This is a genomic window from Kitasatospora sp. NPDC101235, from assembly GCF_044767505.1.
Classification (GTDB): Bacteria; Actinomycetota; Actinomycetes; order Streptomycetales; family Streptomycetaceae; genus Kitasatospora.
The window spans coordinates 1-224,677 of the sequence record NZ_JBIWNZ010000001.1; the positions used below are offsets into that span (position 1 = coordinate 1).

The 224,677-nt window shown below is 72.7% G+C and carries 202 protein-coding genes, 8 tRNA genes, 2 rRNA genes and 2 pseudogenes (1 of these 214 cut by a window edge); 133 read left to right on the plus strand and 81 right to left on the minus strand.

The genetic code is table 11. The features are described from left to right. From ACIRRH_RS00005 to ACIRRH_RS00030, 6 genes are all read left to right on the plus strand, one after another. Nucleotides 1-93 (plus strand): 23S ribosomal RNA (locus ACIRRH_RS00005); the annotation flags it as partial. Nucleotides 94-169: 76 nt separating this feature from the next. Next, a 5S ribosomal RNA gene (gene rrf, locus ACIRRH_RS00010) occupies nucleotides 170-286 on the plus strand. A gap of 254 nt (nucleotides 287-540) precedes the next feature. Then, nucleotides 541-3,132: an ATP-binding protein gene (locus ACIRRH_RS00015; protein WP_403059375.1), complete on the plus strand. Its 2,592-nt coding sequence runs from the start codon at nucleotides 541-543 to the stop codon at nucleotides 3,130-3,132. Between the two features lie 119 nt (nucleotides 3,133-3,251). Beyond that, nucleotides 3,252-3,932, plus strand: coding sequence for a response regulator (locus ACIRRH_RS00020; RefSeq protein WP_049657530.1), 681 nt, complete (start codon nucleotides 3,252-3,254; stop codon nucleotides 3,930-3,932). A 65-nt stretch (nucleotides 3,933-3,997) separates the two neighbouring features. Continuing rightward, on the plus strand, nucleotides 3,998-4,405 hold the full coding sequence (locus ACIRRH_RS00025) for an OB-fold nucleic acid binding domain-containing protein (RefSeq protein ID WP_403059378.1): 408 nt from the start codon (nucleotides 3,998-4,000) through the stop codon (nucleotides 4,403-4,405). A gap of 2 nt (nucleotides 4,406-4,407) precedes the next feature. After that, nucleotides 4,408-5,130, plus strand: coding sequence for a DUF3159 domain-containing protein (locus tag ACIRRH_RS00030; RefSeq protein WP_403059380.1), 723 nt, complete (start codon nucleotides 4,408-4,410; stop codon nucleotides 5,128-5,130). 78 nt (nucleotides 5,131-5,208) lie between these two features. Here the strand turns inward: ACIRRH_RS00030 and ACIRRH_RS00035 are convergent, their stop codons facing one another. Together ACIRRH_RS00035 and ACIRRH_RS00040 are read right to left on the minus strand one after the other, a co-directional pair. Continuing rightward, nucleotides 5,209-5,880: a TrkA family potassium uptake protein gene (locus ACIRRH_RS00035; protein ID WP_359829049.1), complete on the minus strand. Its 672-nt coding sequence runs from the start codon at nucleotides 5,878-5,880 to the stop codon at nucleotides 5,209-5,211. After that, a complete protein-coding gene (locus tag ACIRRH_RS00040) occupies nucleotides 5,880-6,548 on the minus strand; it encodes a potassium channel family protein (RefSeq protein WP_403059383.1) in 669 nt (222 codons plus the stop codon). The genes ACIRRH_RS00035 and ACIRRH_RS00040 overlap by 1 nt, the downstream gene beginning before the upstream one ends. Nucleotides 6,549-6,796: 248 nt before the next feature. Here ACIRRH_RS00040 and ACIRRH_RS00045 point away from each other — a divergent pair, with 248 nt between their 5' ends. Together ACIRRH_RS00045 and ACIRRH_RS00050 are read left to right on the plus strand one after the other, a co-directional pair. After that, complete coding sequence (locus ACIRRH_RS00045) at nucleotides 6,797-8,872, plus strand: APC family permease (RefSeq protein WP_403061049.1); 2,076 nt, start codon at nucleotides 6,797-6,799, stop codon at nucleotides 8,870-8,872. A gap of 398 nt (nucleotides 8,873-9,270) precedes the next feature. Beyond that, nucleotides 9,271-10,620 (plus strand): class I SAM-dependent RNA methyltransferase, encoded by a 1,350-nt coding sequence (locus ACIRRH_RS00050; RefSeq protein ID WP_403061052.1) that lies wholly within the window; start codon nucleotides 9,271-9,273, stop codon nucleotides 10,618-10,620. Nucleotides 10,621-10,695: 75 nt separating this feature from the next. On the opposite strand, the gene ACIRRH_RS00055 is transcribed toward ACIRRH_RS00050, so the two are convergent. Then, complete coding sequence (locus ACIRRH_RS00055; RefSeq protein ID WP_224284950.1) at nucleotides 10,696-10,890, minus strand: hypothetical protein; 195 nt, start codon at nucleotides 10,888-10,890, stop codon at nucleotides 10,696-10,698. A 334-nt stretch (nucleotides 10,891-11,224) separates the two neighbouring features. On the opposite strand from ACIRRH_RS00055, the gene ACIRRH_RS00060 reads away from it, so the two are divergent. From ACIRRH_RS00060 to ACIRRH_RS00075, 4 genes are all read left to right on the plus strand, one after another. After that, nucleotides 11,225-12,184 (plus strand): LysR family transcriptional regulator, encoded by a 960-nt coding sequence (locus ACIRRH_RS00060; protein WP_403059386.1) that lies wholly within the window; start codon nucleotides 11,225-11,227, stop codon nucleotides 12,182-12,184. Between the two features lie 176 nt (nucleotides 12,185-12,360). Further along, nucleotides 12,361-14,997, plus strand: a complete 2,637-nt coding sequence (locus ACIRRH_RS00065) for a collagenase (RefSeq protein ID WP_403059389.1) — start codon at nucleotides 12,361-12,363, stop codon at nucleotides 14,995-14,997. A 179-nt stretch (nucleotides 14,998-15,176) separates the two neighbouring features. Next, nucleotides 15,177-15,413, plus strand: coding sequence for a toxin-antitoxin system HicB family antitoxin (locus ACIRRH_RS00070; RefSeq protein ID WP_045703875.1), 237 nt, complete (start codon nucleotides 15,177-15,179; stop codon nucleotides 15,411-15,413). Continuing rightward, on the plus strand, nucleotides 15,410-15,838 hold the full coding sequence (locus ACIRRH_RS00075) for a fic family toxin-antitoxin system, toxin component (RefSeq protein ID WP_403059392.1): 429 nt from the start codon (nucleotides 15,410-15,412) through the stop codon (nucleotides 15,836-15,838). Before ACIRRH_RS00070 ends, ACIRRH_RS00075 begins: the two co-directional genes overlap by 4 nt. Before the next feature lie 63 nt (nucleotides 15,839-15,901). On the opposite strand, the gene ACIRRH_RS00080 is transcribed toward ACIRRH_RS00075, so the two are convergent. Then, nucleotides 15,902-16,795, minus strand: coding sequence for a GNAT family N-acetyltransferase (locus tag ACIRRH_RS00080; RefSeq protein WP_403059395.1), 894 nt, complete (start codon nucleotides 16,793-16,795; stop codon nucleotides 15,902-15,904). 205 nt (nucleotides 16,796-17,000) lie between these two features. On the opposite strand from ACIRRH_RS00080, the gene ACIRRH_RS00085 reads away from it, so the two are divergent. From ACIRRH_RS00085 to ACIRRH_RS00110, 6 genes and pseudogenes are all read left to right on the plus strand, one after another. Then, nucleotides 17,001-17,906 (plus strand): RimK family alpha-L-glutamate ligase, encoded by a 906-nt coding sequence (locus ACIRRH_RS00085; protein WP_403059398.1) that lies wholly within the window; start codon nucleotides 17,001-17,003, stop codon nucleotides 17,904-17,906. Further along, the gene (locus tag ACIRRH_RS00090; RefSeq protein ID WP_403059401.1) at nucleotides 17,903-18,760 is read left to right on the plus strand and encodes a RimK family alpha-L-glutamate ligase; all 858 of its coding nucleotides are present in this window, start codon (nucleotides 17,903-17,905) and stop codon (nucleotides 18,758-18,760) included. The genes ACIRRH_RS00085 and ACIRRH_RS00090 overlap by 4 nt, the downstream gene beginning before the upstream one ends. Before the next feature lie 110 nt (nucleotides 18,761-18,870). Continuing rightward, the gene (locus tag ACIRRH_RS00095; protein WP_403059404.1) at nucleotides 18,871-19,707 is read left to right on the plus strand and encodes a putative RNA methyltransferase; all 837 of its coding nucleotides are present in this window, start codon (nucleotides 18,871-18,873) and stop codon (nucleotides 19,705-19,707) included. 70 nt (nucleotides 19,708-19,777) lie between these two features. Beyond that, a complete protein-coding gene (locus ACIRRH_RS00100) occupies nucleotides 19,778-21,247 on the plus strand; it encodes an AAA family ATPase (RefSeq protein ID WP_403059407.1) in 1,470 nt (489 codons plus the stop codon). 32 nt (nucleotides 21,248-21,279) lie between these two features. Continuing rightward, nucleotides 21,280-21,585, plus strand: a pseudogene (locus ACIRRH_RS00105) (nucleotide pyrophosphohydrolase); the annotation flags it as partial. A 308-nt stretch (nucleotides 21,586-21,893) separates the two neighbouring features. Beyond that, on the plus strand, nucleotides 21,894-22,619 hold the full coding sequence (locus ACIRRH_RS00110) for a DUF6099 family protein (protein WP_403059410.1): 726 nt from the start codon (nucleotides 21,894-21,896) through the stop codon (nucleotides 22,617-22,619). Here ACIRRH_RS00110 and ACIRRH_RS00115 read toward each other — a convergent pair. Continuing rightward, entirely contained in the window at nucleotides 22,565-22,801 is a 237-nt protein-coding gene (locus tag ACIRRH_RS00115; RefSeq protein WP_403059413.1) for a hypothetical protein, read from the minus strand. The genes ACIRRH_RS00110 and ACIRRH_RS00115 overlap by 55 nt on opposite strands. A gap of 434 nt (nucleotides 22,802-23,235) precedes the next feature. Here ACIRRH_RS00115 and helR point away from each other — a divergent pair, with 434 nt between their 5' ends. Further along, entirely contained in the window at nucleotides 23,236-25,392 is a 2,157-nt protein-coding gene (gene helR, locus ACIRRH_RS00120; RefSeq protein ID WP_403059416.1) for an RNA polymerase recycling motor ATPase HelR, read from the plus strand. 302 nt (nucleotides 25,393-25,694) lie between these two features. Here the strand turns inward: helR and dapD are convergent, their stop codons facing one another. Beyond that, nucleotides 25,695-26,699, minus strand: coding sequence for a 2,3,4,5-tetrahydropyridine-2,6-dicarboxylate N-succinyltransferase (gene dapD, locus ACIRRH_RS00125; protein ID WP_403059419.1), 1,005 nt, complete (start codon nucleotides 26,697-26,699; stop codon nucleotides 25,695-25,697). A gap of 141 nt (nucleotides 26,700-26,840) precedes the next feature. Here dapD and ACIRRH_RS00130 point away from each other — a divergent pair, with 141 nt between their 5' ends. From ACIRRH_RS00130 to argF, 3 genes are all read left to right on the plus strand, one after another. Continuing rightward, a complete protein-coding gene (locus ACIRRH_RS00130) occupies nucleotides 26,841-28,529 on the plus strand; it encodes a 3' terminal RNA ribose 2'-O-methyltransferase Hen1 (protein ID WP_403059422.1) in 1,689 nt (562 codons plus the stop codon). Next, a complete protein-coding gene (locus ACIRRH_RS00135; protein ID WP_403059425.1) occupies nucleotides 28,526-31,234 on the plus strand; it encodes a polynucleotide kinase-phosphatase in 2,709 nt (902 codons plus the stop codon). The genes ACIRRH_RS00130 and ACIRRH_RS00135 overlap by 4 nt, the downstream gene beginning before the upstream one ends. 124 nt (nucleotides 31,235-31,358) lie before the next feature. After that, entirely contained in the window at nucleotides 31,359-32,360 is a 1,002-nt protein-coding gene (argF, locus tag ACIRRH_RS00140; RefSeq protein ID WP_403059428.1) for an ornithine carbamoyltransferase, read from the plus strand. 78 nt (nucleotides 32,361-32,438) lie between these two features. On the opposite strand, the gene ACIRRH_RS00145 is transcribed toward argF, so the two are convergent. The 3 genes from ACIRRH_RS00145 to ACIRRH_RS00155 form a co-directional block, all read right to left on the minus strand. After that, a complete protein-coding gene (locus ACIRRH_RS00145; RefSeq protein WP_403059431.1) occupies nucleotides 32,439-32,972 on the minus strand; it encodes a superoxide dismutase family protein in 534 nt (177 codons plus the stop codon). Between the two features lie 156 nt (nucleotides 32,973-33,128). Beyond that, the gene (locus tag ACIRRH_RS00150; RefSeq protein WP_224285453.1) at nucleotides 33,129-33,548 is read right to left on the minus strand and encodes a type II toxin-antitoxin system VapC family toxin; all 420 of its coding nucleotides are present in this window, start codon (nucleotides 33,546-33,548) and stop codon (nucleotides 33,129-33,131) included. A 216-nt stretch (nucleotides 33,549-33,764) separates the two neighbouring features. Beyond that, nucleotides 33,765-34,112, minus strand: coding sequence for a hypothetical protein (locus ACIRRH_RS00155; protein ID WP_403059434.1), 348 nt, complete (start codon nucleotides 34,110-34,112; stop codon nucleotides 33,765-33,767). A 30-nt stretch (nucleotides 34,113-34,142) separates the two neighbouring features. On the opposite strand from ACIRRH_RS00155, the gene ACIRRH_RS00160 reads away from it, so the two are divergent. The 4 genes from ACIRRH_RS00160 (at nucleotide 34,143) to ACIRRH_RS00175 (ending at nucleotide 39,651) form a co-directional block, all read left to right on the plus strand. Continuing rightward, nucleotides 34,143-35,165 carry a hypothetical protein gene (locus tag ACIRRH_RS00160; protein ID WP_403059437.1) on the plus strand — a complete coding sequence of 341 codons (1,023 nt, stop codon included), beginning with the start codon at nucleotides 34,143-34,145 and terminating at the stop codon, nucleotides 35,163-35,165. A 9-nt stretch (nucleotides 35,166-35,174) separates the two neighbouring features. Next, entirely contained in the window at nucleotides 35,175-35,330 is a 156-nt protein-coding gene (locus ACIRRH_RS00165) for a hypothetical protein (protein WP_224284168.1), read from the plus strand. 182 nt (nucleotides 35,331-35,512) lie between these two features. Next, entirely contained in the window at nucleotides 35,513-38,173 is a 2,661-nt protein-coding gene (gene acnA, locus ACIRRH_RS00170; protein ID WP_403059440.1) for an aconitate hydratase AcnA, read from the plus strand. Between the two features lie 170 nt (nucleotides 38,174-38,343). Beyond that, complete coding sequence (locus tag ACIRRH_RS00175; RefSeq protein WP_403059443.1) at nucleotides 38,344-39,651, plus strand: glycoside hydrolase family 18 protein; 1,308 nt, start codon at nucleotides 38,344-38,346, stop codon at nucleotides 39,649-39,651. 267 nt (nucleotides 39,652-39,918) lie between these two features. On the opposite strand, the gene pepN is transcribed toward ACIRRH_RS00175, so the two are convergent. Next, on the minus strand, nucleotides 39,919-42,510 hold the full coding sequence (pepN, locus tag ACIRRH_RS00180; RefSeq protein ID WP_403059446.1) for an aminopeptidase N: 2,592 nt from the start codon (nucleotides 42,508-42,510) through the stop codon (nucleotides 39,919-39,921). Nucleotides 42,511-42,736: 226 nt separating this feature from the next. On the opposite strand from pepN, the gene ACIRRH_RS00185 reads away from it, so the two are divergent. Next, nucleotides 42,737-43,369: a DsbA family protein gene (locus tag ACIRRH_RS00185; protein WP_403059449.1), complete on the plus strand. Its 633-nt coding sequence runs from the start codon at nucleotides 42,737-42,739 to the stop codon at nucleotides 43,367-43,369. A gap of 81 nt (nucleotides 43,370-43,450) precedes the next feature. Here the strand turns inward: ACIRRH_RS00185 and ACIRRH_RS00190 are convergent, their stop codons facing one another. Next, a complete protein-coding gene (locus ACIRRH_RS00190) occupies nucleotides 43,451-44,875 on the minus strand; it encodes an amino acid permease (RefSeq protein ID WP_403059452.1) in 1,425 nt (474 codons plus the stop codon). Between the two features lie 266 nt (nucleotides 44,876-45,141). Here ACIRRH_RS00190 and ACIRRH_RS00195 point away from each other — a divergent pair, with 266 nt between their 5' ends. The 4 genes from ACIRRH_RS00195 (at nucleotide 45,142) to ACIRRH_RS00210 (ending at nucleotide 48,693) form a co-directional block, all read left to right on the plus strand. Further along, entirely contained in the window at nucleotides 45,142-45,741 is a 600-nt protein-coding gene (locus tag ACIRRH_RS00195; protein WP_403059455.1) for a biotin transporter BioY, read from the plus strand. 88 nt (nucleotides 45,742-45,829) lie between these two features. Then, nucleotides 45,830-46,315: a ribose-5-phosphate isomerase gene (locus tag ACIRRH_RS00200; protein WP_363393271.1), complete on the plus strand. Its 486-nt coding sequence runs from the start codon at nucleotides 45,830-45,832 to the stop codon at nucleotides 46,313-46,315. Between the two features lie 476 nt (nucleotides 46,316-46,791). Then, the gene (locus ACIRRH_RS00205) at nucleotides 46,792-48,018 is read left to right on the plus strand and encodes a PP2C family protein-serine/threonine phosphatase (protein ID WP_403059458.1); all 1,227 of its coding nucleotides are present in this window, start codon (nucleotides 46,792-46,794) and stop codon (nucleotides 48,016-48,018) included. A 477-nt stretch (nucleotides 48,019-48,495) separates the two neighbouring features. Next, the gene (locus ACIRRH_RS00210) at nucleotides 48,496-48,693 is read left to right on the plus strand and encodes a hypothetical protein (protein ID WP_049648957.1); all 198 of its coding nucleotides are present in this window, start codon (nucleotides 48,496-48,498) and stop codon (nucleotides 48,691-48,693) included. 33 nt (nucleotides 48,694-48,726) lie between these two features. On the opposite strand, the gene ACIRRH_RS00215 is transcribed toward ACIRRH_RS00210, so the two are convergent. Next, nucleotides 48,727-49,518, minus strand: coding sequence for a DUF6348 family protein (locus ACIRRH_RS00215; protein WP_403059460.1), 792 nt, complete (start codon nucleotides 49,516-49,518; stop codon nucleotides 48,727-48,729). 179 nt (nucleotides 49,519-49,697) lie between these two features. Between ACIRRH_RS00215 and ACIRRH_RS00220 the strand changes: the two genes are divergently transcribed. Continuing rightward, nucleotides 49,698-50,255 (plus strand): hypothetical protein, encoded by a 558-nt coding sequence (locus ACIRRH_RS00220; RefSeq protein ID WP_403059462.1) that lies wholly within the window; start codon nucleotides 49,698-49,700, stop codon nucleotides 50,253-50,255. 87 nt (nucleotides 50,256-50,342) lie between these two features. On the opposite strand, the gene ACIRRH_RS00225 is transcribed toward ACIRRH_RS00220, so the two are convergent. Then, nucleotides 50,343-50,413: transfer RNA gene (locus ACIRRH_RS00225), tRNA-Gly, on the minus strand. A 182-nt stretch (nucleotides 50,414-50,595) separates the two neighbouring features. On the opposite strand from ACIRRH_RS00225, the gene ACIRRH_RS00230 reads away from it, so the two are divergent. The 5 genes from ACIRRH_RS00230 to clpX all read left to right on the plus strand — a co-directional run bounded on the left by ACIRRH_RS00230 (nucleotide 50,596) and on the right by clpX (nucleotide 55,547). Continuing rightward, nucleotides 50,596-50,669 (plus strand) — tRNA-Pro (locus tag ACIRRH_RS00230). A 305-nt stretch (nucleotides 50,670-50,974) separates the two neighbouring features. Further along, nucleotides 50,975-52,369, plus strand: coding sequence for a trigger factor (tig, locus tag ACIRRH_RS00235; protein WP_403059464.1), 1,395 nt, complete (start codon nucleotides 50,975-50,977; stop codon nucleotides 52,367-52,369). Nucleotides 52,370-52,638: 269 nt separating this feature from the next. After that, on the plus strand, nucleotides 52,639-53,259 hold the full coding sequence (locus ACIRRH_RS00240) for an ATP-dependent Clp protease proteolytic subunit (RefSeq protein ID WP_392884367.1): 621 nt from the start codon (nucleotides 52,639-52,641) through the stop codon (nucleotides 53,257-53,259). Between the two features lie 56 nt (nucleotides 53,260-53,315). Continuing rightward, nucleotides 53,316-53,978: an ATP-dependent Clp protease proteolytic subunit gene (locus ACIRRH_RS00245; protein ID WP_224277476.1), complete on the plus strand. Its 663-nt coding sequence runs from the start codon at nucleotides 53,316-53,318 to the stop codon at nucleotides 53,976-53,978. Between the two features lie 279 nt (nucleotides 53,979-54,257). Beyond that, the gene (gene clpX, locus ACIRRH_RS00250; RefSeq protein WP_045696864.1) at nucleotides 54,258-55,547 is read left to right on the plus strand and encodes an ATP-dependent Clp protease ATP-binding subunit ClpX; all 1,290 of its coding nucleotides are present in this window, start codon (nucleotides 54,258-54,260) and stop codon (nucleotides 55,545-55,547) included. A gap of 68 nt (nucleotides 55,548-55,615) precedes the next feature. Here clpX and ACIRRH_RS00255 read toward each other — a convergent pair whose 3' ends face one another. Then, a complete protein-coding gene (locus tag ACIRRH_RS00255) occupies nucleotides 55,616-56,473 on the minus strand; it encodes a hypothetical protein (RefSeq protein ID WP_403059466.1) in 858 nt (285 codons plus the stop codon). Nucleotides 56,474-56,664: 191 nt separating this feature from the next. On the opposite strand from ACIRRH_RS00255, the gene ACIRRH_RS00260 reads away from it, so the two are divergent. Together ACIRRH_RS00260 and ACIRRH_RS00265 are read left to right on the plus strand one after the other, a co-directional pair. Further along, nucleotides 56,665-59,304: a valine--tRNA ligase gene (locus ACIRRH_RS00260; protein WP_403059469.1), complete on the plus strand. Its 2,640-nt coding sequence runs from the start codon at nucleotides 56,665-56,667 to the stop codon at nucleotides 59,302-59,304. Between the two features lie 302 nt (nucleotides 59,305-59,606). Next, complete coding sequence (locus tag ACIRRH_RS00265) at nucleotides 59,607-60,131, plus strand: hypothetical protein (protein ID WP_224277480.1); 525 nt, start codon at nucleotides 59,607-59,609, stop codon at nucleotides 60,129-60,131. A 28-nt stretch (nucleotides 60,132-60,159) separates the two neighbouring features. Here the strand turns inward: ACIRRH_RS00265 and ACIRRH_RS00270 are convergent, their stop codons facing one another. Next, the gene (locus ACIRRH_RS00270; protein ID WP_403059472.1) at nucleotides 60,160-61,695 is read right to left on the minus strand and encodes a chitinase; all 1,536 of its coding nucleotides are present in this window, start codon (nucleotides 61,693-61,695) and stop codon (nucleotides 60,160-60,162) included. Nucleotides 61,696-61,779: 84 nt separating this feature from the next. Continuing rightward, complete coding sequence (locus ACIRRH_RS00275; protein WP_403059475.1) at nucleotides 61,780-63,411, minus strand: glycosyltransferase family 2 protein; 1,632 nt, start codon at nucleotides 63,409-63,411, stop codon at nucleotides 61,780-61,782. A 184-nt stretch (nucleotides 63,412-63,595) separates the two neighbouring features. Between ACIRRH_RS00275 and ACIRRH_RS00280 the strand changes: the two genes are divergently transcribed. The 8 genes from ACIRRH_RS00280 to rodA all read left to right on the plus strand — a co-directional run bounded on the left by ACIRRH_RS00280 (nucleotide 63,596) and on the right by rodA (nucleotide 72,502). Continuing rightward, the gene (locus ACIRRH_RS00280; RefSeq protein WP_403059478.1) at nucleotides 63,596-64,987 is read left to right on the plus strand and encodes a bifunctional folylpolyglutamate synthase/dihydrofolate synthase; all 1,392 of its coding nucleotides are present in this window, start codon (nucleotides 63,596-63,598) and stop codon (nucleotides 64,985-64,987) included. A 1-nt stretch (nucleotide 64,988) separates the two neighbouring features. Further along, the gene (locus tag ACIRRH_RS00285) at nucleotides 64,989-65,339 is read left to right on the plus strand and encodes a DUF4233 domain-containing protein (RefSeq protein WP_403059481.1); all 351 of its coding nucleotides are present in this window, start codon (nucleotides 64,989-64,991) and stop codon (nucleotides 65,337-65,339) included. 105 nt (nucleotides 65,340-65,444) lie between these two features. Beyond that, the gene (gene ndk / locus ACIRRH_RS00290) at nucleotides 65,445-65,858 is read left to right on the plus strand and encodes a nucleoside-diphosphate kinase (protein WP_224277488.1); all 414 of its coding nucleotides are present in this window, start codon (nucleotides 65,445-65,447) and stop codon (nucleotides 65,856-65,858) included. 368 nt (nucleotides 65,859-66,226) lie between these two features. After that, nucleotides 66,227-67,252: a rod shape-determining protein gene (locus ACIRRH_RS00295; protein WP_049648984.1), complete on the plus strand. Its 1,026-nt coding sequence runs from the start codon at nucleotides 66,227-66,229 to the stop codon at nucleotides 67,250-67,252. 115 nt (nucleotides 67,253-67,367) lie between these two features. After that, nucleotides 67,368-68,312, plus strand: a complete 945-nt coding sequence (gene mreC, locus ACIRRH_RS00300) for a rod shape-determining protein MreC (protein WP_403059484.1) — start codon at nucleotides 67,368-67,370, stop codon at nucleotides 68,310-68,312. A gap of 3 nt (nucleotides 68,313-68,315) precedes the next feature. Then, nucleotides 68,316-68,954 carry a rod shape-determining protein MreD gene (mreD, locus tag ACIRRH_RS00305; RefSeq protein WP_403059487.1) on the plus strand — a complete coding sequence of 213 codons (639 nt, stop codon included), beginning with the start codon at nucleotides 68,316-68,318 and terminating at the stop codon, nucleotides 68,952-68,954. 51 nt (nucleotides 68,955-69,005) lie between these two features. Next, a complete protein-coding gene (mrdA, locus tag ACIRRH_RS00310) occupies nucleotides 69,006-71,306 on the plus strand; it encodes a penicillin-binding protein 2 (RefSeq protein WP_403059490.1) in 2,301 nt (766 codons plus the stop codon). Further along, entirely contained in the window at nucleotides 71,303-72,502 is a 1,200-nt protein-coding gene (gene rodA / locus ACIRRH_RS00315; RefSeq protein WP_403059493.1) for a rod shape-determining protein RodA, read from the plus strand. Before mrdA ends, rodA begins: the two co-directional genes overlap by 4 nt. Nucleotides 72,503-72,587: 85 nt before the next feature. Here the strand turns inward: rodA and ACIRRH_RS00320 are convergent, their stop codons facing one another. Then, nucleotides 72,588-72,722: a hypothetical protein gene (locus ACIRRH_RS00320; protein ID WP_403059496.1), complete on the minus strand. Its 135-nt coding sequence runs from the start codon at nucleotides 72,720-72,722 to the stop codon at nucleotides 72,588-72,590. A gap of 206 nt (nucleotides 72,723-72,928) precedes the next feature. Continuing rightward, nucleotides 72,929-74,218 (minus strand): M14 family zinc carboxypeptidase, encoded by a 1,290-nt coding sequence (locus tag ACIRRH_RS00325; RefSeq protein ID WP_403059498.1) that lies wholly within the window; start codon nucleotides 74,216-74,218, stop codon nucleotides 72,929-72,931. A 562-nt stretch (nucleotides 74,219-74,780) separates the two neighbouring features. On the opposite strand from ACIRRH_RS00325, the gene ACIRRH_RS00330 reads away from it, so the two are divergent. The 6 genes from ACIRRH_RS00330 (at nucleotide 74,781) to obgE (ending at nucleotide 84,212) form a co-directional block, all read left to right on the plus strand. After that, entirely contained in the window at nucleotides 74,781-76,709 is a 1,929-nt protein-coding gene (locus ACIRRH_RS00330; protein WP_403059501.1) for a TIGR03960 family B12-binding radical SAM protein, read from the plus strand. Nucleotides 76,710-76,997: 288 nt separating this feature from the next. Then, nucleotides 76,998-77,798, plus strand: coding sequence for a TIGR03936 family radical SAM-associated protein (locus tag ACIRRH_RS00335; RefSeq protein WP_403059504.1), 801 nt, complete (start codon nucleotides 76,998-77,000; stop codon nucleotides 77,796-77,798). 396 nt (nucleotides 77,799-78,194) lie between these two features. Beyond that, nucleotides 78,195-81,794, plus strand: coding sequence for a ribonuclease E/G (locus ACIRRH_RS00340; RefSeq protein ID WP_403059507.1), 3,600 nt, complete (start codon nucleotides 78,195-78,197; stop codon nucleotides 81,792-81,794). Nucleotides 81,795-82,023: 229 nt separating this feature from the next. Continuing rightward, complete coding sequence (rplU, locus tag ACIRRH_RS00345) at nucleotides 82,024-82,341, plus strand: 50S ribosomal protein L21 (RefSeq protein WP_045696828.1); 318 nt, start codon at nucleotides 82,024-82,026, stop codon at nucleotides 82,339-82,341. A gap of 14 nt (nucleotides 82,342-82,355) precedes the next feature. After that, complete coding sequence (gene rpmA / locus ACIRRH_RS00350; RefSeq protein WP_030058248.1) at nucleotides 82,356-82,613, plus strand: 50S ribosomal protein L27; 258 nt, start codon at nucleotides 82,356-82,358, stop codon at nucleotides 82,611-82,613. A 120-nt stretch (nucleotides 82,614-82,733) separates the two neighbouring features. Continuing rightward, nucleotides 82,734-84,212, plus strand: coding sequence for a GTPase ObgE (gene obgE, locus ACIRRH_RS00355; protein WP_403059510.1), 1,479 nt, complete (start codon nucleotides 82,734-82,736; stop codon nucleotides 84,210-84,212). 84 nt (nucleotides 84,213-84,296) lie between these two features. Here obgE and ACIRRH_RS00360 read toward each other — a convergent pair whose 3' ends face one another. Further along, nucleotides 84,297-85,064, minus strand: a complete 768-nt coding sequence (locus ACIRRH_RS00360) for a hypothetical protein (protein WP_403059513.1) — start codon at nucleotides 85,062-85,064, stop codon at nucleotides 84,297-84,299. Between the two features lie 315 nt (nucleotides 85,065-85,379). On the opposite strand from ACIRRH_RS00360, the gene proB reads away from it, so the two are divergent. The 5 genes from proB to ACIRRH_RS00385 all read left to right on the plus strand — a co-directional run bounded on the left by proB (nucleotide 85,380) and on the right by ACIRRH_RS00385 (nucleotide 90,517). Next, nucleotides 85,380-86,516, plus strand: a complete 1,137-nt coding sequence (gene proB, locus ACIRRH_RS00365; protein WP_403059516.1) for a glutamate 5-kinase — start codon at nucleotides 85,380-85,382, stop codon at nucleotides 86,514-86,516. Nucleotides 86,517-86,745: 229 nt separating this feature from the next. Next, complete coding sequence (locus tag ACIRRH_RS00370) at nucleotides 86,746-87,270, plus strand: hypothetical protein (RefSeq protein ID WP_403059519.1); 525 nt, start codon at nucleotides 86,746-86,748, stop codon at nucleotides 87,268-87,270. A 92-nt stretch (nucleotides 87,271-87,362) separates the two neighbouring features. Next, entirely contained in the window at nucleotides 87,363-88,685 is a 1,323-nt protein-coding gene (locus tag ACIRRH_RS00375) for a glutamate-5-semialdehyde dehydrogenase (protein ID WP_403059522.1), read from the plus strand. Between the two features lie 89 nt (nucleotides 88,686-88,774). Further along, a complete protein-coding gene (locus ACIRRH_RS00380; RefSeq protein ID WP_403059525.1) occupies nucleotides 88,775-89,359 on the plus strand; it encodes a hypothetical protein in 585 nt (194 codons plus the stop codon). 96 nt (nucleotides 89,360-89,455) lie between these two features. Beyond that, on the plus strand, nucleotides 89,456-90,517 hold the full coding sequence (locus ACIRRH_RS00385; protein ID WP_403059528.1) for a hypothetical protein: 1,062 nt from the start codon (nucleotides 89,456-89,458) through the stop codon (nucleotides 90,515-90,517). 75 nt (nucleotides 90,518-90,592) lie between these two features. Here ACIRRH_RS00385 and ACIRRH_RS00390 read toward each other — a convergent pair whose 3' ends face one another. After that, nucleotides 90,593-91,708 carry a M48 family metallopeptidase gene (locus ACIRRH_RS00390; protein WP_403059531.1) on the minus strand — a complete coding sequence of 372 codons (1,116 nt, stop codon included), beginning with the start codon at nucleotides 91,706-91,708 and terminating at the stop codon, nucleotides 90,593-90,595. A 262-nt stretch (nucleotides 91,709-91,970) separates the two neighbouring features. Between ACIRRH_RS00390 and ACIRRH_RS00395 the strand changes: the two genes are divergently transcribed. The 8 genes from ACIRRH_RS00395 to ACIRRH_RS00430 all read left to right on the plus strand — a co-directional run bounded on the left by ACIRRH_RS00395 (nucleotide 91,971) and on the right by ACIRRH_RS00430 (nucleotide 96,753). Then, nucleotides 91,971-92,117, plus strand: a complete 147-nt coding sequence (locus tag ACIRRH_RS00395) for a hypothetical protein (protein WP_188295498.1) — start codon at nucleotides 91,971-91,973, stop codon at nucleotides 92,115-92,117. Between the two features lie 188 nt (nucleotides 92,118-92,305). After that, nucleotides 92,306-92,461, plus strand: coding sequence for a hypothetical protein (locus ACIRRH_RS00400; RefSeq protein WP_224284513.1), 156 nt, complete (start codon nucleotides 92,306-92,308; stop codon nucleotides 92,459-92,461). 145 nt (nucleotides 92,462-92,606) lie between these two features. Continuing rightward, the gene (nadD, locus tag ACIRRH_RS00405) at nucleotides 92,607-93,239 is read left to right on the plus strand and encodes a nicotinate-nucleotide adenylyltransferase (RefSeq protein WP_403059535.1); all 633 of its coding nucleotides are present in this window, start codon (nucleotides 92,607-92,609) and stop codon (nucleotides 93,237-93,239) included. 14 nt (nucleotides 93,240-93,253) lie between these two features. Further along, on the plus strand, nucleotides 93,254-95,083 hold the full coding sequence (locus tag ACIRRH_RS00410) for a LytR C-terminal domain-containing protein (protein ID WP_403059538.1): 1,830 nt from the start codon (nucleotides 93,254-93,256) through the stop codon (nucleotides 95,081-95,083). A gap of 212 nt (nucleotides 95,084-95,295) precedes the next feature. Further along, the gene (gene rsfS / locus ACIRRH_RS00415; protein WP_403059541.1) at nucleotides 95,296-95,754 is read left to right on the plus strand and encodes a ribosome silencing factor; all 459 of its coding nucleotides are present in this window, start codon (nucleotides 95,296-95,298) and stop codon (nucleotides 95,752-95,754) included. Then, nucleotides 95,751-96,401 (plus strand): histidine phosphatase family protein, encoded by a 651-nt coding sequence (locus ACIRRH_RS00420; protein WP_403061055.1) that lies wholly within the window; start codon nucleotides 95,751-95,753, stop codon nucleotides 96,399-96,401. The genes rsfS and ACIRRH_RS00420 overlap by 4 nt, the downstream gene beginning before the upstream one ends. A 163-nt stretch (nucleotides 96,402-96,564) precedes the next feature. Next, nucleotides 96,565-96,637, plus strand: a tRNA-Ala gene (locus ACIRRH_RS00425). Between the two features lie 43 nt (nucleotides 96,638-96,680). Next, nucleotides 96,681-96,753, plus strand: a tRNA-Ala gene (locus ACIRRH_RS00430). Nucleotides 96,754-96,853: 100 nt separating this feature from the next. On the opposite strand, the gene ACIRRH_RS00435 is transcribed toward ACIRRH_RS00430, so the two are convergent. After that, a complete protein-coding gene (locus ACIRRH_RS00435; protein ID WP_403059544.1) occupies nucleotides 96,854-97,441 on the minus strand; it encodes a hypothetical protein in 588 nt (195 codons plus the stop codon). Here ACIRRH_RS00435 and ACIRRH_RS00440 point away from each other — a divergent pair. From ACIRRH_RS00440 to ACIRRH_RS00475, 8 genes are all read left to right on the plus strand, one after another. After that, the gene (locus ACIRRH_RS00440; protein ID WP_403061058.1) at nucleotides 97,440-98,687 is read left to right on the plus strand and encodes an MFS transporter; all 1,248 of its coding nucleotides are present in this window, start codon (nucleotides 97,440-97,442) and stop codon (nucleotides 98,685-98,687) included. The two genes, ACIRRH_RS00435 and ACIRRH_RS00440, sit on opposite strands and share 2 nt — an antisense overlap. Before the next feature lie 266 nt (nucleotides 98,688-98,953). Continuing rightward, nucleotides 98,954-99,026: transfer RNA gene (locus ACIRRH_RS00445), tRNA-Ala, on the plus strand. 98 nt (nucleotides 99,027-99,124) lie between these two features. Continuing rightward, nucleotides 99,125-100,420, plus strand: a complete 1,296-nt coding sequence (locus tag ACIRRH_RS00450) for a hypothetical protein (RefSeq protein ID WP_380770340.1) — start codon at nucleotides 99,125-99,127, stop codon at nucleotides 100,418-100,420. 312 nt (nucleotides 100,421-100,732) lie between these two features. Beyond that, nucleotides 100,733-103,621, plus strand: coding sequence for a leucine--tRNA ligase (gene leuS / locus ACIRRH_RS00455; RefSeq protein WP_403059547.1), 2,889 nt, complete (start codon nucleotides 100,733-100,735; stop codon nucleotides 103,619-103,621). A gap of 291 nt (nucleotides 103,622-103,912) precedes the next feature. Next, nucleotides 103,913-104,758 carry a hypothetical protein gene (locus ACIRRH_RS00460; RefSeq protein WP_403059550.1) on the plus strand — a complete coding sequence of 282 codons (846 nt, stop codon included), beginning with the start codon at nucleotides 103,913-103,915 and terminating at the stop codon, nucleotides 104,756-104,758. An 84-nt stretch (nucleotides 104,759-104,842) separates the two neighbouring features. Then, on the plus strand, nucleotides 104,843-105,688 hold the full coding sequence (locus ACIRRH_RS00465) for a DegV family protein (protein ID WP_403059553.1): 846 nt from the start codon (nucleotides 104,843-104,845) through the stop codon (nucleotides 105,686-105,688). Between the two features lie 174 nt (nucleotides 105,689-105,862). Next, nucleotides 105,863-106,843, plus strand: coding sequence for a helix-hairpin-helix domain-containing protein (locus ACIRRH_RS00470; protein WP_403059556.1), 981 nt, complete (start codon nucleotides 105,863-105,865; stop codon nucleotides 106,841-106,843). A gap of 72 nt (nucleotides 106,844-106,915) precedes the next feature. Then, complete coding sequence (locus ACIRRH_RS00475; protein WP_403059559.1) at nucleotides 106,916-109,594, plus strand: ComEC/Rec2 family competence protein; 2,679 nt, start codon at nucleotides 106,916-106,918, stop codon at nucleotides 109,592-109,594. Nucleotides 109,595-109,837: 243 nt separating this feature from the next. On the opposite strand, the gene ACIRRH_RS00480 is transcribed toward ACIRRH_RS00475, so the two are convergent. Next, nucleotides 109,838-110,131 carry a hypothetical protein gene (locus ACIRRH_RS00480; protein ID WP_403059562.1) on the minus strand — a complete coding sequence of 98 codons (294 nt, stop codon included), beginning with the start codon at nucleotides 110,129-110,131 and terminating at the stop codon, nucleotides 109,838-109,840. A gap of 74 nt (nucleotides 110,132-110,205) precedes the next feature. Here ACIRRH_RS00480 and holA point away from each other — a divergent pair, with 74 nt between their 5' ends. Continuing rightward, entirely contained in the window at nucleotides 110,206-111,204 is a 999-nt protein-coding gene (gene holA / locus ACIRRH_RS00485; RefSeq protein WP_380771890.1) for a DNA polymerase III subunit delta, read from the plus strand. Nucleotides 111,205-111,284: 80 nt separating this feature from the next. Here the strand turns inward: holA and ACIRRH_RS00490 are convergent, their stop codons facing one another. Further along, complete coding sequence (locus tag ACIRRH_RS00490) at nucleotides 111,285-112,136, minus strand: hypothetical protein (protein WP_403059565.1); 852 nt, start codon at nucleotides 112,134-112,136, stop codon at nucleotides 111,285-111,287. 386 nt (nucleotides 112,137-112,522) lie between these two features. Here ACIRRH_RS00490 and ACIRRH_RS00495 point away from each other — a divergent pair, with 386 nt between their 5' ends. After that, entirely contained in the window at nucleotides 112,523-112,903 is a 381-nt protein-coding gene (locus ACIRRH_RS00495) for a DUF6907 domain-containing protein (protein WP_403059568.1), read from the plus strand. Nucleotides 112,904-112,989: 86 nt separating this feature from the next. Further along, complete coding sequence (locus ACIRRH_RS00500; RefSeq protein ID WP_403061061.1) at nucleotides 112,990-113,208, plus strand: helix-turn-helix domain-containing protein; 219 nt, start codon at nucleotides 112,990-112,992, stop codon at nucleotides 113,206-113,208. Nucleotides 113,209-113,848: 640 nt separating this feature from the next. Here the strand turns inward: ACIRRH_RS00500 and ACIRRH_RS00505 are convergent. The 16 genes from ACIRRH_RS00505 to ACIRRH_RS00580 all read right to left on the minus strand — a co-directional run bounded on the left by ACIRRH_RS00505 (nucleotide 113,849) and on the right by ACIRRH_RS00580 (nucleotide 123,228). Next, nucleotides 113,849-114,022, minus strand: coding sequence for a hypothetical protein (locus tag ACIRRH_RS00505; RefSeq protein WP_403059571.1), 174 nt, complete (start codon nucleotides 114,020-114,022; stop codon nucleotides 113,849-113,851). A 188-nt stretch (nucleotides 114,023-114,210) separates the two neighbouring features. Then, nucleotides 114,211-114,447, minus strand: coding sequence for a hypothetical protein (locus tag ACIRRH_RS00510; RefSeq protein WP_403059574.1), 237 nt, complete (start codon nucleotides 114,445-114,447; stop codon nucleotides 114,211-114,213). Then, nucleotides 114,444-114,674 carry a hypothetical protein gene (locus ACIRRH_RS00515; protein WP_403059577.1) on the minus strand — a complete coding sequence of 77 codons (231 nt, stop codon included), beginning with the start codon at nucleotides 114,672-114,674 and terminating at the stop codon, nucleotides 114,444-114,446. The genes ACIRRH_RS00510 and ACIRRH_RS00515 overlap by 4 nt, the downstream gene beginning before the upstream one ends. 87 nt (nucleotides 114,675-114,761) lie before the next feature. Further along, entirely contained in the window at nucleotides 114,762-115,604 is an 843-nt protein-coding gene (locus ACIRRH_RS00520) for a helix-turn-helix domain-containing protein (RefSeq protein WP_403059580.1), read from the minus strand. Then, entirely contained in the window at nucleotides 115,601-116,137 is a 537-nt protein-coding gene (locus ACIRRH_RS00525; protein ID WP_403059583.1) for a DUF6879 family protein, read from the minus strand. The genes ACIRRH_RS00520 and ACIRRH_RS00525 overlap by 4 nt, the downstream gene beginning before the upstream one ends. Before the next feature lie 3 nt (nucleotides 116,138-116,140). Continuing rightward, nucleotides 116,141-116,341, minus strand: a complete 201-nt coding sequence (locus tag ACIRRH_RS00530) for a hypothetical protein (RefSeq protein WP_403059586.1) — start codon at nucleotides 116,339-116,341, stop codon at nucleotides 116,141-116,143. Between the two features lie 211 nt (nucleotides 116,342-116,552). Beyond that, nucleotides 116,553-118,430 carry an HK97 family phage prohead protease gene (locus tag ACIRRH_RS00535; protein ID WP_403059589.1) on the minus strand — a complete coding sequence of 626 codons (1,878 nt, stop codon included), beginning with the start codon at nucleotides 118,428-118,430 and terminating at the stop codon, nucleotides 116,553-116,555. Nucleotides 118,431-118,636: 206 nt separating this feature from the next. Beyond that, a complete protein-coding gene (locus tag ACIRRH_RS00540; protein ID WP_403059592.1) occupies nucleotides 118,637-118,930 on the minus strand; it encodes a hypothetical protein in 294 nt (97 codons plus the stop codon). Between the two features lie 177 nt (nucleotides 118,931-119,107). Continuing rightward, nucleotides 119,108-119,527, minus strand: a complete 420-nt coding sequence (locus ACIRRH_RS00545; protein WP_403059595.1) for a phage terminase small subunit P27 family — start codon at nucleotides 119,525-119,527, stop codon at nucleotides 119,108-119,110. Nucleotides 119,528-119,724: 197 nt separating this feature from the next. Beyond that, complete coding sequence (locus ACIRRH_RS00550; RefSeq protein ID WP_403059598.1) at nucleotides 119,725-120,123, minus strand: HNH endonuclease; 399 nt, start codon at nucleotides 120,121-120,123, stop codon at nucleotides 119,725-119,727. Between the two features lie 19 nt (nucleotides 120,124-120,142). Then, complete coding sequence (locus ACIRRH_RS00555; RefSeq protein WP_403059601.1) at nucleotides 120,143-120,346, minus strand: hypothetical protein; 204 nt, start codon at nucleotides 120,344-120,346, stop codon at nucleotides 120,143-120,145. Then, nucleotides 120,343-121,680 carry an AAA family ATPase gene (locus tag ACIRRH_RS00560; protein ID WP_403059604.1) on the minus strand — a complete coding sequence of 446 codons (1,338 nt, stop codon included), beginning with the start codon at nucleotides 121,678-121,680 and terminating at the stop codon, nucleotides 120,343-120,345. The genes ACIRRH_RS00555 and ACIRRH_RS00560 overlap by 4 nt, the downstream gene beginning before the upstream one ends. An 80-nt stretch (nucleotides 121,681-121,760) precedes the next feature. Then, nucleotides 121,761-121,955, minus strand: a complete 195-nt coding sequence (locus ACIRRH_RS00565) for a hypothetical protein (RefSeq protein ID WP_403059607.1) — start codon at nucleotides 121,953-121,955, stop codon at nucleotides 121,761-121,763. Next, nucleotides 121,946-122,134 (minus strand): hypothetical protein, encoded by a 189-nt coding sequence (locus ACIRRH_RS00570; protein ID WP_403059610.1) that lies wholly within the window; start codon nucleotides 122,132-122,134, stop codon nucleotides 121,946-121,948. The genes ACIRRH_RS00565 and ACIRRH_RS00570 overlap by 10 nt, the downstream gene beginning before the upstream one ends. Continuing rightward, entirely contained in the window at nucleotides 122,131-122,898 is a 768-nt protein-coding gene (locus tag ACIRRH_RS00575; protein ID WP_403059613.1) for a hypothetical protein, read from the minus strand. Before ACIRRH_RS00575 ends, ACIRRH_RS00570 begins: the two co-directional genes overlap by 4 nt. A gap of 129 nt (nucleotides 122,899-123,027) precedes the next feature. After that, nucleotides 123,028-123,228: a helix-turn-helix transcriptional regulator gene (locus ACIRRH_RS00580; protein ID WP_403059616.1), complete on the minus strand. Its 201-nt coding sequence runs from the start codon at nucleotides 123,226-123,228 to the stop codon at nucleotides 123,028-123,030. A gap of 134 nt (nucleotides 123,229-123,362) precedes the next feature. On the opposite strand from ACIRRH_RS00580, the gene ACIRRH_RS00585 reads away from it, so the two are divergent. Together ACIRRH_RS00585 and ACIRRH_RS00590 are read left to right on the plus strand one after the other, a co-directional pair. Beyond that, nucleotides 123,363-123,857 (plus strand): helix-turn-helix domain-containing protein, encoded by a 495-nt coding sequence (locus ACIRRH_RS00585; protein WP_403059619.1) that lies wholly within the window; start codon nucleotides 123,363-123,365, stop codon nucleotides 123,855-123,857. Next, nucleotides 123,850-125,046 (plus strand): tyrosine-type recombinase/integrase, encoded by a 1,197-nt coding sequence (locus tag ACIRRH_RS00590; RefSeq protein ID WP_403059622.1) that lies wholly within the window; start codon nucleotides 123,850-123,852, stop codon nucleotides 125,044-125,046. The genes ACIRRH_RS00585 and ACIRRH_RS00590 overlap by 8 nt, the downstream gene beginning before the upstream one ends. 224 nt (nucleotides 125,047-125,270) lie before the next feature. On the opposite strand, the gene rpsT is transcribed toward ACIRRH_RS00590, so the two are convergent. Continuing rightward, the gene (gene rpsT, locus ACIRRH_RS00595) at nucleotides 125,271-125,540 is read right to left on the minus strand and encodes a 30S ribosomal protein S20 (protein ID WP_224284197.1); all 270 of its coding nucleotides are present in this window, start codon (nucleotides 125,538-125,540) and stop codon (nucleotides 125,271-125,273) included. Nucleotides 125,541-125,871: 331 nt separating this feature from the next. Between rpsT and lepA the strand changes: the two genes are divergently transcribed. Continuing rightward, nucleotides 125,872-127,740 (plus strand): translation elongation factor 4, encoded by a 1,869-nt coding sequence (gene lepA, locus ACIRRH_RS00600; RefSeq protein WP_403059625.1) that lies wholly within the window; start codon nucleotides 125,872-125,874, stop codon nucleotides 127,738-127,740. 87 nt (nucleotides 127,741-127,827) lie between these two features. Here lepA and ACIRRH_RS00605 read toward each other — a convergent pair whose 3' ends face one another. The 4 genes from ACIRRH_RS00605 to ACIRRH_RS00620 all read right to left on the minus strand — a co-directional run bounded on the left by ACIRRH_RS00605 (nucleotide 127,828) and on the right by ACIRRH_RS00620 (nucleotide 133,837). After that, nucleotides 127,828-128,907: an NAD(P)/FAD-dependent oxidoreductase gene (locus ACIRRH_RS00605; protein WP_403059628.1), complete on the minus strand. Its 1,080-nt coding sequence runs from the start codon at nucleotides 128,905-128,907 to the stop codon at nucleotides 127,828-127,830. Between the two features lie 88 nt (nucleotides 128,908-128,995). Continuing rightward, nucleotides 128,996-129,931: an RNA polymerase sigma factor SigJ gene (gene sigJ, locus ACIRRH_RS00610; RefSeq protein WP_403059631.1), complete on the minus strand. Its 936-nt coding sequence runs from the start codon at nucleotides 129,929-129,931 to the stop codon at nucleotides 128,996-128,998. Between the two features lie 112 nt (nucleotides 129,932-130,043). After that, nucleotides 130,044-131,942 carry an ABC transporter ATP-binding protein gene (locus tag ACIRRH_RS00615; RefSeq protein ID WP_403061063.1) on the minus strand — a complete coding sequence of 633 codons (1,899 nt, stop codon included), beginning with the start codon at nucleotides 131,940-131,942 and terminating at the stop codon, nucleotides 130,044-130,046. Between the two features lie 161 nt (nucleotides 131,943-132,103). Next, nucleotides 132,104-133,837 carry an ABC transporter ATP-binding protein gene (locus tag ACIRRH_RS00620; protein WP_403059634.1) on the minus strand — a complete coding sequence of 578 codons (1,734 nt, stop codon included), beginning with the start codon at nucleotides 133,835-133,837 and terminating at the stop codon, nucleotides 132,104-132,106. 311 nt (nucleotides 133,838-134,148) lie between these two features. On the opposite strand from ACIRRH_RS00620, the gene ACIRRH_RS00625 reads away from it, so the two are divergent. The 3 genes from ACIRRH_RS00625 to ACIRRH_RS00635 are packed head-to-tail and all read left to right on the plus strand — an operon-like array spanning nucleotide 134,149 to nucleotide 137,957. Continuing rightward, on the plus strand, nucleotides 134,149-136,071 hold the full coding sequence (locus ACIRRH_RS00625; protein WP_403059637.1) for an AMP-dependent synthetase/ligase: 1,923 nt from the start codon (nucleotides 134,149-134,151) through the stop codon (nucleotides 136,069-136,071). A 58-nt stretch (nucleotides 136,072-136,129) separates the two neighbouring features. Next, a complete protein-coding gene (gene hemW, locus ACIRRH_RS00630; RefSeq protein WP_403059640.1) occupies nucleotides 136,130-137,359 on the plus strand; it encodes a radical SAM family heme chaperone HemW in 1,230 nt (409 codons plus the stop codon). Nucleotides 137,360-137,399: 40 nt separating this feature from the next. Further along, complete coding sequence (locus ACIRRH_RS00635) at nucleotides 137,400-137,957, plus strand: Uma2 family endonuclease (RefSeq protein ID WP_403059643.1); 558 nt, start codon at nucleotides 137,400-137,402, stop codon at nucleotides 137,955-137,957. Here ACIRRH_RS00635 and ACIRRH_RS00640 read toward each other — a convergent pair. Continuing rightward, nucleotides 137,948-138,781 carry a DUF3097 domain-containing protein gene (locus tag ACIRRH_RS00640; RefSeq protein ID WP_403059646.1) on the minus strand — a complete coding sequence of 278 codons (834 nt, stop codon included), beginning with the start codon at nucleotides 138,779-138,781 and terminating at the stop codon, nucleotides 137,948-137,950. The two genes, ACIRRH_RS00635 and ACIRRH_RS00640, sit on opposite strands and share 10 nt — an antisense overlap. A gap of 40 nt (nucleotides 138,782-138,821) precedes the next feature. On the opposite strand from ACIRRH_RS00640, the gene ACIRRH_RS00645 reads away from it, so the two are divergent. After that, nucleotides 138,822-139,433 (plus strand): hypothetical protein, encoded by a 612-nt coding sequence (locus ACIRRH_RS00645; protein ID WP_403059649.1) that lies wholly within the window; start codon nucleotides 138,822-138,824, stop codon nucleotides 139,431-139,433. 132 nt (nucleotides 139,434-139,565) lie between these two features. Further along, a complete protein-coding gene (locus tag ACIRRH_RS00650) occupies nucleotides 139,566-140,228 on the plus strand; it encodes a hypothetical protein (protein ID WP_403059652.1) in 663 nt (220 codons plus the stop codon). A 13-nt stretch (nucleotides 140,229-140,241) separates the two neighbouring features. Here the strand turns inward: ACIRRH_RS00650 and ACIRRH_RS00655 are convergent, their stop codons facing one another. Both ACIRRH_RS00655 and htpX read right to left on the minus strand, forming a co-directional pair. Next, nucleotides 140,242-140,826, minus strand: coding sequence for a hypothetical protein (locus ACIRRH_RS00655; RefSeq protein ID WP_403059655.1), 585 nt, complete (start codon nucleotides 140,824-140,826; stop codon nucleotides 140,242-140,244). 22 nt (nucleotides 140,827-140,848) lie between these two features. Beyond that, a complete protein-coding gene (gene htpX / locus ACIRRH_RS00660; RefSeq protein WP_403059658.1) occupies nucleotides 140,849-141,769 on the minus strand; it encodes a zinc metalloprotease HtpX in 921 nt (306 codons plus the stop codon). Between the two features lie 288 nt (nucleotides 141,770-142,057). Between htpX and hrcA the strand changes: the two genes are divergently transcribed. The 15 genes from hrcA to era all read left to right on the plus strand — a co-directional run bounded on the left by hrcA (nucleotide 142,058) and on the right by era (nucleotide 156,509). Next, nucleotides 142,058-143,092, plus strand: coding sequence for a heat-inducible transcriptional repressor HrcA (gene hrcA, locus ACIRRH_RS00665; protein WP_403059661.1), 1,035 nt, complete (start codon nucleotides 142,058-142,060; stop codon nucleotides 143,090-143,092). Between the two features lie 75 nt (nucleotides 143,093-143,167). Then, nucleotides 143,168-144,310: a molecular chaperone DnaJ gene (gene dnaJ / locus ACIRRH_RS00670; RefSeq protein WP_403059664.1), complete on the plus strand. Its 1,143-nt coding sequence runs from the start codon at nucleotides 143,168-143,170 to the stop codon at nucleotides 144,308-144,310. Nucleotides 144,311-144,388: 78 nt separating this feature from the next. Beyond that, nucleotides 144,389-145,138, plus strand: a complete 750-nt coding sequence (locus ACIRRH_RS00675; RefSeq protein ID WP_403059667.1) for a 16S rRNA (uracil(1498)-N(3))-methyltransferase — start codon at nucleotides 144,389-144,391, stop codon at nucleotides 145,136-145,138. 96 nt (nucleotides 145,139-145,234) lie between these two features. Beyond that, nucleotides 145,235-148,498: a PDZ domain-containing protein gene (locus tag ACIRRH_RS00680; RefSeq protein WP_403059670.1), complete on the plus strand. Its 3,264-nt coding sequence runs from the start codon at nucleotides 145,235-145,237 to the stop codon at nucleotides 148,496-148,498. Nucleotides 148,499-148,643: 145 nt separating this feature from the next. After that, a complete protein-coding gene (locus ACIRRH_RS00685; RefSeq protein WP_403059673.1) occupies nucleotides 148,644-149,345 on the plus strand; it encodes an RDD family protein in 702 nt (233 codons plus the stop codon). 51 nt (nucleotides 149,346-149,396) lie between these two features. Beyond that, nucleotides 149,397-149,750, plus strand: coding sequence for a histidine triad nucleotide-binding protein (locus ACIRRH_RS00690; RefSeq protein WP_403059676.1), 354 nt, complete (start codon nucleotides 149,397-149,399; stop codon nucleotides 149,748-149,750). Between the two features lie 6 nt (nucleotides 149,751-149,756). Then, entirely contained in the window at nucleotides 149,757-150,680 is a 924-nt protein-coding gene (locus ACIRRH_RS00695; protein WP_224279446.1) for a ribonuclease Z, read from the plus strand. A 386-nt stretch (nucleotides 150,681-151,066) separates the two neighbouring features. Further along, the gene (locus tag ACIRRH_RS00700) at nucleotides 151,067-152,098 is read left to right on the plus strand and encodes a PhoH family protein (RefSeq protein ID WP_403061066.1); all 1,032 of its coding nucleotides are present in this window, start codon (nucleotides 151,067-151,069) and stop codon (nucleotides 152,096-152,098) included. A gap of 14 nt (nucleotides 152,099-152,112) precedes the next feature. Continuing rightward, on the plus strand, nucleotides 152,113-152,607 hold the full coding sequence (gene ybeY / locus ACIRRH_RS00705; protein WP_030061268.1) for an rRNA maturation RNase YbeY: 495 nt from the start codon (nucleotides 152,113-152,115) through the stop codon (nucleotides 152,605-152,607). Nucleotides 152,608-152,626: 19 nt separating this feature from the next. Further along, nucleotides 152,627-153,952, plus strand: a complete 1,326-nt coding sequence (locus ACIRRH_RS00710; RefSeq protein WP_403059680.1) for a hemolysin family protein — start codon at nucleotides 152,627-152,629, stop codon at nucleotides 153,950-153,952. Nucleotides 153,953-153,985: 33 nt separating this feature from the next. Then, nucleotides 153,986-154,222 (plus strand): hypothetical protein, encoded by a 237-nt coding sequence (locus tag ACIRRH_RS00715; protein WP_403059683.1) that lies wholly within the window; start codon nucleotides 153,986-153,988, stop codon nucleotides 154,220-154,222. A gap of 47 nt (nucleotides 154,223-154,269) precedes the next feature. Then, the gene (locus ACIRRH_RS00720; protein ID WP_403059686.1) at nucleotides 154,270-154,824 is read left to right on the plus strand and encodes a DUF4383 domain-containing protein; all 555 of its coding nucleotides are present in this window, start codon (nucleotides 154,270-154,272) and stop codon (nucleotides 154,822-154,824) included. A 28-nt stretch (nucleotides 154,825-154,852) separates the two neighbouring features. Further along, on the plus strand, nucleotides 154,853-155,206 hold the full coding sequence (locus ACIRRH_RS00725; protein ID WP_189917993.1) for a cytidine deaminase: 354 nt from the start codon (nucleotides 154,853-154,855) through the stop codon (nucleotides 155,204-155,206). A 136-nt stretch (nucleotides 155,207-155,342) separates the two neighbouring features. After that, nucleotides 155,343-155,510: a hypothetical protein gene (locus ACIRRH_RS00730; protein ID WP_224279455.1), complete on the plus strand. Its 168-nt coding sequence runs from the start codon at nucleotides 155,343-155,345 to the stop codon at nucleotides 155,508-155,510. A gap of 69 nt (nucleotides 155,511-155,579) precedes the next feature. Beyond that, nucleotides 155,580-156,509 carry a GTPase Era gene (gene era, locus ACIRRH_RS00735; RefSeq protein ID WP_363392172.1) on the plus strand — a complete coding sequence of 310 codons (930 nt, stop codon included), beginning with the start codon at nucleotides 155,580-155,582 and terminating at the stop codon, nucleotides 156,507-156,509. A 63-nt stretch (nucleotides 156,510-156,572) separates the two neighbouring features. On the opposite strand, the gene ACIRRH_RS00740 is transcribed toward era, so the two are convergent. Together ACIRRH_RS00740 and ACIRRH_RS00745 are read right to left on the minus strand one after the other, a co-directional pair. Further along, nucleotides 156,573-156,839: a protealysin inhibitor emfourin gene (locus tag ACIRRH_RS00740; protein ID WP_049651101.1), complete on the minus strand. Its 267-nt coding sequence runs from the start codon at nucleotides 156,837-156,839 to the stop codon at nucleotides 156,573-156,575. A 104-nt stretch (nucleotides 156,840-156,943) separates the two neighbouring features. After that, entirely contained in the window at nucleotides 156,944-157,966 is a 1,023-nt protein-coding gene (locus ACIRRH_RS00745; protein ID WP_403059692.1) for a M4 family metallopeptidase, read from the minus strand. Between the two features lie 340 nt (nucleotides 157,967-158,306). Here ACIRRH_RS00745 and leuA point away from each other — a divergent pair, with 340 nt between their 5' ends. The 4 genes from leuA to ACIRRH_RS00765 all read left to right on the plus strand — a co-directional run bounded on the left by leuA (nucleotide 158,307) and on the right by ACIRRH_RS00765 (nucleotide 162,847). Then, nucleotides 158,307-160,103, plus strand: a complete 1,797-nt coding sequence (leuA, locus tag ACIRRH_RS00750; protein ID WP_403059695.1) for a 2-isopropylmalate synthase — start codon at nucleotides 158,307-158,309, stop codon at nucleotides 160,101-160,103. A gap of 239 nt (nucleotides 160,104-160,342) precedes the next feature. Further along, nucleotides 160,343-161,038, plus strand: a complete 696-nt coding sequence (locus ACIRRH_RS00755; protein WP_403059698.1) for a TerB family tellurite resistance protein — start codon at nucleotides 160,343-160,345, stop codon at nucleotides 161,036-161,038. A 224-nt stretch (nucleotides 161,039-161,262) separates the two neighbouring features. Continuing rightward, nucleotides 161,263-162,009, plus strand: coding sequence for a DNA repair protein RecO (gene recO, locus ACIRRH_RS00760; protein WP_224279474.1), 747 nt, complete (start codon nucleotides 161,263-161,265; stop codon nucleotides 162,007-162,009). Nucleotides 162,010-162,013: 4 nt separating this feature from the next. Beyond that, on the plus strand, nucleotides 162,014-162,847 hold the full coding sequence (locus ACIRRH_RS00765; RefSeq protein ID WP_403059701.1) for an isoprenyl transferase: 834 nt from the start codon (nucleotides 162,014-162,016) through the stop codon (nucleotides 162,845-162,847). 74 nt (nucleotides 162,848-162,921) lie between these two features. On the opposite strand, the gene ACIRRH_RS00770 is transcribed toward ACIRRH_RS00765, so the two are convergent. Genes ACIRRH_RS00770 through ACIRRH_RS00785 form a run of 4 tightly spaced genes read right to left on the minus strand, consistent with a single transcriptional unit; the run spans nucleotide 162,922 to nucleotide 166,113 of the window. After that, entirely contained in the window at nucleotides 162,922-163,332 is a 411-nt protein-coding gene (locus tag ACIRRH_RS00770) for a Fur family transcriptional regulator (RefSeq protein ID WP_189918013.1), read from the minus strand. 35 nt (nucleotides 163,333-163,367) lie between these two features. Then, a complete protein-coding gene (locus tag ACIRRH_RS00775) occupies nucleotides 163,368-164,297 on the minus strand; it encodes a metal ABC transporter permease (RefSeq protein ID WP_403059704.1) in 930 nt (309 codons plus the stop codon). Further along, the gene (locus tag ACIRRH_RS00780; RefSeq protein WP_403059707.1) at nucleotides 164,294-165,058 is read right to left on the minus strand and encodes a metal ABC transporter ATP-binding protein; all 765 of its coding nucleotides are present in this window, start codon (nucleotides 165,056-165,058) and stop codon (nucleotides 164,294-164,296) included. The genes ACIRRH_RS00775 and ACIRRH_RS00780 overlap by 4 nt, the downstream gene beginning before the upstream one ends. Before the next feature lie 14 nt (nucleotides 165,059-165,072). Beyond that, entirely contained in the window at nucleotides 165,073-166,113 is a 1,041-nt protein-coding gene (locus tag ACIRRH_RS00785) for a metal ABC transporter substrate-binding protein (RefSeq protein ID WP_403059710.1), read from the minus strand. Nucleotides 166,114-166,303: 190 nt separating this feature from the next. On the opposite strand from ACIRRH_RS00785, the gene ACIRRH_RS00790 reads away from it, so the two are divergent. Next, the gene (locus tag ACIRRH_RS00790; protein WP_403059713.1) at nucleotides 166,304-167,686 is read left to right on the plus strand and encodes a glycine--tRNA ligase; all 1,383 of its coding nucleotides are present in this window, start codon (nucleotides 166,304-166,306) and stop codon (nucleotides 167,684-167,686) included. Between the two features lie 104 nt (nucleotides 167,687-167,790). On the opposite strand, the gene ACIRRH_RS00795 is transcribed toward ACIRRH_RS00790, so the two are convergent. From ACIRRH_RS00795 to ACIRRH_RS00810, 4 genes are all read right to left on the minus strand, one after another. Continuing rightward, nucleotides 167,791-168,951 (minus strand): hypothetical protein, encoded by a 1,161-nt coding sequence (locus ACIRRH_RS00795; protein WP_403059716.1) that lies wholly within the window; start codon nucleotides 168,949-168,951, stop codon nucleotides 167,791-167,793. Between the two features lie 68 nt (nucleotides 168,952-169,019). Next, entirely contained in the window at nucleotides 169,020-170,135 is a 1,116-nt protein-coding gene (locus tag ACIRRH_RS00800) for a hypothetical protein (protein WP_403059719.1), read from the minus strand. Next, nucleotides 170,132-170,710 (minus strand): NADAR family protein, encoded by a 579-nt coding sequence (locus ACIRRH_RS00805; protein WP_403059722.1) that lies wholly within the window; start codon nucleotides 170,708-170,710, stop codon nucleotides 170,132-170,134. The genes ACIRRH_RS00800 and ACIRRH_RS00805 overlap by 4 nt, the downstream gene beginning before the upstream one ends. 199 nt (nucleotides 170,711-170,909) lie before the next feature. Next, on the minus strand, nucleotides 170,910-172,016 hold the full coding sequence (locus ACIRRH_RS00810; RefSeq protein WP_403059725.1) for a threonine aldolase family protein: 1,107 nt from the start codon (nucleotides 172,014-172,016) through the stop codon (nucleotides 170,910-170,912). Between the two features lie 18 nt (nucleotides 172,017-172,034). Between ACIRRH_RS00810 and ACIRRH_RS00815 the strand changes: the two genes are divergently transcribed. Beyond that, nucleotides 172,035-172,457, plus strand: coding sequence for a winged helix-turn-helix transcriptional regulator (locus tag ACIRRH_RS00815; RefSeq protein WP_403059728.1), 423 nt, complete (start codon nucleotides 172,035-172,037; stop codon nucleotides 172,455-172,457). Between the two features lie 98 nt (nucleotides 172,458-172,555). On the opposite strand, the gene ACIRRH_RS00820 is transcribed toward ACIRRH_RS00815, so the two are convergent. Then, on the minus strand, nucleotides 172,556-172,993 hold the full coding sequence (locus tag ACIRRH_RS00820; protein ID WP_403059731.1) for a nucleoside deaminase: 438 nt from the start codon (nucleotides 172,991-172,993) through the stop codon (nucleotides 172,556-172,558). Next, nucleotides 172,990-173,808 (minus strand): LLM class flavin-dependent oxidoreductase, encoded by an 819-nt coding sequence (locus tag ACIRRH_RS00825; protein WP_403059734.1) that lies wholly within the window; start codon nucleotides 173,806-173,808, stop codon nucleotides 172,990-172,992. The genes ACIRRH_RS00820 and ACIRRH_RS00825 overlap by 4 nt, the downstream gene beginning before the upstream one ends. 93 nt (nucleotides 173,809-173,901) lie before the next feature. Here ACIRRH_RS00825 and ACIRRH_RS00830 point away from each other — a divergent pair, with 93 nt between their 5' ends. Then, a complete protein-coding gene (locus tag ACIRRH_RS00830) occupies nucleotides 173,902-174,348 on the plus strand; it encodes an Lrp/AsnC family transcriptional regulator (RefSeq protein ID WP_224282832.1) in 447 nt (148 codons plus the stop codon). Nucleotides 174,349-174,488: 140 nt separating this feature from the next. Continuing rightward, nucleotides 174,489-175,592, plus strand: a complete 1,104-nt coding sequence (locus ACIRRH_RS00835; protein ID WP_403059737.1) for a serine hydrolase domain-containing protein — start codon at nucleotides 174,489-174,491, stop codon at nucleotides 175,590-175,592. Nucleotides 175,593-175,700: 108 nt separating this feature from the next. On the opposite strand, the gene ACIRRH_RS00840 is transcribed toward ACIRRH_RS00835, so the two are convergent. Next, the gene (locus ACIRRH_RS00840; RefSeq protein ID WP_403059740.1) at nucleotides 175,701-175,832 is read right to left on the minus strand and encodes a hypothetical protein; all 132 of its coding nucleotides are present in this window, start codon (nucleotides 175,830-175,832) and stop codon (nucleotides 175,701-175,703) included. Nucleotides 175,833-175,880: 48 nt separating this feature from the next. On the opposite strand from ACIRRH_RS00840, the gene ACIRRH_RS00845 reads away from it, so the two are divergent. Beyond that, nucleotides 175,881-177,392, plus strand: a complete 1,512-nt coding sequence (locus ACIRRH_RS00845; RefSeq protein ID WP_403059743.1) for a sensor histidine kinase — start codon at nucleotides 175,881-175,883, stop codon at nucleotides 177,390-177,392. 61 nt (nucleotides 177,393-177,453) lie between these two features. After that, a complete protein-coding gene (locus ACIRRH_RS00850; RefSeq protein WP_403059746.1) occupies nucleotides 177,454-178,158 on the plus strand; it encodes a response regulator in 705 nt (234 codons plus the stop codon). Nucleotides 178,159-178,308: 150 nt separating this feature from the next. On the opposite strand, the pseudogene ACIRRH_RS00855 reads toward ACIRRH_RS00850, so the two are convergent. Together ACIRRH_RS00855 and ACIRRH_RS00860 are read right to left on the minus strand one after the other, a co-directional pair. After that, nucleotides 178,309-178,956 (minus strand): annotated as a pseudogene (locus ACIRRH_RS00855) (phosphatase PAP2 family protein); the annotation flags it as partial. A 279-nt stretch (nucleotides 178,957-179,235) separates the two neighbouring features. Beyond that, entirely contained in the window at nucleotides 179,236-180,474 is a 1,239-nt protein-coding gene (locus ACIRRH_RS00860; protein ID WP_403059749.1) for an MFS transporter, read from the minus strand. 78 nt (nucleotides 180,475-180,552) lie between these two features. Between ACIRRH_RS00860 and ACIRRH_RS00865 the strand changes: the two genes are divergently transcribed. Both ACIRRH_RS00865 and ACIRRH_RS00870 read left to right on the plus strand, forming a co-directional pair. After that, nucleotides 180,553-180,915: a MerR family transcriptional regulator gene (locus tag ACIRRH_RS00865; protein WP_403059752.1), complete on the plus strand. Its 363-nt coding sequence runs from the start codon at nucleotides 180,553-180,555 to the stop codon at nucleotides 180,913-180,915. Nucleotides 180,916-181,128: 213 nt separating this feature from the next. Beyond that, the gene (locus tag ACIRRH_RS00870; RefSeq protein WP_403059755.1) at nucleotides 181,129-181,923 is read left to right on the plus strand and encodes an alpha/beta fold hydrolase; all 795 of its coding nucleotides are present in this window, start codon (nucleotides 181,129-181,131) and stop codon (nucleotides 181,921-181,923) included. 107 nt (nucleotides 181,924-182,030) lie between these two features. On the opposite strand, the gene ACIRRH_RS00875 is transcribed toward ACIRRH_RS00870, so the two are convergent. Then, nucleotides 182,031-183,512 carry an MFS transporter gene (locus ACIRRH_RS00875; RefSeq protein ID WP_403059758.1) on the minus strand — a complete coding sequence of 494 codons (1,482 nt, stop codon included), beginning with the start codon at nucleotides 183,510-183,512 and terminating at the stop codon, nucleotides 182,031-182,033. A gap of 102 nt (nucleotides 183,513-183,614) precedes the next feature. Between ACIRRH_RS00875 and ACIRRH_RS00880 the strand changes: the two genes are divergently transcribed. Beyond that, a complete protein-coding gene (locus ACIRRH_RS00880; protein ID WP_403059761.1) occupies nucleotides 183,615-184,502 on the plus strand; it encodes a helix-turn-helix transcriptional regulator in 888 nt (295 codons plus the stop codon). Nucleotide 184,503: 1 nt separating this feature from the next. On the opposite strand, the gene ACIRRH_RS00885 is transcribed toward ACIRRH_RS00880, so the two are convergent. Together ACIRRH_RS00885 and ACIRRH_RS00890 are read right to left on the minus strand one after the other, a co-directional pair. Continuing rightward, nucleotides 184,504-184,890: a hypothetical protein gene (locus tag ACIRRH_RS00885; RefSeq protein WP_403059764.1), complete on the minus strand. Its 387-nt coding sequence runs from the start codon at nucleotides 184,888-184,890 to the stop codon at nucleotides 184,504-184,506. Next, nucleotides 184,887-185,381: a hypothetical protein gene (locus tag ACIRRH_RS00890; RefSeq protein WP_403059766.1), complete on the minus strand. Its 495-nt coding sequence runs from the start codon at nucleotides 185,379-185,381 to the stop codon at nucleotides 184,887-184,889. The genes ACIRRH_RS00885 and ACIRRH_RS00890 overlap by 4 nt, the downstream gene beginning before the upstream one ends. 135 nt (nucleotides 185,382-185,516) lie before the next feature. On the opposite strand from ACIRRH_RS00890, the gene ACIRRH_RS00895 reads away from it, so the two are divergent. The 6 genes from ACIRRH_RS00895 (at nucleotide 185,517) to ACIRRH_RS00920 (ending at nucleotide 193,551) form a co-directional block, all read left to right on the plus strand. Beyond that, complete coding sequence (locus ACIRRH_RS00895) at nucleotides 185,517-186,731, plus strand: histidine kinase (RefSeq protein WP_403059769.1); 1,215 nt, start codon at nucleotides 185,517-185,519, stop codon at nucleotides 186,729-186,731. Then, entirely contained in the window at nucleotides 186,719-187,363 is a 645-nt protein-coding gene (locus ACIRRH_RS00900) for a response regulator transcription factor (protein WP_224282917.1), read from the plus strand. Before ACIRRH_RS00895 ends, ACIRRH_RS00900 begins: the two co-directional genes overlap by 13 nt. A 2-nt stretch (nucleotides 187,364-187,365) precedes the next feature. Continuing rightward, a complete protein-coding gene (locus tag ACIRRH_RS00905; RefSeq protein WP_403059772.1) occupies nucleotides 187,366-188,196 on the plus strand; it encodes a DUF4097 family beta strand repeat-containing protein in 831 nt (276 codons plus the stop codon). An 87-nt stretch (nucleotides 188,197-188,283) separates the two neighbouring features. Continuing rightward, nucleotides 188,284-189,453, plus strand: a complete 1,170-nt coding sequence (gene dusB, locus ACIRRH_RS00910) for a tRNA dihydrouridine synthase DusB (protein ID WP_403059775.1) — start codon at nucleotides 188,284-188,286, stop codon at nucleotides 189,451-189,453. Nucleotides 189,454-190,017: 564 nt separating this feature from the next. Continuing rightward, entirely contained in the window at nucleotides 190,018-192,726 is a 2,709-nt protein-coding gene (gene ppdK / locus ACIRRH_RS00915; protein ID WP_403059778.1) for a pyruvate, phosphate dikinase, read from the plus strand. Nucleotides 192,727-193,011: 285 nt separating this feature from the next. After that, nucleotides 193,012-193,551 (plus strand): ribonuclease, encoded by a 540-nt coding sequence (locus ACIRRH_RS00920; protein WP_403059781.1) that lies wholly within the window; start codon nucleotides 193,012-193,014, stop codon nucleotides 193,549-193,551. Between the two features lie 46 nt (nucleotides 193,552-193,597). On the opposite strand, the gene ACIRRH_RS00925 is transcribed toward ACIRRH_RS00920, so the two are convergent. Continuing rightward, the gene (locus tag ACIRRH_RS00925; protein ID WP_403059784.1) at nucleotides 193,598-194,593 is read right to left on the minus strand and encodes a hypothetical protein; all 996 of its coding nucleotides are present in this window, start codon (nucleotides 194,591-194,593) and stop codon (nucleotides 193,598-193,600) included. 122 nt (nucleotides 194,594-194,715) lie between these two features. After that, nucleotides 194,716-195,450, minus strand: coding sequence for a GNAT family N-acetyltransferase (locus tag ACIRRH_RS00930; protein WP_224282135.1), 735 nt, complete (start codon nucleotides 195,448-195,450; stop codon nucleotides 194,716-194,718). A 709-nt stretch (nucleotides 195,451-196,159) separates the two neighbouring features. Here ACIRRH_RS00930 and ACIRRH_RS00935 point away from each other — a divergent pair. From ACIRRH_RS00935 to ACIRRH_RS00955, 5 genes are all read left to right on the plus strand, one after another. Beyond that, the gene (locus tag ACIRRH_RS00935) at nucleotides 196,160-197,104 is read left to right on the plus strand and encodes a PAC2 family protein (protein ID WP_403059788.1); all 945 of its coding nucleotides are present in this window, start codon (nucleotides 196,160-196,162) and stop codon (nucleotides 197,102-197,104) included. Nucleotides 197,105-197,293: 189 nt separating this feature from the next. Continuing rightward, entirely contained in the window at nucleotides 197,294-198,301 is a 1,008-nt protein-coding gene (locus ACIRRH_RS00940; protein ID WP_403059791.1) for an SGNH/GDSL hydrolase family protein, read from the plus strand. A 210-nt stretch (nucleotides 198,302-198,511) separates the two neighbouring features. Next, nucleotides 198,512-199,822 (plus strand): deoxyguanosinetriphosphate triphosphohydrolase, encoded by a 1,311-nt coding sequence (locus tag ACIRRH_RS00945; RefSeq protein ID WP_403059795.1) that lies wholly within the window; start codon nucleotides 198,512-198,514, stop codon nucleotides 199,820-199,822. 101 nt (nucleotides 199,823-199,923) lie between these two features. Further along, nucleotides 199,924-201,831 carry a DNA primase gene (gene dnaG / locus ACIRRH_RS00950; protein WP_403059798.1) on the plus strand — a complete coding sequence of 636 codons (1,908 nt, stop codon included), beginning with the start codon at nucleotides 199,924-199,926 and terminating at the stop codon, nucleotides 201,829-201,831. A 145-nt stretch (nucleotides 201,832-201,976) separates the two neighbouring features. After that, nucleotides 201,977-203,158, plus strand: a complete 1,182-nt coding sequence (locus tag ACIRRH_RS00955; RefSeq protein ID WP_403059801.1) for a sigma-70 family RNA polymerase sigma factor — start codon at nucleotides 201,977-201,979, stop codon at nucleotides 203,156-203,158. A gap of 10 nt (nucleotides 203,159-203,168) precedes the next feature. On the opposite strand, the gene ACIRRH_RS00960 is transcribed toward ACIRRH_RS00955, so the two are convergent. The 4 genes from ACIRRH_RS00960 to ACIRRH_RS00975 form a co-directional block, all read right to left on the minus strand. After that, entirely contained in the window at nucleotides 203,169-204,299 is a 1,131-nt protein-coding gene (locus ACIRRH_RS00960) for a DUF2690 domain-containing protein (RefSeq protein WP_403059804.1), read from the minus strand. A gap of 400 nt (nucleotides 204,300-204,699) precedes the next feature. Next, entirely contained in the window at nucleotides 204,700-206,103 is a 1,404-nt protein-coding gene (locus tag ACIRRH_RS00965; RefSeq protein ID WP_403059807.1) for a glutamate decarboxylase, read from the minus strand. Nucleotides 206,104-206,188: 85 nt separating this feature from the next. After that, a complete protein-coding gene (locus tag ACIRRH_RS00970) occupies nucleotides 206,189-207,634 on the minus strand; it encodes an FGGY family carbohydrate kinase (RefSeq protein ID WP_403059810.1) in 1,446 nt (481 codons plus the stop codon). A 167-nt stretch (nucleotides 207,635-207,801) separates the two neighbouring features. Continuing rightward, on the minus strand, nucleotides 207,802-208,095 hold the full coding sequence (locus ACIRRH_RS00975; RefSeq protein WP_403059813.1) for a hypothetical protein: 294 nt from the start codon (nucleotides 208,093-208,095) through the stop codon (nucleotides 207,802-207,804). A gap of 251 nt (nucleotides 208,096-208,346) precedes the next feature. Between ACIRRH_RS00975 and ACIRRH_RS00980 the strand changes: the two genes are divergently transcribed. Further along, nucleotides 208,347-208,419, plus strand: a tRNA-Asn gene (locus tag ACIRRH_RS00980). Nucleotides 208,420-208,480: 61 nt separating this feature from the next. Continuing rightward, nucleotides 208,481-208,553: transfer RNA gene (locus tag ACIRRH_RS00985), tRNA-Asn, on the plus strand. Nucleotides 208,554-208,696: 143 nt separating this feature from the next. Here ACIRRH_RS00985 and ACIRRH_RS00990 read toward each other — a convergent pair. Next, nucleotides 208,697-209,443 (minus strand): trypsin-like serine peptidase, encoded by a 747-nt coding sequence (locus ACIRRH_RS00990; RefSeq protein WP_403059816.1) that lies wholly within the window; start codon nucleotides 209,441-209,443, stop codon nucleotides 208,697-208,699. A gap of 118 nt (nucleotides 209,444-209,561) precedes the next feature. Beyond that, nucleotides 209,562-210,413, minus strand: coding sequence for a trypsin-like serine peptidase (locus ACIRRH_RS00995; protein WP_403059819.1), 852 nt, complete (start codon nucleotides 210,411-210,413; stop codon nucleotides 209,562-209,564). A gap of 189 nt (nucleotides 210,414-210,602) precedes the next feature. Between ACIRRH_RS00995 and ACIRRH_RS01000 the strand changes: the two genes are divergently transcribed. Next, nucleotides 210,603-210,676, plus strand: a tRNA-Ile gene (locus ACIRRH_RS01000). A gap of 178 nt (nucleotides 210,677-210,854) precedes the next feature. Here ACIRRH_RS01000 and ACIRRH_RS01005 read toward each other — a convergent pair. After that, nucleotides 210,855-212,945, minus strand: a complete 2,091-nt coding sequence (locus ACIRRH_RS01005; protein ID WP_403059822.1) for a hypothetical protein — start codon at nucleotides 212,943-212,945, stop codon at nucleotides 210,855-210,857. Nucleotides 212,946-213,137: 192 nt separating this feature from the next. Between ACIRRH_RS01005 and ACIRRH_RS01010 the strand changes: the two genes are divergently transcribed. The 4 genes from ACIRRH_RS01010 to ACIRRH_RS01025 all read left to right on the plus strand — a co-directional run bounded on the left by ACIRRH_RS01010 (nucleotide 213,138) and on the right by ACIRRH_RS01025 (nucleotide 216,067). Next, entirely contained in the window at nucleotides 213,138-214,085 is a 948-nt protein-coding gene (locus ACIRRH_RS01010; protein ID WP_403059825.1) for an SPFH domain-containing protein, read from the plus strand. Nucleotides 214,086-214,094: 9 nt separating this feature from the next. Beyond that, complete coding sequence (locus ACIRRH_RS01015) at nucleotides 214,095-214,352, plus strand: hypothetical protein (RefSeq protein WP_403059828.1); 258 nt, start codon at nucleotides 214,095-214,097, stop codon at nucleotides 214,350-214,352. A 39-nt stretch (nucleotides 214,353-214,391) separates the two neighbouring features. Next, on the plus strand, nucleotides 214,392-215,060 hold the full coding sequence (locus tag ACIRRH_RS01020; protein WP_403059831.1) for a GPP34 family phosphoprotein: 669 nt from the start codon (nucleotides 214,392-214,394) through the stop codon (nucleotides 215,058-215,060). A 95-nt stretch (nucleotides 215,061-215,155) separates the two neighbouring features. Beyond that, a complete protein-coding gene (locus ACIRRH_RS01025) occupies nucleotides 215,156-216,067 on the plus strand; it encodes a 1-aminocyclopropane-1-carboxylate deaminase/D-cysteine desulfhydrase (RefSeq protein ID WP_403059834.1) in 912 nt (303 codons plus the stop codon). A gap of 44 nt (nucleotides 216,068-216,111) precedes the next feature. On the opposite strand, the gene ACIRRH_RS01030 is transcribed toward ACIRRH_RS01025, so the two are convergent. Together ACIRRH_RS01030 and ACIRRH_RS01035 are read right to left on the minus strand one after the other, a co-directional pair. Beyond that, entirely contained in the window at nucleotides 216,112-217,632 is a 1,521-nt protein-coding gene (locus ACIRRH_RS01030) for an LCP family protein (protein ID WP_403059837.1), read from the minus strand. Nucleotides 217,633-217,751: 119 nt separating this feature from the next. Beyond that, the gene (locus ACIRRH_RS01035; RefSeq protein WP_224283102.1) at nucleotides 217,752-218,216 is read right to left on the minus strand and encodes a MarR family winged helix-turn-helix transcriptional regulator; all 465 of its coding nucleotides are present in this window, start codon (nucleotides 218,214-218,216) and stop codon (nucleotides 217,752-217,754) included. A 113-nt stretch (nucleotides 218,217-218,329) separates the two neighbouring features. Here ACIRRH_RS01035 and ACIRRH_RS01040 point away from each other — a divergent pair, with 113 nt between their 5' ends. Then, a complete protein-coding gene (locus ACIRRH_RS01040; RefSeq protein WP_403059840.1) occupies nucleotides 218,330-219,358 on the plus strand; it encodes an NADP-dependent oxidoreductase in 1,029 nt (342 codons plus the stop codon). Between the two features lie 363 nt (nucleotides 219,359-219,721). Beyond that, on the plus strand, nucleotides 219,722-220,216 hold the full coding sequence (locus tag ACIRRH_RS01045; RefSeq protein ID WP_403059843.1) for a DUF3145 domain-containing protein: 495 nt from the start codon (nucleotides 219,722-219,724) through the stop codon (nucleotides 220,214-220,216). 80 nt (nucleotides 220,217-220,296) lie between these two features. Here the strand turns inward: ACIRRH_RS01045 and fabF are convergent, their stop codons facing one another. From fabF to ACIRRH_RS01070, 5 genes are all read right to left on the minus strand, one after another. Further along, nucleotides 220,297-221,562 (minus strand): beta-ketoacyl-ACP synthase II, encoded by a 1,266-nt coding sequence (gene fabF / locus ACIRRH_RS01050; RefSeq protein ID WP_403059846.1) that lies wholly within the window; start codon nucleotides 221,560-221,562, stop codon nucleotides 220,297-220,299. A gap of 184 nt (nucleotides 221,563-221,746) precedes the next feature. Next, nucleotides 221,747-221,986 carry an acyl carrier protein gene (locus ACIRRH_RS01055; protein ID WP_403059849.1) on the minus strand — a complete coding sequence of 80 codons (240 nt, stop codon included), beginning with the start codon at nucleotides 221,984-221,986 and terminating at the stop codon, nucleotides 221,747-221,749. Between the two features lie 74 nt (nucleotides 221,987-222,060). After that, a complete protein-coding gene (locus tag ACIRRH_RS01060) occupies nucleotides 222,061-223,092 on the minus strand; it encodes a beta-ketoacyl-ACP synthase III (RefSeq protein WP_403059852.1) in 1,032 nt (343 codons plus the stop codon). Then, nucleotides 223,089-224,039 carry an ACP S-malonyltransferase gene (locus ACIRRH_RS01065; RefSeq protein ID WP_380770320.1) on the minus strand — a complete coding sequence of 317 codons (951 nt, stop codon included), beginning with the start codon at nucleotides 224,037-224,039 and terminating at the stop codon, nucleotides 223,089-223,091. Before ACIRRH_RS01065 ends, ACIRRH_RS01060 begins: the two co-directional genes overlap by 4 nt. Nucleotides 224,040-224,130: 91 nt before the next feature. Further along, nucleotides 224,131-224,677, minus strand: partial view of a helix-turn-helix domain-containing protein gene (locus ACIRRH_RS01070; RefSeq protein ID WP_360340793.1) — the 3' portion only. Its footprint extends 650 nt past the window's final position; 547 of the gene's 1,197 nt are visible here — the last part of the coding sequence; its start codon lies off the right edge, out of view — the gene reads right to left on this strand; it ends in the stop codon at nucleotides 224,131-224,133.

Below are 224,677 nucleotides of genomic sequence, written 5' to 3' on the forward strand. Positions count from 1 at the left end.
GGCTCCCAGTAGACGACTGGGTTGATAGGCCGGATATGGAAGCCCTGTGAGGGGTGGAGTTGACCGGTACTAATAGGCCGAGGGCTTGTCCTCAGTTGCTCGCGTCCACTGTGTTGTTCTGAAACAACGACCCGCCCGTAGGGGTGTCCGGTTGACAGTTTCATAGTGTTTCGGTGGTCATAGCGTGAGGGAAACGCCCGGTTACATTCCGAACCCGGAAGCTAAGCCTTACAGCGCCGATGGTACTGCAGGGGGGACCCTGTGGGAGAGTAGGACGCCGCCGAACAATTCTTCAGAAGAACCCCCATCCGGGACCCGGATGGGGGTTCTTCGCATTTCCGGGCCGTCGGATGTCCCAGGCCCCCTCCCGGACGACCGACGACCCCCGCCGAGTGGCTGGGCCACCGTCAATATGCCGCTAAAACCGCCTGATCAGCGCACTGATCAGCGGAAAATCTCCTCGCACGCCGTAGTCTCGAAGGCAAGGGGAACAGGTGTCCGGGGTGTCTCCCGGGCAGGGCCGGATCAAGAATGGTGCTCATGGGACGAGGCAGGCTGCGCATCTACCTCGGGGCGGCCCCCGGGGTCGGCAAGACGTACGCCATGCTCGCGGAGGCGCACCGGCGGCAGGAACGTGGCACGGACATCGTGGTCGCGTTCGTGGAGGACCACGGTCGCCGGCGGACTTCGGACATGGTCGCCGGGCTGGAGGTCGTGCTGCGGCAGCAGGTGGTGCACCGGGGCGCCCGGTTCTCCGAGATGGACCTGGACGCCGTCCTGGCCCGCCGCCCGCAGGTGGCCCTGGTGGACGAGCTGGCCCACACCAACGTCCCCGGCTGCCGCAACGACAAGCGCTGGCAGGACGTCGAGGAGCTGCTGGCGGCCGGGATCGACGTGATCTCCTCCGTCAACGTGCAGCACCTGGAGTCGCTCGGCGACGCCGTCGAGGGCATCACCGGGGTGCGCCAGCGCGAGACCGTCCCGGACGAGGTGGTTCGCCGGGCGGACCAGATCGAGCTGGTGGACATGTCCCCGCAGGCACTGCGGCGACGGCTGGCGCACGGCAACGTGTACGCGCCGGAGAAGATCGACGCCGCCCTCGCCAACTACTTCCGCCCGGGCAACCTGACCGCACTGCGCGAGCTGGCGCTGTTGTGGACCGCGGACCGGGTGGACGAGTACCTCCAGAAGTACCGGGCCGAGCAAGGCATCGAGGGCACCTGGCAGGCCCGGGAGCGGATCGTGGTGGGCCTGACCGGCGGGCCCGAGGGGGCGACGCTGATCCGCCGGGCGGCCCGGATCGCGGCCCGGGTCTCCGGCGGCGAACTGCTCGCCGTGCACATCTCCCGCTCGGACGGGCTGGTGGGCTCCGGCTCGCCGCAGACACTGATCGAGCAGCGCGCGCTGGTGGAGAGCCTCGGCGGCTCCTTCCACGCCGTGCTGGGCGACGACCCGGCCGCCGGGCTGCTGGACTTCGCCCGGGGCGTGAACGCCACCCAGATCGTGCTGGGCACCAGTCGGCGGCCCGCATGGCAGTACCTGTACGGGCCGGGCGTCGGCACCACGGTGACCCGGGAGGCCGGGGACATCGACGTCCACATGGTCACCCACGAGCACGCCGGGTACGGGCGGCGCGGCAAGATCCCGGTCCGCCGGATCACCGACCTGGGCCGTACCCGGACGGTCACCGGCTGGCTGATCGGGCTGGTCGGCCCGCCGCTGATGGCGATCGTGCTGACCGCGATCGGCGGCCTGGGGCTCTCCACCGACATGCTGCTGTTCCTGTCGCTGACGGTGTGCGCGGCGCTGGTCGGCGGGCTGCTGCCGGCGATCGGCTCGGCGCTGGTCGGCTCCTCGGTGCTGAACTACTACTTCACCCCGCCGCTGCACACGTTCACCATCAACGAGCCGCAGAACATCATGGCGGTGGCGATCTTCACCATCGTCGGCATATCGGTGGCGTCGGTGGTGGACCTCGCGGCCCGGCGCACCCAGCAGGCGGCCCGCAGCCAGACCGAGGCGCAGACGCTCAGCGCGCTGGCCGGCACGGTGCTGCGCGGCGCGCCCAACGGGGACGGTGTGCTGACCGCGCTGATGGAGCAGGTCCGGGAGACCTTCGGACAGGAGAGTGCCGCACTGCTGGAGCGGCCCGATCCGCTCGCCGCCTGGGTGCCGGTGGCCGCCGCCGGCCCGCGCCCGCCGGTGCGGCCGGAGGAGGCCGACGTGGACGTCCCGGTCGGTGACAGCCTGGCGCTGGTGCTGCGCGGCCGGGTGCTGCCCGGGGCGGACCGGCGCCTGCTCGGGGCGTTCGCCGCGCAGGCCGCCGTGGTGCTGGAGCGCCGCCGACTGTCCCGGGAGGCCGCCGAGGCCCGCCGGGAGGCGGAGGGCAACCGGATCCGGACGGCTCTGCTGGCCGCCGTCTCGCACGACCTGCGCACCCCGTTGGCGGGCATCAAGGCCTCGGTGAGTTCGCTGCGTTCGGCCGACGTCGACTGGGACCCGGAGGACGAGGCCGAGCTGCTGGCCGGCATCGAGGCCGGGGCCGACCGGCTGGACCACCTGATCAACAACCTGCTCGACATGAGCCGGCTCCAGACCGGGACCGTCACCCCGCTGATCCAGGAGACCGACCTGGACGAGGTGGTGCCGTACGCGCTCGGCGGGGTGCCGCCGGAGTCCGTCCGGCTGGAGGTGCCGGAGACGCTGCCGATGGTCCGGGCCGACGGCGGGCTGCTGGAGCGCTCGCTCGCCAACCTGGTGGAGAACGCCGTCAAGTACAGCCCGGACGGCGTCAAGGTGCTGGTCAAGGCCGACGAGCTGCGGCAGCCGGGGGTTCCGGCCCGGGTCGAGCTGCGGATCGTGGACCGCGGTCCGGGCGTGCCCGAGGAGGCCAAGGAGAAGATCTTCGCGCCGTTCCAGCGCTACGGGGACGCGCCGCGCGGCGCCGGGGTGGGCCTCGGGCTCGCGGTGGCGCGCGGGTTCGTCGAGGCGATGGACGGTACCGTCACCGCCGAGGACACCCCGGGCGGGGGCCTGACCATGGTCGTCAGCCTGCCCGTGGTCGAACGGCCGCCCGATTCGGGGGAGCCGGGCGGCGGCGGCGGTGATCCGTTCGCGGAGCTGATCACCTGAGAACCGGCGGCGCACCGGCCGGGCCCGTCGCCCGCTCCCGGCGCCGCGCGCCGCAACGAAAGCCATCGAGTCATCCCACAGTCCGTAAGTCAGACAGCCCTGAAAGGCGGAGCCCGCAAATGACCCGGGTCCTCGTCGTGGACGACGAACCGCAGATCGTCCGCGCGCTGGTGATCAACCTCAAGGCCCGTAAGTACGAGGTGGACGCGGCCCATGACGGCGCGAGCGCCCTGGAGCTGGCCGCGGCCCGCCATCCGGACGTGGTCGTCCTCGACCTGGGCCTGCCCGACATGGACGGGGTCGAGGTGATCCGCGGCCTGCGCGGCTGGACCCGGGTGCCGATCATCGTGCTGTCGGCCCGGCACGCCTCGGACGAGAAGGTCGAGGCGCTGGACGCCGGCGCCGACGACTACGTCACCAAGCCGTTCGGCATGGACGAGCTGCTCGCCCGGATGCGGGCCGCCGTGCGGCGGGCCGAGCCGGTGGCCGGGGAGGCCGACTCGCTGGTCGTCACCGAGTCCTTCACCGTCGACCTCGCGGCCAAGAAGGTCAACCGGGACGGCGCCGACGTACGCCTCACCCCGACCGAGTGGCACCTGCTGGAGGTGCTGGTCCGCAACGCCGGGCGGCTGGTCAGCCAGACCCAGCTGCTCCAGGAGGTGTGGGGCCCGGCCTACCGCACCGAGACCAACTACCTGCGGGTCTACCTCGCCCAGCTGCGCCGCAAGCTGGAGCGCGACCCCTCGCACCCGCGCCACTTCATCACCGAACCGGGCATGGGGTACCGGTTCGAGAGCTGACCGCGGGTTCCCCTGGCGGCTGAACGACCTGCCGCCAGGGGGTCGGAACCCGGTACCCTTCCGACATGAGTGGTGACAACAGCAGCGGCCAGCCGCAGGGGCGGTTCCGCCGCATGCTCAGCCGGCTGACCTCCTCGGCCGAGGAGCTGGCCGCCGAGGAGCTGCGTCAGGAGAGCGCCGCGGAGTCCGGGTGCACACCGATCGCCGGCTGCGGGGACCGCGAGCTGGTCACCGTCGCGGGCACGCTGCGCACGGTGACGCTGCGCCCCCGGGCGGGGGTGCCCGCCCTGGAGGCCGAACTCTTCGACGGCACCGAGGCGCTGGACGTGGTCTGGCTCGGCCGCCGCTCGATCGCCGGGATAGAGCCCGGCCGTCGGCTGGTCGCCAGCGGCCGGATCGGCCACGCACGCGGGCGCCGCGTGCTGTTCAACCCCCGCTATGAGCTGCGTCCGGTCGGACACGGGAGCGAATGAGCGTGAGCAACCAGCCCGGCGGCGAGGCCGCCGCCCAGCTCGACCTGCCCGTCGACCCGGCGGACGCGGAGGCCGCCCGCAAGGCCGCCTCCAAGGAGGCCGCCGAGACGGTGCTCCAGGCCTTCGGCGGCGTGCGCGGCATGATCGACATGACGCTGCCCGGCCTGGTCTTCATCGTCACCTACAACCTGACCCACCAGGTCAGCACCTCGGCCTGGGCCGCACTGGGCCTGAGCGCCCTGTTCGTCGTGGCCCGGCTGGCGAAGCGGGAGACCATCCAGCACGCCTTCAGCGGGGTGTTCGGCGTCGCCCTAGGCGCCTGGATCTCGATGAAGAGCGGCAAGGCCGAGGACTTCTACCTGCCCGGCCTGCTCTGGAACGTCGGCTACTGCATCGCCCTGGCGGTCTCCGCCCTGGTGCGCTGGCCGATGATCGGGGTGATGCTCGGCCCGATCACCGGCGAGATGTTCACCTGGCGCAAGGAGAACCCGGGCCGCCTGGCCGCCTACACCAGGGCGACCTGGGCCTGGGTGGTGATCATGGGCGCCAAGCCGGTGATCCTCTTCCCGCTGTACTTCACCCACAACGTCAACCTGCTGGGCTGGCTGAAGGTCGCCCTCGGCATCCCGCCGATGCTGCTGGCGATGTACGTGACCTGGCAGATCCTCTTGAAGGCGCCGCCGCCGATCAAGGCGCAGCTGGACGAGGAGGAGCCGGCGAAGTAGCCGGCTCCCACGGCGGACCACGCGGAAGGGCCCGCACCCCGGCGAGGGGTGCGGGCCCTTCCGCTGTGCAGTCCGTGGTTACTGCGCGCCCGAGGTGGCCGAGAGCAGCTGCTCCAGCTCTTCCTCGCGCTCCTGCGCGGCGACGAAGAGCAGTTCGTCGCCGCCCTCCAGGGTGTCGTCCTTGCCCGGCACCAGCACCCGGCCCTCGCGGATGATGGTCACCAGCGCGGTGTCCTGCGGCCAGGCGACGTCGCCGACCCGGGTGCCGACCAGCTCGGTGTCGGAGGCCAGGGTCAGCTCGACCAGGTTGGCGTTGCCCTGGCTGAAGCGCATCAGGCGGACCAGGTCGCCGACGCTGACCGCCTCCTCGACCAGCGCGGACATCAGACGGGGAGTGGAGACGGCCACATCCACGCCCCAGGACTCGTTGAAGAGCCACTCGTTCTTGGGGTTGTTCACCCGGGCGACCACCCGCGGCACCGCGTACTCGGTCTTGGCGAGCAGCGAGACGACCAGGTTGACCTTGTCGTCGCCGGTCGCGGCGATCACCACGTGGCAGCGCTGGAGCGCGGCCTCGTCCAGCGAGGTGATCTCACAGGCGTCGGCCAGCAGCCACTCCGCCATCGGGACCCGCTCCACCGAGATGGAGTTGGGGTTCTTGTCTATCAGCAGGACCTCGTGGCCGTTCTCCAGCAGCTCGCCCGCGATCGAGCGGCCCACGGCACCGGCCCCGGCAATGGCGACGCGCATCAGTGACCCTCCTCCTTCGGTCCCTGCGCGAACGCGGCCTCGACGGCCGTCAGGTCGGTCCGGCGCAGCATCACGTGCACCAGGTCGCCCTCCTGCACCACCATCTGCGGCGAGGGGAGCATGCCCTCGCCGAGCCGGGTGACGAACGCCACCCGGGCACCGGAGGCCTCCTCCAGCTTGCTGATCCGGTGACCGATCCAGCGCGGGTCGTACGCGACCTCGGCGAGCTGCACGCCACCGCTCGGGTCCTGCCACAGCGGCTCGGCGCCGCTCGGCAGCAGCCGGCGCAGCATCTGGTCGGCGGTCCAGCGGACCGTCGCCACGGTGGGGATGCCCAGGCGCTGGTACACCTCGGCGCGGCGGGGGTCGTAGATCCGGGCGGCGACGTTCTCGACGCCGAAGTTCTCCCGGGCCACCCGTGCGGCGATGATGTTGGAGTTGTCACCGCTGGAGACCGCGGCGAAGGCGCCGGCCTCCTCGATGCCCGCCTCGCGCAGGGTGTCCTGGTCGAAGCCGACGCCGGTCACCCGGCGCCCGTTGAACCCGGCGCCCAGCCGGCGGAACGCGGACGGGTCCTGGTCCACCACGGCCACCGAGTGGCCCTGTTTCTCGAGTGCTCTGGCGAGGGCGGAGCCCACGCGGCCGCAGCCCATGATGACGATGTGCACCGGCGCTTACCTCACCCGTCCCGAAGGGGTCTTGACCTGCGCAAACACCGTTCATCTCCGTTTCCCGCCCGGTCGTCCGGGACGAGGTTCATCGTGGGGGCGCCGACCCGGCAACGCTCGACAACCAGAGTGTTGCCCGCCGACTCGTATCCGACACGCTAACTGGTCCACCGAACGCAGTCGCGACGAAGGGGGGGACAAACGGCGGAGCCACGACCGGGAAGCCCCTACGATTCCTTAACGTGCCTATGCCGACTGACCTTCCGAAACGCATCCTGATCGGGCGCGCCCTACGCAGCGACAAGCTGGGCGAGACGCTTCTCCCCAAGCGGATCGCGCTGCCCGTGTTCGCCTCGGACGCGCTCTCCTCGGTCGCGTACGCCCCCGAGGAAATCCTGCTCACGCTCTCCGTCGCGGGCGCCTCGGCGATCCACTTCTCCTGGCAGATCGGCGTCGTCGTGGCGATCGTGATGCTCGCGGTGGTCGCCTCGTACCGCCAGAACGTGCACGCCTACCCCAGCGGTGGCGGTGACTACGAGGTCGCGACCGTCAACCACGGGCCGGCCGCCGGTCTGGTGGTCGCCAGCGCGCTGATGGTCGACTACGTGCTCACCGTGGCCGTGTCGACCACCTCGGGCGTCGCCAACGTCGTCTCCGCGGTGCCCGCGCTGCGCGGCCACGAACCGATCCTGTCGGTGGTCGTGGTCGTGCTGCTGATGGGCATGAACCTGCGCGGTGTGCGCGAATCCGGAAGCGCCTTCGCCGTCCCCACCTACGCCTTCATGGTCGGCGTGATCGGGATGGTCGGCTACGGGGTCTTCCGGCACTTCGCGCTCGGCCAGGACATGCCCGCCGAGAGCTCCGCGTTCCACCTCGCCGCCACCCCGGGCAACGACTCGCTGGCCGGCTTCGCGATGGTGTTCCTGCTGCTGAAGTCCTTCTCCTCCGGCTGTGCCGCGCTCACCGGTGTGGAGGCGATCTCCAACGGCGTGCCGGCCTTCCGCAAGCCGAAGAGCAAGAATGCCGCCACCACGCTGCTGATGATGGCGAGCATCGCCGTCGTGATGTTCATGGGCATCATCTGGCTGGCCCGGCTGACCGGTGTCCAGATGGCCGAGAACCCGACCGAGCAGCTCGTCGGCGCCTCGCCGGACTACCACCAGAAGACCGCGCTGGCGCAGATCAGCGAGGCCGTGTTCAACAACTTCACGCCCGGCTTCTACTTCGTCGCGGCCGTCACCGGTCTGATCCTGGTGCTCGCCGCCAACACCGCCTTCAACGGCTTCCCGGTACTCGGCTCGATCCTCGCCCAGGACCGCTACCTGCCGCGCCAGCTGCACACCCGTGGCGACCGGCTGGCCTTCTCCAACGGCATCATCCTGCTGGCGATCGCCGCGATCCTGCTGATCCTCGCCTTCGACGCCGACCCGAACCGGCTGATCCAGCTCTACATCGTCGGCGTCTTCGTCGCCTTCAACATGAGCCAGTCCGGCATGATCCGGCACTGGACCCGGCTGCTGCGCACCGAGACCGACCCGGCCAAGCGCCGCCACATGCAGCGCAGCCGGGCGATCAACGCCTTCGGCCTGGTGATGACCATGGCCGTGCTGATCGTCGTCCTGGTCACCAAGATCGGCCACGCCTGGATCGCGATCGCCGCGATGGCCGTGCTGTTCGTGATGATGAAGGGCATCCGGCGCCACTACGACCGGGTCTCCGACGAGCTCACCGCCGCCGAGGAGCCGGACGACGTGGTGCTGCCCACCCGGGTGCACGCCATCGTGCTGGTCTCCAAGCTGCACAAGCCGGCGCTGCGCGCCCTGGCGTACGCGAGGCTGGCCCGGGCCCACACGCTGGAGGCCGTCACGGTCAACGTCGACCCGGCCGACACGGTGGCGCTGCGGCGGGAGTGGGACGAGCGCGGCATCGAGGTGCCGCTCAAGGTGCTGGACTCGCCGTACCGCGAGATCACCGGGCCGGTCCTGGACTACGTGAAGAACCTGCGGCGCAGCAGCCCGCGGGACGTGGTCTCGGTCTACATCCCGGAGTACGTGGTCGGCCACTGGTACGAGCACCTGCTGCACAACCAGAGCGCGCTGCGGCTCAAGGGGCGGCTGCTGTTCAAGCCCGGGGTGATGGTCACCTCGGTGCCGTGGCAGCTGGAGTCCTCGGAGCGGCGCAAGCCGCAGAAGGCCTGGTCGGCGCCGGGTGCCGTCCGGCGTGGCGAGCCGCGGGCGCCGAAGGCCGTAGAGTCGAAGGATTCCGCCTCCACCGGTACGAACGCCGGTGACACTTCCGACCGCAGCAAGGACTCCTCCCAGTGACCCGCAACACTCCGCCCCGCTCCTCGGGCTCCTCCGGCAAGGGCGCCCGCCGGGGCGGCTCCCAGCCCGGGCAGGTCTCCCGGCCGCGCTGGGGCCGGCCGGCCCGTCCGGAGGCCACCGACCGCGACGGCCTCACCGCACGCACCGCGCCGATCGTCCCGGGCGAGCGGGGGGACCGGGAGCCCACCGGGCCGGACGCCGGCAAGGGCTCCGGCAAGGCCTCCGGCAAGGGCGCGCCGAAGGGCGCGGGCAAGGCCTCCGGCAAGGGCGCGGGCAAGGCCTCCGGCAAGGGTGCGGCGAAGGGCGCGGGCAAGGGCGCCGGTCAGGACGCGCCGAAGGGCGTCGTCGGCGCCGGCCGGAAGGCGCCGCGCAAGCAGGCGGTGCGGCCGCCCAAGGCGCTGCGCACCGCCGCCGCGCGGCCGTCGCGGCCCGAGGCGCCCTCCGGGGAGCCGCTGGCCGGGCAGCGCTACGAGGTCGAGATCGGCCCGGTCGCGCACGGCGGCGGGCACTGCGTGGCCCGGCACGAGGGGCGGGTGCTGTTCGTGCGGCACGCGCTGCCCGGTGAGAGGGTCGTCGCGCTGGTGACCGACGGGACCACCACCTCGCGGTTCCTGCGGGCCGACGCGGTGGAGGTGCTGGAGCCGGCCAAGGACCGGATCGAGGCGCCCTGCCCGTTCGCCGGTCCGGGCAAGTGCGGCGGCTGCGACTGGCAGCACGTCACCCCGGGCGGGCAGCGCAAGCTCAAGGCGGCGGTGCTGACCGAGCAGCTGGCCAAGCTGGCCGGGCTCACCCCGGCGGAGGCGGGCTGGGACGGCAGCGTCGAGCCGGTCGGCGGCAAGCTGCCGGCCGGGCAGGTGCCGGCCTGGCGCACCCGGGTGCAGTACGCGGTGGATGCCGAGACCGGGAAGGTGGGCCTGCGCAAGCACCGCTCGCACGAGGTGCAGCCGGTGGACCGCTGCCTGATCGCCGCCGAGGGCGTCACCGAGCTGGGCATCGAGGCCCGCGACTGGCCGGGTGTGGCGAGCGTCGAGGCGATCGCCGCGACCGGCTCCTCGGACCGCCAGGTGGTGCTCACCCCGCGGCCGGGCGCCCAGCTGCCGCTGGTCGAGCTGGACAAGCCGGTGTCGATCGCCCGGGTGGACGAGCAGGGCGACGTGCACCGGGTGCACGGGCGCACCTTCGTGCGCGAGCGGGCCGCCGGGCGGACCTGGCGGATCAGCAACGGCGGCTTCTGGCAGATCCACCCCGAGGCGCCGGACACCCTGGTCGACGCCGTGCTGGACGGCCTGGACCCGCAGTGGGGCGAGAACGCGCTCGACCTGTACTGCGGCGTCGGCCTGTTCGCGGGCGCGCTGGCCGACCGGGTCGGCGAGGACGGCGCGGTGCTCGGCATCGAGTCCGCCAAGCAGGCCGTGGTCGACGCCCGGCACAACCTGGCCGCGCTGGACAACGTGCGGATCGAGTGCGACCGGGTCGAGACGCTGCTGCCGCGCACCGGCATCACCGCCACCGACCTGATCGTGCTGGACCCGCCGCGCTCGGGCGCCGGCCGCGAGACCGTCGCCCACCTGGTCGGCCTGGAGGCGCGCCGGATCGCGTACGTGGCCTGCGACCCGGCGGCGCTCGCCCGGGACCTGAAGTTCTTCGCCGAGGGCGGCTACCGGCCGGTCTCGCTGCGGGCCTTCGACCTGTTCCCGATGACGCACCACTTCGAGTGCGTGGCGATCCTGGAGCCGGCCGGGGAGTGATCCCGGGCACCGGGGAGTCATGGAAGGAGGCGGTCACCCGTTCCGGGTGGCCGCCTCCGCCGCGTCCGGGACCTGCTACTCGTTGTGCTCCTCCTCGTCGACGCTGTGCGGGAGGTCGATTCCGTGCTGGGCGGCGAGCCGCAGGAGCGAGGCGACCCGGCCCTCGTACGCCTGGACGCCGTCGGCGTCCCCTTCGGCCCGGGCCGTCGCGAGGTCCCGGCGGGCCTTTGCGAGCTGCTCGCGCAGCTCCTGATCGAACATGGCTGTCATCGGTCGGCCTCCGCACCGGTAGGCGCCCGCTCGGGGGGAACGCGGGGGAATTTCAGCGTCCCGGACGGCGGGGCACTCTTCAAGTCCCCTTCTCCTGGTGCGGCGCGGCGGCCGGGGACGGGGCCCGGATCCGGGCGGAAGGTCAGGGGGTGGCAATGCGCTGGTAAAAGGTGGTGCGAGGAGTGCCCCCGGGCCCGGGGAGGGGGCTTGACGAGGCAATTCACGGGGGCGAAGGTGAGCCGCTGACATGTCATGTGTGCTGTTGCACCGCCCCCTGGCGACAGCCACCCCCGCGCCGTCGACCGGGGCCGGCCGGTGCGTGAGGGGGAGCGTCATGGAGCTGGAGCTGCGGCACCTGCGCGTGCTGTGCGCCATCGCCGACACCGGGAGCGTCGGCCGGGCCGCCGTCCTGCTCGGTGCCTCGCAGCCGGCGACCAGCACCCAGCTGCGCCGGATCGAGCGCCATCTGGGCGCCCCGCTGTTCGAGCGCACCGCCGTCGGTGTCGCGCCGACCGGCTTCGGGGTGGAGGTGGTGGCCGCCGCCCGGGAGCTGCTCATCCGCGCCGACTGCCTGGGGCGCCGCCCGGAGGCGCCCGCCGGGGCCGCGCCGCTCGAGCTGCGGCTGGCGGCGACCAACTCGCCGATCCTGCCCGGGCTGGTCACCAGGGCGCGGCACCAGCGGCCCGAGCAGCGCTTCACCGTGACGTCGGTCTACCGCTCCTCGGACATCGTCGAGCTGCTGGAGCAGGGCGAGGCGGACGCCGCGGTGGCCGTGGACTACCCGGGCCGGGAGCTGCGCCACGCGCCGTCCGTCGCGCACCGCGGCATCGTCACCGAGCCCGTCTTCGTCGCGCTGCCGGCCGGCCACCGGCTGCGGCACCGCACCGAGGTGGCCCTGGCGGACCTCGCGGAGGAGGAGTGGCTGCTGACCCCCGATGACGGGGCCGGCTGGCACGGCGTGTTCCACGGGGCCTGCGCCGCGGCGGGGTTCACCCCGGTGACCGTCCACGAGTTCCTCGGCGGCCGGCTGGAGCTCCAGGAGATGATCGCCGCCGGGCTCGGCATCTCCGTCGTCCAGGCCACCACCCGGCCGCTCGCCGAGGTGGTGGTCAAGCCGCTCGCGGGAACCCCGATCTGGGTGCGGCAACTGCTGGTCTGGCGGTCGGCCGGGGTGGGCGCGGAAGTGGTGGAAACGCTGTTCGGGGCCGCGGCCGCGGCGTACCGGGACCTGATCGCGGCCGCGCCGAGCTTCCAGGCGTGGGCCGCGCGGACGTACCGGCCGGCCCGGCCGTAAGCCGGGTGCGATGCGCCCCGGAGGGGTGCCCGCCCGTCCGTGTTATGGCCGGACAGGGCAATGTCATATGACCTGTGACATTGTTCTGGCCTTCCGCCGCTGGCAGGATCATGACGCGTTCCCCCAACGTCTCGGCAGTCCTCCCAGCCTCCCCCCACAGGAGAAGGACCCCACCAGTGCGCCCACGGATAGCACTCCCCACCCTGCTGGCCGGCCTCGTCGCCGGCTGTTGCGCCGCCGCCACGCTGCTGCCCGCCACGGCGTCCGCCGCCCCGGCGGTCTCCGGTGCGGCCGCCCGGCCCGCGGCCGGTGCCCCGACGGCCGACCCGGGCTCCGCCCTGCCGAAGCCGCTCGGCGCCTTCCTCACCGTCGACCCGGCCGCCCAGGCCCGCGCGACCGAGGACCTCGCCCCCGTCGCCGAGCCGCTGCCCCCGGCGCTCCTCGGCCAGGTCGTGATGGGCCAGCCGGCCGGCACCGCCGTGCAGACCGCGCCGCGCCCGGCCGCGCCGAAGACGACCGCGGCCAAGCCGGCCCTCGCCGCCCGTGGTGCCGCCGGTGCGGCCGCCACCGCCGCCGCGCAGAGCTGCACCCCGGCCGACTTCGGCAGCCGCAGCGGGGCCGACCTGGTCTCCTTCATCGAGAGCTCGACCACGGACTGCGTCAACACGCTGTTCAACGTCACCGGCACCGACGCGGGCAACATCTTCAAGGAATCGAAGATGCTGACCGTCGCCAACGCCTTCCAGACCATGGCGGGCAGCTACACCGGCGACAACTCGACCGCCATCCTGCAGCTCGTGCTCTTCCAGCGGGCCGGCTGGTACGTGCAGTCGTACAACTCGGGCGCGGTCGGCCCGTACGACGCGGCCCTGAGCAGCGCCTCCAAGGCCGCCCTCGACGCGTTCTTCGCGAGCCCGCACCGCACCGACGTCAACGACAACAACGGCGTCGTGCTCAACGAGGTGCTGGTGCTCACCGACAGCGCCAACCTCCAGGGCAGCTACCTGGGCGTCTACAAGCAGGTGCTGAACGGCTACAACAGCTCGTACAACGCCTACCCGAAGATGCTCAAGGCGGTCAACGCGGTGCTGTCCGCGCCGCTGTGGCGGGGCAACTGGAACCCCGACTTCGTCAACGCGGTCGCCGCCGACCCGAGCATCGGAGCCGCCCTGGGCGACTTCGCGCTGAACCACAAGGACCTGCTCGGTACGCCCAACGCCTACCTGGACGTCAACGCGGGCAACGACCTCGGCCGGATGGCCGGCGACAGCCCGGCGGTCGAGGCGGCGCTCAAGGACAAGGTCAAGGCCGTCCTCGACGGCGTGCAGATCACCGGTGCCACCGGCCCGCTGTACGTCCACACCGCGTTCCAGGCCAACAGCTTCGACCCCGGCCAGTGCTCGTACTACGGCATCTGCGACCTGCCGGCGAAGCTGACCGCCGCGGTGCTGCCGAACCAGTTGGTCTGCGACAACCGCACCATCCAGACCGAGGCCCTGTCGCCCGCCGACCTGGCCGCCGTCTGCGCCAGCCTGCGCGGCGAGGACACCTTCTTCCACAAGCTGGTGAAGGACAACGGCCCGATCCCCGGCCAGTACGACAAGGAGCTGACCCTCGCGGTCTTCGCCAACCAGGCGGACTACCTGACGTACTCCTGGGCGATCTTCAACAACTCCACCGACAACGGTGGACAGACCGTCATGGACCCGACCGACCCGAACAACCGGGCCGTGTGCGTGATGTACCAGAAGTCCTGGAACGACGGCTTCACCGGCAACGTGTGGAACCTCAACCACGAGTACACGCACTACCTGGACAACATCTACGACCTCAAGGGCAACTTCTCCACCGAGATCTCCGTCCCGGACATCTGGTGGATCGAGGGCGTCGCCGAGTACGAGTCCTACGCCTACCGCGGCACCACCGACACCCAGGCGATGGCCGAGGCCGCCAAGCACACGTACAAGCTGAGCACCGTCTTCCAGAACACGTACGGCAACTCGGACACGGTGCGCACCTACCCGTGGGGCTACCTGGCCGTCCGGTACATGTTCGAGAAGCACCCGGCCGACATCGACGCCATGCTCGCGCACTTCCGCACCGGTGACTACCAGGGCGGCTACGCGGTCTACAACGGCATCGGCACCGGCTACGACGCCGACTTCGACGCCTGGCTCGACGCCTGCGCCGGCGGCGCCTGCTACGCGGCCGGCCCGACCGCGCTGTTCGGCCAGACCGTGAACGGCCCGACCGTCACCCTGACCGACAAGTCCGTGCAGACCGGCCCCGGCCAGATCACCGCCTGGCACTGGACCTTCGGCGACGGCAGCTCGTCCGACCAGCAGAACCCGACCCACACCTACGCGGCCGCGGGCACCTACACCGTCGCGCTGACCGTCACCGACAACACCGGAAAGACCGCCAGCACCCCGGCCTCGGCCACCGTCACCTCGGGCAGCGGCAGCGGTGGCGGCACCACCCCGCCGGCCTGCACCGACCCGCGTACCGACGCCCTCGGCCAGAACTGCTCGCGGGCCAACCTGTCGGCCACCGCCGGGAACCTGGACTACCTGTACGTCTACCTCCCGGCCGGCACCAGCACCCTGAAGATCACCACCACCGGGGGCACCGGCACCGCCTACCTGTACTACAACGACAGCACCTGGGCCTCGCCGAGCGCCTACACCGCCTCGTCCACCAACGCGGGCACCACCCAGAGCATCACCGTCACCAACCCGACGGCCGGTTACCGCTACGTGAGCCTCTACGCGAAGACCGACTTCAGCGGGGTCACCGTCAGCACCCAGTTCTGATCCGTCCGACCCGTTTGATCCGACCCCTTCCGGGGTGGGCCGGGCCTGTGGCAGCAGCCACGGGCCCGGCCCGTTCGGCGTCCTGGTGACGGCAAGGTTGCGCGGCGGCGTGCGGCAGGTGTGCGGGCGGTGTGCGCACGCCCTTGTTGTGCTAGCACTTGAGCGCTAGCTTGAACGGCATGGGTAAGAAGCAGCTGAACGTGCGGGTCGACGCCACGACCGCCGAGATGGCCCGGGAACGGGCGGAGCAGCAGGGGATCAGCATGAACCAGTACATCGAGCGCCTGGTCCAACAGGACATGGGCGAGTCCGGACGGGCCTTCGTGGACGCGGCCGCGCAGTTCATGAAGGAGTACGAGACGGCCTTCCTCGCCGAGTTCGGGGAGCCGGGCGACCTCCAGGACGTGCGCCGTTGAAGCTGGAGGTCGACCTCTCGTGGCTGCTCATGACCGCCGAGCAGTACACGCCCGGTGACCCGCAGGTCACCGACTACGGCTCGCTGCTCGCGGCGGTCACCCGCCACCAGGCCGAGATATTCGACATCGCGGTCTACCCCGAACCGCAGGACCGCGCCGCCGCGCTGATGCAGCAGCTGATCCGGGTGCCCGCGCTGGAGAAGACCAACGAACTCTTCGCGACCGCCGCCGCCTACGCCTACCTCGTCGCCAGCGGCTGCACCGTCGCCACCACCGCCCGCGAGGTGCGCAGCCTCTCCCGGGCCATCCGCGAGGGGCGGCTCGGGGTGTCGGGCGTCGCCGAGCGGCTGGCGGCCTGGGTGGTGGACGAGGCGGAGGGGGAGGGCGTCACCGGGGCGGACGAGGAGGACGAGGACGACGACTGACCGCCGCCCCGTCGGGGCTCCCCGGGCCGTTGCGTGCCGGGCTCCTGCCGGGCGGAGGGGGTTCTACCGGGCGGTGGCCTCCTGCCCGTCGCCGGCCTCCTGCAGGGCGGGCGGCTCCGCGATCAGGGCCGTCGCGAAGGTGCGGAAGCCGGCCCGGCGGTAGATCCGGGCGACGTCCTCGTCGGCGGCGGACAGGAACACCGTCCGCACCCCGTTCGCCCGGGCGTGCGCGACCAGGGCCGCGGTGACCGCCAGGCCCAGCCCGCGACGGCGCGCGGACGGGAGCGTGCCCACCCCGGCCACCTCGGTGACCGGGCCCACCGGGTTGTGCTGGCCCGCGCACAGCGCCGTGCCGTCCTCAAGGGCCGCGGCGAGCACGGTGGCGCCGGCGGTGATCCGGCGGGCGATCCGCTCCACCGTGCCGTCTGCCGTCAGCGTCGCGGCGCTCTCGGCGAGTTCGGCCGTGCCGACCGGGCCGACGGCGGTGCCCGGCTCGGCGAAGGCCAGGTGCGGGACGGCGATGGCGGCCGCCAGTTCCGGCGCGTCCGGCGCCAGCACCCGGACCTCCACCTGCTCCGGCAGCTCGGGTGCCGGGGCCGCTTCGTCCTGCAGGCCCAGCACCAGCAGCGGGTGCTCGTGCACCGTCAGGCCCGCCGCCTCGACCGCCGCGCGCAGCTCCGGGTTCTGCTCGGCCACCCACTCGAAGGCCTCCGGCACACCCAGCTCCCGCTGCCGATCCAGCACCCGGCGGACGTCCCCGGCGGTGGCGGCCGGACCGCTGTGGCCGAGGGCCGGGCGGGCGTAGTACGGCCAGCCGGCCCCGTCGCGGACGAACAGGGTCAGCGGCCCGAAGTCCTCGGTGCGGGCGGCGCTGCGCGGCACGGCGTCGTAGTAGGTCTCGATCTCGTCGAGCAGGAGGCGGTCGGGAGCATGATCAGCAGGAGTCACGGCCCGCATCCAAGCAGGGGCGGGGGTGCGATGCCACCCGTTTTTCGCGTGCGGTCCGGTCCTCCGGTCACGCCTCGGGGGCCGATTGTTGCCGAACGCTTACCCGCTCGCAGCGATCTTGTGCGGACACGGCGTGCATGCTGAAGCCTTTACAGCTCTGCCGAGGGGGACGGCGGACGTCTGCACGAGGCGAGGCAAGGGGGAAGACAGGCCCATGAGGCTCTGCTTTCTGGTGGAGGAACACTACCGGCGCGACGGCATGCCACTCGACGTGGCGCGCCAACTCACCGCGTGGGGGCACCGGGTGGACGTGCTGCGCCCCGGGGACTCGCTGCTGGCGATCTCCGAGGAGGTCCGGGCCGGCAGCCACGACGCCTGGGTGCTCAAGACCGTGTTTGGCGGGCCGGGGCTGACCCTGCTGGAGTCGGCCGCCGCCGTCGGCCTCACCACGGTGAACGACGTGCGCTCGATCCGGGGGGTCCGGGACAAGGCGCTCGCCGCGGTGATCGGCCGCACCCGCGGCCTGCCCGTCCCGGTGACGTACGCGGCCGCGCGCTGGGAGCGGCTGGCGGAGATCCCTGCCGCCGAGTACCCGCTGGTGGTCAAGCCCGCCGACGGCAGCTCCGGGCGCGCCGTGCGGCTGGTGCGCGACCCCGGCCAACTGCTGGAGGTCGGGCCGGAGCTGGCGGGGGAGGGGCTGCTGATCGCGCAGCCGTACGTGCCCAACTCCGGGACCGACCTCAAGGTGTACTGCGTCGACGGCGAGCTGTTCGCGACGGAACGTTCCTCCCCGCTGCACCCCGGGCAGGGTGTGCGCGAGCGGCAGGTACCGCTGCCGGGGAGCGTCGCGCGGATCGTCGCGCAGGTCGGCGAGGTGTTCGGGCTGGACCTGTACGGGGTCGACGTGCTGCTGGGGCCGGACGGGCCGGTCGTGGTGGACGTCAACGACTTCCCGAGCTTCCGGCAGGTGCCGGACGCGGTGGCCCGGGTCGCCCGGGCGGTGCTGCGGCTGGCACGCAGCGGGACGGCCGTGTCGGTGCCCGGCGGGCCCGCCGAACTCGTGCCCGCGGGCGGCGATCCGTACGGGCACCTGGGCTTCGGCGAAGGGGAGTTGCTGTGAAGGTCGGGCTGATCACCGGCGACCCGGGGCATCCGGTGCTGGCGGCGGCCGCCGAACTGCTGGTGAGACAGGGGCACGAGGTGGCGGCCGTCCCGCCCGCGGGGCCCGTGGGCGGGCTCGCGGACGTCTACCTGCTCAAGGCGCGTACGCCGCAGGCGCTGGCGCTGGCGGGGGAGCTGGAGCGGCGGGGCGCGCCGGTGGTCAACTCGGCGGCGGCCACCGAGCTGTGCCAGGACCGGGTGCGGATGGCCGACCTCGCCCGCGCCGCCGGGCTGCCCTTCGCGCCCACGGACGCGGTCGGACGGCTGGGCGAACTCGTCGACCCGGTCTATCCGTTCGTGGTCAAGAGCCGGCACAGCAGGCGGCACGACCTGGTCGCCCGGGTGGACGGCCCGGCCCGGCTGCGCGAACTCGCCGAGCGCTGGCCCGAGGAGCCGGTCGTCACGCAGCCGTTCGTCCCGGGGAGCGGCTGGGACCAGAAGCTGTGGGTGGTCGACGGGCAGGTGTTCGCGGCCCGGCGGCAGTCCGAACTCGCCACCGGCACGGGGAAGTCGGGGCGGGCGGAGGACTGGGAGCCGTCCGCCGGGCGGGCCGCGCTCGCGCTGCGCGTCGGCGAGGTGTTCGGGCTGGACGTGTACGGGGTCGACCTGCTCGACGGGCCCGCCGAGCCGGTCATCGTGGACGTCAACGCCTTTCCCGGGGTCCGCGGGCGGCCCGGCGCGCCGGAGGCGCTCGTGGCGCTGGCGCTGCGCGTCGGGGCGGAGCGGGGCCGGGCGCTCGCGGGGCAGGGCCGGGCGCTCGCGGGGCAGGGCCGGGCGCTCGCGGGGCTCGGGCCCGGGAGGGGTGCACGGTAGGTCCTGCCGGGTGCTGCCGGGGCGGTGGCCCGGGGCGCCGGGTCCGTCGAGGTCGTTAGGCTGGCTGGCGCCCCGACCGGCCGGGGCGTACGGCGAGAGAAGACGGAACCTTGCTCCAGGACATCGAGCGCTACCTGGCCTGCCCGCACTGCGCGCAGGCCCTCACCCGGCACGACCGCAGCCTGCGCTGCCCGGCCGGGCACAGCTTCGACCTCGCCAAGCAGGGCTACGTCAGCCTCCTCGCCGGCGACGCCCACACCGGCACCGGGGACACCGCCGAGATGGTCGCGGCCCGCGCGGACTTCCTGGCCGCCGGGCACTACCGGCCGATCGCCGAGGCGCTGGCGCAGGCCGCCTCCGCCGTCGCCGGCGGGTCCGGCGGCCTGGTCGCCGACCTCGGCGCCGGCACCGGCCACTACCTGAAGCACGTCCTGGACGCCCTGCCCGGCACGGTCGGCGCCGCCCTCGACATCTCCAAGTTCGCGCTGCGCCGTGCCGCCAAGGCGCACCCCCGGATCGGCGCCGTGGTGTGCGACGCCTGGCGCCCGCTGCCGCTGCGGGACGCCTCGGCGGAGCTGATGCTCAACGTCTTCGCCCCGCGCAACGGGCCCGAGATCCGCCGGGTGCTGCGCCCCGGCGGCACCCTGCTGCTGGTCTCGCCGACCGCCCGCCACCTGCGCGAACTCGTCGATGCGCTGGGGCTGTTGTCGGTGGACGAGGAGAAGCAGCGGCGGATCGACGAGAAGCTCGGGCCGTACCTGGAGCCCGCCGGGCGGCGGGAGGTCGAGTTCACCCTGCGGCTCGGCCCGCAGGACGTGCGCACCGTCGTCGGCATGGGGCCGAGCGCCTGGCACACCGACCCGGAGCGGCTCGGCGCCGCGCTCGCGGAGCTGCCGGAGCCGGTCGAGGTGACGGCCTCGGTGACGGTGGCCGCGTACCTGCGCTGAGCGCCACGTTGGGATGAATCTGCGCTGAAGGCACGTTTCTGCCGGTCGGCCTGCGGCTAACGTCCCACGGGTGAACCGCGACGCCACCAGGCCCGCAGGGCCGGCCCACCTCCGACCGGCCGCCCCGGGGCCCGACCGGCCGCCCGTGCCGCGCCCCACCGTCGAGGAGCTCCGGCTCACCTCGTTCAAGTCCTACCGGCGTGCGGTGCTGCCGCTCGCGCCCCTCACCGTGCTGCACGGGCCCGCCGGGGTCGGCAAGTCCAACGCCCTCGACGCGCTGGCCGTGCTGTCCCGGCTCGCCCTCGGCGAGGAGATCGCCGACTCGCTGGACGGGCTGCCCGAGCGCACCGGCCCGCTCGCCGGGCCCGTCCGCGGCGGCCTGGACGGGTGCGTCCCGCACGGGCGGGACGCGATCATCCTCGGCTGCACCGTCCGCTCGCCGCACGGCCTGATCCGGCTCGACGTGGTGATCCGCACCGACGGGCCGGTCCGGATCGCCCGGGAGTCGCTCACCCTCGACGGCCGGACCCTGATGGACACCGGCGAGCAGGACGTCCGCAACCGGCGGGTCAACGTCTGCTGGCACAACGACACCCGCCAGGGCGACATCCGGGCACCGTTCCCCAGCGGCACGATGATCACCGCACAGCTGCCGCTGCGGGTCGCGGGCTCGTCGGCCGGGGAGTGCCTCGTCCTCGCCGCCACCGAGGACCTGCTCACCGCGCTGCGCGAGGTCTTCCCGCTGCACCCCGTCCCCGCGCTGATGCGCGGCTGGGCCCGGGCCGACCAGCAGGCCCGGCTGCGCAGCAACGCCGCCAACATCTCCGCCGTCGTCGCCCGGCTGAGCAACGAGTGCCCGCGCCGGTACGGGCAGCTGCTGCGTGCCGTGCAGGCCGCCGCACCGCACCCGCTGCTCGGGCTCACCCTGGCCGAGCGCGAGAGCGCGGGCGTGCGGCGGGTCCTCGCCGTCTTCGACGAGGGCGTCCTCGGGCGCACCGGGGCCGACCAGGCCTCCGACGGGATGCTGCGCCACCTCGCCTTCGCCGCGGTGCTGCTGACCGGGGCCGGGGTGCTCGACCTCGACGTGGCCGCCGAGGTGCCCTGGGCGCACCGGCAGCTCACGGTGCTGGCCGAGGACCTGGGTGCGGGGCTCTCCGCCGAGCAGACCGCCGGGCTGCTTCGGCTGGCGCGGGACATGGCGGAGCGCAGCCAGCTGCGGGTGGTCGCGGCCCTGCAGGAGCCGGCGGCGGCACGGGAGGCGCTGGGCGGCGCGCCCGGGGGCGGGGTGGTGCTGGTCGAGTGCCGGCGGGATCCGGACTCCGGGTTCACGGTGCTGCGGCCGGAGGCGGCGCGGGTGCCGGCCCAGGGCGGGCGCGGGGAAGCGGCCGGTGGGGTGGACGGGCGTGCGCACGGGCGTGCGGCGGCGGGCGACGGCCCGTCGGCGGAGCAGGAGGGGCCGGCCGAATCCCCGGAGGGTGGTGGGGCGTCCCCGGCCGGCGGTGGGGCGGCGGGCCGCGATGCGGTAGACCTGGAGGGGTGAGCGAACGAGTGACGGGGCCGGCGGAGCCCACCGTGGAGGCCCTGCGGCAGCGGCTGGTGGACTTCGCGGCGGCCCGGCGGTGGGAACCCTTCCACACCCCGAAGAACCTGGCGGCGGCGCTGAGCGTGGAGGCGGGGGAGCTGCTGGAGATCTTCCAGTGGCTGACGCCCGAGCAGGCGGCCGCGGTGATGTCCGATCCGGAACGCGCGCACCGGGTGCGCGACGAGGTCGCCGACGTGCTGGCGTACCTGCTGCAGTTCTGCACGGCGGTCGGGGTGGATCCGTTGGAGGCACTGGCGGCCAAGATCGAGCGGAACGAGCTCCGCTTCCCGGTGCCGGTGGACACGGCCGGTGCCGACCGGGAGGCGGTCGAGGCCGAGGGGGCGGTCGAGGTCGAGGGGGCGGTCGAGGCCGAGGGGGACCCGGCCGCTGAAAATGCGGCTTTCGTCAACTTGGACGTGGGCGACCAACCCTTGTGAGGGACGGAAGTTATCCACAACCCCGGACTTGTCCACAGCTTCTGACAACGTGGATGCGCACCCGGGCCATTCCTCGCACGCTTTCGCCGTGACCAGCCGTCAGTGCTCGGACCGCCCCTTCCGGCGGCCAGGGCCGACGGCGACAGCGAGCGGGAGGAGCGGTGGCCATGGAGGCGCTGCGACTGATCAAGACGGCCCGGCACGCCCTGGCCGAGGCCAGGCACGTACCGGACGTGCTAGCCGAGGCGCGGCAGGCCGCGCTGCTCACCGAGGCGGTGGGCGCCAGGCTGGCGGAGTCGGAGGACGAGGAGCTCACCGGGCTGGGGCAGCAGCTGTCCGAGGCCGGGGCCCATGCGGCGGTCTGCCTGGACCGCTCCGTCCTCCGGGCGGCCCTGGTGAGCGGCGGCCGGGCCGCGCGGCTCACCGACCTCGGGGACTTGGCGCCGGCCCTGGGGGCGCTGGACGGGTTGCTCCAGGAGGTCGGCGAGACGCTGGTGGTGCTGGCCTGCGGAGCGGACACCGAGAGCCTCTACTGGACCTGCATCGACGGTGTGGACGCGGTGTCGGAGTGCAAGGACCTGACCGGGCGGCTGCGTGAGGCGGCGGTCCGGGCCGGGGAGGCGCAGCCCGCGGTGCTCGGCGGGGCGGAGCGTGAGCGAGAGCCGGTGGGTGGCGGGGCGCCGTTACTGGTGGTCCGGCTCGGCCCGCCGGGCGAAGCCGGCCCGCCGGGTGGGGGCGGTGCGGCGCGCAGCAGCGGCTCGCCCTCCGGCAGTGGTCCCCCGGAGGGCAGCGGCCCGCCCGGTGGGGGCGGGCCGGCCGGGGAGGAGCAGGCGGCGGGCTACCGCGTGCCCGGCGCGTCCGAGGTCTCGGAGGTGTCCGTGCCGGTCGGATAGGTGGTGGAGTCTGCGCTTCCGGGGCCGGAGCCCTGGAGTTCGGCGAGGTCGGCGGTGACGGAGGCGAGCAGTTCCTGCATCTGCTCCAGCAGGCTCTTGGGAGTGGCGGGTCCGGCCGAGGTGCCGTCGGCCGAGCCCGTCGGGCTGCTCGGGAACTGCGGCGTGGCAGATGGTTCGGACATGACGGGACCTCTTCGGATCGGTGGTGCGGTGTGGAGCGGCCGACGGTGGCTCGGACCGCACGGCGGGAGGTGGCAGTTGCCCGCCACCGGGGTACCCACCCCCGCCGTAGCACCCAACGAACCGCTCCGGATGCCGTCACCCGGACACCACCCGATGCGGTCCAACTCTGCTGCGCGGTAAGCCTCCCGGGTGAGCAGGGGTTGCCGTCACGGCGCGGCCTCGGCTAGGCGCGGAGCGACCCCGGGCGACGTGGAGCGGGGCGTGACCGGCGACGCGGAACAGGGCGTGGTCGAGCACGCCCTGGGAGGAGAAGGAGGAAGAAGAAGGGGGAGAACCCACCCCTTGCCACTCTCAACGTATAGCGCATGGGGGGTCTTGCGGCAAGGCCCCCGCGGTGGCGCACAATCGCAGGCCTCAGATCGGAGCTGATGCCATGAACCGCCAGACCACCAGTGCGTTCGACCTTCCCGCCCGTCTCGCCGCCAAGGCCGATCCGGCGCTGATCGGCGAGGACGAACAGCACTTTGCGGCCGTTGCGGAGAGCCTGTCGCAGTCGATCGCCGAGCTGTCCGACCACCTCGACGCGCTGCGCCGCGCGCCGGGCGGTCTCGGCCGGGAGGCGATGGACCGGGACATCGAGGTGCACAGGCTGACCGGTCGGCTGCGTGCCCTGCGCCGCTTCGGTCTGGACCTGTGCCTCGGGCGGGTCGTCCTCGCGGACGACCCGGAGCCGGTGTACATCGGGCGGCTCGGTCTCACCGACAGCGAGGGGCGCCGGCTGCTGGTCGACTGGCGCTCGCCCGCGGCCGAGCCGTTCTTCGCGGCCACCCACGCCGACCCGATGGGCCTGGTGAGCCGGCGCCGGTACCGCTGGACCGGTGGCCGGATCGGCGACTACTGGGACGAGGTGTTCACCGCCGAGGCCCTGGAGGGGCACGCCGCGCTGGACGACCAGTCCGCGTTCATCGCCAGTCTGGGCAGCAACCGGTCGGCCCGAATGAGGGATGTGCTGGCCACCGTCCAGGCCGACCAGAACGCCATCATCCGGGCGGGGTCCCGGGGCGCCCTGGTGGTCGACGGCGGCCCCGGCACCGGCAAGACGGTCGTCGCGTTGCACCGCTCCGCGTACCTGCTCCACTCCGACCCCCGGCTCGGCCACCGGCGCGGCGGCGTGCTGTTCGTCGGCCCGCACCAGCCCTACCTGGCCTACGTCGCCGACGTCCTGCCCAGCCTGGGCGAGGAGGGGGTGCGCACCTGCACCGTGCGGGACCTCGTCGTGGAGGGGGCGAAGGCCGGGGCCGAGACCGACCCGGAGGCGGCCCGGCTGAAGTCCTCGGTCGACATGGTGAAGGCGATCGAGAAGGCCGTCCGGTTCTACGAGGAGCCGCCCACCGAGGGCATGGAGGTGACCACCCACTGGGCCGACCTCTGGCTGAGCGCCGAGGACTGGTCCGACGCGTTCGACGCGCCGGACCCGGGCACCCCGCACAACGAGGCCCGCGAGCAGATCTGGGAGGAACTGGCCACGATCCTGATGGACAAGCTGGACGAGGACGAGGGGGTCTCGCCCGAGCTGTTCCGCAGGTCGCTGCGACAGGACCGGGAGCTGACCGAGACGCTCAACCGGGCCTGGCCGCTGCTCGACGCGGCCGACCTGGTCGGCGACCTCTGGTCGGTGCCCGCCTACCTGCGGATGTGCGCGCCCTGGCTCGCACCCGAGGAGGTCCGCAGGCTCCGGCGCAAGGACGCGCCCCAGGCCTGGACGGTGTCCGACCTGCCGCTCCTGGACGCGGCCCGGCAGCGGCTCGGCGATCCGGAGGCGGAGGGGCGCCGGCGCCGGCGGGAGGCCGCGGCCTCCGCCGAACGCGCACGGATGGCCGACGTCATCGGCGACCTGCTGCAGGCCGACGACGACGGCGAGGGCGCGGTGACGATGCTGCGCGGGCGCGACCTCCAGGACACCCTGGTCGACGAGACTGCCCTGCCCGTCGCCGACCCGGAGCCGCTCGCCGGGCCGTTCGCGCACATCGTGGTGGACGAGGCCCAGGAGCTGACCGACGCGGAGTGGCAGATGCTGCTGCTGCGCTGCCCGTCCCGGAGCTTCACCATCGTCGGGGACCGCGCGCAGGCCAGGCACGGTTTCACGGAATCCTGGCAGGAGCGGCTGGAGCGGATCGGGCTCGACCGGAACACGGTGGCCTCGCTGAGCATCAACTACCGGACGCCGGAGGAGGTCATGGCCGAGGCCGAACCCGCGATCCGGGCCGCACTGCCGGACGCCAACGTGCCGACCTCCGTCCGCAGCAGCGGCATCCCCGTCGAGCACCGGTCGGTGGCGGAGCTGGACGCCGTCCTGGACGGCTGGCTCGCCGAGCACGGCGAGGGGGTCGCCTGTGTGATCGGTGCCCGCGGTTTCGAGGCGCGGCCGCGGGTCCGGTCGTTGACTCCGGAGCTGGCCAAGGGCCTCGAGTTCGACCTGGTCGTCCTGGCCGATCCGGAGTCGTTCGGCGGGGGTGTGGAGGGAGCGGTCGACCGCTACGTCGCGATGACCAGGGCGACCCAGCGGCTGGTGGTCCTCAGGAACTCGTGAGGAGGCGACGGCGAAGGGAACAAGCGCGGAAGGAGGGAGCGTAGGGGCTGGAACGCGCGTCTGGAACGCGCGTCGCCCGGTCGAGTGACGCGGGTGCCGGGCGGTGGCGTCGGGAGGTCGGACCGGGGTGATGGACGAGCAGGAACCGCCGGCGCCATGGGCGGCCGGGGAAGGCGCCGGGGCGCCACCGCAAGCCCTGAGGCCCGCGCGGATGGGGCCCAGCCCACCAGCGAGCGGACCCCGAGATGCGAGCGGGGCCCGGCGCCACCCGGCACCGGACCCCAACGGCCGCTGCCCGCAGGTCAGTTGTGGGCGTGCAGGTCGGCGTTCAGGCCGCCCCAGGAGCCGGAGCGGGCGATGACCTCGACCGCGCCGCTCTGCGAGTTGCGGCGGAACAGCAGGTTGTCCTGGCCGGACAGCTCGACAGCCTTGGCCACCGTGCCGTCCGGGGTGGTGACCCGGGTGCCGGCGGTCACGTACAGGCCGGCCTCGACCACGCAGTCGCTGCCGAGCGAGATGCCGATGCCCGCGTTGGCGCCGAGCAGGCAGCGCTCGCCGACCGAGACGACCTGCTTACCGCCGCCGGACAGGGTGCCCATGATCGAGGCGCCGCCGCCGATGTCGCTGTGGTCGCCGACGACGACGCCCGCGCTGATCCGGCCCTCGACCATGGAGGTGCCCAGGGTGCCGGCGTTGAAGTTGACGAAGCCCTCGTGCATCACGGTGGTGCCCGTGGCCAGGTGCGCGCCGAGCCGGACGCGGTCGGCGTGGGCGATGCGCACACCGGTCGGGGCGACGTAGTCGGTCATCCGCGGGAACTTGTCGATCCCGTACACGGCCAGCTGGCCGCCCTGGGCGCGCACGGCGAGGCGGGCCTGCTCGACCTTGTCCACCGGGACGGGGCCGATGCTGGTCCACGCGACATTGGCCAGCAGGCCGAAGACGCCGTCCAGGTTCTGGCCGTGCGGCTTGACCAGACGGTGGCTGAGCAGGTGCAGGCGCAGGTACACGTCGTGCGTGTCGAGCGGCTTCTCGTCCAGCGAGGCGATGGTGGTGCGCACGGCGACCACCTCGACGCCGCGGCGCGCGTCGGCGCGCAGCGCCTCGGCCGCGCCGGCGCCGAGCTCGGCCTCGGCCTGCTCGGCGGTCAGGCGGACGGTGCCGGCCGGGCCGGGCTCGGCGGCCAGCGCGGGGGCGGGGAACCAGGTGTCGAGGACGGTGCCGTCGGCGGCGATGGTGGCCAGACCGGTGGCCACGGCGCCGTTCGCCGAGGAGGTGGATTCGAGCGAGGTGGATTCAGCAGTCACACCGTGCACGTTAACCAATGCGGGGCCCCGGTGCCGAACACGCCCATCGGGCGGACGCACCCGCCGGACGTGCTGGTCGGCGGCCCGCGGGGCGGGAAAACCCGGTGCCCGGCGCCCCGGCACTGGGCGATACTTCGGCGGGTGTTCATGTCGATCTCCACCACCGGCAGCGCCGAGGACCCGGCCACGGACCTCGGGTTCCTGCTGCACAAGCACCCCGGCAAGGTCCAGCGGTTCACCACGTCGCACGGCGAGGCCCACGTCTTCTACCCCGAGGCGGAGGACGAGCTCTGCACGGCGGCGCTGCTGCTGGACATCGACCCGATCGCACTGGTCCGCAAGGGTCGGGGCGACGGCAGGGGGCGCGGCGGCTCGCCCGACTTCGCGCTCGCCCAGTACGTCAACGACCGTCCGTACGCCGCGTCCTCGCTGCTCGCGGTGGCGCTGCGCACGGTGTTCCGGTCCGCGATGAAGGGCGCCTGCCCGGCCCGCCCCGAACTGCCCGGGCGGGCCCGCCCGCTGCGGATCGAGCTGCCCGCCGTGCCCGCGAACGGCGCGGGCGAGAGCGGTGGCCCGGCCCTGGTCATCCGGCTGTTCGAGCCGCTGGGCTGGCAGGTCGAGGCGACGGCGATCCCGTTGGACGAGTCGTTCCCCGAGTGGGGCGAGTCCCGCTACGTACGGATCGCGCTCTCCTCCGGGACGGTACGGCTCGCCGACGCGCTCCAGCACCTGTACGTGCTGCTGCCGGTGCTGGACGGCGCCAAGCACTACTGGGTCGCCCCGGACGAGGTGGACAAGCTGCTCGCCGCCGGTCAGGGCTGGCTGGCGGCCCACCCGGAGCGCGCCCTGATCACCCGCCGCTACCTGTCCCGGCGCTGGTCGCTGACCCGGGCCGCGATGGAGCGCCTGGAGCTGGCCCGGCTGGCGGAGGCCGACGACCGCGAGGTCGAGGAGATCGACAACGCGGTCGACGACCGGCCCGAGGAGGAGCCCGGCGACGCGGACCCCGACGCGAACCCCAGCGCGAGCCCCGACACGAACGGCCGGGAGCGTCCCGAGGACGGCAGCGCGGCCGGCCCGGTGCCGGAGCAGCCCCGCGGGCCCTCCCTCGCCGAGCAGCGCCGCACCGCGATCCTCGATGCGCTGCGCGAGACCGGCGCCGCCCGCGTCGCCGATCTCGGCTGCGGTCAGGGCGAGTTGATCGCCGAGCTGCTCAAGGACGCCCGGTTCACCGGAATCCTCGGCGTGGACGTCTCCGCCCGGGCGCTGCGGGCGGCGAGCCGTAAGCTGCGTCTGGAGCGCTTGCCGGAGCGTCAGGCCGCCCGGGTGACGCTGACACAGGGAGCGCTCACCTACACCGATGCCCGGCTCAAGGGCTTCGACGCGGCGGTGCTGTGCGAGGTGATCGAGCACCTGGACCTGCCTCGGCTGCCCGCGCTGGAGTACGCGGTGTTCGGTGCCGCCCGGCCGAGGACGGTCGTGGTCACCACGCCGAACGCCGAGTACAACGTCCGCTGGGAGAGCCTGCCTGCGGGCGCCGTCCGGCACGCCGACCACCGCTTCGAGTGGTCCCGGGCGGAGTTCCGCGCCTGGGCCGGGAAGATCGCCGCCGCGTACGGCTACACCGTGGAGCTGCGCCCGGTCGGCCCGGAGGACGAGGAGGTCGGCGCCCCGACCCAGCTGGCCCTGTTCACCGCGGCCACCGCACCCACCACGACGGCGACGCCCACCACGCCCGCCGAGACCACCGCGCCCGCCGAGACCACCACGCCCACCACACTCACCGAGACCATCACGACCACGACGCCCGAAGGAGGCGAACCCCGATGACCGACGACGCGACCGAGAGCGCCGCACCCGACGAGAGCCAGGACCAGGCGCAGGCCGAGCGCGGCACCACCCCCCGCCGCCTCCCCGTCACCGACGTCTCCCTCGTCGTCCTGATCGGCACCAGCGGCGCGGGCAAGTCCACCTTCGCCCGCCGCCACTTCCTGCCCACCCAGGTGGTCTCCTCCGACTTCTGCCGAGGACTGGTCGCCGACGACGAGAACGACCAGTCCGCCTCCGCCGAGGCCTTCGACGTCCTGCACTACATCGTCGGCAAGCGCCTGGCGGCCGGCCGGCTGACCGTCGTGGACGCCACCAACGTCCAGCCCGAGGCCCGCCGTCAGCTGGTCGCGATCGCCCGCGAGCACGATGTGCTGCCGATCGCGATCGTCCTGGACGTTCCGCCGGGGGTGTGCGCCGAGCGCAACCGTTCCCGCCCGGACCGTCAGCTGCCGGCCCACGTCGTCCCCCGCCAGCACCGGGAGCTGCGCCGTTCCCTCCGGGGCCTGGAGCGCGAGGGCTTCCGCAAGGTGCACGTCCTGCGCGGCGAGGCCGAGGTGGCGGCGGCCGGGATCGAGCTGGAGAAGCGCTACAACGACCTGCGCCACCTCACCGGCCCGTTCGACATCGTCGGCGACGTCCACGGCTGCCGCTCCGAGCTGGAGACCCTGCTGACCCGCCTCGGCTACACCCTGACCCGGGACGCCGAGGGCCGCCCGGTGGACGCCGCGCACCCCGCGGGCCGCACCGCCGTCTTCGTCGGTGACCTGGTCGACCGCGGCCCCGACACCCCGGGCGTGCTGCGCCTGGTGATGGGCATGGTGGCGGCCGGCCACGCGCTCTGCGTGCCGGGCAACCACGAGAACAAGCTCGGCCGGGCGATGGACGGCAAGAAGGTCAACATCGCCTACGGCCTGCAGGAGTCGCTGGACCAGCTGGCGGGGGAGAGCGAGGAGTTCCGGGCCGAGGCCCGCGCGTTCATGCGCGGCCTGGTCAGCCACTACCTGCTGGACGGCGGCGCCCTGGTGGTCTGCCACGCCGGCCTGCCGGAGAAGTACCACGGCCGCAACTCCGGCCGGGTCCGCTCGCACGCGCTGTACGGGGAGACCACCGGCGAGACCGACGAGTACGGTCTGCCGGTGCGCTACCCGTGGGCGGAGGAGTACCGGGGCCGGGCGCTGGTGGTCTACGGCCACACCCCGGTGCCGACCGCGAGCTTCGTCAACAACACCGTCTGCCTGGACACCGGCTGCGTCTTCGGTGGCAGCCTGACCGCGCTGCGCTACCCGGAGCGCGAGCTGGTGAGCGTCGGGGCCGAGCGCGAGTGGTACGCCCCTGTGCGTCCGCTGATCACCGATGCGCCGGGTGCCCGCGAGGGCCGTCCGCTGGACCTCGCCGGCGTGGCCGGGCGCCGGATCGTCGAGACCGGGCTGCACGGGCGGGTGGCCGTCCGGGAGGAGAACGCGGCCGCCGCGCTGGAGGTGATGAGCCGCTTCGCGCTGGACCCGAGGCTGCTCGCCTACCTGCCGCCGACCATGGCGCCGAGCGCCACCTCGCGCCGGGACGGCTACCTGGAGCACCCGGAGGAGGCCTTCCTCGGCTACCGGGCGGACGGTGTGCGGCACCTGGTCTGCGAGGAGAAGCACATGGGCTCGCGCGCGGTGCTGCTGGTCGCCAGGGACGAGTCCGCGCTGGAGCGCCGCTTCGGCGTGGCCGGCCCCGGCGCGATCTGGACCCGGACCGGCCGCGCCTTCCTCGCCGACGGGGAGCTGGCCGGTGCCGTGCTCGACCGGGTCCGGGCGGCGGCCGAGCGCACCGGGCTGTTCGAGGAGCTGGCCACCGACTGGCTGCTGCTGGACGCCGAGCTGATGCCCTGGTCGCTGAAGGCGGTGGAGCTGCTGCGCCGTCAGTACGCGGCGGTCGGCGCGGCGGCGGGCGCCGCGCTGCCGGAGGTGCTGTCCGCGCTGGAGCGGGCGGCCGGGCGCGGTCTGGACCTCGCCCACCTGACCGCCCGCCAGCGCCGGCGCGCGGCCGACGCGCAGGCGTTCACCGAGGCGTACCGGCGCTACTGCTGGCCGACCGAGGGCCTGTCGGGCATCCGGCTCGCGCCGTTCCAGCTGCTCGCGGCCGAGGGAGTGAACCTCGCGGTGCGCCCGCACGACGAGCACCTGGAGCTGATCGACCGTCTGGTGGCCGCCGACACCGCTGCCGCGACCGCCGACGCGACTGCCGACGCCACCGCCCACGCGACCGGCGGCCCGGGAGGCCCGGAGCACCGGAAAGAGCCGGTGCTGCACCGCACCCGGCGGATCCTGGTGGACACCGAGGACGAGGCCTCGATGGCCGCCGCCACCGCCTGGTGGGAGGAGCTGACCGCGGCGGGCGGCGAGGGAATGGTGGTCAAGCCGCTGGTTTCGCCGGCGCGCACGGTGCGCGGCGAGGGCCGGCCGGGCGGTCTGGTGCAGCCCGGGGTGAAGGTGCGCGGCCGGGAGTACCTGCGGATCATCTACGGCCCGGACTACACCGAGCACCTCGACCGGCTGCGGCTGCGCGCGCTGGGCCACAAGCGCTCGCTGGCGCTGCGTGAGTACGCGCTGGGCCTGGAGGCGCTGGACCGGCTGGCGGCGGGGGAGCCGCTGTGGCGGGTGCACGAGCCGGTCTTCGCGGTGCTCGCGCTGGAGTCGGAGCCGGTCGATCCTCGGCTGTGACGGTGGCGCCGGAGGAGGGGAGTTGCCCCGTGGCTCCCTTCCTCCGCCCTGCCTCTGTATAGAAATTCCGAGTATCGTATAGACTTGCCGCTTTCCCGCAGTCCCGTCACCCCAGGAGCCCGGCATGGCCTTCAACCTCCGGAACAGGCACTTCCTCAAGGAGCTCGACTTCACGCCCCAGGAGTTCCGCTTCCTGGTGGACCTCGCCGCCGGTCTCAAGGCGGCGAAGTACGCGGGCACCGAGCAGCCCCGGCTGCGCGGCAGGAACATCGCGCTGATCTTCGAGAAGACCTCCACCCGCACCCGCTGCGCCTTCGAGGTCGCCGCCCACGACCAGGGCGCCACCACCACCTACCTGGACCCCGCGGGCTCGCAGATCGGCCACAAGGAGTCGATCAGGGACACCGCCCGGGTGCTCGGCCGGATGTTCGACGGTATCGAGTACCGCGGCCACGGCCAGGAGGTCGTCGAGGAGCTCGCCGAGTACTCCGGCGTCCCGGTCTGGAACGGCCTGACCGACGAGTGGCACCCCACCCAGATGCTGGCCGACGTGCTCACCATCACCGAGCACACCGTCAAGCCGCTCCCCGACGTCGCCCTCGCCTACCTCGGCGACGCCCGCTCCAACATGGGCAACTCGCTGCTGGTCACCGGCGCCCTGCTCGGCATGGACATCCGGATCGTCGCCCCGCGCGCGCTCTGGCCGACCGAGGAGGTGCAGAAGTCGGCGCAGGCCCTGGCCGAGACGACCGGCGCCCGGATCACCCTGACCGAGGACGTGGCCGAGGGCGTGGCCGGCGTCGACTTCCTCTACACCGACGTCTGGGTCTCGATGGGCGAGCCCAAGGAGGTCTGGGCCGAGCGGATCGAGCTGCTCGCGCCGTACCAGGTCTCCATGGACACCGTCCGGGCCACCGGCAACCCGGACGTGAAGTTCCTGCACTGCCTGCCCGCCTTCCACGACCTCGGCACGGTGGTCGGGCGGCAGATGTACGAGGAGACCGGCATGACCGAGCTGGAGTGCACCGACGAGCTGTTCGAGTCGGCGCACTCCATCGTGTTCGACCAGGCCGAGAACCGGCTGCACACCATCAAGGCGGTGCTGGTCGCCACCCTCGGCTCCTGACCGGCCCGAGGACTCCGGACGGCCCCGGGAGCGGACGACCCCCCGGGGCTGCGGACGGCCTTCCGGGTGGCTCCGGCCTCAGTCGTCCAGCTTGACGCAGGCCACCCGGTCGCCCGCCGCGTGCGGGCCGGCCGGGGTGCCCGCGTGCAGCACCAGCGAGCGGGCCTCGCCCGGCCGCGGCTGCCAGGCCACCGCGGTGGTGGCGCTGCCCCCGCCCCGCCCGTCGGTGCGCAGCACCAGCCGCAGCTCGTTGTGCCCGTTGGCGTACGCCGGGTCGGTGGACGGCTGCACCGGGTCGACCGCGTCCTGGTAGTGGGGCCCGGAGGAGGCCGGGTCGGCCCCGCAGCCGCCGGTGTGCAGGTGCACCGGGAACTCGTGACCGGGGGCGAGCCCGGAGGCCGTCAGGGTGAGCACCGTCCGCCCGGGCACCGAGTGGTCGGTGACGATCCGGGCGTGCGAGCCGTACGGCACCAGGTCGCTCGCGTAGCTGATCGCGGCCGGCGGGACGAAGGCGGTGGCCGGGTCGAAGTCGGCCTCGACGACGGTGACCGGTGAGGCGGCCGGGGCGAGCAGGGCCAGTGGCAGCAGGGCGGCGGCGAGCGGAGCGGTCATCGGTCGGGCCTTTCGGGGGCGGGGCGACGGGGCCCCCTGCTCAACGGCGCCGCCCCGGGAAGGACACCGCCCCGGGAAGGACACTGCCCCGGGAAGGACGCCGCCACCGAGGGCGCCCCCGCCCGGGAGCGCCCCCGCCCGTGCGGGCCGCGAGCCTCAGGCGGGCGGCTCGCGCCGGATCCCCCGGATCTCGCAGCGCGGCCCGCTGGCCCGCATCAGCCGCAGGTCGGCGGTGACCAGCGGCACCCCGTACCGCTCGGCGACCGCGACGTACGCGGCGTCGTCCGGGGTCAGGTTGTCCTTGAGCTCCCAGATCCGCCCGAGCAGCGGCGCCACCTCGACCTTGCGGACCTTGTGGGCCGCCACCTCGGCGAGTTCGCCGGTGACTTCGGCGACCCGCTCGGCGGTCAGTTCCTTGGCCAGGTAGAGGCCGCGCAGCGACTGCATCACCTCGATCACGATGTGCTCGGGCGCCAGCCACTCGCCGTCGGCGGCGAGTTCGGCCCGGGCGGCGGCCCCGCGCGGGCCCTCGTCGGCGAGCGCCAGCACCAGCGCGGACGCGTCCACCACGATCACCGGCCGACCCCCTTCGCCATGCGCCTCACCCGGCCAACCGTACCGGGAAGGCTCTCGGCCCTTCGGGCCGGATGCGGCGGTGGCGCCGTCGGCGGGCATGGTGCGCTCCGGCCGTCGTCGTGGAACGGCCGGACCGTCCCCTTCCGTGGCGACGTGGGGGGCTGCGCCGCTGTGCCTGATCGGACGCCTGAGTTCGGAAACCGCGTGACGACCCGGTCAGCTCCCGGCCAGCAGTCCGGCCAGCAGGGAGGCGGCGTTGGCGGTGCCGGAGGCGATCCAGGGCAGCGGGTCGCGCGGGCGCAGACCGGCGAGTGGGCACAGCAGCAGCGCCTCGACGGCGCAGACCGCGGCCTCGCTGAGTGCGAAGGTCGTCCAGTACGCTGCCGCCGGTCCGTCGGTCCAGTGCCGGAGGGTCCACCAGAGCAGCGGGTGCGTCACCAGGTTGACCAGGACGGCGGCCGCGGCCGCCCGTCCGGGGCGGACCCGTCCGACGCGGACGAGGGCGGCGGTGTAGACGGGGGTCTCGGTCAGCAGGGTGAGGGCGAGGGCCACCGGGTAGCGCACGGCGGGGATCGTGCCATGAAGAGGGGGAACGTGGCGACCACGAGCGCAGGCGCGGCCACGAACGTCGGTGCACCCGCGGCCGGGGGCGCCGTCTGGCCCGCGCCCGGTCCGGCCGCCCGGCTGGGTGCCGCGCCGTTCGCGGGCTTCGTCCTGTCGGCCGTCCTCGCCCTGGCGCTGGCCCTGCGGGCGCCGACCGGCCTGGCGGTGCTGGGCCTGGCCGCGTTCGGCCTGCTGCACAACGTGCTGGAGCTGCGCTACGTGGCCGGCCGCTTCGCCACCGTCCTGACCGGCCCGCTGCTGCGGCTGCTGCTGGCACTGGTGACCGGCATCGTGCTGTGCCGCCTGCTGCCGCCCTCCCGGGCGTCCCAGGCGGCGGAGATCCTGCTCGCGTACGGCCTGCTGGCGGCCGCCTGCCGGTACGGGCTGCGCGGCCGCCCCCGGCTCCTGGCGGCGGGCGCGGTGCTGCTGGTGGCGGCCGGGGCGGCCTCGCTGGCCTTCCCGGCGTACCACTTCGTGGTGCTGGCCCATCTGCACAACGTGGTGCCGCTGCTGTTCCTGGCCGAGTGGTCGCGCCGGCTGCGGCGGGGGCGGGCCGGGTTCCTGGCGCTCCAGGCCGGCTGGGTGCTGGTGGTGCCGGCGCTGCTGCTGAGCGGTCTGCTGGACGGTGTGCTGTCCCAGCGCCCCGGCGGCTGGACGGACCGGCTGGCAGCCGCCTACACCCCGCCCGCCTGGCTGACGCCGGAGGCGGGCCTGCGCTTCCTGGCGGTGTTCGCCTTCCTCCAGACGATGCACTACGTGGTCTGGGTCTGGTTCCTGCCCCGGTACGCGCCGGAGGCCGCGGAGCGCTTCGACGCCCGGGTGCCGGCGCTGCGCGGGGTCCGGGCCTGGGTGCTGGGCGCGGGCGCCGGCGTGCTGCTGGCGCTGCTGTTCGCGGTGGACTACGCCCAGGGCCGGTCGCTGTACGCGGCGTTGGCGAGCTACCACGCGTATCTGGAGTTCCCGGTGCTGTTGATGCTGGTTCTGGGCCTGGGCGCGAACCGGGCACGAACATAAGGAGAAAGAGTGACGACGATCCTGCTGGCCGACATCGCCCCCTCGCCGACCGGCGGTTCCGGTGGTGAGCTTGTGGTGGTGCTGCTGATGGCGGCCGCGGTCGTGGCGGGTGCGGTCTGGCTGATCAGGCTGGAGCGCAAGCGGCGCGGCCCGGACGACCAGTGAGCCACGGCATGCACTATGGTTTATCTCGACATCGAGATAACTGCCCCTTACGATATATCTCGACATCAAGATACTTGCCGAGAGGCGCTCGCCGGCGATGCGGCAAGGCCTGCCTAAGTAAGGCTGACCTTACCACCGCGTGACGGCCGGATATCGCACGAAGCACCCAGAAGGAGTCAGTCGTGTCCGCGAACAGCTTCGACGCCCGCAGCTCGCTGCAGGTGGGCGACGAGTCGTACGAGATCTTCAAGCTCTCCGCCGTCGAGGGTTCCGAGCGGCTGCCGTACAGCCTCAAGGTGCTGCTGGAGAACCTGCTCCGCACGGAGGACGGCGCGAACATCACCGCCGACCACATCCGCGCCCTCGGCAGCTGGGACGAGAACGCCCAGCCGAGCCAGGAGATCCAGTTCACCCCGGCCCGCGTGATCATGCAGGACTTCACCGGTGTGCCGTGCGTGGTCGACCTCGCCACCATGCGTGAGGCCGTCAAGGAGCTGGGCGGCGACCCGGCCAAGATCAACCCGCTGGCCCCGGCCGAGCTGGTCATCGACCACTCGGTCATCGCCGACAAGTTCGGCACCAAGGACGCGTTCACCCAGAACGTCGAGATCGAGTACGGCCGCAACAAGGAGCGCTACCAGTTCCTGCGCTGGGGCCAGACCGCCTTCGACGAGTTCAAGGTCGTCCCGCCGGGCACCGGCATCGTCCACCAGGTGAACATCGAGCACCTGGCCCGCACCGTCATGGTCCGCGGCGGCCAGGCCTACCCGGACACCTGCGTCGGCACCGACTCGCACACCACCATGGTCAACGGCCTGGGCGTGCTGGGCTGGGGCGTCGGCGGCATCGAGGCCGAGGCCGCCATGCTCGGCCAGCCGGTCTCCATGCTGATCCCGCGCGTCGTCGGCTTCAAGCTGACCGGCGAGCTGCCGGCCGGCACCACCGCCACCGACCTGGTGCTCACCATCACCGAGATGCTGCGCAAGCACGGTGTGGTCGGCAAGTTCGTCGAGTTCTACGGCGACGGCATCGGCTCCATCCCGCTGGCCAACCGCGCCACCATCGGCAACATGTCGCCGGAGTTCGGCTCGACCTGTGCGATCTTCCCGATCGACGCCGAGACCATCAACTACCTGAAGCTCACCGGCCGCGACGAGCAGCAGCTCGCCCTGGTCGAGGCGTACGCCAAGGAGCAGGGTCTCTGGCACGACCCGTCGCACGAGCCGGTCTACTCCGAGTACCTGGAGCTGGACGTCTCCACCGTCGTCCCGTCGATCTCCGGCCCGAAGCGCCCGCAGGACCGCGTCGTGCTGGCCGAGGCCGCCCAGAAGTTCGCCGAGGCGCTGCCGACCTACTCCGCCGAGGCCTCGAAGTCGACCGCCGTCACCGCCCCCGACGGTTCGACCTACGAGATCGACAACGGCGCGGTCGTGATCGCCTCGATCACCTCCTGCACCAACACCTCCAACCCCTCCGTCATGCTGGGCGCCGCCCTGCTGGCGAAGAAGGCCGTGGAGAAGGGCCTGCACGTCAAGCCCTGGGTCAAGACCACCCTGGCGCCCGGCTCCAAGGTCGTCATGGACTACTACGAGAAGGCCGGCCTGCTCCCGTACATGGAGAAGCTGGGCTTCAACCTGGTCGGCTACGGCTGTGTCACCTGCATCGGCAACTCGGGCCCGCTGCCCGAGGAGGTCTCGGCCGCCGTCAACGAGTCCGACCTCGCGGTCGTCTCGGTGCTCTCCGGCAACCGCAACTTCGAGGGCCGGATCAACCCCGACGTCAAGATGAACTACCTGGCCTCCCCGCCGCTGGTGGTCGCCTACGCCCTCGCCGGCAACATGAACGTCGACATCACCAAGGACGCCCTGGGCCAGGACGCCGACGGCAACGACGTCTTCCTCGCCGACATCTGGCCGTCGGAGCAGGAGGTCGCCGACACCGTCGCCGGCTCCATCGACGAGGCCATGTTCGACAAGGGCTACCAGGACGTCTTCGCCGGTGACCACCGCTGGCAGTCGCTCCCGGTCCCGACCGGCAACACCTTCGAGTGGGACGCCGAGTCCACCTACGTCCGCAAGCCCCCGTACTTCGAGGGCATGGCCAAGACCCCGAGCCCGGTGACCGACATCGCCGGCGCCCGCGTCCTGGCCAAGCTGGGCGACTCGGTCACCACCGACCACATCTCCCCGGCCGGCAACATCAAGCCGGGCACCCCGGCGGCGCAGTACCTGACCGCCAACGGTGTCGAGAAGCGCGACTTCAACTCCTACGGTTCCCGTCGAGGCAACCACGAGGTGATGATCCGCGGCACCTTCGCCAACATCCGCCTGCGCAACCAGATCGCGCCGGGCACCGAGGGCGGCTACACCCGCGACTTCACCCAGGCCGACGCGCCGGTGTCGTTCATCTACGACGCCTCGCAGAACTACCAGGCCGCCGGTACCCCGCTGGTCGTCCTGGCCGGCAAGGAGTACGGCTCCGGCTCGTCCCGCGACTGGGCCGCCAAGGGCACCGCGCTGCTGGGCGTCAAGGCCGTCATCGCCGAGTCGTACGAGCGCATCCACCGCTCGAACCTGATCGGCATGGGCGTCCTGCCGCTGCAGTTCCCGGAGGGCGAGAACGCCGACTCCCTCGGCCTGACCGGCGAGGAGACCTTCTCCATCACCGGCGTGACCGAGCTCAACGAGGGCCGCACCCCGAAGACCGTCAAGGTCAAGGCGGTCGGCGCGGACGGGACCAGCAACGAGTTCGACGCGGTCGTCCGCATCGACACCCCCGGTGAGGCGGACTACTACCGCAACGGCGGCATCCTGCAGTACGTGCTGCGCTCGCTGATCGGCTGAGTCCCGGCACAGGCCTGAGAGGGGGGCCGGACCGCACTTCGCGGTCCGGCCCCCTTTTTGCATGCTGCACCGACCGGGCCCGTCCCCTTGTGCGGTGAACGGCAGATGGACTAAACCTCTCTCTCATCTGGTCCAGACCATTTGACGTCGCTTCAGAGAACAGGTCCGGTATGCCCACTCGCGCCTCAGCCCTGCTCGCCGCCGCCACCGTCGCCGCGCTGCTCGCCGCCCCCGCCACCGCCAACGCCGCCGACGGACGGCACGGCCCGAAGCTGAAGGGCCAGCGGGTCGGCTACTTCACCCAGTGGGGCGCCGACAGCTCCGCCAAGCGGGTCCAGGAGTCCGGCCAGGCGGCCAAGCTCACCGTCATCAACTACGCGTTCGGCAACGTCTCCGCCGACGGCACCTGCTTCGAGAGCAACGAGCCCGGCCAGGGCGACGCACGCAACGACTACCAGCGCCCCTTCTCCGCGGCCGAGTCGGTGGACGGCGTGGCCGACGCGCCGGGCCAGAAGCTGAAGGGCCACTTCAACCAGCTGCGCAAGCTCAAGGCGAAGAACCCCCAGCTGCGCACGGTCATCTCGCTGGGCGGCTGGACCTGGTCCAAGTACTTCTCCGACGCGGCCGCCACCGACCAGGCCCGCAAGAAGTTCGTCTCCTCCTGCATCGACCTCTACCTCAAGGGCGACCTGCCGGTCCTGGCCGACTCCCCGGAGGGCGGCAAGGGCACGGCCGCCGGCGTCTTCGACGGCATCGACATCGACTGGGAGTACCCGGGCGGCGGCGGGGACGCGGGCAACGTGGTCCGCCCCGAGGACGGGCGCAACTTCACCCTGCTGATGCGGGAGTTCCGCGACCAGCTGGACGCGCTGAGCGGCAAGAAGGGCAAGCACTACCTGCTGACCGCCGCCGTGGCCGCCAACGAGACCGTCGCCGACCGGCTCGAACTGCCCGAGCTGAGCGAGTCGGTGGACTGGCTGAACGTGATGACCTACGACCTGCACGGCCCGTGGGAGGGCAAGGGCCCGGCCAACCACCAGGCCAACCTGTACTCCGACCCGGCCGACCCGGACCCGCGCCGGCGCAGCGCCGACACGGCCGTCACCCACTACCAGGAGCGCGGCCTGCCCTCCGAGCAGCTCGTCCTCGGGGCCCCGCTGTACGGCCACGGCTGGACCGGCGTCGCCCCCGGCAAGCGCGGCGGCCTCTTCCAGAGCGCCACCGCGGCCGCGCCCGACCACTCCTACCAGGAGATCAACGCGCTGCCGGGCAAGGTCTACGTGGACCGCGACCACGGCGCGTCCTGGAAGTACGACGGCACCACCTTCTACAGCTACGACACCGCCGAGGTGCTCACCCAGAAGGCGCGGTACACGCGCTGGAACGACCTGGCCGGCGTGATGGTCTGGTCGCTGGACGGCGACGACGCCCAGGGCAGCGCGATCGCCGCGCTGGACCGCGGCCTGCGCCGCGACTGACCGTTCCCCGCCCCGCACCCAGGGCCCGCCGCGGACGCACCCGCGGCGGGCCCTGCTGCACCGTCGGCTGCGCCGGCGCTCGCCCGGGCGGCCGTGCACGAGGTGACCGGTGCGTTCGCCGCGGCCTCCCCGGACACCGCCGACGTCTACGGTGTCGGTGCGAGCGCCGTCTGAGCGCACTCCCCGCGCCTCGAACGGCCGTGGGCCCCGGCCGATCCCTGGGTTCCAGGATCGGCCGGGGCCCACGGCGTCAGGCCGTACGGCCCGTCAGGCCCGGTCGCAGGCCTGAGCCCGCAGCGCGCGGGCCAGGTCGTCCCGGCGCTCCAGCACCAGGCGGCGCAGCGCCGGCGCGGCCTGCGGGTGTCCTTCGAGCCAGGCGTCGGCCTCGGCCAGGGTCTGCTCGTCGGTCTGGGCGGTCGGGAAGAAGCCGCCGACGATCCGCATCGCGATCTCGATGGTCCGCTCGGCCCAGATCCGCTCCAGCAGCTTGAAGTACGGCGCCGCGTAGAGGGCGCTCAGGTCGCGCTGGGAGGGGATCGAGAAGCCCGCGGTGTTGGCCTCGACCAGGGCGCTCGGCAGCTCGTCCGAGTCGATCACGGCCGACCAGGCGGCGGCCTTGGCCTCCGCCGTGGGCCGGGCGGCCAGGCACTGGGTGTAGTGGCGCTTGCCGCTCGCGGTGTTGTCGGCGGCCAGTTCGGCGGCCAGCTCCTCGTCGGTGGCCTGGCCGGCCGCGGCCAGCGCCAGCCACAGCGACCAGCGCAGCTCCTGGTCGACCTCCAGGCCGTCGACCCGGGCGCTGCCGGACAGCAGGCCGCGGACCAGACCGAGGTGCTCGGCGCCGCCCGCGGTCTGGGCGAGGAAGCGGGCCCAGGCCAGCTGGTGGTCGCTGGCGGGGACGGCCTCGCGCAGCTCGCGCAGGGCGCCGTCGGCGAGCAGCCGGCCGCCCTCGCCGCGCCAGGCCGGGTCGGCGTACAGGTCGACGGCGGTCTTGGCCTGGGTGTGCAGCGACTGGAGCACGCCGATGTTGCCCTCCTGGCCGGCGAAGCGCAGCACCAGGGCGACGTAGTCGCGGGCCGGCATCAGGCCGTCCCGGGTGAGGTTCCAGACCGCGGACCAGGCGAGTGCGCGGGCCAGCTCGTCGCGGATGTCGCCGAGGCCGCTGCGCAGGTTCGCCAGCGAGTCCTCGTCGAAGCGGATCTTGCAGTAGGTCAGGTCGTCGTCGTTGAGCAGCACCAGCGCCGGGCGGGGCAGGCCGGCGGCCTCGGTGACGACGGTCCGGGCGCCGGTGACGTCCAGTTCGATCCGCCCGGTGCGCACCAGGGCGCCGTCGGCGTCCCGGTCGTACAGGCCGACCGCGATCCGGTGCGGGCGCAGGACGCCACGCGACGCAGTCGCAGGATCGTCCGCAGTGTCCTGGAGCACGGCCAGCTCGGTGATCCGGCCCTCGGCGTCGGCCGTGACCTGCGGGGTGAGCGCGTTGACCCCGGAGGTCTGGAGCCAGGCGGCGGCCCAGGCCTTGAGGTCCCGGCCGCTGGTCTCCTCCAGCACCTCCAGCAGGTCGCCCAGCTCGGTGTTGCCGAAGGCGTGGCGCTTGAAGTAGCGGCGGGCGCCCTCGAAGAAGGCCTCCGAACCGACGTACGCCACCAGCTGCTTGAGGACGGAGGCGCCCTTGGCGTAGGTGATGCCGTCGAAGTTGAGCTTGGCGTCCTCGAGGTCCCGGATGTCCGCGGTGATCGGGTGGGTGGTGGGGAACTGGTCCTGCCGGTAGGCCCAGGCCTTGCGCTGGTTGGCGAAGGTGACCCAGGCCGAGGAGTAGCGGGTGCGGGCGCCGATCAGGCCGTAGGAGCCCATGAAGTCGGCGAAGGACTCCTTCAGCCACAGGTCGTCCCACCAGCGCATGGTGACCAGGTCGCCGAACCACATGTGCGCCATCTCGTGCAGGATGACGTTGGCCCGGCCCTCGTACGCGGCGTCGGTGACCTTCGAGCGGAAGACGAACTCCTCGCGGAAGGTGACGCAGCCGGGGTTCTCCATCGCGCCGATGTTGTACTCGGGAACGAAGGCCTGGTCGTACTTGCCGAAGGGGTACGGGTAGTCGAACTCCTCGTGGAAGAAGTCGAGTCCGAGCTTGGTGACGCCGAGGATCTCGTCCGCGTCGAAGTACGGGGCCAGCGACTGGCGGCACATCGCGGAGAGCGGGATCTCCAGCGCGGTGCCGTCGGCCAGCTCGCGGCGGTAGTGGTCGCGGGCGACGTGGTACGGGCCGGCGACGACGGCGGTGAGGTAGGTGGAGATCGGCTTGGTCGGCGCGAACTCCCAGGTGCGGTCGGCGTCCTGCTCGGTGATGTTCTCGTGCGGGGCGTTGGACCACACGTCCCAGGCGGCCGGGGCGGTCACGGTGAAGGTGAACGGGGCCTTCAGGTCGGGCTGCTCGAAGTTCGCGAACACCCGGCGGGCGTCGGCCGGCTCGTAGTGGGTGTAGAGGTAGGTCTCGCCGTCCACCGGGTCGACGAAGCGGTGCAGGCCCTCGCCGGTGCGGCTGTAGGCGCAGTCCGCCTCGACGGTCAGCACGTTCTCGGCGGCCAGGCCGTCGACGTGCACCCGGGCGCCGTCGTAGGCGGTGGCCGGGTCGAGGGCGCGGCCGTTGAGGGTGACCGAGCGGACGGCGGGGGCGAGCAGGTCGAGGAAGGTGTCCGCACCGGGCTGGGAGCAGCGGAAGGTGACGGTGGTGGTGGAGCGGAAGGTGCCGGCCTCCCGGTCAGGGGCCGAGGTCACGTCCAGCCGGACCTGGTAGCCGTCCACGGCCAGGATGCTGGCCCGCTGCTGCGCCTCGTCGCGGCTGAGGTTCTTGCCCGGCACGGCGGTACTCCTTTGTCCGGCTCGCACGGTGGTGCGCCTGTGGGTGGTGCGGTCTCGGCGCGGGGTGTGCTCCGCGCACGCGGGGCCATCCTTTCACGCCCCGTGTCGTCAGTACCATTGCACAGTCCGTCGCGCCAGGGCCGGAATCAGCGGTGTCGGGCGGGTGTTGGCGTTGCCGGGGTGGAATTCCTCCCTGCCCCGGACCACTCACGAAGGACGACACGCAGTGACGACTGCCGCTGAGCGCAAGACCGCCGACTTCTGGTTCGACCCGGCCTGCCCGTGGGCGTGGATGACCTCCCGCTGGCTGATCGAGGTCCAGCAGCTGCGTCCGGTCGACGTGCACTGGCACGTGATGAGCCTGTCGGTGCTCAACGAGCACCGGGACCTCCCGGAGAACTACCGGGAGATGCTGGACAACGCCTGGGGCGCGGTGCGGGTCTGCATCGCCGCCGCCGAGCAGCACGGCCCGGAGGTGCTCGGCCGGCTCTACACCGAGCTGGGCGTGCGCTTCCACAACCAGGGCCTGCCGCAGAACCGGGAGACCGTGGCGGCGGCCCTGGTGGCGGCGGGCCTGCCCGCCGAGCTGGCCGACGCGGCCGGCACGGACGCGTACGACGAGGCCCTGCGCGCCTCGCACAAGGAGGGCATCACCCTGGTCGGCGAGGACGTCGGCACCCCGGTGATCGCGGTCGAGGGCGTGGACGGCGAGCGGGTGGCCTTCTTCGGCCCGGTGGTGACCCCGGCCCCGAAGGGCGAGGCCGCGGCCCGGCTGTGGGACGGCACCCTGCTGGTGGCCTCCACCCCGGGCTTCTACGAGATCAAGCGCACCCGCACGGACGGCCCGTCCTTCGAGTAAGTCCCGGGGAACGGCTCCGGAAGCGCGGCAGGGCCCGGTACCGCTCGGTACCGGGCCCTCGCCGTGCGTGGAACGGGAAGGTCAGCGCAGGGCGGCGTCCCGGCGCTGCTTGAGCAGCCCGGCGACGACGAGCGCCGTGACCAGCACACCGGCCGCGTACAGCTGTTCGCGGTTGCCCTCGGTGGTGGTCATCAGGGCGAGGATGCCGGCCACCGCGGCCATTGCGATCCAGGTGAGGTACGGGAAGCCCCACATCTTCACGGTGAGCAGCTCGGGGGCCTCGCGCTCCAGCCGGCGGCGCATCCGCAGCTGGACCGCGCAGATGAACAGCCAGACCACCAGGATCGCCACGCCGGTGGTGTTCATCAGCCAGGTGAACACCGTGGCCGGCCAGAACTTGGCGGCCAGCACGGCGCCGAAGCCGAACAGGCAGGAGGCCAGCACGGCCATGCGCGGCACCCCGCCGCTGACCTTGGCCAGCACCTTGGGGCCCTGGCCGCGGCCGACCAGCGAGTACGCCATCCGGGAGGCGCCGTAGATGTTGGCGTTCATCGCGGACAGCAGCGCGATCAGCACCACCACCTGCATGATCGTTCCGGCCGCGGGCACCCCGAGGTGGCGCAGCACGGTGACGTACGGGCCGTCGGCGACGACCGCCGGGTCCTTCCAGGAGACCAGGGTGACCACCAGGGCCATCGAGCCGATGTAGAAGATCGCGATCCGCCACACCGCGGTGCGCACGGCGTTGGCGACGTTCTTCTTGGGGTCCTCGGACTCGGCGGCGGCGATGGTCACGGTCTCCAGACCGCCGTACGCGAAGACCGAGGCGAGCAGGCCGACGATCAGCCCGTCGACGCCGTTGGGCAGGAAGCCGCCCTGGCCGGTGAGGTTCGTCGTGCCGGGGGCGCCGGGGCCGAGCACGCCGGCGATGCCGAGCCCGCCGAGAACCAGGAAGGTGACGATCGCGGCGACCTTGATCGCGGCGAACCAGAACTCGAACTCGCCGAAGTTCTTCACCGCGGTGAGGTTGCTGGCGCAGAAGAAGACCATGAACAGGCCGACCCAGACCCAGGCGGAGACGCCGGGTATCCAGCCGTTGACGATCTTCCCGGCGGCGGTGGCCTCGGCGGCGACGCCGCAGCACAGCATCACCCAGTACATCCAGCCGGCCGTGATCCCGGCCCACGGGCCGATCTCCTTCTCGGCGTGCACCGAGAACGATCCGGAGGCGGGGCGGGCGGCGGACATCTCACCGAGCATCCGCATGATCAGCATGACCAGGAGGCCGGAGAGCGCGAACGCCAGGATGATCGCCGGTCCGGCGGCCGCGATGCCGGCGCCGGAGCCGACGAAGAGGCCCGCGCCGATCACGCCGCCGAGGGCGATCATGGACAGGTGGCGCTGCTTCAGCCCGTGGGAGAGCTGCTGGCCACCCGATGCCGGCGCTGCGGCCGGCTGGGTGCCGTCAGGGGTCCCGGTCGCCAAAGGCGTGGAAGTGGGGGCCATAGGGGTGGTTCCAGACTGTGCGGTATGCGGCATGAGCTGTCCAATATCCGGCGACACCCCTGTCCATGCCAAGAATGTTCGATCGGGGCCCACCATGCGGACCGTGCCGAAACCTACCGTGATCATGTTGTGACCTGGAGTTGCTCCGGGCCGGTTCCGACAACGCCCGAGGGTGGGGGTTTGTCCGAAACCGTGCCGTTCGCCCAGTGGATCACCGCGTAGGTTCACAGGTGTTCACTCACCTGGACTCTCACGGAGGAGCCCCGATGGCCACTGCCACCACCCCGATACCGCGCCGCGCCGTCCTCGCCGACCTGCTGCCCGCCGCCTCCACCCGCCTCGGCGCCCAGGCCCGCGACCTGGCCCTGGTGGCCGGCGGCGCCGCGCTGACCGGCCTGGCCGCCCAGCTGTCGGTGAACGTGCCCGGCTCGCCGGTGCCGGTCACCGGCCAGACCTTCGCCGCCCTGCTGGTCGGCACCGCGCTCGGCGCCCGCCGCGGCGTCGCCTCGCTCGTGCTGTACATGCTGGTCGGCATGGCGGGCCTGCCCTGGTTCGCCGAGGGCACCTCGGGCTGGGCGATGGCCTCCTTCGGCTACGTGCTCGGCTTCGTCCTCGCCGCCGCCCTGACCGGCGCGCTGGCCCGCCGCGGCGCCGACCGCACCCCGGTCAACACCGTCGTCACCATGGTCCTCGGCAGCCTCGCCATCTACGCGGTCGGCGTCCCGTACCTGGCCCTGTCGCTGCACGTGTCGCTCGCCCGCGCCGCGGAGCTCGGCCTCTACCCGTACCTGGTCGGCGACGCCCTCAAGGCCGCCTTCGCCGCCGGCGCCCTGCCGCTGGCCTGGAAGCTGCTCGGCCGGCGCTGACCCACCCGGCGGCCGACCCGCCCGGCCGACCCACCCTGCCGCGCCCCCGTTGTCGGGCCCGGGCGCACGCGCATGCCACACTCATGGCATGCGCGTGTACCTGGGCTCCGACCATGCCGGATACGAACTGAAGAACCACCTCGTGGAGTGGCTCAAGGGGGCCGGCCACGAGCCGGTCGACTGCGGGCCGCACATCTACGACGCCGAGGACGACTACCCGCCGTTCTGCCTGCGCGCCGCCGAGCGCACCGCCGCCGACGAGGATGCCCTGGGCATCGTGATCGGCGGCTCGGGCAACGGAGAGGCGATCGCCGCCAACAAGGTCAAGGGCGTCCGGGCCGCGCTGGCCTGGAGCGTGCAGACCGCCGAGCTCGGCCGTCAGCACAACAACGCCAACGTGATCTCCATCGGCGGCCGCATGCACACGCTGGAGGAGGCCACCAAGTTCGTCGAGGTCTTCCTCGACACCCCGTACAGCGGCGAGCCCCGGCACACCCGCCGGATCGAGATGCTGAGCGAGTACGAGACCACCGGCGAGCTCCCGCCGATCCCGGCCCACCACCCGCAGGGCTGATCCGCCACCCACCCTTCCCGGGGGGGGGGGGGCCCCCCCCCCCGCCCCCCCCCCCCCCCCGGCGGGGGGGGGGGGCGGGGCCCCCCCCCCGCCCGCCGCCCCCCCCGCCCCGGCCCCCCCCCCCGGGGGCCCCCCCCCCCCCCCCCCCGCCCCGGCCCCCCCCCCCCCCCCCGGCCCCCCCCCCCCCCCGCCGTCTCCGGGAAGGTCCGGGAAGCCCCCGGGAGCCACGCGACGGGCCCGGAGCGGCCCCGCACCGCCTGTGGGATCGGCCACAGGGCACGGCGCGCGGACACCCCCGCGCGCGGGGCGCACGCGCCGCCCGCGCGGTCCGTAGGCCCAACCCGCGTACGACTCCTGACGGCACGCCCGCAACCGTCCCGATCGGCCGAAACCCACTGCCCGCCCCGCGCTCCGGCGCCCGTGCCCGCCCCCGGCCCGTCGACGCCGGGCGGTGCCCGTGGATAGGGTCGGACCCCATGGCTGGCAGAGCGCCGGGCACACCGCCCCAGACGACTGCGACGAGGCCCGGCGCCACCCCGGCGTCCGAGTCCGTGACGGCCCGGTTGCGCAAGAGGGTCCGCCGGGTCCGCCGAAGGCTGCGCACGGCCGGTGTGGACTACTTCCGCGGCGGCGCCGCCGACTGGCCCGTGCTCTGCGCGCTCGCCCTGCTCGTCCCGCTGCTGATCCTGCTCAACATCTGGTTCCCCGACTGGGCCCCGCCCACCTCCCTGGTCCTGCCGATCCTGGCCGGCGCCCTGCTGCTGCGCCCCGGCAGCCTGGTGGTGCTCTACGCGCTGGCCGCGCTCGGCCTCTCCTCCGAGTCCGTGATCCACACTGGCCAGCGGGTCGCCAGCGACAACCCCGAGGCCTACCTCTACGGCGTGACCCCGGGCGCGGCCCTGGTGGTCGGCGCCGCCGGGGTGGGCGGCCTGCTGCTCGCCCAGTTCCGGGCCCGGGTGGGAGTGCCCTGGTGGGGCGGATCCACCATGCTGTTCGACCTGCGCGAGCGGCTGCGGGTGCAGAGCCGGGTGCCCGAGCTGCCGGACGGCTGGCACGCGGACATGGCGCTGCGCCCGGCCGGCGGCCAGTCCTTCTCCGGGGACTTCGTGGTCGCCGCCCGCACCGGCCCCGGCCAGCGGCTGCTGGAGGTGGTCCTCGCGGACGTCTCCGGCAAGGGCATGGACGCCGGCTCCCGCGCACTGCTGCTCTCCGGTGCCTTCGGCGGACTGGTCGGCTCGCTGCCCGCGCACGACTTCCTGCCCGCCGCCAACGGCTACCTGCTGCGCCAGTCCTGGGAGGAGGGCTTCGCCACCGCCGTCCACCTGGTGCTGGACCTGGACACCGGAGAGTACGAGCTGCTCTCCGCCGGGCACCTGCCGGGCATGCAGCGGCTCGCCGGGGAGGGGCGCTGGGAGGTCAAGCAGGCCGACGGCCCGCTGCTTGGGATCTACGACGGTGCCAAGTTCGAGGGCGTGCGCGGCCGGCTGAACCGGGGCGACGTGCTGATGCTGTGCACCGACGGCATGGTCGAGGCGCCGGGCCGGGACCTCGCGGAGGGCATGGACCGGCTGATGGGGGAGGCGGACCGGCTGGTGCCCGGCGGCGGACCCGGCACGGGCACGGGCGCCGCGGCCGCGCTGATCGAGACGGTCGCCCGGGACATCAACGACGACCGTGCGGTGCTGCTGATCTGGCGCGACTGACGCCTTCCGCCCGGCACATGCCGCGGGCAGCCGCCGCTGTCAAGCCTGGTAGCTGATCTTCAGCCAAATCGGACGCCCCGTCGACTGACCGGACCAGCGGCTTCCGCTACCCGCCCATGGCCGTTTTCCGGCCGCTCAGCACGGCCCCGCCGACGATTCGTCATGACGGCTCCGCTATCGTCCCGGTCGGCGGAAACTCGTCTCGCATCGCAGGATATCGGCGTTGGGCTGACTGTCAGACCTTTACGCAATCGGCACGGTCGACCACACTGAGTCCGGGCGGGACTGTTCAGGATTCGGGGGATGGGGGCGTCAGGTGCGACACGACAGACAGCGGTCGACCGTGGGCTCCCTCACCGGCGGTGTGCCGGACGGTCCGCGATTCCGCCTCGGGACCGTCGGACAGACCGGGGTCCGGCTTTCGCAGGTGCCGCCGGGCGGTGGCACCCCGCTATGAAAACGAGGAAGTGAGTCCGGGTGGCACTCTCCGTCTCCGCACTGGTCCTGTTCGCGATCCTGTGCATCATCTTCATCCGCAACAAGCAGATGAAGATCCCGCACGCGATCGTCGCCGCCCTGTTCGGCTTCATGCTCCACGAGACCACGGTCGCGACCTCGATCAACTCGCTGCTGGCCAACCTCGCGCACAGCATCTCCGGCATCACCGGCGGCTGATCCGGCCGGGCCGTCCGCACCCCTGCCGAGGGGTCATCGGCCGGCCCGTCTGGCCTCCCGCCAGCGAGCGAACAGTCCCCGGGGGCGTGCCGCCGCCGGGGCCGGGACACGCATCGGTGCGGGTGCCCCGGCACCCGCCTGCGCGGTCCACCCCGGCATGGTCGGTTCGGCCGTCAACAGGACGAACAGCCTTGCCCAGCACAGCCGTTCCCCCCGTGGCCAGTCCAGGGCGCGCAGCGCCGCCGACGCCGCCTCCGACACCTCGCCGCCCACCCGGACCTCGGCGACGTCGTCCCCCGCCTTCCCGCCCAGGAAGAGCTTGACGCCCACCGGCCCGGGCCCGGTCAACTCCCCGCGCAGCGCGGGCGCCAGCGCCGGCAGCACCCGGTGCTCGGCCAGCCAGCCCGCCAGCCGCTCGTTGCCGAAGCCGAACACCGCGGCCGGCCCCTGCACCGCGTGCCAGCCCGGGAGTTCGGGCAGGTCCGGGCGGTCGGCGTGCACCCCGCGGCCGTCCGCCAGCTCGACCAGCACCGAGGCGGTGGTGGTCGCCCACATCTTCACCGCGTTGGCGAGCTTCTCCTCCTCGGTCTTGCCGAGGCCGGCCGCGCAGTCCCACACCACCGGGGCGTCCGCCCGGCCCAGGTGCAGCACGAAGCCGAGGTCCACGTGCCCGGCGCCGTCGTCCCCGGGGTGCTCGCGGACCGCCACCGCCGTGGTGCCGGGGCCGCGGACCACCTCGCCCTCCGGGTGGAACACCTGGCCCAGTCGCGCCATCTCCCGCACCACACAGCGCTGTATGACGGCCAGTCGCTCCTGCGGATGCACCGGGACTCCTCCACCTCGGGAGCGCGGCAGCTGAGGTCGCGCTCGAACGCCGCCGAGGCTATCGGCCCGACAGCCCACCGGGAAACCGTTCGGACCCCGCGACCCTCCGGTCGCGAAAAAGTCCCGAATGCCCCACTTTGGGCAGCGGAACCTGAAGGCCGTCCGCCCGGAGGACCCGCATGCCCCGCACCACCGCCCCGCCCCCGCCCGTCCTCCTCGCCCCCGGGCCGCCCCCGTTCGGCCCCGCCGCCTCCGGGCTGGTCGCCGAGATCGAGGCCTACCTCGCCTCGCTGCCCGCCCCCGCGCGCACCCCGCTGCCGTACGCCTGCCCCTACGGCAGCACCCTGAGGCCCTGGCAGGCCGGCCACCCCGAGCCCCGGGCCACCCTGCTCGACCGGGCGCTGGGCCGGCCCGCCCGCCCCGTCCCGGTCAGCACGGCCGACCACCTCCGGCTCGCCTCCCGCTACATCGGGGCGCACGGCTGGCTCCAGGGTGCGATGTGGGACGCGGCCGGCCGGGTCTGCCTGCTCGGCGCGCAGGCCGCCGTCCTGGCGCACGGCTACGGCACCCCGGCCACCGTGCGCACCGCCCGGGTCCAGGTGATGGAGGTGCTGCACGCCACCGGCCGCCCGGCGCGCTCCCCGGACGAGTACAACGACCGCCCGACCACCCGGGAGAGTGACGTCCACCGGCTGCTGGACCGGGCCGCCGTCCGGGCCGCCCGGCTCGGGCTCTGAGACCCGGGCTCCGGGGTCCGGGTGCTGCGGGGACCCCGGAAACGCCGACGGCCCCGGTGTGCTGGGCACACCGGGGCCGGACCGGAGAGCGGGCGACGAGAATCGAACTCGCGTGACTAGTTTGGAAGACTAGGGCTCTACCATTGAGCTACGCCCGCACGACCCCCCAGCCGTGACCGGCCGGAAGTTCGGGGAACAGCGTACCTGGTCCGGCCGCCCGAGTGCACACCGCATTGCGCACACCCCCCGCGCGCCCGCGCGGTATGTGTCGTTGTCGCGCCCGCGCGGATCAAGTCGGCGAGCCGTGCAGGCCCGGCGTGTACGCTTCCTCTCGGCACCACGGGGTGTGGCGCAGTTTGGTAGCGCGTCCGCTTTGGGAGCGGAAGGCCGTCGGTTCGAATCCGGTCACCCCGACAGTGCGGCAGGGTCTCGCCCACCGGGGCGGGGCCCTGTTCTGTGTCGAAGCTTCGTGACGGCGATACGGTGGCGTCTGGCGTCCGCCTTTCGTGGTACCGGTAGGATGGGGCGCTGGCGGTAGTCCCTGTGGCGTCCACCCAGGTCAACCGCACGAGGGCGAGGAGTCAAGCTCACCGTCCACCCCACGGGAGATGCAGCTCCAACCGCCCATCGCCCGTCTCGTCCGACCCCCGTTCCGGCTCCGGCCGGGTGACGGGGACGGGCGGAGACAACCTGACCGCAAGCCCATAGGAGACCTAACCGTGAAGAGCGCCGTCGAGACTCTGAACCCGACCCGGGTTCGACTCACCGTCGAGGTGCCCTTCGAGGAGCTCAAGCCCAGCCTCGACGCGGCGTACAAGAAGATCAACCAGCAGGTCTCGGTCCCGGGCTTCCGCAAGGGCAAGATCCCGAACCGGGTCATCGACCAGCGCTTCGGCCGTGGTGCCGTGCTGGAGGAGGCCGTCAACGACGCCCTGCCGCGCTTCTACACGCAGGCCGTCGACGAGGGCAAGATCGAGGTCCTCGGCCAGCCCGACATCACCAACATCGAGGGTGTCGAGACGATCGCCGACGGCGGCGACCTGAAGTTCACCGCCGAGGTGGACGTCCGTCCCGAGATCACCCTGCCGGAGTTCTCCTCCATCGAGGTGACCGTCGACCCGATCGCCGTCTCCGACGAGGACGTCGAGAAGTCGCTGGAGCAGCTGCGCGAGCGCTTCTCCTCGGTCAAGGACGTCGAGCGCGCCGCCGCTGCCGGCGACATCGTGGTCGTGGACCTGGTCGCCAAGGTCGACGGCGAGGTGCCGGAGGACGGCACCGCCAGCGGCGTCAGCTACGAGATCGGCTCGGGCCGCCTGATCGACGGCATCGACGAGGCCGTCGTCGGCCTGTCCGCCGGCGAGGAGAAGACCTTCGAGACCGAGCTCAAGGGTGGCACCCAGGCGGGCAAGACCTCCGAGGTCACCGTCACCGTCACCGCCGTCCAGGAGAAGGAGCTGCCCGAGCTGGACGACGAGTTCGCCCAGCTGGCCAGCGAGTTCGACACCCTGGAGGACCTGCGCGCCGACTCCCGCAAGCGCCTGGAGCGCATGAAGGAGTACGACCAGGCCACCCAGGCCCAGGAGAAGGTCCTGGACGCGCTGCTCGCCCTGGTTGAGATCGAGTACCCCGAGAAGCTCCTCAAGGACGAGGTCGAGACCCGCAAGCACAACGTGGAGCACCACCAGCTCCAGCCGATGGGCCTCACCATCGACGCGTACCTGGAGACCCAGGGCAAGACCCGCGAGGAGTGGGACGCGGAGATCGAGGAGCAGGCGAAGAAGGGCATCAAGACCCAGTTCGTCCTGGACCAGATCGTCGCCAACGAGGAGCTGGGTGTTAACCAGGAGGAGCTGACCGAGCACCTCATCCGCCGCGCCGCCGGCTCCGGCCTCACCCCGGACCAGTTCGCGCAGCAGGTCGTCCAGGGCGGTCAGGTTCCGCTGCTGGTCGGCGAGGTCGCCCGCGGCAAGGCGCTGGCCACCGTGGTCGAGGCCGCCAAGGTCGCCGACACCGAGGGCAACGAGATCAACTTCGACGACGAGGACGAGACGGCCGAGACCGTCGAGGCCGCCGCCGCCGAGGAGACCGCCGCCGAGGAGAAGACCGAGGCCTGAGTGCCCCGGTAGCCCCCTTTCAGGCTGCATCGGGCCCGGACGCCGTACGGTGTCCGGGCCCGTTGTCGTCCCGTCGGCGGCCGCCGCGACCCTGCGCTCACAGCGAACAGTTCTGCGTGAGGGATTCTGCGGCCCGGCCTGCACGTTAGGGTCCTTGGACAGCAACAATCACGACGTGATACCCGGACGCTGTGCGACACCGCGACGGCCGTGGAGCGACCGTCCAAATCGACTGAGCAGGTGGCTAAGTGACGTTCCCGCAGATGCAGATGCCTGGCCCGATGGCGCCGCACGCCGCCGCTGGTGACGTGCTCGGCGGCCTTGGCGACCAGGTCTACAACCGGCTGCTCAACGAGCGGATCATCTTCCTCGGCCAGGCGGTCGACGACGACATCGCCAACAAGATCACCGCGCAGCTGCTGCTGCTGGCCGCGGACCCGGACAAGGACATCTTCCTCTACATCAACTCCCCGGGCGGCTCGATCTCGGCCGGCATGGCGATCTACGACACCATGCAGTACATCAAGAACGACGTCGTCACCATCGCGATGGGCATGGCGGCCTCGATGGGCCAGTTCCTGCTCACCGCGGGCGCCCCGGGCAAGCGCTTCTCGCTGCCGAACTCGACCATCCTGATGCACCAGCCCTCCGCGGGCCTCGGCGGTTCCGCCACCGACATCCGGATCCAGGCCGAGCAGCTGCTCCGCACCAAGAAGCGGATGTCCGAGCTGATCGCCCACCACAGCGGCCAGTCCTTCGACCAGATCACCGCCGACTCCGACCGCGACCGCTGGTTCACCCCGGAGGAGGCCCTGGAGTACGGCCTCATCGACGCGATCATGCACAGCGCCGCGGACGTCCCCGGCGGCGGCGGCACGGGCGCTGCCTGAGCCTCGGCCCGGCCCGCGAGACCACAGCCCCAACGCCCCGGAGGACAAGGACCCCCATGAACATCCCCAGCCTGTCGGCCGCCAAGGCCCGCGTCGAGGACATGCGCGCCGAGGGCCGCTACATCGTCCCGCGCTTCGTCGAGCGCACCACGCAGGGCATCCGTGAGTACGACCCGTACGCCAAGCTGTTCGAGGAGCGCATCATCTTCCTCGGCTCGCAGGTCGACGACGTCTCGGCGAACGACATCATGGCGCAGCTGCTGTGCCTGGAGTCGATGGACCCGGACCGCGAGATCCAGATGTACATCAACTCGCCCGGCGGCTCGTTCACGGCCCTGACGGCCATCTACGACACGATGCAGTACGTGAAGCCGGACATCACCACGGTCTGCATGGGCCAGGCGGCCTCCGCCGCGGCCGTGCTGCTCGCCGCCGGCACCCCCGGCAAGCGGATGGCGCTGCCGAACGCCCGCATCCTGATCCACCAGCCGTACACCGAGACCGGCCGCGGCCAGGTGTCCGACCTGGAGATCCAGGCCAAGGAGATCTTCCGGATGCGCGAGCAGCTGGAGGAGATGCTCTCCAAGCACTCCAACAAGACGGCGGAGCAGGTGCGCGACGACATCGAGCGCGACAAGATCCTCACCGCCGAGGAGGCCGTCGAGTACGGCCTGGTCGACCAGATCATCACCACCCGCAAGACCTCGCTGACCTCCTGAGGTCGGCTCCCTCCCGGCCCGCGACGGGCTGGAGGGGCCCATCGGGGCGGGGTGCGCACGCGGGTGGCGCACCCCGCCCCGGCCCATCGGCGGGCCCGTGCGACGGCATCTGTTCGGTATCAATTCGCCCAGGGCGTAGGGCAGACCTGGCGAAGAGGCCGGAATCACGGGCCCGGCAGAGTACCGTCGGATAGCGAGACCGAGCGCCGTCGGCGTTGACGGTCCACAGCACCAGGCCCCGGAACCCCTGCGGGGCCCCTGGCGAAGGGGAAGCACCTCGTGGCACGCATCGGAGACGGTGGCGACCTGCTCAAGTGCTCGTTCTGCGGCAAGTCGCAGAAGCAGGTGAAGAAGCTGATCGCCGGCCCAGGCGTGTACATCTGCGACGAGTGCATCGACCTGTGCAACGAGATCATCGAGGAGGAACTCGCCGAGACCTCCGAGGTGCGCTTCGAGGAACTCCCGAAGCCGCGCGAGATCTACGAGTTCCTGGACCAGTACGTGGTCGGTCAGGACCTCGCCAAGAAGGCGCTGTCGGTGGCCGTCTACAACCACTACAAGCGTGTCCAGGCCGGCGAGGCGGGCCGCAGCGGCGGCAACGGCCGTGAGGACGCCATCGAGCTGGCCAAGTCCAACATCCTGCTGCTGGGCCCCACCGGCTCCGGCAAGACGCTGCTGGCGCAGACCCTGGCCCGGATGCTCAACGTGCCGTTCGCGATCGCGGACGCCACCGCGCTGACCGAGGCCGGCTACGTCGGCGAGGACGTCGAGAACATCCTGCTCAAGCTGATCCAGGCGGCCGACTACGACGTCAAGAAGGCCGAGACCGGGATCATCTACATCGACGAGATCGACAAGGTCGCGCGCAAGAGCGAGAACCCGTCGATCACCCGGGACGTCTCCGGCGAGGGCGTGCAGCAGGCCCTGCTGAAGATCCTGGAGGGCACCACCGCCTCGGTGCCGCCGCAGGGCGGGCGCAAGCACCCGCACCAGGAGTTCATCCAGATCGACACCACCAACGTGCTGTTCATCGTCGGCGGTGCGTTCGCCGGTCTGGAGCGGATCATCGAGGGCCGCGCGGGTGCCAAGGGCATCGGCTTCGGTGCCAACATCCGCTCCAAGCGGGAGTCGGACGCCAGTGACCACTTCCGCCAGGTGATGCCCGAGGACCTGGTGAAGTTCGGCATGATCCCCGAGTTCATCGGCCGTCTGCCGGTGATCACCAGCGTGCACAACCTGGACCGTGAGGCGCTGCTCCAGATCCTCACCGAGCCGCGCAACGCGCTGGTCAAGCAGTACCGCAAGCTGTTCGAACTGGACGGCGTGGAGCTGGAGTTCTCCCGGGACGCGCTGGAGGCGATCGCCGACCAGGCGATCCTGCGCGGCACCGGCGCGCGCGGGCTGCGGGCCATCATGGAGGAGGTGCTGATGTCCGTGATGTACGAGGTCCCCTCGCGCCAGGACGTCGCCCGCGTGGTGGTCACCGGCGACGTGGTCTCCAAGCACGCCATCCCCACCCTGGTGCCGCGCGACATGATCAAGCGCGAGCGCCGGGAGAAGAGCGCCTGACCCGAGGCCTTCGCACGAGGAGGGGCCCCGCACCGGATCCGGTGCGGGGCCCCTCCTCGTGCACCGTGTCACCTGGCGACGACCATGGCATCGCGGAGCGCCCTGGTCTTGTCGGCGGCCTGGGACAGGGTGGTGTCCTGGCCGGTGATGTTCCCGCTGCCGTTCAGGTTCACCTTGCTGAAGGTGACCCGGCCGGTGGTGGACCTGTCCGCCCACACGCAGACCGTCGGGCCGGGCTTGCCCAGGAGGCTGATCACGCCGCAGGAGAGCTTCGCCGAGGAGTTCCTGCTGTCGCGGGCCGGGAAGGCGGTCAGCGGGGTGGTCCAGGTGGTATCGCCGGTGGTCTTCTTGGCGTCCTCGATGATCTGTCCGGGGTCGTTGAGATCCCCGTAGACGCCGAGCACCGTGAAGGTGTCGAGGTCGGTGCCCCGGCTGTAGCTGGCCGCGATCACGTGGAGGTCCTTGCCGAACTTCGCCGCCTCCGGGTTGTTCGGTTCGACGGTCTTCTCCTCGGCCGACTTCTGGGAGTAGCCGTCCGCGACGCTCTCCGGGGCGGTCATCTTGTACCGGCCGCCCTGGTCGCCGCCGCCGCCGAGGAACTTCCAGGCGGCGAAGCCGCCGCCGGCCAGCACCAGCGCGCCGATCACCAGCCCGATCACCAGGCCGCCCCTGCCCTTCGACTGCGGCGGCGGGTAGCCCGGCTGTCCGTACGGCGCCTGCGGCGGAACGTCGTACGGCTGCGGGGGTGCGCCGTAGGGCTGCGGCTGGCCGTACTGCGGTTGGCCGTACGGGGGCTGACCGTACTGGGGCTGGCCGTACGGGGGCGGGGGTGCGCCGTAGGGCTGCTGCGGCGGCTGGCCGTACGGGGGCCGGCCCCCGTAGGGCTGCGGCTGTCCCTGCGGGTACTGCTGTCCCTGGCCGTACATCTGCGTCCGTGCTCCCCCGCCGCACCCGCGGCCTGTCGTGATGCCGAGTCGTTCCGTGCACGTCCGGTCCACCGGACGAGTGCCCGGGCACGCTACCGCACGGCGCCCGGTCGGGGTCCGCCGGAGCGTGCCGGGCCCGCGCACCGAAAGGGGTTCGTGACCCACGCCCCCGGTTACGTAAACTGTGCGTCGTGACCGACACGACGAACCAGCGCCCCGTGAGCACCTTTGCCGGGGACGAAGCAGCAACCCTCCCGACGACCTACACCCCCGCGGACGTAGAGGGCGAGCTGTACGAGCGCTGGGTGGACCGTGGCTACTTCACCGCGGACGCGAAGAGCGACAAGCCCGCGTACACCATCGTCATCCCCCCGCCGAACGTCACCGGCGTCCTGCACCTGGGCCACGCCTTCCAGCACACGCTGATGGACGCGCTGACCCGCCGCAAGCGCATGCAGGGCTTCGAGACGCTCTGGCTGCCCGGCATGGACCACGCCGGCATCGCCACCCAGAACAAGGTCGAGCAGCAGCTCGCCGAGGCCGGCCTGTCCCGGCACGACCTGGGCCGGGAGGCCTTCGTCGAGAAGGTCTGGGAGTGGAAGAAGAGCTACGGCGGCCGCATCCTCGGCCAGATGCGCCGCCTCGGCGACGGCGTGGACTGGTCGCGTGAGCGCTTCACCATGGACGAGGGCCTGTCCCAGGCCGTCCAGACCATCTTCAAGCGGCTCTTCGACGACGGCCTGATCTACCGCGCCGAGCGCATCATCAACTGGTGCCCGCGCTGCCTCACCGCGCTGTCCGACATCGAGGTGGAGCACGAGGAGGTGCCGGGCGAGCTGGTCTCGATCCGCTACGGCGAGGGCGACGACTCGATCATCGTCGCCACCACCCGGGCCGAGACGATGCTGGGCGACACCGCGGTGGCCGTCCACCCCGAGGACGAGCGCTACAAGCACCTGATCGGCCGGACCATCAAGCTGCCGCTGACCGACCGCGAGATCCCGGTCGTCGCGGACGAGCACGTCGACCCGGAGTTCGGCACCGGCGCCGTCAAGGTGACGCCCGCGCACGACCCGAACGACTTCGCCATCGGCCAGCGCCACGACCTGCCCAACCTGACCGTCATGGACGAGCGCGGTGCGATCACCGTGCACGGCCCCTTCCTCGGCATGGACCGGCTGGAGGCCCGCTCGGCCGTCGTCGGCGCGCTGCGCGAGCAGGGCCGGATCGTCTCCGAGAAGCGCCCGTACATGCACGCGGTCGGCCACTGCTCGCGCTGCCACACGGTGGTCGAGCCGCGGCTGTCGCTGCAGTGGTGGGTCAAGGTCGAGCCGCTGGCCAAGGCCGCCGGCGACGCCGTCCGCGACGGCAAGGTGGAGATCCACCCGAAGGAGCTGGAGCGCCGCTACTTCGACTGGGTCGACAACATGTACGACTGGTGCATCTCGCGCCAGCTCTGGTGGGGCCACCGGATCCCGGTCTGGTACGGCCCCGAGGGCGAGGTCGTCTGCGTCGGTCCGGACGAGCAGCCGCCGACCGGCGAGGGCTGGGTCCAGGACCCGGACGTCCTGGACACCTGGTTCTCCTCCGGCCTGTGGCCGTTCTCCACGCTCGGCTGGCCGGAGCGGACGCCGGACCTGGAGAAGTTCTATCCGACCGACGTCCTGCTGACCGGCCACGACATCATCTTCTTCTGGGTCGCCCGGATGATGATGTTCGGCCTGTACGCGATGGACGGCGAGGCGCCGTTCAAGACCGTCGCCCTGACCGGTCTGGTGCGCGACGAGTTCGGCAAGAAGATGTCGAAGTCCTCCGGCACCGCCGTGGACCCGCTGGACTGGATGGACGCCTACGGCGCCGACGCCGTCCGCTTCACCCTGGCCCGTGGCGCCAACCCGGGCGCCGACGTGCCGATCGGCGAGGACTGGGTCAAGGGCTCGCGCAACTTCTGCAACAAGATCTGGAACGCGACCCGCTTCGCGCTGATGAACGGCGCCACCGTCGAGGGCCCGCTGCCCGCGCCGGAGGAGCTGACCGCGGTCGACCGCTGGATCCTGTCGCGGCTGAACGCCACCGTCGCCGAGGTGGACGCGCTGTACGACGACTACCAGTTCGCCAAGGCCACGGACGCGCTGTACCACTTCGCCTGGGACGAGGTCTTCGACTGGTACGTCGAGCTCTCCAAGACCACCCTGGCCAAGGGCGGCCCGCAGGCGGACGCCTCGCGCCGGGTGCTCGGCGAGGTCCTGGACGTCACCATGCGGCTGCTGCACCCGGTCGTCCCGTTCGTCACCGAGGCGCTGTGGACGGCGCTCACCGGCGCCGAGTCGCTGGTCGTCACCGAGTGGCCGAAGGACGGTGGCTACCGCGACGCCGACGCCGAGGCCGAGATCGCCACGCTGCAGCAGGTGGTCACCGAGGTCCGCCGGTTCCGTTCGGACCAGGGCCTCCAGCCCGCGCAGCGCGTTCCGGCCCGGCTGGAGCTGGACGGCACCGTGCTGGCCGTCCACGAGGACGCGATCCGCTCGCTGCTGCGGCTGACCGCCCCCGAGGAGGGCTTCGCGGCCACCGCCTCGCTGCCGGTCGCCGGCGCGACCGTCTCGCTGGACCTCTCCGGCACCATCGACGTCGCGGCGGAGCGCAAGCGCCTCGCCAAGGACCTCGCGGCCGCCGAGAAGGAGAAGGTCCAGACCACCGCCAAGCTCGGCAACGAGGCGTTCCTCGCCAAGGCGCCGGACGAGGTGGTCGCCAAGATCCGGGGCCGCCAGGAGGCCGCCGAGGCCGACATCGCCCGGATCACCGCCCAGCTCGCGGCACTGCCGCAGGGCTGAGCCGCCGGACCCGCCTGCAGGGGCCGTACTCCGCGACGCGCGGGGTGCGGCCCCTCGGCGTTTTTCCGGGGCGCCGCTTCCGGGCTCGCTTTCGCTACGCCTAATAGCCCAGCCGCATTGCTCCCTTCCGGCGAATTATCATCCCGCGACCGGGTGGGGTCCTATTCCGAGCGAATTGATTCCGGTCTTGCCCGCGCGCGTTCGCGGAAGTTTGCAGGTCCGCTGTGTACGGTGTGCACGGAGTTTCCGAATGGGCGTTTTTGTCGAGCGTTCCTGCTGAACGACGGACCGGAGGGCATGGCGTGGTGGTGACCGAGGAGTTGGCCGACGAACTGCCTGCCGAGGCGGTCGAGGAGGCCAAGGCCAGGGCGGCGACCCTGCTGCTCGCGTTCCGGCACGGCAACCAGATCGCGTTCGACCACGAGCTGGACCTGCTGTTCGCCGAGCACGCCGAGCGCGAGGTGGCCACCCTGCTCACCTGGATCGCCGCCGAGGCCGTCCGCAAGGCGTACGCCCCCGAGGTCGGTGACAAGGTGCTGCGGGCGATGGCCCGGCGAGCCCCGGCGGACACCGGTGGGGTCGAGGTGGACGAGGAGACCGCGAACGCCGCCCAGCTGATCGAGGCGGTGGCGGCCGGTGAGGTGGCCGAGGTCCGCGGCCTGGTGGCGGCGACCCCGGACACCACCTTCCTGCTCGGCGGTCTGCTGCAGGGCGTCGCGATGATGCTGCCGCTGCTGCCGGAGGGCGAACTGGCCGAGATCACCGCCGAGTTGCGCCGTCGGCGCGGCGGCGCCGCGCACGTGCCGGAGGCCCGGGCCGGGGTCTGAACCCGGCCCGGGCGGTGAAGGGGCACAGCTACGGCATGGCGTGCAGGTGCGAGCCGACAATGCTCGCGACCGGGTTGCCCGCCTTGGCGTCCCAGTTGGTCGACCAGGTCATCGCGCCGCCGATGCCCGGCCACGTGGTGTCCGGCTTGTAACTGCCGCAGTTGGTGCCGGAGGCCAGGCAGTCCAGCGCGTTGCCGACCGTGCCGGCGGCGACGTACCCGCCGCCCGCGGCGCTGGTGGAGGCCGGCACCCCGAGGCCCACCTGGTCGGGCCGCAGCCCGCCCTTGAGCTGGATGCAGGCCAGCGCGGTGAGGAAGTTCTCGGTGCCCTGCGAGTAGACGTTCCCGTCGCAGCCGTTCATCGCGCCGGAGTTGTAGTACTGCATGTTGACGATGGTGAGGATGTCCTTCACGTTCAGCGCCAGCTTGAAGTACTCCATGCCGGTCGACTGCATGTCGATCGTCTGCGGCGCCATGGTGAGGACGAATCCGCTCCCCGCCTTTGCCGCCAGGGCGTGCAGCGCCTGGCCCATGTAGGTGGAGCTGATGCCGTTCTCCAGGTCGATGTCGATCCCGTCGAAGCCGTAACTCTGCATCAGCGCCCAGGCGGTGCCGGTGAAGTTCGCGGCGGAGGCGGAATCGCCCACCCAGACCGTGCCGTTCTGCCCGCCGACGGAGAGCACCACCCGTTTCCCGGCCGCCCGCTTGGCCGCGATGTCTGCCTTGAACTGGGCGTCGGTGTAGCCGCCGAGGCGGGAGGAGAGGGTCGGGTCGAGGGTGAAGCTCAGGCCGCCGCGGGTGGCGGTGGCGTCCGCGAAGGAGACCGCGATGATGTCGTAGGCGGCCGGGACGTCGCTGATCCGCTGGAGGGTGGCGCCGTTGTCGAAGTTCTGCCAGTAGCCGGTGAGGATGTGCTTGGGCAGGCCCGGGGGCCTGGTCGGGGTCGACGTCGCGGTGGCGGTGGGGCTGCCGGTGTCCGTGGCGGTGGCCGTCGGGCTCGGCGAGGCGGTGGCGGTGGTGGTCGGGCTCGGGGACGGCTGCGGTCCGCCGGGTCCGAGCAGCGAGACGTCGTCGGCGGCGAAGGCCGGCTGCCCGTACCAGCCGTGCAGGTAGACGGTGACGCTGGTGGTGTTCGGGCCGGTGGTGAAGCTCGTGCTGAGCTGGGTCCAGCCGGTGCCGGGGGTCCAGGTGCTCGGATCGGTGCCGCCGGTGCCGCGGGCGCCCAGGTAGACGTACGAGCCGTGGACCCAGGAGCTCAGGGTGTACGAGGAGGAGGGCTTCACCGGGACGGCCTGGGTGCACTCGCCGGTGTCGCCCGCGCCCGGGGTGGACTGCAGGGCGTACGTGCCGGAGTGGGTGGTGGTGCTCTGGACCGTGCCGCTCGAACAGGTCCAGCCGGACAGGTTCCCGGTCTCGAAGCCGCCGTTGGTGATCAGGTCGGTGTCGGCGGCGTGGGCGCCGGTCCCGCCCGCCAGGACGAGTCCGCCCAGGCCGATGACCAGGGCGCTCGCTCCGGCGAGCAGGGAGTGGACGGCGCGCGGGCGCCGGTGTCGGGCAGGTGGCATGACTCCGTCTCCAGTGGGGGAGGCCCGGCGGTGCCTCGTGGGGGAGGAACGCCGTCCGGGGTGTCGATGGTGCGCGTGCGGGAGCTACCGACAACTCAAGTCCCGGTCGGGAACGGAGACTTGCCTCACAAGGTGGAGTAGACCAATTAGGCTGTCAAGAGGACCTGGGCGGCCCGCGGCACGGTCGGGTCCGCGTCGGCCCCTTCCGGCTCGGCGATCGCCGCGGTCAGCGCGGCGATCCGGGCCGAGGCCAGGCCGTCGCCGTACGGGCTCGGGGTGGCTGCCAGTCGGGCGAGCCGCTCGGGGGTGTCGGAGAGCCAGGCGCGCGTTGCGGCGGGTCTTGGCCCAGCCGTTGCGGCCGAGCAGCATCCGGGCGGTGGCCCGGGCGGCGACCACGAACAGGTGGTAGGCGTAGAGCCAGACCAGGACGCCCCAGAGCAGGCCGGTGAGCCGGCTGCGGTCGGCGTGGACGAGCCGGCGGTAGGCGAAGCCCCAGAGGACCATCGGGAGCGCGGCGAGCACGAAGGCGAGCAGCATCAACGGGCCGAACCTGAGCTGGAACTCGGCGGTCTCCGCCGGGAAGAGCACCAGACCCGCGCCGGTGATCCCGAGCGAGAGCGGGAGGAGCAGCACCAGCAGCACGCAGACCACCGGCTGGAGGAAGGTGTACAGCACCTCGGCCTTGCCGGACACCGTGTAGTGCGGCGAGCGCAGCACCCGGCCGGTGTAGCGCAGGCACTGCATGTTGCCCTGGGCCCAGCGGGTGCGCTGGGTGAGGAAGCGGCGCAGCGAGATCAGGCCCTCCTGGGAGACCTGGGCCTCGGTGACGTGGGTGAGCCGCCATCCGGCGAGCCGCAGGTCGACGCCGGACTCGTAGTCCTCCAGCAGGGCGCGCTCCGGCCAGGGGCGGCCGGCCCGGCCCTCCTCGGCGGTCAGCGAGTCGAGGGCGGTGAGCCGGACGAACTGGCCGTTGCCGCCGAGGCCGACGCTGCCGGTGCGGCGGCGCAGCAGCTGCATGCCGGCGTTGTTGGCCTGGAACTCGACGTCCTGCATCCGCACCAGTGCGCGGGCCAGGGCGTTGGCGGCCCGGCCGCGTCCGGGCAGCGGGAGCTCGTCGTCGGCGTTGCGCATCCGGACGCCGATCTGGACGGCGCCGGTGTCGGGGCGGCCGAGCGCCTTGGCGTTGCAGACCTGGGCGAGGGTGCCCGGGTCGAGCTGCCCGTCGGCGTCGACCACGCCGATCACCACCCGGGAGCGGTCGGTGCCCTCGGGCAGCCAGGCGGAGATCTCCCGGTAGGCGGCGTTGAGGGCGGCGCCCTTGCCGATCCGGGCGTGCGGGCGGCGGCGCTGGACCAGGTGGACCCGCGGGTCGCGGGCTGCCGCGGCGAGCACCAGTTCGCGGGTGGCGTCCTCGCTGTCGTCGTCGATCACCCAGAGGTGGGCCTCGGGCGCGCTGCCCCGCAGGCCGTCCAGGGTCTGGGTGACCACGGCCTCCTCGTCGCGGCAGGGGATCACCAGGTGCCACTGGAGGACGGCGGGGTCGCCGGGCTCGGCGGGGCGGTTGTGCCGGAAGGCGTGCCGGGAGCCCGCCCAGTAGACGAGGAAGCGTCCGAAGACCAGGGCCATGTAGCCGACGAGTGCCAGGGAGATCAGTCCGGCGACCCGGACGACAGCGTCCTGGCGAAGCACGATCCACTCGTGCAGGGCGTCAGGCATGGAGCAATGCTCCTCATGATCAAAGGCTGAAGGCTCCTGTCGGTTGCGAATCGATGCTTCGTTGCGGATCAAATCGCTAAATCGATAGTAAAGGGAGGAAACTAGGCGATCATGGCAAAGAAGGGGCAAAGTGGTCGTTCTCACCCCGTGAGGACGGCCCGCCAGGGCTCCGTAGACTGGGGTCGTGAGCGACAAGGCCGACCCGAACCCGTACACCATCCGCCCCGCCGACGGCGGCACCGGCGACGCCCTGCGCGACGTCGAGGTGGAGCTCTCCAAGCGCTGGCCGGAGAACAAGCTGGAGCCCTCGCTCGACCGGATCGAGGCGCTGATGGACATCCTGGGCGAGCCCCAGAGATCCTTCCCCTCCATCCACGTCACCGGCACCAACGGCAAGACCTCCACCGCCCGGATGATCGAGCAGCTGCTCAACACCTTCGAGCTGCGCACCGGCCGCTACACCAGCCCGCACGTGGAGTCCGTCACCGAGCGGATAAGCCTGGACGGCGCCCCGATCACCCCCGAGCGCTTCGTCGAGGTCTACCGCGACATCGAGCCCTACGTGCAGATGGTCGACGCGGCGCAGCCGGTGCCGATGTCCTTCTTCGAGGTGCTGACCGGCATGGCCTACGCGGCCTTCGCCGACGCCCCGGTGGACGTCGCCGTGGTCGAGGTCGGCATGGGCGGCTCCTGGGACGCCACCAACGTCATCGACGCCGCCGTGGCGGTGATCACCCCGATCGGGCTGGACCACACCGACAAGCTCGGCGAGACCACCGGCGAGATCGCGGTCGAGAAGTCCGGGATCATCAAGTCCGGCTCCGTCGCCGTCGTCGCCCAGCAGCAGCTGGACGCCGCCCAGACCATCCTGCGCCGCGCCGTCGAGGTGGACGCCACGGTCGCCCGCGAGGGCATGGAGTTCGGCGTGATCCGCCGCGAACTCGCCGTCGGCGGCCAGCTGGTGACGCTGCGCGGACTCGGCGGCGAGGAGTACGAGGACATCTTCATCCCGCTGCACGGCGAGTACCAGGCGCACAACGCGGCCCTGGCGCTGGCCGCGGTCGAGGCCTTCTTCGGCGTCGGCGGCGCGCGCGGCGGCCAGCTGGACGTGGAGAAGATCCGCCAGGCCTTCTCCGGCGTCTCCTCGCCGGGCCGTCTGGAGGTCGTCCGCCGCAGCCCCACGATCGTCCTGGACGCCGCGCACAACCCGCACGGCGCCCGCGCCACCGTGGCCGCGCTCACCGAGTCCTTCGGCTTCACCCGGCTCGTCGGCGTGATCGGCACCTCCGGGGACAAGGACGTGGCCGGCGTGCTGGAGGCCTTCGAGCCGATCCTGGCCGAGGTCGTCATCACCCAGAACTCCACCCACCGCGCGATGGACGTCGACGCGCTCGCGGCCCTGGCCGTCGAGGTCTTCGGCGAGGACCGCGTCCAGGTCGAGCCCCGGCTCGACGACGCCATCGCCGCCGCCGTCACCCTCGCCGAGGAGGAGGGCGACCTCGGCGGCGCCGGGGTGCTGGTCACCGGTTCGGTCATCACGGTGGGCGAGGCCCGCCTGCTGCTCGGGAGGAAGTGACATGAGGACGCTCTGCTCCTCGACGCTGATCGGCGAAGCGCTGTTGATCATGTTCGCGGCGCTGGTCGCGATGCGGCTCTCCGACGTCTCCAGCGGGGAGATCTGGACGGTCAGCGGCATCGCGATGGCGCTGTGCATCCTGCTCTGCGGCATGATCAACCGCCCCGGCGCGGTGCAGATCGGCTGGGCGCTGCAGATCGGCCTGATCGCCAGCGGCTTCGTCCTGCCGAGCATGTTCGGCCTCGGCGTGGTCTTCGCCGGCCTGTGGTGGTGCTCCGTGCACTACGGCCGCAAGGTGGACGAGTTCAAGGCCGCCCGGGCCGCCGCCGAGGCCGCCGCGGTACAGGCCTGAGGCCCGGACCGGCGGACCGACACGCCGTGTACGCAAGGTAATCTCTGCCTTGTCGGCGCCGCGTGTCGACATTGTCTGCCGAACCGAATCCCCAGGAGACGCACCGTGTCCCAGCGCACTCTCGTCCTGCTCAAGCCCGACGCCGTCCGCCGCGGCCTGGCCGGCGAGATCATCAGCCGCATCGAGCGCAAGGCCGGCTGGCGGTTCGCCGCCATCGAGCTGCGCACCTTCGACCGGGCGACGCTGGAGCAGCACTACGCGGAGCACGTGGGCCGTCCGTTCTACGAGCCGCTGCTGGAGTTCATGACCTCCGGCCCGTCGATCGCGCTGATCGTCGAGGGCGAGGAGGTCGTCAAGGGCATCCGCATGCTGGCCGGCGCCACCAACCCGCTGGAGGCCGGGGCCGGCACCATCCGCGGCGACTACGCGACGATCACCCGCGAGAACCTGATCCACGCCTCCGACTCCCCGGAGTCCGCCGAGCGCGAGATCAAGATCTTCTTCCCCGCGCACGCCTGACCCGGACCGGGCGACACACCCGGCAGGACCAGGGGCGAAGCACCGGGAGGACCGGCGCGGCACACCCGGAGGACGTTCGTACCGCCCCGGTCGGGACCATTGGCCCGGCCGGGGCATTCTTATCGTGAAATAGGGAACTGGGGGCGCCGACACGGCGTCCCAATCCTCGGAGATGCGATCACGCCCCGGACAATGGACGGTATGCCCCACGTCGACGTCCGTACCGCGCGGCGTGACTACGATGGACGCGACTCAAGGGCCCGGTAAGGCAGCTCAGCTGGTCTCCGCCCAAGCGTGGGCGCGCGCATTCGTCCACCCCCCCATGAACTCCGAGCCCGGGAAGGCACCCACACCCCATGGCGAGCAACCTGTCGTTCATCGGCCGCGACTTGGCGATCGACCTCGGAACAGCCAACACGCTGGTGTACGTCAGGGGCAAGGGCATCGTCCTGAACGAGCCGTCCGTCGTCGCGGTGAACACCAACACCGGCGGGATCCTCGCGGTCGGCGCCGAGGCCAAGAAGATGATCGGCCGCACCCCGGGCAACATCGTCGCCATCCGCCCGCTCAAGGACGGCGTGATCGCCGACTTCGAGATCACCGAGCGGATGCTGCGGTACTTCATCCTCAAGATCCACCGCCGCCGCTACCTGGCCCGCCCCCGCGTCGTGGTCTGCGTGCCCTCCGGCATCACCGGCGTCGAGCGCCGCGCCGTCATCGAGGCCTCCTCGCAGGCCGGCGCCCGCCAGGTGCACATCATCGAGGAGCCGATGGCCGCCGCGATCGGCGCCGGTCTGCCCGTCCACGAGGCCACCGGCAACATGGTCGTCGACATCGGCGGCGGCACCACCGAGGTCGCCGTGATCTCCCTCGGCGGCATCGTCACCGCCCAGTCCATCCGGGTGGCCGGCGACGAGCTGGACAACGCGATCGTCCAGCACATCAAGAAGGAGTACTCGCTGCTCCTGGGCGAGCGCAGCGCCGAGCAGATCAAGATGAGCATCGGCAGCGCCTTCGGCCTGGAGGGCGAGAAGGACGAGCACGCCGAGATCCGCGGCCGCGACCTGGTCAGCGGCCTCCCCAAGACCGTGGTCATCTCCGCCGCCGAGGTCCGCGAGGCCATCGACGAGCCGGTCAACGCGATCATCGACGCGGTCAAGACCACCCTCGACCAGTGCCCGCCCGAGCTGGCCGGCGACGTCATGGACCGGGGCATCGTGCTCACCGGTGGCGGCGCCCTGCTGCGCGGCCTGGACGAGCGGCTGCGCCGCGAGACCGGCATGCCGATCCACATCGCGGAGAACCCGCTCGACTCCGTCGCACTCGGCTCCGGCAAGTGCGTCGAGGAGTTCGAGGCACTCCAGCAGGTACTCGACGCCTCGCCGCGTCGTTGACAGGTCGCCGCACCGCCGGCACCACGCGTCACATCCGACACTCGACCGAACGGGCCGTCACCCGGGCCCCACAGCCCCGGGCGGCGGCCAGGTACGAAGGGGCAGTACCCGCACCGTGAGGGACACACGAGAGAGCCGGCTGCTGCTCATCCTGCTGGTGGCCGTAGCCTTCGCGCTGATCACCGTGGACATCAAGGGCGGTGAGGACTCCCCGCTCGGCCCGGCCCGGCACGCCGCCGCCAGTGTCCTCGGACCCGTCGAGCGCGGAGCCGCCACCGTCGTGGATCCGGTCGCCGACACCGTCCGCGCCGTCCGGGACACGGTCACCGACAGCGGCCGCACCGACCAGCTCGCCCGGGAGAACACCGAACTGCGGCAGAAGCTCGCCTCCTCCGACATGGCCACCGGGCGCACCAAGCAGCTGGACGACCTGCTGCGCACCGCCGGCGCCGGCGGATACACCGTCAAGGCCGCCCAGGTCATCGCGATCGGCCCGGCCCAGGGCTTCTCCTGGACCATCACCATCGACGCCGGCAGCGACGACGGCCTCACCCGCGACATGACGGTGATCAACGGTCAGGGCCTGGTCGGCCGGATCACCACCGTCGCCCCGACCACCGCCACCGTGCTGCTCGCCTCCGACCCCGGTTTCTCGGCGGGCACCCGGCTGGAGGGCACCGGCGAGATCGGCTTCGCCTCCGGCGGCGGCGACAGCCCGATGAAGGTCTCCCTGCTCAACGGCAAGGCCCAGGTCAAGGCCGGCGACCGACTGGTCACCTTCGGCTCGCAGAGCGGCCGCCCGTTCGTGCCCGGCGTGCCGATCGGCAAGGTCACCGAGGTCCAGGCCAACGCCGGCCAGCTGACCAAGACCGTCCTGGTCGAGCCCTTCGTCCAGTTCACCCGGCTGGACCTGGTCGGCGTGGTGGTCGTCCCGCCGCGCGCCGACCCGCGCGACGCCGTCCTGCCGCCGGCGCCCACCGCGGGCCAGCCGACCGCCGATCCCGGCCAGGTCCCGGCCTCCGCGCCCGCCTCGCCCGCCAAGCCCACTGGGGGGAACTGAGCCATGCGTCTCGCCCGCATCCCCGTCTCCGCCGGCCTCCTCCTGCTCGGCCTGATCCTCCAGGTCAGCGTGTTCGGCCGGCTCCAGCTCCCGGGAGCCACCCCGGACATACTGCTGCTCGTCGTGGTCGGCCTGGCCATGGTCTACGGGCCGACCGGCGGCTGCCTGGTCGGCTTCGCGGGTGGCCTGCTGGCCGACCTCGCGCCGCCCTCCGACCACGCGATCGGCCGCTACGCACTGGTGCTCTGCCTGATGGGCTACGGCGCCGGGCTGCTGCGCCCGGAGCACGGCCGCCAGCGCTCGGTCGCCGGCTCGCTGCTGGTGGTCGGCGCCGCGGCGGTCGCCTCCACCCTGCTCTACGCGATGGTCGGCGCCCTGGTCGGCGACACCGCGGCCCGGCACGTCGGCCTCGGCGGACTGGTGATCAGCGCCCTGCTCTACGACCTGCTGCTGGCGCCCTTCGTGGTGCCGCTGGTGATGTACCTCGGCCGCCGCTTCGGGCGCGGCCCGGTGGCCGCCGCGGACGACGACGAGGGCGGCTCCGGTCTGGGCACGCTGGCCCGCTACCGCACCACCCGCGACGCCTCGACGGGCCCGACGTACAAGAAGCGGCGCGTGCCCGGCTTCGCCCGCCGCCCGTAACCGGACCGGCCCCGACCACCCGACCTCCCCGCATCCTGGAGCGCACGAGACGTGAGCAACATCCCCGAGACCGGCCGCACCCGAAGGGTGACGATCCGGCTGGTGGTGCTGCAGATCCTGGTGCTGTCGCTGCTCGCCACCCTCGGCGGGCGGCTGTGGTACCTGCAGATCCGCAACGCCAAGGAGTACACCGCGAAGGCGACCGGCAACCACATCCGCGAGGTGGTCGAGCCGGCCGTCCGCGGCGAGATCCTGGACGCCTCCGGACGGGTGCTGGCCGGCAACGAGACCCGGCTGGTGGTCTCGGTCAGCCGCACCTCGCTGCTCCAGCAGAAGGACGGCGGCAAGGCGGTGCTGTCCCGGCTGGCCGAGGTGCTGGGGATGCCCGCCAAGGACGTGCAGGAGAAGGTCCGGCTCTGCAACGCCAAGACCCCGCAGCCCTGCTGGAACGGCTCGCCGTACCAGCCGATCCCGGTCACCAAGGAGGCGACCACCCAGCAGGCGATGCAGATAATGGAGCGCCGCGAGGACTTCCCCGGGGTCACCGCGCAGCCCACCGCCGTGCGCCGCTACACCGGCGCCGAGGGCGCCAATCTGGCCCAGGTGCTCGGCTACCTCTCGCCGGTCACCGACGAGGAGGTCAGCAAGACCGCTGGCAAGAGCGGCCTGGACCGCTACCTGCCGGCCGACCAGATCGGGCGGGCCGGCCTGGAGTCGGTGTACGACCGCGACCTGCGCGGCACCGCGGGCATCACCAAGCTGGAGGTGGACAACCTCGGCCGGGTGATCGGCAACGCCGGCACCGTCGCCCCGCAGACCGGTGACAACCTGGTCACCAGCATCGACGCCCGGGTGCAGAAGGTGGTCGAGGACAACCTGGCGCAGGCCATGGCCGACGCCCGGAACACCTTCGACAAGGTCACCAACCGCAACTACGAGGCCGACTCCGGGGCCGCCGTCGTGATGGACGTGCACACCGGGCGGATCGTCGCGATGGCGAGCGCCCCGACGTACGACCCGAACCTCTGGGTGGGCGGCATCAGCGGCAAGGACTACCAGTCGCTGACCAGCAAGGAGTCCAACTTCCCGCTGCTGAACCGGGCCATACAGGGTCAGTCCGCCCCCGGTTCGACCTTCAAGGTCATCTCCACCACCGCCGCCGTGCAGGCCGGCTACCCGCTGGACGGCCACTACGACTGCCCGAAGAGCGTGACCATCGGCGGCCGCGAGTTCAAGAACTTCGAGAGCGAGAACTTCGGCCAGATCTCCCTGGAGAAGGCGCTGGAGGTCTCCTGCGACACCGTCTTCTACGGCCTGGCGTACGACCAGTGGATGAAGGACGGCGGCATCAAGCCGAAGAAGGACCCGGGCGACTGGTTCTTCAAGACCGCCCACCAGTTCGGCCTGGGCGCCAAGACCGGCATCGACCTGCCGTCCGAGGTCCCCGGCCGGGTGCCGGACCGGCAGTGGAAGCAGTCCTTCTACGACAACAACAAGGACGCCTGGTGCGCGCAGGGGCAGAAGGGCGGCAACAGCTACTCCGACCAGATCGCCCGGGAGAACTGCGTCGACGGCTACCAGATGCGTGCCGGTGACGCCGTCAACTTCGCGATCGGCCAGGGCGACACCCTCGTCACCCCGGTCCAGATGGCCCGGATCTACTCGGCGCTGGCCAACGGCGGCACCTTCTACCGGCCGACCGTCGCCAAGGCCGTGATAAGCCCGGGCGGGAACCTCGTCCGCGAGATCGCCCCGCACGAGGACGCCAAGTTCCCCGGCGACGAGAAGCTGCTCAGCTACATCGACCAGGCCACCGAGGGCGTCATCAAGTCCGGTACCGCGGCCTGGAAGTTCAACGGCTGGCCGCAGGACAAGATCGCGCTGCACGCCAAGACCGGCACCGCCGAGGTCGAGGGCAAGCAGACCACCTCCTGGCTGACCACGTACAGCAAGGACTACGCCGTCGTCATGACGATCAGCCAGGGCGGCACCGGCTCCGGCGGTTCCGGTGATGCCATCCGCCGGATCTACCAGGCGCTGTACGGGGTGGACGACAAGGGCGCCATCGACAACACCAAGGCGCTGCTGCCCGCGCCGCAGGCCGAGCTGCCGAAGTTCAACCCGGACGGCACCGCGATCATCAAGCCGGCCTCGTACGGCGTCGACCCGGCGCCGGGCGCCCAGGCCCCGGCCGTCGCGCCGGCTCCGGCCCTGCTCGACGCGGCCGCGGCGCAGGCGGCCCCCGCGCCGGCCTTCCTCGACCAGGCGCCGCCGGCCGACCGTCCGGCGTCACACATGGCGGCCGACGCCGCGCTCGAACCCTCGCGCGGACCGGGAAGGGGACGGGCATGACCTCCTACGGCTCGTACCGGCAGCTGCGGCTGGCCCCGCAGCGCAGCGGAGTCTCCAAGGCCCTGGCCAAGGACTCCCCGCTCTGGCGGCTCGACTGGATACTGCTGCTCGCCGCGCTGGCCCTCTCGGGCGGCAGCGCGCTGCTGGTCTGGTCGGCCACCCGCGGGCGCGACTCGCTGACCCACGGGGACCCGCAGTACTTCCTGTACCGGCACCTGACCAACTTCGTGGTCGGGCTGGTGCTGTGCGCCGTGGTGATAGCGATAGGGAGCCGGCGCTTCCGCACGATCGTGCCGTTCCTGTACGTCGGCGTGATCCTGCTGCTGCTGGCGACGCTCAGCCCGCTGGGCTCGACCATCAACGGCGCGCACTCGTGGATCCAGCTCGGCGGCGGCTTCTCGGTCCAGCCGGCCGAGTTCGCGAAACTCGCGATCGTGCTGGCGATGGCGGTCGTGCTGTCGGACCAGGTGGACGCCGGGGAACGGGAGTTCCCCTCGCACCGGGCGGTGTTCCGGGGGCTGCTCTGGGCCGGGCTCCCGATGTGCATCGTGCTGCTGATGCCGGACGCCGGCTCGGTGATGGTGATGGCCGCGATCGTGCTGGGCATCCTGCTCGGCTCCGGCGCGGCGAACCGCTGGGTGCTCGGCCTGCTGGTGGCGGGCACCGCCGGGTGCGTGGCGATCTGGAAGTTCGGGTTGCTGAGCCAGTACCAGATCGACCGCTTCGCCGCCTTCGCCAACCCGCAGCTGGACCCGAACGGCGTCGGCTACAACACCGCGCAGGCCCGGATCGCGATCGGCTCGGGCGGACTGACCGGCAAGGGGCTGTTCCACGGCACCCAGACCGTCGGGCAGTTCGTGCCGGAGCAGCAGACCGACTTCGTGTTCACCGTGGCCGGCGAGGAGCTCGGCTTCGTCGGGGCGCTGGCGATCATCGCGCTGGTCGGCGTGATCCTCTGGCGCGCCTGCCGGATCGCCCGGCAGGCGACCGACCTGTACGGGACGATCGTGGCGGCCGGGATCATCGCCTGGCTGTCCTTCCAGGCCTTCGAGAACATCGGGATGTGCCTGGGCATCATGCCGGTCGCGGGCATCCCGCTGCCGTTCGTCTCGTACGGCGGCTCGTCGATGTTCGCGAACTGGATGGCCATCGGGCTGCTCCAGGCGGTGCGGAGCCAGCGGCCGATAGGGGTCTGAGCGGGCTCCGCGGCGGGGCCGGTCCGGGACTTCCCGGCCGGCCCCGCCGTCGTGTCCGGGGCGCTCCCGGGCCGGGGCGGCGGGGTCAGACGGTCTGGAAGCCGATCCGGGCGAGCACGCCCCAGCGGTCGGAGCGCCGGGTGAGCACGTAGACCGAGTCGAAGGCGCCGGTGCGCTCCCCGGCCGCGTCGTAGCGGGCGAAGCGGACCAGGGCGTGCACCTGGTCTGGGGAGGAAGCACCGCGAACACCCGCCCGGCCACCGACCGGCCCCCGGCTTCCCCCGAATTCCCCGCCACCCGCCCCACCCTCCGCCGCCGCCCGCATCCCGTCCCCCGCCCCAACACCCGCACCGGGCAGCCCGATTCCGCCGCCTCGCATCCCCGCCGCCGGGGCCGCGCGGCACCCACCTCCGCCGGCGGGCCGGGTCAGCGCAGGCAGTCGGCGGTGGTGAGGACGGCGCGGGTCTGGTGGGCGAGTTGCTCCTGGACGGGGACCCAGCGGGCACCGAAGCGGTGGCGCAGCCGGTCCAGGCAGTCGGTGACGACGGCGCGGGCGCGGTCGCGGGCGGCCTCCGCGGCGGGGCCGCGGGCGTCGGCGAGCAGCCGCAGCAGGATCGACGCGACCCGCAGCGGCACACGGGCCGCGACCAGCCCGGCGGTGGTCACCCGGGAGGCGGTGAGCGGCTCGGCGCCCCAGCGGTCCAGCCACTCCTCGGCCACCCGCGGGGCGACCGCCAGGCTGGACCCGGCGGTGCGCAGCAGCGGGCCGTACGCCTCGTGCCGGTGCGCGGGGACGCTCGGGAGCAGGGCGGCGAGCTCCTCGGTGCGCGCGGTGAGGTCGCGGGCGGCCACCGCGAGGGCCTGCGCGCCGGCCGGGTGGGGGCGGGCGTCGCCGACCGCGTCGACGGCCCACATCGGGACCTCCAGTACGGCGCTGACCGCGCCGTACCGGGCCGCGTACGACCAGGTGGACAGCTCCGGCTCGTCCGGCAGGGCCCGGGAGCCCCCGGCGCCCGGGGCCGGCATCAGGTAGGTGCCGGGGTCCGGGCTGGCCCAGCCGATCGCGTCGTAGGAGTCCACGTCGAGCGGGACGCCGGCCCGTTCCGCGGAGCGGGCGAAGCGCCCGGCCAGGCCCCGGACCGGGCGGGTGAGCTGGACGAACGCGCCGCCGAAGTCCACCCCGTGCAGCGAGCACTGGAGGAACGGACGCAGCTCGTCGATCAGGCCGGTCAGCGCCAGGCTCTCCGGCATCGGCGGCCGGCCGCAGCCGGGGGCGGGCAGCAGCTCGGGCTGCTCCTCGAAGGAGGGGCGGAAGAAGTGCTCGTAGTGGCGCCGCATGGTGAGCGGACCGTCCAGCCAGCCGGCGTTGAGCGCGGCGCCGTCCGGGTCGAGGCAGAGCAGCAGGTGCCAGGAGAGGCCGGGGCAGGCGGGGCGCTCCAACAGCACCTCGGCGAGCCGGACGGTCCCGGCGGTGCCGATCGGCTCGTTGGGGTGCGGGCCGCCGACCACCAGCACCGCGCGCGGCCCGCGGTCCACGGAGAGCAGCATCAGCGGGCGCCCGGCCCGGGAGCGGCCCACCTCGCGCAGCCGGCAGCGGTCCGGGTGCCGCAGCGCGAGCCGCCGCGCGGCGGACTCGGCCTGGGCCGGCGTGGGGTAGCGGGCCGGCCGGGTGTCGAGGGTCCGGAGGGGGCGGATCCACCGACCGGTGTCGGTCATGGTTCTCCTTGCGCCGGTCGTACGGCCGCCGGGGCGCAGGCGTGCGGGTGCGCCGCCGGGCACGGCGTGCGTGCGGGCGGGGGACGGGGACGAGGGCGTGGCGAGGGCGGGCACCGCAGGCCGGGGACGGCGGCCGCGCGGGGACGGGGCCAGGCGGGGGCGGACGGGGCCGTGCTGGGGCGGCCCGTGGAGAGGGAGGGGCACGCCGGCCGGAAAACCGACGAGGGCCGAGCCTACGACTCAACTTCCCTGTCCGGAAGGGGTGCAGATGTCTTTGGCGGAGCCCTGTCAGTACCGCACGGGCCGTCCGGGCGTGTCAACGGCGGACGGCACCGGCCGGCGGGCGCGCACCGCGCGTGCCGGGGCGGGCACCAGCGGGCACGGGCGGAGACCGGCGGACGGCGGCGGGTGCGGGCGGACACCGGCCGTCCGGGTCGCGCCGGAGCGCGGAGGGCCCGCGATCCGGGGCAGACGGCCCGTTCCCCGGATTGGGCTACCCTTGAGGGTCACCCCTCCCGTGCCGACTCGCGGCACCGAATCACGTCGTAAGGGTTCCTAGTACATGACTGTCGAATCGGTCTTCCCACGCCTGGAGGCCCTCCTCCCGCACGTCCAGAAGCCGATCCAGTACGTCGGCGGCGAGCTGAACTCGACCGTCAAGGACTGGGACGCCAGCGACGTCCGCTGGGCGCTGATGTACCCCGACGCCTACGAGGTCGGCCTACCCAACCAGGGCGTCATGATCCTCTACGAGGTGCTGAACGAGCGCGAGGGTGTGCTCGCCGAGCGCACCTACAGCGTCTGGCCGGACCTCGAGGCGCTGATGCGCGAGCACGACGTCCCGCAGTTCACCGTGGACGCCCACCGCCCGGTGAAGGCCTTCGACGTGTTCGGCCTCTCGTTCTCCACCGAGCTCGGCTACACCAACATGCTGACCGCGCTCGACCTCGCCGGCATCCCGCTGGAGGCCAAGGACCGCACCGACGAGGACCCGATCGTCCTGGCCGGCGGCCACGCAGCCTTCAACCCGGAGCCGATCGCGGACTTCCTGGACGCGGCGGTGGTCGGCGACGGCGAGCAGGCCGTGCTCGACATCACCGACATCATCCGCGCCTGGAAGGCCGAGGGCCGCCCGGGCGGCCGGGACGAGCTGCTGCTGCGCCTGGCCCGCACCGGCGGGGTGTACGTCCCGAAGTTCTACGACGTGGAGTACCTGGCCGACGGCCGGATCGGCCGCGTGGTGCCGAACGCCCCGGGCGTGCCGTGGCGGGTGTCCAAGCACACCGTGATGGACCTGGACGAGTGGCCGTACCCGAAGCAGCCGCTGGTCCCGCTCGCGGAGACGGTGCACGAGCGGATGTCCGTGGAGATCTTCCGCGGCTGCACCCGCGGCTGCCGCTTCTGCCAGGCCGGCATGATCACGCGCCCCGTGCGGGAGCGAAGCATCACCGGCATCGGCGAGATGGTGGAGCGCGGGCTGAAGGCGACCGGCTTCGAGGAGGTCGGCCTGCTGTCGCTGTCCAGCGCCGACCACACCGAGATCGGCGAGATCGCCAAGGGCCTGGCGGACCGGTACACCGAGGACAAGATCGGCCTGTCGCTGCCGTCCACCCGCGTCGACGCCTTCAACATCGACCTCGCCAACGAGCTGTCCCGCAACGGGCGCCGCTCGGGCCTCACCTTCGCCCCCGAGGGCGGCAGCGAGCGCATGCGCAAGGTGATCAACAAGATGGTGTCGGAGGAGGACCTGATCCGCACCGTCGCCACCGCGTACGGCAACGGCTGGCGCCAGGTGAAGCTGTACTTCATGTGCGGCCTGCCCACCGAGACCGACGAGGACGTGCTCCAGATCGGCGAGATGGCGAAGAACGTCATCCAGAAGGGCCGCGAGGTCACCGGCCAGAACGACATCCGCTGCACCGTCTCCATCGGCGGGTTCGTGCCCAAGCCGCACACCCCGTTCCAGTGGGCCCCGCAGCTGTCCGCCGAGGCCACCGACGCCCGCCTGGCCAAGCTGCGCGACTCGATCCGCGGCGACCGCAAGTACGGCAAGAACATCGGCTACCGCTACCACGACGGCAAGCCGGGCATCGTCGAGGGCCTGCTCTCCCGCGGCGACCGCCGGGTCGGTGCGATCATCCGCGAGGTCTACGAGGACGGCGGCCGCTTCGACGGCTGGCGCGAGTACTTCTCGTACGACCGCTGGATGGCCTGCGCCGACAAGGCCCTGGCCGGCACCGGCGTCGACGTCGACTGGTACACCACCCGCGAGCGCTCCTACGAGGAGGTGCTGCCCTGGGACCACCTGGACAGCGGCCTCGACAAGGACTGGCTCTGGGAGGACTGGCAGGACGCCCTGGAGGAGGTCGAGGTCGACGACTGCCGCTGGACCCCGTGCTTCGACTGCGGGGTGTGTCCGCAGATGGACACCCACATCCAGATCGGTCCCACCGGCCAGAAGATGCTCCCCCTGACGGTGGTCAACAAGTAGCCCCTGAGCGGCATCGAGGATTCCCCCGCCGGACTGGTCCGGCGGGGGAATCCGTCTCTCCGACCGGGTGGCCGTCGTCCCGGCTTCCGGATGTGACGAAGACCTCAAGGCCGGCTGAGGACCGGCTCTGACCAGGGGCGGAGCGAGGGGGTTGGCGGGGCGCGTACCCTTTGAGGTGACAGAGTCCGGACAGTGGCGGGAAGACGCCACGCCGGACGGGGACAACTGACTAAGGACTGAGCGACCCTGGCACGCCGTACGCCCGACGGTCCGCCGCCCGCGCCGACGGTGCAGCGGATTCGTCTCCGCTACACCAAGCGCGGCCGGCTCCGCTTCACCAGCCACCGCGACTTCCAGCGCGCCTTCGAGCGCGCCCTGCGCCGGTCCGCCGTTCCGATGGCCTACTCGGCCGGCTTCACCCCGCACCCGAAGGTCTCCTACGCCAACGCGGCCCCGACCGGGGTGGCGAGCGAGGCGGAGTACCTGGAGATCGGCTTGGCCGCTGTCCGCGACCCCGAGCAACTGCGGGCGCAGCTGGACGAGTCGCTGCCGACGGGCCTGGACGTGATCGACGCGGTCGAGGTGCGGACGCCGAACTTCGTGGAGCGCCTGGAGGCCTCCGAGTGGCTGCTCCGGCTGGACGGCGTCGAGCCGGACACGGCCGCCGACGCGGTCACGCGCTTCCTCGCCGCCGAGCGGGTCGAGGTCGAGCGCCGCACCAAGAACGGCCTGCGGGTCTTTGACGCGCGGGGCGCGGTGGCGGCGCTGGAGGCCGTCCCGGTCCAGGTCGACGCCGGTGCGGACACCGGGGCCGGATCCGACCGCGATGTTCGGACCGGCCGTGCCTGTGCGATACTGCGCCTGGTAGTACGACACTCCACACCCGCCGTACGACCCGACGACGTATTGTCCGGTCTCCGTGCGACGGCCGACCTGGCGCCGCCGGTCCCCGCAGAGGTGACCAGGCTGGCGCAGGGGCCGCTCGACGAGGAGACCGGCACGGTGACCGACCCGCTGGCGCTCGACCGCGCCGCGGCCCCGGTCGGCTCGGAGCCGACCGCAGGCCCGCACGCTACCGCGTCCGCCTAGCGGGGGGAGGCCGGGCCCAGTGCCTCACTGGGCCCGACGGTCCTCCAGGGTTCCCGCGGCTCCCCAGGGGAGCGAGCGTCGTCGCAGCGCAGGCCTGCCACCCGGGGCCTGCCGACCAGGAAGGTCGGCCGGTCCGGGACCCCGTCCGGGAGCCACCCGGGGTTGGGGGACGGCGCAGCTTGGGAAAACCTCAGAAGACTGGTCAGACCAGAAGACTTTCGACACCCCGCCGAGGGCGGGGCGCCGAGCGAGACTACGAGCCCCTGTGCGGCCTCGCGTCCGCGCGGCGGCACCGTCAAAGGGTCCGGTCCGGGCATCGTCGCGATGCCGGCCACCCAGCGGTGCCGCGCCGTGCCCGGATGCGGAGCCCGGGGGCCTGACGGGAGATCCACCCGCATGCTCGATAACACCGATCCGCAGCAGACTGCAGCCACGGAACAGAACGAAACCGCCGCGACCGGCGGCGAGGGCGCCTCCGCGGCGCCGCCGCGCCGCCGTCGCCGTGCGGTGTCCCGCCCGGCGGGCACCCCGCAGGGTGCCGCGGCCGAGACGGCCGAGACGGTTCTGTCGGCCGAGGCGCCGACGGCCGCGCCCACCCCGGCTCCGGCCGTGGAGCCGGCGGCCGAGCCGGTCGCCGAGAAGCCGGTCCGGGCCCGCCGGACCCGCAAGCGCGCGGAGGCCCCGGCCGGGGCGCCGGAGGCCACCCCGATCGTGGTGACCGCGCCGGACGCCGCCGAGCAGGCCGAGGCGGCCACCACCGCGAAGGCCGAGAAGGCCAAGAAGGCGGACAAGTCCGAGACGGCGGAGAAGGCCGAGAAGCCCGCCCGGGCCCGCCGGACCCGCAAGCGCGCCGAGGCGCCCGCCGGTGCCCCCGCGGCCGAGGCCGAGGTTCCCGCCGGGGCGCCGGCCGTCGAGACCCCCGCCGTGGAGGCTCCCGCCGCCGAGCCGGTGGCCGAGGAGGCCCCCGCCGCTCCGGCCCGCCGCACCCGCCGCCGTCGTGTGGTCGAGGCCGCGCCGGTCGTCGAGGCCCCGGTGGAGGAGCCCGCCGTCGAGGAGCCGCAGGCCGAGGAGCCCGCCGTCGCGGAGGAGCCCGAGGAGGAGGCCGCCGAGGCCCCCGCCGAGCCGGTGGCCCAGCCCGCCCCGGCCGCCGAGGCCGAGCCGCACCACCGGGTGCGCCGCCGCGCCGTCCGCCCGGCCACCGCGATCTTCCAGGCGCCGGTGTTCCAGGAGCCGGCCCCCTTCGTCGCGCCGTCCGAGCCGCAGCAGCCCGCCGCCGCCCCGGCGCAGGTCGAGGCCCCGGCCGCGGTCGGGCGCGAGGAGGAGGACGAGTACGAGTACAGCGGTGTCGGCCGTCGCCGCCGGGTCCGCACCCGGGTCGAGCCGACCCGTCGCAAGCCGGCCGCCCAGGCGCCGGTGAAGGCGCCGGTGAAGGCGCCGGTCGAGGCGCCGGTCGAGGCGCCCGCCGCCGAGGCTCCGGCCGTCGAGGCGCCCGCCGTGGAGGCCCCCGCCGCCGGTCCGGAGACCGAGGGCGAGTGGGAGGAGGACGGCCGTCCGTCGCGCCGTCGTCGTCGTGGCGGCCGTCGCCGTCGCCGTGGCGAGGCCGAGGACTTCGAGGCGGCCGAGGCCGCCGAGACCGAGCAGCCCGTTGCCGAGGAGCCGGCCGAGGCCGTCTCCGAGGAGGAGGGCGAGGAGGACGACGAGCTGGCCGCCGGCCTGTCCTCGTCGCGCCGTCGCCGTCGCCGTCGTCGCCGCAGCGGTGAGGCCGGTGCCGTCGAGACCGCCGAGACCACCGAGGACGGCGTCCGCACGGTGGTGAAGGTGCGCGAGCCGCGCCGCCGTTCCACCGAGCCGTCCTTCGACCCGGACGAGGTGCAGTCCATCAAGGGCTCGACCCGTCTGGAGGCCAAGAAGCAGCGCCGCCGCGAGGGTCGCGAGCTGGGCCGCCGCCGGGTGCCGATCATCACCGAGGCCGAGTTCCTGGCCCGCCGGGAGTCGGTCGAGCGCGTCATGGTGGTGCGCCAGAGCGGCCAGCGCACCCAGATCGGCGTGCTCGAGGACGGCGTGCTGGTCGAGCACTACGTCAACAAGGAGCAGGCCACCTCGTACGTCGGCAACGTCTACCTGGGCAAGGTCCAGAACGTGCTGCCGTCGATGGAGGCCGCCTTCGTCGACATCGGCAAGGGCCGCAACGCGGTGCTGTACGCCGGTGAGGTCAACTTCGGTGCGCTGGGCGGCCACGGCGGCCCGCGCCGGATCGAGTCGGTGCTGAAGTCCGGCCAGTCCGTGCTGGTGCAGGTCTCCAAGGACCCGATCGGCCACAAGGGCGCCCGCCTGACCAGCCAGATCTCGCTGCCCGGCCGCTACCTGGTGTACGTGCCCGAGGGCTCGATGACCGGCATCTCGCGCAAGCTCCCGGAGAACGAGCGCGCCCGGCTGAAGCAGATCCTCAAGAAGATCGTCCCGGACGACGCGGGCGTCATCGTGCGCACCGCCGCCGAGGGCGCCTCCGAGGAGGAGCTGACCCGCGACGTCCAGCGCCTCCAGCAGCAGTGGGAGGACATCCAGAAGAAGGCCGCGACCGGCAACGCCCCGGCGCTGCTGTACGGCGAGCCGGACATGACCGTCCGGGTCGTCCGCGACATCTTCAACGAGGACTTCAGCAAGGTCATCGTCTCCGGCGACGAGGCGTGGAAGACCATCCACGAGTACGTCTCCAACGTGGCCCCGGACCTCGCCGAGCGGCTCCAGCGGTGGACCTCCGAGGTGGACGTGTTCGCCACCTACCGGATCGACGAGCAGCTGATGAAGGCGCTGGACCGCAAGGTCTGGCTGCCCAGCGGCGGTTCGCTGGTGATCGACCGCACCGAGGCGATGGTCGTCATCGACGTCAACACCGGGAAGTTCGTCGGCCAGGGCGGCAACCTGGAGGAGACGGTCACCCGGAACAACATCGAGGCGGCCGAGGAGATCGTGCGCCAGCTGCGGCTGCGCGACCTCGGCGGCATCATCGTGATCGACTTCATCGACATGGTGCTGGAGTCCAACCGCGACCTGGTGCTGCGCCGCCTGCTGGAGTGCCTGGGCCGGGACCGGACCAAGCACCAGGTGGCCGAGGTCACCTCGCTGGGCCTGGTCCAGATGACCCGCAAGCGGGTCGGCCAGGGCCTGCTGGAGTCCTTCTCCGAGCCGTGCGTGCACTGCAACGGCCGCGGCGTGATCGTCCACATGGAGCAGCCGAGCGTCCACGTCCACGCCCCCGTGGCGGCGGGCGAGGCCGCCTCGGGCGGTGGCAAGCGCCGCCGCCGGGGCAAGGGCGGCGCGGGCCACGAGGAGCCGCAGGCCGTCGAGGCCGCGGTGGCCGTTGTGGCCGAGCCGGTGGCGGTGGAGGCCGTCGCGGAGCCGGCCGAGCCGGTGCGCGAGGAGATCGAGGGCCAGCTGGCCCTGGAGGTCCCGGGCGTCGAGGCGCCGGCCGAGGCGGCTGCGCAGGCCCCGGTCGTCGAGGCTCCCGTGGTCGAGGCCCCGGCCGCCGCTCCGGTCGGCCGTCCGCGCCGCCGGGCGGTGCGCAAGGCGACCGCTCCGGCCGGTTCGCCGAACACCGCCGAGATCGTGGTGCTCCAGGCCAAGGCCGAGGCGGCGCTGGAGGCGGCCCTGGAGGCCGCCGCCCCGGCTGCCGTGGAAGCCGTGGAAGCCGTTGCCGAGGCTGCCGCCGAGGCGCCGGCCGAGCCGGTCGTGGTCGTCGAGACCGCGGTCGTCGAGGCCCCGGCCGCTGCGGAGCCCGTCGCCGAGGCCGCCGAGGCCCCGGTCGAGGAGGCTCCTGCCGAGGAGGCGCCGGCGCCGAAGAAGCGGGCTGCCCGGAAGACCGCTGCCAAGAAGACCGCCGCGAAGAAGACCACCACGGCGGCCAAGAAGACCACCGCCCGCAAGACCGCGACCAAGCGGACGAGCGCGGCGGCCAAGAAGGCCGCGGCCGCCGAGGGTGATACGGCGGCCGAGTAGTGCCCACGCCCGGGGCGGGAGCGATTCCGCCCCGGGCCGTACGGGCCGGTTTGCCCCCCGGGCGGCCGGTCCGTATTCTTGACCATCGGCGTGTCTACGCCATTGCTCCCGAGCACATCACCTTCCCGAGGTCGCCGCGTCCGCGCGGAGGGCCGGGGAGAGGCTCCTGTGTCCGTACCCAGGTGGCTGGCGTCGGGGGTTCCGACCGAGCAAGGAAAGCAGGTACCGCATGTACGCGATCGTTCGCGCAGGCGGCCGCCAGCACAAGGTCGCCGTCGGCGACGTGCTGGAGATCGACCGTATCGAGGCCAAGCCGGGTGACTCGGTCGAGCTCTCGACCATCCTCGTCGTCGACGGTGACGCTGTCACCTCCGACCCGTGGGTCCTGGCCGGCGTGAAGGCTCACGCCGAGGTGGTCGACCAGACCAAGGGTGACAAGATCGTCATCCTGCGCTACAAGAACAAGACCGGCTACCGCCGTCGTCAGGGTCACCGTCAGCAGCACACCGCGGTGCGCATCACCAGCATCGACTCGGTCAGCAAGTAAGGGGATAGCGAGATATGGCACACAAGAAGGGCGCAAGCTCTACCCGCAACGGCCGTGACTCGAACGCCCAGCGCCTCGGCGTGAAGCGCTTCGGCGGCCAGGTCGTCTCGGCCGGCGAGATCCTCGTCCGCCAGCGCGGCACCCACTTCCACCCGGGTGCCGGTGTCGGCCGCGGTGGCGACGACACCCTGTTCGCGCTGACCGCCGGTGCGGTGCAGTTCGGCAACCGTCGCGGCCGCAAGGTCGTCAACATCGTGGCCGTCGAGGCCTGAGTCCCCGCGGACTCCCGAGTCTGAGAAGACTCACAGTGAAGGGTGGGCCGGAATTCTCCGGTCCACCCTTCACGCTTTACGCAGCAGCAAGCAGACTCTCTCGCACTGGAGGCACACCCCATGACCACCTTCGTGGACCGCGTCGAACTTCATGTCGCCGCGGGTAACGGGGGCCACGGCTGCGCCTCCGTGCACCGCGAGAAGTTCAAGCCGCTCGGCGGGCCGGACGGCGGCAACGGCGGTGAGGGCGGCAGCGTCATCCTCACCGTGGACTCGCAGGTCACCACCCTGCTCGAATACCACCACTCGCCCAAGCGCAAGGCCACCAACGGCAAGCCGGGCGCGGGCGGCCACCGCACCGGTGCGGACGGCGAGAACCTCGTCCTGCTGGTGCCGGACGGCACCGTGGTGCTGGACCGCCAGGGCAACGTGCTGGCCGACCTGGTCGGGCACGGCACCAGCTTCGTCGCCGCCCAGGGCGGCCGCGGCGGCCTCGGCAACGCCGCGCTGGCCTCGGCCCGCCGCAAGGCGCCCGGTTTCGCGCTGCTCGGCGAGCCCGGCGAGGCCCGCGACATCGTCATGGAGCTCAAGTCCGTCGCCGACGTGGCCCTGGTGGGCTACCCGAGCGCCGGCAAGTCCTCTTTGATCTCGGTGCTCTCCGCCGCCAAGCCGAAGATCGCGGACTACCCGTTCACCACCCTGATCCCCAACCTCGGCGTGGTCACCGCGGGCGAGACCGTCTACACCGTCGCCGACGTGCCCGGCCTGATCCCGGGCGCCAGCCAGGGCCGCGGCCTGGGCCTGGAGTTCCTGCGGCACGTCGAGCGCTGCTCGGTGCTGGTGCACGTGCTGGACTGCGCCACCCTGGAGCCCGGCCGTGACCCGCTGACCGACCTGGAGACCATCGAGGCCGAACTCGCCGAGTACGGCGGCTTGGACGACCGGCCGCGCCTGGTCGCGCTCAACAAGGTGGACGTTCCGGACGGCCAGGACATCGCCGACCTGACCCGCGCCTCCCTGGAGGAGCGCGGCTACCGGGTGTTCGAGGTCTCCGCCGCCTCCCGCAAGGGCCTGCGCGAGCTGAGCTTCGCGATGGCCGGGATCGTCGCCGAGGCACGCGCCGCCAAGCCGGCCGCGGAGTCCACCCGGATCGTGCTGCGGCCCAAGGCCGTCGACGACGCGGGCTTCACCATCACCGAGGAGGACGGCGCCTACCGCATCCGCGGTGTGAAGCCGGAGCGCTGGGTCCGCCAGACCGACTTCGCCAACGACGAGGCCGTCGGCTACCTCGCCGACCGGCTGGCCCGCCTCGGCGTCGAGGAGCAGCTGTGGAAGGTCGGGGCGCACGAGGGTGACACCGTCATCATCGGCCCCGAGGAGAACGCCGTCGTCTTCGACTGGGAGCCGACCATGGCCGCCGGCGCCGAGATGCTCGGCCGCCGCGGTGAGGACCACCGCATGGAGACCCAGCGCCCGGCGGTCGACCGCCGCCGTGAGAAGCAGAAGGGCCGGGACGCGGCCGAGGCCGAGTTCCTCGCCTTCGAGGCGCTCTCCAGCGGCCGCCAGGCCGCCATCGAGGGCGACGACGAGGACCACTGAGCCTTCTGAGCTCTGAGGGTCGAACGGCCCCCGCCACCTGTCGAGGTGGCGGGGGCCGTTCGCGTGCTCAGCGGTGACCGGGCGTCACTTGGTCCAGGAGGCCTGGAGCTTCAGCGGGTCGACCAGGTCGGTGTAGCCGACGGCGGCCGGGGTGTTGCCGGGGGTGGAGATGATGGTGCAGCCCTTGACCTCGGCGCCCTTGGCCAGGCCCTGGAACTTCGCGCCGGTGCACTTGGGCAGCGGGGCGGCGGCGGTGAAGACGTTGAGGCCCTTCTTGCCGGTGGTGTCGAAGAGCACGAACTTGGCGTCCGGGGCGGTGAAGGAGAGGCTGGCGTCCCCGAGGTTCTTGATGGTGTAGCTGACGTACATCGGGGTGCGGCCCCCCAGGTCACCGACGCTGAGCTTGGCGGCGGCGAAATCCTGCACCGAACCGACCTCGACGCCGGTGACGGTGATCTCCAGCTTGGTGGTGACCTTGGCGGTCTTGTCGGCGAAGTCCACGGTGGCGGGCTGACCGATCTTCACACTGGTGGCGGCCGCGGGAACGGACCCGGCGCCGGCTCCGCCGCCCGTGGCACCGGCCGTGCCGGCACCGCCCGCGGCGCCGCCGGCCGCTGCACCGCCGGTCGCCGCGCCCGACGGGGCCGCGGTCGAACCGCCGGCCGCGCCGTCGCCGGCGGCCGCACCCCCGGCGGCGGCCCCCGGGGTCGCACCGGTCTGGGCCGGAGCCGCGCCGGTGGCGCCGCCGGTGCCGGCCGGGGTGTCCGCGTTGTCCGGCCCGCAGGCCGCGAGCGACAGGGCGGTGGCCGCCGCGAGCGCGGCGACGGTCAGCTTGGTGGTGTACGAACGCATGATGCGCTTTTCTCCTGGGCGCACGGCCGCGACCGTTGCCGGCCTTTGCCCAGTGCGGCGCCGCCCGTCGTGACAGGAAGGGTCGAAGACGACATGGGTCCAGCGGGCAAGAAGCCGTCCCCCGATCTGGCTTTCGGTCAGGGACCATACCAGTCATCCGGATTGATGCACGGGCTGTGGCAAGGCCGTGACCAGGCCGGATCCAGCCGGTGAAACAGCCTGCGGACGACCTGCGCGAGTCGCGTAGATTGCGGGGGTGACGGCCGGGCCCGGGCCCCGCCGCACCCGCACCACACCGGAAGGGCGTACAGCGAGATGAGCGAGGACTCTCTGCGGGAGGAGGTGCTGACCGCGCGGCGGATCGTCGTCAAGGTCGGCTCCTCCTCCCTGACCACGGCGGCCGGCGGCCTGGACGCCGACCGCGTCGACGCCCTGGTGGACGCGCTCGCCAAGGTACGCAACCGCCCCGAGGCGCCGGAGGTCGTGCTCGTCTCCTCCGGCGCCATCGCCGCCGGGCTCGCCCCGCTCGGCCTGGACGGGCGGCCCAAGGACCTGGCCCGCCAGCAGGCCGCCGCCAGCGTCGGCCAGGGCCTGCTGGTCGCCCGCTACACCGCCTCCTTCGCCCGGTACGGCATCCGGGTCGGCCAGGTGCTGCTCACCGCCGAGGACGCCAGCCGGCGCGCCCACTACCGCAACGCCTACCGCACCCTGGACCAGCTGCTGGCGATGGGCGCGATGCCGATCGTCAACGAGAACGACACCGTGGCCACCGCCGAAATCAAGTTCGGTGACAACGACCGGCTCGCCGCGCTGGTCGCCCACCTGGTCCGGGCCGACCTGCTGGTGCTGCTCTCCGACGTGGACGGCCTGTACGACGGCGACCCGTCCCGCCCCGGCACCAGCCGGATCGCCGAGGTGCGCGGCCCGCGGGACCTCGACGGCATCGAGATCGGCAGCGCCGGCAAGGCCGGGGTCGGCACCGGTGGCATGGTCACCAAGGTCGAGGCGGCCCGGATCGCCACCGGCGCGGGCATCCCGGTAGTGCTCACCGCCGCCAGCCAGGCCGCCGACGCGCTGTCCGGCCGGCCCACCGGCACGCTCTTCCTGCGCACCGGCAGCCGGACCTCCGACCGGATGCTCTGGCTGGCCCACGCGAGCAGCCCGCGCGGGGCGCTGCACCTGGACGCGGGCGCCGTCCAGGCGGTCGTCTCCGGCGGCGCCTCGCTGCTGCCGGCCGGGGTCACCAGGGTCGACGGGGAGTTCGCCGCGGGTGATCCGGTGGACCTTCTTGCCGAAAACGGCCACATCGTGGCTCGCGGACTGGTCAACTTTGATGCGAGGGAGTTGCCCCGCCTGCTCGGCCGGTCCACCCGCGACCTGGCCCAGGAGTTCGGCGCCGCGTACGAGCGCGAGGTCGTCCACCGCGACGACCTGGTCGTTCTGCGGGGCTGACCGGCCCGGGGCCTGTCTCCTGGGTTTTGTCGGATCAGGCGCGCGCCTGGCAGGGACCCATGAGACAGGCCCCGAGCCGGCACCGGCCGATCGGCGCAGCGCGGACGGCGGGCCGCTCCGTACCGGGAGCGGCCCGGCCACGGGCCAGGAGGGGCGCAGCCGTACCGGTCGGCCGAGGGCCGACGGGGCCGGTGGGGACGACACGACATCGCCGAACAGGAGGCCGCCGGTGGAACGCAGGCGCGAGGCAGCGCTGACCGCAGGGACGGCGGGCCGGCGGCTGACCAGCATCGACGGCGGACGCGGGGACGGCCCCGCCGAGCCGGCCGGTCCGCCGTCGCAGAGGCCCGGCGGGGTGCGCAGGCTGCGGCCCGAACGCGACCGGGCGGCCCAGCCGCCCACCGTGCCCGAGCAGGCGCGGCTGTGGCACGTGGTGCTGAGCGTGGCCGGGCAGGTCACCCCGCTGTCCTCGCTGCGCGCCTCACTGGAGCAGCTGGCACACGACCACGCGTTCTTCCTGACCGCCCGCTACGCGGCCGACCACGCCGAGATCCGCTACTGGGAACAGGCCCGGGACCTGCACGACGCGGCGGCCATCGCGCTGAGGCTGTGGGGCGAGCACAAGGTCACCGCGAACCTGCCGCCCTGGGAGATCGTCGGGCTGGAGGTGGTCGACCGGGCGACGTACCACAAACGGGTGGCGGAGGGCTTCGGCGATCCGCCGCCGCCCCTGGGCGGCGTGCACCCGTACTGAGCCGTCCTGACGGTCCGGGAACGTCCGGGGCGGCGTCTCACCGGGCGAAATGCCGTCCGGACGGGACGGGCGCAGTCGCTACCCTTGGCGGCATGACCAGCGACCTCGCCACCGCCGACAGCCCCGTCCTCGCCGTAGCGCGCCGAGCCAGGGAGGCCGCCGCCGTGCTCGCCCCGCTGCCGCGCGGCGCGAAGGATGCCGCGCTGCTGGCGGTCGCGGACGCCCTGGTGGCCCGCAGCGCCGAGATCGTCGCGGCCAACGCCGAGGACGTGGAGCGGGCCCGGGCGGCCGGCACCGCCGAGTCGGTGATCGACCGGCTGACCCTGACCGACGAGCGGATCGCCGCGATCGCCTCCGACGTGCGCGACGTGGCCGGCCTGCCCGACCCGGTCGGCGAGGTGGTGCGCGGCTACACCCTGCCCAACGGCCTGGACGTGCGGCAGGTCCGGGTGCCGCTCGGCGTGGTCGGCATCATCTACGAGGCCCGCCCGAACGTCACCGCGGACGCCGCCGCGCTCTGCCTCAAGTCCGGCAACGCGGTGCTGCTGCGCGGCTCCGCCTCGGCCTACCGCTCCAACACCGCGCTGGTCGCCGTGGTGCGCGACGCCGTCGCCGCGGCCGGGCTGCCCGCCGACGCGGTCCAGCTGGTGCCGGGGGAGAGCCGGGACTCGGTGCAGGAGCTGATGCGCGCCCGCGGCTACGTGGACGTGCTGATCCCGCGCGGCGGCGCCTCGCTGATCCGTACCGTGGTCGAGGGCTCGACCGTCCCGGTGATCGAGACCGGCACCGGCAACTGCCACGTCTACGTGGACGCCGAGACCGACCTGGCGATGGCCGTCGGCATCCTGCTGAACTCCAAGGCGCAGCGGGTCAGCGTCTGCAACGCGGCCGAGACGCTGCTGGTCCACCAGGACGTCGCGGACGCCTTCCTGCCGCTCGCGCTGGTGGCGCTCGCCGAGGCCGGGGTGACCGTGCACGGCGACGAGGCGGTGCGGAAGGCCGCACAGGGCGGTCCGGCCACCGTGGTGCCGGCCACCGACGAGGACTGGGGCGCCGAGTACCTCTCGCTGGACCTGGCCGCCGCCGTGGTGCCCTCGCTGGACGCCGCCGTCGAGCACATCCGCCGCTGGTCCTCCGGTCACACCGAGGCGATCGTCACCACCTCGCAGGCCGCCGCCCGCCGCTTCACCAGGCTGGTCGACTCCACCACGGTGGCCGTCAACGCCTCCACCCGCTTCACCGACGGCGGCGAGTTCGGCTTCGGCGCGGAGATCGGCATCTCCACCCAGAAGCTGCACGCCCGCGGCCCGATGGGCCTGCCCGAGCTGACCAGCACCAAGTACATCGTCACCGGTGACGGGCACGTCCGGGGCGAGTCCGCGCAGACCGTCGGCGGGGGCGCGGACGCCCGCTGAACGCGGTACGCGGGGCGGCCGTCACACGTGTGACGGACCAACTGCCGGGAGCCACAGACAAATCGCCCGGCCGGTAATACGCTGAATCCGTGGCTGAGGATGTGGGGGGCTCTCCGTACCCCGACGGCGCCGACCACGGTGGTGCGGACGACGAGTTCGCCACCGTGGTCTTCGATGAGGCCTTCGTCCGGTCCGCCGCCGTGCACGAGCCGACCGCCAAGGAGCGGCAACTCGCCGCCGCCGAGGCCCGGTTCGAGCCGGACACCGCGGGCCCGGGCTGGGGCCGTGACGTCCCGGTCGGGGAGGGGCTGCCGCTGGAGCTGCGCCCGTACCCGAGCGGACTCGACGAGGACCACCTCTACCCCGATCCCTGGTCGGGGCCGGGCCGGGCCGCCGACCGCCGGGGCCGGCGGCGGTGGCGACGCGGCTACGACCCGGTGCGCGCCCGCGGGCGGTACGTGGCCCAGCAGCGCTGGCACCGGCCGGTGGCCTGGGTGCTCGCCGTGATCATGGGCGTGAGCCTGGTCGCGGTGGCGGTCGCGGCGGTCTACCAGGGCGTGGGCGGCTCCTCGGGCACGCCCCGGCGCCCCGAGTCCGGCAGCAGCAGCGCCGGGGTCGACCCGGGGCAGACACCGGCCGAGCCCCCGCTGGTGGTGACGGCGCCCGCCGGCTAGCGCGGGCGCACGCCCCGGGGCGGCGGTCACGGAGCGTTCCCGGGAATGTGCGCCCTGACCCTCGTGGCGGCGCCGGTGTCCGCCTACCCTGGTGGTGTGGGTGACCCGCGAGAGCCTCCGGAGGGTACGCCCGAGGGCGGTTCCGGCAACGAGGACGAATTCCGGTCCGTCGTGTTCGACGAATCGTTCGTGAGGGCTGCCCGCATCCAGGAACTGTCCGCCCGGGAGCGGCTGGCGGGCTCCTTCGGCAAGGCCACCCGGCCGCGGGGGCGGTTCGGCCTGCTGGGCACCGTCCCGCGCCAGGCGTTCGCCCTGCTGCTGCTCATCCTGCTCGCCTTCGGGGCCGCGGTGTACTTCGGGGTGAGCTCGCCGAAGGGGGGCGCGGTACGGCCCGAGGGAAGCCAACTGACCGTCAGCCTGGTCGCGTTGAGCCCGGCTTCGGCCGTCCACCCGGTCGCCGACCCGGCGAACCCGTTCGCCGTGCTGCCGCCCGGGTACGGGGACGGCACGATCGGGCTGAACACCCCGACCGGGGCCGCCACCGGGCACTTCAGCCGGGTCGAGGTGGCCAAGGCGCTCGACACCGTCCAGCGCTACCTGGTCGCCTCCTCGCTGTCCCCGGCCACGCTGGTCCAGGGCGCCACCGCGGACGTCCGGGCCTTCGTCACGCCCGGTGAACAGGCGGAGTTCGACGCGAGCGTGGCGCAGCCGGTGGACGACCGGCACCACGCGGTGACCGGCTGGATGGTCCGCTTCGACCCGGCGCAGGTCGCGCTGGCCTCGAACACCGTGAAGGTGGCCGGCGCGATGCGGATCGACGAGGCGGACAGCGGGACCCTGCAGATCACCACCGACCACACCTTCGTCTACGCGCTGAAGCCGGCCGGCGCCCCGGCCGGAGCGCCGGTCACCCTGGAGACCGTGCGGCGGCAGCTGACCTTCGAGTTCGACCGGGTCGACCTGGCCTCGGCGCAGCTGCGGCTGGTGGACTCGGTGGTGCAGGCCGGGCCGGAGCCCTGCGGCACCTCGACGGCGGGCTTCCTGCAGCCGGTGCTGGCCACCGCGCAGGGCGCGGTGGTCGCGCCGCCGACGCCGGTCGACCCCGGCAACCACGCCCGGCCGGGCTGGCAGGTGTGCGGGGTGCTGGCGGGCAGCTGAGGCGCCCGGGCGGTGGAACGGCGCGGCGGCCGGTGCCCCGGGCGGGACACCGGCCGCCGTCGCGGACCGGGCGGGTCAGTTGCCGCCGCTGCCCGAGGAGCCGCTGCCCGAGGAGCCGTTGCCCGAGGAGCCGTTGCCCGAGGATCCGCTGCCCGAGGAGCCGTTGCGGTTTCCGTTGCCGGTGAAGGTGTCGCGGAGCTTGCCGCCGACGGTCGCGGCGCCGCCGGCGACGTCCCGGAGCAGGCCCATCAGCGGGTCCTTGCTCTCCTTGACCGAGGTGGTGTAGTGCTCGGCGGCGGCCTTCCACTGCTCGGTGACCGAGGCGTCCGGGTCGTCCGAGCGGCGCGGGTAGGCGCCGGCCAGGATCGAGCGGTAGTCGTCGCTCTCCGCCCACTTCTTCAGCTGGGCGACCCGGACCACCGCGAAGGGGTGGGTCTGCGGCAGCACCTGGAGCACCTTGAGCACGCCGTCGCGCAGGTCGCCGGCCTTCTCGTACTCCTCGGCCTGCTCCAGGAAGGCGTCGACGTTCATCTCGGCCAGGTTGTGGCCCCCGGCCAGCTTCATCAGGGCCCGCATGGACGCCTGGAGGTCCTGCCCGGCGAGCAGGCCGGCCCGGTCGCTGGACAGCTCCGCCTTGCGGAACCACTCCTTGAGCGCGGTGATGATCGCGGTGATCGCCAGGTTGCCGAGCGGCACCCAGGCGATCCGGGTGGCGATGTTGGTGAGGATCATCAGCATCGTCCGGTAGACGGCGTGGCCGGACATCGCGTGGCCGACCTCGTGGCCGATGACCGAGCGCAGCTCCTCCTCGTCGAGCAGCTCGACCAGACCGCTGGTGACCACGATGACCGGGGTGTCGATGCCGATGCAGTACGCGTTGACCGTCGGGTCCTGGGTGACGTACAGGTCGGGGACCTGCTCCAGGTCGAGCACGTAGGCGGCGTCGCGCACCATGTCGTGCAGCTCCGGGAACTGGCGCTCGGAGGTCTTCACGGCGGTGGCCAGGAACATCAGCCGGATCGCCCGCTCGGAGACCAGGCCGGCGAGCTTCTTCAGGATGTCGTCGAAGCCGGTCAGCCTGCGCAGAGCGACCAGGGCGGAGCGGTCCGCCGGGTGTTCCCAGGCGCGGGTGGAGATCCCGGGGAAGCGCTCGCGGCGGCGGCTCGGGGTCTTCGCGGTCGTGTCGGTCATGGTCTGGGTCCCTCCTGGTCGACGGCGGCTGCGGCCCACTGGCCCGCTCCCCCCGCTGGTCTTCGCCTGCAACGACTGCCTGTGCAACGTGCGTGGTTGCGTACTCGTCCCCGGAGCCGGCGTACGGGCGGGTCGCCGCGCGGGCGGCGGGCACGTCACAGGGGTCGGTGGGCTGCGCCGGTGTGAGGCCGGTTTACCCTGAGGCCTGGATGACCGAGACCGGACCCGGCCGCGGTACCGAGCAGTTCGAGGAGCCCCGCAGATGTCCACCGACACGCTTGTCAGCCTGGCCGCGCCCATCTCCGACGAGTCCGGCCCCGGCCTGTTCCTGCGGATCATCGTGGTCGCGTCCTTCGTGGGCATCGGCCTGCTGGTCTGGATCATGGCGCGCGCCTTCAAGAACAACTAGGCCAGGGCCTTCCCCGGTCCTTTCCCGGTCCTTTCCCGGCCCCTTCCCCGGGTCCGCGCTCACGCCCGGTCAGCGGCGGTGGGCCGCCGAGCGGTTGCCGTGTAACCCCCCGTACGATGACGGGTGGGCCCTCGCCGGCCCGGAACAACCCCAGGTCCGTTCACCGAGCCGAGAAGGTCCCGCCGACCATGAGCACTGCTGCCGCACTCCCCGTTCTGAACCTCCTCGCCGAGGGCGAGGGGGGCAACCACGACAGTCTGAACCCGGCCCTGACCGGTGGCGCCGCGCTGGTCATCCTGCTGCTCCTGCTCTTCATCACCACCCGCTTCAACCGGGACCGCTGAGCCGCATTCCGGGACCGCTCGGGGAGCGTCCGGCCACCGGCCGGCCGCTCCCTCACGCATCTGCGGACAACCCTCACGCGGTCTGCGGGGGACCGCCACCCGGCCGTTCCCGCACCGTAACGGGTGTCGCGTAAGGTGTGGCGGCATGGGAGAGCAGGCCGGGAATCCCGGCGGACCGGAACCGGTGAAGAAGCGCCTCGGCGTGATGGGCGGCACCTTCGACCCGATCCACCACGGCCACCTCGTCGCCGCCAGTGAGGTCGCGAGCGCGTTCCACCTGGACGAGGTGATCTTCGTGCCGACCGGGCAGCCGTGGCAGAAGAGCGACCGTCACGTCACCCCGGCCGAGGACCGCTACCTGATGACGGTCATCGCGACCGCCGAGAACCCGCAGTTCTCGGTCAGCCGGATCGACATCGACCGCGAGGGCCCGACCTACACCGTCGACACCCTGCGCGACCTGCACGCCCTGCACCCGGACGCCGACCTCTTCTTCATCACCGGTGCCGACGCGCTCGCCCAGATCCTGTCCTGGCGCGACTCCGACGAACTCTTCTCGCTGGCCCACTTCATCGGATGCACCCGCCCGGGGCACACTCTGTCGGACGCCGGGCTTCCGGTGGGCGGGGTCTCCCTGGTGGAGGTCCCGGCGCTGGCCATCTCCTCCACGGACTGCCGCAACCGGGTCGCCCAGGGCGAGCCGGTCTGGTACCTCGTCCCGGACGGCGTGGTCCGCTACATCGACAAGCGGGCGCTGTACGCGCCGCGCGGGGACTGATCCGGGAGCGGTGCATGACTGATCGCAGCGACGGCCGGCGGCCGGAGGACTGGTCCACCGGGCAGTACCAGCAGCCGTACCAGGGCTACCGGCACCCGCAGCAGGAGCCGCAGTCGTACGAGCAGCAGCAGTACGACCAGTACGGGCAGCCGGTGTACGGGCAGGACCCGTACGGCTACCAGCAGCAGGGCCACCAGGGCTACGACGGGTACCAGCAGGGCGGCCAGAGCGGGCAGTTCCCGCAGCAGCAGTCCCAGTCGTACGAGCCGCAGCCGTACGACCAGCAGCAGTACGACCAGTACGGGCAGCCGGTGTACGGGCAGGACCCGTACGGCTACCAGCAGCAGGGCTACCAGGGCTACCAGCAGCAGCCGTACCAGGCCGTCGAGCCGCAGGCGCCGTCGCCGGCGACGGCCGAGGCTGCCGCGCCTTCCGCCGCCGCCCCCGGCGCTGCCGCGGCGGCCCCCGTCGTCGCGCCGCCGCGTCCGCGGGTGCCCCGGCCCGCCACGGAGCCGGTGCCGGCCAAGGCCGAGCCGCCGTCCGAGCAGGTCGCCGGGGCGCGGGCCGGGAAGGCCGGGAGCAAGGCGCCCAAGGACAGCTACACCACGGGCGAGTTCACCTTCGTCGACGAGGAGGCGGAGGAGACCGAGGACGTCATCGACTGGCTGAAGTTCGCCGAGTCCCGCAGTGAGGTGCGCGCCGAGCGCCGCCGCAAGCTGCGCAACCGGCTGATCGGCCTCGGTGTGGTGGCGGCGCTCGCGGCCGGCGGCGTCGGCGGGTACCTCTTCCTCACCGGCGACAAGCCGACCGCGGCCACCGCCGCCGGCGGGCGCCAGGTCAACGTCGTCCACCTGCGCGACCTCCAGGGCAAGGTGTCCAGCGCGCTGCTGGTCAACGACGCCTCCGGGAAGAAGGGCACGGTGCTGCTGCTGCCCGACACCCTGCGGCTGCCCGGCCCGGGCGACCCGCCGGTCACCACGGTCGGCCAGTCCATGGACGGCATCGGCGCCTCGGCGACCCGCGACGGCCTGTCCACCGTGCTCGGCGCCCCGGTGGCCGGCACCTGGCGGCTGGACACCCCGTACCTGGAACTGCTGGTCTCCCAGCTCGGCGGCGTCCGGGTGGACACCAACGCCGAGACCCACGAGGGCAACAAGCCGGACGGCAAGCTGCTGTCCGCGGCCGGGAAGAACACCATGCTCAGCGGCAAGGCCGCGGTCGCGTACGCCACGCTGCAGAACCCCGGCGAGAACCGGGACGCCCAGCTGGCCCGGTTCGGGCAGGTCCTGGACGCGGTGGTGCGCACCATGCCGACCGAGTTCAAGGACGCCAAGGACGACGTGCACCGGATGAACGCGGTGCTCGACCCCTCGCTGCCCGAGGACGCCCTCGCCGGGGTGCTCGTCCAGCTCGCCCAGCAGGCGAAGGACGGCCACTTCGGCACCACCGCGCTGACCGTCAAGCCGGACGGCAGCCTGGACGAGGCGACCGCGGGCAAGCAGGTCAAGGACGTGCTGGGCGGCACCGTGAAGTCCGCGGCCACCGGCGACGCCCCGGCCCGGGTCGCGCTCCAGGACGCCAGCGGCAACGACGCGGCGGGGGCCGCCGCGCAGGTCCAGATCGTCAACTCCGGTCTGACGTTCATCCCGGGCGGCGTCAAGGCCGCCCCGCAGGCCGCCAGTGAGATCCGCTACACCGACGACGCCCGGCAGGGCGCGGCGAAGTCGCTGGCGACCAGCCTCGGCCTGCCGGACACGGTGGTGAAGAAGGTGACCGGCGACACCCAGAACGCGGACCTGCTGGTCGTGCTGGGCAAGGACTACCAGCCGCCGAAGACCCAGTAGGGCGGTGGCCCGGGCCCGGTGGCGGCCCGGGTCGGGTGACGGCCGGTGTCGGGGTCGGGTGACGGCCGGTGTCGGGGTCGGTGACGGCCGGTGCCCGGCGGCGGCCGGGGGCCCGGAAAACGGTTCCGGGCCCGCCCGGGCGGCGTGAGATCCTGGAAGGCGACCCCGGCCGCGCGCCGGGGCGCCCCAAGCCGCCGAGCCGGAAGAACACCGTGACCGTCACCGACCACAGCCAGCAGCTCATCACCGTCGCCGCGCAGGCGGCGGCCGACAAGCTCGCGCACAACATCATCGCCTTCGACGTCAGCGAGGTGCTGTCGATCACCGACGCCTTCCTGATCGCCTCCGCGAACAACGACCGCCAGGTCCGCTCGATCGCCGAGGAGATCGAGGACCAGCTGCGCGAGCAGCTGGACATCAAGCCGGTGCGCCGCGAGGGCGAGCGCGAGGGCCGCTGGATCCTGCTCGACTACCTGGACATCGTCGTGCACGTCCAGCACTCCGAGGAGCGCTCCTTCTACTCGCTGGACCGGCTCTGGAAGGACTGCCCCGAGCTGCCGCTGCCCGAGGACGCCCTGGCCTCGCGCAACCGCCCGGACGCCCACACCGACGGGGCCGGCAACGCCGTCGCCCCCGCCGACGACTTCGGCAAGCCCGAGGACCTGCACTGAGCCGGGGCACCCGGGGCCCGCGCATCGTCTTCTGGCGGCACGGTCAGACGTCCTGGAACCTCGAATCCCGCTTCCAGGGCACCACGGACATCGAGCTGACCGGGCAGGGCGTCCTGCAGGCCCAGCGGGCGGCCCGGCTGCTCTCCGGGCTCCGTCCCGACCTGCTGATCTCCTCGGACCTCACGCGCGCCCGGCGCACCGCTGCCGAGCTGGCCGCGGTCACCGGGCTCGACGTGCAGCACCACGAGGGCCTGCGGGAGACCTTCGCGGGCTCCTGGCAGGGCCTGACCAACGCCGAGATCCGCGAGCGCTTCCCGGAGGAGTACGAGGCCTGGGCGGCCGGCGATCCGGTGCGGCGCGGCGGTGGCGGCGAGCTGGCCACCGAGGTCGCCGACCGCTCGGTGCCCGTGGTCCTGGAGGCCGTCGGCAAGCTCCCCGAGAACGGCACGCTGGTGGTGGTCAGCCACGGCGGGACGATCCGCACCATGCTCGGGCGGCTGCTCGGCCTGGAGCCGGCCCAGTGGGAGCGCTTCGGCGGGCTGTCCAACTGCTGCTGGTCGGTGCTCGGCCACGGCACGCGCGGCTGGCGCCTGCTGGAGCACAACGCGGGCACGCTGCCGCAGCCGGTCATCGGCGACGACACCTGAGCGGTCCCGGCGCGGGCGGCACCGGGCGCCGGGGGCCTCTCGGGGCCCTCGGCGGGGTCCGGAGGGAGCGGATTTCGCAGTTCCGGCCCTGACCAGCTAGAGTCTTCCTCGTTCGCAGGGAAGGAACGCGGCCCGGAAGGGAAGCGGGAGATCCGGTGAGTGCGGGGCTATAGCTCAGTTGGTAGAGCGCTTGCATGGCATGCAAGAGGTCTGGGGTTCAATTCCCCATAGCTCCACTCCGCATCGGCGGTCGTGGTCAGCCAGGGTCGCCCGTGTCGCGGGGCTATAGCTCAGTTGGTAGAGCGCTTGCATGGCATGCAAGAGGTCTGGGGTTCAATTCCCCATAGCTCCACAGCAGTTCGGAAGGCCGTCGCCCAAGGGGCGGCGGCCTTCCGGCGTTTCGGCCTCCCGCCGTTTCAGTCCCCCGCCGTTTCATCGAGCGGGCTCCGGCCTCAGGCCTCGCAGGTGTGGCTCCAGCCGCCCGGCGGCAGCGAGCCGAGCCGCTCGACCTGCTCCCGGTCCTCCGGGCCGGCCGGCACGTACACCACGATGTAGCACTCCGGCACGCCCGGCATCGTCAGGTAGGTGGCGTTCAGCCGCAGTACCCCGACCTCCGGGTGGCGGAACATCCGCAGCCACGCCTCCGGCGGCGCGACCTCCTGGCGGTCCCACAGCTCCCGGAACAGCTCGCTGCGCGCCGACATCCGCTGCACGTGCTCCTCCCAGGCCGGCTCGCCCACGTGCTTGCCGTACGCCGAGCGCAGCACCGCCACCATCCGCGGCAGGGTCTCCTCCCGGTTCTCGCAGGGGTTGCAGCACGGCGGGGCGGTCAGCATGCACCAGAGGCTGTTGAACACCACCCCGCGCGACGGGCGCATCCGATCGGTGCCGAACAGCGAGCGGTACGGGCCGGACTGCTCCTCGCGCTCGTCCTGTGCGGGCAGTTCATGGCCGTGCTCGACGGCTCCATCGTCAACGTCGCGGTCCCCCACCATCCGAACCGACCTGGGCGCCTCCGGCGCCGCACTCCAGCTGGTCATCGCCGGCTACACCATCGCCTACGCCGTGCTGCTCATCACCGGCGCCCGGCTCGGCGCCCGCTACGGCTACAGCCGGCTCTTCCAGCTCGGCCTGGCCGTCTTCACCGCCGCCTCGCTGGCCTGCGGCCTCGCCCCGGCCACGGGCTGGCTGATCGCCTTCCGGCTGCTCCAGGGCGCCGGCTCGGCCGTGATGGTGCCCCAGGTGATGAGCCTGCTCCAGCGCACCTTCACCGGCGCCGCCCGCACCCGGGCGCTCGGCCTCTACTCGGCGGTGCTGGCCGGCGGCACAGCGCTCGGCCAGGTGCTCGGCGGCCTCCTGGTCAGCGCCGACCTGTTCGGAAGCGGCTGGCGGCCGGTGTTCCTGGTCAACGTGCCGATCGGCGTGCTGCTGCTCGCGGCCGGCGCCCGGCTGCTGCCCCGGCTGCCCGGCGACGCCACCCGCGGCTTCGACCTCCCCGGCCTGGTGGTGCTCGGCGCGGCCCTCGGCCTGCTGGTGGTCCCGCTCGTCCTCGGCCACGAGTTGGGCTGGCCCGCGTGGGGCTGGGTGATGATCGCGGCCGGCGTGCTGCTGTTCGGCGTGTTCGTGGCCGTCGAACGCCGGATCGCCCGGCGCGGCGGACAGCCGCTGATCTCCGGGCGGGTGCTGCGTGCCCCCGGGCTGCGCCCCGCGGCCGCCGGACTGTTCTCGATCATGGCGGCCTTCGCGGGTTTCATGTTCGCCTTCGCCCTGCACCAGCAGGCCGCGCTCGGCCACAGCGCGCTGAAGGCCGGGCTCTGCTCGGCGCCCGTCGCGGTCGGCTTCGGGCTGTCCAGCATGCACTGGCACCGGCTGCCCGGGCGGCTGCACCGGGCCCTGCCGGCGCTCGCCGGGGTGCTGCTCGCCGGCGGCTACCTGCTGCTCGGACTGCTGCTCGGCGGCGGGGCGGAGGTCTGCGCCGGTCCGCTGGTGGAGATGGCCGCGCTCGGCCTGGCCGCCGGCTGCGCGTACGCACCGCTGTTCGCCCGGGCGCTCGCGGGGGTGGAGCCCGAGGACGCGGCCGACGCCAGTGGCGTGATGGTGACGGTCATCCAGCTCGGCCAGGTGATCGGCGTCGCGGTGCTGGGCTCGGTGTTCCTCGGCCGGGTCGACCTGCCGGCGCCGGCCGCCGAGTCGGGGGGCGCGGTGCGGACCACCCTGCTGGTCGCCGCCGCCGTGGTGCTGACCTCCGCGGGCTTCGCGGCGCGCAGCTGGCGGGCGGCGCGGTAGCGGGGACGGGGCGGGGGCCGGAGCGGCGCGGTGGCAGGGCGCCCGCCTGGTCGCCGCGCGCCCCGGGCGGGGGGCGTACGCCCGGGGCGCCGGAGGCGGCCCCGGAGCTCGGGCTTTCGGAGCCCGGGACGCGGGGCTCCCGGGGCGTGTGGTGCGGACCTCGGGAAACGGATTTCTGGAGCACCCCCCGGACCGTGTAAAGTAGTCGATGTCGCCGAGGGAAACGGTCGGAAACAACCGGGAACCACGGTGACATCGCAGGTCAAGGGGCTATAGCTCAGTTGGTAGAGCGCTTGCATGGCATGCAAGAGGTCTGGGGTTCAATTCCCCATAGCTCCACAGAAGTCGAGAGCCGCCTCCCGGAAACGGGAGGCGGCTCTTCGCCGTTCTGCCCGTGCCACCGGTCGGAGAGCCCGGAATCCCGCTACCGTCGTGCCATGGCCGATCTGGAGCGAAGGCGGAACGAGGAACTGGCCCGGATACTCCACCAGCTCGGCTGGAGTCCGGAACGGCTCGCCCGCGAGGTGAGCCTCGCCCTGCCGCCGGGCCTCGCCATCAGCTCCACCGCCCCGTACAAGTGGCGCGACCGCGGCATGGTGCCGCGCAGCCCGCACGACCAGGCGGTCTGCGAGGTGCTCAGTCGCACCCTCGGCATCGCCGTCACCTACGAACAGCTCTGGGGCCGGATGGGCGGCCACCGCGGCGCCAAGATCCTCTCGCCCAGGCTGCTCACCGACCCGTGGACCGCCGACACCGCCCAGACCGCACTGCGCGAGGCCGCCACCGACGCCGGCCCGGTCCGCCTCACCGACCTGTTCCGCAGCGCCGACCTCGACCAGGCCGCCGCCCGCCTCGACTCCCCGCCACCGCCCGTCGGCGGCGGGGAGGGCGCGCTGCGCGTCGAACCCGGGCTGGTCGGCGAACTCGGCCTGTCCTACCGCAGCAAGCAGAAGCTCGAACGGGCCTGCGGCGGCGGCCTCGTCCTCGGCCCCGTCCGGGCCGAACTCGCCATGCTGGCCAAGCTGCTGGAACTCGGCGCGTACGACGAACGGCTCGGCCGCGAGCTGTACGGCACGGCCAGCAGACTCGCCCGGCTGGCCGGCTGGGCCGCGTACGACCTCGGCCACGACGCGGCTGCCCAGCGGGCCTTCGTCGCCGCGCTGCGCGCCGCCCACGTCAGCGGCGACCCCCGGCTCGGGGTCGCGGTGCTCGGCGCACTGGTCGTGCTCGCCACCCAGGGCGCCGGCGGGCGCGGGCTGGACGCCGTGTCCGCGCTCGCCGGGGCCCTGGACACCCACGGCGCCGCGCTCAGCCCCACCGCCCGGGCCCGCCAGTACGGCCGGCTCGCCCGCGCGTACGGCCGCCGGGGTGAGGCCGAGCGGGCCGAGACCGCCGCCGCCCGGGCCTTCGCCGAGCTGGACGGCCTGCCCGGCGCCGAGGAGGCCCGGGCCGGCCTCGCCGGGATGGTGGGGGAGGGCCGGCTGGCGCTCGGCCAGCACCGGCTGGCGAAGGTGCTGCTCGCCGAGGCCGTGGCCGGGCTCGGGCCGGGGCGGGCCCGCTCCAAGGCGCTGCTGATGGTGCGCCTCGCCGAGGCCCACCGCAGGCTCGGCGACCAGCGGGAGGCGGCCCGCACCGCGGCGCTGGCGCGCTCGCTCGCGGCGGGGATGCAGTCCGAGCGGCTGGCGAAGGCGCTGCGGGAGTTCGACGCGGCGGGGCGGGTGGCGGCCCGGTGAGGGACGTCCCGGGGTCCCGCCGCCCGGGGAGGCCGCCGCGCCGCCGTCGGTGCGGGCGCGCTCCCGGGCGGTACTCCCGGGAGCGCGCCGACCCGCTTGCGGTACCCTGAGCCCATGCGAACCGTGCGCCTGCTCCTTAGCCGGCCGCGCTGACCAGGACCGGCTGCGCCCCCGGGCGGTGCCGGAGTCGGCGTGGCGTCCCCTCCTGCGAGGGGATTTTTTGTTTTCCGCCCCCGACCCCGTCCCGGGCCGGGTCCACGGGCCGGGCGCCTGCGCGGTTCGCCAACTGACATCGATGGAGCTTGAAGGACCATGAGCGAGACGACCCCTGCGTCCGGCGCGGCCGAGACCGCGACCGAGCCGTTCCGGTACAGCGCCGCGCTGGCGGCCGAGATCGAGTCCCGCTGGCAGGACATCTGGGAGAAGGAGGGCACCTTCCACGCCCCCAACCCCACCGGTGCGCTGGCCGACCCGGCGGCCGGCGACGTCGCCGCGAAGCCGCACAGCTTCATCATGGACATGTTCCCGTACCCCTCGGGCGCGGGCCTGCACGTCGGCCACCCGCTGGGCTACATCGCCACCGACGTCTTCGCCCGCTACCAGCGGATGACCGGCCACAACGTGCTGCACACGCTGGGCTACGACGCCTTCGGCCTGCCCGCCGAGCAGTACGCGGTGCAGACCGGCACCCACCCGCGGGTCTCCACCGAGGCCAACATCGCCAACATGCGCCAGCAGCTGCGCCGGCTGGGCCTGGGCCACGACCCGCGCCGCTCGATCTCCACGATCGACCCGGACTACTACCGCTGGACCCAGTGGATCTTCCTGCAGATCTTCAACTCCTGGTACGACGCGGACGCCCGCAAGGCCCGCCCGATCGCCGAGCTGGTCGCCGAGTTCGAGTCCGGCGCGCGTGAGGTCCCGGGCGGGCGCGCCTGGGCCGGGCTGTCCGTCGCCGAGCGCGACGAGGTCCTGGGCGAGTACCGCCTGGCCTACGCCAAGGAGGTGCCGGTCAACTGGTGCCCGGGCCTGGGCACCGTGCTGGCCAACGAGGAGGTCACCGCGGACGGCCGCTCCGAGCGCGGCAACTTCCCGGTGTTCAAGTCCAACCTGCGCCAGTGGATGATGCGCATCACCGCGTACTCGGACCGGCTGATCGAGGACCTGGACCTGCTGGACTGGCCCGAGGCCATCAAGCTGCAGCAGCGCAACTGGATCGGGCGCTCCGAGGGCGCCCGGGTCGACTTCGCGGCTCCCGGTGACGAGAAGATCACCGTCTTCACCACCCGCCCCGACACCCTGTTCGGCGCCACCTACATGGTGCTGGCCCCCGAGCACGGCCTGGTCGACTCGATCGTCCCCGCCGCCTGGCCCGAGGGCGTGCCCGCCGAGTGGACCGGCGGCGCCGCCACCCCCGCCGAGGCCGTCGCCGCCTACCGCGCCGCGGCCGCCGCCAAGTCGGACGTCGAGCGACAGGTCGAGGCCAAGGTCAAGACCGGCGTCTTCACCGGCGCCCACGCCGTCAACCCGGTCAGCGGCGAGTCCGTCCCGGTGTTCATCGCCGACTACGTGCTGATGGGCTACGGCACCGGCGCCATCATGGCCGTCCCCGCCCACGACCACCGCGACTTCGCCTTCGCCCGCGCCTTCGCGCTGCCGATGCGCTGCGTCGTCGAGCCCACCGACGGGCGCGGCTTTGACCCGGCCGAGTGGGACGACGCGTTCGACACCTACGACTCCGTCATCGTCAACTCCGCCCGCTCCGAAGGCGACCTGTCGCTGAACGGGCTGAGCGTCGTCGACGCCAAGGCCGCCGTCACCGCCTGGCTGACCGAGCGCGGCATCGGCGAGGGCACCGTCAACTACCGCCTGCGCGACTGGCTGTTCAGCCGCCAGCGGTACTGGGGCGAGCCCTTCCCGATCGTCTACGACGAGGACGGCGTCATGCACGCGCTGCCCGAGTCGATGCTGCCGGTCGAGGTCCCCGAGGTCGACGACTACTCGCCGCGCACCTACGACGCGTACGACGCCGGCTCCTCGCCGGAGACCCCGCTGTCGCGCAACGAGGCCTGGGTCAACGTCGAACTGGACCTGGGCGACGGCGTCAGGAAGTACCGCCGCGAGACCAACACCATGCCCAACTGGGCCGGCTCCTGCTGGTACGAGCTGCGCTACGTCGACCCGGCGAACTCCTCGGCGGTCGTCGACCCGGCCAACGAGCAGTACTGGCTGGGCCCGACGGCGAACAAGCCGGCCGGTGGCGCAGACCTGTACGTCGGCGGCGCCGAGCACGCCGTGCTGCACCTGCTGTACGCGCGCTTCTGGCACAAGGTGCTGCACGACCTGGGCCACGTCTCGTCCGTCGAGCCGTTCCACAAGCTGTTCAACCAGGGCATGATCACCGCCGACGTCTACCGCGACGAGCGCGGCTTCCCGGTGCCCGCCGCCGAGGTCGAGGAGCGCGACGGCCAGTACTTCTGGCAGGGCGAGCCGGTCAAGCGCGAGGCCGGGAAGATGGGCAAGTCCCTGAAGAACGCCGTCGCGCCGGACGACATCGCCGACGAGTACGGCGCCGACACGCTGCGCCTGTACGAGATGTCGATGGGCCCGCTGGACGTCTCCCGCCCGTGGGACACCCGCGCCGTCGTCGGCTCGTACCGCTTCCTGCAGCGCCTGTGGCGCAACGTCGTCTCGGAGACCACCGGCGAGCTGGTCGTCACCGAGGAGGAGCCGGACGAGGCGACGCTGCGCGCCCTGCACAAGGCGATCGACGGCATCCGCGGCGACATGGCCGGGCTGCGCTTCAACACGGCCGTCGCCAAGGCCATCGAGCTGAACAACTACCTGGTCAAGCGCGGCTCCACGCCGCGGGCGGTGGCCGAGCAGCTGGTGCTGATGGTCGCGCCGCTGGCCCCGCACGTCGCCGAGGAGCTGTGGCGTCGGCTGGGCCACGGCGAGTCGCTGGCGCACACCGACTACCCGGTCGCCGACCCGGCGTACGTGGTGGACGAGACGGTGACCTGCGTGGTCCAGATCAAGGGCAAGGTCAAGGCGCGGCTGGAGGTCGCGCCGGGCATCTCGGACGCCGAGCTGGAGGCGCTGGCGCTGGCGGAGCCGGTGGTCGTCGCGGCGATCGGCGGGGCCGAGGTGCGGAAGGTGATCGCGCGGGCGCCGAAGCTGGTGAACATCGTCACCGGCTGAGTGCGGCCGCTGCTGCGGGAGTGATCGGGCGGGCGTCCTTCGGGGCGCCCGCCCGGCGTTTGCGGGGGTGGCGGCGAGGGTGGGGGTGCGGCGGCGAGGGTGAGGCCGGGGGTGCGTGGGGGTGGGGGTTCGAGGGACCTCGGGGAGATCCCGGATCTGACCCTGATCTCCGCCTGCGAGGGCTGCTCGGGCTGCCCTCGGGCGGACTCCGGCGGCTACGGTGGAACCCACGGCGATGCGGCCCGCGTTGGGCCCGGTGGCGGCCGGAACGACGGCGGAAGGTGGCGCGCGATGGACGTGTTCGGCGTGATGATCGGATTGGTCCTGCTCTTCGGGGTCGCGGTGATGGTCCTGGCCGTGGTCGGAACGGTCAAGGCCGCCAAGGCCGTCGGCAAGAAGATCGAGAAGCACGAGGCCAACGCCCGGCGCGCCGTCGAGACCGCCACCCTCAAGGCGAAGACGTACACCAAGATCGGCCCGCCCGCGCAGATCGCCTCCGTCCGGCTGGGCCTGCGGACCTCGCTCGACGGCACCCGGCAGGTGCTGGAGGGCGGCCTCGCCCAGGACGGCCAGCTCGGCGAGTCGCTCGCCCTGCTCCGCCGGCTCGACGCGCACGCCGCCGAGCTCGACGGCGAACTGCGGATGCTGGAGCGCGAACCGGACACCGCGCGGATCGCCGCCAAGCTGCCGGAACTGCGCGAGCGGGCGGAGCGGATCACGCACTCGGCGGAGACCATGCGCTGGGCGGCGCAGGACCGGATGCACCGGTTCGCGGACGACGAGCTGAGCCGGCTGAGCCAGGAGTGCGAGAGCGAGGCGGGGGCGCTGCGGCACTGGGACGCCGCGGGGGGCGCTTCCTCGGGTACCTCGGGTACCTCGGGTTCCTCGGGTTCGTCGGGTTCGTCGGGGGGCTCCTCGGGCGGGGCGACGGGTTCTGGGGGCTCTTCGGCCCGGGGTGCTTCGGGTTCTGCCGGTTCGGCGGGGGCGGCCGGGGGTGCGGCTCGGGCCGGGCTGACCGACGGGAAGGGGCGTCCGAGTGCGGAGGAGCTGCTCGGGCTGGCCGATCCGCTGACCAAGCTGGCGCAGCGGCTGCGCAAGCCCTCGACCGGGCCTTCGGCGGGGCCCTCGGCCGGCTGACCCGGTAGGCGCGGCGCGAGGCCTTCGGCCGGTGCCCGGACCGGGCGCTGTCCTCCCGGTCCGGCGGGGAGTAACCTCCGGCTCATGCCCTCCGACCTCGCACTTGTCACCGATTCCACGGCCTATCTGCCGCAGGAGACCCTCGACCGTTACGGGATCACGATGGTCCCGCTGAGCGTCGCGGTCGGTGACTCGGTCCTGAGCGAGGGCGTCGAGATCTCCCCGAAGGACGTGGCCGAGGCGTTGCGCGGCAAGCAGCGGGTGACCACCTCCCGGCCGAACCCGGAAACCTTCGCCGCCACCTACCGGGCGGCCGCCGGGGCCGGGGCGAAGGGGATCGTCTCGGTGCACATCTCCGGCGAACTGTCCGGCACCGTCGAGGCCGCCCGGCTGGCCGCCGCCGAGGCGCCCGTACCGGTGCGGGTGGTGGACAGCCGGATGGTCGGGATGGCGCTCGGGTACGGCGTGCTGGCGGCGGCCGAGGCGATCGCGGCCGGGCAGGGCCTGGCGGAGGCGGCCGAGGCGGCCGGCCGGCGGGCGGCCGGGACCAGCGGGTTCTTCTACGTCGACACCCTGGAGCACCTGCGCCGGGGCGGCCGGATCGGGGCGGCGCGGGCGCTGCTCGGCTCGGCACTCGCGGTCAAGCCGCTGCTGCACCTGGACGGGGGGCGGATCGAGCCGCTGGAGAAGGTGCGGACGGCGTCGCGGGCGATCGCGCGGCTGGAGGAGATCGCGGTCGAGCGCTCGGGGGAGCAGGAGGTCGACATCACCGTGCACCACCTGGCCGCCGAGGACCGGGCCGAACCGCTCGCGGAGCGGCTGCGGGCACGGGTGCCGGGGCTGGGGGAGCTGTACGTCGGCGAGGTGGGGGCGGTGATCGGCGCGCACGTCGGGCCGGGGCTGCTCGCGGTGGTGGTCGCGCCGCGCTGAGGGCGGGGGCGGCCGTTGGCGGGCGGTCGGTCGGCCGGTCCGTTGGGCGCCCGGTCAACGTCGGGTGGTCCTGCTCGCTCTTGTGAGTGATGCGTTTTATCCACAACCCCCGGGTTATCCACAGGGTTTCGTTAATTTCCGCGCGTCCGCCGCAAGGCTCCTACCGTCCTCGGCATGACGACCATGGGCCTGGGCGCGGCGAAGCGCGATGCGATCAACGAGACGGTGCGGCTGCGGATGGCCGCGCTGCTGCCGACGGATGACGAGGCGGTGGGCGGCGCGGGCGGGGGTCCCCCGGGGGCGGCCTCGCCGTCGACGGGGGAGCGGGCGGCGTCTGCCACCGGGCCGCCGTCGCCGGCCGCGATGCCGGCCGCGATGCCGGCGCCGCCGGATGCGGGTGGTGCGACGGACCCGGGCGAAGCAGGGGATCCATCGGAGGTCGGGGTGCGCCCGCGGTTCTCCTCGTTCCCCATGTCGGCCTCGGCGCTGGCGCTCGACCGGCGCGCGGTGGCCGGGCTGGCCATCCTGCTGCTGTTCGCGGTCGGCTACGCCGTCCAGCACTTCTGGCTGGCCCGGCCGGAGACGGTCGCCGTGCCCGCACTGGCGGCGGTCGCGGCACCGTCGGGAGCCGAGCCGTCCGTCCCCGCCGACACCTCTGCCGCGGCTGCGTCCGGAGCAGGAACCGGAACAGGAGCCGGAACCGGGGGCGGTGCCGGATCGGCCGTTGTGGTGGACATCGGCGGGCGGGTCCATCTTCCCGGCCTGCACACCCTGCCCGGCGGCTCCCGGGTGGCCGACGCCCTGCGAGCGGCGGGCGGTCCGCTGCCGGAGACGGACACCAGGAACCTCAACCTGGCCCGATTCCTGACGGACGGTGAACAGATCCTGGTCGGCGAACAGGCGCCCGTCCCCGCCCCGGCGGGCGGAAGCGGGAGCGGGCCTCCGGGCCCCGCCACGCCCCGACCACCCGTCAGCCTCAACCGCGCCACTCTCGAACAGCTCGACACCCTCCCCGGTGTCGGCCCCACCCTCGCCCAACGCATCCTCGCCTACCGCACCTCGCACGGTTCCTTCCGCTCCCTCGACCAGCTCCGGCAGGTCAGTGGCATCGGGGCCCGTACGTATGCCGAACTCCGTCCGTTGCTCACCCTCTGACGCCTGCTCTGCCCTCGCCCTTGCCCGTTTCCCGCACGCCCGCGTCCCTGGTCTGCGAAGGGAGGTACCGCCATGTCCGTCGTTACCACGCCGGCCGCTCCGGCCGCGGCGTCCCGCTCTCCGGGTGCCGACTTCCGGCTGCTGCTGCCCGCCGTCTCGGCCTGGGCGGTCACGGCGGCGCTCCTGCGGCTGGAGCCGGGGTACGAGGCCCTCGTCCTCACCTCGGCGGGCCTCGCCGTGCTCGTTGCCGTCCTGCTGCTCGCCCGGCGGGGGGTCCTGCGCCGGCGTGGGTCCGCGGCGACGCTGGCCGCCGTCCTGCTCACCGGCGCGGCAGCCGCGATCGCCACCCCGCTGCACACCGCCGACCTCCACCGGGGGCCGCTGCCGGAGCTCGCCCGTGCGGCCATGGCCGCTGAACCGCGAGCGCCGGGCGCGCCGTCCCCGGTGGTGGAGGTGGAGCTGACCGTTGCGGCGGACCCGAAGATCCATACCTCCCGAGGCGGTACCGTCGTCGGGCAGACTCTCGTCACGGTGGACGCGGTGGCCGACCGCGTCTCCCTGCTCCCGGACGGGCGGACCACCCGCACGCGTACGCCGGTGACCGTCATGGCCCGAGGGGCGGAGGACGAGCCCTGGCAGCGGCTGCTCCCGTCCCAGCGACTGGCCGTGGAGGCCGAGGTGCGCCCGGCGGGGGAGGGCCGTGACACCGAGTTTGCTGCGCTGCTGGTCGTCCACGGGCCGCCCCGGCAGCTGGCGCCGCCGAGCCTGCCGCAGCGGATCGCCGGCCGACTGCGCGAAGGACTGCGCTCGGCCACCGACGGACTTCCGGCGGACGCGCGCGGGCTTCTCCCGGGGTTGGTCGTCGGCGACACCTCGCGCCTGCCCGACGACCTCGACGACGCCTTCCGGGCCACCGACCTGGTCCACCTGGTGGCGGTCAGTGGGGCCAACCTGGCGATCGTCCTCGGCGCGCTGCTGGGCGCGCCCGGGCAGGCCGGCACCCCGGAGCGGCGCGGGCTGGCCGCGGTGCTGGGTCTGTCGCTGCGCACCGGTGCACTGCTCGGCACCGCGCTGACGCTGGCCTTCGTCACCGTCTGCCGGCCCGAGCCCAGCGTGCTGCGGGCGGCCGGGACGGGGCTGATCGGCATGCTGGCCCTGGCCACCGGCCGTCCCCGCCGAGCGGTGCCCGCGCTCGCCGGAGCGGTCCTGGTGCTGGTCCTGTTGGACCCTTTCCTGGCGCGCTCGTTCGGCTTCCTGCTCTCGGTGCTCGCCACTGCCGGGCTGCTCGTCCTCGGGCCGCACTGGGCCGAGGCCCTGCGGGCCCGGCGATGGCCACGCCACCTGGCGGGCGCGCTCGCGGCGGCGGCGGCCGCCCAGGCGCTGTGCGCTCCGGTGACGGTGGTGCTGTCCGGGCACATCAGCCTGGTCGGCATCCCGTGCAACCTGCTGGCCGAGCCGGCGGTGGCCCCGGCAACACTGCTCGGCTTCGGGGTGCTCGTCCTGCACCCGTTCCTCCCGGCCGTGGCCCACCTGCTCGCGGCGCCGGCCGCGGTGCCGGTCGGCTGGCTCGCCCTGGTGGCACGACGCGGCGCCGAAGTCCCGGGCGGCCAACTGCTCTGGCCAGGAGGGTGGTTCGGGACGGTGACGGTCGCGCTGGCCGTACTGGCGGCCTGCTGGGCGGCGCCGCTCCTCCTGCCCCGACGGGCGGAGCCGGGCAGGCCGATGCCGGCGCCCACCCGGCGGCGCTGGGCGCGGGCCCTGGTGACGGTGGCGCTGACGGTGGTCCTGCTGGCCGTGCTGCTGCGCCCGCCGCAGCTCACCCGGATCGCCACCGGCTGGCCACCGCCGGGGTGGCGACTGGTGATGTGCGACGTCGGGCAGGGAGACATGTTGGCCCTCGCAACGGGGGCGCCGGGCAGCGCGGTGGTGATCGATGCCGGGCCGGATCCGAAAGCCGCGGACAGATGCCTGCGGGACCTCGGCATCACGACGGTTCCCTTACTACTGCTGACGCACTTCCACGCTGACCACGTCGAGGGCGTGCCGGGGGTGCTGCGAGGCCGCAGGGTCGGCGCGATCGAGGGCACCACGCTGGACGACCCACCGGAAGAGGCGGCCCGGGTGACGGGCTGGGCCGCAGGTGTCGGCCTCTCGTTGCTGAGAGCCGGCCGGGGTGAACGGCGCTCGGCCGGTGCGGAGTTGGCCTGGGACGTGGTGTGGCCCGTCCCCGGTGCGGCTGTCGAGGCACCGGGCCCGAACAACGCAAGCGTCGCATTGATGGTGTCACTGACAGGAGGACTACGGATGGCACTGCTCGGAGATCTCGAACCCCAGGCCCAGTCGGCCTTGTCGGGCCGGGTGGGGAAGGCCGATGTCGTGAAGGTGGCACATCACGGATCGGCCCACCAGGACTGGGACTTGGCCGCCTCCCTGAGGCCCCGGTTGGCCCTGATCTCCTGCGGAGAGGGCAATCCGTACGGCCATCCGTCCCCGAGGACGGTCGACCACCTGCGCGCACTCGGCGCCACCGTGCTGCGCACGGACCGGGAGGGGGACATCGCGGTGACGGGTGACTCCCCGGCCACCCTCGGCGTGGCCGTCCACCCCCAGCCCTCCCACGCAGCCCGCCACCCGCGCAGCCACGGCGGGGGCGGCGGGGGCGGCGGGAACCGCGGGGGCGAGGGGCAGGGCTCCGCAGCCCACGCCCACCCCGAGCAGACCCCGGCCTCCCCCCGAGCTCCGCCCGTGTGACCCCCGCGCTCTCCTCCTCCCACCAACCACGTGGGGCAGGGAAAGGGGTAGGGGGCTGTGGGAGGAGTGGAGGGGTGCGGGAGCGGGGCCAGAAGAAACGTTCCGGCGCGCTCCGGGTAAGCCCGGAGCGCGCCGGCGAAATGCCACGAGCGCGGGGGTGAGGGCGGCCCGCAGTGAGGTGTCGACGATCGGGTGAGGGTGGGGAGACGGTCGCGGCGCGCTCCGGGCCCGGCCCGGAGCCCCTCAGGCCTCCTCGCGCCAGCCCTCGTAGCCGGCCGCGAGGGTGTCGAGGGCGTGCAGCAGCGCCGGGGTCCAGCCGCTCTCCGGGGCCTCGGACACGATCAGCCACTGGGCATCCTCCGCGTCGTCCTCGCCCGCGAGCGCGTCGCGGACGACTTCGAGCTCGCCGAGGTCGGGCTGGGTGGCGCCGAGCTCCTCGGCGGCCTCCTCGGCGGCGTCACGGTCGGGCAGGACGAGCAGCTGCCGGGCGTACGGGTCGTCGACGGCCGGGAGGTCGGTGGTGTGGTTCTCGGTCACCGGGCCATTGTCCAGGTCGGCCCGCCCGCTCCGTCGGGCGGGAGTGTCCGCGGCCCGTGGGATGCTGGTACGCGATGGCCAGGAAGAGTGCACCCGACGACCTGCTCGCCCCGCTGACCCTCGCGGTCGGCCAGGAGGAGCTGCTGCTGGACCGTGCGGTCGCCCAGGTGGTGGCGGCGGCGAAGGCTGCGGACCCGGACACCGACGTGCGGGACCTGCCGCCCGGCGGCCTGCAGCCCGGCAGCCTGGCCGAGCTGACCACGCCGTCGCTGTTCGCCGAGCGCAAGGTGATCGTGGTCCGGGCCGCGCAGGACCTCTCCGCCGACTCGGTGAAGGAGGTCAAGGCGTACATCGAGGCGCCGGCCGAGGAAGTGATCATGGTGCTGGTGCACGCCGGCGGCGCCAAGGGCAAGGGCCTGCTGGACGCCGGGCGCAAGGCCGGCGGGCGCGAGGTGGCCTGCGCCAAGCTGGCCAAGGCGAGCGAACGGCTGGCCTTCGTCAAGGGCGAGTTCCGCACCCTGGGACGCTCGGCGACCCCGGAGGCCTGCCAGGCCCTGCTGGACGCGCTCGGCAGCGACCTGCGCGAGCTGGCGGCCGCCTGCCACCAGCTGACCTCGGACGTCGAGGGCACGATCGACGAGACGGTGGTGGCCCGCTACTACAGCGGCCGGGCCGAGGCGACCGGCTTCGAGGTGGCCGACCTAGCCGTCACCGGCCGGGCCGCGGAGGCGCTGGAGCGGCTGCGCTGGGCGCTGGCCGTCGGCCAGCCGCCGACCGGCATCACGTACGCGCTGGCCTCCGGCGTGCGCAGCATCGGCCGGCTGGCGAGCGCGGGGCGGAACATGCGCCCGGCCGACCTGGCCCGCGAGCTGGGCATGCCGCCGTGGAAGGTCGACCGGGTCCGCCAGCAGATGCGCGGCTGGACGGGCGACGGGGTGGCCACCGCGCTGACCGCGATCGCCCAGGCCGACGCCGCCGTCAAGGGCGGCTCGGACGACCCGGCCTTCGCCCTGGAGCGCGCGGTGGTCGCCGTCGCCCGGGCCGCCCGGGCCGGCTCCCGGCCCGCCTACTGACGGCCGTCCGCTGACGGCGGCACGGCACGCACGGCGCGGGCGGTACGGGCGGCACAGCGCGGCGGGCAGCGGAGCCGGACCTACTTCTTCATGGCCCGGACGGCGTCCTGCCCGTCCGACTGGAGGGCGCTGCGCAGTTCCTCCTTGGACGGCGGCTTGCCCTTGCCCTCGGTGTAGCTGGCCGAGTAGTTGATGTAGTAGGTCATCCCGCCGTCGCGGATGTCCAGTTCGGCGTAGACGCTGTGGTACTTGTCCGAGCCGTCGTCCTTGTACAGGAAGTACGCCTCCTCGCCGAGCCCCGCGATGTCGGTGACCTGGTAGCCGCGGGCCCGGTAGAGCTCCTTGTTGGCCTCCAGCTCGGGCGCGGGGTTGACCGCCTTGTGCAGGTCGGCGCGCAGGTAGACGTTGGCGTACTCGCTGTCGTTGTTGCCGCCGGTGCGCTTGAGCGACATCGAGCAGTTCATGCTGTCCAGCGCCGGATGCCGGTCGGTGTGGTGGGTCGGCGCGGAGGTGTCCGAGACGGAGTGCGTCTGGAGGATCCTGGTGGGCTTCCCGGTGGTGCAGAAGTCGTCGGAGAGGTGGTAGCCGCGCAGCCCGCGGGGTGAGGACTCGCTGCTGACCAGGCCGGGGACGGCCATCACGGCGGCGGTCCAGCCGACCGACACGATCACCGCGCCGACGAACGCCCAGACGGCGTTGCGCCGCAGGTTCCCGCTCCTCCCGGGGCGCGGCGCCGCTCCGGCCCCTGGCGCGGCGGGCAGACCGGGTGCCGGGGCCATGCCGGGCGCGGTGGGCAGCCCGGGAGGCGGTCCGAAGCCGGCGGCACCCGCGGGGCCCGGAGCGCCCGGTACGGGCTGCGCGCCCCCGCCCGGCTGCTGCGGGTAGCCGTACCCCGGTCCGTTCGGTGCCGGTGGCGGCGGTGGCGTGGTCATGGAAGTCCCCCCTGGGCCTGGCGTCGGGTGCTCCCCGCACCTCGATCGGACCTGACCGACCATAGCGGCCGGGCCGCGGAACGCGACAGGCGCCGCAGTGGCCTCCGGGAAGGAGGCCGACTGCGGCGCCTGCCGCACTGCTTCGTTGCACCGCACCCGCGTGGCGAACGCAGGCCGCGTGTGTTCGAGGCACTCAGCTGACCAGCCGAAACAGTCTCCATAGGCCTGTTAACCAGGGGAAACGCGTCCCGCGTTGTCCCGCGAAATCCCGGCCTGTCCCTACCTCATGTGTACTGAATGTGTACTGGAAAGGGACGGCGCAGCCCGGTGGTTGCACACCGGGCGGCGCCTGAGCCGGGCCCCTACAGGCAGGGAGTCCGACCTTGATGCATGACCCTACTCACATCCGCACGGCCACCGTGCACACCCACGACCAGGGGCCCGTTACCGGGCCCTGCCCGTCCTGGTGCCTCGGCACCCACCAGGACGGCCTCGACCTGGTCGACCTCGCCCACGAAGGGCCGGCGACGGCGCTCACCGCGGATGTGCCGCTCGGGTCGGTGCAGCTGCTCGACGCTGCCCTGTGCCAGTACCCGTACAGCAGCAACCCCGACGACCGCGAGGTGAAGGTGGCGGTCCTGCTCGGCACTGGCTGGCACCGCCTAGACCATGACGGGCTCCGGATGCTCGCCGCTCAGCTGGTCGTCCACGCCGGACGGCTCCGTGACCTCGCGGCTCAGCTCCGGAGTGTGGAGGGTGCCCTGTGAGGCGGAGGGCAGCCGCCGGAGATGGCGTCAGCATGGCTGACCTCATCGGCGCCGCGCTGGCCGGCCCCTTCACGTGGCGGACCGAGATGCCTCCGCAGGGCGGTCCAGAGCTGGCCGAGTCAGGGCCGAGTCAGGCTCAACAGGCGGTCCGGCGGGGTGCGGTGGGTGAGCTTCGTAGGGCGTGGGAGCGGGGGCTGAGCACGCGGTCGGCAGCGGCCCGGTGTGGGGTGAGTCAGTCGACTGCTTCCCGGTACTACCGGCGTTTCAAGGCCAGCCGGGAGCCATTGGCTCCGCAGCTCTGGTGAGCGGAAGACCATTCCGGTCACCAGCTTCGGTGGCGGCAGGTTGCCTCAGGCGGCGCTCGGATCGGCTTTGGTTCTCCGTTGCTCTGAACGCAACGCAGGTCGCCGTATAGGTGGGGTGGCCAGTCTTTTTCCCGGCTCCGGGAAGAACCCGAAACGCCGGGGCAGCCGCGGGGCACAGAGGGACAGCCTGTCCCTCACAGAGGTTCCGGAAGGACCCGAGTCCGTTGGGGCCCTCGGGGACCCAACGACGGACCGGAGCATCTTGGTGGCGCCGCCGAGAAGGGTGTGCACACTGCGCATGCCCTTGTCGCTGACAAGGGTGTCGTCAGTACCGACACCCCAGGTGGTGATCTTCGCAGCGCCGCGAAGGTGGTCACTCTGGCGGTGCTGCCAAAGTGATCACAGGTTCCGTCGCAATTCCCGACGGAACCCCGGGCTGTCGCTGTGCGGGTAGTCGCAAAGCGATCCGGAGGAATACGGGCCGGCCGCGTACCCCTCGGGTGGGGTCGGTCTGACCGACCCCACCGGTTCCGCCCGGAAGTCGGACGGGAGGGCGTCCACCGCCGTGGACGCCCTCGATTGTGTCGAGGCCACCGACAGGAAGGGGGTCCACAGTGTGGAGACCCCCGCCGTGGCCCCGCTACCGCCCCTCGCGCTCCAGCCGGGCGGCCGTCTGGTTCGCGTTGTTCGCGTGCGTGATCTGCTGGTGGGCGCTCCTGCCCAGGTCGTGCTGCTCGTGCGCGGTGTCCGTGTGGGCCTCGGCGGCGGCACGGTGCTGCTCGCTCAGCGGGGGCGTAGTGTTCTCGTCGGCCATGGTCGGCTCCTACCCGTTGTAGTTGCGCGGCTTGGTGCCGGTCGGCGGTTGGCCCGGGCAGTCGTCGTGCTCGACCAGCTCCCGTCGCTCATCGACCGTGCAGATCAGGCGTCCAAGGACGTACCCGTTGCAACGTGGACAGTGGCCCCTAGTGGCCGGTCTTGCGGCCCGCTTCCTGTTGACGGCGCTCACCGGCTCGCCTCCAGGCACTCGGGGTGAGCCATGGCAGGCCAGCTGTAGTGAGGACTCCCGGGCGGTGCGTCGGTGTAGGCGGTGCCGACGTTGGCCAGGCGCGTCCCGCAGCACCTCTTGCCGATGATGCAGGCCCTGCCGCGTAGCTGGTCGCCGTCGACCTGGAGCTGCCGGATGGCCCCGTTGAACGGCCTGAACTCCACCGTGATCGTTGTGGGGGGTTGCTCACTCACTGGTCCTCCGAAATGGTGCAGTCCGGGTGTGCCACCACGGGCCAGCCGAGCGGCGCCCGTCCCGGACCGGTGGACGTGTAGACGTGGCCGGCCCGAGTGAGGGGTGCGCCCGCGGTTGCGGGCCCGTCGCAGCAACGGCAGGTCACCCCGTGCAGCTGGTCGTCGGTGAGACCGGCCGCTGAGGGGTACCCGCCCGGCAGCTCTGCCAGCTGTTGGGGGTCAGCCATGACCAGCACGGTATGAACGGAGATTGCTCGACATGGCGCAGATTGCTCGGGATTTCTCCTAAGCCGCCGCGAGGTTCTGCCAGTTGCTCACGTGATGGTCAGTGAGGACCGTGCACGGGCTATCAGCCTGTGCGCCGCCGGGCCGTACACCGCCGCGGCCTGCAACTTTCCCCATACCTTGCGGTACAGGTCGATGTCGGACCGGTCGTCGAGCCACATCTCGGTGTTCCACGTCTCAACGATCGCCAGCCGGTCATCGAAGATCCAGAACCCGTGCTTCGGGACCACAGACACCGGGGCGCCGAGAGGGACAATCCCCAGCTCAACATTGTCGAGGCCCAGCAGGCCACCGAGCCGGTCAAGTTGTGCGGCCAGGACGCTGGGCGGGCAGATCTGCACGTACAGCGCGGCCTCGGCCATGATGAACCGGAAGCGCTTGCCAGGGTGGTACAGGGCTTCCTGGCGGCGCATGCGGGCGCGAACGCCTTCCTCGATGTCCCTGGGACTGTCGTGCAGGTCTGTGGCGTGGGTGAGGACGTGGCGGGCGTACTCGGCGATCTGGAACAGGCCGGGAACGATGCCCGGCTCGTAGCCCGTGGTCACCGTGGTCTCCTGGCTGTGCGAGACGCCTACTTCCTGCCGGGCCCGGTGCCCGCCGGCGAGTAGGCGCCTCCACGTCCGGTAGCGGGACTCCAGCCCCTGGAGTCGCCCTTTCAGCTCTCCTGCCGACTCCGGTTGACCGACAGCCTCGGCCCAGGCTTGCAGATCGGCCGGCGTGGCAGTCTGCCTGCCGTTCTCCAGCTTCGACACCTTCGATGCCGGCCATCCCAGCCGGGCGGCGAGATCGCGGCCGTTTACGCCTGCCTCGGTGCGCAGTTCGCGAAGACGCGCACCGAGGGACAGCCGGGCTTGTTGGTAGTCGGTGCTCACACGCCGGAGAGTACCCGGGCGGCAAAGTCCCGGGTCGGGGTGGCGAAGTGCCATGCTGCGTCTCGCGCTTGGCAGGCGGCCAGGACTGCCACCGGGTCTTCGGTGATCTCGACGCCGAGGGTGTTGTCAGCCTCATCGAAGTGGAAGCGGACCAGGGTCTTGGAGTCGAACAGCCAGTAGTCGAACCGGGGAAGGCCGAGCCGGTCAGCGTCGGCACGAGGCAGGTTTCGGATGTCCTCGCCAGCCTGGGCATTGCTGAGGCCGGACGTGAGCAGGAACCGTTGGCCGATGGTGATGGGGTCGTCGACCAAGCGGACACGTTCGAAACGCTTGCCGGCCGCGGTCTGACGTTGCACGTTGGTGTGCCACGGCTGGGTGGGATCGAACTCCAGGGGCTCACCCCGCAGGAATCGCTCGTAGCGCTCGGTGCCGATGTCGACGGCGTACCCGCGGCGCGTCTCCAGACGGAATGCGGTGTGTTCGAAGTCTTGGAAGAAACGGGCGATGGTCTCGAACGGCAGGATGTTCGGCACGTGCTACTCCTTCGGCGCAAAACGGGTCAGCAGCTCGCGCGGGACGACGACGAAGGTCTCCCCGGGAAGCACGTCGCGCAACTGGGCAAGCGCTTCGGTATCGGTGAGCTGGTCCCCCTGGACGACGATGTCACCGGCCTCGGTCTCGTACAGCGTCGGGCAGTTGCCGGTGTCGCTGGTGCTGCCGAGGAACTTGAGCTTCATGGCGCTCTCCGTCTCTGCCGGGCTGGAGCTACCAGGATGGCCGCTACCGGCTGGCAACGGGGTTGGTTCGGCAGATCTGCGTGGCTCTCAGGACCACGCAGATGTGAAATCGGGCGTGATCTTATAACCGGCGGTTTCACACCCGCCCAGACACAGCGGAGCGCCCGGCCGCCAGTACGGCGGCCGGGCGCCATCGGCGAACCAGACCGGATCAGGGGGTCAGGTCGACCTCGACGATCGCCGACGGGCGCAGGATCTCCAGACCGAACCGGCCCTCGAACCGGAAGCGGATCATGTTCCGTTCGAAGTCCGAGGCGCCCACACCAGTACCGAGGGCGTCCTTGTCGTACATGTTCTCGGACCAGTCGAGGGTGCCGTCCTCCAGGACGTGCAGACGAGTTGCCGCCTGCCAGTCGACCAGGTGCGTGGTACCGACCGTCGCCGACAGGGAGGTGACGACCGGCGCTCCCCAGAGCCGTCGGGAAGCCGGGTTCACCGCATTGCCCGGACCGCCGTAGTAGAACCGCGCCTCGTTGTCCTGCAACAGCTCGAACGCCTCCCAGTCGTCCGGGTGCATCAGCCAGCCGGCGCCAACCAGGTGCCCGACCTTCTCCAGCTTCGTGACAGCCTTCCGGGCCGTCCTCAGGATGTCCGTGTCGAAGGCCTGGACCTGCGAGCCGGAGACGTTGGAGATGCCGGTCATGTGCTCGCCGGTGCCGTCACCGTTCACGATCTCGCTCTCCAGACCGAGTTCGAGGCCGAGGCGCATCTCCTGGTCGAGGAACTGCCGGAGGGCCGGAGCGTCCTCCAGGTCGAACTTGTTGATGGGCTCGGACAGGTGGGCGATGGTGCGCACGCGGTCGTCGACCCGCGCGAGGGTGTAGGTGCTGGTCGGCTTCTTCGCTCCGGGCGCGACCACGGCTGCGTTGTTGGTGCGGACCGTCTGACGGAGGTAGGAGAACCGCGGGCCGGTGTTGGAGGCCAGCGGAATCAGCTGTCGCACCGACAGAACCGGCACGTCCGCCCGAACGGGCTCAGGGTCGAGCGGAACCGTCACCGGCACGGTGCCAGCGGCAAGGAGACCCTTGAACTGGCCAAACTGGTCAGTGCTCCGCTTGATAACCGTGGCGGCCCACGTCGAACCACCGGCGGCCTTCACCCGCGGGTCGAGGTGCTGCCCTTCCTTCGAAGCGACCCCGACCCCAATGGAGTTGCCAAATTCGGTGAGAGCCTTCTTCATCTCGGCATCGGCGGACCTCGAAGACGTGACGGCGGCCCGATCGTGGGCACCTTGGGAGCCCAGGGGGACATGCTGAGTCTTCTGCTCGCGGGTTCCCGAGACTGGCGTCTTCATCTGCGCCTGCAAGGCCTCCAGCTGGGCGCGAAGCTCCGCGATCTCGTCGGTCTTGGCCATGTTCTGCTCCAGTTCCTCTTCGGTCGCCCCCTCGTCGAGAGCCTGCTTACGTGCTTCGAACATGCGGGCCCGCGCCTTCAGCGCCACCCCGCCTGCGATGGACGCGTCGACCGGGTCAACCACCTCGGCCTGGGCGCGTACTGCCGCCTCGTACCGCTTCACCGCGGCCCGGTACCCATCGACAGGAGATGACTTCACCTCGTCGGTGCGGGTCTCCTGGTTGGCGCCGACGATGCACGGCGACACCTCGTGCAACTTGAGCTGACGCAGCTCGTACACCGGCCGACCGTCCATCTCGCCGTATCCGCCGGCCTCGATGTCGTAGGCGAAAGACCAGTTCTTGATCCGACGCCCCTTCAGCAGGCGGTACACCTGGGCGCCATTGGCCGAGTCGAGGTCGAGCTGAGCCTCGATCTGCAAGCCCTCTGTGGTCTCCATGGCCTTCACGACGTGGCCGACAACCATGTTCGGGTCGTCCATCCGATGCGACCACAGCACCGGGATGGTGTCGCCGGTGGACGCCCAGTCCGCAAGCGTCTTGGTGAACGCCCCCGGCATGACGACATCGCCCACCGAGTCCTCGTTGCCGAACACCGACACCAGTGCGGTCACCCGCCCCTGGCTTCCTTCCTGCTCCGCCGCCTTGATCACGGCACGAGCCTGCTTCACCTTCATCCGCTGTCCTTGCTGCGGACACACCCGATCTACGGGGCCCGCTGACTGATGTGGGACACAGCCCGGAGACATGCTCGACAGGTCTGTGTGTTGGGGGATGCTGGCGGTCAACTAGCGAGCGCGTAAGGGCTGGCTGTGACGGCCGCGAAGCTCGGCATCTCCGGCGCGGCGGGCGTGAACGCCTCGCGGGGCTGGAGACTGCCTGATCACATGGTACCTGTCCGGGTTACCTTCCGGGAGAGTTCAATGCCATCACAGAACCAGGTCACCTCCGCCCCGTGGCACTCGCAGGGCAACTGCTCGACCCGGCAGACGCCAACGCCTTCCTCCCGGGCCAGCCAGACCACGCCGTCTCCGTCGATGACACCACCCCGATCCATGTCCGTGACCCACGGCCTCGGCAGCAGCGGGCCCAACGGGCTGTGCTCCATCACCGTGAGTACCAAACTCATGCCGCCGGCCTCACCGCCGACGATCGGCCTGACGATTCGCTTGCTCATGTCCGTCTCCAAATCTGTTCGTCCCAGCGAGCGGCCCACTCGGCAGGAACTTCGACAGTGCGGGGGAAACCCAGCACTGGTTCGATCTCGTCGTCTGGCTTCCGTACGATCCGGCGCGTCACTGGCCGGGTTTGCTCGGGCTCGGCTTGGTCGTCGTCGTGCCCGTCATATCTCCTCCTACGCAAACGGATTGTCGATGTTGTCGCCGTCCGGCTCGGACTGGTCCGCAAGACCGATCCGCACCCGGGCATCGACCGTCAGGCCCAACTCGCGAGCCCAGTAGCGCAGCTGCTGCGATGCCTCGCGCATTGCCACCGTCGCCGGGTTCTTCACCAGCCGGCCCCGGTCGTGATCCGACCGGCCCTCAACCACCGGCCCACGGTCCCGAACATCCGCCGCCGAGACGGCGAACGCCGACCACCACGAGCAGTACGCGGCAACCGCTGCCCGGTCGCCCTCGCGGAATCGCGCGGGCTGCGATGCGTACACCTCAGCCAGCCGGTACCACTCGGCGAGCCCCGAAGCGTCGAGGATGGATGGCTCAGTCGTCCAGTCGAGTCCTAGACCGCCGACCTCGGCGTCCCTGGCCGCCGCCACGGCAGCCACCTGGGGAATGAGCTTGAGCCCCGGAGGGGGCGCGAGAGCTGAAGCGGTACGTCGTGCGGGCATTGAAGCCCTCCGTCCAGAAGTAGTTGTGAAGTCTGCGGGCGTGCGCGGAGTTCACCGCGGCGGGCCCCTGGGCTGGGTGGTCAGCGATGGAGACTCACTACCCCCTAGGTGCTGAGGGGGGTGGCTCAGGTGGTTGGCGTGGTTCTGGTGGCTCGGCGTCTCTGGTTGCCTCGGGCCGCTTCGGCTTTGCTCTTGGCCTGGTGGCAGGGCGGGCAGATGAGGCCGAGGTTGTCGAGGTTTTCGACGGCTCCGCCTTCGGCGACGGGGGTGATGTGGTCGAGCTCGTGACCGGGTTCGTCGGGGTTGTCGGGTGGTTCGGTGCCGCAGCGGTAGCAGCAGCCGTTGTCCCGTCGGTCGACGCGGGCTTTGAGGGTGCGCCATCGTCCGGAGCTGATGCCGTACCGCTTGGCCTTGTTGGCGCGGCCGGCCCATGGTTGGGGCTGGTGGTCGTCGCATCGGCCGCGGTTGGTGGCGAGTTCGCGGCAGGCCGGGTCGCTGCAACGGGAGGGTGGGGCGGTGGGCATCGGCATAGTCCTTCTGTGGTTAGGCGGCATCGGGGGGTTCCGGTTCGGTCGTGTCTGCCGGCGGCTCGTTGTGCCGCTGGTTGAGTCGGATGAGCTTGAGGTGGTGGCGGGCGTCGAGGCCGGCCCGCCGGGCGGCGCCGAGGCGGGCTCGTCTGGCGGCGTTGGCGGCGCGGCGGCGGGCAGCCTCGGCGATGAGGTCGGTGACTCGGTCGTCAGCGGTCATGCTGCCGTCTCCTTGCTCTCGCACGTGGGGTGGGTGGTTTCGCCCATGGCTGCATGGACCGGGTCGAGGGGGAAACGGCAAGCGCTGCATACCACCGCCTCGGGCGTGACGCTGGGTGAGGTGCTTCCGGAAGGTGCCAGCGAAGGTGCCGAAGGCGCCAACCCTCGGGGCCCTGGCGCCTTCGGCGCCTTCGTGTCACCTTCGCCAGCGTCGGTCACGCTGAGTACCCAGACCCAGCCCTTGCCGAACCCGGACTTCTCGGACTTGACGCCCGCTTTGGCGCGGGCCCGCTGAAGGGTCCGCTTGGCAATGCCGTCCTTGTCGGCTGCCTTGATCACGTCTCCCGCCGATGCCTCGCCGCCGTTGTCGGTGAGGTAGTCGCGAAGCCACTCGACTGCCTCGTCTCGCTCGCCGGCGTCGTCGCGGTCGCCGGATGCGGCGAGGGTGTCCTCGACGCTGCGCTCGGCAATGCCGGTCCACTCCAGCCGGCCGACGTTGGCGACACCCTTCGGTGTGTGAATGTCGGTGCCTTCGATGCGGTAGCCCAGCGAGGGCAGGTCGAGCAGTCTGCCGAGGCTGTTCTTCGTCTGCGTCATCACCTGTTGCTCGCCCTCGGTGTCGCGGGCGAAGGCGAGGATGGCGCGGGCAAGGTCCTTGAACGCGCCCGATCCGGAGATGAGCTGGGAGGCGTCGGAGCCGGATGCCTTGTTGAAGTGGGCGATGCCCAGGGTCAGCGCCTTGGTGCGCTCGGCCATGCGCACCAGGGGTTCGAGCGCCTGGCGCACGTCCTGTGTGCGGTGGGCGTCGGTGCCGCTTCCGAGGGTGGACATGAGCGGGTCCACGATCAACGCGGCAGCGCCGTACTCGGCGATGGCCTGTTCGATGAGTTCCACATCGAGGGGCAGGGAGATCATGGTCTCGCCGCGCAGGATGTCCTGTGCCTCGACCCGGTAGACGTGGTTCAGGTCGGCGCCCGCGGCCATCAGCCTGGGGACCAGCGTGCGGGACCACGAGTCTTCAACCGCGGCGTAGAACACGGCGCGGGGGCTGCCGAAGAACGAGCCGGGCAGCTTGCCGAGGGAGAGTTGGGCAGCGAGCCAGATGCCGAACGAGGACTTGCCGGTGCCCTCTCGGCCGGCGGCGAGGGTGAGCGCCCCGGCGGGGATGCGGCCCTCGCCCTGCTCGGGCTCCCACGCCCAGATGACGGGTTCGGGCTCGATGGCGGAGGCAGGGGTGAGAACCAGGCGCCGGGTGGACTCTCCGGGCGCCGGGGCGTCCTGCTCTTCGGGCGGGGGACCGTACTTCTCCCAGATGTCGGTGTCGAAGTCGGTCACGCGGCGATCTCCAAGGGGGTGAGGTACTGCCCGGGGCAGCCGGGGACGGCGATCGGCGGCCAGCCGGGGGTGGCGCGGAGCTATCGGGGCGGGGAGAAGCGGCGGGCCTCGTCCTGTTCGGCAACGGTCGGCAGACCGGCGGTGGCGTGCAGGCGGGCGCGGATCGGCTCCCACGCGGCGGCTTCGGCGGCGTCCATGGCGTCGGTCCAGCGCTGGAACAGGTGGTGTTCGAGGTGGCGGACGAACGCGTCGACGAAGATGGGGTTCATGTCCACGGCCGCCCCCACTGGCGGGGGTGGCCGAACAGGCGGTGCAGCTCCCACAGTTGCCAGCCAGTGGCGGCGAGGCGACGCGCCTCGGCGCGGATCTCGTGGCGGGTGAGCCCGAACGGTGCCCGGGGGGAGGCCCCGGCCGCCGGGGCGGCCGGGACACCCGTGGTGGTGCGGTAGTTCACTGTCCGGCCGCCTCGATGGTGTCGGCGTCGCGGTCGATCGAGGCGGCCAGGCGCCGCAGCTGCTCGGCGAACGCGCGGGCGTCGCGTGCGCTGAGTTCCACGCTGGCCTTGAACGTCTCGACCTCGATGTGCGGGGCCTGACCGGCGTTGATCTCGAACCACGCGCCGATGACGTGGCGGCCGTCGGCATCGTCCGCCGCGTACTCCTTGCCGAAGTGGTTGGCGTTCGGGCCCTCGAAGTCCGGGTCGGGCATGTGGTCGTTGATGCAGCCCGGGACGGTGCACTCGGCCTTGCTGCCGGGCAGGTGGATCGGCAGGCCGGAGTTGACCGGGTCGTTGTACTGCCGCCAGGCGAGGGTGCGGATCACGTGGTCACGCTCGGCGGGGTCCTGGCCGCGCGGGAGGAGGAGGAACGGGCGGCCGTCGATCGGCTGGAGAAGCATGCCGGTGTAGGTGGTGCGGACGGTGGCCGGCAGTTCGGCGCGGTTGATCTCCTCCAGGTCTAGGCCGATGCGGTCGAGCAGGGCATCGAGGGGGAGGTAGCGGACGGCGTTGGAGGTGAGGGGGCCGCCGTCGATGGCGCGGATGGCTTCCAGGACGACGTTGGTGGTGGCGCGCGGGTCCGGGGTGGCGCGGACCTCGCGCATGATGGCCTCGGGGGTCGGCTTCGGCTCGGTGGTGGCGTCAACGAGCGCCGTCAGGTCGTCGCTCTGGCGGGCGATCCTTGTGGCGATCACGCCACGGCGGGCGGTACGGTGATTCACAGCGTTCTCCAAGCTGTTGGAGACGAGTGCCCCGGGGAGAGCTGCCAGGCTTTTGGCCCGGGGCTTCGTCGTGTCGGAGTGCGTCAGGCCCTTACTTGGATTGCCGTCCAAGTGGGGGCCGTTCGCGTTTCAGGCCGCGATGGCCTGGGAGTCGAGCCATTGCTCGACGTCGGAGCGGCGGTAGCGGATTCGCCCGCCGCGGCCGGGGGAGAGCTTGCGGTACTTGGGTCCCGTCCCGAGGTATCGCCAGTTCCGTAGCGTCTTCGGGCTGAAGCCGGCCAGCCGCGCGGCCTCCGCTTCTGTCAGGTAGTCCAGCACGAACACCTCCATTTGTCGAGTTTTTCTCGACAAGTGCTTGCATCATCGCGGGTTGGTCCGTGATGATGTGGAGCGTAGCCGGGACAATCCGGGACCGCAAGATTCTGTGCTTTGTCGAGATTTCCTCGACTGGTAGCGTCAGGATCATGACGACGGGACGTATTGAAGTGGGACCGAGCGGGCGCACTGTCGCCGCGAATGTGAAGCGTCTGAGGGAGGCCCGAGGTCTGACCCTCCGAGCCCTCTCTGCTGCTCTGAAGGAGCACGGAAGGCCCCTGAGCGCCGACGCGCTGAACAAGATCGAGAATGGCGCAAGCGAGGAGCCGCGCTCGATCAGGCGTGTAGACGTCGACGACCTGATGGCGTTGGCGGTTGTACTCGGCGTCTCGCCGGTGACGCTGCTGCTGCCGGCAGATGCTCGGGGCGAGGCCGAAATCACGGGCGCTGGTCGAGTTCACGGGCAGGAAGCATGGATGTGGGCGTGGTGCACCGATCCCCTGACCCTGCCGGACGGCGATGAAGAGGCCGACCGTGCGGTCACCGAGTTTTTGCTGAACTCCCGCCCGATCGGGCTGTTCTCCCCTCAGGGCGATGACCGTCTTCTGCCTCATTCACCGCGCAGGAAGAGGCGGGATGGCTAGGGTCTGGATCGAGGATCGCAGCAGCCAGAAGGACTACGTAGCCGCGATGGAGCGGTGGCGGGCGGCGAAGAAGGCCGGCAGCAAGCGGGCTGCGCCCGGACGGTGGCGGGTCCGGTGGTACGACCCGAACGGCGATCCGAAGGCGAAGACGTTCGGCACGCTGCCGGCCGCTGAGAAGCACCAGCAGGACACGTTGGGGCGGCTCGACAAGGGCACCTACCGCGACCCGAAGCAGGGCAAGACCCTGTTCTCCGACGTGACCACCGCATGGTTCGGCGCGCTCCGCCGGCCCGGCGAGCGGACCAAGGACGACTACCGCGAACTGCTGGACCTGTATGTCCTGCCGAAGTGGGGGACGTGGCCGGTCGCGTCGATCCAGTGGGAGAACGTCTCGGAGTGGCTGACCGAGCTGTGCAACGCGCCCGGCAAGCGTGGCAAGCCGCTGTCACCGGCCCGGATCGCGAAGATCCACCTCGTCTTCGGCATGGTGCTCAAGTACGCCGTGAAGACGGGGAAGATCGCCGTCAGCCCGGCCATCGACCACGAGCTGCCGCAGGACGAGGACGACGACGATCACGTCTACCTCACGCACGACCAGGTCGAGGCGCTGGCCGCCGCCGCGGGTGAGTACGCGTTGCTGCTGCTGGTGCTGGCCTACTGCGGCATCCGGTGGGGCGAGGTGTCGGCGCTCAAGGCTGCCCGGGTGCAGGTGTCCACGCGTCGGCTGCGGATCGTGCAGGCCTACACGCGGAAGCGCGGCGGCGGGCTGCTGCTCAAGGACGTGAAGAACCACGAGAAGCGGTCCGTGCCCCTGCTCGGCTCACTGGTCGCGGACCTACGGGACGCGCTCAAGGGCAAGGGGCGGGACGCGCTGCTGTTCACCGGCCGGGACGGCGATCCGATGGGCTACTGGGAGTTCCGGTCGGCCATCTTCGACCCGGCGGTGAAGGCGGCCGGGCTCGACGGGCTCGGCCTCACCCCGCACAAGCTCCGGCACACCGCAGCGTCGCTGGCCATCGCGGCCGGCGCGGACGTGAAGGTGGTGCAGCAGATGCTCGGCCACAAGTCGGCGGCCATGACCCTCGACGTGTACGGGCACCTGTTCCCGGACCGCCTCGATGAAGTGGCGAACGCCCTCGACGCTGGTCGCGCGTCCGCACTGGCGGCCAGGACTGCGCTCGCTGCGTAGCAGGGCGGTCAGATCCATGTGTACAAAATGCGTACTGCCCGCCCGGTGTGTACCGGACGGGCAGTAGAAGAAGGCCTATGAGCTGGCACTTCTGGTCAAGCTAGGTGCACCGCACCCGCGTGGCGAACGCAGGCCGCGTGCGGTGCGAGTCTTGCGTGCCTCGGGGGTCCGGGTAGAGGGCCGGGTCGTCCCGAAGCGGTGGGGGTCACACCCCCCCGGGGGCGTCAGGCCTGGGCGGCCGTGTTGACGCGCTTGGTGATGGCCGACTTCTTGTTGGCGGCCTGGTTGGCGTGGATGATGCCCTTGCTCACGGCCTTGTCCAGCGCCTTGGAGGCGGCGCGGGCCAGCTCGGTGGCCTTCTCGGTCTCGCCGGCGGCAGCGGCCTCACGGGCCTTGCGCAGAGCGGTCTTCAGCGAGGACTTGACGGCCTTGTTGCGCAGGCGCGCCTTCTCGTTGGTCTTGTTGCGCTTGATCTGGGACTTGATGTTCGCCACGAAGGAGCCTCAGTCTGTTTAAAAGGTCTGAACGGGGTCGCACCCGGCGGCCTTCGGTCCAGCTGAGAGGGCATGCCGAGGCCAGGTGCAGCAGCCCACGCTACCAGGGGCCCGCTGCCCGCCCCAAACCGGGCTCCCGCCGCGGACCCGGTCCCCGGGCCGCGCGGGGGCGGCGGACGGAACCGGACGGTGCCCGAACGGCAGCCTGCCCCGCGCTCGTGGGAAGATGGGAGGAACTATTTCGATCGGACGAGACTGTCCGGTCCCCGGGAAACCGGTCAGCGATGACCAGGACACCCCCGGCCCCGGACCAACGGAGAATCGGACCAAGGTGCCCGCGACCCCCAGCAATGTGCCAGAGCCCAGCCGTACCGACCCGGCGCTGATCCGCAACTTCTGCATCATCGCCCACATCGACCACGGCAAGTCGACGCTCGCAGACCGGATGCTGCAGATCACCGGCGTCGTCGACCCCCGGCAGATGCGTGCCCAGTACCTCGACCGCATGGACATCGAGCGTGAGCGCGGCATCACCATCAAGTCGCAGGCGGTCCGCCTCCCGTGGGCGCCGAAGACCGGGCCGAACGCCGGGACGACGCACATCCTCAACATGATCGACACCCCCGGCCACGTGGACTTCACGTACGAGGTGTCCCGCTCCCTCGCCGCGTGCGAGGGCACCATCCTGGTGGTCGACGCGGCCCAGGGCATCGAGGCGCAGACCCTCGCCAACCTGTACCTGGCGCTGGAGAACGACCTCACGATCATCCCGGTCCTCAACAAGATCGACCTGCCGGCCGCGCAGCCGGAGAAGTACGCGGCCGAGATCGCCCACATCATCGGCTGCGACCCGGGCGACGTGCTCAAGGTCAGCGCCAAGACCGGCCTGGGCGTCGAGGACCTGCTGGACCACATCGTCAACACCATCCCGGCCCCGGTCGGCGAGGCCCAGGCCCCGGCCCGCGCGATGATCTTCGACTCGGTGTACGACTCCTACCGCGGCGTGGTCACCTACGTCCGGGTCGTGGACGGGCAGCTCACCAAGCGTGAGCGGATCTCGATGATGTCCACCGGCGCCACGCACGAGCTGCTGGAGATCGGCGTCATCTCGCCCGAGCCGAAGGTCGCCGACGGCCTCGGCGTCGGCGAGGTGGGCTACATCATCACCGGTGTGAAGGACGTCCGGCAGTCCAAGGTCGGTGACACCATCACCTCGATGCACAAGGGCGCCACCGAGCCGCTCGGCGGCTACAAGGACCCGCGCCCGATGGTGTTCTCCGGTCTGTACCCGCTGGACGGCTCGGACTACCCGCTGCTGCGCGACGCCCTCGACAAGCTGCGGCTCAACGACGCCGCGCTCGTCTACGAGCCGGAGACCTCGGTCGCGCTCGGCTTCGGCTACCGCTGCGGCTTCCTCGGCCTGCTGCACCTGGAGATCATCCGGGAGCGCCTGGAGCGCGAGTTCAACCTCGACCTGATCTCCACCGCCCCCAACGTGATCTACCGGGTGGTCATGGAGGACGGCAGCGAGCACACCGTCACCAACCCGAGCGAGTTCCCCACCGGCAAGATCGCCGAGGTGTTCGAGCCGGTCGTGCGCGGCACCATCCTCGCGCCGAACGAGTTCGTCGGCGCGATCATGGAGCTCTGCCAGTCCCGCCGCGGCAACCTCCAGGGCATGGACTACCTGTCCGAGGACCGGGTCGAGCTGCGCTACACCCTGCCGCTCGCGGAGATCGTCTTCGACTTCTTCGACCAGCTGAAGTCCAAGACCCGCGGCTACGCCTCGCTGGACTACGAGCCCATCGGCGAGCAGTCCGCCAACCTGGTCAAGGTCGACATCCTGCTGCACGGCGACGCGGTGGACGCCTTCTCCGCGATCGTCCACAAGGACAAGGCCTACGGCTACGGCGTGATGATGGCCGGCAAGCTCCAGAAGCTCATCCCCCGCCAGCAGTTCGAGGTGCCGATCCAGGCGGCCATCGGCTCCCGGGTGATCGCCCGTGAGACGGTCCGCGCGATCCGCAAGGACGTCCTCGCCAAGTGCTACGGCGGTGACATCTCCCGTAAGCGGAAGCTGCTGGAGAAGCAGAAGGAAGGCAAGAAGCGGATGAAGATGGTCGGCCGCGTGGAGGTCCCGCAGGAGGCCTTCATCGCCGCGCTGTCCACCGACGCCGAGCCGCCGAAGGAGAAGAAGTAGCGGCGGGGCGGTGACGCACGCCGGAAGGGCCCGGGCACCCGCCCGGGCCCTTCCGGCGTTTCCGGGTCCTCCCGGCCTTCCGGCGGCCTACTTCAGGCTGCTGAGGACCACGCCGACGATCGCCGCCTTGGCCAGCCGCCCCGCGGTGCCGGTGAACACGGTGGGCCGCATCGAGTCGTCCGGGCGGACCACCTGGAGCAGCCCGTCCCGCCGGCCGAGGCTCACGCACTGCACCGTGTACCGGAACGAGAACGGCTTCGCGGTGCGCCCCGCCAGTAGCTTGCCGAGGTACTGGCCCTGCGGCAGGGCGGTGGCGCAGCCCATCCGCAGGGTGCCGACGCCGGGGACGGTGACCGCGGCGGCGTCGCCGACCACGTGGACGTCCGGGTGGGAGACCGACCGCAGGTGGTCGTCCACCAGGGCCCGGCCGTGCTCGTCCACGGCCAGTCCGGCCTCGGCGGCCAGCGGGTGCGGCTCCAGCGAGGCGGCCCAGACGACGAGGCCGGCGTCGATCGGGCCGGCGGTGGTGCGCAGCCCGTCCGGGGTGACCTCGGTGACGGTGGCGTTCTCGTGGACGGCCACGCCGAGCCGGGCGAGGACGCGCCGGACGTGGGCCCGGCCCTTGTCCGAGTAGACGCCGCCGACCAGGCCGGACGCGACGATCCGCACCTGCCAGGCCGGGTGGGCCTCGGCGAGTTCGGTGGCCAGCTCGATGCCGGTGGCGCCGCCGCCGACCACGGCCAGGGTGCCGGGCCGGTCGGCCGCGGCGATCCGGCGGTGCAGCTCGGCGGCGTGCTCCGCCGAGCAGGCGAGCTGTTCGGCGCCGGGGACGCCGTGCCAGGCGGTGCGGCTGCCGAGGGCGTAGACCAGGGTGTCGTACGCGAGGGTGGTGCCGTCGTCCAGCCGGACCTCGTGCGCGGCCGGGTCGAGTGCGACGGCCCGGGCCCGGCGGTGCGTGATCCGGCGGTCGCGGGTGAGTTCGCCGATGGTGGGCCAGTCGCGGCCGCGGCCGGCGGCGGTCTCGTGCCGGCGGATGCGGTGCAGGATCCGGTCCTCGGGGGCGACCAGGGTGACGGCGTGGTGCCGTCCGGCGCCCTTGGCCGCGGTGAGTCCGGCGTACCCGGCGCCCAGTACGACGATCCGCTGCCCGGTGGTGGTGCTGCTCATCTCGTCCGCCTCCTTGCGAGGGCGCTCCGGTGGAGCGCTGTTCGGGAAGGGGACGACGCGGCCGGTGGGGGTGTGACCGTGACTCGCGTCACAGCTCCACGGCGGGGATGCGGCCGAGCTTCTCGGGGTTGACCACGACGTACGCCTCGGTGATCCGCCCGTCGGCCACGGTGAAGGCGAGGACGCCGCCGACCGTGCCGGTGGTCCGGTCGTACCAGACCAGTCCGGGTTCGCCGTTGACCACGGCGCGGCCGGTGGCCACTTCGGGGGTGAACCACTTGGCGACCAGGCCGGCCACCAGCCGGGCCACCCGGTCGGCGCCGTGGACCGGGCGGACCGCGGCGCGGATGATGCTGCCGCCGTCGGAGTGCCAGACGACGTCGGGGTCGAGGATCTCCATCAGGGCGAGGATGTCGCCGCGGCTGCTGGCGGCGGCGAAGGCCTCGACGGCCTGGCGGTGCTCGGCCGGGCCGGCCCCGCCGGTGCGCCGGGCGCCCTCGTGGGCCGGGCGGCCGTCCGGGCCCCGGCCGCCGTCGCGGACCCGGCGGCGGGCCCGGGAGGCGAGCTGGCGGGCGGCGTCGGGGGTGCGTTCCAGGGAGGCGGCGATGTCCTCGAAGCCGACCGCGAAGACGTCGTGCAGCACGAAGGCGGCGCGCTCGGCGGGGGTGAGCTGCTCCAGTACGGCGAGCAGGGCGAGCGAGACGGACTCGCCGCGTTCGGCCAGCTCGGCGGGAGAGTCGGGGCCGTCGGCGTAGGAGACGGCCGGTTCGGGCAGCCACTCGCCGTAGTAGGCCTCGCGGCGGGCGCGGGCGGAGCCCAGCTGGTCGTAGCAGAGCCGGGTGACGACGGTGGTGAGGAAGGCGCGCGGGTCGGCGACGGCGGTGCGGTCGGCGGCCTGCCAGCGCAGCCAGGCGTCCTGGAGGACGTCCTCGGCGTCGGTGAACGAGCCGAGCAGCCGGTAGGCGACCGAGCCCAGGTAGCGACGGTTCGCCTCGAAGGCGTCCGGGGCCGGGTCCTCGATCACGGACCCAAGGTAGCGCGCGGTGTCCGGAGCGCAAACGGCTGGAGCGCAAACGGCCGGGGCGCGAAGGGCCGGGGCGGGATGTCCCCGCCCCGGCCCGCAGGCTGTTCGAGCGTCAGTCCACCTCGACCACGGCCTCGGCGAACTGCGCCTGGTAGAGCCGGGCGTAGGCGCCGTCGGCGGCGATCAGCTGGTCGTGCGAGCCCTGCTCGACGATCGAGCCGTTCTCCATCACCAGGATCACGTCGGCGTCCCGGATGGTGGAGAGCCGGTGGGCGATCACGAAGCTGGTGCGGCCGGTGCGCAGCCGGGCCATGGCCCGCTGGATCAGCACCTCGGTGCGGGTGTCGACGGAGCTGGTCGCCTCGTCCAGGACCAGGATGGACGGCTGGGCGAGGAACGCCCGGGCGATGGTGATCAGCTGCTTCTCGCCGGCGCTGACGTTGGTGCCCTCGTCGTCGATGACGGTGTCGTAGCCGTCCGGCAGGGTGCGAACGAAGCGGTCGACGTGGGCGGCCTTCGCGGCCTCGACGACCTGCTCGTGGGTGGCCGACTCGGCGCCGTAGGCGATGTTGTCGGCGATGCTGCCGCCGAACAGCCAGGTGTCCTGGAGCACCATGCCGATGCCGGAGCGCAGTTCCTCGCGGGACATCGCGGCGATGTCCACGCCGTCGAGGGTGATCCGCCCGGAGCTGACCTCGTAGAACCGCATCAGCAGGTTGACCAGAGTGGTCTTGCCGGCGCCGGTGGGGCCGACGATGGCGACGGTCTGGCCGGGTTCGACCTTGAGCGAGAGGTCCTCGATGAGCGGCTTCTCGGGGTCGTAGCGGAAGGACACGTCCTGGAAGGCGACCCGGCCGCGCACCACGTCGGGCCGTTCGGGCATGGCCGGTTCGGGGCTCTGCTCGGAGGCGTCCAGCAGCTCGAAGACGCGTTCGGCGGAGGCGACGCCGGACTGCACCAGGTTGGCCATGCTGGCGACCTGGGTGAGCGGCTGGCTGAACTGGCGCGAGTACTGGATGAACGCCTGGACGTCGCCGATGGACAGCGCGCCGGAGGCCACCCGCAGGCCGCCGACGACGGCGACCAGCACGTACTGGAGGTTGCCGATCAGCATCATCGCGGGCTGGATGATGCCGGAGATGAACTGGGCCTTGTAGCTGGCCTGGTAGAGCGACTCGTTGTGCTCGCGGAAGGCTTCTGCGGACTCCTCCTGCCGCCCGAACACCTTGACCAGGGCGTGGCCGGTGTACATCTCCTCGATGTGGGCGTTGAGCTGGCCGGTGGACTTCCACTGCTGGACGAACTGCGGCTGGGCCCTCTTGCCGACCTTGGTGGCGACGACCACCGAGACGGGCACCGAGATCAGCGCGATCGTCGCGAGCAGCGGGGAGATCCAGAACATCATCGCGAGCACACCGACCACGGTGAGCAGCGAGTTGACGACCTGTCCCATGGTCTGCTGCATGGACTGGCCGATGTTGTCGATGTCGTTGGTGACCCGGCTGAGTACCTCGCCGCGCGGCTGCTTGTCGAAGTAGCTGAGCGGCAGTCGGCCGAGCTTGGCCTCGACGTCCTGGCGCAGCCGGTAGCTGGCGGCCTGGATGGCCCGGGTGGCCAGCCGGCCCTGGAAGATGCCGAAGACGGCGGAGGCGACGTAGACGCCGAGCACCCAGAGCAGGACGGTGCCGATGGCACCGAAGTCCATGCCCTGGCCGGGGGTGAAGGCGACGGAGGAGAGCAGGTCGGCGACGCCGCCCTCGCCGTGGGCGCGCAGCCCGTCGACGACCTGTTCCTTGGAGGTGCCGGACTGGAAGCGGGCGCCGACGATGCCGGCGAAGATCAGGTCGGTGGCGTCGCCGAGGATCTTGGGGCCGATGACGGCACAGCCGATGCCGAGCACGCCGAGGATCAGGACGCCGACCAGGGTGTTGCGTTCGGGGCGCAGCAGGCCGAGGACGCGCTTGCCGGAGCCCTTGAAGTCCATGGACTTCTCGGCGCCCTGGCCGCCCATGAAGCGGCCGGGGCCGGCCGGGCCGCGGCGGGCGGCGGCGGCCTGCGAGTCGCCGGGCAGGCCGGCGTCCTTCTTCGGGGCGCCCTTCTCCGGGGCGTCCGTGGGGGCGATGCCTCTCGGGGCCGGGCCCTCGGCCAGGTCCGTCTTCTTTCCGGGGCTGGTCACGCCGCCTCCTGCTCGGTGAGCTGGGAGAGCACGATCTCCCGGTACGTCGGGTTGTCGGCCATCAGTTCGTGGTGGGTTCCGGAGCCGACGACGGCGCCCTCGTCGAGGACGATGATCCGGTCGGCGTCGCGGATGGTGGACACGCGCTGGGCGACGATCAGGACGGTGGCGTCGGAGGTTTCGAGGGCCAGGGCCTTGCGGAGCTTGGCGTCGGTGGCGTAGTCGAGCGCGGAGAAGGAGTCGTCGAAGAGGTAGACGGAGGGCCGGCGGACCAGGGTCCGGGCGATGGCCAGGCGTTGGCGCTGGCCGCCGGAGACGTTGCTGCCGCCCTGGGCGATGGGGGCGTCCAGGCCTTCGGGCAGCTTCTCGACGAACTCCTTGGCCTGGGCGATCTCCAGGGCGTGCCAGAGGTCCTCGTCGGTGGCGTCGGGCCGGCCGTAGCGGAGGTTGCTGGCGACGGTGCCGGAGAAGAGGTAGGGCTTCTGCGGGACGATGCCGACGTTCTCGGCGATCGCGGCGGGGGCGAGTTCGCGGACGTCCACGCCGTCGAGCAGGACCTGGCCGGAGGTGGCGTCGAAGAGCCGGGGGACGAGGCCGAGCAGGGTGGACTTGCCGCTGCCGGTGGAGCCGATGATGGCGGTGGTCTCGCCGGGGCGGGCGGTGAGGTCGATGCCGCGCAGGACCGAGGCCTCGGCGCCGGGGTAGCGGAAGTCGACGTCGCGCAGTTCCAGGTTGCCGCGGCGCAGCACCTCGGTGACGGGGGCGGCGGGCGGGACGACGCTGCTGTGGGTGCCGAGGACCTCCTCGATGCGCTCGGCGCAGACCTCGGCGCGCGGCACCATCATGAACATGAAGGTGGCCATCATGACGCTCATCAGGATCTGCATCAGGTAGGAGAGGAACGCGGTGAGCGCGCCGATCTCCATGGCGCCGCTGTCGATGCGGTGGGCGCCGAACCAGAGCACGGCGACGCTGGAGATGTTCACCACCAGCATGACGGCGGGGAACATGATGGACATCAGCCGGCCGACCTGGCTGGAGACGTCGGTGAGGTCCTCGTTGGCACCGGCGAAGCGGGCCTGTTCCCGGTCGTCCTTGACGAAGGCGCGGATGACGCGGATGCCGGTGATCTGCTCGCGCAGGACCCGGTTCACGGTGTCGATCCGCTCCTGCATGCTGCGGAACTTGGGGCGCAGCGCGCGGACCAGCAGGACCACGACGACGCCGAGCGCGGGGATGACGGCGAGGAGCAGTCCGGACAGCGGGACGTCCTGGTTGAGCGCCATGATGATGCCGCCGACGCACATGATCGGCGCGGCGACCATGAGCGTGAAGCTCATCAGGGCGAGCATCTGGACCTGCTGGACGTCGTTGGTCGTGCGGGTGATCAGGGAGGGCGCGCCGAACTGTCCGACCTCGCGGGCGGAGAAGCTCTGCACCCGTTCGAAGACGGCGGCGCGGACGTCCCGGCCGAAGGCCATGGCGGTTCGGGCGCCGATGAAGACGGCGCCGATGGAGCAGAGGGCCTGGAGGACGGTGACCGCGATCATCACTCCGCCCACGCGCAGGATGTAGCCGGTGTCGCCCTTGACGACGCCGTCGTCGATGATGTCGGCGTTGAGCGTCGGCAGGTAGAGCGCCGCGAGGGTGGACACCAGCTGGAGTAGCACCAGCAGGGTGATCGGTCGGGAGTACGGGCGGAGGTACGCCCTGAGCAGTCTGATCAGCACTAGCACACTCTTGTCGTCGCGGGTCGGGTTCGCACCCCAATTCTGGGTGTTCTGTAGTGTCGTACAGGCCATTCGGCGTGTGGGAGCCGGAGGTTTGCCGGGCCTTTGCCGAACGGCGGGGGTGCGGCACCGGGGGTGCGGGGAGGTGCCGTCGGGCGCCGCCCTCTTACGGAATGACCGCTTTCCCCCTAGGCTGCTGATTGCCCCTTTGTTACTGACCGGTACCGCTCAGGTGAACCGGGGGCCCGGCGACCGCCCCCACGGACGCCGCGACAATCCCGCAGACGGCCACCCGCCCCCGGAGGTCCTCGTTGAGTTCCGCGCAGTCCCTGATCGACTCCGGCAGGCCCGACCTCGTCGCCGCGCGCCCCGCCTCCGTCGCCCACCTGTTCCTGGAGCGGGTCGCCCTGACCCCGAACGCCGAGGCCTACCGCTACCCCTCGCCCGTGGACGAGCAGGCCGCCGACGGCGCACCCGGCGCCGAGCAGTGGCGCTCGCTCACCTGGGCGCAGACCGCGGCCCGGGTCAAGGCGGTGGCCGCCGGCCTGATGGCGCTCGGCATCCGGCCCGAGGATCGGGTCGCCCTGGCCTCCTCGACCCGGATCGAGTGGATCGTCGCCGACCTCGGCGCCATGTGCGCGGGCGCCGCGATCACCACCGTCTACCCCAGCACCAACGCGGACGAGACCGCGTTCATCCTCTCCGACTCCGGCTCCCGGGCGCTGTTCGCCGAGAACGCGGCCCAGCTGGCCAAGGCCGTCGGGCAGATCGACCAGCTGCCCGGGCTGCGCACCGTGATCCTCTTCGACGCGCCCGCCGAGGCCCCCGAGAGCGCCGGCCTGGAGCTGCTCACCCTCGCCGAGCTGGAGGAGCGCGGCACCCGGTACCTGGCGGAGCACCCGGACGCGGTGGAGAAGGCCGTCGACGGGCTCGACAAGGAGCAGCTGGCCACTCTCATCTACACCTCCGGCACCACCGGCCGCCCCAAGGGCGTGCGCCTGGTGCACGACTGCTGGGCGTACGAGGGCCGGGCGCAGGAGGCCAGCGGGCTGCTGGGCCCCGACGACGTGCACTTCATGTGGCTGCCGCTGTCGCACGTGTTCGGCAAGACGCTGATCTCCGGGCAGATCGCCACCGGGCACGTGATGGCGGTGGACGGCCGGGTGGACCGGATCATCCACAACCTGCCGGCGATCCGGCCGACCGTCATGGCCTCGGCGCCGCGCATCTTCGAGAAGGTCTACAACGGCATCGCGGGCAGGGCCCGGGCCGAGGGTGGCGCCAAGTACAAGATCTTCATGTGGGCGGCCGGGGTCGCCCGCGAGTACGCCCGGGTGATCCAGGAGAGCCGGGTCGCCACCGGTACCGGAACCGCCCCGCTGGGCCTGCGGATGCAGCACGCGCTGGCCGACCGGCTGGTGTACGCGAAGATCCGGGCGGCCTTCGGCGGCCGGCTGCGCGGCGCGGTCTCCGGCAGCGCCGCGCTCGCCCCGGAGATCGGCTACTTCTTCCTCGGCGCCGGGGTGCCGATCCTGGAGGGCTACGGCCTGAGCGAGACCAGCGCCGGCTCCTGCGTCAACCGTTCGGAGGACGTGCGGATCGGCACGGTGGGCCGCCCGCTGCCCGGCACCGAGGTGCGGATCGCCGAGGACGGCGAGATCCTGCTGCGCGGCCCGGGCGTCATGCGCGGCTACCACAACCTGCCGGAGAAGACCGCCGAGGTGCTGGAGCCGGACGGCTGGTTCCACACCGAAGACATCGGCGAGCTCACCCCGGACGGCTTCCTGCGGATCACCGACCGCAAGAAGGACCTGTTCAAGACCTCCGGCGGCAAGTACGTGGCGCCCAGCGAGGTCGAGGGCAAGTTCAAGGCGGTCTGCCCGTTCGTGAGCAACATCCTGGTGATCGGCAACGGCCGCAACTACTGCACCGCGTTGATCGGCCTGGACGAGGCGGTCCTGCTGCCGTGGGCCGTCGAGCACGGCCTGGCCGGCAAGTCCTACGCCGAGCTGGCCGTCGAGCCGGCCGTGCACGAGCTGGTCGAGGGCTTCGTCAAGCGGGTCAACGCCGACCTCCAGCGCTGGCAGACGATCAAGAAGTTCCACCTGCTGCCCCGCGACCTCGACATCGAGCACGGCGAGCTCACCCCGAGCCTGAAGATCAAGCGCCCGGTGGTCGAGCGGACCTACGCGGACGCGGTGGCCGCGATGTACGCGGGCGCCAACGAGGCCTGACCGGCCCCGTTCCCGTACGGCCCGCCGGGTAGGGCGGGTCGTACGGGACAATGGGCTCATGCCCTCCGCACTTCCCGACGGCGAACCGGTGCCGTCCGACGGTTCCCTGCCCGCGCACGCCCTCGACGGGCTGGGCTCGCGGCCGTTCGGTTTCTACCTGCACGTGCCGTACTGCGCCAGCCGCTGCGGCTACTGCGACTTCAACACCTACACCGCCACCGAGCTGCGATCCTCCGGGGCGGTCGCCTCGCAGGAGACGTACGCGGACAACGTGGTCGCCGAGATCCGGCTGGCCCGGAAGGTGCTGGGGGAGACGGACCTCCCGGTGCGGACCGTCTTCCTCGGCGGCGGCACCCCGACCCTGCTGCCCGCCCGCGACCTGGTGAAGATGCTTGCCGCGATCCGCGAGGAGTTCGGGCTCGCCGAGGACGCCGAGGTCACCACCGAGGCCAACCCGGAGTCGGTGGACCCGGCGTACCTGGCCGAACTGCGCGAGGGCGGCTACAACCGGCTCTCCTTCGGCATGCAGAGCGCCCGCCCGCACGTCCTGCGGCTGCTCGACCGCCACCACACCCCGGGCCGCCCCGAGGCCTGCGTGGCCGAGGCCCGCGCGGCCGGCTTCGAGCACGTCAACCTCGACCTGATCTACGGCACCCCGGGCGAGTCCGACGACGACTGGCGGGCCTCCCTGGACGCCGCCATCGGCGCCGGGCCCGACCACGTCTCCGCGTACTCGCTGATCGTCGAGGAGGGCACCCGGCTCGCCGCCCGGGTCAAGCGCGGCGAACTGCCGATGATCGACGACGACGTGCACGCCGACCGCTACCTGATCGCCGAGGAGGCGCTCGGGGCCGCCGGCTACTCCTGGTACGAGGTCTCCAACTGGGCCACCACCCCCGAGGGCCGCTGCCGCCACAACGAGCTCTACTGGACCGGCGCCGACTGGTGGGGCGCGGGCCCCGGTGCCCACAGCCACGTCGGCGGCGTCCGCTGGTGGAACGCCAAGCACCCCGCCGCCTACGCCCGGGCCCTGGCCGAGCACCGCACCCCGGCCCTGGCCCGCGAGGTGCTGGCCGACGAGGATCGCCGCGTCGAGCGCATCCTCCTCGAACTGCGCCTGGTCGACGGCATCCCCCTGGACCTCCTCACCGACACCGGCCGCAAGTCCGCCGCCCGGCACCTCGCCGACGGCCTGCTCGCCGCCGGCCCCTACGAGCAGGGGCGCGCCGCCCTCACCCTCCAGGGGAGGCTGCTGGCGGACGCGGTCGTGCGTGACCTGGTGGACTGATTGTCGTTAACGTGGGGTCAGCCGTCGGAGGGAGCGCGCTATGACCGCCATCGATGATCGGATGATGGGAATCTTCGAGAACCTGGAGGTTCCGGAAGGCGTCAAGGCCGAGCTCATCAGGGGGGAGATCGTGATGATGGCCGGGCCGGACATGGTCCACAACCTCATCGTCTCCGCGATTCAGCACCAGACCCCCTACGCCCGATGGCGGGCGCTTCAGACCCAGGATCTGATCATCTCCGGCGAGGCCAGCGAACCCCAGCCGGATCTGGTCGTCTTCGAGCGTGGTGTCGTCCCGGAGGCGGGCCGTTTGCTGTCCGCCTCCGCGGTGACCGTTGTGGTCGAGGTGGTCTCCAGGACCAGCGCGCACCGGGACTACCGGACCAAGCGTGAGATGTACGCCCAGGGCGGGATCCCGGCGTACCTCATCGTCGATCCGCTCAAGGGCGTGTGCGTGCTCCTCACGGATCTGACCACCGACACGGCTTCGGGTGCCCCGGTGTACTGGTCCGAGCGGACCACCAAATTCGGTGATCCGATTCAGGTCGACCTGCTCGACATCACCCTGGACACCTCCGAGTTCCAGACCTACTCCTGACCCGGCAGGGCCGTGAAGTCGATCAACTCCTCCACCCGGCCCAGCAGTTCGGGCTCCAGGTCCTTGTAGGAGTTCACCTTCGAGAGGATGTGCTTCCAGGCCGCCGGGGTGTCCACCGGCCAGCCGAGGCGGCGGCAGGTGCCCTCCTTCCAGTCCTCGCCGCGGGGGACGGCGGGCCAGGCGGGGATGCCGACGGAGGCGGGCTTCACGGCCTGCCAGATGTCGATGTAGGGGTGGCCGACGACCAGTACCGAGTCGCCGGTGACCTGGGCGGCGATGCGGTGCTCCTTGGTGCCGGGGAGCAGGTGGTCGACCAGGACGCCGAGGCGGCGGCCCGGGCCGGGGGCGAAGTCGGCGACGATCGCGGGCAGGTCGTCGATGCCGCGCAGGTACTCGACGACCACGCCCTCGATCCGCAGGTCGTCGCCCCAGACCCGTTCGACCAGCTCGGCGTCGTGCCGGCCCTCGACGTAGATGCGGGACTCCCGGGCGACCCGGGCGCGGGCGTTCGGGACGGCGATCGAGCCGGAGGCGGTGCGGGCCGGGGTGCGCGGCGCCGCCGGGCCGGTGGGGCGGACCAGGGTCACGACCCTGCCCTCCAGCAGGAAGCCGCGCGGCACCAGCGGGAACACCCGGTGCTTGCCGAACCGGTCCTCCAGGGTGACGGTGAAGCCCTCGGCGGTCCTCTCGCAGCGCACCACCGCCCCGCAGAAGCCGGTCGCCGCCTCCTCGACCACCAGGTCCCGCTCGGCGGGCACCTCCGGGGCGGGCTGTTGCTTCTTCCACGGCGGGGTCAGGTCGGGTCCGTACTGGCGGCTGCGCATACGGGTGATCATAGGGATCGGGCACTGGCATGATCACCGCATGCACCGCTTCCACTCCCGCGCCGTCCGGGCCGGGACCTTCCTGTTCCTCGTGCTCTCCGGGGCGGCCTTCGGCCTCGCGAAGGATTGTTGGCCGCAGTACACCGGCGCCGCCGTGGCCGCCCTCGGGGCCGCCTTCGTGCTGTACGTCGTGTCGGAACTGGCGAGTACCGGGGGCGCCGGGGCGGCCGGTGCGGCGGAAGCCACCGCACCGGCCGAGGCCGTCGGTGGTGGGGTGCCGGAGCGGGACGAACCGGGGGACGACCAGGACCTGGAGCTGTGCGACGTCTGCGGCCGGACGGAGCCCAGGACGGCGGACCGCGGGGGTCTGGAGCTGCCCGAGGGGTGGCTGGCCCTGGAGATCGACCGCCGGTCCGCCGAGGTGCTCTACCGCACGTACTGCTCCGAGGAGCACATGCGCCTGGACCTCGCGGGCCCGCTTCCCGCCCCGGAACCTTTCCGGGGCGGGCCCGGCGACCCCTGGGACGGGGCCCCGCGAACCGTCGGGGACCGGCTCGCCGATCTGGCCTGGACGGTCGGGCTGTGGCTCCTGGGCGGGTTCCTGCTGCTCGGCTCCGTCCTGGCGGTCCGGTTCCTCATCGGACTGCTGTAGCGGACGGCGTGCTGAGGACGTGAGAGCCGGGAGCGCACATGTGGGAGAGTGCGGGCGATCACGAATCCTGGGGGTGGATCAGTGCGCACACGTCACTGCGCGGTGGGTGGGGCCGTTCTGGTGGTTTTCGGCGTGTCGGCGTGCTCCGCCGACTCGCAGGCCCGGCCGGAGAGCGTTGCGAGTTCCAGTCGGGCGCCGCTGCAGGACGGGCTGCGTGCGGGCCTGCTGACCCAGGAGCGGCTTCCCCGGGGGTTCCGGTTGAACACGGTGGAGGTCGACCCGACGTCCACCGCCGCTTCGGCCACGCCCGTCCCCATCGCCTCGCTTCGGTGCGACGAACTCGAGGTCGACTCCTTCACGACGACGCACGCCCCACCCCTGGAGAACGTGGCGGTGGGCCTGGAACGGCCGCCGACCAGCGGCGAGGACGACGGCTGGTTCGGCCGGGAGTCGCTCGACCGCTACGCGCCCGGCCGAGCGGCCGAGGTCATGGACGCCATCCGCGGCGCCGCGAAGCGCTGCGCCTCCTTCACCACCACACTCACGGACGGCACGAAGATCCGGGAGACCGCGGCCGTCACGCCGGCCGGGGTGCCGGCTGACGAGAGCCTCCTGATCCACTTCACCTCGACCTTCCCCGGGGGCTCGAAACCGTTCGAGAAGGTCACCGGTTTCGTCCGCCAGGGCGACGTGATCCTCGTCGTGCAGCACTCCTCCGGCCGGAAGCCGTCCACGGACACCCAAGAGGTCCTCGCCGCCGCCGTGAAGGCGTACCGCTCGACCACCGGCGGCTGACACCCGCGCACCGTCACAGACCCGGCGCACCCCAGACCGGGAACCAGCGGCTCAGGTCCTTCTCCAGCCGCAGATCGTTCCCCAGCATCGCGTTGACCTGCAGCTCCAGCGGGCTGTTGCGCTTCTCCCCGCCGCCCGGCATCGGGGCGAAGGGGTAGAAGGTGCCCCGCTTGTAGAGGTAGACCAGGGCCAGCGACCGCCCCTGCGGGTCGCGGAAGGCGACGAGCGAGCAGAGCAGCTGCGGCCCGAAGCCGTTCGCCTCCAGCTCGCTGTTGACCGCGTGCAGGTCGTTCACCAGCTCCGGCAGCTCCTCGGGCCGGTGCCGGGCGAGCAGCCAGGAGTAGCCGTAGCCGTCCCTGGAGGCCTCCACCGGGACGCCGCCGCGCTCGGTGTCGGCGTCCAGCAGCGCCCGGACCTGCTGCTCGACCTGGACGAAGGCCGCGCCCTCGACGGCGGCGAAGCAGACCGAGCCGAGCCCGGTGGGGGTGAACCCGGCCCCGGCCTCCAGGGTGAGCGCGGCGGACGGCACGCCGAACAGCTGGTCGAGGTCGGGCTTGACGGGCTTGGTGCGGCCGAACAGGGCGTCCAGGATTCCCACGGCGGTCCTTTCACATCGGGGGTCAGTGGCCGAGCTGCTCGGAGATCCTCGCCAGCTGCGCCAGCCGCTTCTCCAGCGTCGGGTGGGTGGAGAACAGCTGCGAGGCGGTCTCCCGGGCGCTCAGCGCAGGGGCGAAGTAGAAGGCGTTGTACGGCTGCGACTTGCGCAGGTCCTCGGTGGGGATGGCCGCGATCTGCCCGGTCACCTTGGTGAGGGCCGCGGCCAGTGCGCTGGGCCGGCCGGTGAGCTGGGCGGCGGCGCGGTCGGCGGCCAGCTCGCGGTAGCGGGACAGCAGCCGGGTGAGCAGGAAGCTGATCGCGTAGACGACCATCGACACCAGCGGGATGATCAGGGCCACGATGGCCGCGTTCTGGTCGTTGTTGTTGCGCCCGCCGCCCATGAACCCGCCGTACATCGCGATCCGGGTCATCGCCCCGGCGAGGACGCCGAGGAAGCCGGCGATCGTCATCACCGCGACGTCCCGGTGGGCGACGTGCGACAGCTCGTGCGCGAGGACGCCCTCCAGTTCCTCCGGCTCCAGCCGGCGCAGCAGTCCGGTGGTCACGCAGACCACCGCGTTCTGCGGGTTGCGGCCGGTGGCGAAGGCGTTCGGCATGTCGTTGTCGGCGACCGCCACCCGGGGCTTGGGCATGTCGGCCAGGGCGCAGAGCCGGTCGACGGTGCCGTGCAGCTGGGGGAACTGCTCCGCGGACACCTGGCGGGCGCCCATCGCCCGCTCGGTGATCTTGTCGCTGAACCAGAACTGGGCGACGAACAGCCCGCCGGACAGCAGGACGATCAGTGGCCAGGCGCCGCGCAGAAGCGCGATCAGCAGGCCCGTGAAACCGACGTACAGCAGCCCGATCACGAACATCGTCGCGACCATGCGGCTGGTCAGGCCGCGATCAGGTGCGAAACGGGTGTGCTGGCCCGAGCTCGACATCGCTTGCTCCTCCGTTCGCCGTCGATATCGATGCTGCCACCCGGACGGCCTCCCGGCACCATCCCGGCGCCGGGAGGATCGAACCGTCGGCGCCCCGCGGGCCGTGGGCGGAACTGCGGGGAGGATCACCCCGGTCGGGCCGTTCCTGCCGTAGGACCCGGGCCTTACACTGGCAGGTACGGATTTGGCACTCGCGTGTTCAGAGTGCCAAGGCCGGGGCCTTCCGGAGCGGCCCGCAGCAGCAAGGGACACAGTCGGACAACGTGCGAAGACGGAGGTGCGTGCCCCATGGCCGGTGAGGTCCGCCAGCTGGACGACCGCAAGCTCGCCGTGCTCCGCGCGATCGTGCAGGACTACGTGGGCACCGAGGAGCCGGTCGGTTCCAAGGCCCTGGTGGAGCGGCACAACCTCGGGGTGTCGCCGGCGACCGTCCGCAACGACATGGCGGCGCTGGAGGAGGAGGGCTACATCCACCAGCCGCACACCAGTGCCGGCCGCATCCCGACCGACAAGGGGTACCGCCTCTTCGTCGACAAGCTCGCCGAGATCAAGCCGATGAGCGCCCCCGAGCGCCGGGCCATCCGGCACTTCCTGGACGGCGCGGTCGACCTGGACGACGTGGTCGCCCGCACCGTGCGGCTGCTCGCCCAGCTGACCCGGCAGGTCGCGGTGGTGCAGTACCCCTCGCTGTCGCGCTCCACCGTCCGGCACATCGAGCTGGTGGCGCTGGCCCCGGCCAAGGTGATGCTGGTGCTGATCACCAACACCGGTCGGGTCGAGCAGCGGATGGTCGACTGCCCGGGCGCGGTCGGCGAGACGGTGCTGGCGGACCTGCGGGCCCGGATCAACGCGAGAGCCACCGGCCGGCGCCTCCCGGAGGTCCCCGGACTGCTGGAGGAACTCCCGGCGCACTTCGAGCAGGTCGACCGGCCGACCGTCAGCACGGTCCTGGCGACGCTGTTCGAGACCCTCGCCGAACAGAACGAGGAGCGGATCATGCTGGCCGGCACGGCCAACCTGACCCGCTTCGGGCACGACTTCCCGCTCACCATCCAGCCGGTGCTGGAGGCCCTGGAGGAGCAGGTCGTCCTGCTCCGCCTCCTGGGTGAGACCGCGGACGCCGCGATGACGGTCCGGATCGGGCGGGAGAACACCTACGAGGGGCTGACTTCCACCTCGATCGTCTCGGTCGGCTACGGTTCGGGCGACGAGAGCGTGGCCAAACTGGGTGTGATCGGTCCGACCCGGATGGATTACCCGGGCACAATGGGGGCGGTGCGAGCGGTGGCGCGGTACGTGGGCCAGATCCTGGCCGAGTCCTAGCAAAGGCCGCCGTTAGAAATCTAACGGGGGCGTCCAGTCGCAGCACTACTACAGGCGGAACAAGCGGAGCATTTGGTGGCCACGGACTACTACGCGGTACTCGGCGTCCGACGGGATGCGGGGCAGGACGAGATCAAGAAGGCGTTCCGGCGCCTGGCACGCGAACTGCACCCGGACGTCAACCCGGACCCGAAGACGCAGGAGCGGTTCAAGGAGATCAACGCCGCCTACGAGGTGCTCTCCGACCCGCAGAAGCGTCAGGTCTATGACCTCGGCGGGGACCCGCTGTCCCCGGGCGGCGGCGGCGGTGCGGGCGGCTTCGGCGCCGGCGCGGCGGGCTTCGGCTTCTCCGACATCATGGACGCCTTCTTCGGCGCCGCGGCCGGCCAGCGCGGCCCGCGCTCGCGCACCCGCCGCGGCCAGGACGCCATGATCCGGCTGGAGATCACCCTGGAGGAGGCCGCCTTCGGCACCACCAAGGAGCTCCAGGTCGACACCGCCGTCACCTGCACCACCTGCAGCGGCGAGGGCGCGGCCCCCGGAACCTCGGCGCAGACCTGTGACATGTGCCGCGGCAAGGGCGAGGTCTCCCAGGTCACCCGGTCCTTCCTGGGCCAGGTCATGACCTCCCGCCCCTGCCCGCAGTGCCAGGGCTTCGGCACCGTCGTGCCGACCCCGTGCCCGGAGTGCGCCGGCGACGGCCGCGTGCGGGCCCGCCGCACCCTGACCGTCAAGATCCCGGCCGGTGTCGACAACGGCACCCGGATCCAGCTGGCCGGCGAGGGCGAGGTCGGCCCCGGCGGCGGCCCGGCCGGCGACCTGTACGTCGAGATCGCCGAGACCGCCCACACCATCTTCCAGCGGCGCGGGGACGACCTGCACTGCACCGTCACCATCCCGATGACGGCGGCCGCGCTCGGCACCCAGGTGCCGCTGCAGACCCTGGACGGCCTGGAGGAGGTCGACATCCGGCCCGGCACCCAGTCCGGCCAGTCGATCCCGCTGCACGGCCGGGGCATCACCCACCTGCGCGGTGGCGGCCGGGGCGACCTGATAGTGCATGTCGAGGTGAAGACGCCCGGCAAGCTCGACGCCGAGCAGGAGGAGCTGTTGCGCCGCCTCGCGGTGCTGCGCGGCGAGGAGCGGCCGGCCGGCCAGTTCGCGCCGGGCCAGCAGGGCCTCTTCTCCCGGCTGAAGGACGCCTTTAACGGCCGGTAGCCGTCCGCGGAGGGGTGCCGGGGGAAGGCCCCCGGCACCTCTTCCGTGTTTCCGTCCCACTCCTGGAGGTTCTCCGTCATGACCGCGCCCGTCTTCGTCGTCGAGACCGAGCGGATCGCCGCCGCCGTGCCCGGGGCCGTGGTGCGCCTGGACGGCCCGGAGGGGCGGCACGCGGCCGCGGTGAAGCGGCTGGAGCCGGGCGAGGCGGTGACCCTGGCCGACGGGCTGGGGCTCGGCGTGGACGGCACGGTCGCCGAGGTGCTCGGCAAGGACGCGATCGACGTGACGGTCGCCGCCGTGCGCCGGGAGCCGGAGCCCGCGCCGCGGATCGTGGTGGTCCAGGCGCTGCCCAAGGGCGACCGCGGTGAGCTGGCCGTGGAGACCATGACCGAGGTCGGCGTGGACGTGGTGATCCCGTGGGCCGCCTCGCGCTGCATCACCCAGTGGAAGGGCGAGCGCGGCGCCAAGGCGCTCGCCAAGTGGCGGGCCACGGCCCGGGAGGCGGGCAAGCAGTCCCGCCGGCTGCGCTTCCCCGAGGTCCGCGAGCCGATGACCACCAGGCAGCTGGCACCGGTGCTGGCACAGGCCGCGTTCGCCGCCGTGCTGCACGAGGAGGGCGCCGAGCCGCTGGCGCATGCCGGGCTGCCGGAGCGCGGCGACCTTCTTCTGGTGGTCGGCCCGGAGGGCGGGGTCTCCCCGGAGGAGCTGGCCGCGTTCGCCGAGGCGGGCGCCAAGCCGTACCGGCTGGGCCCCTCGGTGCTGCGCACCTCCACCGCCGGGGTGGCCGCCGGCGCGCTGCTGCTCGGGCGTACCGGCCGCTGGTCGTAACGGCGGCCGGGGCGGCCCCGGCCGCCGTCCGCGGGTGGTGCCGGGAGTCTGGGAAAAACGGCGCGGATCGTACGCGCACCTGCCTAGGCTGGCCGGGTGACGGACTCCCTGAGCACCTCCCCGAGCACCTCGGCGGGCGCCTACCTGCGCCATCCCCACCTGCACGGCGACCTGGTCGCCTTCGTCGCCGAGGACGACCTCTGGCTCGCCCCGCTGGACGGGAGCCGGGCCTGGCGGCTGACGGCGGACCACCTGCCGGTCCACCACCCGAGGTTCTCCCCGGACGGGCGGCACCTCGCCTTCACCTCCACCCGGGACGGCGCCCCCGAGGTCCACGTGGTGCCGGTGGACGGCGGCCCGTCGCGTCGGCTCACCCACTGGGGCAGCAACCGGACCCGGGTGATCGGCTGGACGGCCGACGGCAGCCCGATCGCCGTCACCAGCGCCGGTGAGGCCAGTTCGCGCCGCACCTGGGCGCACGCCGTGCCGCTGGACGGCGGCGAGCCGCAGCGGCTGCCGTACGGGCCGGTCGGCGGGCTCGCCTTCGAGCCGGGCGGGGACCGGGTGCTCCTGAACAGCGTCACCGGCCTCGATCCGGCCTGGTGGAAGCGGTACCGGGGCGGGCGGGCCGGCAAGCTGTGGCTCGGCCGGGACGAGTTCGCCCGCGTCCACGCGGAGCTGGACGGGCAGTTGGACTCGCCACTGTGGGTGGCCGGGGAGGGCGGGCAGGGCGGCAGGATCGCCTTCCTGTCCGATCACGAGGGCGTCGGCGAACTGTGGTCCAGCCGCCCGGACGGCACCGACCTGCGCCGCCACACCGCCGACCCGGACGGCTTCTACGCCCGCAACGCCACCACCGACGGCACCCGGGTGGTCTTCCACCGGGCCGGCGACCTCTGGCTGCTGGACGACCTGGAGGGCGCCGAGCCGCGCCGGCTCGACGTCCGGCCGGCCGGCCCGCGGGCCGGGCGCCGCCCCCGCCCGGTGCCCGCCGCGCACTGGCTGGAGTCCGTCGCCCCCGACCGCACCGGCCGGGGCAGTGCCGTGGTGGTGCGCGGCAGCGTGCACTGGCTGACCCACCGCGAGGGCCCGGCCCGGGTGCTGGACGAGACCCCGGGCGTGCGCGGGCGCCTGGTCCGGGTGGTGCCGGGCGAGGACGGCGCCCAGGGCGTGCTGTGGGTGTCCGACGCCGAGGGCGAGGACGCCCTGGAGTACGCCCCCGACCTGCACGGCGCCGAGCGCCGCCGGCTGGCCGCGGGGCAGCTCGGCCGGGTCAACTCGCTGGCGGTCTCCCCGGACGGCAAGCAGGCCGCGCTCGGCGTGCACGACGGCCGGGTGCTGCTGGTCGCGCTGGCCGACGGCGCCGTGCACGAGCTGGACCGCAGCACCGACGGCGAGCCCGGCGGGCCGGCCTTCAGCCCGGACTCGGCCTGGCTGGCCTGGTCGCGCCCGGTGCGCGGGATGGGCCCGCACTCGCTGCGCCAGATCGTGCTGGCCAACCTGGCCACCCGGACGGTCGGCGAGGTCACCCAGCCGCGCTTCGTGGACACCTCGCCCTCCTTCACCGCGGACGGCCGCTACCTGGCCTTCCTGTCGGTGCGCAACTTCGACCCGGTCTACGACGCGCACGTCTTCGACCTGTCCTTCCCGAACGGCTGCCGCCCCTACCTGGTCACGCTGGCCGCCGACACGCCCTCTCCGTTCGGGCCGCAGCGGGCCGGGCGCCCGCTCGGCGGGGAGGAGGACGAGCCGAAGGCCAGGAAGGCGGACGGCGAGGAGGCATCGGCCGACGCCGCGCCCGTGACCAGGGTGGACCTGGACGGCATCGCCGACCGGATCGTGCCCTTCCCGGTCGAGGGCGGCCGCTTCGAGGAGCTGGCCGCCGCCAAGGACGGCGTGCTCTGGACCAGGGCCCCGCTGATGGGCGAACTCGGTGACGAGGCCGCCTCGTTGGACGACGACCGGCCCCGCCCGGTGCTGGAGCGCTTCGACCTGAGGAAGCGCCGGGTCGAGCAGCTGGTGCACGGCCTGGACGACTTCGCGGTCAGCGCGGACGGCACCCGGGCGGCCGTGCTGGACGAGGGCGAGCTGCGGATCGTCCCGGCCGACCACAAGGGCGGCGACGACGAGGAGACCACCGTCGACCTCGCCCGGCTGCGGGTGACCGTCGACCCGGCCGCCGAGTGGCGGCAGATGTTCGCCGAGAACGGCCGGCTGATGCGGGACAACTTCTGGCGCCCCGACCTCTCCGGCGTCGACTGGGCCGGGGTGCTGGAGCGCTACCGGCCGCTGGTCGAGCGGGTCGGCTCGCACGACGAACTGGTCGACCTGTTCTGGGAGGTGCACGGCGAACTCGGCACCTCGCACGCCTACGTGCTGCCGTACGGCCGGTACACCGAGCCGGCCCGGTGCCAAGGCCTGCTCGGCGCCGACCTGGTCCGGGACGGCGAGCAGTGGCGGATCGCCCGGATCCTGCCCGGGGAGTCCTCCGACCCCAGGGCCCGCTCGCCGCTGGCCGCGCCCGGCGCCGCGATCCGCCCGGGCGACGCGGTGCTCGCCGTCAACGGCCGCCCGGTGGACCCGGTCACCGGCCCGGCCCCGCTGCTGGCCGGCACCGCCGGGCAGCCGGTCGAGCTGACCGTGGCCGGCAAGGACGGCACCGACCGGCGCCACCCGGTGGTCGTCCCGCTCGCCGACGAGGAGGCGCTGCGCTACCACGACTGGGTGGCCGGGCGGCGGGCCGCGGTGCGCGAGCTGTCCGGCGGGCGGCTGGGCTACCTGCACCTGCCCGACATGCAGACGGCCGGCTGGGCCCAGCTGCACCGCGACCTGAGCAGCGAGATGGCCAGGGAGGGCCTGGTCGTCGACGTCCGCGGGAACCGGGGCGGCCACACCTCGCAGCTGGTGATCGAGAAGCTGGCCCGCCGGATCATCGGCTGGGACGTCATCCGGGACACCGACCACCCGGTGCCCTACCCGGCGGACGCCCCGCGCGGCCCGGTGGTCGCGCTCGCCGACGAGTTCACCGGCTCGGACGGCGACGTGGTCAACGCCGCCGTCCAGGCGCTCGGGATCGGCCCGGTGGTCGGCACCCGCACCTGGGGCGGGGTGATCGGCATCGACAGCCGCTACCGGCTGGTCGACGGCACCCTGGTCACCCAGCCCAAGTACGCGTTCTGGGTGGAGAACTACGGCTGGGGCCTGGAGAACCACGGCGTCGACCCGGACGTCGAGGTGCCGTTCGCCCCGCACCACTGGGTGGCCGGCGAGGACCCGCAGCTGGCCGAGGGCGTGCGGCTCGCCCTGGCGAAGCTCGCCGAGACCCCGGCCCGTACGGCGCCGCCGCTGCCCTGGGCGTAGCGGGGCGGCCTGACCTCCGGAGCGGGAAAACCGGAGCAGGGCGTCCGGAGCAGGAAGTCGGCCCGTCCGACCTCCTGCTCCGGAGCGCGGGGGCGTGGGTAGGATGCGGGGCTGTTTCTTGATCCACAGCTCACGGGGGAACCAGATGGCGCAGGGCTACCCGCCGCCGCAGTACGGCCAGAATCCTTACGCACAGCAGCCGCAGCCGCCGGCACAGCCGTACCCGCAGGCGCAGCAGCCGTACCCGCCGGCACAGCCGTACCCGCTGCAGGGGTACGCACCGCAGGGGTACGCGCAGCCGCAGGCACCCGCACCGCAGGGGTACGCGCAGCCGTACCCGAACCCCTACCCGCAGCCGGAGCAGCCGCGGCGGGCGCTGCCGCCCTGCCCCAAGGAGGCGGGCGGCGGCCGGCGGTTCCTGGCGATCGTGCTGGACTGGCTGTTCGCGATCGGCCTCGGCTTCGTCGCCGCCAACGCCGCGAGCCGCCCGAAGACCGGGCACGTGGCCGGCCACGCCGTGCAGAGCGGTGGGCCGGTGGTGCCCTACTTCGTGGCGCTGCTGGTGGTCGGCCTCGCCGCGTCCTTCCTCAACCAGGTGGTGCTCGCCCGGCTGACCGGCTTCAGCGTGGGCAAGGGGATCATGGCGATGCGGGTGGTGCGCCGCAAGGGCGTGATGCGGCCGAACACGTGGCGGCTCACCAGGCGCTGGCTGATCGGTTTCGTCATCCTCGCGGTCGCCTTCCTCACCGAGGACTTCGACACGGACGAAGGAGACGTCGTCGGCATGCGCGCGGTGCGCTGGAAGCACCTCCAGGAGTACCAGCAGGCCGTAGCCTCGCTCGGCTAGGCTGCGCCCGTACGGCCCCACCACCCACGTACCGATCCCGAGGAGAGAACCATGGCCGGCGAGCCGCAGCCCGACTGCCTGTTCTGCAAGATCGTGGCAGGCGAGATCCCGGCGACCGTGGTGCGCAAGGGCGAGCGCACCCTCGCCTTCCGCGACATCGCCCCCAAGGCGCCCGTGCACGTCCTGGTGATCCCGCACGTGCACTACCCGAACGCGGCCGCGCTGGCCGCCGCCGAGCCGGAGATCGCCGGCGAGCTGCTCGCCGAGGCGGGCGCGGTGGCCAGGGACGAGGGCATCGAGGACTACCGGCTGATCTTCAACACCGGTGCGGGCGCCGGGCAGACCGTCTTCCACGCGCACGTCCACGTACTCGGCGGCATGTCGATGACCGAGCGCATGGTCTGACCGCACGTGTCCCAGCGCGAACTCGTCGTCCTCGGCACCGCCAGCCAGGTGCCCACCCGGCACCGCAACCACAACGGCTACCTGCTGCGCTGGGACGGCGAGGGCCTGCTGTTCGACCCCGGCGAGGGCACCCAGCGCCAGATGCTGCACGCCGGGGTCACGGCCACCCAGATCACCCGGATCGCGGTCACCCACTTCCACGGTGACCACTGCCTGGGCCTCGCCGGGGTGATCCAGCGGATCAACCTCGACCGCGTCCCGCACCCGGTCGACGTCTACTTCCCGGCCTCCGGCGAGGTCTACTTCGAGCGGCTGCGGCACTCCACCGCCTACCACGAGACCGCCGTGCTGCGGCCCCGGCCGATCGACGAGCCCGGGCCGCTGCCCGCGCCCGGCGCCCGCTTCGCGCTGGACGCCGTCCGGCTGGACCACCCGGTGGAGTCCTTCGGCTACCGGCTGTCCGAGCCCGACGGCCGCCGGCTGGTGCCGGAGAGGCTCGCCGCGCTCGGCGTGCACGGGCCGGCGGTGGGCCGGCTCCAGCACGAGGGTGCGATCGAGGTGGACGGCCGCACCGTCACCCTGGGCGAGGTCAGCGAGCCGCGGCCGGGCCAGAAGTTCGCCTTCGTGATGGACACCCGGCTGTGCGAGGGCGTGCACCGGCTCGCCGAGGGCACCGACCTGCTGGTGGTCGAGGCGACCTTCACCGACGCCGACGCCCGCCTCGCCGAGGAGCACGGCCACCTCACCGCCGGACAGGCCGCCAAGGTCGCCGCCGAGGCCGGGGTGCGCACCCTGGTGCTGACCCACTTCTCCCAGCGCTACCCGGACCTCGGCCAGCACCTGGCCGACGCCCGCAAGCACTTCGACGGGGAGCTGGTGCTGGCCGCCGACCTCGACCGGGTGCCCGTCCCGGCCCGCCGCCCGTCGTGAACGCCCTGCACGCCGTGAGCGCCTTGCACGCCTTGCACGCCTTGCACGCCGCGAACGCCGTGAGCGCCGGGAAGAGCAGGCGCGCCGCGAGCGCTGTGAACGTCGTGAACGTCGTGAACGGCGGGAAAAAGGGTTCGCGTCGGCCCCCGAACTGCCGCAGCATCATCGGGTGCGGCCCCGCCGCCCGCCACGGCGATCACGCTCGCGGCGTACCCTGGTGCCCCGGAGACACCGAGCGGCACCCGACACCACGGATGGGATGAGGCAGGCCCCAGCGCCGACCTATGAGTGACACATCGCAGACCCGTACCAACGGACAGTCGCGCCCCGACCCGGCCGACGACGGCCGTGTCAGCGCCCGGATCGTCATCCCTGAGAAGCACCCGATGGTCACCCTGCTCGGCACCGCGGACTCGCTGCTGCGCGTGATCGAGCAGGGCTTCCCCGCCGCCGACATCCACGTGCGCGGCAACGAGGTGACCGCCACCGGAGTCCGGGCCGAGGTCGCCCTCGTGCAGCGGCTCTTCAACGAGATGATGCTGGTGCTGCGCACCGGCCAGCCCCTGACGGAGGACGCCGTGGAGCGCTCGATCGCCATGCTCCGCAGCCAGGAGGAGGACCCGGACTCCCCGGCCCCGTCCCAGGTGTTCACCGCGAACATCCTGTCCAACCGCGGCCGCACGATCCGCCCCAAGACCCTCAACCAGCAGCGCTACGTCGACGCGATCGACAGGCACACGATCACCTTCGGCCTCGGCCCGGCCGGCACCGGCAAGACCTACCTGGCGATGGCCAAGGCCGTCCAGGCCCTCCAGGCCAAGGAGGTCAACCGGATCATCCTGACCCGTCCGGCGGTCGAGGCGGGCGAGCGGCTGGGCTTCCTGCCCGGCACCCTCTACGAGAAGATCGACCCGTACCTGCGCCCGCTGTACGACGCGCTGCACGACATGATCGACCCGGACTCGATCCCACGCCTGATGGCGTCCGGCACCATCGAGGTCGCGCCGCTCGCGTACATGCGCGGTCGGACCCTCAACGACGCCTTCATCATCCTCGACGAGGCCCAGAACACCTCGCCCGAGCAGATCAAGATGTTCCTCACCCGCCTCGGGTTCAACTCCCGGGTGGTGGTCACCGGCGACACCACCCAGATCGACCTCCCGAGTGGTACCCGTAGCGGTCTCAAGGTCGTCCAGGAGATCCTGGCCGACGTGCCGGACATCCACTTCTCCGTCCTCACCAGCACCGACGTGGTCCGCCACAAGCTGGTCGGCCGGATCGTGGACGCCTACGAGCGCTGGGACGCCCGCCAGGAGGCCGAGGAGGTCGCCCCGGCGGCCCGCAAGCCCGCCCAGCGGCGCCCCGGCAAGGCCACCGCGCTCCGCGCACCCCGACAGTCCCATCGCACCGAAAGCTGAGCACACAGCCCGTCATGTCGATCGACATCGCCAACGAGTCCGGTTGGGACGCCGACGAGGAAGCCATCCTCGACGTCGCCCGCTTCGCACTGGACAAGATGCGGATCCACCCGCAGTCCGAACTGTCCGTGATCCTGGTGGACGGTGCGGCGATGGAGGAGCTGCACATCCAGTGGATGGACCTCCCCGGGCCCACCGACGTGATGTCCTTCCCGATGGACGAGCTGCGTCCCGGCAAGGAGGGCGAGGAGCTGCCGCAGGGCCTGCTCGGCGACATCGTGCTCTGCCCCGAGGTCGCCGAGCAGCAGGGCAAGGCGGCCCCCTCCAAGCACTCGATGGACGAGGAGCTGCAGCTGCTCACCGTGCACGGCGTGCTGCACGTCCTCGGCTACGACCACGAGGAGCCGGAGGAAGAGGAGGAGATGTTCGCCCTCCAGAAGCGCATCCTGGACGACTGGCGGGCGGGCCGCGGCCTCGGCGGCATCTCCCCGGCCCCCACCACCCACTGAGCGCGGAGCCCGAACCCCTGTGAGTGGTGAGAGTACGAGCTTCATCCTCGGCGCCGTGCTGCTCGTCGTGCTCGGCTGGCTGGCCGCGTGCGCCGAGGCGGGCATCTCCCGGGTCTCCCGGTTCCGGGCGGAGGAGGCGGTGCGCAGCGGACGGCGCGGCTCCGCGCGGCTGCTGACCGTCGCCTCCGACCCGATCCGCTACCTCAACCTGGCCACCCTGATCCGGGTGGCCAGCGAGATGGCGGCGGCCGTCCTGGTCACCGTGGTGTGCGTGCGCAACGTCAGCCCGACCTGGCAGGCCGTGCTGCTGGCGTTCGGCGTGATGGTGCTGGTGTCCTTCGTCGCGATGGGGGTCTCGCCGCGCACGATCGGGCGCCAGCACCCGCTCACCACCGCGACCGCGGCGTCCTTCGTGCTGCTGCCGCTGGCCGCGGTGCTGGGTCCGATCCCGCGGCTGCTGATCCTGCTCGGCAACGCGCTGACCCCGGGCAAGGGCTACCGGGAGGGTCCGTTCGCCTCCGAGGCGGAGCTGCGGGCCCTGGTGGACCTCGCCGAGAAGGACGACCTGATCGAGGACGAGGAGCGCCGGATGGTGCACTCGGTCTTCGAGCTGGGCGACACCATCGTGCGCGAGGTGATGGTGCCGCGCACCGACCTGGTGATGATCGAGCGGCACAAGACCGTCCGGCAGGCGCTCACCCTGGCGCTGCGCTCGGGCTTCTCGCGCATCCCGGTGGTCGGCGACAACGAGGACGACGTGGTCGGCATCGTCTACCTCAAGGACCTGGTGCGGCGCACCCACATCAACCGGGAGGCGGAGTCCGAGGAGGTGGGCGCGGTGATGCGCCCGGCCGTCTTCGTCCCGGACTCCAAGCCGGCCGGCGATCTGCTGCGCGAGATGCAGCAGCGCCGTTCGCACGTGGCGATCGTGATCGACGAGTACGGCGGCACGGCCGGCCTGGTCACCATCGAGGACATCCTGGAGGAGATCGTCGGCGAGATCACCGACGAGTACGACCGGGAGATCGCCCCGGTGGAGGACCTCGGCGACGGCTCGTACCGGATCACCGCCCGGCTGCTGGTGGAGGACCTGGGCGAGCTGTTCGGCATCGAGCTGGAGGACGAGGACGTCGAGACCGTCGGCGGCCTGCTGGCCAAGCACCTGGGCCGGGTCCCGATCCCCGGTTCGTCCTGCGAGATCCCGCTGCCCGAACCGGTCGAGGGCGGCCTGACCGGCATCCGGCTGACCGCCGAGTCCTCGGCGGGGCGCCGCAACCGGATCGGCTCCATGGTCGCCGCCCCCGCCCGCCGCGGCGAGGAGGCCGGGGAGCTCCCGGGCGAGTAGCGGGCCGGCCGCCGCCGAGCGACCATGGAGGGCATGACGCACAAACTCCGGGCGGAGTACGGCCCGCAGGGGGCGGCCGGCGGAGCCAAGTCCTGGCACGTGGTGCGGGACGAGGACCTGTCGACGGCTCTCTGCGGCCGGACGATGTCCGACGACGCCGAGACGCGACCCGAGGAGGAGTGGGGCACCGGGCTGCGCTGCTGCCAGCAGTGCGGTTCGCTCTACATGCACGAGGTGCCGCACATGCAGGGGAGCCACCCCTACAGCTAGGCACGCCCTAGGCACAGCCTGACCATGGCCGAGCTCTGGAGGTCGCCATGACGCTGCAAGACAAACTGCTGCCGACCGTCGACAAACGGCTCGCCTCGGTGTGGCGGGTCGGGGCGGGGCTCGGGGGGATCTTCCTGATCGTGTTCGGGTCTCTGGGGCTGGCCGACCATCCCGGCTTCCTGGCCACCCACGGCGACCGGATCGCCGGACTGTCGACCAACGGGGCGCTGAGCATCCTGTCCATCGTGGCGGGCGCGGTCCTGGTGCTCGGGGCGGTGGTCGGCGGGAACTTCGCGTCCAACCTCAACATGGCGGTGGGCCTGTTGTTCGTGCTGTCCGGCTTCTACGGGCTGGCGGTGCTCGGGCGGCCGGATGCGAACATCCTCAACTTCCGGATGTCGAACGTGCTGTTCGCGTTCCTCTTCGGGATCGTCGTGACCACCTTCGGGATGTACGGCCGGGTGAGCAGCCACCTGCCGCACGACAACCCGTTCTGGCGCAAGCGGATCTCGCGCGAGGAGGGGCTGCCGTCCGGGTCGGCGAAGACCTTCGTCAAGGTCCTCAACCCGAACACCGGGCCGACCCACCCGGTCGGCCACTGACCCCTGACAGGTGCCTATGCTCGGCGGCATGAGTGACATCGTCGAGCTCGACCCCGAAGACAAGAAGATCATCACCCTGGCCCGCTCGGCCCGCGCCCGCAACGGCGTCGCCGAGGGGGCCGCGGTGCGTGACGAGACCGGACGCACCTACGTGGCCGGGACGGTCGCGCTGGAGTCGCTGCGGTTGAGCGCCCTCCAGACGGCGGTGGCGATGGCGGTGGCCAGCGGCGCCAGGTCGCTGGAGGCGGCCGCCGTGGTGAGCGAGGCGGAGCAGCCAGCCGAGGCGGACCTGGCGGCCGTACGGGACCTGGGTGGAGCCGGGACGCCGGTGCTGCTGGCCGGGCCGGACGGGGCGCTGCGGGTGGCCGCCGAGGCGCGCTGAGGCCCGTCGTGGGTCCCGTGCGGGACAGCCGGGGGCCCGTGGCGGGCCTTCGGTGACCGTACCGGCCGGCATGGTCTCCACCCATGCCAGGCAGATAATCTCACCGGGGGAGTGGACTCGGTGAGGGGGCTGGGGCATGGGGGCGGTGGCGTTCTTCGCCGGGCTGCTGCTGTTCGTGATGGGGCTCGGCAAGTGGCAGGAGACCGGGTCGGAGCTCTGGCTGTTCGGCTCGCTCGGATTCCTGCTGGTGCTGGTGGTGGTCTCGCTCGTCCCCACCGGCGGCAAGGGCGGGAAGAAGGGCTGAGCGCGCCGTGAGCACCCCGGGGGTGGGGCCTGGACGGCGGGGCTCCGGTGATCAGGGAGAATGGAGTCCATGAATGCCCCTTCCTCCTCGTACCGCTCCGGGTTCGCGTGCTTCGTCGGCCGGCCCAACGCGGGCAAGTCGACCCTGACCAACGCCCTGGTGGGGACGAAGGTCGCGATCACCTCCGACCGCCCGCAGACCACCCGGCACACCGTGCGCGGCATCGTGCACCGCCCGGACGCCCAGCTCGTGCTGGTCGACACCCCCGGTCTGCACAAGCCGCGCACCCTGCTCGGCGAACGCCTCAACGACCTGGTCCGCACCACCTGGGCCGAGGTCGACGTGATCGGCTTCTGCCTGCCCGCCGACCAGAAGATCGGCCCCGGCGACAAGTTCATCGCCAAGGAGATCGCCGGGATCAAGAAGACCCCGAAGGTCGCCATCGTCACCAAGACCGACCTGGTCGACTCCAAGCGGCTGGCCGAGCAGCTGATCGCCATCCAGCAGCTCGGTGTCGAGCTGGGCTTCGAGTGGGCCGAGATCATCCCGGTCTCCGCCGTGGGCGACAAGCAGGTGGAACTGGTCGCCGACCTGCTCACCAAGCTGCTGCCGGAGGGCGACCAGCTCTACCCGGACGGCGACCTCACCGACGAGCCCGAGCAGATCATGGTCGCCGAGCTGATCCGCGAGGCCGCGCTGGAGGGCGTGCGCGACGAACTGCCGCACTCGCTGGCCGTGGTGGTCGAGGAGATGCTGCCGCGCGAGGGCCGCCCGGCGGACCGCCCGCTGCTGGACATCCACGCCAACGTCTACATCGAGCGGCAGAGCCAGAAGGCGATCGTGATCGGCGCCAAGGGCGCGCGGCTCAAGCACGTCGGCACCACCGCCCGCAAGCACATCGAGGCGCTGCTCGGCACGCCGGTCTACCTGGACCTGCACGTCAAGGTCGCCAAGGACTGGCAGCGCGACCCCAAGCAGCTGCGCAAGCTGGGCTTCTGAACCGGGTCTCCTGACAAGGGAGTTCACCCCCGGCGGGAATCCGAGGGCCCGGCCTCCCCGGTGCTACGCACCCTCGCGCAGCACCAGGGAGACCAGCTCCCGCTGGGAGTCGGTGAGCTTCGGGTCGGCGCAGTACACCGACCGGCCGTCGACGGTGATCTCGTAGTGGAAGCCGTCCGGCACCCCGTACGAGGGTGCGCGCAGCCCGCCCGCGACGGCCTCGCGGGCGAGTGCGTGCACGTGCGGGGCGTCCGTGCGGTCGGCGGTGTCGATCTCCGCCTGGCGGACGATCCCCGCGAAGCCGCCGGTCCGGGTCACCTGGATACGCATGGTGTCCATGGTGCTACGCAGGGAGGGGTTTTGCCGGGCTTTTCCCGGACCGTGACCTTAAGCCCGCCTCAACCCGGTCTCAACCACCCTTCAGACGCGCTCCGTCACCCCGGGCTGACCCCGACCTGCGCCCAGGAGGCGGTGACGGTGTCCGCGACCGACCCGTCGTCGGGGTAGCGGGCCTTGGCGGCGGCCACGGTGGCCCGGGCGAAGGCGGTGAAGTCGGCGTCGGCGGGCAGCGTGCGCCCGGTCAGCGCGTCGTACCAGATCCGCCCCGCGCGCTCCCAGGCCGAGCCGCCGAGCGCGGTGGCCAGCAGGTAGAACGCGTGGTTGGGGATGCCGGAGTTGATGTGCACCCCGCCGTTGTCCTGGGAGGTGTTCACGTAGTCCCGCATGTGCGCGGGCTGCGGGTCCTTGCCGAGCTGCGGGTCGTCGTAGGCGGTGCCGGGCGCCTTCATCGAGCGCAGCGCCACGCCCTGGACGCCCGGGGCGAGCAGCCCGGCGCCGATCAGCCAGTCGGCGTCGGCGGCGCTCTGGTGCAGCGAGTACTGCTTGACCAGCGAGCCGAAGACGTCGGAGACCGACTCGTTGAGCGCGCCGGGCTGGTCCTGGTACTCCAGCCCGGCGGTGAACTGGGTGACGCCGTGGGTGAGTTCGTGGCCGATGACGTCGATGCAGGCGGTGAAGTCGCCGAACACCACGTTGTCGCCGTCGCCGAACACCATCTGGTGGCCGTTCCAGAAGGCGTTGTCGTAGTTGCGGCCGTAGTGGACGCTGGCGTCCAGCCGCAGGTTCCGGTCGTCGATCGAGTGTCGGCCGAAGACGTCGGCGTAGAGCGCGAAGGTGGCGCCGAGGCCGTCGTAGGCGTGGTTGACGGAGCTGTCGGAGGACGCGCCCAGGCCCTCGGTGCGCACGGTGCGGCCGGGCAGCCGCTGGGCGTGGCCGGCGTCGTAGATGACCCGGTTGAGCCCCGCGACGCCGGCGACGGGCGGGGGCGGGGAGAGACGGGCCGCACGGTGTGCGGCGTCGAGGGCCAGGGAGCGGACGGCGGGCTCGTGACCGGCCTCGGCGAGGCGGTCCAGGACGTACGGCGGGACGATCGTGCAGATCGGTACTGCTGCAGTCATGTGGCCCAGGGTGAGGCCTCGATGACCGGTTGTCACCACCTTTGACATGACCGGCCGGTGTCTCAAGGGGTGGAACGGAAGCCCGGATCACTTCGGGGGCGCGCGGTGCTGGGTTACGCTGGGGCCATCATGCGCAACGGGCTGCTTCTTCTTAGCTGCCGCGTCGAGGGCCTGTAGTCCACTGGGGCCGGCTCCCTCGCCGCGGGGAACGAGCTGTGCGCGATCGGCGATCCGACGGTGTGTCGCCAGCGGCAGCAGAGGCCGGCCAGTCGGTGTTGACCAGGTGTTGACCACCCCCGACCCGCCCGCACCACGCATCACAGGAAGCCGAGTCACCTCCATGACCGAGCAGAACTCCGCCGCGCCCGTCCCCGCCGGCCGCCCCTTCGTCGACCGCCCGACCCCGATCACCGCCGCCTCGGTGCGCCAGCGGCCCTCGGGCATGCGGTACGGGCGCTACCTGCCGTTCGGCACCGTCGACCTGCCGGACCGCACCTGGCCGGACAAGGTGATCACCAAGGCGCCGCGCTGGCTCTCCACCGACCTGCGGGACGGCAACCAGGCGCTGATCGACCCGATGTCGCCCGCCCGCAAGCGCATGATGTTCGACCTGCTGGTGAAGATGGGCTACAAGGAGATCGAGGTCGGCTTCCCCTCCTCCGGGGCCACCGACCACGCCTTCGTGCGGTCGCTGATCGAGGAGGGGGCGATCCCCGAGGACGTCACCATCTCGGTGCTGACGCAGGCCCGCGAGGAGCTGATCGAGAAGACCGTCGAGTCGCTGGTCGGCGCCCCGCGGGCGACCGTCCACCTGTACAACGCGACCGCGCCGCTGTTCCGCCGGGTGGTGTTCCGCAACGACAAGGCGGCCACCAGGGCGATCGCCACCGAGGGCACCCGGCTGGTGATGGAGTACGCGGAGAAGCTGCTGGGCGAGGACACCGTCTTCGGCTACCAGTACTCGCCGGAGATCTTCGTCGACACCGAGCTGGACTTCGCGCTGGAGGTCTGCGAGGCGGTCATGGACGTCTGGCAGCCGGGCGAGGGCCGCGAGATCATCCTGAACCTGCCCGCCACCGTCGAGCGGGCCACCCCGAACGTGCAGGCCGACCAGTTCGAGTGGATGTCGCGCCACCTGTCCCGGCGCGAGTTCGTCTGCCTGTCGGTGCACCCGCACAACGACCGCGGCACCGCCGTCGCCTCCGCCGAGCTGTCCTACATGGCGGGTGCCGACCGCATCGAGGGCTGCCTGTTCGGTCAGGGCGAGCGGACCGGCAACGTCGACCTGGTGACGCTGGGGATGAACCTGTTCTCGCAGGGCATCGACCCGCAGATCGACTTCTCCGACATCGACGAGGTACGCCGCACCGCCGAGTACTGCAACCAGATGGAGGTGCACCCGCGCCACCCGTACGCCGGCGACCTGGTGTACACCTCCTTCTCGGGCTCGCACCAGGACGCCATCAAGAAGGGCTTCGACGTCCTGGAGGCGGACGCCGCGGCCGCGGGCGTGCCGGTGGACGAGCACACCTGGGGCGTGCCGTACCTGCCGATCGACCCGAAGGACGTCGGCCGCACCTACGAGGCGGTCATCCGGGTCAACAGCCAGTCCGGCAAGGGTGGCGTGGCGTACGTGCTGAAGAACGACCACAAGCTGGACCTGCCGCGCCGGATGCAGATCGAGTTCTCCCGGATCATCCAGGCCAAGACCGACGCCGAGGGCGGCGAGGTCAGCCCGGCCGAGATCTGGCGGGTCTTCGAGGACGAGTACCTGCCGACCACCGGCAACCCGTGGGGCCGGATCTCGCTGAGCGGCTCGCGCACCCTGACCACCGAGGACGGCCGGGACGCGCTGACCGCCGAGGCCCTGGTGGACGGCGCCCCGGTGACCCTGACCGGTACCGGCAACGGCCCGGTCTCGGCCTTCGCCGACGCGCTGGCCCGGATCGGCGTGGACGTGCGCGTCCTGGACTACGCCGAGCACGCACTGAGCGAGGGCGGCGACGCCCAGGCCGCCGCGTACGTGGAGTGCGCGGTGGACGGCAAGGTGCTGTGGGGCGTGGGCATCGACGGCAACACCGTGCTGGCCTCGCTGAAGGCCATGATCAGCGCCGTCAACCGCTCGCAGCGCGGTTAATTCGAACGGGTGGTGCACGAAGGGCCGTCCCGCGGGGCGGCCCTTCGCCGTCTCCGCCGGGCGTTGTGGCCTGCGCCACATTTTTTCGAATCGGAAGCCGTTCGAGGTACTGACACGTGCCGGTAACCGTGGCAACATCGATCCACCGGAAAGCCGGGTCGGTGGGACGGCCTCGGTGTCCGGTCGCGTGACCTGCCCATTGTCGAGCAGGCCGCCTGCCATGTCTGGGGAGTGGCGCCGTGACCAGGTTGTGGGGTGTTCGCCCGCGATGGCGGACTGACGTTCTCGGTGACTTCTTCTGCCCGGGCTGTGGCGGGGACCGCAACTACCGCCGGCAGCACGGCCGGCGGTGGCTGCGGTTGCTGGGGACGCCGGTGGTCCCGCTCGGCCCGGTGGTCGACAGCGTGCAGTGCACCAGCTGCCACGGCCGGTACGGCGTCGAGAGTCTGGAGCAGCCCACCTGCGTGCGCCTCGGCGCGATGCTGCGGGACGCCCAGTACACCATCGCGCTGGCCCTGCTCGCGGCCGGCGGCACCGCCCACCCGGCGGCCCGCGAGGCGGCCTGCGCGGCGGTGCGCGAGGCCGGCTTCGAGGACTGTGGCGAGGCCCAGGTGCTGGCGGCGCTCGCCGCGCTCTCCGGGCTCGGCGGCGAGCTCTACGACGCCCGCGAACCGGGGACACCTCCCAGCCGGAGGCTGGGGGAGTTCGGCGGCCTGGCCGTCGAACTGCACGCGGTGCTCGAACCGCTCACCCCGCACCTGGCCCACCACGGCCGCGAGCGGCTGCTGCTGCAGGGCGCGGCGATCGCGCTCGCGGACGGGCGCTACCTGCCGCAGGAGCGCGAGGCACTGGCCGCGGTCGGGCGCTGTCTGGACCTGCCGCAGTCCCGGGTCGGAGCGCTGCTGGAGGCGGCGACCAGGGCGCCGTACAAGTAGCGCCGCCCGCTGCCCGCCCAGCGGCGCCGTTTGCACCTCCGACGATCCGAAGACCACCTCCGAATCCCCCACAACGGGCCCGGACTCCCCACCCCGGCCCGCCGTGACCCGCACCGCAGTGGTCCTCCCCCACGGCCGCCGGTGCGGGCAACACGGCTGTCCGGCGCCCGGCGCGGGCGAGGACGGCCGTCCGGCGCCGGGGCGGGTGGGGGAGAATGGTCCCCATGAGTCTTTTCCGGGACGACGGCGTCGTGCTGCGGGCGCAGAAGCTCGGCGAGGCCGATCGGATCATCACCCTGCTGACCCGCCAGCACGGCAAGGTGCGGGCGGTCGCGCGCGGGGTGCGGAAGACCAAGTCCAAGTTCGGCGCCCGACTGGAGCCGTTCTCGCACGTGGACGTGCAGTTCTTCAGCCGGGGGAGTGAGCTGGTCGGCCGCGGGTTGCCGCTCTGCACCCAGGTGGAGACCATCGCGCCGTACGGCGGTTCGATCGTCACCGACTACGGCCGCTACACGGCCGGCACCGCGATGCTGGAGACCGCCGAGCGGTTCGCCGAGAACGAGGGCGAGCCGGCCGTCCAGCAGTACCTGCTGCTGGTGGGCGGGCTGCGGACGCTGGCGGCGGGGCTGCACGAATCGCACCTGGTGCTGGACGCCTTCCTGCTGCGCTCGCTCGCGGTGAACGGGTACGGCGCGAGCTTCACCGACTGCGCCAAGTGCGGCCTGGAGGGGCCTAACCGATTCTTCTCCCTCCCCGCGGGCGGGGTGCTCTGCGGGGACTGCCGAGTGCCCGGATGTGCCGTACCCTCCCCTGAGACACTGGTACTGCTCGGGGCGCTGCTGTCAGGGGACTGGCAGACGGCCGACGCCTGCGAGCCGCGGTACTGGCGGGAGGGCAGCGGCCTGGTCGCGGCCTATCTGCAGTGGCACCTGGAGCGGGGCATCCGCTCGATGAGATACGTGGAGAAGTGAGCACATGGCAGCGCGACGGCTCTTCGGCGGCGGCAGGCAGAGGACGTACGTCCCCCCGACCCCGCACCCCAGCGGCGCACAGCCCCCGAAGATCCCCGGCGAGCTGGTGCCCGACCACGTCGCCATCGTGATGGACGGCAACGGCCGTTGGGCCAAGGAGCGCGGGCTGCCCCGCACCGAGGGCCACAAGGTCGGCGAGTCCGTGGTGCTGGACGTCCTCAAGGGCGCCATCGAGCTCGGGGTCAAGAACATCTCGCTGTACGCGTTCTCCACCGAGAACTGGAAGCGCTCGCCCGACGAGGTGAAGTTCCTGATGAACTTCAACCGGGACGTCATCGCCCGCCGCCGCGACGAGATGGACGCGATGGGCGTGCGGATCCGCTGGGCGGGCCGGATGCCCAAGCTGTGGAAGAGCGTCGTCCAGGAGCTCCAGGTCGCCGAGCAGCAGACCAAGGACAACGACGCCGTCACGCTCTACATGTGCGTCAACTACGGAGGCCGGGCCGAACTCGCCGACGCGGCGCAGGCGATCGCCCGGGACGTCGCGGCCGGGAAGCTCGACCCGAAGAAGGTCAACGAGAAGACCCTCGCCAAGTACATGTACCACCCGGACATGCCGGACGTGGACCTGTTCCTGCGCCCCAGCGGCGAGCAGCGCACGTCCAACTTCCTGCTCTGGCAGTCGGCTTACGCCGAGTTCGTGTTCCAGGACGTGCTCTGGCCGGACTTCGACCGCCGCGACCTGTGGCGAGCCTGCGAGCAGTTCGCGATGCGCGACCGGCGCTTCGGCGGGGCGATCCCGAACGAGGTCGGCGCGCCGGTGCCGTCCCAGCGCTGAGACCGTCCGCGCGGACGACGGAAAGGACCCACCGGGAGCCGCCCGGTGGGTCCTTTCCGTCGTCCGCGCCGGACTCAGGCCTTCTTGGCGCACTCCGCGCAGGTCCCGAAGATCTCCAGGGTGTGCGCGATGTCGCTGAAGCCGTGTTCGGCGGCGACCGAGTTGGCCCAGCGCTCCACCGCGGGGCCCTCCACCTCGACGGTCGCGCCGCAGTGCCGGCAGACCAGGTGGTGGTGGTGCCCGCTGCTGCACCGGCGGTAGACCGCCTCGCCGTCGGCCGTGCGCAGCACGTCCACCTCACCGGCGTCCGCGAGCGACTGGAGCGTGCGGTAGACCGTGGTCAGACCGACGGAGTCCCCGCGGTGCTTGAGCAGGTCGTGGAGCTCCTGTGCGCTGCGGAAGTCCGCGATCTCGTCCAGGGCCGCCGAGACGGCGGCACGCTGCCGGGTCGATCGGGCGCGCGGCGACGGGCCTGCGGTGGTCACCGTGGGTCCTCCTGGGGTCGTGGGCGTCTCGCACATCATTGTGCCAGCCCCGCACGCCGCTCAGGGGTGGTCGCGCCGGACGGCTCGGAGGCGGCCTGTTCCGGCAGTTCGACGTCGCACACCTTCGGGCCGTGCTCGCCCGCGCCGCGGTGGCGCTGCCGGGCGAGCGGCGCGGCGAGCAGGCTGAACACCGCGAAGACCGCGATGGCGAGCAGCACGATGGCCGGGCCGGAGGGCACGTCGAGGTGGTAGGAGCCGGTGACGCCGGCCAGCGAGACGACCACGCCGAGCGCGATCGAGGCGGCCTGGGTGGCGGCGAAGGACCGGGTGAGCTGCTGGGCGGCGACCACCGGGACCACCATCAGCGCGCTGACCAGCAACAGCCCGACCACCCGCATGGCGACCGTGACGGTGACCGCGGCCATCACCGCGAGCAGCAGGTTGAGGGTGCGCACCGGCACACCGGTGACCCGGGCGAAGTCCTCGTCCTGGCAGATCGCGAAGAGCTGGCGGCGCAGGCCGACGGTGACCGCGATGACCACCGCGCCGAGCACCGCGATGGCGGCCAGGTCGGCGGGGGCGACGGTGAGGATCGAGCCCCACAGGTAGCTCTCCAGCGAGCCGGCCCCGGCCTGGGCGGAGAGCGAGACCAGCAGCTTGCCGCAGGCCATGCCGCCGTAGAAGAGCATCGCGAGGGCGATGTCGCCTCGCTGGTTGCCGCGCGAGCGGACCAGTTCCATGGTGACGGCGCCGAGCACGCAGACCAGCACGGCCATCCAGACCGGGCTGGTCTGGAAGATGAAGCCGAGGCCGACGCCGGTCATCGCGACGTGGCCCATGCCGTCGCCCATCAGCGCCTGGCGGCGCTGCACCAGGTAGATGCCGACGGCCGGGGCGGTGATCCCGACCAGGACGGCGGCGAGCAGGGCTCGCTGCATGAAGTCGTAGGAGAGCATCTCGGTCATGCGAGCAGCCTCGGCGGGGTCAGGTCGGCGTGCGGGTGGACGTGGTCGTGGCCGGGCAGCGCGTGCAGGCCGGTGTTGGGAACGGGTGGGCCGTCGTGGGCGACGCAGCCGTCCCGCAGCACCACGGCGCGGTCGATCAGCGGCTCCAGCGGCCCGAGTTCGTGCAGCACGAGGAGGACGGAGGCGCCGCGGCCGACCTCGGCGCGCAGGGTGTCGGCGAGCACCTGCTGACTGGCGGCGTCCACGCCGGCCATCGGCTCGTCCATGATCAGCAGGTCGGGGGAGCCGACCAGGGCGCGGGCGATCAGCACCCGCTGCTGCTGGCCGCCGGACAGGTCGGCCACGCCGTCCCCGGCCCGCTCCAGCATGCCGACGGCGGCCAGCGCGCGGTCCACCGCCTCGCGGTCCTTGCGGCGGAAGGGCAGCAGCCGGTGCTGCGGCAGCCGTCCGGTGGAGACCACCTCGCGGACGGTGGCGGGGACGCCGGAGGCGGCGGTGGTGCGCTGCGGGACGTACCCGATCCGGTGCCAGGCGCGGAAGGAGCCGTACGGGGTGCCGAACAGCTCCAGGGTGCCCCGCTCCAGCGGGACGGAGCCGATCACGGCCTTGACGGTGGTCGATTTGCCGGAGCCGTTGGCGCCCAGCAGGGCGACGACCTCGCCGGGCCGGACGGTGAGGTCGACGCCGCGCAGCACCGGCCGGCCGCCGCGCGAGGCGACGGCGTCACGGAGGCGGACGGCCGGAGGTATCGGGTCGGTCATGGTGCTCGGTCCCGTCAGCTGGTGGCGGCAGGGGTGGTGGCGTCGGTTCCGGCGGGGGCGGCCGGGGCACCGAGGGCGGCCTGGAGGTTGGCCAGGTTCTGCTTCATGACGGTCAGGTAGTCGTCCTTGGACGGGTCCTTGACACCCTCCAGCGGGTCGAGGACGGCGGTCTTGAGGCCGAGGTCCTTGGCGACGGTGTCGGCGAGCTTGGGGCTGACCAGGGTCTCGAAGAAGATCGTGGTGACGCCGTTGTCCTTGGCGGCCTTCTGCACCGCGGAGAGGCGGGCCGGGGTGGGCTCGGACTCCGGGTCGACGCCGTTGATGGCGACCTGGGTGAGGCCGTAGTGGTCGGCGAGGTAGCCGAAGGCGGCGTGGCTGGTGACGAAGGTCCTGGTCTTGGCGTCCTTCAGCCCGGTCCGGAACTCCTGGTCGAGCGCGGTGAGCTTGGTGACCAGCTCGTCGGTGTTCTTCCGGTAGTCCTCGGCGTGGGTCGGGTCGGCCTTGGCGAACTCGTCGCCGACGCTCTTGGCGATCGCCGCGTAGCGGGTCGGGTCGAGCCAGATGTGCGGGTCGCCGGCCGGGTCCTCGTGCTTGTGGCCGTCGGCCTGGTGGCTCTCGGCCCCGTGGCCGTCGCCCTCGGCGCCCTCGTCGAGGTGGTGGTCGACCAGCGGGCTGGCGGCGGTGGCGTCGATCTTGTGCTTGCTGGACGACTGCGCGACGGCCTGGTCGACGGTGGGCTGGAGGCCCTTGAGGTAGATGATCGCGTCGGCCTTCTGGACGGTGCCGACCTGCTTGGCGGTGAGCTCCAGGTCGTGCGGCTCCACCCCGGCCGCGGTGAGGTCGGTGACCGCGACGTGCTCCTTGCCGATCTGCTGGGCCAGGAACTCCATCGGGTAGAAGGACGCGACGACCTTCAGCCTGCCGTTGCCGCTGTCGGCGCTGCTGCTGCCTCCGCAGGCGCTGAGGGCGAGGGAGGCGGCGAGGGCGGTGGTGCCGAGGGCCATGGAGGTGCGGGTCCGTCGGGACAGTCCGAGTCGAGGCAATCCGATCATCATGACAATCATTCTCATCTCAGATGGAAATGATTGTCAACTCACTCGGATGGGTGAACAGCGGGTGGCGCCGGCCGGGGCGGCCGGACGATACCGATTTGAACCACGTACCCGTATGGCCGGTAACCTGAGGTATTCGGGTACGCGCAACCAGCCGTGCCCTGACCGTGCCGTACGTACTGAAGAGAGCACTGTGGCCGCCGACAAGATCGACACGATCGTCAGCCTGAGCAAGCGCCGTGGCTTCGTCTACCCCTGCAGCGAGATCTACGGTGGCACGCGTGCCGCCTGGGACTACGGGCCGCTGGGTGTCGAGCTCAAGGAGAACATCAAGCGCCAGTGGTGGCGCGCGATGGTCCAGGCCCGTGAGGACGTCGTCGGACTCGACTCGTCGGTGATCCTCGCCCGCGAGGTGTGGGAGGCCTCCGGCCACGTCGCCACCTTCAACGACCCGCTGACCGAGTGCCTCTCCTGCCACAAGCGCCACCGGGCCGACCACCTGGAGGAGAAGTACGAGGCCAAGCACGGCTTCCCGCCGCCGAACGGCCTCAAGGACGTCAACTGCCCCGACTGCGGCACCAAGGGTCAGTTCACCGAGCCCAAGGACTTCTCGGGCATGCTGAAGACCCACCTCGGCGTCACCGAGGAGGCGAGCGGCCTGGCGTTCCTGCGCCCGGAGACCGCCCAGGGCATCTTCACCAACTTCAAGGCCGTCCAGACCACTTCGCGCAAGAAGCCGCCGTTCGGCATCGCCCAGACCGGCAAGAGCTTCCGCAACGAGATCACCCCCGGCAACTTCATCTTCCGCACCCGCGAGTTCGAGCAGATGGAGATGGAGTTCTTCGTCAAGCCGGGCGAGGACGAGCAGTGGCACGAGTACTGGCTCCAGCAGCGCTGGGACTGGTACGTCGGCCTCGGCCTGCGCACCGAGAACATGCGCTTCTTCGAGCACCCGAAGGAGAAGCTCTCCCACTACGCCAAGCGCACCGTGGACATCGAGTACCGCTTCAACTTCGGTGGCAGCGAGTTCTCCGAGCTGGAGGGCGTCGCCAACCGCACCGACTACGACCTGCGGGTGCACAGCGAGGCGTCCGGCCAGGACCTGAAGTACTTCGACCAGGAGTCCGGCGAGCGGTACTTCCCGTACGTCATCGAGCCGGCGGCGGGCCTCAACCGCGCCATGCTGGCCTTCCTGATCGACGCCTACTTTGAGGACGAGGCGCCGAACGCCAAGGGCGTCATGGAGAAGCGCGTCGGCATGCGGCTCGACCCGCGCCTGGCCCCGGTCAAGGTCGCCGTCCTGCCGCTGTCGCGCAACGCCGAGCTGTCCCCGAAGGCCCGCGGCCTGGCCGCCGACCTGCGCACCGCGTGGAACGTCGAGTTCGACGACGCCGGCGCGATCGGCAAGCGCTACCGCCGCCAGGACGAGATCGGCACGCCGTTCTGCGTCACGGTCGACTTCGACACCCTTGAGGACAACGCGGTGACCATCCGCGACCGCGACACCATGTCGCAGGAGCGCGTCTCGCTGGACCAGGTCAAGGCGTACCTGGGCGCGCGGCTGATCGGCTGCTAGCAGGTTCCCGCCCGGGAGCCCCCGTCCGCCCTGGTGGGGCGGGCGGGGGCTCCCTGCCGTTGGGGGCCTCGGGTGGCCTCCCGGTGCTTCCTGGCGGGAAGCCGCTACCGCCGTCCCCAGCGCGAGCGCGGGGCCGCGGGCGGGCGGGTCGGGAGACCGGCGGTGCGCAGGGCGGCGAGGGTGGTGCGGTGGCGGGCCTCGTCGGCGAGCAACGCGGCCAGCAGCTGGGCGTACAGCCCGGAACTGCCCGCGCCGTCCAGGGCGGTGGCCAGCCTGACCACCTCGACGGGCGGGCGCAGGACGGCCAGATCGCCCAGCAGGAGGGTGGCGAGCGCGGGCGGCAGGCCGGCCGCGAGAGCGGCGAGGTCGGCGGTGGAGCGGCCGGCGGCCTGGCGCAGCAGGGTCCGGACGTCGCCGGCCCGGCCGTGCTGCTGGAGGCAGGCGGCCAGGGAGGTCAGCTCGGGTATCGGCGCGGACCCCCACTCCCAGAGCAGTGTCGCGCTGTCGGCGGTCAGTCCGGCCCGCTCCAGTGCGGAGAGCAGGCCGGGGACGGAGGCGGCCGGGTAGCCCCAGAAGGCGTGGAACACCTCGGCCGCCGCCTCGGCCAGGCCCAGCTCGCGCAGCTCGGCGAGCACGGCGACGCAGTGGTCGGGTGCGGACCGGGAGATGCTGCGGGCGAGGTGGAGCGAGGCTCCGGCCGGGCCGTACTTGGCGAGCATGCCGACCAGCAGTGCGGCGTCGGAGGGGGCGAGGCGGGCGGCGGCCGCGTCGATCACCCCGGTGGCCTCGGCGAGGGATCCGGCCCGGTGGAGGGCGGTGATCCGCTCGGTGAGGGCGCCGAGATCGGGGCGGACGGGCGGCGGCGGGGCCTGCTGCTGCGGTGGCTGCTGTTGGTACTGCTGTTGGTACTGCTGTTGGTACTGCTGTTGGTACTGCTGTTGGTGCTGGTGGTTCTGCTGGGGTGGCGGTGGCTGCTGCTGTTGTCTGATCCGGCTCTCCAACGCCTCCAGTTGGTCGCTGAGTTGGAGGCAGCGGGCGCCCAGGCCCTCGCGGAGGGTGCGCGCCTGGGCGAGCTGTCGCAGCAGTTCCCCGTCCGGCCGTTGGCGGCCCGGGGTGGCACGGATCGCCTCGTTCAGGCGTCGTTCACGTTGACTCGCGTAGCGGTTCGCACGGAGTAACTCGTCCAGTTCCGCGCGGAGTTCGGCGGCCTGCTGCTCGCCCTCCGGCTGCTGGCCTGCGGATTGTGCCGTCGGCCGCATGCGCATGATCGCCCCACCCTGTCCATCCAGACCCTGACTGCGTGACATCCTGGCGTCAGTATGTGGCGTGGGAGTTAAGAGTGCACGACCAGTCGTGTCCGAGCGGTGTCAAGGAGCGCGCAGAGGGCGGTCGTTGCGAGAAGTGCGCCGGTCGCGCTCCGTAGCAGGGTCGCCTCGTAGTACGGGCCGGGGGCGAAGGCGGCGACGGCGTACCCGACCGCCGCACCCGCGAGGGCGGGGAGCAGCAGCAGCGGTGCGTCCCGGCGGGCCGCCGCGCCGATCACCAGGATTCCGGCCAAGGCGGCGAGTTCGGGCGTGCCGAAGCTCTCCGCGTAGCGGATCGCCAGGGCGGGGACGAGGAACAGTGCGAGTGCCCGGCCGATCGCACCGGCGAGTGCGGCGGTATGCGGGCCGGGCGGGCGCGGGGGACGGGACGGGACGGCGCGGGTGGCGACGAGCACCGCCAACGCGGCCGCGGCAGAGGGGAGATGATCGCCGAGCCGGGCGAGGTTGTAGAGCAGCGCGGTGTCGTACAGCACCAGCATCAGCTGGCCGTACGCCCACAGGTCGAGCGTGAAGCGGAACAGGCTGCGGGCGGGTTCGGCCTCCGGCGGGGGCTCGCGGCGGGCCAGCCAGGCGATCAGCGGGGGCGTGAGGAAGGCTGCGATCGCGCGCAGGACGAGGTCGTCCACCGTGTAGGGGTTCCGCAGGTCCCACTCCACCGCGCAGAACGCCACGGTGTACGAGGCGGCGGCGAGCGGAATCAGCGGCGAGCGGGCCAGCCGGACGTACAGCGCGCCGTCCAGCCGGCGGACGACAGTGACGAACGCCAGCAGCACCAGCGGAAGTTCGAGGAACGCCTGCACCCGGAGCACCGACGGGGCCAGCAGCTCCGGGGCCGGGAAACGGGTGGCGAGGGAGTCCAGGCGGGGGACGTCGAACCAGCCGGGCGGCAGGTGGCGGGCGATGAAGGAGACGTCCCCGTGGTGCACCCGGTTCACGTAGACCGCGACGAGCACCTGGTTGAGGTAGACCAGCGCGACGACGGCCGCCAGCACCGGCTCCGGCCCGAACGCGCCGCCGCCCCGCCCGGCCGGGGCCTTCCGCCGCAGCACCCTCGGCGCCAGGAGCAGGGCGGCAGCGGCCGAGGCCACCACCGTCCCGTCCAGCAGCGGAGCGATCCCGCTCATGCGCCCAGCCGCGCCCGCGCCTCCATCAGCGCGAAGCCGAGCAGGTTCAACCCGCGCCACTCGGCGGGCTGTTGGGCCCGGATGTCGTCGGCGGCGAGCCCGATGCCCCAGATCCGGTCCAGCGGGCTGGCCTCGACCAGCACCCGCTCACCCGTGCCCAGCAGGTAGTCGCGCAGCGCCTCGTCCTGGCCGAACTTCGCGACGTTGCCCGCCACCACCAGCTCGAACCGGCCGGCCACCCACGTCTCGTCGTCGAAGCCCTTCACCAGCCGGCCCAGCTTCTTCGCCTCGGCGGGCGTCCGGGCCGCCAGCGCCCGCTGCGCGATCTCCTCGTCACCGAACATCCGGGCCTTGCCGGCCATCATCCAGTGCTCGGCGGAGGCGTACGTGACCCCGTCGACGGTGAACTCGCCGGGCCACCACTGGCTCAGGCACTCCTGCCGAGTCCCGCCGCCCCTGCGCTCGGTGTGCCCCCAGAACATCACCCACTTCGGCCGCACCCCGTCGGCCATCAGCGCGGCCAACTCCTCGCGGCTGCGGACGGAGGCAAGGTCCCCCACGTACATCTCGCTCATATCGTCAGTCTGACACAAAGGGATGCGTGTCCGCTAACCGTTTGACTGCGGCGCATTGCTCTCGTGACCGTGGCCGGGCGTCCAGGATTTCCCGCACGCAGGCGGGACTTCGGGGCGGGCGAACGTGGTCTTTCGATCCCCGAAGCCGCCGACGTCATCCGCGCAGCCCTGGCCCGGGTGCCTCGCGAGACCCCCTCGGTCAGCCGGCAGCCGCCAGCTCCAGGAACCGCAGCCCGACCTCCGTCACCTCGTCCGCCGTCCAGCTCTGCGCCGGCTCGCCGAGGCTGACCTCGGCCACGGCGAGGCCGGGGGCGGAGTCCTCCCAGTGGGAGACGAACCAGATCCCCTCCTGTTCGGCCAGCGCCAGGTGGGCGGCGTTCAGGGCCTTGGCGGAGAACGGCAGCCAGAGCTGGAACTCGTGGGTGGGCGGGACCTCCGGGTAGAGGCGGGCGCCCGGCAGTGTGGCCAGGGCCGGTGCGAGGGTGGCCGCATGGTGGACGTGGCCGGGAATGCGGGGCAGCACGGTGTCCAGGCCGTGGAGGGCGGCGATGGCGGCCGGCCACTGCTGGGCGAGCTGGCCGCCGTAGCGGTGGCGCCAGGTGCGGGCGTAGGCGACGAGGCCGGCGTCGCCGGCGAGGGCGGCCCCGCTGATCCCGCCGAGGTCCTTGTAGTAGGACACGTAGACGCTGTCGGCGAGGGCGGCGATCTCGTCGAGCCGTTTGCCGAAGTGGACCGTGGTGTTCCAGAGCCGCGCACCGTCGAAGTGCACCCGGGCGCCGGCCTCGCGGGCGGCGGCGACCAGGGCGGTCAGCTCGTCCCAGGTGGGGAGGAGGTAGCCCGGGTCGCGCAGCGGGAGTTCGACGGTCAGGGTGCCGAACGGCTCGCCGAGCGCGCCGAGTTCCTCGGGCGTGGGCTGGCGCTGCGCGGTGGTGGGCCAGAGGCCGCGCAGGCCGGTGAGCTGGGTGTACGCGTGGCGCTCGTGCCGTTCGATGTGGCTGAGCGGGTGCAGCGCCACGGCCGGGTTGCCGGTGCGTTCGGCGTGGTACCGGAGGGCGACCTGCTGGGCCATCGTGCCGGTGGGGAAGAAGACCGCGTCCTCCTTTCCGAGCAGCGCGGCGGTCCGTTCCTCCAGTTGCCGCACCGGCCCGTCGCTGCCGTAGAAGTCGTGGGGGATGTCCAGGCCGTCCAGGGCCGCGAGTTGGACGAGGCGCTCGCGGATGCTGAGGATGCGGTCGCCGGAGAGGAAACGCTTGCAGGTCGTGCGGGCCGCACGGCGCCGGTGGAGCTCGCTCTGGTCATGGGTCATCCGGCGATTGTCGAACTCGTGGTGAGGTCAGACCAACTGCTTTTCCCCGTACGGGGCGGGTACTCCTCGGAGGGCACGTCCAACCGCGCGGAGGCGTTCACGGCCGCGTCGTGCCCGGCCGCGACCGCCGCCACCGACTCGGCGTCCGTCGCGTCGCCGCGCACCACCGTCACCGCAGCCGACGTGCCGAGCCCGACGTACTTCCCGGCGACCGCACACGACGAGAACCCGCGGCGCGTCGAGTACGCCCTCACCGGACTCGGGCGTTCGCTGCTCGGCCCGATGGACGTGGCCTGCGCCTGGGCGCGTGAGCACCTCGACGAACTCCCGCGTACGGACGAGCGCAGGCGTCCGGTGTGGGAAGCGCGCAGAGACGTCCCGGCCCCGGAACCGGGCGCAGGCCGGGCGATGTCCACGCTGGTGGATCGCGACACAGGGTGAAGCCCCGGTCGAACGCCCGGACTCGATGCTGCTCGGGATCGCGCCGCCGATCGCGGCGATCGCCCTGCTGGTCTTCGTCCAGGCCTGGGCCGCCCGGGTCAACTGGGCCGGTAGTAGGCCGCGATCGGGGCTCGGGCCTCCTCGGGCAGGGCTGGTCCGTCCGTCGGTACGGTCGGCCAGGCGCCCGAGTCGGGGTTGAGCTCGACGAGTTGTTCCGTGGAGAGTGCGTAGACGACCCGGCCGATGCCGGAGCGGAGGATGCCTCCCTCGCACATGCCGCAGGGCTGGCAGCTGGTGTACATCGTGGTGCGCGCGGCCGTGTCCGGGGAGAGTTCGCGGGCGGCCCAGCGGGCGAGCTTCAGTTCGGGGTGGGCCGTGATGTCGTCGTCGCGGCGTACGGTGTTGTGGGCCTCGGCGAGGATCTCGCCGTCCGGGCCGGACAGCAGGGAGCCGTACGGGGCGTCGCCCAGGGTGGCCGCGTGGGCGGCGATGGCGATGGCCCGGCGCAGCAGGGTTTCGTCGGCTTCGGTGATCACGCGCTTCTCCAGTGGGTGGCCACGGTGGTGAGGGTCTGCCAGGCCTCCTGCGGCCGACGGGTCTCCTCCGGGTCCCCGTGGTAGGGGTCGAACACGACGGTCTCGGCGCCGAGATCGCGCAGTCGGCGGAGGTCGTCGAGGATCTGGTCGAGGGTGCCGACGCCGGCGGGCCGCTCGGGGTCGTCGACCGGCGTGGTGGTCATCCGCAGGGCGATGCGGGGCGCGAACCCCGGCATCGGGTGCTCGGCCAGTACCGACCGCATCCGGGCCAGGGGGAGCCGCAGCGGGTGCCAGGCGTCGCCGAACCGGACCGCCCGCCGGAGCGCCGCTGCGCTGTGGCCGCCGACCCAGACCGGTACCGTTCGGCGGTCGGATTCACCGGCTTCACCTGCCCAGGCGTCCCGCAGCGTGCTCAGGTGGTCGTCGGTCAGCCTGCCGCGCGCGGCGAACGGCACGCCGAGGGCGTCGAACTCCTGGCGCGCCCAGCCGACCCCGACCCCGAGGACGAACCGGCCTCCGCTGAGCCGGTCGAGGGTGCCGGCCATCCGTGCCACCAGCAGCGGGTTCCGGTAGGGCAGGACGAGCACGGTCGTGCCCAGCCGCAGTCCGGTGGTGATCCCGGCGAGCCAGGACAGTGTGGAGAACGGCTCGTAGAACGGCTCCGGGTACCGCTCGGCCACGTCCGGGGTCACCGCCACGTGGTCCGACACCATGAGGAGGCCGAAGCCGAGGCCCTCCACGGTCCGGGCCCACTCGCGCAGCACGCCGGGGTCGGTGCCCGGCCCGAAGTTCGGTACGTTGACGCCAAGTTGCATGCTTCGAGGCTATCTGCGTGATCATGGCGGAAGGAACGGCGTCTTCCCGGTCATGGCCGTTGTCCGCCGTGGTTCTCCCGGTAGATTCGTGGAATGGCCGTGAATCTTGACGACACCGACTGGGCGATCATCGGGCAGCTGCAACGGGAGGCCCGTGTCTCCCTCAGCGAGCTGGGGCGGCGGGTTTCCCTCAGCCCGTCGGCGACCACGGAACGGGTGCGGAACCTGGAGTCGCTCGGCGTCATCACCGGCTACCACGCCACGGTGGACCTGGCGAAGGTCGGCTACCCGGTGCTCGCCGTCGTCCGGCTGAAGTACCCGGGCAACCGGCACGAGCCGCTGCGCCGACTGCTCGCCGAGCGGCGGGAGATCCTGGAGTGCCTGCGCACCACCGGCGACGACTGCTACACCCTGAAGGTGGCGGCGACCTCCATGGAACACCTGGAAACCCTCGTGGACGAGCTGGCCGGCTTCGGCAGCACCACCACGAGCGTCGTCTACAGCCGGACGCTGCCACTTCGCGGGCCCGGCCGGCCCTGACGCCGAGGGCGAAGGTGCTCCCTCGATCGGGGGAGGTCGGCCGTCCGCCGCGCGACGAGACTGGCGATCGTGACCGGGGAGTTCCCTGCTCCCCACGATTCCACAGGAGTTGACTCGTGCGCCGTTCGCGGATCCGCCACATGACACTCGCCCTCTCGCTCTCGACCGCCGTGGCCGTCGGGGTGCTGGCACCGTCCGGCATGTCCGCCGCGGCCTCACCCGACGTCGTGCAGCAGGGGCTGAACGCGCTGGTGCGGACGGACGGGGTGCCCGCCGCGCTCGCGACCGTCCGGGACGGGCGGGGCAGGACCCGTGACTACACGGCAGGGGTGGGGGACCTGGCCACCGGCGCCAGGGTCCCCGCCGACGGGCAGGTGCGGATCGGCAGCAACACCAAGACCTTCACCGCCGTCGTCGTGCTCCAGCTGGTGGGGGAGGGGAAGATCGACCTCGACGCCTCCGTCGACGCCTACCTCCCCGGCCTGGTCCGCGGCGAGGGCGTCGACGGACGGGGCGTCACCGTCCGGCAGCTCCTCCAGCACACCAGCGGCCTGGCCGACTACGAGGGGCAGCTGGACGAAGCCTCCCTCCGGTACCGCTACTTCGAGCCCCGGGAACTGCTGGACATGGCCCTCCGGCAGGAGCCCGTCTTCGCGCCCGGGGCGAGGTTCGGCTACAGCAGCACCAACTACGTGCTGGCCGGTCTGATCGTCCAGCGGGTGACCGGCCGGCCGCTCGCCGAGGAGATCGACCGGCGGATCGTCCGGCGCATCGGGCTGCGGCACACCTACTTCCCGGCCGTGGGCGACCGGACCATCCGGGAAGCCCACCCCAAGGGCTACCGCAGGGACTCCGCGTCCGGGCCGCTGACCGACTTCACGGAGCTGGACCCGTCGGCCGGCTGGGCCGCCGGTCAGATGATCTCCACCAACGCCGACCTCGACCGCTTCTTCACCGAGCTGCTGATCCCGGACCGCCTGCTGCCTGCGGCCCAGCTCGCCCAGATGCGGACCACCGTCCCGGTCGGGGACACCGGCATCGGCTCCGGACTGGGCATCTTCAGCCGGCCGCTCTCCTGCGGCGGGGTCTACTGGGGGCACGGCGGCGACATCCCGGGCTACGAGACCCGGGGCGGCGCCACCGACGACGGCCGCGCCGTGAACATCGCGGTGACCACCGTTCCGGCCGACGACGCCGTCACCCGACACCTCGAAGCCGTCGTGGACACCGCCCTGTGCCGCTGAGGCGGTCGTCGGGACGCCGGCGCACGGACGGGCGGTGATCTCGGCGGTCTCGGTGGCGGTGCGCTCGTGCGGGGCGCGGCCGGCCGCCGTGAGGTGCAGCCGGGACGCCTACGCCCGGTCCTGCTCCAGCAGCTCGGCGGCCGTCAGTTCCTCGGTCACGCCGTGGACGACCGACTCGTCGGTGGCGCGGTGGCGCGGTGGCGCGGTGCGTCGGGCATGACTGCGGTGCGCCTCGGGCATGACTTTCGACAGATCCGGTGCGCAGGCGGCCCTCGTAGGGTCGTGGGCATGCGGATGAGTGGGGTGGCGCTGCCCGTGGTGGCGTCGGTGTGTATCGGGTTCGGTGTCACGAGCCTCTGGTGGGCGCTGCCGGCGATCGGATTCTCCTTCCTGGCCGGCCTGCGGATGGAGCGGGTGCGGCCGGCGGCAGTGGTGTTCGCCGTCCTGGTCGCGGCCGGGGTGCTGGTGATCGGGTCGGTGCCCTCCTGGATCGTTCTGGGCCTGCGGTTCGTCGCGCTCGCTGTGAGCACCGGGATGGGCCCGTGGCTGCTGGGCCGGTTCTGGCGGCAGTCGCAGGAGCTCGTGCGCGCCGGGTGGGAGCGGGCCGAGCGGCTGGAGCGGGAGCAGCAGCTGGTCGCCGAGCAGGCCCGACTGCGCGAACGGGCCCGGATCGCCCAGGACATGCATGACGCCCTCGGGCACGACCTCAGCCTGATCGCCCTGCGTGCCGGGGCCCTCAAGCTCGCCCCCGACCTGGCCCGGCCCCACCGGGAGGCCGTCCAGGAGATCCGGGCGGGCGCGGCCACCGCCATCGACAGGCTCGGCGAGGTGATCGGCATCCTGCGCGACGGGGACGAGGGCGACGGCGGCACCCCCGCGGCCCACGGACCAGCCGACTCGGACGTTCCGCACCTGGTCGCCGAGGCGGCCGCCGCAGGCCTGGATGTCCGCTCGGAGATCACCGGCGAACCGGACGGGCTCCCGCGTGCCTCCGAGCACGCCGCGTACCGGGTGGTGCAGGAGGCGCTGACCAACGCCGCCAAGCATGCGCCGGGGGCGCCCGTCGCCGTGGAGGTGGCGTACTCGGCCGACGGTGCCCGGGTCCGGGTGGCCAACGGCCCCGCGCCTGCACCGGCGTTCGCGCCCGCGCCCGCCTCTGCTCGGGTGCCCGCCTCCGCGTCTGCCTCCGCGTCCGCCGTTCCCGGGACGGGGTCCTTGGTATCCGCGTCAACCCCGCGCAGCGCAACGCCCACCGGCGGTCGCGGCCTGGTCGGGCTGACCGAACGCGTCCGGCTCGCGGGCGGCGCCTTCGCCCACGGGGCCCGTCCGGACGGCGGGTTCGAGGTCGTGGCCGACCTGCCGCGCCGCGCCGCCGGGCCCGTCCCGGCGGCGCCCGCCGCCCCGCCGTCGCCGGTGCGCGAACTGCGCCGGGCCCGGCGTACGGTGGGCCGGACGCTGGCCGCCGTGGTGCTCGTCCCGCTGGCGACGGCCGTGCTGCTGACCGTCGCGCTGCGAGTATGGACATTCTACGTGGTCAGCCTGTCGGTGCTGGGCCCGGAGGTCTACGCCTCCCTCCAGGTCGGGCAGGACCAGGCCGCGGTCGAGCGGCTGCTGCCGGGCCACCGGTTGCCGTACCGCCCGCCGAGCGGGCCGTCGACGCCCGCGCCGCCGTCGGGGGAAGGGGTCTCGTGCGCGTACTACGCCATCACCGCCCAGCTGTTCGTGGACCGGGCCGGCGACGCCTATCGGCTCTGCTTCCGGGACTCCCGGCTGGTCTCGCGCGACGTGCTCGTCTCCTGACCTGCTGACGCACTTCCCTTTCCCCACCACCTCCGTACCGAGCGACCAACAGGAGCCGCCGATGACCACCGCACCGATCCGGGTGCTGCTCGCCGACGACGAGCCGATGATCCGCGCCGGGCTGCGCGCGGTGCTCGCCACCGACCCGGGCATCGAGATCGTCGCCGAGGCCGGGGACGGCCGGGAGGCCGTCGAACTGGTCCGGCGCCACCGGCCGGACGTCGCCGTGCTGGACATCCGGATGCCCGGGGCGGACGGCATCACGGCCGCCGCCGAGATCCGCCGGAGCGGCCTGGCCACCGGAGTGCTCATGCTGACCACCTTCGGTGAGGACGACTACATCCTGCGCGCGCTCAGCGGCGGCGCGAACGGCTTCCTGATCAAGTCCGGTGAGCCCGAGGAGCTGCTCGCGGGGGTGCATGCGGTAGCGGGAGGGGCTGCCTACCTCTCACCCAAGGTGGCCGCCCGGGTGGTCGCCCACCTGGCTGCCACCGGGGCCGGCGGCCCCGCCGGCCGGCGTGCCGGTGCCCGGGAGCAGGTGGCCGCCCTGACCACCCGGGAACGGGACGTGCTGACGCTGATCGCCGCGGGGCTGTCCAACGGCCAGATCGCCCGCCGGCTGGGGGTGGTGGAAGGCACCGTGAAGGCCCATGTGAGTTCCATCCTGGCGCGGCTGGGCGTGACCAACCGGGCGGCCGCCGCCGTCCTCGCGCACGAGGCCGGGCTGACCCTCGGTGCGACCTGCGCCGGCGGACCCCGGGACTGAGGCCGCCGCGCCGGGTGCCAGGAGCAGCCGCCCGAGGACGGGCACCCCGGCCAGGGCGGCCACGGCGGTGGTGGCCGCCGGCAGCAGGGCGACGACCACGGCCGCCGTGACCGTGCCGCCGAGCGCGGCGCCGGCGAGCACGTCGTGCGGGTAGTGGACCCCGGCCGCCACCCGCAGCGCGGCCGTGGCGCCGCCGACGGGTATGACGAGCAGTGCCCACCGCGGCCGCAGCAGCACCAGCCCCGCCGCCAGCGCGACGGCGAGCGTGGCGTGGTTGCTGGGGAACGACCAGTCGCCCGGCGGCGGGCACCCGGCGACGGCCGAACCCGGCAACCCGGCCAGCGCCCGGCAGGGCCGCTCCTCGTCGAGGAACACCTTCAGCACCTCGCTCGCCCCGTACGCCAGCACGGTGCCGAGACCGACCAGCGCCACCCCGGCGACCTGCCCGGCGGCCCGGCGGCCACGGGCCGTCCACCAGCAGAGCGCCAGCAGCAGCCCGAGCACCACCAGCCCGGCCTCGGTGGCCGGTGCCGCCGCCGAGGCCACCGCGTGTGGAGCGTCCCCGACGGCCTCCGCCACCCGTCGGTAGCCGTCGGCCGACCACCCCGTGAGCACCCGCAGCGGCTCCGCGCCGCCATTCCGTTCGGGCGCCAGCCACGCCACCACCCCGGCCCCCGTGCAGAGCAGGGCCACGGCCAGTACGGGCCTGGGTTCGGCGGCGGCGGCCCTGTTCGCCCCCGCGGTTCTGCTCGTTCCGGCTGCCCGGGAATTCCTGGATTTCCTGTCCGTGTACGTCATGGTCCGGACGGTAGAAGCCAAGGAGCCCTTTCCGCCCGACCCGAAAGTCAGGCAACGACCGCGACGATGGTCAGGGTTGACAACGCTTCACGTCCTGACCGTCGACCGGGTCGCCCGTGCCCCCACCGCACCGAAGCCCGACCCTCCTCGTCGGCGGCGGCGCTCTCCCCACGCTTGCCGGCCACGACCCGGTCGATCGACTCGCCGACGTGCTGCCGGAGCTGTCGAACGGGGACTCCGGCGGTCGTGTGAATCCCGGTGGAGCGGATCGTGCGGCGGTCACGAGGAACGTGAGTCGATCTCACACGCACCGGTGGCACCCCCCGGGAACCCGTGCCGTCGTGCGCCGAGGGTGGTGGCCAGTGCGGCGGCCAGGAGGACGAGGGCGGACCAGGGGAGGGCGGACGGTCCGGCGTGGTCGAGGAGCAGGCCGCCCGTCAGGCCGCCGACGGCGATGCCGAGGTTCCAGCAGGTGACGAGCAGGGACTGGGCGAGGTCCCCGGCCGGGCCAGCCGCGTCGGCGACGGCGGTCTGCAGGAGGGTGGCGGCGCCGCCGAAGCCGAGGCCCCAGACCGCGGCGGCGGCGTAGGCGGGCCAGCCGGCCGAGCCGAGCAGGGCGGCGGCGAGGAGCAGGGCCGCGACGGCGAGGAGGGCGGAGGCGGCGATGGTCAGGGGGCGCAGGTACCGGTCGATCAGGGCGCCGGTGCCGAGGATGCTCGCCAGCGAGGACAGCCCGATGACGAGCAGGACGGTGTCCGTCCGGCCGTCGAGCCCCAACGGTGCGAGCAGCGCCGCGACGTACGTGTAGAGGACGTTGTGGGCGAGCACGAAGGTCGCCGTGACGGCCAGGACGGCGGTCACGCCCGGCATCCGCAGCACCCGCCGGACGGGGGTGCGGGACTGGCCGGACCGGCCGGGCGGTTCCGGGAGCACGAGCAGCATCCAGCCGGTCAGTGCCACGGCGGCCACGCTCATCAGCCCGAAGGTGAACCGCCAGCCCACCAGTCCGGCCAGCAGGGTGCCCGCGGGCACGCCCACCGACAGGGCGACCGTCGAGCCGGTCATGGCGACGGCCATCGCCCGTCCGCGCTGCTCCGGCGCGACGATGCCCCGGGCGTACCCGGCCAGCAGCGCCCAGAGCAGCCCCGCGACCAGGCCGGCCGCGAACCGGGCGGCCATGGTGAGCGGGTAGCTCGGCGACACGGCGGTGACGGCGTTGGCCACGGCGAAGCCGCCGACGGAGACGAGCAGCAGGCGCTTGCGCGGCAGGCGTCCGGTGACGGCGGTCAGCGGGATGGCGGCCGCGATGGAGCCGACCGCGTAGAGCGTCACGGACTGCCCGGCGGCGGACTGGCCGACGCCGAGGTCGGCGCTCATCGCGGGCAGCACTCCGGCGGGCAGGGCCTCGGTCATGATCGTGACGAATCCGCCGGTGCTCATGGCCAGCAGGGCCGGCCAGGGCAGCCTCGGTGCGGGGGCCACCGGCCGGTCGGGGGTGCGGAGTTCAGGAGTGGACATGAGCCCGATCGTCTATCGTTGACATCCGTGTCAGGGTCCAGCCGGGACGGCACCGGCCCGGAGTGAGGGTGGTCACACATGCGCATCGGCGAACTCGCCCGGCGGACGGAGACCGCTCCGCGCCTGCTGCGCTACTACGAGCAGCAGGGGCTGATCACGCCGAGCCGCGAGGCGAACGGCTACCGCTCGTACGACGAGTACCTCGTGGACCGGGTGCTGCAGATCCGCGGACTGCTGGACGCGGGGCTGCCGACCCGGATCATCAAGCAGATCCTGCCCTGCCTGGACGCCCCGCGGACGATCCACTTCGCCGACGCCACACCGGAGATGCTCGCCACCCTGGAGTCCGAGACGGACCGGATGACCCGCCGGATCCTGTGCCTGACGCGCAACCGGGACGCCATCCGGGAGTACCTGGACGTGGTTAAGAGCCTCTCCTGAACCCGGCCGCCCGGCCCACCGCCCTGCCCGGCCGCCCGGCCCACCGCCCTGCCCGGCCGCCCGGCCCGCCGCCCCACCCGGCCGTCGCCCGACCCACCGCCCTGCCCGGCCGCCCGGCCCGCCGCCCCACCCGGCCGTCGCCCGACCGCCCGGCCCGGCGTCCGGACCCGCCGCTTGACCTTGCCACCGGTGTCACAGTCGCACGCTGCCCTCATGACCGATTCCGCGATCCACCACACCGCCTTCGGCGACGGCACCCCGATCGTCCTGATCCACGGCTACACCGTCGACCACCGCGTCCTGCTCCCGCTCGAACCCGCCTTCGCCGACCGCCCCGGCTGGCGGCGCCTCTACCTCGACCTCCCCGGCCACGGCACCAGCCCCCGGCTGCCGGGCCCGGCCTCGGCGAGCGCCCTGGCCGAGGCCGTCTCCGGGTGGATCGGGGACCGGGTCGGCCGGCGGCCCTTCGCCGTGGTCGGGCAGTCCTTCGGAGGCCAGCTGGCCCGGGCGGTGACCGCGCGGTTCGGCGAGCAGGTGCTCGGCTCGGCACTGCTGGTGCCGGTGGTGCGCTGGGGTGCCGACCGGGCCCTGCCGGAGGAGTCCGTGGTCGAACGCGACGACGACCTCATCGCCCGCCTCCCGGCCGCCGACCGCGAGCTGTTCCGGTACGTCATGGCCCGTCACACCGAGGCGAGTCGGGAGCTCTTCGAGCGGTACGTCCGGCCGGGCTGGCAGGCGCACGACCGGGCGGCCGCCGCCGAGCTCGAAGCCGACTTCCTGCTGCCGCACTGGCCCGAGCACCGGGCCCCGCAGCACCGCGGCCACCACCTGCTGGTCACCACCCGGCAGGACGCCCTGGTCGGCTGGCGCGACCAGCTCGCCCTGCTCGACCACTACCCCCGGATGGCCGCCACCGTCCTCGACGGCGTCGGCCACAACCCCCAGGTCGAGGCCGCCGAAGCCGTCCGCACCCTGTTCGGCCGGTGGCTCGACGCCCTCGAACGCTGAGGGCCGGTGCCGGGAACGCCGACGGCCCCGCGACCGGTCGTACCGGTCGCGGGGCCGCTGCGATGACCGTGACCCGGTCGCCGCCGCCGGGGCCCGGAGGCCCGGGGTCAGCCGATGGAACGGGGGAGACGGGTGGTCAGGTAGAGGATGGTGAAGGAACCGAGGAGCTGGATGCCCAGGCAGAGGGCGAGGGCGCGGTCCATGCCGAGGACGGGGGAGAGGGAGAGGTAGAGGCTGCCGAGGGTGGCGACGCCGAGGGCGAGGCTGGACTGCTGGCCGGTGGCGAGGACGCCGCTGCCGACGCCGGCCCGGGCGGCGGGCACCTTGGAGAGGACGACCCGGAACAGCGGGGTGCCGATCAGGCCCTGCCCGATACCGGCGAGGGCGACGCCCGGCGCCATCCGCAGCGGGGAGACGTGTGCCCAGTCGGCCAGCACCGTCAGCGCGAGGGTGGCGAGACCGGTGGCCTGGACGACGGCGCCGGCGCTGAGCACCCGGCTGCCCCAGCGACCGATCAGCCGCGGGCCGGCGAGCGAGGCGGAGAAGTAGCCGACCGCCATCGGGACGAGCGCCCAGCCGGCCGCGACCGGGCCGAGCCTGAGGCCCTGCTGGAGGGCGACCGCGATGACGAACATGAAGCCGCCGAAGCCCGCGAAGTAGGGGAGCGCGATGCCGAGGCCGCGCCGCATCTCCGGGATGCGCAGCAGGGACGGCGGCACCAGCGGGGTGTCCCCGCGCTGCTCGGCGCGGCGCTCGACGGCACCGAAGGCGACGGCGAGGACGGGGAACAGCGCCAGCAGCACCCAGGACCAGAGCGGCCAGCCGGCGGCGCGGCCCTCCATCAGCGGGATCAGCAGGGAGAGCAGCGTGGCGGTGAGCAGGACGGTGCCGGGGACGTCGACCCGGGCGGCCGTGGTGGCCCTGCTCTCCGGGACGTAGCGGACCGCGAGCACCACGGCGAGCAGCGCGAACGGCACGTTCAGCAGGAACACCGAGCGCCAGCCGGTGCCGAACAGGTCGGCGGCGACCAGCATCCCGCCGAGCACTTGCCCGATCACCACCGAGATCCCGCCGACCGCGCCGTAGACGCTGAGCGCGCGGCCGCGCCGGGCGCCCTCGGTGGCGGCGGTGATGGTGCCGAGCACCTGCGGGATCAGCAGTGCGGCCGAGGCGCCCTGGGCGGCCCGGGCGGCGACCAGGGACCACGCGCCGGGGGCGAGGCCGCAGGCCAGCGAGGTGAGGGCGAAGGCGGCGGCGCCGACGACGAAGAGCCGGCGGCGGCCGTAGCTGTCGCCGAGCCTCCCGCCGAGGACGAGCAGCACGGCGAAGGCGATGCCGTAGCCGGCGGCGACCAGTTCGAGAACGGCGGGCCCGGCGGCCAGGTCGTGGTCGATCGTGGGCAGGGCGACGTTGACGATGAAGAAGTCGAGCATCGGCAGGAAGGCGCCGAGCAGGACGGTGACCAGCCCGGCGGTGCCGAGGCCGGCGGCAGGGCCGGCGGGTCCGGGGGCGGAGGTACGGGTGGCCGCGGTGCCGGGGGTGGTGGCGGTGCGGCCCGGGGCGGGGGCGACAGCGAGTTGTTGGGTCACGGGTCATACGATCCGCCGCTCCTTACCCTGGTACCAGAGTGTGGTTATCCAGGTATAAGAAGTACCTGGCAACAGGCTGACGGCTGTCGCATGCTGGGGAGCATGAGCCTGACGACCCCCGCCGCGCAAGCCCGTACCACCCCGGTCGGCCCGCACCCGGCCACCCCCGGCGAAGCCCGCCGGCACGAGCTGGCCGCGTTCCTGCGCAGCCGCCGCGAGCGCCTGGCGCCCGAGCAGGTGGGCCTGCCGATGACCGGCCGCCGCCGGACGCCGGGGCTGCGCCGGGAGGAGGTCGCGCAGCTCGCCGCGGTCGGGGTGACCTGGTACACGTGGCTGGAGCAGGGGCGGGACATCCAGGTGTCCACCCAGGTGCTGGACTCGGTGGCCCGGGCACTGCTGCTGGACCCGAGCGAGCGCGCCCACCTGTTCACCCTGGCCGGCGCGGACGACCCGGTGCCGGTGAAGGAGTGCCCCTCGGTGACCCCGAGCGTGCGGCTGCTGCTGGAGCAGCTGGCGCCGTACCCGGCCATGGTGCTCAACTCCCGCTACGACGTGCTGGCGTGCAACGCCCAGTACACCGGGTTCGTCGGCGACCTCGACCGCATGGCCCCCGAGGACCGGAACCTGATGTGGATGGCGTTCACGCCCTCGTACTTCCGCGAGGTGCTGGTGGACTACCGCACCGAGCGCCTCGGCATCGTGGCCCGGTTCCGCTCGGCGATGGCCGACCACAGCTCGGAGCCGGCCTGGAAGGCCCTGCTGGCCCGGGTGCTCAAGGCCTCGCCGGACTTCGCGGAGCTCTGGCAGCGGCACGACGTGATGCGGCCGGGCAACGGCATCAAGCGCTTCCAGGTGCCCGGCGTCGGGCTGTTGCGCTGCGAGTACACCAACTTCTGGCTCAGCCCGCAGCTGGGGACACGGATGATCACGTACACCCCGCTGGACGACGAGACCCGCGGGCTGATGGACGAACTGCCCACGGGGAGCTGACTCAGCCCCGCACCGCCGCGTCCCGCCCGAGCCGCAGGCACACCACGGCGAGCGGCAGTTCGATGCAGGAGGCCATGACCAGCGCGGCGAGCACCGCGTGGCCCGGCCCGGCGCAGGCGATGTCGGCCAGCGCGTCCCCGGTGAGCAGCAGGGCCACCGCCGCGCCCGCCCACAGCGCGGCGGGGCTGCGCCGGCGCAGCAGCGCGTCCAGCGAGAGCAGGGCGGCGAACTCGGTGAGGTCGAGAACGACCCACGCGGTCTCGTGGCAGACGGCGAGGACCGCCAGCCACGGCAGCAGCGCGACCGCGGCCATGACCGGGACCTTGGCGAAGCGTGCGGGCAGGACGGACGAGGAGGCGGGGCGGACGGTGAGGACGGCGGTGCTCATGCCGCACCCCGGCCCCGCACCCGCTCCAGCGGCAGCCGCTCGGCCGTCCCGCCCGCCGGGTGTTCGACCCGCACCGCGTCGAACGGCCCCTGCGCCCAGGCGAGCCAGAACCGCCCGGCCACCGTGACCACCTCGGCCGTCGACCGCACCCGGCGGAACGGCCGCCGCCCCGTGAACACCACCGCGGGCGCCGTGCCGTCGGCGGCCAGCCGGCCCCAGGCCAGTACGTGCCGGCTCCGCCCGGCGGACGGGCAGTGCCGGGCCCCGCGCAGCAGGTGCGGGGTGAGCCGGGCGGCGACCACGACGTCGGTCAACTCCCCGTGCTGGTACAGCTCCATCGCGGCCCGGCCGCGGCCGGACTCGACGCTGCGGACCGACCAGGGCCCGGCCCCCTCCGGCAGCGCCCCCTCCGGCGCCGGCGCTCCGGAAGCGCCCCCGGGGCCGGGCCGCCCGTGCGGCGGAGTGGAGGAGTGCGATGCAGTGCTCGTCATGCCCTCAAGCCTTCCGCCCGGACCCCCGTCCTGTCGGTGGTGCCCCACACCGAATCGGGGGTGTAGCTAGCTACACCCCCACCGGGAACCCCCCTTCATGGCGGTCCGTGATCACCGGGCCCTACGCTGTCCGGCATGCCTTCCACCACGTTGCGCCGAGCGCTCGTCAGGAGCCTCCGGCGCCCACCGTGGTCGCCCGAGGTCTGGCGGGACGTCCGCTTCATTGCTGCCGGAATACCCGTGGCGCTGCCGGTCTGGCTGGCCGTCACCGAATCGGACCTGCTCTTCCCGGTGCTCGCCGCCGTCCTGGTCTGCGTCCGCCCGCTGACCGCCGTCCAGCGCAGCCGGCTGCGTGCCCTGCGCGGGGTGGAGGTGCCGCCGCTGCGGCCGCCGGCGGGGCGCCGGGTCTGGCTGCTGGGGATGACCTGGCGTCAGGTCCTCTACCACCTGGTGGCCGGTCCGCTGCTGGCGGCGGGCGCGCTGGTGGTGCTGTACGCCTGGGCGGCCGCCGTGGTGCTTGCCACCGTGTACGGCTGGGTCTGGCTGCTGCCCGTCGGCGCCGAGCTGCGTACGGGCCTGGCCGGGGAGGACGTCCTGCTCACCGTCGGCGGGGTGCTGCTGCTGGCGGTGCTGCCCTTGTCGGGGACGCAGCTGGCCTGGCTGGAGGTGTGGGCGGCCCGGCGGCTGCTCGGCCCGGACCGGGCGGAGGCACTGGAGCGGCGGGTCGAGGAGATCGCCGAGAGCCGGGCCGGGCTGGTCGACGCGGTGGACGCCGAGCGCCGCCGGATCGAGCGCGACCTGCACGACGGCGCCCAGCAGCGGCTCACCTCCCTCGCGATGAACCTGGGCCTGGCCCGGCGCACCCTCAAGGACGTGCCGCCGGAGGTGATGCAGGTGATCGTCGACGCGCACGAGGAGGCCCAGGCGGCCATCGACGAGCTGCGCGACCTGGTCCGCGGCCTGCACCCGGCCGTCCTGGAGGACCGCGGCCTGGACGCGGCGCTGTCCGGCGTCGCCGCCCGGGCCCCGCTGCCGGTGCGCCTGGAGGTCGACCTCTCCGAGCAGGTCGCCCCGACCGTCGAGGCGGTCGCCTACTTCACCGTCTCCGAGGCGCTCACCAACGTGGCCAAGCACGCCAGGGCCAACCGGGTCGACCTCTCGGTGCGGACGGCCGGGGGGCGGCTGAGCCTGGTCATCAGCGACGACGGCGTGGGCGGCGCGGACCCCTCGCGCGGGACCGGGCTCACCGGCCTGCGCAAGCGCGCCGCCTCGGTCGACGGCACGCTGTCCGTTCTCAGCCCCCTCGGGGGCCCCACCACCATCACCGTGGAGTTGCCGTGCGTGCTGTGATCGCCGAGGACTCGGTCCTGCTGAGGGTCGGTCTGGTCAAGGTCCTGGAGGCGGTGGGCTTCGAGGTCGTGGCCGCCGTCGGGGACGCCACCGAACTGCTGGCCGCCGTCGAGGAGCACCGTCCGAAGGTGGTGGTGGCCGATGTCCGGATGCCCCCGGGGTACCACGACGAGGGGGTGAAGGCGGCGATGGTGATCCGCCGGCAGTGGCCGGACACCGCCGTCCTGCTGCTCTCCCAGTTCGTGGAGGAGCGTTACGCCGCGGACCTGTTGGCGACCAACACCAGCGGCGTCGGCTACCTGCTCAAGCAGCGGGTGGCCAACGTCGACGACTTCGTGGACGCGCTCCAGCGGGTCGCCGAGGGCGGCACGGCGCTGGACCCGGAGGTGGTCGCCCAGCTGCTGGTGCGCCGCCACCGGGACCCGCTGGAGAAGCTGACCCCGCGCGAGCGCGACGTGCTCGCCCTGATGGCGGAGGGCCGTTCCAACGCCGCGATCGCCGGCTCCCTGGTGGTCAGCGACAGCGCGGTGGCCAAGCACATCAACTCGATCTTCACCAAGCTCGACCTGCCGCAGGCCGAGGACAGCCACCGCCGGGTGATGGCGGTGCTGCGCTTCCTGGAGGTCGGGTAGCGGTGCGGGGGGTGAAGGGCTGGCGGGTCACCGGGACGGTCGTGATCGTCCTGGTCATGATCGGTGCCGGACTGCAGACCTGGTCGATGGCGGTGGAGCAGCACACCATCGCCGCCCGGCCGTACGACGTGGCGATCCACCGGGTCCGGCTGGAGACCGGCAACGCCTCGGTCAAGGTGCGGGCCGGGCGGGAGGGCCGCGTGGTGGTCCAGCAGCGCCTGGACTGGCTGGTGCGCAAGCCGGTGGTGTCCGCCGTCGTCGTCGACGGGGTGCTCACCGTCGGGATGCGCTGCCGGCGGGTCCTGCCGTTCGCGGACTTCGGCTGCGGCGCCGAGATCGAGCTGGAGGTACCGGCCGCGACCGAGGTGACCGGGTCGGTGGGCTCCGGCTCCGTCGAGGTGGAGGGTCTGAGCGGGGACGTCGGGCTGGAGCTGACCTCCGGCCAGCTGCTGCTGTCCGACACCTCCGGGGACGTGACCGTGCACTCCACCTCCTCCGGGCAGGTGCAGGGCGGCAACCTGAGCTCTCGGCGGGTGACGGCACGGATGGGCTCGGGCACGGTGGTGCTGGACTTCGCCAAGGCCCCGCGCGAGGTGGACGCCACGGCCACCTCCGGCTCGGTGGAGATGACCCTGCCGAAGGACAGCCGGTACTCCTTCTCCAGCGAGGTCGGCAGCGGACACGGCCGGGTCGACCCGCTGTTGTCGGACCCCGCCAGCCCGAACCGGGTGCACACCGCGGTCACGTCGGGGTCGATCTCGGTCATCCCGTCGTCCTCGCGCTCGGAGCCGCCGGAGCCGCCGGAGCCGTCGCTTCCGTCGTCGGCTCCGTAGCGGGGGCGCCTCGGCGCGGGCGGAGGCCGCTCACCCGGGTGGGGGACAATGGAGAGTCCCGTCCCCATCACCCGAGGTCAGCCGCGCATGACAGTCACGTCCGCACCCACCGCGTCCGACACCGAGTTCGCGCCGCTCGACATCGGCCCGATCCAGGTGTGGCCGCCCGTCGTGCTGGCGCCGATGGCCGGCATCACCAACGCGCCGTTCCGCACCCTGTGCCGGGAGCAGAGCGGTGGCCGCGGCCTGTACGTCTCGGAGATGATCACCACCCGGGCACTGGTCGAGCGCAACGCCAAGACCATGCAGCTGATCAAGTTCGACCCGAGCGAGAAGCCGCGCTCGATCCAGCTGTACGGGGTGGACCCGGTGACCGTCGGCAAGGCCGCCCGGATGATCTCCGAGGAGGGCCTGGCGGACCACATCGACCTCAACTTCGGCTGTCCCGTGCCCAAGGTCACCCGCAAGGGCGGCGGCTCGGCGCTGCCGTACAAGCGCAACCTGCTGCGCGAGATCCTGCGCGAGGCCGTCGCCAACGCCGGCGACCTGCCGGTGACCATGAAGATGCGCAAGGGCATCGACGACGACCACCTCACCTACCTGGACGCCGGCCGGATCGGCGCCGAGGAGGGCGTGGCCGCGATCGCCCTGCACGGGCGCACCGCCGCCCAGCACTACGGCGGGACGGCCGACTGGTCGGCGATCGCCCGGCTGCGCGAGTCCGTCCCGGCGCACATCCCGGTGCTGGGCAACGGGGACATCTGGTCGGCCGACGACGCGGTGCGGATGATGCGCGAGACCGGCTGCGACGGCGTGGTGGTGGGTCGCGGCTGCCTGGGCCGGCCGTGGCTGTTCAAGGACCTGGTCGCGATCTTCGAGGGCGACGTGGACTACGCCCGCCCCGACTTCGGCTACGTGGCCGCGGCGATGGTGCGGCACGCGCAGCTGCTCGGCGAGTGGCTCGGCGACGAGGCGCGCGGCGTGATCGACTTCCGTAAGCACGTCGCCTGGTACACCAAGGGCTTCTCGGTCGGCTCCGAGCTGCGGGTGAAGCTCGCCGGCTCCTCCTCGTTGGCCGAACTGGCCGAAAGCCTCTCCCAGGTGGAGCAGTCCCAGGGCTGGCCGGCCGGTGCGGACGGCCCGCGCGGCCGGACCAGCGGCAACAACCGGGTGGTCCTGCCGGAGGGCTGGTTGGACGATCCGTACGACTGCGCCCGGCCGGGAGCCGACGCCGAATCGGACACCTCTGGCGGATGATCTGTACGGACTGGCAAAAACAGCCCTTCGGGGTCGACTGCCACTAGGTCCCAGCCCTCTTGTCCATCCTGGACAAGAGGGCTCCTTTTCGGCGCCATGCCGTCACGGAGAGGGCGCGCTTCCGGACACAGCGCGACGAACGGCGGAGGCGGCCTGCGTTCGACCCGTGAGATGCGCTGGTGACGCTTGCCACATACGGTGGGGGCTGACGGTCTGTCGGTGGACGAAATGGACAGGTCGGCTGTGAATCGCTTCCCGAAGTCGGTCGGCCGGTGATCGGGCGATCCGGGTGCAGGAAATCAAGCCGGGGCAACGCCATGGACCCTCGGCCGCTACCGTGCGTCCGGATCGTACGATCTCCGGGTTTGCATTCATTCAAGAGTTGAACGCTTGCTCGCGTCAGGCGGACGATTTCACCAACAGAGGTGAACGCCTTTATGCGCATTCGATCTAGCGGGTTACCTCTAAGTACCGACCTCGGGTGGCCTATTCAGGGCAGAGAAGTGCCTTCGAAATGGGTATGTTCTCCGGCGTCAGGGCAACCGCGTACGAGGAGACCGACCCGTGCCGTCCCAGCAGAAGTTTGTTTACTCCTTCACCGAAGGAAACAAGGACCTCAAGGACCTTCTTGGCGGCAAGGGCGCGAACCTGGCCGAGATGACCAACCTGGGCCTCCCCGTCCCTCCGGGGTTCACCATCACCACCGAGGCCTGCAAGGTCTTCCTGGAGACCGGCAGTGAGCCCACCTCCCTCCACGAGGAGATCAGCGCACACCTGGACGCCCTCGAACAGGAGATGGGCAAGAAGCTCGGCCAGGCCGACAACCCCCTCCTGGTCTCGGTGCGCTCCGGCGCGAAGTTCTCCATGCCCGGCATGATGGACACGGTCCTCAACATCGGCCTCTCCGACGCCTCGGTGACCGGCCTCGCCGCCCAGTCGGGCAACGAGCGCTTCGCCTGGGACTCCTACCGCCGCCTGGTCCAGATGTTCGGCAAGACCGTGCTGGGCGTCGACGGCGAGCTGTTCGAGGAGGCCCTGGACGAGGCCAAGCACGCCAAGGGCACCACCAACGACCTGGACCTGGACGCTTCCGACCTCCGGGAACTGGTCGAGGTGTTCAAGGGCATCGTCGAGCGCGAGACCGGCCGGGCCTTCCCGCAGGAGCCGCGCGAGCAGATGGACCTCGCCATCCACGCCGTCTTCCACTCCTGGAACGGCGACCGCGCCCGGCTGTACCGCCGCCAGGAGCGCATCCCGAACGACCTGGGCACCGCGGTCAACGTCTGCACCATGGTCTTCGGCAACCTCGGCGAGGACTCCGGCACCGGCGTCGCCTTCACCCGCGACCCCTCCACCGGCGCCCAGGGCGTCTACGGCGACTACCTGTCCAACGCCCAGGGCGAGGACGTCGTCGCCGGCATCCGCAACACCCTGCAGCTGTCCGAGCTGGAGAAGCTCGACAAGAAGTCGTACGACGAGCTGATGGCGATCATGCAGAAGCTCGAGAACCACTACCGCGACCTCTGCGACATCGAGTTCACCATCGAGCGCGGCAAGCTCTGGATGCTCCAGACCCGCGTCGGCAAGCGCACCGCCGCGGCCGCCTTCCGGATCGCCGTCCAGCTGGTCGACCAGGGTCTGATCGACCTGGACGAGGCCCTGATGCGGGTCACCGGCGGCCAGCTCTCGCAGCTGATGTTCCCCCGCTTCGCCCCGAACGCCGAGTCGCAGCAGATCGCCTGGGGCCTGGCCGCCTCGCCGGGCGCCGCGATCGGCAAGGTCGTCTTCGACTCGTACACCGCCGTCAAGTGGTCCCGCTCCGGCGAGAAGGTCATCCTGGTCCGCCGCGAGACCAACCCGGACGACCTGGACGGCATGATCGCCGCCGAGGGCATCCTGACCTCGCGCGGCGGCAAGACCTCGCACGCGGCCGTGGTCGCCCGCGGCATGGGCAAGACCTGTGTCTGCGGCGCCGAGGAGCTGGAGGTCGACACCAAGGCCCGCCGCTTCACCACCGCCGACGGCCGGGTGATCCAGGAGGGCGACGTCGTCTCGATCGACGGCGCCACCGGCAAGGTCTACCTCGGCGAGGTACCCGTCCTGCCGTCCCCCGTGGTCGAGTACTTCGAGGGCACCCTGCACGCCGGCGCCGACGTCCAGGGCGGACTGGTCCAGGCCGTGCACCGGCTGATGTCGCACGCCGACGGCCGCCGCCGGCTGGCCGTGCGCGCCAACGCCGACAACGCCGAGGACGGCTCGCGCGCCCGCCGCTACGGCGCCCAGGGCATCGGCCTGTGCCGCACCGAGCACATGTTCCTCGGCGAGGAGCGCCGCAAGGAGGTCGAGCACCTGATCCTGGCGGACAACGACAAGGACCGCGAGCTCGCCCTCTCCACCCTGCTGCCGCTCCAGAAGGGCGACTTCCTGGAGCTCTTCCAGGCGATGGACGGCCTGCCGGTCACGGTCCGTCTGCTCGACCCGCCGCTGCACGAGTTCCTGCCGGACATCACCGAGCTGTCGGTGCGCGTCGCCCTCGCCGAGGCCCGCAAGGACCCGAACGAGAACGACCTGCGCCTGCTCCAGGCGGTGCACAAGCTGCACGAGCAGAACCCGATGCTCGGCCTGCGCGGCGTCCGCCTCGGCCTGGTCATCCCCGGCCTGTTCGGCATGCAGGTCCGGGCCATCGCCGAGGCCGCCGCCGAGCGCAAGCTGGCCGGCGGGGACCCGCGTCCCGAGGTGATGATCCCGCTGGTCGGCACCGTCCAGGAGCTGGAGCTGGTCCGCGACGAGTGCGAGCGGGTGCTCGCCGAGGTCGCCAAGTCCACCGGCGTGACGCTGGAGATCAAGCTCGGCACCATGATCGAGCTGCCGCGCGCCGCGGTGACCGCCGGGCAGATCGCCGAGGCCGCCGAGTTCTTCTCCTTCGGCACCAACGACCTGACCCAGACCGTCTGGGGCTTCTCCCGGGACGACGTGGAGGCCTCGTTCTTCACCGCCTACCTGGAGAAGGGCATCTTCGGGGTCTCCCCGTTCGAGACCATCGACCGAGACGGCGTCGGCTCGCTGGTCAAGCACGCCGTCGAGGCCGGCCGGGCCACCCGCCCCGACCTCAAGCTCGGCGTCTGCGGCGAGCACGGCGGCGACCCGGACTCGGTCCACTTCTTCCACGAGGTGGGGCTGGACTACGTCTCCTGCTCCCCCTTCCGGATCCCGGTGGCGCGCCTGGAGGCCGGCCGCGCCGCCATCGAGTCGGCGGGCAGCGACTCGCGCTGAGGAGGGTAGGCATCCCCACCTCGCGCGGACTCGACTGACCGCTCAACCCTCCCGTCGGGAGGGCGTACACCGGAGCTCGGCGCAGGAGAACCGGCGTACGTGACACGGCCGGGCGGGAACGGACAACGGCGTCCGTTCCCGCCCGGCCGTACGTCTGCGCGCGGACGGGCACGGACCGGACGCGGCCCCGCCGGCGGCGGTGCGGCGGGCGGCCCGCGGCGGTGTGGCGGCGGCCACGTGTGTAGCTGACCCGGCGCGGCCCGGCCTCCTGCCAAGCTGGAGCGCATGACCAACCGCAGAAACCCGATCGTCGTCGTGGCCGTGCTGATCCTGGCGGTCCTGGCCGGGGTCGGGTACCTCCTCGCCGGCCGGGGGAGCAGCCACCCCAAGGCCGCCGCGAGCCCGGCCACGGCCGCCACCGCAGGCCCTTCGGCGTCCGGGTCCACGGCCCCGAAGCCCGCGGCCCCCAAGCCGACCCCGCCCGCCGGGGGCGCCGCCACCAACCCCGCCGCGGCCGGCACCTGGGTCCCGACCGATCCGGCCCTGGCCGACGTCTGTCGCACCAAGCTGCCCAGCCAGGCCGTGGACACCCTCACCCTGATCGCCAAGGGCGGGCCCTACCCGTACAACCGCGACGGCATCGTCTTCGAGAACCGGGAGAGCCGCCTGCCGAAGAAGACCGACGGCTACTACCACGAGTACACCGTGGTCACTCCGGGCTCCAACGACCGCGGCACCCGCCGCGTCGTGACCGGCGACTCCGGCGAGCAGTACTGGTCCGCCGACCACTACGCCACCTTCCAGGAGATCGACTCCCGCTGCTGAGCGGAGCCGCACCGGGGGCCGCACCGGGCCCGGCGTGCCGTGCCCCTCACCGCGCCCGCCGCCAGGTGATCCGGGGGTGCGGCGCGTGCGGGCCGGTGGTGACCAGGGCGGTCAGCTCGTGGAGCACCGGGGCCGGGTCGCGGCGGAGCTGGGCCGGGGTGGTGCGGACCACCGGGAGGCCGGCGGCGGTGAGGCGGTTGGCGCGGGCCAGGCCCCGTTCGTGCTCGGCCGGGCGCAGGTGCCAGGCGCGGGAGTCGATCTCCAGGGCCACGCAGGCGTGCGGCCAGTAGGCGTCCGGGACGGCGAGGAAGCGGCCGTCCAGGAAGAGCACCGGGTTCCACAGCGGCTCCGGCAGCCCCGCGTGCGCCAGCAGTTCGCGGGCCTCGCCCTCCACCACCGAGCGCACCCCGACCGTCAGGTCCTCCACCACCCTGGCCACCTGGGGAAGCCCGAGCGCACCCGGGCGGGACAGCAACTGGTCGAGCAGTTCGCCGAGTTCGCAGTGCCGCCGCTGAACGGCCTCCGCGCACAGCGCCCGGAACCGGCGCTGCCCCGTTTCCTTCGGCGCGAGGTCCGCCAGTGCCCGGGCGACCGTGGTGCTCCACAGCCCGTCGTCCCGCTCGAAGCCGCCCGGCATCGCCCCCGATGACCGGTGGATCCGGACGAACTCCCGGTCGCAGACCCGCCGTTGACCAGGAATCAGAATGTCGATCGAGTTCTGGTCGGACGGGTGCCCGGCACTCGGCAGTCCGGCCTCGGCCAGCACCGAGAGGCCGGTCAGCAGCACCTCCCCGGCCCGCGGCTCGCGCCCCTTCGGCGTGGCGTACGCCAGGGCGGCCCGCAGTTTCTGATGGATCGTCAGCCGTCCGCTCTGGAGGCAGATCACCCGGGGCAGCACCTGCTGCCAGGGCCCGCCCGGCCGCAGCCGGTGGGCGATGGTGCCGGAGGGCACCCCGAGCCGGCGCAGCTGCGCCCGGGTGGCGATGTGCTGCTGGTCGGCACCGAGCAGGGCGACCGGGTCGAGGGGATTCGCGCGGGTCATGCCCCGGTGCTGCCCGCCGGGATCGGAGGTATGCGAAACATCCCCCGTCGGTGGGGTCGGCGCTCGCAGGTGTTGACGGACCGCGGCCCGGGGCTACGGCCGGCCGTAGCCCCGGCTCCCGATCACGCCGTGATCATCAGCTGCCCGGCGCCGCTGCCGCCCTGTCTAAGGCACTCCTGGTTGATCGCCGGATCCGGGGCGCTCGGCGAGGTGGCGGCGGCGATCCGCAGCTCGATGATGTCCCGGACGGCCGGCCACTCGTCGTCGAGGATCGAGTAGAACGCGGTGGAGCGCACCACCCCGTCCAGCCCGCGCGAGTGCGCCCGGCGGACGCCCTCGGAGGTCGCGCCGAGCCGCTCGATGGCGGTGCGCGAGCGCAGGTTGCGGGCGTCCGCGCGCAGCGAGATCCGCTGGACGCCCCAGGTCTCGAAGGCGTGGCGCAGCATCAGCAGCTTGGCCTCGGTGTTGATGCCGGTGCCCTGGGCGCGCGGCGAGAGCCAGGTGTTGCCGATCTCGGCCGCGTCCGGGACGGCCGTGGCCGGATCGCCGAACGGGACCCCGGGCACGGGCGGCCACACCAGCGGGCCCTGCCAGTAGTCGAGTTCCAGGAACCGGGTGGAGCCGACCACCCGGCCGTCGGCGAGGTTCACCGTCGCGAACGGCAGCGACCGGCCCGCGGCCTGGTCGGCGAGCGCCCGCGCGACGTAGTCGCGGGCGGCTTCCAGGCCGTGCGGGACGGGGGTGAAGGCGTAGGTCGTACGGTCCTCGGCACCGGCCTCGGCGATGGCCTCGGCATGGTGCGCGGCGAGGGGCTCCAGCCGCACGGTGCGGCCGGTGAGGATGACAGGTACGGGCACGGAACCTTCGGTCCTTCATCGGTCGGAGGGTGCCTCCCGGGCCGGGGTACGGCACGGGGTGCGCTGGGACTGGGTACGCCTGGGCCCCGGGTCCGTCCGCCGGGTACCCGCGCACGCCGGAGGTCCGGTCGAACGGGGTGGGGGCGACGGCCCGGAACGGGCGGCGCGGGGTGCCGGAACGGGCACGGGTTCTCGGACCGGTCCGGCGGGAAGAGCGAGGGGACAGTGTGCGTCCGCGAAATGGCCGAGGAGGGAACGAGAGCGCGAAGGGAAGCAGGCGGCCAGGTGAAGGCAAGATGCGTCGTGGGTGGCTGGCCGAGCACCGGACCGGGACGTGGCCGACGGCGTTACGGACGACGTGGCGACGACGCGACGATGCGAGGCAGCGAGAGGACGATACCCGCCAGAAGGCGGTGCGTCACTTCGCGGCACGCGAATGGCCGCGCGGGCCGTTCCCGGGCCCTCCGGACGGGCCCCTCCCAGGGCCGTGACCAGGGGCTCTTCCTTCGGGTGCGATCATGGTCCGCAGTGGTGCGCCGAGGCCGTCGGGCGCGCCTCCGGGAGAGCCGCAGGACGGGCCCCGGGGCGGCCCGCGGACGGGTCGTCCGCAGGACGGGCGCCGGGACGGGAATTCCGGCGGCGCCCGGCACGCTGGACACGACGAGGAGCCGGTCGACCGGGACGAGCAGAGAACGGGGTTGGGTGCGCGGTGCGTGACTTCCAGGCGCTGTACGAGCTGGATCAGCAGGGCGTGGCCGCCGTGGCCGCGGCCAACGAGCAGTTGCGCGACACCGGTGCCGGCCTCGTGCTGCTCCAGCACTTCGAGGGCTTCATGGACGCCGGCGAGGCCGGCGGCCAGGTGGTGGCCCACCTGCTGGAGACGGGATCGCCGCAGGTGGTGGCCCGCTTCGACCACGACCGTCTGGTGGACTACCGGGCCCGCCGCCCGGCGATGGTCTTCGACCACGACCACTGGACGTCCTACGACCCGCCGGAGATCCTGCTCCAGCTCGTCCACGACGCCGCCGGCGCGCCGTTCCTGCTGCTCACCGGCCCCGAGCCGGACGTCGAGTGGGAGCGCTTCGCGCGCGCCGTCCGCGAGCTGGTGGAGCGCTTCGAGGTCCGGCTCTCGATCGACTTCCACGGCATCCCGATGGGCGTGCCGCACACCCGCCCGGTCGGCCTGACGCCGCACGGCAACCGGCTGGACCTCGCCCCCGGCTACCCGCAGTGGTTCGAGCAGGCGCAGGTCCCGGGCAGCGCCCAGGCGCTGGTGGAGTACCGCCTGGCCGAGGCCGGGCACGACGTCCTGGGCTTCGCCGTGCACGTCCCGCACTACGTGGCCCGCTCCGCCTACCCGGCGGCGGCCGTGCAGGTCCTGGAGGCGGTGCAGTCCGCCACCGGGCTGGTGCTGCCCGGCACCCGGCTGCGCGAGCAGGTCTCCGAGGTCTACGCCGACATCGAGGAGCAGCTGGCCCAGGGGGACGGCGAGTTGCGTTCGGCGATCCGCGGCATGGAGGGCCAGTACGACGCCGTGGCGGGCGCGGAAGGCCGGGAGAGCCTGCTGGCCGAGCCGGTGGACCTGCCCTCGGCGGACGAACTGGGGCGGCGCTTCGAGCAGTTCCTGGCCGAGCACGAGCGCGGCGCGGAGTAGCCGGAACAGGGCGGGCGGAAGCGGCCGACCGGGCGGGCCGGGGGTCGGATTCCGGCCGGTTCGGGCCCGCCGGAGGCCATTCGGGCCGGGCCGGGAGTCATCGGCCACGGTCGTTCGTTGGCCCTGCGGCGCCCGGGGGACGGGCCGCCGTGAGGAGCCGACCATGACCCGTATCCCCGGGGGGAGCCCATGCCGAGGACCGCACGCCCGACCATCGCCCTGACCGTCGGACTGGCCGCAGTGCTGCTGGCCGGCTGCACCGACAACGCCGGTTCGGACGGCCAGGGGAACGGCGTCGCGGGCGCGACGCCCGCCCGCGCGCAGGCCGGTGCGACCTCGTCGCCGACCCCCGCCCCACCGCCCACCGGCCCGTACGTCGCGCTCGGAGACTCGTACACCGCCGGGATGAAGATCCCCCCGCAGGTCGGCGAGCCGGGCGGCTGCTACCGCTCCGGGGCCAACTATCCGGCCCTGGTGGCGAAGGGGCTCTCGCTCGCCGCCGGGCAGTTCAAGGACGTCAGCTGCAGCGGCGCCCGCACCCCGGACCTGACCGGCCCGCAGAAGGTCTCCGACGGCACCAACCCGGCCCAGCTGGACGCGCTGACCGCGGACACCCGGCTGGTCACCCTGGGCATCGGAGGCAACGACGCGGGCTTCATGGAGGTCGTGACCGAGTGCGCCAAGGCCAACCTGGTGGACATCCTCAAGGGCGTGATCGCCGACAGCGCGGACCGGATCAGCAACTCGCCCTGCCGTGACCACTACGCCGGCGGCAACGGCACCGACGAGGTCCAGCGCAAGGTGGACGCGGCCGGGGACCGGCTCGGCCAGGTGCTCCAGGACGTCAGGAAGCGCTCCCCGAAGGCCAAGGTGTACGTGATCGGGTACCCGGGGCTGCTCCCGGCCGACCCGGCGGTCTGCCTGCCGGTGCTCGGGGACGCCGTGGCCGCCTCCGACCTGAGCTTCCTGGTGGAGAAGGAACAGCAGCTCAACGGCATGCTCAAGAAGCGCGCGGAGGCGGCGGGCGCGGTCTTCGTGGACCTCGCCGGGCCCTCGGCCGGGCACGACATGTGCGCGGGGGAGGACAAGCGCTGGGTGGAGCCGCCGTTCCCGGCCCGGGGGCTGGCGCCGATCCACCCCAACGCCAAGGGGCAGGAGGCGGCGTCCGGCGTGGTCCTGAAGGCGATCAAGGGCTGAGGACGCCCGGGCCGAGCGGTCCGGGGCCGGGCCCGGGTCCGGGGCCGGGAACGTACGGGGCGTAAGGGGCGCGCGGGGCTGCGCCGTCCGGGTGTGGCCGACTCGCCGGGGCGGGCACCCGCGCGCCGCGCACCGTTCACGCCCCGGCCCGCGCTCCTTCGCGCGCGGCACACCCCGCGTGTCGGGGGCGCGGCGTACCGTGAGTGACATATGGACGACACCACGCACCGCCTCGCCGCCCCGATCCCGTACGACCACGCCGCCGAGGCCCGCTGGGTCCCCGAACCCGACAAACGACCGGGCCGCACGGCCTTCCAGCGCGACCGCGCCCGGGTGCTGCACTCGGCCGCGCTGCGCCGGCTGGCCGGCACCACCCAGGTCGTCGCCCCGATGCGCAGTGACTTCCCGCGCACCCGGCTCACCCACTCCCTCGAATGCGCCCAGGTCGGGCGGGAGTTGGGTGCCGCCCTGGGCTGTGACCCGGACCTCGTGGAGGCCGGCTGCCTGGCCCACGACATCGGACACCCGCCGTTCGGCCACACCGGTGAGGAGGCCCTCGACCAGGCAGCCGAGGCCTGCGGCGGCTTCGAGGGCAACGCGCAGTCGCTGCGCATCCTGACCCGGCTCGAACCCAAGCGCTTCGCGCCCCAGGAGGAGCAGCCCGCCGCCTGGCTCGCCCCCTGGCCGGGCCGCAGCGTCGGTCTCAACCTGAGCCGGGCCGCCCTCGACGCCGCCACCAAGTACCCGTGGACCAAGGGCGCCCACCCCACCGACCCGGCCTCGCCCAAGTACGGCGTCTACGCCGACGACCTGCCGGTCTTCCGCTGGCTGCGAGCCGGCTCCCCGGCCGGGCGCAAGTGCTTCGAGGCCACCGTGATGGACTGGTCCGACGACGTGGCCTACTCCACCCACGACGTCGAGGACGGCCTCCAGGCCGGCCACATCGACCCGGCCGCCCTGCGCGCCCCCGAAGAGCGCACCGAGCTCTTCAAGGTCGCCGAGCGCTACGCCCCGGACGCCGGGCCGCAGGAGCTGTCCGCCGCCCTGGACCGGCTGCTCGCCCAGGAGTGGTGGCCCCGCTCCTACGACGGCACCGCCCGCGCCCGGGCCGGGCTCAAGGACCTCACCAGCCAGCTGATCGGCCGCTTCTGCCTGGCCGCCGAGCAGGCCACCCGCGCCCGCTACGGCCCCGGCCGGCTCACCCGCTACGCCGCCGAGCTGGTGGTGCCCAGGGACGTCCGGCTGGAGTGCGCGGTGCTCAAGGCGGTCGCCGTCCGCTACGTGATGCAGCGCGAGGAGCAGGCCCAGCTGCGGGCCCGCCAGCGGATCGTGATCGCCGAGCTGGCGTACGTCCTCACCCAGCGCGCCCCCGAGGGACTGGACCCGGTGTTCGCCGCCATGTACCGCGAGGCCGAGGACGACCGCGCCGCCCTGCGCACGGTCATCGACCAGATCGCCACCCTGACGGACGCCTCGGCCCTGGCCCTGCACGCCAGGCTCGTCGGCGCCGCCTGGGCGTGAGCGGGGGAGGGGAAGGCGGCGGCGCACGCGGCGCCCCTCGGCCCGTCGGGGCCGTCCCCCTGCGCCGCCGGAAAGCCCGGCCGCCCCAGTAGACTTCCGGGGTGGCCGGGCGGATCAGGGACGAAGACGTACAGGCGGTGCGCAGCGCACTGCCGATCGACGCGGTGGTCGGCGACTACGTACAGCTGACCAACGGTGGCGGCGGCGAGTACAAGGGCGTCTGCCCCTTCCACGACGAGAAGTCCGCCTCCTTCTACGTGAACCCCGCCAAGGGCGTCTTCCACTGCTTCGGCTGCCAGGAGAACGGCGACACCATCGCCTTCCTGATGAAGATCGAGCACTTCACCTTCGCCGAGGCCGTCGAGCGGATGGCCGCCCAGGCCGGCATCACCCTGCGCTACGAGGAGGGCGGCTACAGCCCCCGCCACCAGCAGGGCGAGCGCACCCGGCTGGTCGAGGCGCACAAGGTGGCCGCCGCCTACTACCAGGAGCAGCTGGCCTCGCCGGAGGCGGAGATCGGCCGCCGCTTCCTGGCCGAGCGCGGTTTCGACGAGGAGGCCGCCAAGGCCTTCGGCGTCGGCTACGCCCCGGCCGGGTGGGAGCACCTGGTCCGCTACCTGCGCGGCAAGGGCTTCACCGACAAGGAGATCCTCCAGGGCGGTCTCGCCTCGCAGGGCCAGCGCGGTGGCCTGATCGACCGCTTCCGGGGCCGGCTGGTCTGGCCGATCCGGGACATCGCCGGCGAGGTGATCGGCTTCGGCGCCCGCCGTCTGCGCGAGGACGACAACGGCCCGAAGTACCTCAACACCCCCGAGACGCCGATCTACAAGAAGTCCCACGTGCTGTACGGCATCGACCTGGCGAAGAAGGAGATCGCCAAGTCGGGCCGCGCGGTGGTGGTCGAGGGCTACACCGACGTGATGGCCTGCCATCTGGCCGGGGTCACCTCGGCGGTGGCCACCTGCGGCACCGCCTTCGCCGAGGACCACATCAAGATCATCCGTCGGCTGCTGATGGACACCTCGCAGTACCGGGGCGAGACCGTCTTCACCTTCGACGGCGACGCGGCCGGCCAGAAGGCCGCCCTGCGCGCCTTTGAGGACGACCAGAAGTTCGCCGCCAAGACCTCCATCGCGGTCAGTCCGGGCGGCATGGACCCGTGCGAGCTGCGCCTGGCCCAGGGCGACGAGGCCGTCAAGCACCTGATCGACAACCCGGTCCCGCTGTTCGAGTTCGCGCTGAACTCGGTGGTGGCCCGGCACCGGGTGGACACCCCGGAGGGGCGTTCGGCGGCGCTGGAGGAGGCGGCCCCGATCGTCGCCAAGATCAAGGACCGCTCGATCCAGCACGAGTACGCCGTCCGCCTGGCCGGCATGCTCGGCATCCTGGACGAGCAGTTCGTCGTCCGCCGGATCTCGCAGCTGGCCCGCTGGGACCGCGAGCGCCAGCAGAACCCGCGCGGCGCGGCCGCCCAGCGCCGCCCCGAGCCGGTCCAGCCGCAGCGCCCCGCGCAGCCCGCCTTCCGGCTCAACCCGCGCGACCCGGCCCAGTTCGTCGAACGGGAGCTGCTCAAGCTGGCGCTCCAGCACCCGGACCTGGTCAGCCCGGCCTTCGACCACTACGGCGAGGACGAGTTCCCGACCCCGCCGTACACCGCCGTCCGGCAGGCCATCGCCAAGGCCGGCGGCGCCGCGTACGGGGCGGGCCTGCCCGACTTCACCAGTGCGGTGCGCGAGGCGGCCCCGGACGACCAGGTGCGCTCGCTGGTCACCGAGCTGACCGTCGAGCCGGTGCGCTCGCGCCGCAAGGCGGACGCGATCTACGCGGGGGAGTTCCTGGTCAAGCTGCGCCTGCTCGCGGTGGACCGGCGGATCACCGAGGTCCGCGGCTACCTCCAGCGGCTCGGCCCCCGGGCCGAGGCCGAGCAGCTGCATGCGGTGCAGACCGAGCTGTGGCAGCTCCAGCAGTACGGGCAGCAGCTGCGCAGCCGGGGCGCGGCGGCGCTGTAACGCCCCGCCGGGTACCCGCCGGCAGGACCCGGGCACAGAAAGTCGGCGCACGAGTCTCGGCCACGGAGCGTGGCGTACCGCACACTGGAGGGCGTCCCACCTCCGTACAGCGCGGGTCCGCCAGAGTCGCGCCCGCCCCGAGGGGATGCCCGTGGAGCAAGGCCTCGTCGCAGCGACCACCACCAGTACGAGAGCGAACCCCGCCGGACCGGCCGGGCAGCAGGAGACCGGGGAGCAGGAGACCCACCACGGCCGGGCCGGGGCGGCGCCCCCGGGCGGTGCCCGGGTCCCCGCCCAGGGCCTGCCGGAGGGCCACCCGGACAGTCCGGACCCCGAGCCCGACGCCGGCCCCGGGCCCGAAGCACAGGCCGGGGCCGAGGACCCGGACGAGCGCCGCGGGCCCGCCGACGACACCGGGCCGGCCGCCGACCTGCTGCGCCAGTACCTGCGCGAGATCGGCCGGATCCGCCTGCTCACCGCCGAGGAGGAGGTCGAGCTGGCCCGCCGGGTGGAGGCCGGCATCTTCGCCGAGGAGCGGCTCGACGGCGACCCGCCGCCGCCCGACCCGCTGGCCGGCGAGCTGGACACCCTGGTGGTACGGGGCCGGATCGCCAAGCGCCGGCTGATCGAGGCGAACCTGCGGTTGGTGGTCTCCGTCGCCAAGCGCTACGTCGGCCGCGGGCTGACCCTGCTGGACCTGGTCCAGGAGGGCAATCTGGGCCTGATCCGGGCGGTGGAGAAGTTCGACTACACCCGGGGCTTCAAGTTCTCCACGTACGCGACCTGGTGGATCCGGCAGTCGATGAGCCGGGCGCTGGCCGACCAGGCCCGGACGATCCGGGTGCCGGTGCACGTGGTCGAGCTGATCAACCGGGTGGTCCGGGCGAAGCGCGCCCTGCTCCAGGAGCGCGGCCTGGAACCGACGGCGGCCGAGATCGCGGCCGCCCTGGAGCTGACCGAGGAGCGGGTGCGGGAGCTGCTCCGGCTGGCCCAGGAGCCGATCTCGCTGCACACCCCGGTCGGCGAGGAGGACGACGTCGCGCTCGGGGACCTGATCGAGGACGCCGACGCCGCCTCGCCCGCCGAGTCCGCGACCTTCCTGCTGCTGCGCCAGCACCTGGAGGCCGTCCTGGCCACCCTGGGGGAGCGGGAGCGCCAGGTCGTCCAGCTCCGCTACGGACTGGACGACGGCCGCCCGCGCACGCTGGAGGAGATCGGCGCGGTGTTCGGCGTGACGCGGGAGCGGATCCGCCAGATCGAGTCGAAGACCCTGGTCAAGCTCCGCGACCACGCCTATGCCGAGCAGCTGCGCGGCTACCTCGACTAGCGGTCGGCGGCTAGGACGGACCCGCCGACCCGGCCGGCGTGGGCTGGTCGGCGGGAGCCGCGGGGTCGGTCGGTGCCGGGGCGGCCGGTGCCGGGGCGGCCGGAGTTGCCGGGGCCGGGGTCGTCGGTGCCCCTGCGCCGGTGCCCGGCGGGGGCGAGGCGGGTCCGATCGGGACCGGGGTGGAGGCCACCACCATGGCCAGGTCGGAGACCGCCGCGGTGCAGTCGTGGCCGGCCGACTGGTAGCCGCAGACCTGGAACGTGACGGCCGGGTCCGCCGCGTTCAGCATCGGCGAGTAGTTGTCGTAGCCCCAGTGGATGAGCGCCGTCTCGCTGTCGCCGGTGCTGTCGGTGATCGTCGCGTAGTCCTTCGGCTGGCCCTCGGTGATGGCCGCCCAGGCGGCCCGGCAGGTCTGGCTGTACCGGAGGTAGACGACCACCTTGCCGATCACCTGGGTCTGCAGGGTCCGGGCGTCCTTGCCGCAGCCGGTGGTCTTCGGGTCCTTGTGCGCGCAGCCGACGGCCTGGCAGGCCGGGGAGGCCGGGCCGGGCTTCGCACTGGCGGAGACGCCGGCCGTGGCGACGGGTTCGGCAGCCGCCGAGGCCTGCCCGTCGTGCCGGCCGATCCGCAGGCCCGCCAGGACCAGCAGCAGCGCCAGCACGGCCGCGGCGGAGACCAGTGCCGCGGGGCGCCGCCACCAGACGACGGGGGCGGGCTCGGGCTCCTGCCCGGTCACCAGCGCCTCGCCGGCGGCCGGTTCCTGGACGGTCTCGGTCCGGACGGCAGGCTCCTCGGCGGCCGCTTCCTCGGGGGCCGGGGGCTCCTCGGCGACGGCCGGTCCCTTCACGGCCTTGCCCGTACCCGTGCCCGCGGCCTCCGGCCCCGCCACCGCGTGCCGCCACAGCGCCCGCAGCGCGGCCCCGTCGCACGCGACCGCCCCGACGAGGGCTTCCACCGCCTGCTCGGTGACGACCCGTTTGCCGTTGAGCCAGCGCTCCCAGGAGGCCCGGCTGTAGTGCGTCCGGGCGGCCAGCTCGGACAGCGACAGTCCTGCGGTGTCCTTGATGTCCCGGAGCTCCTCCGCCAGGCGCCTGGCGGGCTCGGGCAACTCCTCGGGCAGCTGCTTCCAGGCGGAACCCAATGCGGCGCTCCAAACTCGAGAAACGGGGGCGGGGAACGGGTGAGCGGCAGGGTCCCGGCCCGGGCCGTTCGGCGTCTGCGCTTCTCCAACCTGATCGGTTCGGCGTCCCAAACCCCAGGTCACGGCGCTGAGACGGACGGAAGTGTCTCACAACCCCCGGAACCGCTCGAACATTCACGTGGTCATCGTGCAGAGTTCTCTGGCCGGTGCGGTGCACCTGCCGGGGAACCGTTCGGGCACCGATCGACCACCCGTCGTCGGTCCGCACCCGCTCCCGGTTCCCCCACCGGACCGGGGCAGCCTCGCGGGGGGAGGCTGCCCCGGCCCGCCCGGGACGCTCCGGCGGGGAGGGCGCTTCGCTGCGCCCTCCCCGCCGTGACGTTCCCGGGTGTGCGAACGGTCAGTGGTGGAAGCCCGACCGGGCCGGCACCCCGAGATCCTGGAGCGGGACGGGCTGGCGCCGCAGCTCCGGCAGCAGCCGACCGAGGTCGGCCAGCAGCAGGTCGGCGAGGTCCCGGGAGAAGCCGTTGCGGCAGACCACGCGGAGCACCGACAGGTCCTCCCGGTCGGCCGGGAAGGTGTACGCGGGCACCTGCCAGCCGCGCTCGCGCAGCCGCCGCGAGACGTCGAACACGTCGAAGGGCGTGTCCTCGGTGGTGGTGAAGGCGAACACCGGGACCTGGTCGCCGTGGGTCAGCAGCCGGAAGCAGCCCAGCTTCCCGATCTCCCCGGCCAGGTAGGTCGCGACGTCCCGGCAAGCGCCCTGGACCGCCCGGAAGCCGTCCCGGCCGAGCCGCAGGAAGACGTAGTACTGCGCCGCGACCTGGGCGCCGGGCCGGGAGAAGTTGAGGGCGAAGGTCGGCATCTCGCCGCCCAGGTAGTTGACCCGGAAGACCAGTTCCTCCGGCAGCGACTCCTTGTCCCGCCACAGCGCCCAGCCGACGCCCGGGTAGACCAGCCCGTACTTGTGCCCGGAGGTGTTGATCGAGGCCACCCGGGGCAGTCGGAAGTCCCAGACCAGTTCGGGGTCGAGGAAAGGCGCCACCATGCCACCGGAGGCGCCGTCCACGTGCACCGGGATGTCCAGGCCGGTGCGCTCCTGGAGCTCGTCCAGGGCCGCGCAGATCTCCGCGATCGGCTCGTACGACCCGTCGAAGGTCGAGCCGAGGACGCCGACCACGCCGATGGTGTTCTCGTCGCACAGCGCGACCGCCTGTTCGGCGCCGAGGTGGAAGCGATCGCCCTCCATGGGCGCGGTGCGGGCCTCGATCTCCCAGAAGGTGCAGAACTTCTCCCAGCACACCTGGACGTTGACGCCCATCACCAGGTTGGGCCGGGCCCCGGCGGCGTAGCGCTCGGCGTTGCGGCGCATCCAGCGGCGCTTGAGCGCCATGCCGGCCAGCATGCAGGCCTCGCTGGAGCCGGTGGTGGAGCAGCCGACCGCGGAGTCCGGGTCGGGGGCGTTCCAGAGGTCGGCGAGGATGGCCACGCAGCGCCGCTCCAGCTCGGCGGTCTGCGGGTACTCGTCCTTGTCGATCATGTTCTTGTCCAGGCACTCGGTCATCAGCCGGGTGGCCTGCACCTCCATCGAGGTGGTGACGAAGGTCGCCAGGTTGAGCTTGGCGTTGCCGTCCAGCATCAGCTCGTCGTGGATCAGCTGGTACGCGGTGTCGGCCGCGACCGGGCCCTTGCCGAGCCGGTGCACCGGCGGGGCGAGCTCCATCGAGCCCAGCGGGTCGGCGGCGCCCACGAACGGGCTGACGCTCAGTCGGCGGCCGTTGCCGGCGCCCTTGTGCAAGGCCATGGGATGCTGCTGCCCTTCACCTCGGTGGCTATGTCCCGACCCACGCTGCCACCGGGCGCCGGGTGACGCATCTTCACCGTCGGTTTCAGGTCGACGGGGCCGACGCCACCTCCGGGTGGATCTGGTCGCGGGCGGCCCGGTACTGCTGACGCACCGCCGAGCCGATCGCCAGGTCCTGCTCCCCGTCGGGCTCGACGGTCTCGGCGTCCGGCAGCTCCCACTCCGGCGGCTCCGGGGTGCCCGCCAGCGCCCAGGCGGCCTGCCGGGCGGCCCCGCGGGCGGCGTGCGCGCCCGGCGGCGGCACCACGACCGGGACGCCGAACAACATCGGGGCGATGTGCCGGACGGCGGGCAGTCGTCCCGCCGTGCCGAGCAGGAACACCCGCTTCACCGCGACGCCCCGGGCGCGCAGCACGTCGAGGGCGTCGGCGATGTTGCAGAGCATGCCCTCGACGGCGGCGCGGGCCAGGTGCTGAGGGGTCATCGCCTCGGCCCGCAGGCCCGTCAGGGTGCCGGCCGCGTGCGGCAGCGCGGGAGTGCGCTCGCCGTCCAGGTACGGCAGCAGCACCAGGCCGTAGGCGCCGGGGGAGGAGTGCAGGGCGAGGTCGCTCAGGCCCTCCAGGTCCCGGCCGAGCAGGGCGGCGGTGGAGCGCAGCACCTGCGCGGCGTTGAGGGTGGCGACCATCGGCAGGTGCCGGCCGCTCGCGTCGGCGAAGGAGGAGACCAGGCCGGAGGCGTCCACCACGGCCTCCTCGTGCACCGCGAAGATCGTCCCGGCGCTGCCGAGCGAGACCACCGCGTCGCCCGGGCCGAGTCCCAGGCCCAGCGCGGCGGCCATGTTGTCCCCGGTGCCGGCCGAGATCAGCAGGCCCTCGGGGGTGTGCCCGGCGGGCTCGGTCGGGGGCAGGACGTCGGGCAGCCTGAGCTCGTGGCCGAGTGCCAGCTCCACCAGGTCCTGCCGGTACTCGCCGGTGATCGGCGACCAGTAGCCGGTGCCGGAGGCGTCGCCGCGGTCGGTGGTGCGGCGCTTGGGGTGGCCGAGCAGCTGCCAGACCAGCCAGTCGTGCGGCAGCAGCACCTCGGCGACCCGGCGGGCGTTGGCCGGCTCGAACTCGGCCAGCCAGCGCAGCTTGGCGATGGTGTAGGTGGGGGCGGGCACGGCGCCGATCGCGGCGGTCCAGGCGGCCGCGCCGCCGAAGGCCTCCAGCAGCTTGGCGGCGGCGCCGCTGGAGCGCGGGTCGTTCCACAGGATCGCCGGGCGGACCAGCACCCCGCCCGCGTCCAGGCCGATCATCCCGTGCTGCTGGGCGCTGACCCCGATCGCCCGGACACCCTCCAGCAGGCCGCCGGTCGCGGCGTCGCCGAGCGAGTGCAGCCAGACCTGGGGGTCGGCCTCCCCGGGGCACAGGTCCTGGTCCTCGGGGACGGGGTGGGGCGCCTTGCCGGAGCGCAGGACGGCACCGGTGTCGGCGTCGCACGCGACGATCCGGGTGCGGTTGGTCGAGCTGTCTATCCCCGCGACGATGGCCATGCCGAGATCATGCCTCAGCCCGGCCCGGGACGCGTCCGGGCCGGGTGGTCCGTTGCCGGTTCGCGACCGCGGGTTGGGGTTCGCTTGGCCCCGGTGTCACCGTCCCGTCACGGACGGGCGGTAGGCCGCCGGGCCGCGCGTCACGTGACACGCGGCCCGGCGCCCCGTCACGGGCGGAAGGTGCCCCAGCCGTCGTCCTCCGCCCGGGAGCGGTTGAAGTACGGCACCCGGTCGGTGACGGCGTTGGGCAGCCGGTCGCCGACCCGGTCCGCGACCGCGCCGGCCGCCTTCCCGGCCACCGCCCCGGCCTGTTGCCGGGCCCGGTCGGTCGCACCCTGCACCGTGGGGTTCCGGGCGATCTGCCGGGTGACCTTGGCGATCTGTTCGTAGCGCTGGCGCCCGGCCCGCGAGCCCAGGACGTAGCCGGCCGCGAAACCCGCGGCCAACGACAGCTTCCACATGGTCGGATCCACCCTCTCCTGGCGGCTTCTGCCGCATTGCCCTACCCGTCCGTCGGGACGGCGAACCGTCTGCGCCCCAGCATCCCCGGCCCCGTCGCCGGGCGCGCGCCGGGCGTGCACGGGGCACGCCGGGCGGCAGCCCGGCGGCAACCCGGGAAAGCGATTGGCGGACCACCCCCCCGAGTGCGCTAATGTATGTCCCGCAGCGAGCGCCGAGGAGCCCGGGAAACCGGGGCCGAGGCGGGAGCCGATCCCCCATAGCTCAATTGGCAGAGCAGCCGACTGTTAATCGGCAGGTTATTGGTTCGAGTCCAATTGGGGGAGCTCGGGAGAAGGCCCTTCGGGGCTCTGCTCCCGTCCGTGGTACGGAAGTTGAGTACCGCGATCCCGCATAGCTCAATTGGCAGAGCAGCCGACTGTTAATCGGCAGGTTATTGGTTCGAGTCCAATTGCGGGAGCTGCACCGGGTCCGCCCGGTGACTGCTCAGAGCGAAGGCCCCTCGGTCGACCGGGGGGCCTTCGTGTTGTCGCCGTCCGGCTTCGCGGCGTGACGTACGCGACACCGCCCGCGGCCCGGCAGCGCCCCGGGCCGGCTTCCGGTTCAGGTGGTCGCCCTCCGGTAGAGCTCGGAAACCCGCTCGTCGAAGGTGATGCTGTACGACGTGCCGGGGGAGTCCCCGCCCTCCTGGTAGCCGCCGATCACGCCGACCACCGCGCCGCTCGCGGTGACCCACGGGCTGCCGCTGGTGCCGTCGGTGTAGCCGTCGCAGTCGAAGCGCTCCTGGGTGGCGCTCTGCGAGCCGGTCCGGGCCGCGCAGGTGATCGGCTCGTCGCTCCCGTTCGGGTAGCCGGTGACCGAGACGGACAGCCCGAAGCCCTGGCCGGTGCCGATCGGGTTGCCGCCGACCGCGTCCTCGACCTGCTGTCCGTCGACCGGCCCCACTGTGACGAACGCCACGTCGTACTCGGGATCGTCGTCGGCCGCCCAACGCGGGTCCACGGTGATCACCTGCACCGGCCAGGTCCCGTACGGGGTGGACCCGTTGCGGTAGCCGGGAGTGAACACCAGGCCGTCCAGCAGGCCGATCCGGTGGTTCTGCACGCAGTGCGCCGCGGTGACCAGCAGGTTGCGCCGGGGGCTGTGCACCACGCTCGCGGTGCAGGCCCGCGGGCCGTCCGCGCTGCGGACGGAGAGGGTGCCGATCCGGTCCCGGGCGGGGTTCTGCTGCGCGACCTCGGCCGTGGGCGCCCCGTCCTGCCCGCCGCAGGCGGTGCCGGCGGCCAGCAGCAGGGCGGCCAGCGCGGCCGTTCGTGCCGTGCGCGCGGGCAGTGCCGGGCGGGAGGCCATCGGGGCTCCGTCTCGTTCCTCGGGGCGGGCACCGGGGCCGTGCGTTCCGCCGTTCGTGAGGAAGATCTACCAGTCCGGTGCCCGGCGGCGCCACTGCCAGTGCCCGCCCGCTGCCCGGTCAGCCGGTGGCGCGGTCGTACAGCGCCTGGACGCGGTCGCCGAAGTAGCTGCTGTACGAGGTGCCGGGGGTGCTCCCGCCCTCCTGGTAGCCGCCGATCACGCCGACCACGGTGCCGGTCCTGGTGGCCGGGTCGAAGTCGGTGACCCAGGGGCTGCCGCTGGTGCCGCCGGTGTAGTCGGGGCAGTCGATCCGCACCTGGGTGGGGCTCTGCTGGGTGGTGGTGTTGGCGCAGGTGATCGGGACCTCGCTGCTGCTCGGGTAACCGGTGACCTTCACCGGGAGCCGGTAGCCGCGGTTGACGCCCAGCCGGTTGGCGCCGAGCACCTGCTGGACCTGCCGTCCGTTCTGCGCCTGGACGACCGCGAAGGCGACGTCCATGTCCGGGTCGGCGTGGTCGCTCCAGCCGTCGTCCACGGTGACGGTCAGCAGCGGCCAGACGCCGCTGGGGGTGTCGCCGTTGCGGTAGCCGGGGACGAACACCAGGTCGCTGCGGCGGCCGAGCTTCGGGTCCCAGACGCAGTGGGCGGCCGTGACGATGAGGTTGAGCCCGGCGCTGTCGACCACACTGGCGGTGCAGAAGTGGTCGCCGTCGGCGTTGCGGGTGAACACCGCGCCGACCAGGCCGTTGAGCACGGTGGGCTTGGCGGTGCGGGTGACTCCGGTGTGCCGGCCGGCCGCGCCCTTGAGCCGCTGCCGGTTCCAGCCGTGGCTGTCGGCGGAAACGCCGGTGGGCGGTGCCGAGGTGACGGTCGGGGCGCCCCCGCCCGGCCCCGCCGCGGTGGTGCAGCCCGCCGCGGCCAGCACGACTGCGAGCGCCGCGGCCGCCGTCCCCGTCCCACGTTTCGTCATCCGCCCAGGCTGCCCCGAACGGGTGCCCCGCCGCCACCCGGGCTGCGCCGCCCGGGAGGCGCGCACCGTCGCGCACTCAGGTCTGCCCCCCGGCGCGCACCACGGGTGATCGACCGGCTATGCTGCCCGGGACGGCCTCGTTGGGCCGTCTGCTGCTGCCGTGCCGACGACCGGCGCGCGCGGCGAACCGGGGCGGTAGCTCAGCCGGTTAGAGCAGGGGACTCATAATCCCTTGGTCGTGGGTTCGAGTCCCACCCGCCCCACTTCTTCTTGCCCCGGCGGCTGTCTGCCCCTTCGAGGAGGCCTCTGGCCAGCCCGAACGCCGGGTTTCCGTCGAGTGGAACTGTAGGACAGGATCTCGCCCGCCGGAGTTTGCCACGCCGCGAAGACTGTGGGGCCGTCACCGTTCACCGGTGACGGCCCCACAGTCCTGGGTGCGGCTCAGCGGAGCTTGACCGGCTCGACGGTCAGGTCTCCGCCCTGGTGGTGCAGCACGGAGACGGCCAGGTCCGGGAGCTGGCCCTTGGCGGCCATCGCCTTCAGGTCGGTCACCAGCGGCGAGCCTTCGTCGAGGTAGAACCGCAGCGGGGTCGACGGCTTGGAGGCGGCGAGGTCCACGATGTCCTGGGCGTTGCGGCGGGTGATCGCCCATGCCCACAGGTTCGCGGTGCTGCCCTGATTGCGGTTGAGCACGCTCAGCCAGAGGTTGTCCTCGATCCCGGCCCAGTCCGGGGTGGTCTCGCCGTAGAGGCGGGCGCCGACGAGGGAGACCTGCAGCCGGCCGTCCTGCTGGTGGTCGGAGTGGATGGCGGCGACCCGCTGGGCCAGTGCGAACTGCGCGCCGTCGCCGCGCAGCTGGGCCCGCCCGACGCTGCCCTTCCAGCCGGCCGGTCCGAGGTCCGGCTGGGAGTTGCTGAGGACGGTGAAGGCCAGGCAGCCCGCGACGGCGACCACGGGCACGCCCGAGCGGAACCGGGACCAGACGGTCCGGCGGGCGCCGGGGTCCGGTGCGGTGCTCGGCCCGGCGAGCGCGCGGCGGCCGAACGCGGGCAGCAGGGCGGCGGCGAAGCAGATCACCCCGACGACCATCAGCTGGTGGATCATCTTCTCGTAGAAGTACGAGGTGGTGCCCGTCGTGAGGAGCTGGTACTCCATCACGCCGAAGCAGAGCAGCGAGACCGCGGCGAGCGAGGCCAGCGCGACCCTGCGCGCGCGGTTGGCGCGCGCGCTGCGGGTCAGCAGGCCCAGGAACGCGGCCACCACGAGGGGGAAGAGCAGGTGGCGTCCGGCCGGGCTGATGGCGCCGGGAAGGGTCAGGACGTCCGCCGAACCGGCCGACCCGGCGTTGGTGTACGGCGGGAACAGCGCGAGGGCGCCGGTCACCGCGGCGGTGGCCAGCACGGTCCGCCAGTGTCGGAGGCAGTCCCGCCGGTGCATGACGGCCCAGGCGAGCACCACGGCTCCGACGGCCGGCAGCAGCAGGTAGTGGCTGAAGGAGATGCCGACGGTCAGGGCGCCGAGCACGGTGATCTGCTCGTGGAAGCGGTTGAGCGGCCTGATCGCCAGGGCGGTCAGCAGGGCGAACAGCCCGAGTGCGAAGATCTCGCTCACGAAGCCGCGGGCCTGGAGCTGCGGCACCTCGGCGACGGCCAGGTAGACGCCGGCGGGCAGCGCGAGGGCCAGGCCGCGCCAGCCGCGCAGCGCGTGGCCGGCGACCCGCTGCACCGCCCACAGGACGGCGACCGACAGACCGGCCGTGGCCAGGGCGAACAGCAGGACGAAGAACGACAGCTGGGCGAGCGCGGGGCCCTGGGTGGCACCGCCGTGCACGAAGCTGGTGATCACGGCCAGCGTCAGGTGACTGCCCTGCGGGTAGGTGTCGAGGCCGTCCGCGACGGTGGCGGCGGCCTCGCTCCTGTGCAGGGCGGTCAGGCCGCCCAGGCGCAGGATGGTGTCGTACAGCGCCGAGTGCCGGGCGAGGTCCTCGTACATGATGATCAGGCCCAGCCGCTCGGTGGCGTTCCGGCGGACGACGGGGTACAGCGTGAACGCGACGGCCGCGGCCGCCGGCAGCAGCAGGGCGAGGTCCCGGGTGGGAACCAGTCGGCGCAGCCGCGCCCACGGCCGCTCGGCCCGCCCGGCGGGCCGGGGGCCCTGGAGGAGCAGGACCGCGATCAGCGGCACGGCGGTGGCCTCGGCGAGCGCCACCGGGTGCAGGCCCCACGGCCAGTAGCTGGCGAGCAGGCTGAGTGCGCAGGTCCAGCCGATCAGGACGCCGCCCGAGATCATCAGCCGGTCGAAGGCGGTGGCCCGGGAGCGGATGAGGGTCGCGGCGGCGAACCAGACCAGCCCGAAGCTCAGCAGATCGGCCGAGACCAGGTGGAACAGCGGCGGGAGGACGAGGAGGGCCGCGACGAGCCGGAGCTGTGCGGCGTTCGGCCGTTCGAACCGGGCCCATGGGCGCTGCCGCTCAGTCCCCGTGCCCGGGCTCGTTCTGTCCGGTGTGCCGATGGACTCGGCAAGCGCTGTCATGGATGCGATTCCCCACAAGTGATGCTGAGCCTTCAGAAAACAGGCAGTAAGTATCGGGGTCATAAGTCTGCCGCATCGGCGGCGTGCTGGGGGCGTCGGGGGGTCGTCCTCGCACTGACGGGTGGCGTCGGCTGTCAGAAAAGTGATATCACTTTGACATCGGATGCGGATGCTCGACGAAGGAGTCGCTCCATGACCACACCGCGTTTCGCCGTCGAGGACGGCCCTGTCCTGGACCTTCCGGTCCCCAAGATCACCGAACGGGTCATCACCGGGGCGGCCGGCCTGCCGGTGCTCGGCGGCGCGCTGCTCGGCCTGCTCGCCGGGGTCGGCTCGTTCATCGTCGGTGCGGCCCAACTGTCCGTCCGCGCCAACGCGTTGGGCATCGCCCTGATAGTCGTCGGACCGCTGCTGGTGCTCGGCTCGGTGCTGCTGATGTGCGGCCTGACGGTGGTCTCGCCCGGCCAGGCCCGGGTGGTCCAGCTGCTCGGCCGCTACCGAGGCACCGTCCGTGCCGAGGGCCTGACCTGGCTGAACCCGTTCACCAACCGCCGGCACATCTCGCTGCGGATCCGCAACCACGAGACCGAGACCGCCAAGGTCAACGACGCGGACGGCAACCCGATCGAGATCGCCGCCGTGGTCGTCTGGCAGGTCGAGGACACCGCGATGGCGGTGTTCGAGGTGGACGACTACGCCGACTTCGTCGCCATCCAGACCGAGACGGCCGTGCGGCACATCGCCACCAGCTACCCGTACGACGCTCACCACGAGGGCCAGTTGTCGCTGCGTGACGGCGCGGACGAGATCGCCCGCAAGCTCTCCGCCGAGATTTCCGCCCGGGTGGCCTCGGCCGGAGTGCGAGTCGTCGAGTCCCGGATCACCAGGCTCGCGTACGCTCCGGAGGTCGCGCAGGTGATGCTCCAGCGCCAGCAGGCCGGGGCCGTGGTCGCGGCGCGCAGGCTGATCGTCGAGGGCGCCGTCGGTATGGTCGAGGAAGCGCTGGACCGGCTCGCCGAACGCGATGTCGTGGACCTGGACGAGGAGCGCAAGGCCGCCATGGTGAGCAACCTCCTGGTGGTGCTCTGCGGCGACCGCGGCACTCAGCCCGTCGTGAACACGGGCTCCCTCTACCAGTAAGGCGAGGCCTTGGCGACGGAACGGAAGAAGCTCCTGTTGCGACTGGATCCTTCGGTTCACGACGCACTCGCCCGATGGGCCGCGGACGACCTGCGCAGCACCAACGCGCAGATCGAGTTCCTGCTCCGCCGCGCCCTCGCCGACGCGGGCCGGATGCCCGGCGGCGCGGCCCGGATTCCCCGGCGCGGGCGCCCGCCCAAGGAGAGCCCGGCCGAGGACGGCCCGGCCGAGAACAGCCCCGAACGCGGCAGCTCCGACGAGAGCTGACCGGAGGCCGGGCACACGAAGACCCTTTCGGAGACCGACATGGACCTGCCCGCCACCCTCCCCGAGAAGCTGTACCTGCTCGCCTACGACCCGCGGCGCGAACGGACCACCCAGCACTCCTCGCTCAACCTGCTGCTGCAGGCGGCGGCGCTGACCGAGCTGTTGCGCCGGGGCCTGCTGTACGAGGAGGGCCGCAAGGCCGTCGCCCGGGTCCGCGCCGACGCCGCCGAGACCGGCCTCGACCCTTACAGCGCCCGCCTGTTGGGCCAGATCCGCAGGGCCCGGCCGCAGAGCTGGAGCTCGTGGGTCGGCCGCGCCAGGAGCGTCGGGCGCGACCAGCCGATCCGCTGGGTCCGGGACGGCCTGGTGGACTCCGGCCGGATCGCCCTCCGGCCGCACCGGGTGGCCGGGTTGTTTCCGGTGACCCTGGTCACCCTGGACGACCCCGGGGCCCGCGAGGTGCTGGTGGCCTCCGTCACCGGGGCGCTGAAGGGACCGCTCGGCCGGGTCGACCCGGCCGACGCGGCGCTGACCGCCCTGGTCGCGGCGGGGAAGCTCCGCTCGGCGCTGAGCTCCAGGGAGCGCAGGGAGTACCGCGGCCGGATCGGGAAGCTGGCCCCGGCGGCCGGCCCGGTCCCGCGCGCGCTCGGCAGGGCCCTGGCCTGGCGGATGGCCGGCCACGCGGCGGAGAGCGCGGCCCTGGGCTGACGGGCCGTCCACGGGGGTGCCGGCCCGTCCCCGGTGCGCGGAGCCCGGTCGCCGGTCAGGCGTCCGGGCTCCGCGCGTGCGCCTAAGCTGGCCGGGTGCTCGAACCCGCCCTGCTGCCGACCCCGCTGGTGGACTGCACCGACGAGGCCTTCGCCCGGGCCGGGGTGGAGCTGCGGCTGAAGCGGGACGACCTGCTGCACCCGACCGTCCCCGGCAACAAGTGGCGCAAGCTGGCGCCCAATCTGGCCGCCGCCGTGGAGCAGGGCCACACCCGGCTGCTGACCTTCGGCGGCGCGTACTCGACCCACCTGCGGGCCGTCGCGGCCGCCGCCGGGGCGCTCGGGCTGGAGAGCGTCGGGCTGGTCCGCGGCGAGGAGCTGGCCGACCGGCCGCGCAACTGGTCGCTGCGGGCCGCCGAGGCGGCCGGGATGCGGCTGGAGTTCCTGACCCGGGCCGAGTACCGGGAGGCCACCGGCCGGGCCGAGGGGGAGCACGGCACGGACGCCCTGCTCCGCCGCTGGGGCCGCTGCCTGGTGCTCCCGGAGGGCGGCTCCAACGCCCTGGCCGCCGTCGGCGCGGCCGCGATCCCGGCCGAACTGCCCGGTCTCGGCGAGCGGGACGTGGTCTGCTGCCCGGTCGGCACCGGCGGCACCCTGGCCGGCATCGCGGCCGGCCTGCCGACGGGCGCGCGGGCGCTCGGGGTGGCCGTGCTGCGCGGCGGCGAGGGCTATCTGGAGGCGGAGGTCGCCCGGCTGCACCGGGCCGCCTACGGGCGCGGGTTCGACAACTGGCGGATCGACCACGCGCACCACGGCGGCGGCTACGGCAGGGTCCCGGCCGAGCTGGCCGGCTTCGCCGAGCGGTTCGAGCGCCGTCACGGCATCCCGCTGGAGCGCCGCTACGTCGCCAAGCTGCTCGCCGCGCTGGCCGGCCTGGCGGCGGGGGGCGTCTTCCCGCGCGGCACCCGCCTCACCGCCGTCGTCACCGGGCTGCCGGATCCGCAGTAGCGGCCGGCCGGCCGTGGGTCAGCCGTCGGCCGCGGGCCGGGCGGTCAGCCGAAGGTCAGGTCGGCGCACGGGTCGGTGTCGGCGTTGCGGGTGTTCTCCGCTATGCCGGTGGGGATGCCGCCCGGGGTGGCGCCGGGGGTGCTGCCCGCCGTGGCACCGGCCGGGACGCCGGGCGCCGGGCTCGGGGCGGTCACCGAGTCGATCCGGGTAGCCGCCGTCCGCTCGTCGGGGCCGATGGTGACGGTGATCGCCCCCGAGCCGGGGGACTCGATGACCTTGGCGCCGGGGAAGAGCGCGGCGACCTGGTCGGCGGCGGCCTTCAGCGTGGGGTCGTAGGCGACCCGGGTGGCCCGCTGCCCGGGGGCGTTGGGGCCGAGCGCGATGTTCTGGAAGCCGCGCGCCTTGAGCGCCTCGGCGCCGGAGCCGGCCACGCCGGGCGTGCCGGTCCCGTTGACCACGGTGATCGGCGTCGCGGCCTGCTCCGGGGTGAGCGGGGCGGTCGCAGCGGCGGGGTCGGCGGTGGGGGAGGAGGTCACCTGGCCCGTCCCGGTGGTGCTCTGCCCGTCCAGGGTGCGGTCCTCGCGCAGCAGCTTCCAGAGGGTGTCGGCGTCCGGCTGGACCAGCCGGACCCGGTCGCCGGCGAACCGCCAGGGGGCGGTGACGAAGGAGACGTCGGAGAGCTTGATGTCCTGGACCGAGCGGGCGAAGTCCACCAGCTTCATCGCGGTGCCCAGCCCCTCGTCCACGGTGAGCGACTTGGTGGCCGCGTCGGCCAGCGGCAGCAGGGTGGGCAGCGAGAAGCCCTGGCTCTGCACCTTCTTGATCATCGAGGAGAGGAAGGCCTGCTGGCGCTTCATCCGGCCTATGTCGGAGTTGTCGCCGATGCCGTGGCGGGCCCGCAGGTAGTCCACCGCGGACTGCCCGGAGAGCTTCTGGAGGCCCTTCTTGAGGTGGATGCCGTACTCGTTGACGTCGTTGGGCACACAGGCCTCCACACCGCCCACGGCGTCCGACATCGCGGCCGCGCCCTTGAAGTCGACCACGACGGTGTGGTCGATCCGCAGTCCGGTGAGCTTCTCGACGGTGTTCTGGGTGCAGGCCGGATTGCCCTTCTCGGCCAGGCCCACGGTGAAGGCGGAGTTGAACATCTGGTCGGTCTTCGGCGCCGTCCAGGTGCCGTTCGGCAGCTTGCAGGACGGGATGGTGACCAGGGTGTCGCGGGGTATCGAGACGCCGACGGCGTGTTTGTGGTCGGCGTAGATGTGCACCAGGATCGCGGTGTCCGAGTGGCCGACGCCCTCGTCACCGCCGCCCAGCGAGTCGTTGCCCCCGTCGCGGGTGTCCGAGCCGAGCAGCAGCACGTTGACGGGGACGGAGGCGCCCGGGCTGGCCGGGACGGGGGCCGGCGGGCGCTCGGTGGCGACGCCGCCCGAGTCGAAGGTGGTGATGTTGTTGTCCAGCCGGTGGTAGAACCAGGCTCCGGCGCCCACGACCGACAGCACCAGTACGGCGGCCAGGCCGATGGCGGTCCGCAGGTAGCGGCGCCGACGCGTGCTGCTGCTCATCCTCCGTGCCCCCCGTCTTCAGGTTTCTCGCGTTCGATGTTCGAACGTTAGACGTTCCGGAAGGCGGTTCGGTTACCCCCCCGGGGCCAACGGGCAGCCCCCAGGACCTGTGATGCTGGTCACGCACCCGGGCCGGAGGCGCCCGCGAGCATCCGCCGGAGCAGGTCGCGCAGGGCCGTGCGCTCCTCCGGGCCGAGCGCGGCCAGCGGCTCGCGCGCGAAGTTCAGCGACTCGCGCAGCTCCTCGGAGGCGGCCGAGCCGGTGTCGGTGGCGGCGACCAGCTTGACCCGGCGGTCCTGCCGGTCGGCCTCGCGGGTGACGAAGCCGCGGGATTCGAGCCGGTCGACGATGCCGGTGATGTTGGACGGCTCGCAGCTGAGCGTCTGGGCGATCTGGCGCATCGGCATCGGGCCGCGCCGCAGCAGGGCGAGCACCTTGGCCTGGGCGCCGGTGAGCGAGCGGGCGGCGGCGGCGTCCTCGTACTCGCGGTGGAACAGCGCGACCAGGTTGGCCATCAGGTCGACGACCTCGCGGGTGATCTCGTCGGGCTGCGGCGTGGCGTCCTGGATCGACTGAGTGTCCATGGTCGAGAGTCTACCTGAAAAGTTGACAAGGTGAACCTTTCATGCCCATCGTTACTTCAGTTGCTCAACTTTTCATGCACCTGAACCGCATCTGAACCGCAAGGAGCGCCCCGATGGCAGAGCAGGCCGCCGCCCCCGCGACCGCCCGTGAATGGCACCTCGCCGCCCGCCCGCAGGGCTGGCCGGTGCCGGCCGACTTCGCCCTGGTCGAGGCCCCGGTCCGGACCCCGGGCCCGGGCGAGATCCTGGTCCGCAACGCCTACCTCTCGGTGGACCCGTACATGAGGGGACGAATGAACGACGTGAAGTCGTACGTCCCGCCGTTCCAGCTGGGCCAGGCCATGGACGGTGGCGCGGTCGGCTACGTCATCGCCTCCGAGGCCGAGGGCTTCGCCCCGGGCGACGCGGTGCTGCACGGGCTCGGCTGGCGCGAGTACGCCACCCTGGACGCGAGGCACGCGGTCAAGGTCGACCCGGCCGCCGCCCCGCTCTCCGCCTACCTCGGCGTGCTCGGCATGCCCGGCCTGACCGCCTACGCCGGCCTGCTCGCCGTCGGCGGCCTCAAGGAGGGCGACAAGGTCTTCGTCTCCGGCGCGGCCGGCGCCGTCGGCTCGCTGGTCGGCCAGATCGCCAGGCTCAAGGGCGCCTCGCTGGTGGTCGGTTCGGCCGGCTCGGCGGAGAAGGTGGCCAAGCTGGTGGACGAGTACGGCTTCGACGCGGCCTTCAACTACAAGGACGCCCCGGTCGCCCAGCAGCTCGCCGAGGCCGCCCCGGAGGGCATCGACCTCTACTTCGACAACGTCGGCGGCGACCACCTGGAAGCCGCGATCGGCGCGCTGAACGTGCACGGCCGCGCGGTGCTCTGCGGCGCGATCGCCCAGTACAACGACACCACCGCGCCCGCCGCCCCGCGCAACCTCGCGCTCGCCATCGGCAAGCGGCTGCGCCTGGAGGGCATGCTGGTGCGCGACCACGCCGGGCTCCAGCCGCAGTTCGTCGCCGAGGTGGGCGGCTGGCTGACGTCCGGTGAACTGCGCACCGAGGAGACCGTGGTGGACGGCTTCGAGAACGCCGCCGAGGCCTTCCTCGACCTGCTGCGCGGCGTCAACACCGGCAAGATGGTCGTCCGCCTGGACGGCTGACGCTTCGTCAGGAGGCCGATCGCCCCGCCGCCCCGATCGGGGCGGCGGGGCGGTTTGCCGTGGACGGTTCGCGGCCGGGCGCAGGCGCTTCGGTCGCATTACCGTATTCCGGCCGGATCCGATAGTGCGTCATCCATCCTGCGGCGCAGCGCGGTACGGTGGTCCCGCCGGCGATGGGGCCGTTCGGGGGAGAGATCCGGCCGAGGGGTAGACCTCGTTGAGGATTCGACTAGCATTGAGCGAAAGCCTGTCCGTTTTGCTCAATTTAGTAGCTTAATGTCGGCTAACGTGGGTAACTGCGGATCAACTGCAGGCACGAGGCAGCTGGGGAAGGCGACCCTCGTCCACAGCCTGGAGGTCCCGGTGACGACACGTGGAGTTCTGTACATCCACTCCGCGCCCCGCGCGCTGTGCCCGCACGTCGAGTGGGCCGTCGCGGGGGTGCTCGGTGTGCGGGTGAGCCTGGACTGGATCCGCCAGCCGGCCGCACCCGGGCATTGGCGTGCCGAGCTCTCCTGGCAGGGGGAGCCCGGTGCGGCTTCGAAGCTCGCCTCCGCGCTGCGCGGGTGGCAGCTGATGCGGTACGAGGTGACCAGCGAGCCCTGCGCCACGGCGGAGGGGGAGCGGTACAGCAGCACGCCCTCGCTCGGCATCTTCCACGCCGTCACGGGCATCCACGGCGACATCCTGATCCCCGAGGACCGGCTGCGCGCCGTCCTGCTGCGCGCCCGCAGCGAGGGGGCCGACCTGGAGGCCGAGATCGCCCGGCTGCTCGGCAAGCCCTGGGACGACGAGCTGGAGCCGTTCCGGTACGCGGGCGAGGGCGCGCCGGTGCGCTGGCTGCACCAGGTGGTCTGAGGCCGCCCCCGGAGGAGGCCCGACAGGCATGACGAAGGGGCCGGCGCTCGCGGAGAGCGTCGGCCCCTTCGTCATGGGCGTCAGCGAGTGCGGAAGGCCAGCACCACGTTGTGGCCGCCGAAGCCGAACGAGTTGTTCAGCGCGGCGATCCGGCCCTCGGGCAGCTTGCGGCCCCCGTCGCGGACGATGTCGGCGTCCACGTCGTCGTCCAGCTCGTCCACGTTGATGGTCGGCGGGGCGATCCGGTGGTGCAGGGCCAGCACGGTGGCGACGGTCTCGACGCCGCCGGCGCCGCCGAGCAGGTGGCCGGTCATCGACTTGGTGGCCGAGACGGCGATGTGGTCGAGGTCGTCGCCCAGTTCCTTGCGCAGCGCCTTCAGCTCGGCGGTGTCGCCCTGCGGGGTCGAGGTGGCGTGCGCGTTGACGTGCACGATCTCGGCCTTGTCCAGCTCGTTGCGCTCGAACAGGTCGGCCAGTGCACGGGCCACGCCGGCGCCGGTCGGCTCGGGCTGGGCGATGTGGTGGGCGTCCGAGGACAGGCCCTGGCCCACGGCCTCGCAGTAGATCCGGGCGCCGCGCGCCTCGGCGTGCTCGACGGACTCCAGCACGACCACACCGGCGCCCTCGCCCAGCACGAAGCCGTCGCGGGCCTTGTCGTACGGGCGGGAGGCGCGCTGGGGCTCGTCGTTGTTCTTGGACATCGCCATCATGTTGGCGAACGCGGCGATCGGCAGCGGGTGGATCGCCGCCTCGGTGCCGCCGGCCACCACGACGTCGGCGCGGCCGGTGCGGATCATCTCGATCGCGTAGCCGATCGCCTCGGCGCCGGAGGCGCAGGCGGAGACGGGGGTGTGCACACCCGCGCGGGCGCCGACCTCCAGACCGACGTTGGCCGCCGGGGAGTTGGGCATCAGCATCGGGACGGTGTGCGGGGAGACCTTGCGGGCGCCCTTCTCCTTGAGCACGTCGTACTGGTCGAGGAGGGTGGTCACGCCGCCGATGCCGGAGGCGATGACGGTGCCCAGGCGCTCGGGGGCGAGCTTGGAGGACGCGTCGGTGGCGGGGGTCTCGAAGCCGGCGTCGGCCCAGGCCTCGCGGGCGGCGATCAGCGCGAACTGGGCCGAGCGGTCCAGCTTGCGGGCCAGCGGCCGGGGCAGGATCTCGCCCGGCTCGACGGCGGTCTTCGCCGCGATCTTGACGGGCAGGTCCTCGGCCCACTCCTCGGTCAGGGCCGACACACCGGACCTGCCGGCGAGGAGGCTCTCCCAGGTGGTGGCGGCGTCGGCGCCCAGCGGCGTGAAGGCGCCGATACCCGTGACGACCACGGTGCGGTTTTCAGCGGTCACTGGTTTCTTCTTCTCTCACGTGTGCGGGGGTCGGCGGCGTGCCGAAGACGGGCCCGGCCGGGCGCCCTGGTGAGGGCGTCCCGGCCGGTGGGGTCGGCCAGGCTCCACGAGCCCGGCCGACCGGTCAGCCTTCGCCGGCGTACGGGACGCCGGACGGGCTGGCCGAGTCGAACGAGTCGATCGCTCAGGCGTTGAGGATGTAGTTCACCGCGTCGCCGACGCTCTTCAGGTTCTTGACCTCGTCGTCCGGGATCTTGACGTCGAAGCGCTCCTCGGCGGCCACGACGACCTCGACCATGGACAGCGAGTCGACGTCCAGGTCGTCGGTGAAGGACTTGTCGAGCTGGACGTCCTCGGTCGGGATGCCGGCGATCTCGTTGACGATCTCGGCGAGACCTTCCAGGACCTCTTCCTGGGTAGCCATACTGGCTGCTCCTCTTCGGTGTTGAGCGTGTCCGGCCGGCGGCCGGACACAGGCTGTGGATTGGGCGAATGCGCCTAGGGGAGAGTAACGACTGCCGCGGCGTACACGAGACCCGCCCCGAACCCGATGATCAGGGCCAGGTCCCCGCTGTGGGCCTCACCGCTCTCCAGCATGCGTTCCATCGCCAGGGGGATGGAGGCCGCGGAGGTGTTGCCGGTCTCGGCGATGTCGCGGGCGACGGGCACCGAATCCGGCAGCTTGAGCGCCTTGATCATGGCATCCGTGATCCGCATGTTGGCCTGGTGGGGGATGAACGCACCGAGCTGGTCGGCGGTGATCCCGGCGGCGTCCAGCGCCTGCTGGGCCACCTTGGCCATTTCCCACACCGCCCAGCGGAAGACCGGCTGGCCGTCCATCCGCAGGGCCGGCCACCTGGTCTCCTCGCCCGCACCGTTGATCGCGTCGGACTTGGCGAAGGCGGTGTCCCAGGCCTCGGTCTGGGTGATGAGGTCGGCCTGCGAGCCGTCCGAGCCCCAGATCAGCTTGCCGATGCCGGGCGTGTCGGACGGGCCGACGATCGCGGCGCCGGCGCCGTCGCCGAAGATGAAGGCGGTGGAGCGGTCCGACTGGTCGGTCAGGTCGCTGAGCCGCTCGACGCCGATGACCAGCACGTACTCGGCGTTGCCGCCGCGGATCATGCCGTCGGCCAGGCCCAGGCCGTAGCCGAAGCCGGCGCAGGCGGCCGAGATGTCGAAGGCCGGGGCCTTGCCGCAGCCGAGCCGCTCGGAGATCTCGGTGGCGATCGCGGGGGTCTGCTTGAGGTGCGAGACGGTCGAGACGATCACGCCGCCGATCTGCTCGGGGGCGATCCCGGCCTGGGCGATGGCCTTGCCGGCCGCCTGGACGGACATCTCGGCGACGGACTCGTCCGGGCCGGCCCAGCGGCGCTCGGCGATCCCGCTGCGGGTGCGGATCCACTCGTCCGAGGAGTCGATCCACTCCAGGACCTCGGAGTTGGGGATCACCCGGACCGGACGGTAGCCGCCGACACCGAGGATGCGCGAGTACTGCGCGCCGCTCACCGGACGGATCTGGGGCTTGGTCATACCTGGGTCTCCTGCTCCTGACCGCCGTGCTCCGCGACGAGCTCGCGGGCCTTGTCCAGATCGGCGGGGGTCTTGAGGGCGAGCGTGGCCACACCCTTGAGGTTGCGCTTGAGCAGTCCGGTCAGGGTGCCCGCGGGGGACAGCTCGATCACGGCCGTCGCGCCCAGCTGCCCGAGGGTCTCCATGCAGAGGTCCCAGCGGACGGGGTTGGAGACCTGCGACACCAGTCGCGCCAGCACCTCGGCGCCGGAGTCCACGACCGCGCCGTCCTTGTTGGAGACGTAGCGGACCTGCGGATCGGCCGCGGTCAGGGTCGGGGCCAGTGCGGCCAGCCGCTCGACGCCCGGGGCCATGTGCTCGGTGTGGAAGGCACCGGCCACCTTGAGGGCGATCAGCTTGGCGCGGGCCGGCGGGTCCGCCTTCAGCGCCTCCAGCTGGGCCAGCGTGCCCGCGGCGACGATCTGGCCGCCGCCGTTGTTGTTGGCCGCGGTCAGGCCGTGCTCGGCGAGCTTCGCCGCGACCTCCTCCGGCTCGCCGCCGAGCACGGCGAGCATGCCGGTCTCGGTGACGGCGGCGGCCTCGGCCATGGCCCGGCCGCGCTCGCGCACGAAGGTCAGCGCGTCGTGGGCGGTGAGCACCCCGGCGCCGGCGGCGGCGGTGATCTCACCGACGCTGTGGCCGGCCACGGCGCCGACCAGCTTGCGGGCGGCGTCCTCGTCCGGGAACAGCTCCCGGGCGGTCACCAGACCGGCCGCGACCAGCAGCGGCTGGGCGACGGCGGTGTCCTTGATCTCCTCGGCGGACGCCTCGGTACCGGCGTGCACCAGGTCGAGCCCGGCGACCTCCGACCAGCCGCGCAGGCGGTCGGCGACGCCGTCGAGCTCCAGCCAGGAGCTGAGGAAACCGGGGGACTGGGCACCCTGTCCAGGGGCGACGATTACGAGCACGGTTCAACCCTCTCTCGCCAGGCGCCCAGGGGCGGGTAGGCGACGGTAACGAAGAAAACCATCCGGGATTGTATGGTCCCTACACTCCGACTCAGCCGGGCTCGCCGACGGCGTCCAGTCGGCCGAGGGCCAGTGCGATCCGCAGGGTGAACGCCGAACGCACGTCGGAGGGGGCGTACCCCGTGACGTCAGTCACACGTCGCAGCCGGTAGCGCACCGTGTTGGGGTGGACGAAGAGCATCCGGGCCGCGCCCTCCAGCGAGGAGGCCTGCTCCAGGTAGACGCTCAGCGTCTCCAGCAGGGCGGAGCCGGCCTCGTCCAGCGGTGTGTAGATCTCCTCCACCAGCTGACGGCGCGCGGCCTGATCACCGGCCAGCGCCCGCTCCGGCAGCAGGTCGTCGGCCAGCACCGGGCGGGGGGCGTCCGGCCAGGCGGCGCAGGCGCGCAGGCCGGCCGCGGCGGCGTGGGCCGAGCGGGTCGCGGAGAGCAGGTCGGGCACGGTCGGGCCGACCACCACCGGACCGGGTGCGAACTGGCCGATCAGCGCCCGGGCCGCGTGAACCGGCTCCTTCTCGCCGCCGACCACGACCACCAGGCGCTTGCCCAGCACCCCGGTCAGCACGTTCAGCTTGGCGTAC

Excerpts from the sequence above, each read along its gene's own strand:
- ACIRRH_RS01005 (WP_403059822.1), bottom strand. The coding sequence starts at position 212,945 with ATGACAGCGCTTGCCGAGTCCATCGGCACACCGGACAGAACGAGCCCG.
- proB (WP_403059516.1), top strand. The coding sequence starts at position 85,380 with ATGAGCGAGGACTCTCTGCGGGAGGAGGTGCTGACCGCGCGGCGGATC.
- ACIRRH_RS00195 (WP_403059455.1), top strand. The coding sequence starts at position 45,142 with ATGGCCACTGCCACCACCCCGATACCGCGCCGCGCCGTCCTCGCCGAC.
- ACIRRH_RS00115 (WP_403059413.1), bottom strand. The coding sequence starts at position 22,801 with ATGTCCGAACCATCTGCCACGCCGCAGTTCCCGAGCAGCCCGACGGGC.
- leuA (WP_403059695.1), top strand. The coding sequence starts at position 158,307 with ATGACCGAGCAGAACTCCGCCGCGCCCGTCCCCGCCGGCCGCCCCTTC.
- argF (WP_403059428.1), top strand. The coding sequence starts at position 31,359 with ATGGCCTTCAACCTCCGGAACAGGCACTTCCTCAAGGAGCTCGACTTC.
- ACIRRH_RS00685 (WP_403059673.1), top strand. The coding sequence starts at position 148,644 with ATGGCGCAGGGCTACCCGCCGCCGCAGTACGGCCAGAATCCTTACGCA.
- leuS (WP_403059547.1), top strand. The coding sequence starts at position 100,733 with ATGAGCGAGACGACCCCTGCGTCCGGCGCGGCCGAGACCGCGACCGAG.
- ACIRRH_RS01040 (WP_403059840.1), top strand. The coding sequence starts at position 218,330 with ATGGCAGAGCAGGCCGCCGCCCCCGCGACCGCCCGTGAATGGCACCTC.
- ACIRRH_RS00240 (WP_392884367.1), top strand. The coding sequence starts at position 52,639 with ATGCCTGGCCCGATGGCGCCGCACGCCGCCGCTGGTGACGTGCTCGGC.
- ACIRRH_RS00245 (WP_224277476.1), top strand. The coding sequence starts at position 53,316 with ATGAACATCCCCAGCCTGTCGGCCGCCAAGGCCCGCGTCGAGGACATG.
- mreD (WP_403059487.1), top strand. The coding sequence starts at position 68,316 with ATGCGTCTCGCCCGCATCCCCGTCTCCGCCGGCCTCCTCCTGCTCGGC.
- nadD (WP_403059535.1), top strand. The coding sequence starts at position 92,607 with ATGGGAGAGCAGGCCGGGAATCCCGGCGGACCGGAACCGGTGAAGAAG.
- ACIRRH_RS00715 (WP_403059683.1), top strand. The coding sequence starts at position 153,986 with ATGACGCACAAACTCCGGGCGGAGTACGGCCCGCAGGGGGCGGCCGGC.
- era (WP_363392172.1), top strand. The coding sequence starts at position 155,580 with ATGAATGCCCCTTCCTCCTCGTACCGCTCCGGGTTCGCGTGCTTCGTC.
- ACIRRH_RS00555 (WP_403059601.1), bottom strand. The coding sequence starts at position 120,346 with ATGACCGCTGACGACCGAGTCACCGACCTCATCGCCGAGGCTGCCCGC.
- ACIRRH_RS00550 (WP_403059598.1), bottom strand. The coding sequence starts at position 120,123 with ATGCCCACCGCCCCACCCTCCCGTTGCAGCGACCCGGCCTGCCGCGAA.
- ACIRRH_RS01030 (WP_403059837.1), bottom strand. The coding sequence starts at position 217,632 with ATGAGCAGCAGCACGCGTCGGCGCCGCTACCTGCGGACCGCCATCGGC.
- ACIRRH_RS00925 (WP_403059784.1), bottom strand. The coding sequence starts at position 194,593 with ATGACCCGCGCGAATCCCCTCGACCCGGTCGCCCTGCTCGGTGCCGAC.
- ACIRRH_RS00505 (WP_403059571.1), bottom strand. The coding sequence starts at position 114,022 with ATGGCCGACGAGAACACTACGCCCCCGCTGAGCGAGCAGCACCGTGCC.
- ACIRRH_RS00465 (WP_403059553.1), top strand. The coding sequence starts at position 104,843 with ATGCCCTCCGACCTCGCACTTGTCACCGATTCCACGGCCTATCTGCCG.
- ACIRRH_RS00975 (WP_403059813.1), bottom strand. The coding sequence starts at position 208,095 with ATGTGGAAGCTGTCGTTGGCCGCGGGTTTCGCGGCCGGCTACGTCCTG.
- ACIRRH_RS00945 (WP_403059795.1), top strand. The coding sequence starts at position 198,512 with ATGGACGACACCACGCACCGCCTCGCCGCCCCGATCCCGTACGACCAC.
- ACIRRH_RS00085 (WP_403059398.1), top strand. The coding sequence starts at position 17,001 with ATGAGGCTCTGCTTTCTGGTGGAGGAACACTACCGGCGCGACGGCATG.
- ACIRRH_RS00535 (WP_403059589.1), bottom strand. The coding sequence starts at position 118,430 with ATGAAGGTGAAGCAGGCTCGTGCCGTGATCAAGGCGGCGGAGCAGGAA.
- ACIRRH_RS00460 (WP_403059550.1), top strand. The coding sequence starts at position 103,913 with ATGGACGTGTTCGGCGTGATGATCGGATTGGTCCTGCTCTTCGGGGTC.
- ACIRRH_RS00860 (WP_403059749.1), bottom strand. The coding sequence starts at position 180,474 with ATGTCCACTCCTGAACTCCGCACCCCCGACCGGCCGGTGGCCCCCGCA.
- rodA (WP_403059493.1), top strand. The coding sequence starts at position 71,303 with ATGACCTCCTACGGCTCGTACCGGCAGCTGCGGCTGGCCCCGCAGCGC.
- ACIRRH_RS00675 (WP_403059667.1), top strand. The coding sequence starts at position 144,389 with ATGACCGCGCCCGTCTTCGTCGTCGAGACCGAGCGGATCGCCGCCGCC.
- rpmA (WP_030058248.1), top strand. The coding sequence starts at position 82,356 with ATGGCACACAAGAAGGGCGCAAGCTCTACCCGCAACGGCCGTGACTCG.
- ACIRRH_RS00330 (WP_403059501.1), top strand. The coding sequence starts at position 74,781 with ATGACTGTCGAATCGGTCTTCCCACGCCTGGAGGCCCTCCTCCCGCAC.
- ACIRRH_RS00530 (WP_403059586.1), bottom strand. The coding sequence starts at position 116,341 with ATGAAGCTCAAGTTCCTCGGCAGCACCAGCGACACCGGCAACTGCCCG.
- ACIRRH_RS00850 (WP_403059746.1), top strand. The coding sequence starts at position 177,454 with ATGACCACCGCACCGATCCGGGTGCTGCTCGCCGACGACGAGCCGATG.
- ACIRRH_RS00055 (WP_224284950.1), bottom strand. The coding sequence starts at position 10,890 with ATGACAGCCATGTTCGATCAGGAGCTGCGCGAGCAGCTCGCAAAGGCC.
- ACIRRH_RS00200 (WP_363393271.1), top strand. The coding sequence starts at position 45,830 with ATGCGCGTGTACCTGGGCTCCGACCATGCCGGATACGAACTGAAGAAC.
- ACIRRH_RS00390 (WP_403059531.1), bottom strand. The coding sequence starts at position 91,708 with ATGACCGACACGACCGCGAAGACCCCGAGCCGCCGCCGCGAGCGCTTC.
- ACIRRH_RS00450 (WP_380770340.1), top strand. The coding sequence starts at position 99,125 with ATGGCCGATCTGGAGCGAAGGCGGAACGAGGAACTGGCCCGGATACTC.
- ACIRRH_RS00410 (WP_403059538.1), top strand. The coding sequence starts at position 93,254 with ATGACTGATCGCAGCGACGGCCGGCGGCCGGAGGACTGGTCCACCGGG.
- ACIRRH_RS00690 (WP_403059676.1), top strand. The coding sequence starts at position 149,397 with ATGGCCGGCGAGCCGCAGCCCGACTGCCTGTTCTGCAAGATCGTGGCA.
- ACIRRH_RS00775 (WP_403059704.1), bottom strand. The coding sequence starts at position 164,297 with ATGACCGAGATGCTCTCCTACGACTTCATGCAGCGAGCCCTGCTCGCC.
- holA (WP_380771890.1), top strand. The coding sequence starts at position 110,206 with ATGGCCAGGAAGAGTGCACCCGACGACCTGCTCGCCCCGCTGACCCTC.
- ACIRRH_RS00340 (WP_403059507.1), top strand. The coding sequence starts at position 78,195 with ATGCTCGATAACACCGATCCGCAGCAGACTGCAGCCACGGAACAGAAC.
- ACIRRH_RS00830 (WP_224282832.1), top strand. The coding sequence starts at position 173,902 with ATGGCCGTGAATCTTGACGACACCGACTGGGCGATCATCGGGCAGCTG.
- ACIRRH_RS00765 (WP_403059701.1), top strand. The coding sequence starts at position 162,014 with ATGGCAGCGCGACGGCTCTTCGGCGGCGGCAGGCAGAGGACGTACGTC.
- ACIRRH_RS00720 (WP_403059686.1), top strand. The coding sequence starts at position 154,270 with ATGACGCTGCAAGACAAACTGCTGCCGACCGTCGACAAACGGCTCGCC.
- ACIRRH_RS00795 (WP_403059716.1), bottom strand. The coding sequence starts at position 168,951 with ATGCGCATGCGGCCGACGGCACAATCCGCAGGCCAGCAGCCGGAGGGC.
- ACIRRH_RS00825 (WP_403059734.1), bottom strand. The coding sequence starts at position 173,808 with ATGCAACTTGGCGTCAACGTACCGAACTTCGGGCCGGGCACCGACCCC.
- ACIRRH_RS00495 (WP_403059568.1), top strand. The coding sequence starts at position 112,523 with ATGCATGACCCTACTCACATCCGCACGGCCACCGTGCACACCCACGAC.
- ybeY (WP_030061268.1), top strand. The coding sequence starts at position 152,113 with ATGTCGATCGACATCGCCAACGAGTCCGGTTGGGACGCCGACGAGGAA.
- ACIRRH_RS00810 (WP_403059725.1), bottom strand. The coding sequence starts at position 172,016 with ATGACCCATGACCAGAGCGAGCTCCACCGGCGCCGTGCGGCCCGCACG.
- ACIRRH_RS00995 (WP_403059819.1), bottom strand. The coding sequence starts at position 210,413 with ATGACGAAACGTGGGACGGGGACGGCGGCCGCGGCGCTCGCAGTCGTG.
- ACIRRH_RS00890 (WP_403059766.1), bottom strand. The coding sequence starts at position 185,381 with ATGACGAGCACTGCATCGCACTCCTCCACTCCGCCGCACGGGCGGCCC.
- ACIRRH_RS00540 (WP_403059592.1), bottom strand. The coding sequence starts at position 118,930 with ATGAGCAAGCGAATCGTCAGGCCGATCGTCGGCGGTGAGGCCGGCGGC.
- ACIRRH_RS00035 (WP_359829049.1), bottom strand. The coding sequence starts at position 5,880 with ATGCGCGTCGCCATTGCCGGGGCCGGTGCCGTGGGCCGCTCGATCGCG.
- ACIRRH_RS00865 (WP_403059752.1), top strand. The coding sequence starts at position 180,553 with ATGCGCATCGGCGAACTCGCCCGGCGGACGGAGACCGCTCCGCGCCTG.
- ACIRRH_RS00840 (WP_403059740.1), bottom strand. The coding sequence starts at position 175,832 with ATGCCCGAGGCGCACCGCAGTCATGCCCGACGCACCGCGCCACCGCGC.
- ACIRRH_RS00870 (WP_403059755.1), top strand. The coding sequence starts at position 181,129 with ATGACCGATTCCGCGATCCACCACACCGCCTTCGGCGACGGCACCCCG.
- ACIRRH_RS00045 (WP_403061049.1), top strand. The coding sequence starts at position 6,797 with ATGCCGACTGACCTTCCGAAACGCATCCTGATCGGGCGCGCCCTACGC.
- ACIRRH_RS00785 (WP_403059710.1), bottom strand. The coding sequence starts at position 166,113 with ATGATGATCGGATTGCCTCGACTCGGACTGTCCCGACGGACCCGCACC.
- ACIRRH_RS00640 (WP_403059646.1), bottom strand. The coding sequence starts at position 138,781 with ATGCGCAGCCGCCAGTACGGACCCGACCTGACCCCGCCGTGGAAGAAG.
- recO (WP_224279474.1), top strand. The coding sequence starts at position 161,263 with ATGAGTCTTTTCCGGGACGACGGCGTCGTGCTGCGGGCGCAGAAGCTC.
- ACIRRH_RS00845 (WP_403059743.1), top strand. The coding sequence starts at position 175,881 with ATGCGGATGAGTGGGGTGGCGCTGCCCGTGGTGGCGTCGGTGTGTATC.
- ACIRRH_RS00990 (WP_403059816.1), bottom strand. The coding sequence starts at position 209,443 with ATGGCCTCCCGCCCGGCACTGCCCGCGCGCACGGCACGAACGGCCGCG.
- ACIRRH_RS00880 (WP_403059761.1), top strand. The coding sequence starts at position 183,615 with ATGAGCCTGACGACCCCCGCCGCGCAAGCCCGTACCACCCCGGTCGGC.
- ACIRRH_RS00780 (WP_403059707.1), bottom strand. The coding sequence starts at position 165,058 with ATGACCGACCCGATACCTCCGGCCGTCCGCCTCCGTGACGCCGTCGCC.
- ACIRRH_RS00325 (WP_403059498.1), bottom strand. The coding sequence starts at position 74,218 with ATGACCGACACCGGTCGGTGGATCCGCCCCCTCCGGACCCTCGACACC.
- htpX (WP_403059658.1), bottom strand. The coding sequence starts at position 141,769 with ATGTCGAGCTCGGGCCAGCACACCCGTTTCGCACCTGATCGCGGCCTG.
- ACIRRH_RS00135 (WP_403059425.1), top strand. The coding sequence starts at position 28,526 with ATGACCGACGACGCGACCGAGAGCGCCGCACCCGACGAGAGCCAGGAC.
- ACIRRH_RS00500 (WP_403061061.1), top strand. The coding sequence starts at position 112,990 with ATGCCTCCGCAGGGCGGTCCAGAGCTGGCCGAGTCAGGGCCGAGTCAG.
- ACIRRH_RS00590 (WP_403059622.1), top strand. The coding sequence starts at position 123,850 with ATGGCTAGGGTCTGGATCGAGGATCGCAGCAGCCAGAAGGACTACGTA.
- ACIRRH_RS00435 (WP_403059544.1), bottom strand. The coding sequence starts at position 97,441 with ATGACCAGCTGGAGTGCGGCGCCGGAGGCGCCCAGGTCGGTTCGGATG.
- ACIRRH_RS01055 (WP_403059849.1), bottom strand. The coding sequence starts at position 221,986 with ATGGCTACCCAGGAAGAGGTCCTGGAAGGTCTCGCCGAGATCGTCAAC.
- ACIRRH_RS01060 (WP_403059852.1), bottom strand. The coding sequence starts at position 223,092 with ATGACCAAGCCCCAGATCCGTCCGGTGAGCGGCGCGCAGTACTCGCGC.
- ACIRRH_RS00920 (WP_403059781.1), top strand. The coding sequence starts at position 193,012 with ATGACCAACCGCAGAAACCCGATCGTCGTCGTGGCCGTGCTGATCCTG.
- ACIRRH_RS00070 (WP_045703875.1), top strand. The coding sequence starts at position 15,177 with ATGGGTAAGAAGCAGCTGAACGTGCGGGTCGACGCCACGACCGCCGAG.
- ACIRRH_RS00470 (WP_403059556.1), top strand. The coding sequence starts at position 105,863 with ATGACGACCATGGGCCTGGGCGCGGCGAAGCGCGATGCGATCAACGAG.
- ACIRRH_RS00375 (WP_403059522.1), top strand. The coding sequence starts at position 87,363 with ATGACCAGCGACCTCGCCACCGCCGACAGCCCCGTCCTCGCCGTAGCG.
- ACIRRH_RS00395 (WP_188295498.1), top strand. The coding sequence starts at position 91,971 with ATGTCCACCGACACGCTTGTCAGCCTGGCCGCGCCCATCTCCGACGAG.
- ACIRRH_RS00255 (WP_403059466.1), bottom strand. The coding sequence starts at position 56,473 with ATGTACGGCCAGGGACAGCAGTACCCGCAGGGACAGCCGCAGCCCTAC.
- ACIRRH_RS00700 (WP_403061066.1), top strand. The coding sequence starts at position 151,067 with ATGGTCACCCTGCTCGGCACCGCGGACTCGCTGCTGCGCGTGATCGAG.
- ACIRRH_RS00275 (WP_403059475.1), bottom strand. The coding sequence starts at position 63,411 with ATGCCTGACGCCCTGCACGAGTGGATCGTGCTTCGCCAGGACGCTGTC.
- hemW (WP_403059640.1), top strand. The coding sequence starts at position 136,130 with ATGCCCTCCGCACTTCCCGACGGCGAACCGGTGCCGTCCGACGGTTCC.
- ACIRRH_RS01010 (WP_403059825.1), top strand. The coding sequence starts at position 213,138 with ATGACCACACCGCGTTTCGCCGTCGAGGACGGCCCTGTCCTGGACCTT.
- ACIRRH_RS00725 (WP_189917993.1), top strand. The coding sequence starts at position 154,853 with ATGAGTGACATCGTCGAGCTCGACCCCGAAGACAAGAAGATCATCACC.
- ACIRRH_RS00800 (WP_403059719.1), bottom strand. The coding sequence starts at position 170,135 with ATGAGCGGGATCGCTCCGCTGCTGGACGGGACGGTGGTGGCCTCGGCC.
- ACIRRH_RS00740 (WP_049651101.1), bottom strand. The coding sequence starts at position 156,839 with ATGCGTATCCAGGTGACCCGGACCGGCGGCTTCGCGGGGATCGTCCGC.
- ACIRRH_RS00965 (WP_403059807.1), bottom strand. The coding sequence starts at position 206,103 with ATGGCCTTGCACAAGGGCGCCGGCAACGGCCGCCGACTGAGCGTCAGC.
- ACIRRH_RS00015 (WP_403059375.1), top strand. The coding sequence starts at position 541 with ATGGGACGAGGCAGGCTGCGCATCTACCTCGGGGCGGCCCCCGGGGTC.
- ACIRRH_RS00025 (WP_403059378.1), top strand. The coding sequence starts at position 3,998 with ATGAGTGGTGACAACAGCAGCGGCCAGCCGCAGGGGCGGTTCCGCCGC.
- ACIRRH_RS00190 (WP_403059452.1), bottom strand. The coding sequence starts at position 44,875 with ATGGCCCCCACTTCCACGCCTTTGGCGACCGGGACCCCTGACGGCACC.
- dusB (WP_403059775.1), top strand. The coding sequence starts at position 188,284 with ATGACAGTCACGTCCGCACCCACCGCGTCCGACACCGAGTTCGCGCCG.
- ACIRRH_RS00175 (WP_403059443.1), top strand. The coding sequence starts at position 38,344 with ATGCCCACTCGCGCCTCAGCCCTGCTCGCCGCCGCCACCGTCGCCGCG.
- ACIRRH_RS00885 (WP_403059764.1), bottom strand. The coding sequence starts at position 184,890 with ATGAGCACCGCCGTCCTCACCGTCCGCCCCGCCTCCTCGTCCGTCCTG.
- ACIRRH_RS00110 (WP_403059410.1), top strand. The coding sequence starts at position 21,894 with ATGGAGGCGCTGCGACTGATCAAGACGGCCCGGCACGCCCTGGCCGAG.
- ACIRRH_RS00605 (WP_403059628.1), bottom strand. The coding sequence starts at position 128,907 with ATGAGCAGCACCACCACCGGGCAGCGGATCGTCGTACTGGGCGCCGGG.
- ACIRRH_RS00730 (WP_224279455.1), top strand. The coding sequence starts at position 155,343 with ATGGGGGCGGTGGCGTTCTTCGCCGGGCTGCTGCTGTTCGTGATGGGG.
- ACIRRH_RS00205 (WP_403059458.1), top strand. The coding sequence starts at position 46,792 with ATGGCTGGCAGAGCGCCGGGCACACCGCCCCAGACGACTGCGACGAGG.
- ACIRRH_RS00360 (WP_403059513.1), bottom strand. The coding sequence starts at position 85,064 with ATGCGTTCGTACACCACCAAGCTGACCGTCGCCGCGCTCGCGGCGGCC.
- obgE (WP_403059510.1), top strand. The coding sequence starts at position 82,734 with ATGACCACCTTCGTGGACCGCGTCGAACTTCATGTCGCCGCGGGTAAC.
- ACIRRH_RS00060 (WP_403059386.1), top strand. The coding sequence starts at position 11,225 with ATGGAGCTGGAGCTGCGGCACCTGCGCGTGCTGTGCGCCATCGCCGAC.
- ACIRRH_RS01020 (WP_403059831.1), top strand. The coding sequence starts at position 214,392 with ATGGACCTGCCCGCCACCCTCCCCGAGAAGCTGTACCTGCTCGCCTAC.
- ACIRRH_RS01035 (WP_224283102.1), bottom strand. The coding sequence starts at position 218,216 with ATGGACACTCAGTCGATCCAGGACGCCACGCCGCAGCCCGACGAGATC.
- ACIRRH_RS00645 (WP_403059649.1), top strand. The coding sequence starts at position 138,822 with ATGCACCGCTTCCACTCCCGCGCCGTCCGGGCCGGGACCTTCCTGTTC.
- ACIRRH_RS00970 (WP_403059810.1), bottom strand. The coding sequence starts at position 207,634 with ATGGCCATCGTCGCGGGGATAGACAGCTCGACCAACCGCACCCGGATC.
- ACIRRH_RS00080 (WP_403059395.1), bottom strand. The coding sequence starts at position 16,795 with ATGCGGGCCGTGACTCCTGCTGATCATGCTCCCGACCGCCTCCTGCTC.
- ACIRRH_RS00895 (WP_403059769.1), top strand. The coding sequence starts at position 185,517 with ATGCCTTCCACCACGTTGCGCCGAGCGCTCGTCAGGAGCCTCCGGCGC.
- hrcA (WP_403059661.1), top strand. The coding sequence starts at position 142,058 with ATGGCCGGTGAGGTCCGCCAGCTGGACGACCGCAAGCTCGCCGTGCTC.
- ACIRRH_RS00285 (WP_403059481.1), top strand. The coding sequence starts at position 64,989 with ATGAGGACGCTCTGCTCCTCGACGCTGATCGGCGAAGCGCTGTTGATC.
- ACIRRH_RS00020 (WP_049657530.1), top strand. The coding sequence starts at position 3,252 with ATGACCCGGGTCCTCGTCGTGGACGACGAACCGCAGATCGTCCGCGCG.
- ACIRRH_RS00145 (WP_403059431.1), bottom strand. The coding sequence starts at position 32,972 with ATGACCGCTCCGCTCGCCGCCGCCCTGCTGCCACTGGCCCTGCTCGCC.
- ACIRRH_RS00635 (WP_403059643.1), top strand. The coding sequence starts at position 137,400 with ATGACCGCCATCGATGATCGGATGATGGGAATCTTCGAGAACCTGGAG.
- ACIRRH_RS00580 (WP_403059616.1), bottom strand. The coding sequence starts at position 123,228 with ATGGAGGTGTTCGTGCTGGACTACCTGACAGAAGCGGAGGCCGCGCGG.
- ACIRRH_RS00400 (WP_224284513.1), top strand. The coding sequence starts at position 92,306 with ATGAGCACTGCTGCCGCACTCCCCGTTCTGAACCTCCTCGCCGAGGGC.
- rplU (WP_045696828.1), top strand. The coding sequence starts at position 82,024 with ATGTACGCGATCGTTCGCGCAGGCGGCCGCCAGCACAAGGTCGCCGTC.
- ACIRRH_RS00940 (WP_403059791.1), top strand. The coding sequence starts at position 197,294 with ATGCCGAGGACCGCACGCCCGACCATCGCCCTGACCGTCGGACTGGCC.
- ACIRRH_RS00615 (WP_403061063.1), bottom strand. The coding sequence starts at position 131,942 with ATGGGCGGCCAGGGCGCCGAGAAGTCCATGGACTTCAAGGGCTCCGGC.
- ACIRRH_RS00745 (WP_403059692.1), bottom strand. The coding sequence starts at position 157,966 with ATGACTGCAGCAGTACCGATCTGCACGATCGTCCCGCCGTACGTCCTG.
- ACIRRH_RS00220 (WP_403059462.1), top strand. The coding sequence starts at position 49,698 with ATGCCCCGCACCACCGCCCCGCCCCCGCCCGTCCTCCTCGCCCCCGGG.
- ACIRRH_RS00515 (WP_403059577.1), bottom strand. The coding sequence starts at position 114,674 with ATGGCTGACCCCCAACAGCTGGCAGAGCTGCCGGGCGGGTACCCCTCA.
- ACIRRH_RS00835 (WP_403059737.1), top strand. The coding sequence starts at position 174,489 with ATGACACTCGCCCTCTCGCTCTCGACCGCCGTGGCCGTCGGGGTGCTG.
- ACIRRH_RS00490 (WP_403059565.1), bottom strand. The coding sequence starts at position 112,136 with ATGACCACGCCACCGCCGCCACCGGCACCGAACGGACCGGGGTACGGC.
- ACIRRH_RS00270 (WP_403059472.1), bottom strand. The coding sequence starts at position 61,695 with ATGCCACCTGCCCGACACCGGCGCCCGCGCGCCGTCCACTCCCTGCTC.
- ACIRRH_RS00475 (WP_403059559.1), top strand. The coding sequence starts at position 106,916 with ATGTCCGTCGTTACCACGCCGGCCGCTCCGGCCGCGGCGTCCCGCTCT.
- ACIRRH_RS00955 (WP_403059801.1), top strand. The coding sequence starts at position 201,977 with ATGCCCGTGGAGCAAGGCCTCGTCGCAGCGACCACCACCAGTACGAGA.
- ACIRRH_RS00805 (WP_403059722.1), bottom strand. The coding sequence starts at position 170,710 with ATGAGCGAGATGTACGTGGGGGACCTTGCCTCCGTCCGCAGCCGCGAG.
- helR (WP_403059416.1), top strand. The coding sequence starts at position 23,236 with ATGAACCGCCAGACCACCAGTGCGTTCGACCTTCCCGCCCGTCTCGCC.
- ACIRRH_RS00585 (WP_403059619.1), top strand. The coding sequence starts at position 123,363 with ATGACGACGGGACGTATTGAAGTGGGACCGAGCGGGCGCACTGTCGCC.